Origin of the sequence: Pseudomonas sp. WS 5027 (assembly GCF_012985695.1) — a bacterium.
Taxonomy (GTDB): domain Bacteria; phylum Pseudomonadota; class Gammaproteobacteria; order Pseudomonadales; family Pseudomonadaceae; genus Aquipseudomonas; species Aquipseudomonas hygromyciniae.
Genome location: NZ_JAAQWU010000007.1, coordinates 1 through 228,549, shown reverse-complemented (window position 1 = coordinate 228,549; position 228,549 = coordinate 1). Strand labels below are relative to the sequence as shown.

Genomic DNA, 228,549 nt, shown 5'->3' with positions numbered 1-228,549 from the left:
GCGTTTGCGAGAAGATATCCAGAGTGTTTTCCACCGTGACCCGGCGGCGCGCAACGCCTTTGAAGTACTGACCTGTTACCCCGGGATGCACGCGATCTGGATTCACCGCTTGTCGGGTGCCTTGTGGGGCATGGGCTGGAAGTGGCTGGCGCGGCTGGTGTCGAACTTTGGTCGCTGGCTGACCGGGATCGAGATTCATCCGGGGGCCAAGGTGGGTCGTCGCTTCTTTATCGACCATGGCATGGGCATCGTTATCGGTGAAACCGCCGAGATTGGTGACGATGTGACCCTATATCAAGGCGTGACCCTGGGTGGGACCACCTGGAACAAGGGCAAGCGTCACCCGACCCTCGAAAATGGCGTAGTCGTCGGGGCGGGCGCCAAGGTCCTGGGGCCGTTTACCGTCGGTGCCGGGGCCAAGGTCGGCTCCAATGCGGTGGTCACCAAGGCGGTGCCGCCAGGCGCCACGGTGGTAGGGATTCCCGGGCGGATCATCGTCAAGCCAGAAGTCGGCGATGAGCAGGAGGCCAAGCGCAAGGCCATGGCCGAGAAAATCGGTTTCGATGCCTATGGCGTCAGTGAAGACATGCCGGACCCGGTGGCGCGCGCCATTGGCCTGCTGCTCGATCATCTGCAAGCGGTAGACGGCAAGTTGGACGGCATGTGCGGCGCGCTGAAGGATCTGGGTAGCCCCTACTGTGCGAAGGATCTGCCTGAGTTGCGCGAAGAAGACTTCGCCGAGATCAAGGATGAGGCCGCGGTCACCAAGGCTGGTTGAGCTCTTGCAGTCACTGCAAAACCCTGTAGGAGCGGGCTTGCCCGCGAAAGCGGTGTCTCAGTCACCGAATAGAGTGGCTGACCCACCGCTTTCGCGAGCAAGCTCGCTCCCACAGTTGATTTTCTGCGTGTCTGGCAATGCAGGTTGTCCGGCGCCGCTGTTCGTTCCCACCCCATCCTGCTATGATTCGCGCGCCCTTTTTACGGGTATTCCTGACTAAAGTACTAGGTCTTATAGTTGACTTAAATACTCGGGAATCGCATACTTGCTCCCATTCTGAAACACCTTGGTACTTGTCCATGAGACTGACTACAAAAGGCCGTTACGCGGTGACCGCCATGCTTGACTTGGCCCTGCACGCGCAAAACGGGCCGGTGTCCCTGGCCGATATCTCCGAGCGCCAAGGCATTTCCCTGTCTTACCTTGAGCAACTGTTCGCCAAGTTGCGCCGCAGCAACCTGGTTTCCAGTGTGCGTGGCCCGGGCGGCGGTTATCAGTTGTCCCGCGACATGCAGGGCATTCAGGTCGCCCAGGTGATCGACGCGGTGAATGAATCCGTCGATGCCACCAAGTGCCAGGGCCTGGGTGACTGTCATGCCGGCGACACCTGTCTGACGCACCACTTGTGGTGTGATCTGAGCCTGCAGATCCATGAGTTTTTGAGTGGTATCAGCTTGGCTGATCTTGTGACTCGCCGTGAGGTGCAGGAAGTAGCCCAGCGTCAGGACCAGCGCCGATGCAACACCAAGGCGCCGCGCCTGGACAAGATTGAAGCGTCCGCCGTCGAGTGACAGCCGAAGAGCTAACGGCACGCCTGCCAGCCTGATTTAGGAGAAAGTCCATGAAATTGCCGATTTACCTTGATTACTCAGCGACCACCCCGGTTGATCCGCGTGTCGCGCAAAAGATGAGCGAGTGCCTGCTGGTTGACGGAAACTTCGGCAACCCGGCCTCCCGTTCCCACGTTTTTGGCTGGAAGGCCGAGGAAGCGGTGGAGAACGCTCGTCGCCAGGTCGCGGACCTGGTCAATGCCGACCCACGTGAAATCGTCTGGACCTCCGGTGCCACCGAGTCCGACAACCTGGCAATCAAGGGCGCCGCGCATTTCTATGCGACCAAGGGCAAGCACCTGATCACCACCAAGATTGAGCACAAGGCTGTCCTCGACACCATGCGCCAGCTGGAGCGTGAAGGTTTCGAGGTCACCTACCTTGAGCCAACCACCGACGGTATCGTCACACCGGCGATGATCGAAGCGGCGATGCGTGAAGACACCATCCTGGTTTCCGTGATCCACGTGAACAACGAAATCGGCACCATCAACGACATCGCCGCCATCGGCGAGCTGACCCGCTCCAAAGGCGTGTTGCTGCATGTCGATGCTGCCCAGTCCACCGGCAAGGTCGATATTGACCTGTCCAAGCTGAAAGTCGACCTGATGTCGTTCTCGGCCCACAAGACCTACGGCCCCAAAGGCATTGGCGCGCTGTACGTGAGCCGCAAGCCTCGCGTGCGTATCGAAGCCACCATGCACGGCGGCGGTCACGAGCGCGGCATGCGTTCGGGCACCCTGGCGACCCACCAGATCGTGGGCATGGGCGAAGCCTTCCGCGTAGCCAAAGAAGACATGGCTGCCGAAAACGTGCGTATCAAGGCCCTCAGCGATCGCTTCTACAAGCAGGTCGAGAACCTTGAAGAGCTGTACATCAACGGCAGCATGACTGCCCGCGTACCGCACAACCTGAATTTGAGCTTCAACTACGTTGAAGGCGAGTCGCTGATCATGGCGCTCAAGGACCTGGCGGTTTCGTCCGGTTCGGCCTGCACCTCGGCCTCCCTTGAGCCGTCCTATGTCCTGCGCGCCCTGGGCCGCAACGACGAGTTGGCGCACAGCTCCATCCGCTTTACGTTCGGCCGTTTCACCACCGAAGAAGAAGTCGACTACGCAGCGCAGAAAGTCTGCGAAGCGGTCACCAAGCTGCGCACTCTGTCGCCGCTGTGGGACATGTTCAAAGACGGTGTCGATATTTCCAAGATCGAGTGGGCGGCACACTAAATATAGAAGCCGCCACCCAAGCTCTGTAGGAACGTGGCGGAAAACGCAGGCGTTTTTACAGGGTTCCAGAGCGGCCCTGATGAGTGAGGATTGAGTACCATGGCTTACAGCGAAAAGGTCATCGACCACTACGAAAACCCGCGCAACGTCGGCAAGATGGACGCGGAAGATCCTGATGTCGGCACCGGCATGGTCGGCGCTCCGGCGTGCGGCGACGTCATGCGCCTGCAGATCAAGGTCAACGAGCAGGGCATCATCGAAGATGCCAAGTTCAAGACCTACGGCTGCGGTTCGGCCATCGCCTCCAGTTCCCTGGCGACCGAGTGGATGAAAGGCAAGACTCTGGATGAAGCAGAGACCATCAAGAACACTCAGCTGGCCGAAGAACTGGCCCTGCCGCCAGTGAAAATTCACTGCTCGGTACTCGCGGAAGACGCCATCAAGGCGGCCGTTCGCGACTACAAGCAGAAGAAAGGCTTGATCTAAGCATTTGGCGACAAGTAAGGAGTCAACGATGGCTATCAGCATGACAGAAGCGGCTGCGCGGCACGTGCGACGCTCCCTGGATGGGCGTGGTAAAGGTGAGGGGATTCGTCTGGGTGTGCGCACCACGGGCTGTTCCGGCCTTGCCTATGTGCTGGAGTTCGTCGACGAGGTGGTTGCGGAAGACCAGGTGTTCGAAAGTCACGGCGAGAAAGTGATCATCGACCCTAAAAGCCTGACCTACCTGGACGGCACCGAGCTTGATTTCGTCAAGGAAGGGTTGAACGAAGGCTTCAAGTTCAACAACCCCAACGTACGCGGTGAATGTGGCTGCGGCGAAAGCTTCAACATCTGAGGCTATTTGTGGGTACTCCTTGTCATTTCGCTTTGTTCGAGCTGCAGCCGAGTTTTCGCCTGGACCTCGAGCAGCTTGCCACGCGCTATCGTGAATTAGCGCGTGGAGTGCATCCGGATCGCTTTGCCGACGCTTCCGAGCGTGAGCAACGCCTGGCGCTGGAGCAGTCAGCCAGCCTCAACGAAGCCTATCAGACGCTCAAAAGCCCTCCCAAGCGCGCGCGTTACCTGCTCGCCATGGGCGGTCGCGAGTTGCCGCTGGAAGTTACGGTCCATGACCCTGATTTCCTGATGCAGCAGATGCAATGGCGCGAGGAGCTCGAAGACTTGCAGGATGAGGCCGATCTGGCTGGCGTCGCGGTCTTCAAGCGCCGTCTGAAAGTGGCCCAGGATGAGCTCAACGAAAGCTTCGCAGCTTGTTGGGATGATGCAGCGCAGCGTGAACAGGCCGAACGCCTGATGCGGCGCATGCAGTTCCTCGACAAGCTCACTTACGAAGTGCGCCAGTTAGAAGAGCGCCTCGACGATTAACCCAGTGCTGCACAGATTGCACGCCTGATAGACAGATAAGACCTGATTACCATGGCTCTACTGCAGATCGCCGAACCCGGCCAAAGTCCTCAACCGCACCAGCGTCGCCTGGCGGTTGGCATCGACTTGGGTACTACCAATTCACTGGTCGCCGCACTGCGCAGCGGTCTCTCCGAGCCGCTGCCCGATGCTGATGGCCAGGTGATCCTGCCGTCCGCCGTGCGCTATCACGCTGACCGCACCGAAGTGGGCGAGTCGGCCAGGCTCGCGGCCTCTACCGATCCGTTGAACACGGTGCTGTCGGTCAAGCGCTTGATGGGTCGTGGGTTGTCCGACGTCAAGCAATTGGGCGATCAACTGCCGTACCGCTTTGTCGGCGGTGAATCCCATATGCCGTTTATCGACACCATCCAAGGCCCGAAAAGCCCGGTGGAAGTGTCGGCCGATATCCTCAAGGTCCTGCGCCAGCGCGCCGAAACCACCTTGGGCGGCGAGCTGGTAGGGGCGGTGATCACCGTTCCGGCATATTTCGATGATGCCCAGCGCCAAGCCACCAAGGATGCGGCGAAACTGGCCGGCCTCAATGTCTTGCGCCTGCTCAACGAGCCAACCGCTGCTGCCGTGGCCTATGGCCTGGACCAGCATGCCGAAGGCCTGGTCGCGATTTACGACCTGGGTGGCGGTACCTTTGATATTTCCATCCTGCGCCTGACCGGCGGTGTCTTCGAAGTCCTGGCCACTGGTGGCGACAGTGCCCTGGGTGGTGATGACTTCGACCACGCCATCGCCGGTTGGATCATCACCAGCGCCGGCTTGTCCGCCGACCTCGATCCAGGCGCCCAGCGCAATCTGCTACAAACGGCCTGTGCAGCCAAGGAAGCCCTGACTGACGCTGCATCTGTTGAGGTTTCCTACGGCTCATGGTCGGCCCAACTGACCCGTGAAGCCTTCGATGCGCTGATCGAGCCGATGGTTGCCCGTAGTCTGAAAGCCTGCCGTCGCGCCGTGCGTGACTCCGGTATCGAGCTGGAAGAAGTTGGCGCAGTGGTCATGGTTGGCGGTTCGACCCGTGTGCCACGGGTTCGCGAAGCCGTGGCCGAAGCCTTTGGTCGTCAGCCGCTGACCGAAATCGATCCGGATCAAGTGGTGGCCATTGGTGCTGCGATTCAGGCCGATACCCTGGCTGGCAACAAGCGAGATGGTGGCGAACTGCTTCTGCTCGACGTAATTCCGTTGTCCCTGGGCCTGGAAACCATGGGTGGCTTGATGGAAAAGGTGATTCCGCGCAACACCACCATTCCCGTCGCCCGCGCCCAGGACTTCACCACTTACAAAGATGGTCAGACGGCCATGATGATTCATGTGCTGCAAGGCGAGCGTGAGCTGATCAGCGACTGTCGCTCCCTGGCGCGCTTTGAGTTGCGCGGCATCCCGGCGATGGTCGCGGGTGCAGCGAAGATTCGCGTGACGTTCCAGGTCGACGCCGATGGCCTGCTCAGTGTGGCCGCGCGTGAGTTGGGCTCGGGCGTTGAAGCCAGTATCCAGGTCAAGCCGTCCTACGGCCTGACCGATGGCGAAATCGCCAAGATGCTCAAGGATTCGTTTCAGTACGCCGGTGATGACAAGGTCGCCCGTGTGCTGCGTGAGCAGCAAGTCGATGCCCAGCGCCTGCTTGAAGCGGTGCAGGGCGCCCTTGAGGCCGACGGCGAGCGCCTTCTGGATGCTGAAGAACGCCTGGTCATCGACCTGCAGATGCAGGAACTGGCCGAATTGATGAAAGGCTCCGATGGTTATGCCATCGAACAACAGACCAAGCGCCTTTCACAAGTAACCGATGCCTTTGCCGCCCGTCGTATGAACCAGACGGTGAAAGCCGCCCTGGCGGGACGCAACCTGAATGAAATTGAGGAATAACTGATGCCGCAGGTCATTTTTCTGCCACACGCCGAGCATTGCCCGGACGGTATGGTCGTGGAGGCTGAGACCGGCAAGTCCCTTCTCGAAGTCGCCCATGACAACCACATCGAGATCGAGAGTGCGTGCGGTGGCGTCAATGCCTGCACCACCTGTCACTGTATTATCCGCGAAGGTTTCAACAGTCTTGAAGAGGCCGATGAGCTGGAAGAGGACTATCTTGATAGGGCGTGGGGCCTGGAACCGACTTCGCGCCTGAGCTGTCAGGCCAAAGTGGGTACAGAAGACCTTACCGTCGAAATTCCGAAGTATTCGCTCAACCATGCGGCCGAAGCGCCGCACTGATTCAAGGAAGTGTCATGAGTCTTAAATGGGTTGATGTGCAAGAGATCGCTATCCTGCTGGCCGACGGCCATCCGGATATGGATCCCTATTCGCTGAACTTTGTAGCTTTGCGTGACATGGTCATGGCCTTGCCAGGGTTTGAAGATGAGCGGGATCGCGGCGGTGAAAAGGTTCTTGAAGCTATCCAGACTGCCTGGAAAGAAGAACAGGACTGAAGCCTCCCTCACGCAGTTAGGCAATACCCAAGAACCCGCGTATAATTCGCGGGTTTAATTTTTCGCAAATTACCGTTTCTGGAGTTACACCATGGCTGTTCAACGTACTTTCTCCATCATCAAGCCTGACGCTGTTGCAAAAAACGTCATCGGCGAGATCACCACTCGTTTCGAAAAAGCCGGCCTGAAGGTTGTAGCTTCGAAACTCAAGCAACTGTCCAAGGCTGAAGCTGAAGGCTTCTACGCTGAGCACAGCGCTCGTGGCTTCTTCGGCGACCTGGTTGCCTTCATGATCTCCGGCCCTGTTGTTGTACAGGTTCTGGAAGGCGAAAACGCTATCGCTCTGAACCGTGAGCTGATGGGCGCTACCAACCCTAAAGAAGCTGCTGCCGGCACCATCCGTGCTGATTTCGCTGACTCCATCGACGCCAACGCTGTACACGGTTCGGACTCCGAAGCCGCTGCTGCTCGCGAAATCTCGTACTTCTTCGCAGCTACTGAAGTAACCACTCGCTAAGCATCGGCTTAAGAGTGAAGGTGAATCCATGACTACATCGACTGTAAAAACCAACCTGCTGGGTCTGACTCAACAGGAAATGGAAAAATTCTTCGACTCAATCGGGGAGAAGCGTTTCCGTGCCGGTCAGGTAATGAAGTGGATTCACCACTTTGGTGTCGACGATTTCGACGCCATGACGAACGTCAGCAAGGCCCTGCGCGACAAGCTCAAGGCTATTGCCGAGGTCCGTGGTCCCGAAGTGGTCAGCGAGGACATCTCCAGCGACGGCACCCGTAAGTGGGTGGTGCGCGTGGCGTCCGGCAGTTGCGTCGAGACCGTCTACATTCCCCAGGGCAAGCGCGGCACTTTGTGCGTTTCGTCCCAGGCAGGCTGTGCCCTGGACTGCAGTTTCTGCTCCACCGGCAAGCAAGGCTTCAATAGCAACCTCACCGCCGCCGAAGTCATCGGCCAGGTGTGGATTGCCAACAAATCCTTTGGCAGCGTCCCGGCAACCGTCGACCGTGCCATCACCAACGTGGTGATGATGGGCATGGGTGAGCCGCTGCTGAACTTCGACAACGTGATCGCGGCCATGCATCTGATGATGGACGACCTGGGCTACGGCATTTCCAAGCGCCGTGTGACCCTGTCGACCTCCGGCGTGGTACCGATGATCGATGAGCTGGCCAAGCACATCGACGTCTCCCTGGCGTTGTCGCTGCATGCACCCAATGACGCATTGCGTAACCAATTGGTGCCGATCAACAAGAAGTATCCGCTTAAGATGCTCCTCGAATCTTGCCAGCGTTACATGGCGACCTTGGGCGAGAAGCGCGTGCTGACCATTGAGTACACCATGCTCAAGGATATCAACGACAAGGTCGAACACGCGGTCGAGATGATCGAGTTGCTCAAGAACACCCCGTGCAAGATCAACCTGATTCCGTTCAACCCGTTTCCCCATTCTGGCTACGAGCGGCCGAGCAACAACGCCATCCGCCGTTTCCAGGATCAACTGCACCAGGCAGGCTACAACGTGACTGTGCGCACCACCCGTGGTGAAGACATCGACGCCGCCTGTGGCCAATTGGTAGGACAGGTGCTGGATCGCACCCGTCGCAGCGAGCGTTATATCGCCGTGCGTGAACTGAACGCCGCCGACGAGTTGCCGCAAATTGCTGTGAATCGAATCTGAGAGAGGATCTCTATGCCCTTGCGCCTTGCGCTGCTTCTGCTTGTTGCCAGCCTCTCGGTTGGCTGTGTTTCATCGGGCTCTGACAGCCCGTTGCAAACCGGCAAGGGCCGTGATGAAGCGCGTGCTGCCTATGTGCAGTTGGGGCTAGGCTACCTGCGCCAGGGGTTGAGCGAGCAGGCCAAGGTGCCGCTGCAAAAGGCCCTGGCCCTCGACAACCAGGATGCCGACGCCAATGCGGCGCTGGCCCTGGTACTCCAGGCCCAGGCCGAGCCCGAGCTGGCGGACCAGTATTACCAGAAAGCCCTGGCAGTTCGCCCCCATGATCCGCGCCTGCTCAACAACTACGGCAGCTTCCTGTTCCAGCAGGAACGTTATGAACAAGCATCCGGTTATTTCCAGCAGGCAGCCACTGATACCCTATATCCTGAACGTTCGCGGGTTTTCGAGAACCTTGGGGTGACGTCTGTGCGCCTTGGCCAGCGGGAAAACGCCCGCCAGCAACTGGAAAAAGCCCTGCACCTGAACCAGCGCCAGCCACGGGCCTTGCTTGAAATGGCCCAGTTGTCGTTTGAAGACAGGCATTATGTGCCGGCACGTGACTATTACGAGCGTTTTAGCCTGCTCAGTGGGCAAAATGCACGTAGTCTATTGCTTGGTGTGCGCCTGGCCACGGTTCATGAAGAACGCGACAAGGCCGCACGTTTTGGCCAGCAATTAGAACGACTCTATCCCGGTACGCCGGAATATCAGCAATACCTGTCGGAGCAATGATGAAAGCCGCGCACCCGGAAGTTGTAGCCGCTAATCGCGTAAACCCAGGCGAGACCTTGCGTCAGGCCCGCGAAAGCAATGGTTGGTCGCTGGAAGAAGTGGCCCTCAAGCTCAATTTGACCACCACTTCCCTGGGCAACCTGGAAAACGGCGCGTTCGACAAACTGCCCGGGCATACTTTCGCCCGCGGTTATATCCGTGCCTACGCCAAGCTGCTGGGCACCGACCAGGCCATCCTGGTCCAGCAATTCGACCAGTTCACCGGTACCGATTCCCAGGGTAGCAACGTACACGGTCTCGGTCGTATTGAAGAGCCGGTGCGTGTTTCCCACACTATTTTGCGAATTGTCAGCCTGTTGCTGCTGATTGCCGTGATCGGTGGCGGCTTTATCTGGTGGCAGGATCAGACCTCGCTGCGCAGCAAAGACCTGATCAGCAATGCCCTGGAGCACGTCGAAGTCGAAAGCGCCGACGGCACCACCCAGATCCACCCCCTGGACGAACCGGAAGATCAGGCTGTTGCCCAGGGCGAAGCCGCTGCTGGAACCAACCTTGACCTGCAAGCGGGTCAAGCGCCCGTCGAGGCCGGCACTGAGTCGGCTCCGGCCGTTGTCGCACCGGCTCCAGCCGCGTCCGCAACCCCGGCTCCGGTTACTGCGGCCCAGGTCCCCGCCGCACCAGCACCAGCACCGGTCGCGCCAACGGTCGCCGCTCCTGCCGCCCAGGCACCTGCCAGCGTGGCCGGCGATGGCCGTCTCCAGATTACCTACGTCGCTGACTGCTGGACACAAGTCACCGATGGCAATGGCAAGGTCCTGTTCAGTGCTTTGAAGCGTAAGGGAGATACGCTTGATCAGGTCGGCAAGCCTCCTTTGACGCTGCGTCTGGGCTTTGCCCGTGGTGCGCAAGTGGCCTACAACGGCCAGCCTGTAGACGTGGCGCCGTTCACCAGTGGCGAGACCGCTCGCCTGAAGTTGGGACAATAGTCATGCACGGCGAATCTCCAATCAAACGTCGCGTATCGCGCAAGATCTGGGTTGGCTCCGTGCCGGTGGGTGGCGATGCCCCCATCGCCGTACAGAGCATGACCAACAGCGACACCAATGATGTAGCGGCCACTGTGGCCCAGATCAACCGCCTGGAAGCCGCAGGTGTCGATATCGTGCGGGTTTCCGTGCCGGATATGGACGCTGCCGAGGCCTTCGGCCGCATCAAGCAATTGGTCAAGGTGCCGCTGGTCGCCGATATCCATTTTGACTACAAGATCGCGTTGCGCGTAGCCGAACTGGGCGTCGACTGCCTGCGCATCAACCCGGGTAACATCGGCCGCGAAGACCGGGTGCGTGCCGTGGTCGACGCTGCCCGTGATCGCGGGATCCCGATCCGTATCGGCGTCAACGCCGGTTCCCTGGAAAAAGACCTGCAAAAGAAATATGGCGAGCCTACTCCGGCAGCCCTGGTCGAATCCGCACTGCGCCACGTCGAGCACCTTGAACGCCTGAATTTCCAGGACTTCAAGGTCAGCGTAAAGGCTTCCGACGTGTTTATGGCCGTAGAAGCCTACCGCCTGTTGGCCAAGGAAATCGTGCAGCCGTTGCACTTGGGCATCACCGAAGCTGGCGGTTTGCGTTCAGGCACAGTGAAATCTGCGGTGGGTCTCGGTATGCTGCTGGCCGACGGGATTGGCGATACCATTCGCATCTCCCTGGCGGCGGACCCGGTAGAGGAAGTGAAAGTCGGTTACGACATTCTCAAATCCCTGCATCTACGCTCCCGTGGCATCAATTTTATTGCCTGCCCGAGTTGCTCGCGGCAGAACTTCGACGTGGTGAAAACCATGAACGAGTTGGAAGTACGCCTGGAAGACCTGCTGGTGCCGCTGGATGTCGCGGTCATCGGTTGTGTGGTCAACGGGCCAGGTGAGGCCAAAGAAGCGCATGTGGGCCTGACCGGTGGTACCCCGAACCTGATTTACATCGACGGCAAGCCGTCGCAGAAGCTGACAAATGACAATCTGGTGGATCATCTGGAAAAGCTGATCCGCGACAAAGCGGCCGAAAAGGTCGCCGCTGATGCAGCGCTGATCGCTCGCGGCTGATTGAACGAATTTAAGGATTTGATGTGAGCAAGTCTCTGCAAGCCATTCGTGGCATGAACGACATCCTGCCCGAACAGACGCCCCTGTGGCGCTATTTCGAGAGCACGGTCGCGCGCCTGCTGGATAACTACGGTTACAAGCAGATCCGCATGCCAATCGTCGAGTTCACCGAGCTGTTCAAGCGCTCCATCGGTGAAGTGACCGACATCGTCGAAAAAGAGATGTACACCTTCGAAGACCGCAACGGCGACTCCCTGACCCTGCGTCCGGAAGGTACCGCTGCGTGCGTGCGCGCCGTGCTTGAACATGGCATCACCGGTGGTGGCCAGACCCAGAAGCTGTGGTACATCGGCCCGATGTTCCGTCACGAACGCCCGCAAAAAGGCCGTTATCGCCAGTTTCACCAGATCGGTTGCGAAGTCTTCAACCTCGACGGCCCGGATATCGATGCCGAGCTGATCGTGCTGACCTGGCGCCTGTGGGGCCAGCTGGGCATTCGCGACGCGGTCAAGCTCGAACTCAACAGTCTGGGCACCAGTGAGTCCCGTGGCCGTTACCGTGAGGCGCTGGTCGAGTACCTGTCGTCCCATCTGGACAAGCTCGATGAAGACAGTCAACGCCGTCTGAAGACCAATCCGTTGCGCGTCCTCGATACCAAGAACGCCGACACCCAGGCCGTGCTGGTCGACGCGCCGAAAATGGCCGACTACCTGGACGACGAATCCCGTACCCACTTCGAGGGCCTCAAGGCTCGCCTGGATGCGGCCGGCATTCCCTACGTGATCAACCCCAAGTTGGTGCGCGGCCTCGATTACTACAGCAAGACCGTGTTCGAGTGGGTTACCGACAAGCTCGGCGCCCAGGGCACCGTGTGTGCCGGTGGTCGCTACGACGGCCTGGTCGAGCAGATGGGCGGCAAGCCGACCACGGGCGTGGGTTTTGCCATGGGCATCGAGCGGCTGATCCTGCTGCTGGAAACCCTGGAGCAGATCCCTGAAGAAATTTCCCGTCAGGTGGACGTGTACCTGTGCGCCTTTGGCGAGGCGGCCGAACTGGCTGGCCTGGCCTTGAGCGAACAGTTGCGCGACCAACTGCCGAGCCTGCGCCTGCAGGTCAATGCCGGCGCTGGCAGCTTCAAGAGCCAATTCAAGAAAGCCGACAAGAGCGGCGCGCTGTACGCGCTGATCCTGGGCGACGATGAACTGGCCCAGCAAGTGGTAAGTGTCAAACCCCTGCGTGGCCAGGGCGAACAACAAAGCATTGCCTTTGATGCGCTTGCCGCGCACTTGGCCACCTGCATCGTGCAGGGTTGAAGCTGTCAAACAGCCGAATTTAGCGATTAAGGAGTATTGGGGTGTCGAGTACTGAAGATGATCAGCTGGCCGAGTTCAAAGACTGGTGGCAGCGTAACGGCAAACCCCTGGTAACTGGCGGCCTGCTGGCGCTGGTGGTGGTGTTCGGTTGGCAGGCGTTCCAGAAGTATCAGAGCAATCAGTCGCAAGGCGCCTCGATGCTCTATCAGCAACTGCTGGAAACCACGCTGACCCCTACTGGCAAGCCTGATCCGGCCCAAGTGGCGGACCTGGCCGGCAAGCTGAAAAACGAATTTGGCGGTAGCACCTACGCCCAATACGGCAGCCTGTTCGTCGCGAAAGTCGCGGTCGATACCGGCAAGCTGGATGACGCAGCCTCCGAGCTCAAAGCCATCGCCGACAAGCCGAGCAACCCGACCCTGGGTGAAATCGCACGTCAGCGCCTGGCCCAGGTCCTGGCTGCACAGAACAAGGCCGACGAAGCACTGAAACTGCTCGACGGCGATGCTGACAAGGCATTTGTAGCCACTCGCGAAGAGCTCAAGGGCGACCTGCTGGTCCAATTGGGTCGTACCGACGAAGCCAATGCTGCGTACCAAAAAGCCAAGGCTGCGCTGTCTGATGAAGCAGCGGTCGGTGGCTTACAAATCAAGCTGGACGACTTGGCCAAAGGGGATGCGTGACGTGATCCGTTGGAAACATGCAGCATTGCTGGCTCTGGCCGTTTTGGCCGCGGGTTGCAGCAGCAACAGCAAAAAAGAACTGCCTCCGGCCGAGCTGACCAGCTTCAAGGAAGAAGTGGTCCTGCAAAAGCAGTGGAGCCGCTCCATCGGTGACGGCCAGGGTGACACCTACAACATGTTGGTACCGGCAATCGACGGTGACAACATTGTGGCCGCTGACGTGACGGGCGTCGTGATCTCCATGGATCGCATGAACGGCGACGTCAAGTGGAAGAAAGATCTCGAACTACCGGTTTCCGGCGCTGTTGGCGTGGGTTACGGCATGGTGATGATCGGCACGCTGAAAGGCGAAGTCGTGGCCCTGGATTCGAGCAATGGTGAAGAGAAATGGCGCGCTCGCGTGACCAGTGAAGTCCTCGCACCGCCTGCCACCAACGGCGATATCGTCGTGGTGCAGACCCAGGATGACCGTGTCATTGGCCTCGACGCCAACACCGGTGAACAGCGTTGGCTGTACGACAGCACCCCTGCGGTGCTGACATTGCGCGGTACCAGTGGTCCGGTTGTGACCAATAACCTGGCGCTGGCAGGTCTGTCGACCGGTAAAGTGGTTGCCCTGGATACCCAGAACGGTGTGCCGGCCTGGGAATCGCGGGTCGCCATTCCGCAAGGTCGTTCCGAGCTGGACCGTGTCGTGGACATCGACGGCGGCTTGCTGCTGTCGGGTGAAACCCTGTACGTCGCCACTTACCAGGGCCGTGTTGCGGCGCTGGATCTGCAAAGCGGTCGTGTCCTCTGGCAGCGTGATGCCTCCAGCTACGCCGGTGTCGCCCAAGGGTTTGGCAGCGTCTACGTGAGCCTGGCATCCGGTACCGTTGAAAGCGTCGACGAGCGTTCCACCACAGCCCTGTGGAGCAACGATTCGCTGGCTCGCCGTCAACTGTCGGCTCCGGAAGTGTTCTCCAGCTATGTAGCGGTAGGCGACCTGGAAGGTTACCTGCATCTGCTGAGCCAGGTGGACGGGCGCTTTGTCGGCCGTGAACGTATCGACAGCGACGGCCTGCGTGCGCGTCCGCTGGTGGTAGGCAACATGCTTTATGTGTTTGGTAACAGCGGCAAGCTGGAAGCCCTGACCATCAAGTAAGAACTATGCTTGGGGTAACCCCCAGGCGGCCCTGATACAACGCTTTTTGCTTTTTGTAGGAGCGAGCTTGCTCGCGAAGGACCTGAGGAACACACGTTTAATCAGGTTAAACCCGTTATCGTTGACGTTCTTCGCGAGCAAGCTCGCTCCTACAGTGATCAGTGTTGTGCAGGGCATGTGGCATTTCAAATGCCGCCCCGAGCACCAGCCGCTGCCTTGCAGCGGCTTTTGTATTTTCTGAAATAACGCAGTGGAGAGCCGCATGGTTCCCGTAATCGCCCTGGTGGGCCGACCTAACGTCGGCAAGTCCACCTTGTTCAACCGCCTGACCAGGACTCGCGACGCCATCGTCGGCGACTTGTCCGGTCTGACCCGTGATCGCCAATACGGTGAGGCAAAGTGGCAAGGGCGCTCCTACATTATTGTCGACACCGGTGGTATCTCCGGTGACGAGCATGGCATGGACGAAAAGATGGCCGAGCAGTCGCTGCTGGCCATTGAAGAAGCCGATGTCGTGTTGTTCCTGGTGGACGCCCGCGCGGGCTACACCGCTGCCGACCAGATGATCGGCGAGCACCTGCGCAAGCGCAACAAGCGTTCCTATCTGATCGCCAACAAGATCGACAACATCGATCCTGAGGCGGCCCGCGCCGAATTCAGCCCGATGGGCCTGGGTGACGCGATCCCGGTCGCCGGTGCCCACGGTCGCGGCATCACCCAGATGCTGGAAATCGCTCTGCGCGATTTCCCGAAGGATGACGTCGAGGAAGAAGACGGCGAAGAAGAAATCGTTGCTGAAGGCGAGGAAGCCAAGCGCATTCCTGGCCCGAGCGAAAAAGACGGTATCAAGATCGCTATCATCGGCCGCCCGAACGTGGGCAAGTCGACCCTGGTCAACCGCATGCTTGGTGAAGACCGGGTTATCGTCTATGACCAGCCCGGCACCACTCGCGACAGCATCTACATCCCGTTCGAGCGTAACGACGAGAAGTACACGCTGATCGACACCGCCGGTGTGCGCAAGCGCGGCAAGATCCACGAGGAAGTTGAAAAGTTCTCGGTGGTGAAGACCCTGCAGGCGATCAAAGACGCCAACGTGGTGATTTTCGTCATGGACGCCCGCGAAGGCGTGGTCGACCACGACCTCAACCTGCTGGGCTTTGCCCTGGAGGCCGGTCGGGCACTGGTGATCGCGATCAACAAATGGGACGGCATGACCCCGAGCGAGCGAGACTTCGTCAAGGTCGAGCTGCAACGCCGGTTGTTCTTCGTCGACTTCGCCGATATCCACTTTATCTCGGCGCTGCACGGCACTGGCGTGGGCAACCTCTACGCGTCGGTTCAGAACTCGTTCAAGTCTGCGGTCACCCGCTGGCCGACCAACCGCCTGACCCAGATCCTTGAAGACGCAGTAGGCGAACACGCGCCGCCGATGGTCAACAACCGCCGGATCAAGCTGCGTTACGCTCACTTGGGTGGTGCCAACCCGCCGATTATCGTGATCCACGGTAACCAGATCGAGAAGGTGCCAAAGTCCTACGTGCGTTACCTGGAAAACACCTACCGTCGTGTCTTGAAGCTGGTCGGTACGCCGATCCGCATCGAGTTCAAAGGTGGCGAGAACCCGTACGAAGGCAACAAGAACAGCCTGACTGACCGCCAAGTGAACAAGAAACGTCGCTTGATGAGCCACAACAAGAAGGCTGACAAAAAGCGTAAAGACCGCCGCTAACTGTGGATCGGGCTTGTGTGGGAGCGGGCTTGCCCGCGATAGCGATAAATCAGACAGCAACTCGCTGACTGACCCGCCGCCACCCCAGGCAAGCCAGTTCCTATACAAGTTAGGCGTTACCCAAAAAAGGGCTCTGAATGAGCCCTTTTTTGTGCCTCGCGATTGACCCCTCTGCGCTTGCAGCTTACAACTTGTAACTCACCGTCAGGGGCCCTCCGATGATCACCAGCAAGCTGCCGAATGTCGGCACCACCATTTTCACCACCATGTCGCAACTCGCTGCGCAAACCGGCGCGCTGAATCTGTCCCAGGGCTTCCCCGATTTCAATGGCCCCCAGGCCTTGCTCGACGCGGTGGGCAAACATGTTGCCAGCGGCCATAACCAATACGCGCCGATGACCGGTCTACCAGCCCTGCGCCAGCAAGTGGCCGCCAAGGTCGCCCGCAGCTACGGCGTGCAGGTCGATCCCGACAGCGAAGTGACCATCACCCCCGGTGCCACCCAGGCGATCTTCTGTGCGATCCAGGCGGTGATCCGCAGCGGTGATGAAGTCATCGTCTTCGACCCGTGCTACGACAGCTACGAGCCTTCTGTGGAACTGGCCGGCGGTCGTTGCGTGCATGTGCCATTGGCACAGGGGAATTTCAGCCTGGATTTCGAGCAGATCAAGGCCGCGCTCTCACCGCGTACGCGCATGATCATCCTCAACACCCCGCACAACCCCAGCGGCGCCCTGATCAGTCGCGCCGCGCTGGACCAGTTGGCCGAGCTGATCCGTGACCGCGATATCTACTTGGTCAGCGATGAGGTCTACGAACACCTGGTATTCGATGGCGTGCCCCATGTCAGCGTGCTGGCCCACGAAGAGCTGTATCAGCGCGCGTTCGTGGTCAGCTCCTTTGGCAAGACCTACCACGTCACCGGCTGGAAGACCGGCTACGTGGTTGCGCCGGCGGCCTTGAGCGCCGAGCTGCGCAAGGTACATCAATACGTCAGCTTCTGCGGCGTGACGCCGTTGCAGTTCGCCCTGGCCGACTTCATGGCCGAGCACCCTGAACACGTTGAGGAGTTGCCGGCTTTTTACCAGGCCAAGCGCGACTTGTTCTGCGATCTACTGGCCCCCTCACGTTTCAGTTTCACGCGGGTGGCCGGTACTTACTTTCAACTGGTGGATTACTCACAGATTCGCCCGGATCTGGATGACGTGGCCATGTCGCTGTGGATGACCCGCGAACATGGCGTGGCGACGATCCCGGTCTCGGTGTTCTACCAGAACCCACCCCAAGGCCAGCGGCTAGTGCGTCTGTGCTTTGCCAAACGCGAGGAGACGCTGCGCCAAGCAGCCGAGAAACTATGCGTGATCTGAGTGCGTTACCCGACCTGAACATCGCCCTGGTCCAGACCACCCTGGCCTGGCATGACCGCCAGGCCAACCTGGAGCATTTCGAGCTGCTGCTGGAGCAAGCCAAGGGCGCCGATCTGATCGTGCTGCCGGAGATGTTCACCACCGGTTTTTCCATGGCGTCCGAAGCCCTGGCCGAAGCGGAAAACGGCCCGACCCATGATTGGCTCAAGGTCCAGGCGCGCAAGTACAACGCGGTGATCACCGGCAGCGTGATTATCCAGGCCGCCGATGGCAGTCACCGCAACCGCCTGTTGTGGGCACGGCCCGATGGCGAGGTGTTGCACTACGACAAGCGGCACCTGTTTCGCATGGCCGGTGAGCACAATCACTACACCCCCGGCGAGCGCCAGGTGCAGTTCGAGCTCAAGGGCTGGCGGATTCGCCCGCTGATCTGCTACGACCTGCGCTTCCCGGTGTGGAGTCGTGATGCACAGGACACTGATCTGCTGCTGTACACCGCCAACTGGCCGGGCGCGCGGCGTCAACACTGGAACCGCCTTTTGCCGGCCCGGGCTATCGAGAACTTGTGCTATGTAGCGGCGGTGAACCGGGTGGGGACGGACGGCAAGGGGTTTGCTTACACGGGGGACAGCCAGGTCCTGGACTTCCAGGGCGAAAGCCTGTTGAGCGCAGGGGAGGCGGACGGGGTGTTCAAGGTGTGCCTGGAGGCGGCGCAGTTGGCGGAGTATCGCCAAAAATTTCCGGCAAACCTGGATGCCGATAGCTTTCAGTTTGTCTGATAAATCTTTGGTGTATGGGAGATAGCTATCGCGGGCATCTACACAACTTTGCTGCAACGCCTAGATCCAGGCAGATAGCGCAGTTGTGGCGAGCGGGCTTGCCCCGCGCTGGGCTGCGAAGCAGACCTAAACCCGGCCATCGCGGTTTATCTGAAGAAACGTGGAGGGCTTTTTGGGGCTGCTTCGCAGCCCAGCGCGGGGGAGGTCATTAGTTTGTGAAAGTTGTGTAGATACCTATGCCGCGATAGGCCCATCAGCCTCGCCCCAGCCCCAAAGTAAAAAGGCCCCTGGATTCGCATCCAGCGGCCTTTGGCTTTTCAGCGGTCAGTTACGCCGCTTTCGCTTCCTGCTGGCTCAACGAGCGGTTCAGTGCGCTGAATACGGCCTTGAAGCTGGCCGTAGTGATGTTTTCATCAATACCCACGCCATGCACCGGACGTTCGCCGTTCACCCGCAGTTCGATGTAAGCCGCGGCCTTGGCGTTGGTGCCTGCGCCGATCGCGTGCTCGTTGTAGTCCATGATCTCGACACCAATCGGCAGGCCGGCCACCAGTGCTTCCAGCGCGCCATTGCCCTTGCCGTGCCAGCGCAGGTTGGTTTCGCCCTGGCCCTTGCCGGAGACTTCAACTTCTACCGAGCTGTTGCCGTTCTCTTCCTGCAGGCGGTGGCTGACCAGCGCGTACGGGGTGTTGGCTTGCAGGTATTCACGCTGCAACAGGGCATGGATCTGCGAAGCAGTCATCTCCAGGCCCACTCGGTCGGTTTCGGCCTGTACCACTTGGCTGAACTCGATTTGCATGCGGCGTGGCAAGCTGATGCCGTATTCCTGTTCCAGCAGGTAAGCGATACCGCCCTTGCCCGACTGGCTGTTGACGCGGATCACCGCCTCGTAGCTGCGGCCAATATCGGCTGGGTCGATTGGCAAGTACGGCACTTCCCACAAGGCATCCGGTTTCTGCTGGGCGAAGCCTTTGCGGATGGCATCCTGGTGCGAGCCGGAGAACGCGGTGTGGACCAGGTCGCCGACATACGGGTGACGCGGGTGAACCGGGATCTGGTTGCACTCCTCGACCACCTTGCGCACGCCGTCGATATCGGAGAAGTCCAGCTCAGGGTCCACGCCCTGGGTGTAGAGGTTCAGTGCCACAGTGACCAGGTCGACGTTACCAGTACGCTCGCCGTTGCCAAACAGGCAGCCTTCGACACGGTCGGCACCCGCCATCAGGCCCAGCTCGGTAGCGGCGACGCCGGTGCCGCGGTCGTTGTGGGTGTGCAGGCTGATGATCACGCTGTCACGACGGTTGATATGGCGACCGAACCACTCGATCTGGTCGGCATAGATATTAGGCGTCGCGCATTCAACCGTGGCTGGCAGGTTGAGGATCATCTTGTGCTCAGGCGTCGGGTTCCACACCTCGATCACCGCATCACACACTTCCTTGGCGAACTCCAGCTCGGTGGCGCTGAAGGTCTCAGGCGAGTATTCGAAGGTCCATTGGGTTTCCGGCTGCTGGGCGGCGTACTTGACGAACAGCTTGGCGGCGTCGACCGCAATGGCCTTGATCCCGTCCTTGTCCTGATTGAACACAATGCGGCGGAAGGACGGCGAGGTGGCGTTGTACAAGTGCACGATGGCTTTCTTGGCGCCGCGCAGGGATTCGAAGGTGCGCGCGATTAAGTCTTCACGGCCCTGGGTCAGCACCTGGATGGTGGTGTCCTCGGGGATGTGATTGTCTTCGATCAGGGTGCGTACGAAGTCGAAGTCGGTCTGCGAAGCGGCCGGGAACGAAGCTTCGATCTCTTTCACGCCCACCGAGACCAGGGTCTTCCAGAAACGCAGTTTCTTCACGGCGTCCATCGGTTCGATCAACGACTGGTTGCCGTCGCGCAAGTCGGAGCTGCACCAGATCGGCGCGGTGGTGATGGTCTTCGATGGCCAGGTGCGATCCGGGATATCAATGGTCGGGAATGCGCGGTATTTCGAAGACGGGTCTTTGAGCATGCTCATCAGGAGAATCCTTGTTGTAGGGCCGAGAGAAGGCGGCCTGCCATAAAGCGTTTATTAGAGATAAAACCGGGGATGAGGCCGTTCGATTCAGCCTGGCAGTCGTGCGCTGACGAGGCACAGGCTGCGGTGCTGGCGAAGCTGAATGAGGGTGTGAGAGGTTTTCATAAGCTCAACCCTAACCGGCGAGGTGAAAGATGGCAAGCAGTCGGAAAAAATTGAGAGAACTTCTGCTATTGCTCTGGTAAACGAGATTTTATGGTGAGTAAAGTCAGGATACTTTGTTTTATTTGCGTGAGGGTTTGCAGATGCGCAATCAGTGCAGACTGATTTGGCGCCATCGCATGCAAGCCTGCGATGACGCCAGTCTGCCCCGCGATCAGATCAAGGCTGGAACGCCCCTATAAAGATCGCCGGGTCCACTCGCGCATCATTCAAGCTGATATTCCAATGCATATGCGGCCCGGTCGCTCGGCCCGTCGAACCGACCTTGCCAACCACCGCCCCGCGCACCAGTTGCTGGCCCACCTTCACATCAATCTTCGACATATGGCAGAACATGCTGATAAAGCCCTGGCCATGGTCGACGAACACCGTGTTGCCGTTAAAGAAGTAGTTCCCCACCAGAATCACCTTGCCATTGGCCGGGGTCTTGATCGGCGTGCCAGCGGGCACCGCGAAGTCCAGGCCCGAGTGCGGGTTGCGTTCTTCACCGTTGAAGAAGCGGCGCACGCCGAACTTGCTGGACAACGGGCCGTTCACTGGCTTGTCCAGCACCAGGTTGCTTGGCAGGTTCGGGCTGAAGCTGCGGTAAGCCTTGAGCTGCACGGCCAACTCGCCCTCGATGCGCTTGAGTTGCGCAGGCTCGGGGTTGACCTGGCTTTTGTTCTTCAGGGTGATGCGCTGCTCTGGATACTTCTTGAAACCGACGATAAACGGCAGGTTGCGCCCACCGCTGCTGATGCGCTCGTTACCGGGCTTTACCGTCAGCGGAATGCCGACAATCGCCAGCCAGTTGTCCTGCTCCTTGACCACCAGCACCGGCTTGCCCTGATACGTGGCTTTTGGCGCGGTGGCCCCAGGGCCCAGGTCGACCACGGCCACACCACCGGGCACCGGCTTGTTCAAGGTGCGGGTGATGTAGCTGTCGGCGTGGGCGTTGAAGGCGAGGCACAGCAGCATCAGCAGGCTAAATAGACGTGGCATCAATCAATCCAGTAATGAAAGGGTGACGGGTGTCAGGTGGTTGTCTTCCACCCGCACTTGCAGTTGGCCTTCACCGAGGCGCGCAGTCAGGCGCTGGCCGGTGTGGGTTTGCGCGGCATTGCGAATGGCCTGGCCGCGCTCGTCCAGCAGGATGCTGTAGCCACGGCCCAAGGTCGCCAGCGGGCTGACTACCTGCAACGTTTGCACCTGGCTTTGCAGTTGCAGGCGCCGTGCCTTGAGACCTTCGCGCATGGCCCGGGGCAGGCGCTCGGCTAGGCTGTCCAGGCGCTGGCGCAGCAGGGCCAGTTGGCGCCCCGGGTGCTGGCCGGCCAGACGGGTTTCCAGGCGGATCAGGCGTTCGCGGCGGGTATTGAGGCTGCGCTCGAAGGCACGACGCAGGCGCATGTCCAGATCGTCCAGGCGCTGGGCCTGCTGGCGCAGACGCTCGCCGGGGTGCCGCAGGCGCCGGGCCATGCCTTCCAGGCGCAGGCGATCATGGCTCAGGCGATTGCGCATCAGCATCACCAGGCGCCGGTGCAGGTTTTCGACCTGGCGGACCAGATGGCTGGCGTCCGGCGCCAACAACTCAGCGGCAGCCGAGGGCGTGGGGGCACGTACGTCGGCCACGAAGTCACTGATGGATACATCGGTTTCATGGCCGACCGCACTGACGATGGGCGTCACGCAGGCATCGATGGCACGGGCCACGGCTTCTTCGTTGAAGCACCAGAGGTCTTCCAGGGAGCCGCCGCCACGGGCCAGGATCAGTGCGTCGAAGCCACGGGCATCCGCCAGCTTGAGGGCACGGACAATCTGCGCCACGGCTTCACGGCCCTGCACGGCGGTGGGGATCAGGGTCAGTTGCACATTCGGCGCACGGCGGCCGAACACGCTGATGATGTCGCGAATCACCGCACCCGTGGGCGAACTGATAATGCCGATGCGGCGTGGATGGGCCGGCAACGGCACCTTGCGCTCGGCACTGAACAGCCCTTCATCGCTGAGCTTTTCCTTCAACGCATCGAAGGCCAGGCGTAGCGCGCCATCGCCGGCCGGCTCCACCGTGTCGAGAATCAACTGGTAGTCACCACGGCCCTCGAACAGCGAGACCTTGCCGCGCACCTTGACCGCCAGGCCATCCTTTAGCGCCTGGCGCACTCGCGCCGCGTTATTGCGAAACAGCGCACAACGCACCTGCGCACCGCTGTCCTTGAGGGTGAAGTACACATGGCCGGAGGCCGGGCGGGCGAGGTTGGAGATCTCGCCTTCGACCCAGATATTGGTGAACACGTCTTCCAGCAACACCCGCGCACGGCCGTTGAGCTGGCTGACAGTCAGGACTTCGCGGTCCAGGCCCAGGCGGGCAAACGGGTCTTTAATCATGGCAGGAGATCTTTAGTCATGGGCGGCAGTTTATAGGCATTCGGCCAGTGTTTGACAGAACTGCGCAACCAGCGTGCTCGGCGCCTGCGCGCAGGCCAGGGCCACGGTGCTGTGGCAATCGGGATCGGCCAAGGGCAGGAAATGAATGTTGGCCGGGGCGATATCACGCATCGACTCGGGCAGCAGGGCAATGCCAAACCCAGCCTGGATCAACTGCAACTGGGTGGTCTTGCGCGACATCACCCGCGCAGCCTTGGGGAAAAATCCGGCACGCATGCACAACTCGGCTGACAGGTAACTCAAACCGCCGCGTTGCGGGTGGGGGATCGAGATAAAGGCTTCTTCTTTCAACTGCGCCAACTCAATGGCCGTTGAGCTGCGGGCCAGAGGGTGGGCAGGCGGGACAGCCAGTAACAAGGGCTCCTTGTATAACGGCACGACACGCACCCCTTCACGCTGGCGCAGTACCGGTAAGCGCAGCAGGCCGACCTCCAACCGACCTCCGGCAATGTCTTCCAATTGCGCTTGCGAGGACAGTTTGACGATATCCATCGACACCCCGGGGCACTGCTCCAGCCAGGCACTGATCCCGCGCAGTACGCGCCCACTCATCGGCACGGTGCTGGAGTGGCTCAGGCGCAAGGTGCCGAGTTGGCCGTGACCGACCTGAGCCGCCAGTTCACTGGCCTTGTGCAATTCGCCCAGCAGGTTGCGTGCCCGTGGGTAGAACGCTTCGCCGGCGGCCGTCAGGCGCGGTTGCCGGGCGGTGCGCTCGAACAGTGGGGTTTGCAGGAGGGTTTCCAGCTCCTTGATCTGCCGGCTGAGGGCCGATTGTGCGACAAACAGCCGTTCGGCAGCGGCGCTGAAACTGCCGCTCTCGACGATTTCGACGAAGTAACGCAGTTGCCGGATGGAAATCACGAGTCATGCCTTTTCGAGATAGGTTGAGGGCTTTGAAGATATTAGTCGCAACCCACTCGCTTGGCTAAAGTGAGGGCCATCGCTGACAAGGAATATTTCATGAGTCTGGTTGAATTGATGGGGCAGTGGTCGTTTGGTCCGATGGACTGGTTGGTGATCGGTCTGGGGATCGCCCTGGCCTATATCGTGTTTGGCATCGCCGGCTTCGGCACGGCGCTGGTGGCCGGGCCGATCCTGATTACGTTTATGCCGCTGTCGAAGATCATTCCGTTGCTGGTGCTGCTGGATTTCGTCGCGGCCTTTGGCAACCTCCTGCAATCGCGGCGGGACGTGGTCAAGCCGGAGCTGTTGCGCTTACTACCGTGCATGGCCATTGGCTGCACCCTCGGCGTGATCTTCTTGCTCAACCTGCATTCGGACCTGCTCCTGCTGTTGATGGGCCTGTTTATCAGCGCCTATGCCATCTACACCCTGGCGGTAAAGGCCAAGCCCACAGCCCTGGCTGCCGGCTGGTCGGTACCCATGGGCGTGGTGGGCGGACTGTTCGGGGCCTTGTTTGGCAGTGGCGGCTTTTTATATGCGATCTATCTGAACAGCCGCCTGCCCAAGGACGGCGCGCGAGCCACCCAAAGTGCGTTGATCAGCGCGAGCACGGTGGTGCGCCTGAGTTTGTTTTTGATCGCCGGGGTGTATGCCGAGTTGCCGTTGCTGCTGTTGGCGGTGTGCCTGCTGCCGGCGATGGCCCTGGGGCTGTGGGCGGGGCGCAGGTTGACCCTGCGCATGTCCCGCGAGGCGTTTGTGCGGTTGGTGACGTGGTTGGTGCTGGCCAGTGGCATCGCGTTGATTGGGCGGTATTTGAGTACTTGACCTCTGGGTGGCAGGGATTAAGCTGCCAGCCTTTAGGGCCTCTTCGCGAGCAAGCCCGCTCCCACATTCGACTGCATTCCTACAGGATAAATGCAATCAAGTGTGGGAGCGGGCTTGCTCGCGAAGGCGCCAGACGCCGCACCGCAGGACTCCCATGAATTCCCAAAGCATCCTTGTCCCGAAAATCTCCACCTTGCCAGTGCATGAACCCCGCGCCCGGGCCATCGTGCGCTGGCTGGTGCGCAAGAACATCATCAAGGAAGAGCTGACCACCTGTGGCCGCACCGGCAACCGCATGGGCTATGCCCTGGCCGACGGCGCCCGCGCCGTGGTGCTGCACCCCGAGGCGTTGCCGTTCAACGAACCGGTCAATGGTCTGGAAATCATCTACAAACGCTGCATCTATACCCCGGCCAAGGGTTTTCTCGAAGAAGCCGGCTGCCCGCAATGCCTTAAAGAAGTGGGCGAAGCGCTGTTCGAGAGCCTCGAAGACTGGATGCCCGGCCATACCGACAACTTCACCTGCCCGCTGTGTGGGCATGAAGATGACATCAACGGCTTCCTGTTCCTGCAGGAATGCGGCTTTTCCAACCTGGGCTTCATCTTCAACAACTGGGCGGAAGCGGGCTTCAAACAGAGCTTTATCGACGAGTTTGGCGACTGGCTCGACCAGAAAATCAGTTGGGTCAAAGTCGAACTGTAGGAGCGAGCTTGCTCGCGAAAGTCGTCAACGATAACGCTGGCTGTCTGGTTTTGCGCAGAGCCTTCACGATCTTCGCGAGCAAGCTCGCTCCTACAGATAAGCGGTGCGTTTTACCCATCTATCAGTATTACCAAGTTTGTCAGAGTTTTACATTGAGCCCGGCAGGGCGCATGTATATAATGGCGCGCTTCCATTTTCCCGCTCGGGAGCCCCCGCGATGCTGCGTATCAGCCAAGAAGCTCTGACATTCGACGACATTCTCCTAGTGCCCGGTTACTCCGAGGTGCTTCCTAACGAAGTCAGTCTCAAGACCCGCCTAACCCGTGGCATCGAGCTGAATATTCCCCTGGTTTCCGCTGCCATGGACACCGTCACCGAAGCCCGTTTGGCAATCGCCATGGCTCAGGAAGGCGGCATTGGCATCATCCACAAGAACATGACCATCGAGCAGCAAGCTGCCGAAGTGCGCAAGGTCAAGCGTTACGAAGCCGGTGTGGTGAAAGATCCGATCACCATCGAAGCCGACGCCACCGTACGCGACCTGTTCGACCTGACCCGCCTGCACAACATCTCCGGTGTTCCAGTGCTGCACGATGGCGACCTGGTCGGCATCGTCACTTCCCGTGACGTGCGCTTTGAAAACCGTCTTGAAGTCACCGTCCGTGAAGTGATGACGCCTAAAGAGCGTCTGGTCACTGTCAAGGAAGGCGCCGACAAGAACGATGTGCGTGAACTGCTGCACAAGCACCGCATCGAGCGCGTGCTGATCGTCGACGACAAATTCGCCCTCAAGGGCATGATGACCGTCAACGATATCGAAAAAGCCAAGGCTTACCCGCTGGCCAGCAAGGATGACCAAGGTCGTCTGCGCGTTGGCGCCGCCGTGGGTACCGGTAAAGACACTGGCGACCGCGTTTCGGCCCTGGTCGCTGCCGGTGTTGACGTGGTGGTGGTCGACACCGCCCACGGTCACTCCAAAGGCGTGATCGACCGCGTACGTTGGGTCAAGCAGAACTTCCCTGACGTTCAGGTGATCGGCGGCAACATCGCCACTGGCGCTGCCGCCAAGGCCCTGGCCGAAGCCGGCGCTGACGCAGTCAAGGTCGGTATCGGCCCAGGCTCGATCTGCACCACGCGTATCGTCGCTGGTGTGGGCGTGCCGCAAATCAGCGCCATTGCCAATGTCGCCGCTGCCCTTGAAGGCACTGGCGTTCCGTTGATCGCCGACGGCGGCATCCGTTTCTCCGGTGACCTGTCCAAGGCCATCGTAGCCGGTGCTTCCTGCGTGATGATGGGCTCGATGTTCGCAGGTACCGAAGAAGCGCCAGGCGAGATCGAACTGTTCCAGGGCCGTTCCTACAAGGCTTACCGTGGCATGGGTTCGCTGGGCGCCATGTCCCAGGCGCAAGGTTCTTCCGACCGCTACTTCCAGGACTCCTCGGCAGGCGCCGAGAAGCTCGTCCCGGAAGGCATCGAAGGCCGTGTGCCGTACAAGGGCACCCTGAGCGCCATCATCCATCAACTGATGGGCGGCCTGCGTTCCTCGATGGGCTACACCGGCAGCGCCGACATCGAAGAAATGCGCACCAAGCCAGAGTTCGTACGGATCACCGGCGCCGGCATGGCTGAATCCCATGTCCACGACGTGCAGATCACCAAGGAAGCGCCAAACTACCGCGTAGGTTGAGGCTTCCAGCAAAACGTTAAGTAACCGGGGCTGTTCTTTCAGCCCCGAGTTGTTTCTGATTCATTAGACGAGACTGACTTCATGGCCCTCGACATTCACGCCCACCGCATCCTGATCCTCGACTTCGGTTCCCAGTACACCCAACTGATCGCCCGCCGCGTGCGTGAAATCGGCGTGTACTGCGAACTGCATCCGTTCGATATGGACGACGAAGCGATCCGCGAATTCGCTCCTAAAGGCGTCATCCTAGCCGGTGGCCCCGAGTCCGTGCACGAAGCCAACAGCCCGCGCTGCCCGCAAGCGGTGTTTGACCTGGGCGTGCCGGTCTTCGGTATCTGCTACGGCATGCAGACCATGGCCGAGCAACTGGGCGGCAAGGTCGAAGGCTCCGAGTTGCGTGAATTCGGTTATGCCCGTGTGGACGTGGTCGGCAAGAGCCGCCTGCTGGACGGCATCGAAGACCACGTCGACGCCGACGGCCTGTTCGGCCTCGACGTCTGGATGAGCCACGGTGACAAGGTCACCAAGATGCCGGAAGACTTCCACATCCTGGCCAGCACCCCGAGCTGCCCGATCGCCGGCATGTTCAGCGACGAGCGTCGTTACTACGGCGTGCAGTTCCACCCGGAAGTGACCCACACCAAGCAAGGCGGGCGCATCCTGTCGCGCTTCATCCTCGACATCTGCGAGTGTGAAGCCCTGTGGACCCCGTCGAAAATCGCTGAAGACGCCATCGCCAACGTGCGCGCCCAGGTCGGTACCGACAACGTGCTGCTGGGCCTGTCCGGCGGCGTTGACTCCTCCGTGGTTGCCGCGCTGCTGCACAAGGCGATTGGTGACCAACTAACCTGCGTATTCGTCGACAACGGCCTGCTGCGTCTGCACGAAGGCGAGCAAGTGATGGCCATGTTCGCCGAGAACATGGGCGTCAAGGTGATCCGCGCCAACGCCGAAGATCAGTTCTTGAACAACCTGGCCGGCGAGTCGGACCCGGAGAAGAAGCGCAAGATCATCGGCCGCACCTTCATCGACGTCTTCGATGCCCAGTCCAACAAACTGGACAACATCAAGTACCTCGCCCAGGGCACCATCTACCCCGACGTGATCGAGTCGGCTGGCGCCAAGAGCGGCAAGGCCCACGTGATCAAGTCCCACCACAACGTGGGTGGCCTGCCTGAGGAAATGAACCTCAAGCTGGTAGAACCGCTGCGCGAACTGTTCAAGGACGAAGTCCGCCGTCTGGGCCTGGAACTGGGCCTGCCGTACGACATGGTCTACCGCCACCCATTCCCGGGCCCGGGCCTGGGCGTGCGCATCCTGGGTGAAGTGAAGAAGGAATACGCCGACCTGTTGCGTCGTGCCGACCACATCTTCATCGAAGAACTGCGCAAGGCCGACTGGTACCACAAGGTCAGCCAGGCATTCGTGGTGTTCCAGCCGGTGAAATCGGTTGGCGTTGTAGGCGATGGCCGCCGTTACGCCTGGGTCGTGGCCCTGCGTGCCGTAGAAACCATCGACTTCATGACCGCCCGCTGGGCCCACCTGCCGTACGAACTGCTGGAAACTGTCAGCGGCCGTATCATCAATGAGATCGAAGGTATCTCGCGCGTGACGTATGACGTGTCGAGCAAGCCACCGGCGACGATTGAGTGGGAGTGAGGTTTTTTTCAACTATCTGATTTTATTGTAAAAAATAAGATTTGATAGTGATCTTTGCTACGTCATCAATGGCGTTTTTAATGGCGCCCATCGTACGTATGTGAGAGAGCTACATCGATACCATGTCCCGGACAAGGAATTCCGGCATGGTATCGAGAACGCTTAGCAGCGCAGATGTCAGCAATAACTGTTTGCCCATCTCCCCTATGGTGTTGGCGTGTGTTTTGAAAAACTTTACGCGCAGCCTTCAACCCGCGCAGATTTCCGGCTAGAAGTTATCAATCGCGTTGCACATCGACACCTTCCCCGCTGGCTGCGGTTGGACCATCGCCCACTGCTTGCCGCCCGCCTCCAATTCATCCAGCTGGAACGAACAGTCCGCCGACATGGTGGCCTGCACCATGTAGTCCACGCCAGGCCGAGGCACGAAGGTCATGGTCTTGGCACACTGCCGGGAATATTGCAGGCGCCCCAGGTAATGGAACGCGATCGGCTTGTTCGCCGGCACGACCAGCTCCGACGAGACCGCACCGGCCCACGAAAAGATCCGTCCGGGAATGCCGAGGTTTTCGCCGTTATGGTCGGGGAAGCCGGGTTTCGCCGACGCCATCACCCCCGCGCCGGGCACGTTCCAGTCGAGGCAATCACGCCCCGGCACGGCGCGCACCAGGCCGTCGGTGAGCAGGCGGATACGCGCGGTCTCGCCGCCCTGCGGGGGCACATAGCCGGTGGACAGCGAACGCACGTTCGCCACTTGGCCGCAGCCGCCGAGCGCTAGCAGCAGCACGGCGGGGATTACAGGCAACAGTCTCATCAGGAATCGACTCGTAGGGGGAAGTTAAGGCTGGCGGCAGTTCTGGTTGACCGACAGATGTGGCGCCGGCTCATAGCTCACGCGCTGCAAACCATCGGCGTCCTGGAACAGGAAGTATTTGACGCGACAGTCCTTGAACATCCCTGAGTAACCCTCCGCCCGGAAGCCTTGGCCATCGACCTGTTTGGTCACGGTATTGTTGCGGCTGACCACCGCGAGCACCTTCTGATAGCTGTCGCCCATGTTTACCCCAGGCTCGCCGGTGATCGCGGCCGAGGAGGCGCAACCACCCAGCGCTGTTGCCGCCAGGGCCAATGCGGCACCATACAGTCCGTTGCGTAGATTGTTCATTCCCTGTGTCCTTTTGGTGATGGATTAACGGCGGCCGTCGCACACCGGCGATTCGCCAATACGACCGAGCTTGCACATATCCAAGTTATCTTTGCGTTTGTAGCCTGCGTCTTTCATGCAATAGAAGTTCAGTAACCTCACATCGATTGGCGACCTGTCTCCTGCGCCATCAACATTGGTATATCCGCACGCACGCATCGCAGCAATGATCCCGGTCTGCGATACGCCCTCCTTGTACCATTTTGTGTAATCCGGAGCCGGCGGTTGAAAGCCCCTTCCCGTGCAGCCAACCAGTAACACAGCGCAAAAACTCAGCAACAGGCTCCTCGTGAACATGGCGTTCTTCCTGATGGGTTGACTCGGATAAGTGTGAGACGCCGTAGGGTGAGTCGCTCTAGAAGGGTTTGCAAGCTGCCCCGGCATCCTCATAGCGGTTATGCACTGTTTGATTGCCGTCCAGCACGTTCAGCCATTCCCATAGGCGAGCGTGTTTCAGCTTATGAAGTATTGGTCCATTTACCAACATTTCACTGACCGTAACTCCTGGTCTGCGATTTTTTAAGATTGTTTATGTTCGAGTGGGAATGATGGGGCGTCCGGCGTTGACCGGCACCCTCTAGCAAAAAGTACCCAGAAGCCCGCATGATTGCGGGCTTTTGGTTTTTTGGGGCTCCCCAGGCTCGCCGATGATGGCGGTCGAGAAGGCGCAACTGCCCAGCGCTGCTACCGCCAATACCCCTGCGGTGCCGTCCAGTCCGCTAATGGTTTACCGGCGGCCTTCGCACACCGGTGATTCGCCGATGCGACCTTCCTTGCACAGGTCAATGTTATCTGTGCGCTTGAAGCCCGCGTCTTTCATGCAATAAAACTGCGTGAGTACCTGGTCAATCGGCGTACGGTCTCCCGTCCCTGTTAGGTTGGTATAGCCGCATGCGGTCATCGCGCTCTTGACGCCCTTTTCAGTGACCCCGGTCTTCTTCCAATTGGTAAATTCCGGCGGCGGCGGTTGAAAGCCTCTGCCTGTGCAGCCAATCAATAACACAGTGCAAAAACTCAGTAACAGGCTCTTCGTGAGCATGGTGTTTTTCCTTATGGTTTGGCTCGGATAGGTATTAGAGAAACTGCGAGCGAATCAAATCGGTATCGAACGGTGTTATTCCTTGATCAGGCGCAAACACCGCCTGAGCTTGCTGCGGTGAAGCCACTCGCTCTCCCCGTGCTCGAACATGTAAATCGAACAGAGTCTCCAAATCCGGCCTTGGTGTATGTATCAAAGCGCGCAGCATCAACGATACCCCGCTGAGGTTGTTCTGGACGTTGTTCCACCGTGGAAATGAAGTGAGTCCCAGATCGGCCCAAATCATTCGTCGTTCCTGCAAGTCCATCACGAATGGCAGGCAGATCCCTGTATTGGATGCAATATCGATACGGTCGAACACGGAGCGCGGCTCGAATATTTCACCGGACGCTGTGTCAGCGCGGGCCATCCAACCAGCAAAGCATTCTGGAAGGTCGCAGTACGGTTGCTCGGTGAATGAGTTGATAGATGTGACCACATAACGGATACCCCTCTCGACGAGTACATCGAGATCGAGGTCGATGAACTCCGAAGCCCCTTTGGGTGCGTCGACGATATCGCCACTGTGGTAGCCGCCAAAATCCTTCAAGTTGTAGTACGCGACCGTTTCTTTGAACTCGAAGTTGGTGTCGAAAAATGCTGCGGACAAGTCGATGTCCGTGCGTTCACGGCCGTTCTTCCACCACAGGAACAGGCGAATGAAACGTGTATCAGGCATAGGCAAGCGACTGCCCCGGACCAGCGTACGTAGAGATTTCGATGAGGAACGCTGCGCCAGCGGCACCCTGTACTCGCGTAATACTGGATCAATGAAACAGCGGCCTAGTGGCGGTAGCGCCGCAAAGCGCGTTACGAGTGCGTCCTCGCAGATTCTGGCTGCACGAGCCAGTACGTCGGGAGCGAGAGGTTCGCGTCGATCCTTGATGCCATAGATTTTTGCGAATGAACCTTTCGGTGTGAAGGCTCGCAGGGGAAGGGGACGTGGAGCACTTATTTGGCCCAGCAACTGCAGCAAGACAGGTGAGGACACTTGTTGCGCAACCGCTTCGAATGCGTCGAGAACCGACTCTGGTTCCGTCGCGCGCCGCAGGGTTACATCCAGCCGTCGTGCAAACTCGCCAGGACGGCTTTGCAGTATGGGTATAAGCGTGGCGATGTGACGCTGGGCAAGCAATGTTTCGACACGTGATCCAAATGAGTCTGGCGCTTCATTGCGACGTGCTGCGGTGATGGCGGCCAGCGCTCGTGGGTACTTATCGGCGTAGTCGCCCGGATGCAGTACCTCAGCCAGGCGCTTCCATCGCTCGGCATGTCGCATCACGTCTTCCGTCGCGCTGGGTATGCGGTCAAGCAAGCGCAACAGCAGACGGCGCATCGAACGCTTCATCGCTGTGAAACGTGTCGAAGCTGTCGCCAGTGAGACGTCTCCTCCATTCAGAGCGACCGCGAGTCGTAGCACGTCAGCCGCCGTTTCGACGTTTCGCTCCAGGAATGTTTCCACCCGTGTATCGCTGGCTACATGCAGGATAAGTGCGCTGCCTACCTGTGCACGGTTCTCGCGGAACGGGATGGCCTCAGGCAGCAGACGGAAAACATCGCTTTTGTACTCTCGGATAAACCAGAGGACATCGGCAGTTTCCTCTTTGGAAAGCGAGGTGCGCGATGAAACCAGTGGTTCGAGCAGTGACTCGAACTCAGATATGCTTCCCAGTTCGATAACGCGGGACATGAAGTTGCCTTCAAGCATCGCAGGTCGATGGTGTTCAGTCGGTGGTAAACGCCAAAGCGTGAGGTAGTGTATGACGGCGTTAAGGTACAACTGTGCCTCTGAGGCCGTCAGAACCTGCTCTGGAAAGTCAGGATAAAATGGCCGGTGGTGTACATGAGCGCCAGTTTCCCGCCGAAGGACTCCGATAATTTCGCGCAGCCAGTACTTGAGTTCTGTCGCTGACAACCTGCCTATCTGCTCAATCAGCGGCTCTGATAGTACGCATCGGAATGCCGCGATTTCCCGGACAGCCGAAGCAACCTGAGCGTGCGTGGCGCCGCCAGTGCCCATCGGGACGTGAACTTTACTACGGCGACGCAGGAACAGCGCCTGATTCATGCTTGGTTTTCTCCCTTGGCCGCCGTCGTGGACGAACTGCAGCACCGTTTACGGCTGATGTAAAAACGCCTGCAAGAAGCAGGCGCGGTGTGGAGAGCGAAACCCCTAGATCTTAGGAGGTTAGAAGGAAGGTGTTCCATAGCCACGCAGGCATTCTACGGAAGGTTGTATTTGGTTGTCAGATCCAAGCGCATCCAAAAAGTAACAAGCTGCTTCGCCAGAAGAATAGGAGCTTATAAGCGACAAGTCGTTTGTCCGCCGAGCAGGCTGCAGGGGCGTTCAGAAGAACTCGTCCAGTAGGCAGTAGAACTTAATGCGCTGCTCATCGGGCTCAACACCATATTGTTCGAAGAAGTGTTTCACCCACGCTTGTCCAAGGTTGCGCTCGACACTACGTGCCGCCAGAGCCAGATCTTGATAACGATCACTGACCCCCAGACGGCCGCAGTCGATGAAACCGCTGAAGTGACCATCCGCCGCCATGAAGTTCGGCAGGCAGGCGTCGCCGTGGGTCACCACCAGGTCGTGGGTGTTTGGCTGCGTCGACAACAGTTCGGTAAACACGTCCTCAGCACTTCGCCCCAGTCTCTCGTCGTCGAAGTCCGCCTCGTCCACCAGCCCCGCACTGACGTGTTCCTGAGCGCGGGCGATACGCTGTTCAAGGGAGTGGTCGAAGGGGCAGCGTGCGATGGGAACCTGATGCAAAGTACGCAGCGCTGTCGCCAGTATGGTGATGACCTGCACGGCAGAAAGCTCGCTGGCGCTGGCCAGGTCCTGTCCAGGCACGGCGGTCATCAGCAGCCAATGGCGAGGGTCTTCTGTCACTTCATCCAGGACCACAGGTGCAGGCAGATCCATTTGTCGCAGCCACCGAAGCCGCTCGATTTCGTCTGCCAGCTCCCCGTGTTCCTCAAGGGGCTCGGCCTTCAGGAACAGGTCCGTGCCGTTGTCCCTGCGTAGCCGGAAGACGTCAGCCCGTGACTCGCCGATGGCTTGCTGTTCAATAAGGGCATAGGGGAACTGTTCACGCCATTTGTTTGGAAGATTCACGGTGCTTTCTTTCCAAGTGAGACCCGTACAATTCGACCGCACCAATTTAATGGTGGGCTGCCACCGGCTCAGGCCGAGAAAAAACTTAACGTAGTGTCCGGGATCAGTTGACCACTACACATCCATTCCTTGATGGCAATGGATTAAGGGGGGGGGCGGTTCTCAAGCCGTTAGCCCCCAAGCCTGCGCGTAGGTTTCAGCGCCGCGCAATATCCGAAAAGTAAAACTTATCCAGCGTATGCCGCGACTCGGTGTACTCGAACTGCCGCCCATCCTGCAAAAACGTCTGGTTACTCACCACAATCACATGGCTCTGGCCGTCGAGGTCCAAGTGCGCCTGATCGTCCTTGCTGCGGGGCAGGGCTTCGATGGTGCGCTGGGCATAGCTGATTTGCAGCTGCAATGTCTGTTCGATAAACGCGTAGATCGACTGTTCGGCAATCGTCTGGTCCAGGCCCGGGATCAGGTCGGCGACGAAGTGGTTGATGTCGAGGATCACCCGTTTGCCGCCAATGCGCCGCACTCGCTTGATGCGGGTGATCAGGGTGCCGGGCTCGGCCTCGATATGCTGCAGCAGCGAGCCTTCCAGCGGGAGTTGGGTGAACTCGACCACTTCGGTGCGTACGTCATCGCCCAGGTCGGCGTGGGTTTCGTGGAAGCTGACGATGCCGCCCAGTTGAAACTCAATCGGGTTGGGTGACAGCACGAAGGTGCCCTTGCCATGGATTTTTTGCGCGAACCCACGCTCCTGCAGTTGCTCGATGGCCCGACGCACGGTGCCACGGCTGGCCTGGTAGGCGTCCATCAGTTCGGTTTCAGAGGGAAGGCGCGTGCCGCGTTGCAGGCGTTCGGTGGTGATGCTGGCAAGCAGATCGGTGTAGATCTGGTTGTATTTACTCATGGAGAGGGCTCTGTGCCGCGTTTGCGTTCAAGGCAGGAACCTTAGAGGCAGAGGTGGAGTTTGTCCATTGGACCCTCAGATATCGCCAATCCCTGTAGGAGCGAGCTTGCTCGCGAAAAACGTCAACGATAACGCGAGAACCCGGACAGCCCGCGCTGCCCTCAGGTTCTTCGCGAGCAAGCTCGCTCCTACAGGAAAGAGGTCATTGGATATTTTTGTAACTCGTACAGACGAGTTGTTGCTTTAACTCGTCTGTACGAGTACTTTTGCCCTCGGCGTGCTGCCAATAACAAAAAACTAAAGTGGAAGAACAAGCATGAGCCACGACTATTCAACTATTGCCCGCGAGATCCTCGAAAATCTCGGAGGCAGCGACAACCTTGAGCAAGCGGCCCACTGCGTGACGCGCCTGCGCCTGGCGCTCAAGGACCCGAGCCTGGTCAACGCCAGTGCATTGAACCAGGTCGATCTGGTCAAGGGCTCGTTCTTCACCGGTGGCCTGTTCCAGGTCGTCATCGGCCCCGGCGAAGTAGAAAAGGTCTACGCCGCCCTGCGCGAACAGACCGGCCTTGCCGCCGCCACCATCGCCGATGTGAAGAAGAAGGGCGCCGACAAGACCAACGCCCTGCAGCGCCTGGTCCGGGTGTTCTCCGACGTGTTCATGCCGATCCTGCCGGCGCTGATCATTGCCGGCCTGCTGATGGGCATCAACAACCTGATGGGCGCCAAAGGCATGTTCATCGAGGGCCAGACTTTGCTGGAGGCCTATCCGAACCTGGATGGCCTGTGGAGCCTGATCAACCTGATGGCCAACACCTCGTTTGTGTTTCTGCCGGCGCTGGTGGGCTGGTCGGCGGCCAAGCGCTTTGGCGGCAGTGAAATCCTCGGCATCGTGCTCGGCCTGATGCTGGTCCACCCGGACTTGCTCAATGCCTGGAACTACGGCAAGGCAGTGGCCGGGCTCGACGGCCAGAGCCTGCCGTACTTCGATATTTTTGGCTGGTTCCAGATCGAGAAAGTGGGTTATCAGGGGCAGATCCTGCCGATCCTGATGGCGGCCTATGTCATGAGCGTGATTGAAAAATGGCTGCGGGCGCGAGTGCCCAATGCCATCCAATTGCTCGTCGTGCCGATCACCACCATCGTCGTCACCGGCGTGCTGGCCCTGGCGATCATCGGCCCGGTCACCCGGCACCTCGGCATCCTGATCACCGAAGGCGTCGTCACGTTGTTCGACCTGGCGCCGATGGTCGGCGGGGCGATTTTCGGCCTGCTGTATGCACCGCTGGTGATCACCGGCATGCACCACATGTTCCTCGCCGTGGACCTGCAACTGATCTCGACCCAGGGCGGCACGTTTATCTGGCCGATGATTGTCATGTCCAACCTGGCCCAGGGCAGCGCGGCACTCGGGGTGTTCTATATGAGCCGCAATGCGCGGGACAAAAGCATGGCTTCGACCTCGGCGATTTCTGCCTACTTTGGCATCACTGAGCCGGCGATGTTCGGGGTAAACCTGCGCTTCAAGTTCCCGTTCTATGCCGCGTTGCTCGGCTCGGCCCTGGGTAGCATTTTCCTCTCGCTGAACAAGGTCCAGGCCTCGGCCATTGGCGTGGGCGGCTTGCCTGGGTTTATCTCGATCATCCCGCAGTACATCCCAAGCTTTGTCATCGGCATGGTCATCGCGATTGTGGTGCCGTTTGTTTTGACCTGTGGGTTGAGCATGAAGATTGTCCGGCCTGGATACCGGGTCGCCTGAACTACCGCCTTCGCGAGCAAGCCCGCTCCCACATTTGAAATGCGTTCCCCCTTGTGGGAGCGGGCCTGCTCGCGAAGAGGCCCTCAAGGCCAGCACAAAAATCAACTGAAGGAACCCACCATGCAAGACTGGCAACACTCGGTGATCTACCAGATCTACCCAAAAAGCTTCCACAGCCACGCGGGTAACGCCACCGGTGACCTGCTGGGCATCGTGGACAAGCTCGACTACCTGCAATGGCTGGGTGTCGATTGCCTGTGGATCACCCCGTTCCTGCGCTCGCCCCAGCGCGACAATGGCTATGACATCAGCGACTACTACGCCATCGATCCCAGCTACGGGACCATGGCCGACTGCGACCTGCTGATCAGCGAAGCCGCCAAGCGCGGGATCAAGCTGATGCTCGACATCGTGGTCAACCACACCTCCATCGAGCACGAATGGTTCCAGCAGGCGCGCAGCAGCCTCGACAACCCGTATCGCGACTTCTACATCTGGCGCGACCAGCCGAACAACTGGGAATCCAAGTTCGGCGGCTCGGCCTGGGAATACGAGGCGCAGACCGGCCAGTACTTCCTGCACCTGTTCGACCACACCCAGGCTGACCTCAATTGGGACAACCCCCAGGTGCGCGCCGAAGTCTACAAACTCATGCGCTTCTGGCGTGACAAAGGCGTGGGCGGTTTCCGCCTGGATGTGATCAACCTGATTTCCAAACCGGCGGATTTTCCCGAAGACAACAGCGATGGCCGGCGCTTCTACACCGACGGCCCGCACGTGCATGAGTACTTGCGGGAAATGCACCGCGAAGTCTTCGAAGGCCATGACCTGATCAACGTCGGCGAGATGTCGTCCACCAGCCTCGAGCACTGCATTCGCTACTCGCGCCCAGAGTCGAAAGAGCTGTCGATGACCTTCAACTTTCATCACCTGAAAGTCGATTACCCCAACCTGCAAAAATGGGTGCGCGCCGACTTCGACTTCCTGCAACTCAAGCAGATTCTCTCCGACTGGCAGTTGGGCATGCAGGCCGGTGGCGGTTGGAATGCACTGTTCTGGTGTAACCATGACCAGCCGCGGGTCGTCTCGCGATTTGGTGATGACGGCGAATACCGCGTGGTCTCGGCCAAGATGCTCGCCACCGCCTTGCACTTTCTCCAGGGCACGCCGTTTGTGTACCAGGGCGAAGAGCTGGGCATGACCAATCCGGGCTTCGACCAGATCGGGCAATACCGCGATGTCGAGACCCTGAATATCTATCGCCTCAAGCGCGATGCAGGTGAGTCCGAAGCGTCAAGCATGGCCGCCATCATGCAAAAGTCCCGGGATAACGGGCGCACGCCAATGCAATGGGACGACCAGGCCAATGCCGGCTTCAGCAGCGGTGAACCGTGGATTGGCATCCCGGCCAATGCGGCGCAGATCAATGTGCAGAACCAGTTGGACGATCCGGATTCGGTGCTGCATCACTACCGGGCGCTGATCGCCTTGCGTCGGCATGAACCGCTGATTCAGCAGGGCGTTTACCGCCAACTGCTGCTCGATCACGCCAAGGTCTGGGCGTATCTGCGCGAAGGCCATGGCGAGCGCCTGCTGGTGCTGAACAACTTCTATGGCCAGCCCTGTGAAATCCAGCTGCCGGACCGCGTGATCAGCGCAGCGAGCGTGCAACGGCTGCTGATCAGTAACTACCCCGACTGCCCGCTGCGTACCGACAGCATCACCCTGCGTCCATACGAGTCTTTTGTGCTGCACCTGACCGACTGACATTCCCCTTTTTGTAGGAGCGAGCTTGCTCGCGAAAAACTTCAAAGCGCCGCGTGCATCCGCAATGCCCACGTCATCGTTGACGATTTTCGCGAGCAAGCTCGCTCCTACAGAATCGCGTTACACACAATAAGAAAAAGGAGCGCTTCATGAAAACAACAATAAAGCTGGGCCTCGCTGCATCCTGTCTGACCCTGCCCCTGGCGGCTCACGCCCTGGAATTCGCAGGCTACCTGCGCAGCGGCGCCGGCACCTCGACCGGCAGCGGCCCGCAACAGTGTTTCCAATTGCCGGGCGCCCAATCCAAGTACCGCCTGGGCAACGAATGCGAACAGTATGCCGAGTTGGAGTTACGCCAGGACCTGTTCACCCTCGACGACGGCTCGGTGCTGAGCGTCGATGCCATGGCCTCGCTGTACAACAAGTACGACCGCGAGCTGAAGTTCCAGGGCGAAAACAATGGTTCGGCACGCATGCCGCAGATGTATGCGCAGTGGTCGAACATGCCCAGCCTCAACGGCGGATCACTGTGGGCCGGTCGGCGCTACTACAAACGAAATGACATCCATATTTCCGACTTCTACTACTGGAACCAGAGCGCCACTGGTGGCGGTATCGAGGACGTGCTGATTGGCGATCTGAAATACAGCTACGCCCTGTCGCGCAAGGACAACCTGTACCAGAAGGAATACGCCACCCGTCACGACTTCAACGTCGCCGGCTTCAAGACCAACCCCGGCGGGGAGCTGGAGTTGGGCCTGAGCTACATCGAACAGGCTGGCGGGCGCGATACCCACAGCGGCTGGGCCCTCACAGCCCAGCATGTGCAGGCGGCCTTCCTCGGTGGCAAGAACAAGTTTGCCCTGCAGTACGGTGAAGGGCCGGGCACGGGCCTTGGCTACACCGGTAATACCGCGCTGGAACGCAGCAGCAAAAGCTACCGCGCGGTGGAGTTTTTTGACTGGCAAGTGACCCCGCGTTTTGGCGGCCAGGTCGAGGCGGTGTACCAGAAAGATGTGCGCCCCGGCAGCCAGGACCAGACTTGGATGTCCATTGGTGTGCGCCCGGCGTATGCCATCAGCGAACAGTTCAAGCTGGTCACCGAACTGGGCCATGACCAAGTGGATGCCAGCGGCGGCACGCGCAAGCTCAGCAAGTTCACATTCGCCCCGACCTGGTCGCCCAAAGGCGCGGATTTCTGGGCGCGGCCGGAAGTGCGGTTGTACTACACCTATGCCACCTGGAACGAAGCGGCCAAGCGTGCGGCCAATGAACTGGCGGCGGGTTCGGCGTTGTCCGACAGCGGCTCCTACGGCAGTGCGCGGCACGGTTCCAACTTCGGTGTGCAGGTCGAATACTGGTGGAAATAAACCTTCGTCACCCCTTTGATTTTTACAGAACAAAACAGCAGGTGAAGTCATGACCACAACTCAACCCCTGGAACTGCTGGCGCCCCTGGCGGGCGTGCTGTTGCCCCTGGACCAGGTGCCAGATCCGGTGTTCTCCAGCCGCCTGATTGGTGACGGCGTGTGTATCGACCCCACCTCGCAGACCCTCTGCGCACCGCTGGCCGGGGTGATCAGCAATATCCAGGACAGTGGTCATGCGGTCAGCGTCACTGACGACCACGGCGTGCAGGTGCTGATGCATATCGGCCTGGACACCGTGAACCTGGCGGGCAAGGGGTTCACCCGGTTGGTCGAGGAGGGCCAGCGGGTGGCGGCAGGGCAGCCGCTGATCGAGTTTGATGCCGACTACGTCGCGCTCCATGCCCGCAGTTTGCTGACCCTGATGCTGGTGGTCAGCGGCGAGCCATTTGCGCTGCTGACGGCGGGCACGGGGCTGGTTGAAGCCGGGCAACCGTTGCTGCATGTGACGCCTGCAATACGTGCTGCCAATGACGAGGAAGAAGAGGGCGACGCCCTGTTTTCCAAGCCCCTGACGCTGCCCAATGCCAACGGCCTGCATGCCCGTCCGGCGGCGGTGCTGGCCCAGGCCGCAAAGGGTTTCAAAGCGAGCATCTGCCTGCACAAGCAAACCCAGAGCGCCAACGCCAAATCACTGGTGGCGATCATGGGCTTGCAGACGGTGCGCGGCGATACCCTGCAAGTGAGTGCGGCGGGGGCGGATGCGGCGGCGGCGATCGAGGCGTTGGTCGCGTTGTTGGCCGATGGCTGCGGCGAAGCGGTGGCGGTGGTGGCTGAAGCCATCGCACCGCTGTCATCGGCAACGGTGTTGCGGGGCGTGTGTGCATCGCCAGGTTCGGCGTTTGGCCATGTGGTGCAGGTCGCCGAGCCTGAGCTGACAGTGACTGAAAAGGGCGCTGGCGAGACGCCAGAACGTGCCGCTCTGACGCGCGGTTTACAGGCTGCAGCCCAAGCACTGCAAGCGCTGCAGGACAAGGCCGGGGGTAGCGCCCAGGCACAGATTTTCGGTGCCCATCAGGAATTGCTCGAAGACCCGACCCTACTGGAACACGCCCACGGGCTGATCGCCCAAGGCAAGAGCGCGGCCTTCGCCTGGAACAGCGCCACACTCGCCACCGCTGCGCTGTTCGAGCAATCCGGCAGTCCACTGCTGGCCGAGCGTGCCGCCGATATGGCGGATGTCGGCCTGCGGGTCCTCAAGCAGATCCTCGGGGTCCAGGACGGCGCCTGGGATTTGCCGGAGCAGGCCATCCTGATTGCCGAGCAATTGACGCCTTCGCAAACCGCCAGCCTCGACCCGGGCAAGGTGTTGGGGTTTATCACCGTTGCCGGAGGGGCCACCAGCCACGTCGCCATTCTTGCTCGCGCCCTGGGCTTGCCGGCGATTTGCGGTGTGCCGGCCCAGGTCCTGGCATTGCCCGATGGCAAGCCAGTGTTGCTGGACGCCGACAAAGGCGAACTGCACCTCGACCCGGACCCGGGAGTGATCGAGACGCTGCGGGCCGCGCGCGAGCAGCAGGTTGTGCGCCACCAGCGCGATCTGCAGCAGGCCGCCTTGGCCGCCACCACCCGCGATGGTCATCATATTGAAGTGACCGCCAATGTCGCTTCGCTGCAAGAAGTGCAGCAAGCCCTGGCGCTGGGGGCCGAGGGGGTCGGGCTGTTGCGCTCGGAGTTTCTCTACCTGGACCGCAACCGCGCGCCGAGCCCCCAGGAACAGGCCCAGACCTACAGCGCGATTGCCGGTGTCCTGGGCACCGAGCGCAATCTGGTGGTGCGCACGCTTGATGTGGGCGGTGACAAACCCTTGGCCTATGTGCCGATGGACAGCGAGACCAACCCCTTTCTTGGCCTGCGCGGAATTCGCCTGTGCCTGGAACGTCCCGAGCTGTTGCGCGAGCAGTTCCGGGCAATCCTGGCCAGCGCCGGCCTGGCGCGGTTGCACATCATGTTGCCGATGGTCAGCCTGCTGTCGGAGCTACGCCAGGCCCGCGAGATCCTGGAGGAGCAAGCGCTGGCCTTGGGGCTTAGCGAGCTGCCGAAGCTGGGGATCATGATCGAGGTGCCATCGGCAGCCTTGATGGCGGATGTGTTCGCGCCCCATGTGGATTTTTTCTCCATTGGCACCAATGACCTGACCCAATACACCCTGGCCATGGACCGCGACCACCCACGCCTGGCCAGTCAGGCCGACAGTTTTCACCCGGCGGTGCTGCGCTTGATCGCCACCACGGTCAAGGCCGCCCATGCCCACGGCAAGTGGGTGGGCGTATGTGGCGCGCTGGCGTCCGAAGCGCTGGCGGTGCCGATGCTGATTGGGCTGGGGGTGGACGAACTGTCCGTCAGCGTGCCGCTGATCCCCAGTATCAAGGCCACCGTGCGTGAGCTGGACCTGGCGGAGTGCCAGATCATCGCCCGCCAGGTACTGGGCCTGGAAGAAGCCGCCCAGGTGCGCGAGGCCCTGCGCCTTTACCACACGGCGACTGTAGAAACTTTACCTGTCGTGGAGCATTGAGCATGTTCGAGAAACTACAGCAAGCGTTCTGGAAAGCCCTGACTCCGGACCTGGTGGCCGAAACGCCGAACGCCGAGCCTGCGGCTGACGCGATGTTGGCGCCGGCGGTGTTGAGTGCGCTGGGTGGGGCGACAAACCTGAAGTCGCAACAGCGAGTGGCTTTGACGCGGATCCGTGTGCAGCTACAAGACCCGACCCTGGTCGATGAAATGGGGCTGAAGGCAGCGGGAATTACTGCCGTGATGATATTGACAGGCGGGGTAGTGCATCTGATCACAGGCCTGAGCTGACCGTACTCGATCAATGTGAGCCAGCCTCCGCGGCAAACGGCCTCCCGTGGCGAGCGGGCTTGCCCCGCGTTGGGCTGCGCAGCGGCCCCAAAACCTGCAATCGGGAGTTATCAGGCAGAAATCCGGTGGTCTTATTGGCTCGGCTTCACAGGCCAGCCCGGGGCAAGCCCGCTCGCCACAGTAAGAGTGGTTTTCACAATAGGCCTGTGGTCTTCAGGGTGTTGGGTTGTGGTGCCAGAGCTTTGGTACATGCCGCGCCCCCTTGTGGCGAGCGGGCTTGCCCCGCGTTGGGCTGCGCAGCGGCCCCAAAACCTGTAATCGGGATTTATCAGGCAGAAATCCGGTGGCCTTATTGGGGCTGCTTCGCAGCCCAGCGCGGGGCAAGCCCGCTCGCCACAGTAAGAGTGGTTTTCACAATAGGCCTGTGGTCTTCAGGGTGTTGGGGTGTGGTGCCAGAGCTTTGGCACATGCCGCGCCCCCTGTGGCGAGCGGGCTTGCCCCGCGTTGGGCTGCGCAGCGGCCCCAAAACCTGCAATCGGGGTTTATCAGGCAGAAATTCAGCGGCCTTATTGGGGCTGCTTCGCAGCCCAGCGCGGGGCAAGCCCGCTCGCCACAAACAAGCCCGCTCTCCAAAAACAAGCCTGTTTGCCACAGCCACAGCAAGCCTGTGGTCTAGAGTTGGGGGCTGTCTTCCGGCGGCTTGGTTTTGTCCACGCCCGGGACGTGCAGGTTGCCTTCCACCACTTGGTTGCCTTCCAGTTGCGGCTGGGTCACCCAGGTCAGGATGTCGTAGTAACGACGGATGTTGGCCACGAAATGTACCGGTTCGCCGCCACGGGCGTAGCCGTAGCGGGTCTTGCTGTACCACTGCTTCTGCGACAGACGCGGCAGCATTTTCTTAACGTCCAGCCATTTGTTCGGGTTCAGGCCTTCTTTTTGTGCCAGTTTGCGTGCGTCATCGAGGTGGCCGCCGCCGACGTTGTAGGCCGCCAGCGCAAACCAAGTGCGATCAGGTTCAAGGATCTTGTCGTCCAGTTCGCTCTTGATCATCGCCAGGTACTTGGCGCCGCCCTTGATGCTTTGCCGGGCGTCGAGGCGGTTGGACACGCCCATGGCCTGGGCGGTGTTCTGGGTCAGCATCATCAGGCCGCGCACGCCGGTCTTGGAGGTGACCGCCGGTTGCCACAGCGATTCCTGGTAGCCAATGGCTGCCAATAGCCGCCAATCGACCTTTTCTTCCTTGGCCGAGGTCTTGAAGAACTTCTCGTACTTGGGCAGGCGCTGCTGCAAATGCTGGGCAAAGGTGTAGGCGCCCACATAGCCCAGTACATCGACATGCCCGTAATAACGATCCTTGAGGCGCTGCAAGGTGCCGTTCTTCTCGACCTTGTCGAGGTAGCTGTTGACCTCGTTGAGCAGGCTGTTGTCTTCACCTGCAGCCACCGCCCAGCTCTGGTTGCTGGCGTTGCCCAGGTCAAAGGCCACCCGTACGTTGGGGAAGTACACCTGGTTCATTGCCACTTCATTGGAGTCGACCAGGGTCAGGTCGATCTGCCCTTCGTCGACCATACGCAGCAGGTCGACCACTTCAACGGCGTCGGACTCTTCGTATTCAATCGCAGGATTCTGCTTTTTCAGCTCGGCCAGTTGCTCTGCGTGGGTGCTGCCCTTGAGCACCATGATCTTCTTGCCCACCAGGTCTGCCGCGTTGGTGGGGCGGGACTGGCCGTTGCGGTAGATGATCTGCGGGGTGACTTCCAGGTACGCATGGGAAAAGCGCACCTGTTGCTTACGCTGTTCGCTGCTGACCAGGCCGGCGGCGGCCAATACCGGGCCGTTGGGTTTGCCCAACTGGCCGAACAGGTCGTCGAGGTTGTCGGCGGTCTCGATTTCAAGCTTCACCCCCAGGTCGTCGGCAAAGCGCTTGACCAGTTCGTATTCGAAACCGGTTTCGCCGTTACGGTCCTGGAAATAGGTGGCCGGGCTGTTTCGGGTAATCACCCGCAATACGCCATCCTCCTTGATTCGCTCGAGCGTGCTGGGTTTATCAACACAGGCGCTGAGCATCAGGAAGAGTCCGGTGGCGAGGAGCCATTTGGCACATCGCGGGCGCAAAGCAGTTGGGGAGAACATCTGCGCAGTATACGCAAACGGCCCACGGCGCCATATCTCGACAGCATGGGCGTTGTCTGCTAGCGCCTGCGAAACTGTGCTGCAGCCCGCAGAAACGTGGCCTGGGGCGCAATTGTGACGGTTAAAAAAACTACAGCGGCGACCCTGGAAAACGCCCCGATACCGTGCAATCGCGGCCAACTGACGTTCGGCAGCGGCCAGCGGTGCCGTTTCGGGTGCCGTTGGCGCAGGTTTACGCTAGAATGCACGGCCTCAAAGCACACCCCCTTCCCGAGGCTGTCCCGAAGATGTTGATCCTGCGCGGCGCTCCTGCCCTTTCTGCCTTTCGCCACAGCAAACTCCTTGAGCAACTGAGCCAGAAGGTTCCAGCTGTCACTGGCTTGTATGCTGAATTTGCTCACTTCGCCGATGTTAACGGCGTTTTGACCGCCGACGAACAGCAAGTGCTGGCACGCCTTCTGAAGTACGGCCCCAGCGTTCCCGTTCAAGAGCCGACCGGCCGCTTGTTCCTGGTTCTGCCGCGGTTTGGCACCATCTCGCCCTGGTCGAGCAAGGCCAGCGATATCGCCCGCAACTGCGGCCTGGAAAAAATCCAGCGCCTGGAACGCGGGATCGCCTTCTACGTGGCTGGCCAGTTCAGCGATGCCGAAGCCGAGCTGATCGCCAGCAGCCTGCACGACCGCATGACCCAGATCATCGTCAGCCAGCTGGAACAGGCTGCCGGCCTGTTCAGCCACGCCGAGCCCAAGCCGCTCACTGCGATTGACGTGCTGGGCGGTGGCCGCGCCGCCCTCGAGAAGGCCAACACCGAGCTGGGCCTGGCCCTGGCCGAAGACGAGATCGACTACCTGGTCAACGCCTTCAACGGTTTGCAGCGCAACCCCCACGACATCGAACTGATGATGTTCGCCCAGGCCAACTCCGAGCACTGCCGTCACAAGATCTTCAACGCCAGTTGGGATATCGACGGTCAGAGCCAGGAAAAAAGCCTGTTCGGCATGATCAAGAACACCTACGTGATGCACAGCGAAGGCGTTCTGTCGGCTTATAAAGACAACGCTTCGGTGATCGTCGGCAGCATCGCCGGCCGTTTCTTCCCGGACCCTGAAACCCGCCAGTACGGCGCGGTGCAGGAACCGGTGCATATCTTGATGAAGGTCGAGACCCACAACCACCCGACCGCGATTGCCCCGTTCCCGGGCGCAGCCACCGGCTCGGGCGGCGAGATCCGCGACGAAGGTGCAACCGGCCGTGGCGCCAAGCCCAAGGCCGGCCTGACCGGTTTCACCGTGTCCAACCTGCAGATCCCAGGCTTCGAACAGCCGTGGGAAGTGCCGTACGGCAAGCCTGAGCGCATCGTTACCGCACTCGACATCATGATCGAAGGCCCGCTGGGCGGCGCCGCGTTCAACAACGAATTCGGGCGTCCGGCCCTGACCGGTTACTTCCGTACCTTCGAGCAGTCCATCACCACCCCCCGTGGCGATGAAGTGCGCGGCTACCACAAGCCGATCATGTTGGCCGGCGGCATGGGCAACATCCGTGAAGACCACGTGCAGAAGGGCGAGATCCTGGTCGGCTCCAAGCTGATCGTGCTTGGCGGCCCGGCGATGTTGATCGGCCTGGGCGGCGGCGCGGCTTCCTCCATGGCCACCGGCACCAGCTCGGCAGACCTGGATTTTGCTTCCGTACAGCGCGAAAACCCGGAAATGGAGCGTCGCTGCCAGGAAGTCATCGACCGTTGCTGGCAGTTGGGTGACAAGAACCCCATCAGCTTTATCCACGACGTCGGCGCCGGCGGTTTGTCCAACGCCTTCCCGGAGCTGGTCAACGATGGCGACCGTGGCGGCCGTTTCGAGCTGCGCAATATTCCAAACGACGAGCCGGGCATGGCCCCGCACGAAATCTGGAGCAACGAATCCCAGGAACGTTACGTACTGGCCGTTGGCCCGGCGGACTTCGAACGCTTCCAGGCCATCTGCGAGCGCGAGCGCTGCCCGTTTGCCGTGGTCGGCGAAGCCACTGCCGAGCCGCAACTGACGGTTACCGACAGCCACTTCGGCAACAGCCCGGTGGACATGCCCCTTGAAGTGCTACTGGGCAAAGCCCCGCGCATGCACCGTTCGGCGGTACGTGAAGCCGAACTGGGCGATGATTTCGACCCAAGCAAACTGGAATTGGCCGACAGCATCGAACGCGTGCTGCACCACCCGGCCGTAGCAAGCAAAAGCTTCCTGATCACCATTGGCGACCGCACCATCACCGGCTTGGTTGCCCGTGACCAAATGGTCGGCCCGTGGCAGGTTCCAGTGGCTGACGTTGCCGTCACTGCCACCAGCTTCGACGTGTATACCGGTGAAGCCATGGCCATGGGCGAGCGCACGCCGCTGGCCCTGCTGGACGCCCCGGCGTCGGGCCGCATGGCCATTGGTGAAACCCTCACCAACATCGCTGCTTCCCGTATTGGCAAGCTGTCCGACATCAAACTGTCGGCCAACTGGATGTCCGCAGCCGGTCATCCGGGTGAAGATGCGCGCCTGTACGACACCGTCAAGGCAGTCGGCATGGAGCTGTGCCCTGAGTTGGGCATCACCATCCCGGTGGGCAAGGACTCCATGTCCATGGCCACCCGCTGGAACGAAGATGGCAGCGACAAGAGCGTCACTTCGCCGCTGTCGCTGATCGTCACCGGCTTCGCCCCGGTCACCGATATCCGCCAGACCCTGACCCCGCAACTGCGTATGGACAAGGGCACCACCGATCTGATCCTGATCGACCTGGGCCGTGGCCAGAACCGTATGGGCGCCTCGATCCTGGCGCAGACCCACGGCAAACTCGGCAAACACGCGCCGGACGTGGATGATGCGGAAGACCTCAAAGCCTTCTTCGCTGTGATCCAGGGCCTTAATGCCGACGGCCACCTGCTGGCTTACCACGACCGTTCCGACGGCGGCTTGCTGACCAGTGTTGTAGAGATGGCCTTCGCCGGTCACTGCGGCCTGAACATCGTGCTCGACAGCGTTGCCGAGGATGCAGCCGAGATCAACGGCATCCTGTTCAACGAAGAGTTGGGCGCGGTGATCCAGGTGCGCCAGGACGCTACCCCGGATGTACTCGCACAATTCAGCGCCGCTGGCCTGGATGATTGCGTGGCCGTGATCGGCCAGCCGATCAACAACGGCGAAATCAATATCTCGTTCAACGGTGACACCGTGTTCGCCGGCCAGCGCCGCCTGCTGCAACGTCAATGGGCCGAGACCAGCTACCAGATCCAGCGCCTGCGCGACAACGTCGACTGCGCCGAGCAGGAATTCGACGTGATCCTGGAAGAAGACAACCCGGGCCTGAGCACCAAGCTCAGCTTCGACGTCAACCAGGACATCGCCGCGCCTTACATCAAGAAAGGCATCCGCCCACAAGTTGCCGTACTGCGTGAGCAGGGCGTCAATGGCCAGGTGGAAATGGCGGCGGCGTTCGACCGTGCTGGCTTCAATGCGATCGACGTGCACATGAGCGATATCCTCGCCGGTCGCGTTGACCTCAATGAGTTCAAAGGCCTGGTGGCCTGCGGCGGTTTCTCCTACGGCGACGTGCTGGGTGCCGGTGAAGGCTGGGCCAAGTCGGCCCTGTTCAACAGCCGTGCCCGCGATGCGTTCCAGGGGTTCTTCGAGCGTAACGACAGCTTCACCCTGGGTGTGTGCAACGGTTGCCAGATGATGTCCAACCTCAGCGAGCTGATCCCGGGCAGCGAGTTCTGGCCGCACTTTGTGCGCAACCGTTCCGAGCAGTTCGAAGCCCGTGTGGCCATGGTGCAGGTGCAGGAGTCCAACTCGATCTTCCTGCAGGGCATGGCCGGTTCGCGCATGCCGATCGCCATCGCCCACGGTGAAGGCCATGCCGAGTTCGAAAGCGAAGAAGCCCTGCTGGAAGCCGATCTGTCCGGCACCGTGGCCCTGCGTTTTGTCGACAACCACGGCAAGGTTACCGAAAGCTACCCGGCCAACCCGAACGGCTCGCCGCGCGGGATCACCGGCCTTACCAGCCGCGACGGTCGCGTCACCATCATGATGCCGCACCCGGAGCGTGTGTTCCGCGCCGTGCAGAACTCGTGGCGCCCTGAAGAGTGGAACGAAGACGGTGCGTGGATGCGCATGTTCCGTAACGCACGTGTGTGGGTGAACTAAGGCCATGTACAAGCTCAGCTTCTTTGTGCCCGACAGCCATGTGGAGGCGGTGAAAACCGCCCTCTTCGCCGCAGGTGGCGGGCGCATCGGCAACTACGACAACTGCGCCTGGCAGGTATTGGGGCGTGGCCAGTTCCGCCCCCTGGAAGGTAGCCAGCCGTTTATCGGCCAGGTTGGCCAGGTCGAAGTCGTCGAAGAATGGAAGGTTGAGCTGGTGGTGGCGGATGAGTTGATTCAGGCCGTTGTGGCCGCATTGAAGCTCAGTCATCCCTACGAAACACCGGCGTACGAGGTGTGGCAGTTGGCGGATTTCTGATGCGCTGATTGGCAAAAAACAAACCCGCTGGACCGTCTGGGCCAGCGGGTTTCTTTTTGCCTGCCATAACGTTGGCGTGTCAGGCCGTTACGGTGCCGGGGTCAGCTCCATGTTCCTTCGGATGGCAGTAATCAACGTGTCCTGGTGGGGGAAGCGCTGATCCTTCATGCCCCAGCGATCAATGAAAAACAGCCCCTGGTCATCCACCTGGATAGGCGTCGAGACGATTTCTCCGGTCCTGGATTTGTGCAGCAGGTTGGTCTCACTCATCGAGGGGCGTTCAACCAGGAAATGTCCGGACGCCTTCAAGCGCGTTCTATCCAGCGGCACAAAATCATAAGGCGGTGTGCCCGTCACGCCGACCTCCAACGTAAAGTCACTGCGTGACGCTGTCCATTCGGCCGCAAAGCTCGTCTCCCAGCGACCGGGGCGAATGTCGCTCGACAGAGACGATGCGCTATCGCGGATATTCAGGCTGACGGTCCCTTGCAGGTCGGCCAGGCCTGGTATCTGGCGATTGGTGTTGGTATGGGAGGCGTCAACGAAAGCCACCCACTTATGCGGGCCGTTTGCCGCCTGGTCCGCACTGATTACGTGCGAGGCGAAGTAGCTGAACATCCGGTTCCGGGCCTCTGGGCCGGCGTCTTTGGCGTGGTAGCTGGCATTGCAGTCGAGTGCGCGGACCCGGATCCCGTATTTATTGGCTTTTTGAATCACTTCGAAATAGCTGTGGGAGCCACTGTAGGTATCCAGTTTTTTGATGTCGTCCTTGAGGTGGGTAGACATCTTTCTTGAATTGAGGAAAGCGTCCAGATCTGCTTGGTGCTGGTCCGTGAGCAGGCGTTGGATGTAAAGGGTGTCAAACTTCAGGTCCTTGAGTGTTTGCATATGTTCAATGAGGAACGCCTTGCTCGATTGCGCTTTTTTCGTTTCACCGATAACCAATCCGGGCAAGGAGCTTTCGCTTACCGATTGGAGAAACGGCACCGGCTGTGTTTGCGCGCTGAGCGGTGCAAGGTCCGGCCGGGCGGGTAGGGTGTGACTGCTTAAATACTGTTTGGCGTGTTCGTTCAGGCGCTTTTGGGCGTCTTTGAAGGCGTAGTGCGCCTTGCGGTATTTTTCATGAGTGGGTTCATAAATATTGCTCAAGCGGCGGGCCTCGCTTGACTGGACGCGAATGCTTTCGCGCAGTTGTGGGGCAATATCGTAATCACTGTAATGCCCGGGCGCAGCGGGCGCCGTTGTGGTAGAGGGCCCTGGCAGGTCGGCGGTTGTGGTGTGCGTTTGTACCGCCAGTACGTAATCGGCCGATTTTCCATCCGCCACGGTGGCACCGAGGTTGTCGATACGCATCCCGGTCGCCTGGCCGGGACCGACTTCCTCCACTCGCACAGCAATGGCGTTGTGCAGATCGGCCAGGCCAGGTTTTTGATTGACCGTGCTCATGCGCGCCGGATCGACCAGAGCGATCCAGGGTTCGTCGGGCAACGCTTCGCTATCGGCCTCCAGCACCCTGGACGAATAGAAATTGCGCAGCCCTGGCTCTCGGGCAGTGGTGGGCGGCGTATCGCCCAGGACGAGGGCGTCTTCCAAATGGTAGGACGTCGAGGCGTCCAGTGCCTTGATCTTCAGGCCCTTGGCCGAGGCCTTGCGCACCAGCGCAAGATAGGAAAATGGCCCGTTCTCCGCGAAGCCAAACGCTTTGTCGACCACCTTCAGGTGGCGCTCGATATGCTTCCAGGATTTGCCGTTGTTGAGTTTCGCCAGTTTCTGGCGGAACACATCGCCGGGCAGGTATTCCACATACAGGCGCTTGTAACCCTTGGCAGCCAACGCCTCGATGTTATCAATCAGTACTTGCTGACTGGCGATGGAGCTCGGTTCGGCGCCGATAATCAGGTTCGGCGCGCGAGTGTTGGCCGGGGTGCCGACGAGTGCTGCCAGCGAAGTATCTGCCGTGACCGGCGGTAACGCGGCACGCTGCGCTGGCGCTCTGGGGGTGCTGAAAAAAACCTCGGCATCCTTGCGCAGTTGGCTGACCTGTTGCTGGTACACCTGGCGCACCGGCTGCAGATCCTGTGCTGCGATTGCCAGGGTGACATGCGGATTGTCGTAAACCCAATCCCCTTGCTTGCGCAGTTGGGCCTTGAGTTCCGGGTTCAGAACGTGCTCCACCTTGTCCATGTACTTGGCCGGCATCTCGTAGTTTTTCAGGCTGTCGGGGGTCTCCGGGACTTTTTCATATTTCGGCGCGCCGCCGGTCACGCCGGTACGCCTCCACACGCCCTGGGCATCGGGCGCGGCCAGGCGGGTGGTCGAGACCAGCTTGCCGGTGACCGGGTCCAGGCGGTACAGCAAATAGCGACCGATGGGGTCCGGGGTCAGCGGCGCCCAAAGAAATTCGCCATTGAACAGCACCGATTGCATGCCCGCAGGCTTCGCCGGCGTGGGTTCCAGAGGGGCTATCAGTTTCAGCGCCGGGCTTTGCGCGATGCGCCGTGGCGCCTGGCGCACCACAGGGCGGACGAATTGCTGCAGGGTGCCGAGGGCGGGCCGCAGATCGGTGAACAAGCCACCCGCGCTGTTGAGCAGATAGCCGATGAAGTGTTCCAGGGCCTGGGCGTTATCACCCTGATGGTAAGCATGCAGGGCGAGCATGCCGTCCTTGAACGCCAACGCCAGGCCGACGCTCAGGCTCAGGACCGGGAAGGGCGCGGTGGCGATGGCGGCGACCCATTCCACGCAGGTCCAGAAAATGCCACTGATCATTTGAGTGCGGTTGACGGTGGTCGCTTGCACATCGTCAATCGTGCGCTGCAACCTCAAGTCGTACAGCTCGCGCCGCAGGTCCTGCACTTGGGTCTGGGAGCGGATCGGGTCATGGCGTGCCGGGCTGCTGCTGGTTTTATCCAGATCCTCGGGCAACTGGCGCCTGGCCTCTTCCAGGAACGTACGCACCCGCGCCTTGGATTGAACCGCAACCCGCTCCAGCAGATAGCCCAGCATGCCAGGGAGTTTTTTCAGCAGATAATTGAATAGCCGGGCTTCGCGCAGGCTGATGCCGTCCGGCGCATTTGGGGTGTAGAGCAACGTCGGGTGATTGTCGTGGCTGAACAGGTAGCAACCGATCACCCATTCACCGTCGATGACCAGGCGATGGATGGCGTGCTCGCCACGGATCTGGGGTGACGTCTGGTCCATGCTCGAAATAGTGCGCTCCAGCCATTTCAGATCGAGCGAGGCGATGTGCCCTTGCAAGCGACATTCAAGGGCCGCGTTGCGCAGTTGCATCTGGGTCAGGGCGAGGGTGGCATTGCGGCGCATTTCGTAGTCGGGTTGGCCGACATTCAGCAGGCGGCTCTTGACCTCATCGATATAGCGCTGGCCTATCCACACGCCGGTGACCGAGCGGGCAACCTTTTCAGCGGTCAGCGGGCTCAGGTCCACGCCTTCGGGGCCTTTGAAGCGGGCCGAGCGCGAGAACTTCTCCTCCAGAAAACCAATGCCGTCGGCATAGCCATCGCGATACAGCTGGGTATAGCTGATGGGGGCGGGCGTCGAGGTGCGGATCAGGGCGGTGGGCGAATAGGCCCAGACGGTGTCGGGATCCACATCGTTGCCTGCGCGTCCCAGCAGTTGATTCAGGCGCTTGCGGGCTTGCTCATGCAGATAGGCCGCGAAACTGGGCATCTGCGCCTCGGACAATGAAAACGCGTTGTAGAAACGCAAGCCCTCGTCGCTGTCGTCCGCCCGCTTCATCAGGGTGCGGCGCGTGTCCGCCGGGGCCGAGCGATACCAGTCGGGGGTGTTGAATACATCGTCATCAGTGCGCGTGGCCAACACATGGCTGGCCATGGCCTTGAGGCATTCGGCGTGGCTGTGGGCAGGGCCGAAGGTGATTTCCTGGTGTTCCTGAGCATGGGACTTGTAGCTCAGGCCACTGAGCACCTGGTTCATTTTGGCGCGAAAGCGCAGGGCGACCCGGCCGAGCAGGTAGTCGGTCAGGCTGCCTTGCGGTGGCGTGCCGCCGTTGTCCAGGGCCCAGCCGAGGATATGGTTCTGGCACGCGATTTCACTGTCGAACGCTTGGAACTGCTGTTCGCGGGGGGCCTGCGGGGTACACAGCAACACACGGTCGACCACGCCATGGGTGTTGCGCTGGCGTAGCACCCAGAGGTCTTGCAGTTGTGCCTCGTGCAGGGCCAGGGTCGAAGCGCTCAGCTGTGGATCGCTGCCTTGGCGCAGGCGCTGTATGCGCTCGAAATCGTCTTCGCGCAAATGCCCCTGCAGCATTGCGGCGTAGGCCAGGGCGTTGATTCTGTGGTCGAACAGGGTTTCGATGGCCTGGCGCAGCTCGGTCTTGGCGTGCAGGTGCTTTTGCAACTCGCCAAAGTCGATGCGCGGCTGCAACGTGCTCAGTTGTTCTACGAGCCAGGCAGGCGTCAGCTCGGCATAGGTGTTGGGCAGCGCCGCGCCGGCGTAGTGCAGGGTGGTCTTTTTGAGGAACTCGGAGCCGGGTTGTTCATCGCCCGGATGCAGGCCGCGCAGGGCCAGTTCGATCAGGTTGCGCTCGTGGGTATATTCGCCGACGGCGCTGACAAAGCGCCGGGTACTGACCTGCAGCTGTTCGGGGGCCAGATCGTGGATCTCCAGGTCATCGCTCAGACGCTCCAGCCACTGATGCCGCGCCAGGGCGTGCGGTGTGGCCAGGGGGCCGAGCAACTGCTCCAGATTCTGCCGGGCCTCGTTGTAGCGATGCAGGTACTCCGCCAGCAGGGCACGCCGCGCATCACTGGCGCTGCGGTACCAATCGGGTGCGCTGTGGCGCAGCCAGCGGTCCAGCAGGGCCTGGGCGCGCCATTGCAAGCGCGCCGTGAGGTCGGGCAGGGCGCCACGGATCGCCTGTTCCAGGGCATCGATCAACGCTTGGCTGTCGTTGCCCGGGTTGTCCACCAGGCTCAGTGCGCGATCAATGTCCTCGCTGCGTTTGGCGATCAGCGCGTTGTCGAGATGCTCGTACAGCGGTCTATCCTGGATCGGTGTCAACGCCAGTGGCCAGATGGCACTCGGTGTCAGTGCGTGATAGCTGCGGGCAAGCAGGTCCATGAAGTGGCGGCGTTCTTCGGGGCTGGCCAGGCGCTGGAACAACTGGCTGTCGAGGCTGGCCAACGAGTCGAAAAACTCGATCCCTCGTGAGGGCGTGAACAACCCTACGCGGCCCACCGGCGTGACAGACGTCAGGTCGGTGACGACCGGGCCCGACTGCTCGGTGAGGACAAACGCACCGGCCAGCTCCACGGTGTGCCCCTGGTATTGCAGGGTCAATGCGTACAGGCCGGGACGCAGAGTCGCCCCCAGCGGTATGCGATCGAGGATCGCCCGTTCTTGCGGATGCAGCAGGCGATCTGTCGCGCCGAGCGCCGCTTCCCTGGCCTGTGCGGTGAAGCCCGCTTCAAAGGTCATGAAGGATTTGCGCGCCTTGCCGTCAATCTGCTCGCGTCGGTCCAACTCCAGCAGTTGTGTGTTCAGGGTGGTCTTGAGGGTGGCCAGCAGGGTCTGGCCTTCAGTGCTTTGCAGATCGTGTTGGGCCAGGCCCTGGTACAGCGCGCGGCTCTTGTCCAGGAACTGTTGACGGTACTGCTTGAGAAGCGTGTTCAAGCGCTCCAGATAAGCCAGGTCTGCCGACGGGGTTTGCGCAGGCAGCAACGGGCTATCGACATCGAGTAGATGGTGGCCGATCAGGTTGAGTGAGCTTTTGATCTCGTCAAAGCTCAGGGGGGGATTGGAAGTGCTCACAGGCACAGGCTCCATGCTGAAGGATTAGAGCCGTCAGCATGGGCAGGGGCGCCCCGGGCGGGGCGGTAGATAGGTAGGTCAGACGCCCGCGCGCACTGGGTTGCGGTGGGCCAGGGCCTTGAGGGCGTCGCTCAAACCCTGGGCCTGGTCGCCGACCAGCAAATGCCACACGCCGTCTTCAAGCCGACTGACACCCTGGCACCCGAGGCTGTTGAGCTGCGCTTGCGACAGGCCTTTTTCATCGGCCAGTTGCAGGCGGATACGGGTCATGGCGATGCAGTCCTGTTGCAGCACATTGTCCTGCCCGCCCAATGCATCCAGCCATTGCTGGGCCTGGGTCGTGGTGACGGTGGCGACGCTGGCCGCTGGCGTTGGCAGGGCGGCGCCGGGCACCGGCACGTTAGCGGACGTGGGCATGGCCAGGCGGATTTCGTCGGCAATGCTGTCGGCCATCGGCCCGACCACCACCTGCAGGCTGCCACCGTTGCCGGGACGGACCACGGCCATGGCGCCGAGGGCTTTCAACTCGGCATCCACCGCCTTGTTGCGGTCCACCATGTCCAGGCGCAGGCGCGTGGTGCAGGCGCCGACGCTCAACAGGTTCGCGGCACCGCCCAATGCACGCAGGTACCCATGGGCGCGCTGGTTATCGGTCATGACTTCGGCCTGGGCCACCTGAATGTCTTCGCGCCCCGGTGTCTTGAGGTTGAAGCGGCGGATGCAGTAGTTGAACACGCTGTAGTAGATCAGCGCATAGGCCAGGCCCACGGGCACCACCAGCCAGCCATTGGTGGATTTGCCCCAGCCCAGGACCATGTCGATGAACCCGCCGGAAAAGGTAAAGCCCAGGTGAATGTCCAGCAGGTTGGTGACGGCCATCGACAGGCCCGTCAGCAGTGCATGCAGCAGATACAGGAACGGCGCGAGGAACATGAACGCGAACTCGATCGGCTCGGTCACCCCGGTGAGGAACGAGGTCAGGGCCATCGACAGGAATATCCCGCCCATGATCTTGCGCCGCTCCGGCAGGGCATTGCGGTACATCGCCAGGCACGCCGCCGGCAGGCCGAAGAGCATTACCGGGAACATGCCGGTCATGAACTGGCCGCCATTGGGGTCGCCGGCAAAGTAGCGGGTCAGGTCGCCGGTCACCACCGCGCCGGTCGCCGGGTCGGTGAAGCTGCCGAACACAAACCAGGCCATGTTGTTGAGGATATGGTGCAGGCCGGTGACGATCAGCAGGCGATTGAACACGCCAAACACAAACGCCCCCAGGCTGCCGCTTTCCATCAGCAAGACGCCGAAGCCGTTGATGGCGTGCTGCACCGGTGGCCAGATCAGGCCGAACACCACGCCAAGGCCCACGGCCGAGAACCCGGTGACGATCGGCACGAAGCGTCGCCCACCGAAAAAGGCCAGGTACTCCGGCAGCTTGATGTCCTTGAAGCGGTTGTACAGGGCGCCGGCCATCAACCCGCTGACGATCCCGGCAAGCATGCCCATGTTGATGGTCGAGTCCAGCACCTTGAGGGTCGAGATCATCACCAGGTACCCGATGGCACCCGCCAGCCCGGCGGTGCCGTTGTTGTCCCGGGCAAAACCCACGGCGATACCGATGGCGAAAATCAGGGCCAGGTTGGCAAAGATCGCTTGCCCGGCGTCGTGCATCACCGCGATGTTCAACAGGTCGGTATCACCCAGGCGCAGCAACAGGCCGGCAATCGGCAGGATGGCGATGGGGAGCATCAGCGCGCGGCCCAGGCGTTGCAGGCCTTCGATAAAGTGTTGGTACATGGCGAGTCTCCTTTTTCTTGTTGTTGTCAGCTCAACGGCCAGTGTTGGTTACAGGCTTGGCGTACGGCCCCGGCGCTGCTCAGGTTGAGCAGGCCCTGGCTCAGTTGCCGGCATTGCGCGGCGTCGAGGTGGCGTACACGGTCTTTGATTTCAGCAATCTGCGGCGGGCTGACGGACAGCTCGCGCACCCCCAGGCCCACCAGCACAGGGGTGGCCAGCGGGTCGGAGGCCAGGGCGCCGCACACGCCGACCCAACGCCCATGTTTCGCCGCGCCGGCGCAGGTCTGGGCGATCAGGCGCAACAGCGCCGGGTGCAATGCATCGACCCGGGCCGCCAGGCCCGCATGGTCGCGGTCCATGGCCAGGGTGTACTGGGACAGGTCATTGGTGCCGATCGACAAAAAGTCCGCATGCTCGGCCAGTTGCTCGGCCATCAACGCGGCGGCCGGCACTTCGATCATCACTCCCAGTTCCGGGCGCTGGGTCAACTCCAGTTCGGCGCACAGTTCATCGAGGCGCTGGCGAATGTGCAGCAACTCGTCCACTTCACTGACCATCGGCAACAGGATCCGACAGCGCTGCAACGGGCTGACCTGCAGCAGGGCACGCAATTGCTGGTCCAGCAGTTCCGGGCGCACCTGGGCCATGCGAATGCCGCGCAGGCCCAGCACCGGGTTGGCCTCGGCCGGCAGTGGCAGGTAATCGAGCTGTTTGTCGCCGCCCACATCGATGGTGCGAATGATCACCGGTTTGTCGCCCATGGCGTCCAGCACCGCCTGATAGGCCTGGCGCTGCTCTTGCTCGTCGGGCGCGGTGCGGCGGTCGACAAACAGAAATTCGGTGCGCAACAGGCCAACGCCATCTGCACCGTTTTCATAGGCCGTCTGCGCCTCGCTGCTGGAGGCGACATTGGCCGCCACCTCAACGCCCACGCCATCGAGGGTGCTGGCCGCTGCCTGGGCCTGGGCCTGTTGCTGTTGGCGCCGCAGTTTTTGCGCGTCGCGGATCTGGTGCACTTCGGCGTGGCGTGCATCATCCGGCGTCAGCTCCAGGCGGCCGTTGGCGGCGTCCAGCACCACCCGCTGGCCTTGGGGCACGTCGAGCACTGCACTGCCCAGGGCGACCACACAGGGCAACCCTTTGCCCCGGGCCAGGATCGCCACATGGGAGGTGGCGCCCCCTTCGGCCATGCACAGGCCAGCGGCGTTCTGCGCGCTCAACTGCAGCAGGTCCGAGGGGGTCAATTCATGGGCGACGACGATTGCGCCGGCCGGCAACTCGAACTGCCAGGCTTCGCCCAGCAGCGCCCGCAGGACCCGTTGCTGCAAGTCCCGCAGGTCGTTGGCGCGCTCGGCGAACAACGGCTTGCCCAACCCCAGCAGCACGGCGCATTGGGCCTGGATTGCATCGCGCCAGGCGTGGGTGGCGGCGCTGCCTTGCTCGATGGCAGCGGTGGCGGCCTCCAGCAGGGCGGGGTCTTCCAGCAGGGCCAGGTGGGCGGCGAAGATCTCCTCTTCGTCCACGTCCTTGTGCCGACGGGCGTGCTCCAGGGTGCGGCGGATTTCCCCGCGCACCTGCTCCAGGGCGGCGTCCAGTTGCTGCAACTGTTCATCGGCGACGTGGGTCCGTGGGTCTGCAGGCAACTCGATGCTGCTCATGCGCCACAAAGGCCCGCAGACCAGGCCAGGTGCGGCGCAGACACCTTGCAAAACAACGGCTTCGGCGGGCGCGCGCTGCGCAGCGACGGTGGCCGGGGCCGGGGCTGTGTGGGGAACCGCCAGGGACAACGCCGCAAGCAGGGCTTGCAAGGCGGCTTCGCTGTCTTCGCCTTGGCAACTGACGCGCACCTCATCCTGCTCGCCAATCCCCAGGCCCAGCAGGCCGATCAGGCTGTCGCACGGCGCAGATTTGCCGGCGAAATGCAGGTGCGATTGGCTGCTGAAACCTTGGGCGGTCTTGCGGATCAGTGCAGCGGGGCGTGCATGCAGGCCACCTTTGTGGGTGGTGCGAATGCTGGCGCTGCTTGCGCTGGCGGTGTGCGTGCCAGCAACTGTGCGGGTGGCCGAGGTAGGGCGCGGGCAGACCTGCATCAGCGGTTGGCCCACGGTCGCCATTTGCATGCTGAACGGGCGCAGCTCGAACTGATCGCTGTTGGTGAGGATGATCAGGCTGATCAGGCTTTTGCACTGGCGGGCGATGCGGTCCAGGTCCAGGCGCACCAAAGCCTGGCCGCTGCTTACGCGGGCGCCTTCCTTGACCAGCAGGGCAAAGCCTTCACCTTTGAGCTCGACGGTGTCGATGCCCACGTGCAACAGGATTTCTGCACCGTTGTCGGCACGCAGGGTCAGCGCATGTCCGGTGCGGGCGAGGTGAATCACCACGCCATCGCATGGCGCATACAGGCAATCGTTGAGCGGGTCGATGGCCAGGCCATCGCCCATGGCGCCGCTGGCGAACACCTCGTCTGGCACGTTGCCCAGGGTCCGCACCGGCCCGGTCAAGGGCGCGTTGAGGGTCAGGTCATTGTTATTGTTGGTCATGGGCACGGTACTCATCAGGAAAACGCTGCACACCACTTCAGTGGGTGCGGGTGACTTTGCTCAGGTGGCGCGGCTGGTCCGGGTCCATGCCCCGGGCCTGGGCCAGGCCGGCGGCCATCACGTAAAAGCTCTGGATCGCCAGGATCGGGTCCAGGGCCGGGTGTTCGGCGCGGCTCAGGGTCAGGTCACGCTCGGCGATATCCTCGGGCGCAGCCAGCAGCACGCGGGCGCCGCGTTGGCGCATTTCCGTGGCCAGGGTCAGCAAGCCCGGCTGTTCGGCGCCGCGCGGGGCGAACACCAGCAACGGGTAGTTGGCGTCGATCAAGGCCATCGGCCCGTGGCGCACTTCGGCGCTGCTGAAGGCTTCGGCCTGGATCGCCGAGGTTTCCTTGAGTTTGAGCGCAGCTTCCTGGGCGATGGCAAATCCGGCGCCACGGCCAATGACCATCAGGCGCTGGCAATCGCGCAGGGCGTCGATGGCCAGGCTCCAGTCTTGGGTCGCCGCTGCGCGTAGGCCGGCGGGCAAGGCGTGGCAGGCTTCGAGCAGGCCATCTTCCTGGTTCCAGTGGCCGACCAACTGGGCGCTGGCGCTCAAGGTGGCGATAAAGCTCTTGGTCGCGGCCACACTGCGTTCGGGGCCGGCGCACAGTGGCACATGGAATTCGCATGCTGCCTCCAGGGGCGAGTCTTCGGCATTGACCATCGACACGCTCAAGGCCCCGCGCTTGCGCAACAGACGCAGGCTGTTGACCAGGTCCGGGCTTTGCCCCGACTGGGAAAAACCGAAGGCTACCTGACCGCTGACTTTCAGCGGCGCCTGCGCCAGCGTCACCACCGACATCGGCAGCGACGCCACCGGCACGCCCACGTGCTGCATGGTCAAGTAGGCGAAGTAGCTGGCGGCGTGGTCCGAACTGCCACGGGCGACGGTCATCGCCACTTGCGGCGGCTGGCGGCGCAGGCGGCCTGCGACCTCGGCCAGCAGGGGGGCGAGGCATTGTAATTGGGCCGCGACGGCCTCACTGGAGGACAGGGCCTCTTCAAGCATTTTTGAAGTCAATGGTTTCTCCTTCGACCATTACGTCGGTGAGGTGCAGGGAGCGGTCCAGGCGCACGCAGTCGGCAAAACTGCCGGGTTGCAGGCGACCGCGTTGTTCCAGGCCCAGATAGTCCGCAGGAAACTGCGACAGGCGCTGTGAGGCTTCGCTGATGGGCAGGCCAATCTTCACCAGGTTGCGCAGTGCCTGATCCATGGTCAGGGTGCTGCCGGCCAGGGTGCCGTCGGCCAGGCGTACGCCGCCCAGGCATTTGGTCACGGTGTGGCTGCCCAGCTTGTATTCGCCGTCGGGCATGCCCGCGGCAGCGGTGGAATCGGTGACGCAGTACAGGCAGGGGATCGAGCGCAGGGCCACACGCATGGCGCCGGGGTGTACATGCAGCAGGTCCGGGATCAGTTCTGCGTATTGGGCATGGGCCAGTGCGGCGCCGACGATACCCGGCTCGCGGTGATGCAACGGGCTCATGGCGTTGTACAGGTGGGTAAAGCTGGTGGCGCCGGCGGCCAGGGCTGCGACGCCTTCTTCATAGCTGCCCAGGGTATGACCGATCTGCATGCGCACGCCGCGTTGGCTGAGGGTGCGGATCAGGCCGTCATGCCCGGCGATTTCCGGGGCAATGGTGATCACCCGGATGGGCGCCAGGCGCAGGTATTGCTCAACCTCGGCCATCAAGGCGGTGTGGGCGAAGTTGGGTTGTGCGCCGAGTTTTCCCGGATTGATGTAGGGGCCCTCCAGGTGCACCCCCAGCACCCGGGCGCTGCCGGCCGGGCGCTGTTCGCAGAACTGGCCGAGTTCGCCGAGCACCCGGGAGATTTCCTCGACCGGCGCAGTCATGGTGGTGGCCAGCAGCGAAGTGGTGCCGAAACGCACATGGGTGCGGGTGATGGTCTCGAAGGCGCTGCTGCCTTCCATGATGTCCTTGCCGCCGCCGCCATGCACATGCAGGTCGATAAAACCCGGCAGCAGGTAGGGCAGGTCGTTGTCGGCCGGGTCGCAAGGCACGCCTTCGACGGCGCTGACCTTGCCTTCGTGGTGCGCCAGGCGGCCGCGAATCCAGCCGTGGGGCGTGAGGATATTGTCTTCGGACATGGGCAGTTCTCTAGGGCCGCAGTTCAGCGGCAAAGTCATAGCGCCGCAGCTCGGCGACGAAGTCGTAGTAGTCGTTGCGGCAGTAGGTGTCGGTGATCTCGATTGGCGTGTTATCAGCGGTGTAGCCGACCCGGGTCATCAGCAGCATGGCGGTGCCGGGGGCGATGCCCACCAGGGCGGCGAACTCATCCGAGGCGTTGATGGCCTGGATGTGTTGCAGGGCCCGCACCACCGGTTTGCCGATGCCTTCCAGGTATTCGTAGAGCGAGCTGCCAATGGCCTGGGGCTTTGGAATGATCGAGGCGGGCAGGGCGCTCATCTCGATCGCCATGACGGTGTCATCGGCTTTGCGCAGGCGCTTGAGGCGCGCCACTTTGTCGGTGGGCGACAGGCACAGGCGAATCAGTTCCTCATGGGTCGGCGGGGTGATTTCCCGCTCCAGCCACTGGGAGCCGGGGACAAAGCCCTTGAGCCGCAGCATCTCGCTGAACCCCGACAGGCGCGACAGTGGCTGTTCCAGGCGTGGCGTAATAAACGTGCCAGAGCCCTGGCTACGGCGGATCAGGCCTTGGGCAAACAACACTTCCAGGGCTTTACGGGCGGTGACTCGGGAAATACTCAACTGCTCGCTGAGCACGCGCTCCGAAGGCAAGGCCTGCTCGGATTTCCACTGGCCAGCATGGATGGCGGCTTCGAGGTTGCGGGCCAGTTGCAGATACAGCGGCGTGGATTGTCGGTCGTCAGGACGCAGGGTCTGGATGGGATTCATCTGTAGGGTTTCCGATGCGTTATTGGAGTGTTGTCGCCCGGTAATGGCCGGAAATTAATACCACTTAAATACCATGTCAATGCCGCCAAAAGCGTGCGCATGGCTGTTTACAGGCACCTTAAAGGTGCCTGGCATCAAGTGGTATTAGAGAGGTCTTTATGGCGCGCAGAAAGACGCAGCCCCTGGCAGTGAAATGGTATTCACCGGCAGGGGCTGTGGGGGAGACAGGTTTTTTTTTGAATTATTTTACGAACGGTACAGGTTACGGACGGATCTCGATCATCGTGCCGTCCTTGACCAGGTTCCACACTTCGCGCATGTCGACATTGCGCATGCCGATGCAGCCGTCGGTCCAGTCCAGGGTGTGGAACCACTGTTCGGGGTATTCCTCACTGTCTGGCGTGCCGTGGATCATGATCATGCTGCCGGGCTTGACCCCTTCGCGGCGCGCGCGGGCGGCGTCGCTGATATTGGGGTAGGAGATGTGCATGGACAGGTTGAAGCGGTCGCTGGTCTTGCGCCAGTCGATCCAGTAGAAGCCTTCCGGCGTGCGGCGGTCGCCTTCGATCAGCTTGTGGCCCTTGGGGTTCTTGCCCAGGGAAATCCGGTAGGTCTTCAGCGGCTTGCCGTCGTTGATCAATTGCAACTGGTGCGCGGATTTGAGCACCAGGATTTTCTCTACGGTTTTACCGCCCAGGGTTTGCAGGGTGGTGGCTGACGACAGCGTAGCGAACGACAGGCAGAGCAGGGCAAGCAACCAACGCATTGAAACGATATCCGTATAAAGGCTTATTGCGCCGGTTGAGTCAGGGGTGGCACCGATTCGCTGCGCACGGGGAACACCTGTTGCCGACGGTCAGCGAAAAAGCATTCTAAGGTACGCCTGACCGTGCGGAAAGCCAGCTCGGACCAAGGGATATCGGCTTCGTCGAACAGCCTGACTTCCAGGCTCTCGGGGCCGGCGGCAAAGTCCAGGTCGATCAGTTCGGCGCGGTAGAAGATATGCACCTGGCTGATGTGCGGTACATCGATCAACGTGTAGATGCTCAGGTTGCGCACCCTGGCGCAGGCTTCCTCGAGGGTTTCGCGCACGGCGCCCTGTTCGACGGTCTCGCCGTTTTCCATAAAGCCTGCAGGCAGGGTCCAGAAGCCCAGGCGCGGCTCGATGGCCCGTCGGCACAGCAGCACCTGGTTGCCCCAGACGGGCAGGGTGCCGGCGACGATATTGGGATTTTGGTAGTGAATGGTCTGACAGTGGTCACACACATAACGCAGGCGTGCATCGCCTTCGGGAATGCGCTGGGTGACCGGTTTACCGCACTGGCTGCAGAAATTCATGCTTGGGTTCCTGGGGACTGCGCCTATCTTGGCGTGCAGGGCAGTGGCCTGCAAGTTGTCGTTTAGCGACACCGCCGGGGTTTTGGGGTTGGGCGCCCGTACGCTTTGGTGCATGATGCAAGGTAGTCAACAGATCGAGATGACTCATGCTGGACGAGCTACTTCGCCGGGTAAGCAATCACACGCCACGCACGCTGGAAACTGACGCACGTTTCCCCGAGGCCGCCGTGCTGGTGCCGATTACCCGTAGTGACGAACCCGAGCTGATCCTGACCCTGCGTGCCAGCGGGCTATCGACCCATGGCGGTGAAGTGGCCTTTCCGGGTGGGCGCCGCGACCCGGAAGACCCGGACCTGGTGTTCACCGCCCTGCGCGAGGCCGAAGAAGAAATCGGCCTGCCGCCGGGCCTGGTGGAAGTGATCGGCCCCTTGAGCCCACTGATCTCCCTGCACGGCATCCGCGTGACGCCGTATGTGGGGGTGATTCCCGATTATGTCGAGTACCTGGCCAACGATGCCGAGATTGCTGCGGTATTCAGCGTGCCCCTGGAGTTTTTCCGCCAGGACCCGCGCGAGCACACCCATCGCATTGATTACCAGGGCCGCAGTTGGTATGTGCCCAGCTATCGGTTTGGTGAATACAAGATCTGGGGGCTGACGGCGATCATGATCGTCGAGTTGATCAACCTGCTCTATGACGATGCCGACATCAGCCTGCACCGTCCGCCGAAAAGCTTCATCAATACCTAAGCCATCGTTTGAATGGCAAGCTGTGAGGGAAGACCATGAAATACCGCCTGGGCGATGCCCGCGTCGAGACCCATCCACACAGCTGGGTGGCGCCCAATGCCACGCTGGTGGGTAAGGTCAAGCTGGAAGAGGGGGCCAACGTCTGGTTCAACGCGGTGTTGCGTGGCGACAACGAACTGATCCTGATCGGCAAGAACAGCAACGTGCAGGACGGCAGCGTGATGCACACCGACATGGGCTACCCCCTGACCCTGGGCACCGGTGTGACGGTTGGGCATAACGCCATGCTGCATGGCTGCACCGTCGGCGACTACAGCCTGATTGGCATCAATGCGGTGATCCTCAACGGTGCCAAGATCGGCCGGCATTGCATCATCGGCGCCAACTCGTTGATCGGCGAGGGCAAGGAAATCCCCGATGGCTCGCTGGTGATGGGCTCGCCCGGCAAAGTCGTGCGGGAGCTGACCGAGCAGCAGAAAAGAATGCTGGAGGCCAGTGCTGCGCACTATGTGCATAACTCCCAGCGCTATGCCCGCGATCTGGTCGAGCAGTCAGAATGAGCCCGGTTGAACGCCCAGTAGCCTCGCCCTGTGTGAGTATTTGTGCGCTGGATGACGACGATATCTGCACGGGTTGCCAGCGCAATGTCGATGAAATCACGCGTTGGAGCCGCATGGACAATGCCGAGCGCCGGGTGGTGCTAGGGCTGTGTCATGAGCGGGCGAAGGCCAGTGGGGTGTTGTGGATGATTCCCGGTAAATCCGGCACCTGATGGTTTTCTGTGGCGAGCGAGCTTGCCCGCGCTGGGCTGCGCAGCAGCCCCAATAGGACTTCCATGGACTTTCAGGTAAACCGCGGCGCCTGTTTTAGGGCTGCTACGCAGCCCAGCGCGGGCGATGCGGCGTTCCGACAAGCCCGCTCGCCACAATAGGTCCAGTGGTCACAACAGGCCCGCTCGCCACAGGGTTTCTGGTGCAGTACCCTGTGCGCATTGCCCACAGGTCCCTCGCCCCATGCTCTTCCTGATCGCCTATATCAGCAGCGTCGTGCTGATCAACTTCGCCTTTTCCACCGCTCCGCACCTGGATGTCATCTGGTCCGCCTGGGGTGGCCTGGTGTTTATCCTGCGCGACATGGTGCAAACCCGCTTCGGCCACGGGGCGATCATCGCCATGCTCGCGGCGCTGGTGCTGTCCTATATCACCTCCGATCCTTCTATCGCCTTGGCCAGCGCCACGGCGTTCGCGGTGTCCGAGTGTATCGACTGGCTGGTCTTCAGTATCACCAAGCGCCCGTTGCACGACCGGCTGTGGATCAGTTCGGCGCTGAGTATTCCCCTCGATACCTTTATCTTTTTTGGCCTGATCGGCGCGTTGACGCCCGCGGTGGTCGGCACCGCCCTGGCCTCGAAATTTGCCGGGGTCACCGTGGTGTGGCTGGCCATGGCCTGGCGTTTGCGTCGCCAGCGTGTCGCCAACTGAGGCCAATGCCGGCCGTTCATGTAAAATGCCGGCCTTTCTCCCCCCTGATCCGCTCCCCTGAGGACCTGAGATGACCCGAATCGGAACTCCATTGTCGCCAACCGCGACCCGCGTATTGATGTGTGGCTGCGGTGAGCTGGGCAAGGAAGTGGTAATCGAGCTGCAACGCCTGGGCGTTGAAGTGATTGCCGTGGATCGCTACGCCAACGCGCCGGCGATGCAGGTGGCGCATCGCAGCCATGTGATCAACATGCTCGACGGCGCGGCCCTGCGTGCGGTGATCGAAGCGGAAAAGCCGCATTTCATCGTCCCGGAAATCGAAGCCATCGCCACCGGCACCCTGGTGGAGCTGGAAGCTGAAGGCTTCACCGTGATCCCCACCGCCCGTGCGGCGCTGCTGACCATGAACCGCGAGGGCATCCGCCGCCTGGCCGCTGAAGAGCTGGACCTGCCGACCTCGCCGTATCACTTTGCCGACACCGTCGAAGACTACCGCAAGGCCGTCGAAGATCTTGGCTTCCCATGTGTGGTCAAGCCGGTGATGAGTTCGTCAGGCAAGGGCCAGAGCCTGTTGCGCAGTGCCGATGATGTGCAAAAAGCCTGGGACTACGCCCAGGAAGGCGGTCGCGCCGGTAAGGGCCGGGTGATCATCGAAGGCTTTATCGACTTTGATTACGAAATCACCCTGCTGACCGTGCGTCACGTCGGTGGCACCACCTTCTGCGCGCCAGTGGGCCACCGTCAGGAGAAGGGCGACTACCAGGAGTCCTGGCAGCCACAGGCCATGAGCCCGGCGGCCCTGGCTGAATCCGAACGCGTCGCCAAAGCCGTGACCGAGGCCCTGGGTGGTCGTGGCCTGTTTGGTGTCGAGCTGTTTATCAAGGGCGATCAGGTGTGGTTCAGCGAAGTCTCGCCGCGCCCCCACGACACTGGTCTGGTGACCTTGATTTCCCAGGACTTGTCGCAGTTTGCCCTGCATGCACGGGCGATTCTGGGCTTGCCGATTCCGTTGATCCGTCAGTTCGGGCCATCGGCGTCGTCGGTGATCCTGGTGGAAGGGCAGTCGACCCAGACTGCGTTTGCCAACCTCGGTGCAGCCCTCAGCGAGCCGGATACCGCGCTGCGTCTGTTCGGCAAGCCAGAAGTGAATGGCCAGCGCCGTATGGGCGTGGCGTTGGCGCGGGATGAGTCGATCGAGGCTGCCCGGGCCAAGGCGACCCGTGCCTCGCAGGCGGTGGTTGTAGAGCTGTAAAAGCATCGCGGGCAAGCCCGCTCCCACATTTGGAATACATTCCCAATGTGGGAGCGGGCTTGCCCGCGATAGCTGTCTATCAGGCGACGCGATTCAAATCGTTGTCCCGTGTCTCTTTCAGGCACAGCACCGCAATCAAACTCAGCAACGCTGCCGCCGACACATACCCGCCGACATAACTCAGCCCACCCATCGCCACCAGCTTGGTCGCAAAGAACGGTGCGGCCGAAGCCCCGACGATCCCGCCCAGGTTATACGCCGCCGAAGCCCCGGTATAACGCACGCGGGTCGGAAACAATTCTGGCAACAATGCCCCCATCGGCGCAAAGGTCACGCCCATCAGGAACAGCTCCAGGCACAGGAACAACGCCACTGCCCAGGTCGAGCCATGGGTCAGCAACGGTTCCATGGTGAAGCCCGAGAGAATTGCCAGCACCGCACCGACGATCAGCACCGGCTTGCGCCCATAACGGTCACTGGCCAGGGCTGCCAGCGGCGTGGCTGCACCCATGAACAGCACGGCAAAGCACAGCAGGGCGAGGAAGGTTTCGCGGCTGTAGCCCAGGGTGCTCACACCGTAACTCAGGGAAAATGCCGTGGTGATATAGAACAGCGCATAGCACACCACCATCGCTGCGGCGCCCAGCAGTACCTGCAGCCAATGCTGGCTGAACAGCTCCACCAGCGGCACTTTCACCGGTTTTTCCTTGGCCACGGCGTTGGCGAATACCGGGGTTTCGTGCAGTTTCAGGCGTGCATACAGGCCCACCATCACCAGCGCGGCGCTGAGCAGGAACGGAATGCGCCAGCCCCAGCTGCGAAATTGCTCATCGTCCAGGTTCATCGCCAGGATCAGGAACAGCCCATTGGCCGCCAGGAAGCCAATGGAAGGCCCCAACTGCGGGAACATGCCGAACCAGGCGCGCTTGCCCTTGGGGGCGTTCTCGGTGGCCAGCAGGGCGGCGCCGCCCCATTCCCCGCCCAGGCCCAGGCCCTGGCCGAAACGCAGCACACACAACAGGATCGGTGCCCAGGCGCCGATGGTGTCGTAGCCCGGCAGCAAGCCGATCAAGGTGGTGCACACGCCCATCAGCAGCAACGAGGCCACTAGCGTCGATTTACGCCCGATGCGGTCACCGAAATGGCCGAACAGCGCCGAGCCCAATGGCCGGGCGATAAACGCGATGCCGAAGGTCAGGAACGCCGCCAACATCTGTGCGGTGCCGGAGCTCTGCGGGAAAAACACCGGGCCGATCACCAGCGCGGCGGCCGTGGCGTAGATATAGAAGTCGTAGAACTCGATGGCCGTGCCGATGATGCTCGCGGTCGCGACGCGGCTGGTCGAGTTGGTCGGGGCGGCGGGAGCGGCCTCGTTATAGGTGGTACTCATTGAGGTATCCCTGATGGTCATTGCGCCTTTGGCGCGGATTATTATTGGTCTTGCACCCATGGATCAGGGCAGTGCGCGGAGTCGACTCGGGATGGGAGCGAGTACCGGTCAGACACGATAAAGCGGTGCCTGGACACGCTCAGTGCGGATAGCACGCGGTCGGGCGGGGCTTGGGTAAGCGGGATCGATTATAGGAAGGCGCGCGCGGATACAACAAGAGGTGCGAATGCAGGAGATCAAATGTGGGAACGGGCTTGCCCGTGATGCGGGCGCCTTGGTGTATCAGTGATACCGAGGTGATGCTATCGCGAGCAAGCCCGCTCCCACACAAGCCCATCCACGGTGAGTCAGGTGGCAATCGGCGCCGAGCCGATATGCCAGATCAATACCTTGCTCACCCGGTTGTCCTCGGTTTCGAGGATTTCCAGGCGATAACGGCCGATCTTCACGCAAACTGCGCAATCGGGAATGGTCTCCAGCGCTTCGGTCACCAGGCCATTGAGAGTCTTGGGGCCATCGCTGGGCAGGTGCCAGCCCAGGTATTTGTTGAGTTCGCGAATCGACACCGCGCCGTCGATCACATAGCGGCCATCTGGCTGCGGCTGGATCAGGGGGTTGTCCAGGCTCTGTTCGCTTTCGAATTCGCCGACGATCTCTTCCAGGATGTCTTCCAGGGTGACGATGCCCAGCACTTCGCCATATTCGTCCACGACCATGCCCAGGCGCCGTTGCTGCTTGTGGAAGTTCAGCAACTGCAACTGCAGCGGTGTGCTTTCCGGGACGAAGTACGGCTCATGGCAGGCCGCGAGCAGGGCATCCTTGGTCAGGCTGGCATCGGGCAGCAGATGCTGGATCTGCCGGGTGTTGAGCACCGCCTCGACCTGGTTGATATCGCTGTGGAACACCGGCAGGCGGGTGCGCCGGGAGATGCGTAGTTGTTCGATGATCTGCTCGATAGGGTCATCGAGGTTGATGCCATCCACTTCACTGCGTGGCACCAGGATGTCATTGACGGTGATGTTGTCCAGGGCGTGGATGCCCGGCATGGTCGGCGTACGGTCGTCGCCCGCGTCCGCAGCCTGTTCGTCTGGGTGCTCGGGCTGTGGTTCGTCGCTTTTTTTCACCACCCCGGACTTGCGTGCGAAAGGGCGCAGCAACAGCAGGCTGGCGGCATTGAGCACCCAGGCCAGGGGAAAGAGGATCTTCAGCGGCACCCCCAGCAGCGTATTGCCAAACCCCAACACCGCTTGCGGATGGCGGGTGGCCAGGGTGCGGGGCAGGTAGTCGGCCAGTACCAGCAACAGCGCGCTGGAGATCAGCCAGCCGAGCCAGGGACCGTTTTCTGCCCAGGCATGGATCGCCAGCAGGGTGCAGAGAATCACTACCACCGCGCGGCACAGGGTGTTGCACAGGATCAGGCTGTTGCGCGGGAAGCTGAGGCGGGCAGCGGCCTTGTCGCCCTGGCGTGTACCAGGGCGCAGGGCCAGCAAATGGTGCTGGGCGGCTTCGATGGCGGTAAACAGCGCCGACCACAACACCAGCAGCGCGACTACCGCGAGCATTGGCTCAAGGGGCAAGTTGTCCATGATCGTTGCCCGTCAGATATGCAGGATGAATTCGCGAACCAGCTTGCTGCCGAAATACGCCAGCATCAGCAGGCAGAAACCGGCAAGGGTCCAGCGGATCGCCTTGTGCCCACGCCAGCCCAGGCGATTACGGCCCCACAGCAGGACGCTGAACACCACCCAGGCCAGGCACGCCAGCAGGGTCTTGTGGACCAGGTGCTGGGCGAACAGGTTTTCGACGAACAGCCAACCGGAAATCAGCGACAGCGACAGCAGCGTCCAGCCGGCCCAGAGGAAGCCGAACAACAGGCTTTCCATGGTCTGCAGCGGCGGGAAGTTCTTGATCAGCCCGGAAGGGTGCTTGTGCTTGAGCTGGTGATCTTGCAGGAGCAGCAGCAAAGCCTGGAACACGGCGATGGTAAACATGCCGTAGGCGAGGATCGACAACAGGATATGGGCAAGGATGCCCGGCTCCTCATCGATCACCTGCACGGTGCCGGTGGGGGCGAATTGCGCCAGCAGCACCGTCAACATCCCCAGGGGGAAGAGCAGCAGCAGCAGGTTTTCCACCGGGATCCGCGCGCAGGCCAGCAGCGTCAAGGCAATGACCGCAGCGGCAATCAGACTGGCGGCGCTGAAAAAGTCCAAGCCCAGGCCCACCGGCGTCATCAGGTGGGTGAACAGGCTGGCAGCGTGGGCCAGCAAGGCGAACACGCCGAGGCCGGCCAGCAGGCGTTTGTCCGCCTTGGCGCGTTGGGCCAGGCGGGTGCCCTGATAGAGGGTCGCAGCGGCATACAACAGTGCGGCGGCGAGACTGGGTAGCAAACTGGGTGACAAAGGGAGCATAAATCCTGTTAGGCAAGCCCGAAAGCCGATGAGTTTGGCACACACCTGCGTTCCACGAAAGACCACCGGGCCAGACAGCGGGTGTGCATGGCGGCAGTCTTCGCTATAATCCGCGACCTGCCCACGCCGCAGGCTCGCCAAGCGCTGTTTTTAATAGCGATTTATCACAGCCTGGGCCGCCATTACCTCGGTCTACCAATGCATTTCGATGAATAGGGCCTGAAAGGATCGCGCATGTTTGAAAATCTGACTGACCGTCTCTCGCAGACGCTGCGCCATGTCACCGGCAAGGCCAAGCTGACCGAGGACAATATTAAAGACACCCTGCGCGAAGTGCGCATGGCGTTGCTGGAAGCCGACGTTGCCTTGCCTGTGGTCAAGGATTTCGTCAACTCGGTCAAAGAGCGGGCGGTCGGCACTGAAGTGTCCCGCAGCCTGACGCCGGGCCAGGCCTTTGTGAAGGTCGTCCAGGCCGAACTCGAAAGCCTGATGGGCGCGGCCAACGAAGACCTGAACCTCAGCGCCGTGCCACCGGCCGTTGTGCTGATGGCCGGTTTGCAGGGTGCGGGTAAGACCACCACCGCTGCCAAACTGGCGCGCTTCCTTAAAGAGCGCAAGAAAAAGTCCGTGATGGTGGTATCGGCCGACGTATACCGTCCGGCCGCGATCAAGCAGCTGGAAATGCTCGCCGGTGAAGTCGGCGTGACATTCTTCCCGTCCGACCTGAGCCAGAAGCCGGTCGACATCGCCAACGCTGCCATTAAAGAAGCCAAGCTCAAGTTCATCGACGTGGTGATCGTCGATACCGCCGGTCGCCTGCACATCGATGAAGAGATGATGGGCGAGATCAAGGCGCTGCATGCCGCGATCAATCCGGTCGAAACGCTGTTTGTGGTCGACGCCATGACCGGCCAGGATGCGGCCAACACCGCCAAGGCCTTTGGTGATGCACTGCCGCTGACCGGCGTGATCCTGACCAAGGTCGACGGTGATGCTCGTGGCGGTGCCGCACTGTCGGTACGCGCAATCACCGGCAAACCGATCAAGTTCATCGGTATGGGCGAGAAGACCGAAGCGCTCGAGCCGTTCCACCCTGAGCGTATCGCCTCGCGTATCCTTGGCATGGGCGACGTGCTCAGCCTGATCGAACAGGCCGAACAGACCCTCGACAAGGACAAGGCCGACAAACTGGCCAAGAAGCTGAAGAAGGGCAAGGGCTTCGACCTCGAAGACTTCCGCGACCAGCTGCAACAGATGAAGAACATGGGCGGCCTCGGCGGCCTGATGGACAAACTGCCGAACATCGGCGGTGTGAACCTGGCGCAAATGGGCAATGCCCAGGGCGCGGCAGAGAAGCAGTTCAAGCAGATGGAAGCCATCATCAACTCCATGACCCCGGCCGAGCGCCGCGACCCTGAGCTGATCAGCGGTTCGCGCAAGCGTCGGATCGCCATGGGTTCCGGCACCCAGGTGCAGGACATCGGTCGCTTGATCAAGCAGCACAAGCAGATGCAAAAGATGATGAAGAAATTCTCGGCCAAAGGCGGCATGGCCAAAATGATGCGCGGTATGGGCGGTATGATGCCCGGTCGTGGCATGCCGAAGATGTAAAGAATTCGCGCAAGAGTTCGCTCTTGTGCAGACCCACACGGACGTGGGATCTCCAGCAAACCCGCCGTTGGCGGGAGCTGACTCGCCGTTTTAACCGACGGCTCTATAGCAGATCTGAATGGCACGCGGTCAGGCGCCGGAAAAAGACATTTGCAAAAGTCCGGATATTCCTTAGAATATGCGGCCTTTCGGGCACCCATGCCCGCTGTGCATTTAGATTTGCAGCACCGACTACAGGAACGATGTTCACATGCTAACAATCCGTCTTGCCCTTGGCGGCTCCAAAAAGCGCCCGTTTTACCACTTGACCGTAACCGACAGCCGCAACCCGCGTGACGGTTCGCACAAGGAACAGGTTGGTTTCTTCAACCCTGTTGCTCGTGGTCAAGAAGTTCGTCTGTCCGTGAACCAAGAGCGCGTAGCCTACTGGCTGAGCGTTGGTGCACAGCCTTCCGAGCGTGTTGCCAAGTTGTTGAAGGACTCGGCTAAGGCCGCAGCCTGAGCAATATGAACGCGACGCCAGCTGTTGCTGATGATTTGATCGTTATCGGCAAGATTTACTCTGTTCATGGCGTTCGCGGCGAAGTGAAGGTGTATTCCTTTACTGATCCGACTGAAAACCTGTTGCAGTACAAGACCTGGACGCTCAAGCGCGAAGGTAGTGTGAAACAGGTCGAGCTGGTCAGTGGACGCGGGAACGACAAGTTCCTGGTCGCAAAGCTCAAGGGTCTCGATGATCGTGAAGAAGCGCGTCTTCTGGCCGGTTATGAGATCTGCGTGCCGCGCAACCTGTTCCCTGAATTGACCGACGGCGAGTACTACTGGTACCAGCTGGAAGGTCTGAAGGTTATTGATCAACTCGGGCAATTGCTTGGGAAAATCGATCATCTTCTGGAAACCGGCGCCAATGATGTAATGGTGGTCAAGCCTTGCGCTGGCAGCCTGGATGATCGCGAACGCCTGTTGCCCTATACCGAGCAATGTGTGTTGGCCGTCGACCTGGCAGCGGGCGAGATGAAGGTGGAATGGGATGCGGACTTCTAAGCGTGGCTAATTTGCGCATTGAAGTGATCAGTTTGTTTCCCGAGATGTTTTCCGCCATCAGCGAGTACGGCATCACCAGTCGGGCGGTGAAACAAGGGCTCTTGCAGCTCACTTGTTGGAACCCGCGAGACTACACGACGGATCGACATCACACTGTGGACGATCGCCCATTTGGCGGTGGCCCGGGCATGGTGATGAAGATCAAGCCCCTGGAAGACGCCCTGGTTCAGGCCAAGGCAGCAGCAGGGGAGAAGGCGAAGGTAATTTACCTGTCCCCTCAAGGCCGCCAGCTGAAACAGGCTGCGGTACGCGAACTGGCGAATGAGGAAAGCTTGATCCTGATTGCCGGTCGCTATGAAGGCATTGACGAGCGTTTTATTGATGCTCATGTCGATGAAGAGTGGTCGATTGGGGACTATGTCCTGTCTGGCGGTGAGCTGCCGGCGATGGTCCTGATAGATGCGGTTACACGACTGCTGCCTGGAGCTTTAGGGCATGCGGACTCCGCGGAGGAAGATTCCTTCACGGATGGTTTGCTGGATTGCCCGCACTACACCCGACCGGAGGTGTATGCGGATCAGCGTGTTCCCGACGTATTGCTAAGTGGCAATCACGCACACATCCGGCGTTGGCGTTTACAGCAGTCCCTTGGTCGGACCTATGAACGACGCGCCGATCTTCTGGAAAGCCGCTCGCTTTCTGGAGAAGAGAAGAAGCTGCTCGAGGAATACATCCTCGCGCGGGACGATAGTTAACAACGTATCGATGGTAGATCCGACGATTTACCTTAGGAGCACAGCATGACTAACAAAATCATCCTTGCACTCGAAGCAGAGCAGATGACCAAAGAGATCCCTACCTTTGCCCCGGGCGACACTATTGTCGTTCAGGTGAAAGTGAAGGAAGGCGACCGTTCGCGTCTGCAAGCGTTCGAAGGCGTAGTAATCGCCAAGCGTAACCGTGGTGTGAACAGTGCTTTCACTGTTCGTAAAATCTCCAACGGTGTTGGCGTAGAGCGTACTTTCCAGACCTACAGCCCGCAAATCGACAGCATGGCCGTTAAGCGTCGCGGTGACGTACGTAAAGCCAAGCTGTACTACCTGCGTGACCTGTCCGGTAAAGCAGCTCGCATCAAGGAAAAACTGGCTTAAGTCCAGCTTCCCGATGCAGAAAAAAGCAGCCTACGGGCTGCTTTTTTGTGCCTGAAATTTGTCTATCTGCCGGTATCCAGTCATGACCACCCGCCTTGAAGAAATCCAGCGCCGCACCGACCTGTCCGTTACCCACGTGACCAAGGCCGTGTTCCCACCGACCACCAACCACCACAACACCTTGTTCGGCGGCACAGCGTTGGCGTGGATGGACGAAGTGTCGTTCATCACCGCCACACGTTTCTGCCGCTTGCCGTTGGTGACGGTGTCTACCGACCGTATCGACTTCAACCACGCGATTGCGGCCGGTTCCATCGTTGAGTTGATCGGTCGCGTGATCAAGGTCGGCAACACCAGCCTCAAGGTTGAAGTGGAGGTGTTTGTCGAGAGCATGAGTGCCGATGGTCGTGAAAAGGCGATCCAGGGCGTGTTCAGCTTTGTTGCGATCGATGCCGACAAGCGACCGGTGCCGGTGCTGCCAGGGTTTGTAGACTGACCTGAGACCGAGTCGCCGCTCTCGCAGGCAAGCCAGCTCCCGCATTAGGCATGCATTTCCCTGTGGGAGCTGGCTTGCCTGCGATAGGATCTACCAGACACTGACGTAATCAGCCTGAGTCCCCATGCCCGCCATTGACCATCCCCTGATCGACCGCTTCCTCGACGCCCTCTGGCTGGAAAAAGGCCTGTCGGACAATACGCGCCAGTCCTACCGCAGCGACCTGGCGCTGTTCAATGGCTGGCTATTGGAGAGAAACCTCGAGTTGAGCCATGCCGGGCGCGAGTTGATCCTCGATCACCTGGCCTGGCGCCTTGAACAGAACTACAAGCCGCGCTCCACTGCAAGATTCCTCTCGGGAGTGCGTGGGTTCTATCGCTATTTGCTGCGGGAAAAGCTGATTGCTGTCGACCCGACCCTGCAAGTCGATATGCCGCAACTCGGCAGGCCATTGCCCAAATCCCTGTCGGAAGCCGACGTTGACGCCCTGCTGGCCGCGCCCGACCTGAGCGAGGCCATCGGCCAGCGTGACCGCGCCATGCTGGAGGTCTTGTATGCCTGTGGCCTGCGCGTCACCGAGCTGATCAGCCTGACCCTGGAGCAAGTCAACCTGCGCCAGGGGGTGTTGCGGGTGATGGGCAAGGGCAGCAAGGAGCGCCTCGTGCCCATGGGCGAAGAGGCGATTGTGTGGGTCGAGCGCTACATGCGCGATGCCCGCAGCGAACTGCTGGGCGGGCGCCCCAGTGACGTGCTGTTCCCCAGCCTGCGCGGCGAGCAGATGACCCGCCAGACCTTCTGGCATCGCATCAAGCATCAGGCCCAGGTAGCCGGGATCGGCAAGTCGCTGTCCCCCCACACCCTGCGCCATGCGTTCGCCACTCATCTGCTCAACCATGGCGCGGATTTGCGGGTGGTGCAGATGTTGCTGGGCCATAGCGATCTGTCGACCACACAGATTTACACCCATGTGGCGCGCGCTAGGTTGCAGGACCTGCACGCCAAACATCACCCAAGGGGCTGACAGGCCCCAATTTGGCCGCTGGCGTCTGCCCTGGCGCCCAATTGTGGTAGGCTTTGCCGGTTTGCAACGGGGACGGCCCCGAGCCGTGTTTCCAGATCGGCGTCCTGGCCATCGTCCCTGCATCTGCCTTCAGGAGTTCCCATGCGCTTGACCCAGATTTTTGCCGCCGCAGCCATTGCGTTGGTCTCAACCTTTGCCGTCGCCGATGACGCCGCCGAGAAGACAATCCGTAAGAGTCTGGAAAGCCTCCAACTCGAAACCCCGGTAGAAAGCATCAGTGCCAGCCCCATGGCCGGCCTGTATGAAGTCAAGCTCAAGGGCAGCCGCGTGCTTTACGCCAGCGCCGACGGCCAGTACATCGTCCAGGGCTACCTGTTCCAGTTGAAAGACGGCAAGCCGGTCAACCTCACCGAGAAGGCCGAGCGCCTGGGCGTGTCCAAGCTGATCAACGCCATTCCGGTTGCCGAAACCGTGGTGTACCCGGCCATTGGCGAGACCAAGACCCACATCACCGTGTTCACCGACACCACCTGCCCGTACTGCCACAAATTGCACGCCGAAGTGCCTGAGTTGAACAAGATGGGCGTTGAAGTGCGCTACGTCGCGTTCCCGCGCCAGGGCCTGGGTTCGCCGGGCGACAAGCAGTTGCAAGCGGTCTGGTGTTCGGCTGACAAGAAAGCCGCCATGGACAAGATGGTCGACGGCAAGGACATCAAGGCTGCTGCCTGTGCCAACCCGGTGTCCAAGCAATTCAACCTGGGCCAGTCGATCGGCGTGAACGGTACGCCGGCCATCGTTTTGGCGGACGGCCAGGTCATTCCGGGCTACCAGCCTGCACCACAAATCGCCAAACTGGCGCTGGGTGCCAAATAAACAGTATCGTCGAGCCTTTGACGGTCAGACCCGCCGAGCAGTCGACGGGTCATTAATAGCGAGCCGCAGTTGTGCGGCTGTTTTTCACGGCCGACCTTGAGTCGGCCGTTTCATGGGGAGTTCTTCAGTGAAACCGGTCAAAGTAGGCATCTGTGGGTTAGGGACCGTCGGTGGCGGCACCTTGAACGTACTTCAGCGTAACGCTGAGGAAATTTCCCGCCGTGCAGGGCGTGGGATTGAAGTGGCACAAATTGCCATGCGTACGCCAAAGCCTCAGTACCAAACGACCGGTATTGCGATTACCAACGATGTCTTCGACGTGGCCACCAACCCTGAAATCGATATCGTCATCGAGCTGGTGGGCGGCTACACCGTCGCCCGTGAGCTGGTGCTCAAGGCCATCGAAAACGGCAAGCACGTGGTCACCGCCAACAAGGCGCTGATTGCCGTACACGGCAATGAAATCTTCGCCAAGGCCCGCGAGAAGGGCGTGATTGTTGCGTTCGAAGCGGCGGTGGCCGGCGGTATCCCGGTGATCAAGGCGATCCGTGAAGGCCTGTCGGCCAACCGCATCAACTGGGTAGCCGGCATCATCAACGGCACCGGTAACTTCATCCTTACCGAAATGCGCGAGAAGGGCCGTACCTTCGAAGACGTGCTGGCCGAAGCCCAGGCCCTGGGTTACGCCGAAGCTGACCCGACGTTTGACGTCGAGGGCATCGACGCGGCGCACAAGCTGACCATCCTGGCGTCCATTGCCTTTGGTATTCCGCTGCAGTTCGACAAGGCCTACACCGAAGGCATCACCAAGCTGACCACCGCCGACGTGAACTACGCCGAAGCCCTGGGCTACCGCATCAAGCACCTGGGCGTGGCGCGCAGCACCGCGGCCGGTATCGAATTGCGCGTACACCCGACCCTGATTCCGGCCGATCGCCTGATCGCCAACGTCAATGGCGTGATGAACGCGGTAATGGTCAACGGTGACGCCGCCGGTTCGACCCTGTTCTACGGCGCCGGCGCCGGCATGGAGCCGACCGCTTCGTCGGTGATTGCCGACCTGGTGGACGTGGTCCGTGCCATGACCAGCGACCCGGAAAAGCGCGTGCCGCACCTGGCCTTCCAACCAGACTCGCTGTCGGCGCACCCGATCCTGCCGATCGAAGCCTGCGAAAGCTCCTATTACCTGCGGATCCAGGCCAAGGATCATCCGGGCGTGTTGGCCCAGGTGGCCAGCATCCTCTCGGAACGCGGTATCAACATTGAGTCGATCATGCAGAAGGAAGTCGAAGAACACGACGGCCTGGTGCCCATGATCCTGCTGACCCACCGTGTGCTGGAACAGCACATGAACGATGCCATCGCCGCCCTGGAAGCCTTGCAAGGCGTGGTCGGGCCGGTGGTTCGGATCCGCGTCGAACACCTGAACTAACGATAGGTTGCAGAGGCCCCGCAGGTTCGGCGGCCTCTGTTCAAGAATGTAGTAGAGGAGCCAGTCATGCGTTACATCAGCACCCGCGGCCAGGCACCGGCCCTGAATTTCGAAGACGTCCTGCTCGCAGGCCTCGCCACTGACGGCGGCCTGTACGTACCGGAAAACCTGCCACGCTTCACCCAGGAAGAAATCGCCTCCTGGGCTGGCCTGCCGTATCACGAACTGGCGTTCCGGGTCATGCGCCCGTTCGTCACCGGCAGCATCCCCGATGCCGACTTCAAGAAAATCCTCGAAGAAACCTACGGCGTGTTCTCCCACAGCGCCATTGCCCCGTTGCGCCAACTGAACGGCAACGAATGGGTGCTGGAGCTGTTCCACGGCCCGACCCTGGCGTTCAAGGATTTCGCCCTGCAACTGCTCGGCCGCCTGCTGGACTATGTGCTGGAGAAACGCGGCGAGCGTGTGGTGATCATCGGCGCTACCTCCGGCGATACCGGCTCGGCGGCCATCGAAGGCTGCAAGCACTGCGAAAACGTCGACATTTTCATCCTGCATCCGCACAACCGGGTCTCGGAAGTGCAGCGCCGGCAGATGACCACCATCTTCGGCGAGAACATCCATAACATCGCGGTCGAAGGCAACTTCGATGACTGCCAGGAAATGGTCAAGGCCAGCTTCGCCGACCAGAGCTTCCTCAAGGGCACGCGCCTGGTGGCGGTGAACTCGATCAACTGGGCGCGGATCATGGCCCAGATCGTCTACTACTTCCACGCCTCGCTGCAGCTGGGCGGGCCGGCGCGTTCGGTGTCGTTCTCGGTGCCCACCGGCAACTTCGGCGATATCTTCGCCGGCTACCTGGCGCGCAACATGGGCCTGCCGATCAACCAATTGATCGTCGCCACCAACCGCAACGACATCCTGCACCGCTTCATGAGTGGCAACCAGTACGTCAAGGAAACCCTGCACGCCACACTGTCGCCGTCGATGGACATCATGGTCTCGTCGAACTTCGAGCGTTTGCTGTTCGACATGCACGGTCGCAACGGCGCAGCCCTGGCCGGCCTGATGGACAGCTTCAAGCAGGGTGGCGGTTTCAGCGTCGAACAGGATCGCTGGACCGAAACCCGCAAGCTGTTCGACTCTCTGGCCGTGGACGATGCCCAGACCTGCGAGACCATCGCCGAAGTCTATGCCCAGACCGGCGAACTGCTGGACCCGCACACCGCCATTGGCGTCAAGGCCGCACGCGAATGCCGGCGCAGCCTGGATATCCCGATGGTCATTCTCGGCACGGCCCACCCGGTGAAATTTCCCGAAGCCGTGCAGAAGGCCGGTGTCGGCAAAGCCCTGGAACTGCCACCGCACCTGGCTGACCTGTTCGAGCGGGAAGAGCGTTGCACGGTGCTGCCTAACGACCTGAAAGCCATCCAGGCGTTTGTCAGCCAGCATGGCAATCGTGGGAAGCCGCTCTGAGTCCTGGGGTGCTGCTTGCTTGATAAAAACGGCGCTTGCCCAGAGATGGGGAAGCGCCGTTTTTATTGGGTGGGAATACAGCCACAGGTGGGAGTTGATCCTTGCGCCGTACACTCAATAACAACCAACAAGGAAACCCCACGGTGCGGTTCACGACCCGATGGCGCCAGTGTCTACTGAGCCTGCTTCTGCTCGGCCAACTGCCCGTCAGCCTGGCCGCCGTCAGCCTGCCGTTCAATCTGGTGCCGGCGTTTATCACCCTGCCGCCCATGAACCTGGCGCCAGCCGAACGGCAGTGGCTGGCACAGCATCGCACCTTGAAAGTGGGGATCTCCATCGATGATTACCAACCCATCGATATCACCCGTGATCACAATCGCTACTAGGGCATCAGCGCCGACTACTTGAGCCTGGTGGGTGCGCGCCTCGGCGTGCCCATGCAAGTGATGGGCTTTGCCGAGCGGGCCCAGGCGGTGGAGGCGTTGCGCAGCGGGGCTATTGATATCCTCACCAGTGCCAACGGCTACGAGCGGGATGTGCCCGGCCTGGCCTTTACCCCGGACTATATGCCGGATCGTTCCGTGGTGGTGGTGCGTACTGACGACGCCATGCAAGACGACCTCAAGGACAAGAAAGTCGTGTTGCTTGATGGCTATGCCAACGTCAAGAACGTGCATGCGGCGTACCCGCAAAGCCACATCATGCTCGCCCCCAACCTCTACAGCGGCCTGGAAGCCTTGGCCCAGGGCGATGTGGATGCGTTTATCGGCAATGAAGTGATCGTGCGCGCCTACAAGTCCCTGCGACCTTACCTGAGGATGCAGATCAAGGAGCAGAGCCGCCTGGCGCCGATTGGCTTTGCCTTCGCCACGCGCCAGGCCGACCCCTTGTTGGGCCGGATGATGGACCGCGCACTGCACAGCATCGATGACTCGGTACGCCGCGAAATCCTTGCCCGCTGGACCACCGGGCTGGGAGTGGACGTTGACGGTGAACGTATCCCCCTGACCGCCGTCGAACAGGCCTGGATGCTGCGCCATCCCCAGGTGGTGGTAGCGGCCCAGCAATATTCGCCGTATGTATTCAAGGACAAGGACGGTCGCTGGGTAGGGCTGAATATCGATCTGCTTAATCGCCTGTCGCGCATGACCGGTGTGCAATTTGTTCTCAAGGAAGTGTTTTCCACCGCGCAAACCCTGGAGCTCCTGGAAACCCACGATGCGGATATGAGTACCACCCTGGTGGAAAATACCGAGCGCCGGCGCTTTCTCGATTTCAGCCATGGGTTCGGCGGCGCCGGCTGGGTGTTTGTCGAACGGGTCGATGCGCCGCCGGTGATCAGCCTGAGCCACCTCTCGGGCAGGGTCTTGGCGTTGCCCGCGCGGCATGTGCTGGAGTCCTATATCCGCCGCGAATACCCAGAGGTCCGCCTGCGCCTGGCGCCCAACTACACCGAGGCCCGCGCCCTGGTCGCCCGGGGAGACGCCGACGCGACCATCCAGAGTGAAGTGGAGGTGCAAAGTTACCCGACCGATGAGTTGCGGGTCGGTCGCAGTGTCGATGGCAAGTGGTCCAGTGACAGCCTGGCAGTGCGCAAGGACCATCCCGAGTTGCTGAGTATTTTGAACAAGGCCCTGGAGGCCTTGCCGGTGGCCGAACTGAGCGCCCTGCGCTTGCGCTGGATGGGCGCGGTGGCAGTCCCGGTGCCTGCCTGGCAGCGGGTGCCGTCGTGGGCCTACTGGACGGTAGCCACGGCGCTGCTGCTGGTGCTGATGTCGCTGGTCTGGAACAGCCGGCTCAAGCGCCAGATCCGCCAGCGGGTCGAGGCCGAGCGGCGGCTCAATGACCAGTTGGCCTTCAAGCGGGCCTTGCTCGACGGTATCCCCAACCCGGTGTTCGTGCGCGACCTCGCTGGCCGCCTGGTCACCTGCAACAAAAGCTATGAGCAGCAGATGGCTACCCGGCTTGAACAGATTCGCGGCCTGACCCTGCCGCAGAGCGCAATCCTGCCAGCCGCCACGGCCATGCGCCTGCACACCGGGCATATGGAGCAACTGGCCACGCAACAGTCACTGTTTGTCGACCGCCAGTTGGAGTTCAACGGCGGCATCGCCCACATTTATCAATGGACCGTGCCGTTCTATGACGCCCAGGGTCAGTTGCAAGGCTTGCTCGGCGGTTGGGTGGATATCAACGAGCGCAAGGTCCTGGAAACCCAGCTGATGGACGCACGGCGCGCCGCTGATGCAGCGAACTACGCCAAGAGCGCCTTTGTGTCGAACCTCAGCCATGAGATTCGTACACCGATGACGGCGATTATCGGCCTGCTCGAACTGGAGCAGGAGCGCGCCCTGGCCTTGGGCGTGCCCGTCTCCGAGGCGCTGCAGGTGGCCCATCGTTCGGCACGGGAGTTGATTGCCTTGATGGGCGATAGCCTGGACCTGGCGAAGATCGAAGCCGGCCATCTGCAACTGGCGCCACAGACCACCGACCTGAAAGGTTTCTTTGAAGGCATCCAGCGGCTGTTTGAAGCCACCGCACAAAAAAAGGGTTTGCACCTGACCTTGGCTTTCGATCCCCAGGCGCAAGGCTTTTACTGGTTCGACCCGCTGCGCCTGCGCCAGGTCATGCATAACCTGCTGGGCAACGCGCTGAAGTTCACGGAGCACGGGGAGGTGCGCCTGCGCGTGGCCTGCCAGGCCGATGGTGACGGTCACGAATACCTGCACTTGTGCGTCGAAGACACCGGCCCCGGTATCAGCGTTGAACAGCAGGCCCGGGTGTTCAAGCCGTTTATCCAGGGCAGCCCGCTGACAGCCGCCGAACATGGCGGCACCGGGCTAGGCTTGAGCATCTGCCAGCAACTGGTGGACTTGATGGGTGGGCAAATCAGCCTGCACAGCGTCCTGGGCGAAGGCACCACCGTGTGCATCGACCTGCGCCTGGACCGGGTTGGCAGTGACGACGTGCCCGCGCCAGCCGTCGTTGTGCCGGTGCTGGCGGCGAGCCGGGCATTGTCGGTGCTGATTGTCGACGACCTGCCGGCCAACCGCCTGGTGCTGGCCCAGCAGCTGCAATTCCTCGGGCATCAGGTGGTGGCCCTCAATAGTGCCGAGGCGGCATTGCAACGTTGGCGCAGCGAGGCGTTCGACGTGCTGGTGACCGATTGTCATATGCCGGGTATGTCCGGTTATGCCTTGGCCGAGGCCATTCGCCTAATTGAAGCCCAGGAGCAGCGCCCGCGTTGCGCGTTGGTCGGTTGCACCGCCGATGCTCAGGAAGACGAGGGGCAACGCGGCCGGCAGGCGGGTATGGATGTGCTGCTGGTCAAGCCGGTGACCCTGGAGCAATGGACCCAGGTGCTGGCCCGGGTCACGGCCGTGCCTGCCTTCGACCTGCAGGCCCTGCGCAAGATGACCCAGGCCGACGGGCCGATCCTGCAAAGCATGTTGCAGGAACTGGCGAACAACCTTGAGCACGAGCACGGCCTGTTGGGCTGCGCCGTGGCCGAGCACGACCTGGCGCAGTTGCGGGCCAGCCTGCATCGTCTCAAGGGCATCTGTTGCCTGGTGGATGCATTGCCATTGGCCAAGGCCTGCGTCGCCCTTGAAACCAGTGCCCGGGAGCACCGTGACGATGAACTGGCGCAGTGCTGGCAAGCCGTGTCCGTAGCCATGGGGGTGTTGCAGGAGGAAATCCGGCCTTATCTGAAGACGCAAGAATAGGACGCGTCCTATGGGGTCTTGTGCGGGTTTTGGCTAATGTGACCCCTCTTGCACGCAGCCCCAGAGTTTTCCATGCGCTCACTCAACGTCCTGATTCTCGAAGACCATCCGTTCCAGCTCATGGCCCTGCACCAGATGCTCAATGCCAACGGCGTGTTCAACGTACTCACGGCCGACAGCGTCGAGGTCGCCCGCCAGTCGCTGGCGAGCAAGGGCCCGGTGGATATCGCCATCTGCGATTTGTACCTGGAGCATGGCGACTCACTGGGGCTGATCCGCGAAATGGCCGAACAAGGCCAGGCCCAGGTGCTGGTCCTGTTGAGCGACGCCGACCCCGATGTACTGGATGGCGTGGCAAACATGGCGCGCCAGGCGGGGCTCAACGTGCTGGGGTGCATGCCCAAGCCGGCTTCCGCCACTGCCATCGGGCAAATGCTCGACGCGTGCCAGCAACGCTTGCGGCCTAGCCCGCAGGCTTTGTCCTGGGACCGCGTGCGCCAGATGTTGGGGGTGAGTGAGTTCGCAACCGAGCAACTGTGTGCCGAGGCCGGCGAGGCGGCCATCGAGCGTTACGCCAGTGTCTGCTACCAGCCCATCGTCAGTCAGACCGGTGATCTGCAAGGGGTGGAGGCGTTGGCACGCTGGCAAGACCCCGAGCAGGGTCAGTTGATGCCCAGTGAGTTTCTGCCGCTGCTGGAGTTGGCGGGGCTGGAACAGGCTTTTACCTGGTACGTGCTGGAGCAGGTGTTGCGGCTTTGCGCCCAGGTGACCCGGGACACGGGTCGGGAGCTGCCAGTATCGGTCAACATTCCCGGGCGGCTGCTGGAGCAGGAGCACTTCGCGCTCACGCTGCAAGGGCTGTTGCAACGTTTTGCGGTACCCGCGCGCACCCTGACCCTGGAACTGGTGGAAACCTCGCGCCTGAAGACCGACAGCGCCCATGTCACCGGGTTGCTGCGCCTGCGGATGATCGGTTGCAAGCTGTCCATTGGTGACTTCGGCATCGGCGGTACCAGCCTGCAACGTTTGCTGGAGTTGCCCTTCACCGAGTTGAAGATTCCCCCGGCGTTTGCCAGCGGGATGGCCGGTGACGAGCGCAAATGCGCGGTGGTTGCCGGCGCCATGAGCATGGCCCGGCACCTGGGTGTTGGCGTGGTGGTGACCGGGATCGAAACCCCCGCCGACCGTGACGCAGTGCGTGCGCTGGGGTCGGCGTGGCTGCAGGGTTGCCTGATTGCCCATCCGATGAGTGGCCAGGTGCTGCAACACTGGCTGGCGCAATCTGCGGCGATTGCCTTGTAGCCCCTGGCATGCCGGCGATGCAGGGTGTCAGGTAACCCGCCTATCGCTAGGCCAGCCCGTGTTCCTGCACGTAGATGAACAACGCGGCATCACTGATCAGCCCCAGTTTGCGCATGGCACTGACCTTCTGTGCGCTGACGGTCTGCTTGCTGCGATTGAGGTGCGCGGCAATCTCACCTACCGTCTTGCCACTCGCCAGCAGGCGGATCACTTCCAGTTCCCGTGGGGACAGTTGGTGCTGCGAGTGCAGGCGGTCAGCCCCCACAGCGCCCGCCAGGGCCAGCGCCTGTTCAATGGTGCGCGCCACATAGGGCCGCTGCTGGCGCACTTGCTCGATGGCCTCGGGCAGTTCGTCGGCCAGACTGGCCTTGCTCAACAGCCCCATGACCCCCAGTTCCAGGATCGAGTGAAACAGGCCGGCATTATTGAGCATGGTCACCACCACCAGCGGCAGGTCGGGGTAATGCCGGCGCAGGTGCTCGATCAGGCGCAGGCCGTCGGCCTGGGGTTCGGCGGGCATCATGAAGTCGGTGACCAGGACATCGCAGGGGCAGCGTTGCAGGAGGGCGGCAAGGGCCTGGGGCGAGTTGGCCTCTCCGACGATGCGTACCTGCTCATCGCGCTCCAGCACTGCGCGCAAACCGATCAGGAAAATCGGATGATCGTCGGCGATGACTATGCGCAAGGGCTGTTCAGACGCGTCTCTCACGGTGGGCTCCGGCAATAATCAGGGGATTCTAGCCTGTCGGCGGCTGTTTTCTCTCTGTCATATTTGCCATGCATGCTCGATTGACTCAGCTCAAAGCCGAACTTTGTGCTTTGGACGACGGTCATTTACCTGTGGGAGCGAGCTTGTGTCCGGGCGGCGTTCCTACAGTGGTTATTTCTTTTTCTCATGATTGAGTGGTGATCGAGATGGAAAGTATCAGCCTATTGCTCGGTGAAGCGCTGAGCCCTTATCAGGTCACGCTGACTACCTCGGGTGTACACGGCGAGTGCCTGGTGACGGTGAAGAGCCCGACGGGCGCTATCGTGGTTGAACGCGAAGTGGATCGTGGACAATTGACCGACAAGCGCGCCTTGGTGGACGTGGTGGATTGCCTGCACCGCGACCTGAAAATCGCTGAAGGGCGCCTGGAGCCCTCGGTGGTCGCGGCCTTGCGCAACGCCGCCCAGACACGCATCACCGCCCAGGCATGAAGAAAGTTTTATCTTTGGAACCTTCCTACAAGATGGCGAGTCAGACGTTGTAACAGCAGGATCAAGCATTGTGCTCCGGTGCTTGTAGCTTGTTGTACTGGTCTTTGTAGGCCACGTTTAACCCCGAGTTGTCTCCCCACTGCTCGGGGTTTCTTTTTGCCCGGGATTTATCAAGGCAGCGGCGCGTCGCTGAAAAACCTCGGGTTGTCCTTGAGGTATTGCTCGCGCGTCAGCGGGTCCAGCCTGTTGGCATAGGACTCAAGTAGCGTCTCCTGGGGGATATTCTGCAACGCGCGGTTGATATGGCTGATGGCCTGGCGTCCCAGCGGGGTGTTCGAGCAACCGATATGGATCCGCTGATAGTGCGTCGTGCCCTTGATCGGATAGAACAACAGGTCTTGCGGATCAATACCCTGTTGCGCTGCCTGGTAGCGGATTTCCGTCCAGTAGCCCAACACGGCTTCCAACCGCCCCAGGCGCTGCATCTGCAGCAAACTGCCCAGTGCGTCGTTGCCGTAGTGTGGGGCCAGTTCGAGTGGATCGGCCTGGATCAACTGTTCGTCAATCCCGGGGCCGTAGCTACGCTCGGCGACGATCCCAAGACGTGTCTGTTGCGCATCAAGAAACCGCGCCAGATCGAACTTGCCGTCAACTACATAGCTTGCCAGGGCGTCCTGTCGGTTACGGCGAATCGCGATGCCATTACTCAGCACGGCAAATGCAGGTGTGGAAAAGACAATGCTCTTGGCCCGCGCGGGTGTCCATACCAGCGATGGATCGCAAGTGAAGGAGGGCGCCTGGAGCATTTGCATGCCTCGGGCTCGATTGACGTGCAGGATCTGGTGGCGATACTGCGGCAGGCGCTCGATCAACAGCGGCAGCAGTTTATCGACGCTGCCCTGGCCCTTTTGCGGGCCATCGAAAATGGTCATTGGCGGCAGGTCGCGCACCAGCCAGGTCAACGTTTCCTGTGCCTGGCTCGAGAGCGGCAGCGCCGCGAGCAGCGGGGCGATGAACCATAGGCGCCGCAGCGCCCTGATGAAACGGCCGGCCATTATCTTGAGCGTGCTCCGCGCAGCATCAGATCGCGCCATCCTTGCGTAAACGGGCCACGGCGTCGCTGTCGTAGCCTAGGGATTGCAGAACCACGGCATTGTGCTCGCCCAACTCCGGCCCGACCCACTCACAACTGCCAGGGGTGTCCGAAAGCTTGGGCACGATGCCGGGCATCTTGAAATCCTTGCCGTCGGGCAGTTGTGCCTTAAGGAACATTTCCCGGGCCAGGTATTGCGGGTCGCCAAGCATATCTTCGGCGCTGTAGATCCTGCTGGCAGGCACTTGGGCCAGGTTCAACTGCTCCACCACCTGCTCCAGTGACAAGCTGTTGACCCAGCGGTCGATCACGCCGTAAAGCTCGTCGCGCCGGCTATCGCGGCCATCGTTGCTGGCCAGTTGTGGGTCATTGGCCAGGTCCTCACGACCGACCGTCAGCATGAAGCGCTTGAAGATCGCATCGCCATTGGCGCCAATCTGCACGTGCTTGCCATCGGCGGTGGTATGGATCGATGACGGGGTAATGCCCGGCATGATGTTGCCGGTGCGCTCGCGGATAAACCCGAACACATCGAACTCCGGGATCATGCTTTCCATCATCGCGAAGATCGCTTCATACAACGCCACGTCCACCACCTGGCCGAGGCCGCCGTTGACCTCGCGATGCCGCAAAGCCATCAGTGCGCCAATCACCGCCCACAGCGCGGCGATGGAGTCACCGATGGAAATCCCGGTGCGCACCGGCGGGCGGTCCTCGAAACCGGTGATGTAGCGCAGCCCGCCCATGGACTCACCGACCGCGCCGAAGCCCGGTTGATCCTTCATCGGCCCGGTCTGGCCAAAGCCCGAGAGCCGGACCATCACCAACTTGGGGTTCAGGGCGTGCAGGGTGTCCCAGTCCAGGCCGAGTTTTTCGAGGACGCCGGGGCGGAAGTTCTCGATCAGGATGTCGGCGTCTGCCAGCAGTTGCTTGAGGATCGCCAAGCCGTCCGGGTGCTTGAGGTTCAGGGTCAGGGACTTTTTATTGCGCGCCTGCACAAACCACCACAGCGACGTGCCTTCATACAGCTTGCGCCATTTGCGCAGCGGGTCGCCGCCGTCAGGGGATTCGACCTTGATCACCTCGGCCCCGAACTCGGCGCAGATGCGCGAGGCGAAAGGGCCGGCGATCAGGGTGCCCAGTTCGATGACTTTCAGGCCGGCAAGCGGTTTGGCGGTAAACGACATGAGGATCCTTACTAGTGCAGGAAGGTGTGTATTGCCTTTTAACATAGGCGAGCGGTGCAGGGATAAGGATGATGCAGCGCAGGATTCGTTGAATGACCCCGCCATCGGTTAGACTGGCCGCCTTTTCCTGTCTCTAGAAGTCCGTTCATGGCCCAGCCGTCCACGACCTACAAGTTTGAACTCAACCTGACCGACCTCGATCGTTCGGTGTACGAGAGCGTCAAGCAAACCATCGCCCGTCACCCGTCGGAAACCGAAGAGCGCATGACCGTGCGGTTGCTGGCCTACGCCCTTTGGTACAACGAGCACTTGTCGTTTGGTCGCGGACTGTCAGATGTAGACGAACCAGCCCTGTGGGAAAAAAGCCTGGATGATCGGGTTCTGCACTGGATCGAAGTCGGCCAGCCCGATGCCGACCGCCTGACCTGGTGTTCGCGCCGTACCGAGCGTACCAGTCTGCTGGCCTACGGCAGCCTGCGGGTGTGGGAAGGCAAGGTGGTGCCGGTGGCCAACAACCTGAAAAACGTACACATCGCTGCCGTGCCCCAGGAAGTCCTGGAAACCCTGGCCAAGGACATGCCACGGGTGATCAAGTGGGATGTGATGATCAGCGAAGGCACGATCTTCGTCACCGATGACCGCGGCCAGCACGAAGTGCAACTGCAGTGGCTGGTCGGCGAACGCGGCTAGAACCCAACACCGCCCTCTGTAGGAGCGAGCTTGCTCGCGAAGGGCGTCAACGATAACGCGGGCATCCAGAATGAATACGATGCCTTTGCGTTCTTCGCGAGCAAGCTCGCTCCTACAGGGTGAGCATTTTTATCTACAGCCAGAGAAGCCCCCGTCACCCCATGCGTATCGATCCCCGCCCATTGCCCGCCGTCCTGCCGTTCCTCGGTGAATTGCCACCGTTGCTGACCCGTCTTTACGCCGCCCGTGGCGTGACCTCGCAGGATGAGCTGGATAAGAGCCTGGCGCGTCTGATTCCCTATCAGCAGCTCAAAGGGATTGATGCCGCCGTGGACTTGCTGGTGACGGCCCTGGAACAGCGCCAGCGGATCCTGATCGTCGGCGACTTCGATGCCGATGGCGCCACCGCCAGTACCGTGGGTACCCTCGGCCTGCGCCTGCTCGGGGCCGCCCATGTCGATTACCTAGTGCCCAACCGCTTCGAATACGGCTACGGTCTGACCCCGGAAATCGTTGCCGTGGCCTTGCAACGCGAGCCGCAGTTGCTGATCACCGTGGACAACGGCATCTCCAGTGTCGAAGGCGTGGCGGCGGCGAAGGCTGCGGGGCTCAAGGTGCTGGTCACCGACCACCACTTGCCCGGCGATGAACTGCCGGCGGCCGATGCCATCGTCAACCCGAACCAGCCCGGTTGCGAGTTCCCCAGCAAGGCCCTGGCGGGCGTGGGAGTGATCTTCTACGTACTGATGGCGTTGCGCGCGCGCTTGCGCAGCCTGGGCTGGTACGACAACCAGCCGCAACCCAATATCGGCGAGTTGCTCGACCTGGTGGCCCTGGGCAGTGTGGCCGACGTGGTGCCCCTGGATGCCAATAACCGCATCCTGGTCTACCAGGGCCTGGAGCGGATTCGCGCCGGCCGTGCGCGGCCGGGCATCAAGGCTATCCTCGAAGTGGCCAAGCGTGACCACGCGCGTATCACCTCCACTGACCTGGGTTTTATTCTCGGCCCGCGGCTCAACGCGGCCGGGCGCCTGGATGATATGAGCCTGGGCATCGAATGCCTGCTCACCAGCGACTTCGCCCAGGCCCGGGAAATGGCCGCGCAACTGGATGGCATGAACCAGGACCGCAAGACCATCGAGCAGGGCATGCAGCGCGAAGCCCTGGCCCAGCTCAAGGACTTGCCGGTGGAGTCGATGCCATTCGGCCTGTGCCTGTTCGACCCTGAGTGGCACCAGGGTGTCATCGGCATCCTTGCTTCGCGTATGAAAGAGCGTTATTTCCGCCCGACCATTGCCTTTGCCGATGCCGGTGATGGCCTGCTCAAGGGCTCCGGGCGTTCAGTGCCGGGGTTCCATATCCGCGATGCCCTGGCCGTGGTGGCCAGCCAGCATCCGAACCTGATCGCCAAGTACGGCGGCCACGCCATGGCGGCGGGCTTGACCTTGCCTGAGGCGAACTTCCCGCTGTTCGCCGAAGCCTTCGACGCCGAAGTGCGCCGCCAACTGCGTGAAGAAGACCTCACCGGGCGCCTGCTGTCCGATGGCACCTTGGCGGTGGAAGAGTTCCACCTGGAACTGGCCCGCGCCCTGCGCAATGCCGGGCCCTGGGGCCAGCACTTTCCCGAACCGCTGTTTCACGGGGTGTTTCAGCTGGTGGAGCAACGGGTGGTGGGCGAGCGTCACCTCAAGGTGGTGCTCAAGAGTGAGTGCGGCGCGGTGAAACTCGATGGCATTGCCTTTGGCATCGACCGCGAAGTGTGGCCCAACCCGACCATTCGCTGGGTGGAGCTGGCCTACAAGCTGGACGTCAACGAATTCCGTGGCCAGGAAACCGTGCAATTGATGATTGCCCACATCGAACCGCGCTGAACCCTGTGCAATCCCCGGTTGTCGACTAGTCTCTAAGCACTGTGTGATTGGTCTTGTGACCTTGTCTGTTTTTTAGCCCGAAGGGGACGGGCCTTTCATCTTTTCGTCACGCGCACCGGTCAGACAGAACCCTGGAGCCAATGCCCACCGGATACGAGAAGAGGTGCCCCATGAGTCTGTTGCTTGAACCCTATACCCTGCGCCAATTGACCCTGCTCAACCGCATCGCCGTATCGCCGATGTGCCAGTACTCCGCCGTCGATGGCCTGGCCAATGACTGGCACCTGGTGCACCTGGGCAGCCGCGCCGTCGGCGGCGCTGGCCTGATTTTCAGTGAAGCCACCGCCGTCACCGCGGATGGCCGCATCACCGCCCAGGATCTGGGCCTGTGGAACGATGCCCAGATTGAACCGTTGCAGCGCATCACCCGCTTTATCAGCGCCCAAGGGGCGGTGGCAGGTATTCAACTGGCTCATGCCGGGCGCAAGGCCAGCACCCACCGACCGTGGATCGGCAAGCACGGCAGCGTCAAGCCCGCGGACGGCGGCTGGGTGCCGGTAGGTCCGTCGCCCATCGCCTTCGACCCGCAGCACACCGCGCCCCGGCAATTGGACGAAGGGCAAATCCAGCAGGTGATCGCCGACTTTGTGGCCGCCGCCAAACGCGCCCTGACTGCCGGTTTCAAAGTGGTGGAGATCCATGCCGCCCATGGTTATCTGCTGCATCAGTTTCTTTCGCCCCTGAGCAATCAGCGCCAGGATCAATATGGCGGCTCCTTTGAAAACCGTATTCGCCTGGTATTGCAAGTCACCGAAGCGGTGCGTGAGGTGTGGCCGCAAGAGCTGCCGTTGTTTGTGCGCGTCTCAGCCACCGACTGGGTGGAAGACGGCTGGAACCCGGATGAAACCGTGGAACTGGCGCGCCGCCTCAAAGACCTGGGCGTGGACCTGATCGACGTATCCTCCGGTGGCACTGCGGCCAATGCAGAAATCCCTATCGGGCCCGGTTACCAAACGCGCTTTGCCGAGCGTGTGCGCAAGGAGTCCGGCATGGCCACCGGCACGGTGGGCATGATTACCGAGCCGGCCCAGGCCGAGCATATTCTGCGGACCTGCCAGGCCGATATCATCTTCCTCGCCCGGGAACTGCTGCGTGATCCGTACTGGCCGCTGCACGCCGATGACGACCTGGGCGGGCGCAAGGCGACCTGGCCGGCGCAATACCAGCGGGCGACCCACCGCGACCAGCCGATTCATGAGTCTGACTTGCGCGACTGATTTTTACATTTATCACCCAGACCCACCGCTGATCACGGTGGGTTTTTTCTTGCCTGTGGCCGGGGAGTGGCGATTTTGATGTTTATTCGCTGCGCCGCCAGTTCGGCCAGGCCAGTAACGTCGCGGCGCGCAACAACCACTCGAACGGCCCATAGGGATGGCGGCGAAGCCAGTGGGTGCTCAGCCACATTTGCAGGATAAAAATCGCGGCAGCCATGGGTAAAAGCAACCATGGCTCGACCTGATTGATCCAGCCAGCGCCGTAGCCGGTGAACAACAGCCCGAGCACGATCGATTGCATGAGGTAATTGCTCAAGGCCATCTTGCCCAGCGGCGCCAGGTACGCGCACAGCCTTGCACCGCTGGTGGTGTTGAACAGCGCCAACATCAATAGACAATAGGCGGCTGTCAGCAGTGGTGCCGTCAGTTGGCCGAGGCCGAAGGCAAAGGTTTCCAGGCCGCCGCCTGGTCTGTAAGCGGCGGTAAGGGCGTAGAGCAACGCACCCAGCAGGCCCAGTGGGGCGGTCATTAGCAGCAGGCGTCGGGTGCGGGGTTCCCAGGTCTGTGGCGACGCCAGCCACTGCTGGCGCCCGGCGGCGTAACCGAACAGGAACATCGCCAGGGCGCTGGGTCCTTGCAATAGCCATAACGCCGGCACCGTGGTCCACACCTCCCGGCTATGAAACTGCAAGGTTTGCAGGGCCCCGGCGGAAAATGCCGTGAGTTTTGCCTGGGCCTCGCCCTGGCCAGTGCCGACCCATTCACCCGCCAGCCCCTGCAAGACTCCCAACGCCATCCACAGTGAACAGGCGACCACCACCAGACCGACTGCCCACCGCTGGGCGCGGGCCGCTGACAGGTTACGGGCGGCCAGCAGCACCAGGCCCAGGAGGGCATAAGTGGAGAGAATCTCCCCGTAGTACAACAGGGCACCATGGAGCAGGCCCAATACCAACAGTGCCAGTTGCCGGCGCAGCATGCGTGGGACGAACGCGGCCTCGGCACGCTCGGCGGCGGCCATTTGCAGGGTGAAGCTGTAGCCGAACAGGAAGGAAAACAGCAGGTAGAACTTGGTCTCGAACAACCATGCCACCAGCAGCCGCACCCCGTGATCGAGCGCGCTGGCGTAGGCCGGATTGCTGGAGGTCGAGGCATAAAAGGGATCGGCAAAGGCCCAGATATTCACGCTGAGAATGCCGAGCAAGGCAAACCCGCGCAGCGCATCGACCTGGACCAGGCGCGCATTGGTCGTTGCTGGCATGTTCAACGCCCCTGTAGCAGGTGAACCACCAGGGCCCGTAGGACCGTGGTCTGCTGCTCGGGGTGAAAGTCCGGGTCGACAGCCACGCGGGCGAACATGCCATCGATCAAGGCGGCCAGCCAGTTGGCCGCGTCGGGCACGCTCAACGCGGTGTGTAATTGCCCGGCCTGGTCGGCCGCCTTTACCAGGGCTTCCAAGCCATCACGCAATGAGCGGTCATTGGCCTTCACCAGCCGCGCCACGGCTTCGTCGCGATAACCCAGGGCCGAGATCTCCAGCGCCAGGCCGGCGTAGTGGCGGTCGCAGGCCAATTGGCAGACCTGATCGAGGAAAGCCAGCAACTGCGCCATCGGATCGGCCGTCTTGGCCAACGGCGCCATGGCCTGTTGGATCTCTGCGCCTTCGCGTGCCACCAGCGCCAGCAAGACCTCGTGCTTGCTGGCGAAATAGTGGAACAGATTGCCCGCGCTCATACCGGCCCGGGCACAGATATCCGCGGTGCGCGTGGCGACAAAACCGGCCTCGGCGAAACACTGGGACGCGGCATCCAACAGGGCCATGCGTTTGCTTTCGCGTTGTTGGGGATCAATGGTGCGCATGCCTGTCTCATTAATTAATTGAGTGGTCAGTCAATTTATGAGGCGTAAGAGTTTTCTGCAAGCTTTTTGCTTCGAGAGAAATATTTAAGTGAATACTCTAAAAAAATCTCACAGGCGCCAGGATAGTTTCTACGCTTGAAGTAAGGCGGCTTCTGGCCCAGGAAGTCAGTCTGTTTGCTCGCTGAGGCATTGCACTTCGCGGACAGGGTTATGGGCATTAGGAGTTGTTGTTTATTACACGGAGAAACATTCCATGGCCAAGTCCATTGGTGTAACAGAGGTTCTGACGCTTTTTTTCAGCCGCAGGCTGTCATTGCATGGCCGCCGATTGAGCTCGGATGAGACTCAACTGCTGGAGCAGTACCGCGCCTTGACCGAAAACGATCAAGTTGCAATGCGCTATCTGATTGGCGCGATGAAGAGCATTTCACGCTTTTGACCCGGCCAGGGCGTTCCCACGCTACTCAGCGCGTGGGAACGTTTGGCATCAGCTGTACTTGCGCTTGTCCGGTGCGGGCGGGAAGTACTGGTACAACCAGGTTTCACTCAAGGTCCGGTCATTGGTGCGAATGAACAGGCGCATTTCCACCGGTTCTACGCTATCGCTGGTCGGGTACCAGTCGAAGAGGATGCGATAGCCCTTGATGTCATCGAGCACCAGCACGCTGAAATCTTTCACTTCGCCATGGGAGCACGTGACCACCGGCTCGATCCCGGTGCCTTCGGGCAGACGGTCGAGGCCGCCGCCCTTGAAGTCCACGGCAAACCGGCGCGCCCAGACCGGCGGGTAATGCTCACCCGGTGCCCAGCCTTCGGTGAAACCGCCCATGCCGGAACGGGTCGCGTTGACCTGCGCCAGCGGCGTGCTGACCGGGGGCAGGGCGCTCCAGTAGAGCTTGTAGCCAAAGTTCAGGGAGTCGCCGGCGGCCACCGGTTTCTTTGGGGTCCAGAAGGCGACGATGTTGTCCATGGTCTCGCCGGTGGTAGGAATTTCCAGCAGGTCGACAGAGCCTTCGCCCCACGCGGTGGTCGGTTCTACCCACAGGCTCGGGCGCTTGCTGTACCAGTCGACGGTGTCCTGGTAGCTGGCGAACTCATGGTCGGTCTGCACCAGGCCGAAACCTTTTGGGTCTTTATCGGCGAAGGCATTGAATTGCAGCTTTGCCGGGTTGTTCAGCGGGCGGCAGATCCACTCGCCGTTGCCGCGCCACATCGCCAGGCGATCGGAATCGTGGATCTGTGGGTGAATGGTGTCGCACATGCGCCGCTCATGGGTGCCGCAACTGAACATGCTGGTCATGGGCGCGATGCCCATCTGCTGGATCGCGGTCCGCGCGTTGATATGGGCGTCGATGGCCATCACCACCTGGGTGGCCTGGCAATCGATGTCGAAGCGGTAGGCGCCGGTGGCGCTCGGTGAGTCGAGCAGGGCGTAGACCACGAAGCGGGTGCTGTCCTTGTCCGGCGTCTCGAACCAGAACTGGGTGAAGTCGGGGAATTCTTCGCGTTTGCTGGCGTAGGTATCGATGGCCAGGCCGCGCGCCGAAAGGCCGTATTGGCCGGTGTTATCCACCGCTCGGAAATAGCTGGCGCCGAGAAAAGACACCACATCGTGGCGGTCCAGTTCCGGGGCCTTGAACAGCTTGAACCCGGAAAAGCCCAGGTCGCCCTTGAGCTGCTGGGTATCGACCGTGGTTTTTTCATAGTTGAACAGCGATGGACGGAAATGCACCTCCCGCGCCTGACGGGTCTTGGGGTCGACACTGTGCATGCGCACCGGGGTCTTGAAGCCCATGCCGACGTGAAAAAACTGCACGTCCAGTTGGCCTTTGAGGTCTTTCCACAGCGAATGATTGCCGTCGTAGCCAATGGCATTGAAATTCTGCGGGGTCATGGTCGCCAGGGTCGGCGGCAGTACCTGGCGGGTGTCCTGATACTGTTTGCCGGCCAATTGCTTGGCTTGCAGCTTGAGCCAGTCGAAGTCGAACGCCTTGGCGTCGCCATCGGCTGCACGATTCCCGGCCCAGGCTTGAGCGGCCAGCAGGCCACTGGCCGACAGTCCGGTATAGGCCGCGATGGCCATGGACGCTTTGAGCAAATTCCTGCGGTGCATAAATACAACCTGTGGTGAGCAATCCCGTGCCGTTCCTGGCGCGTGCTGGATCAGAAATAACGGTTCGGACATGCCTTCGGCCAAACGCAACGGACATTAAACAGATGCCGAATAGCTTAAGGGGTTCGGTGGGGAAGGAAAATTGATTGATAGCGGGATGATGGCGTTGCATGTGAAACAAGACGTGTCTGCAGGGGGGTGTTGTGTACATATCCGTTGCTGCGGTCACGGCGGCTATGGGTTCCGCCCTTACGGCGGGTCACTTTGGAAAAGCCCCAAAGTAACCAAAGGGCTCTTGCCCCACCACTCGGTGCCTCGCCTAGGCTCGGCATGCCCGCAGTCAGGCATTGCTCCGTGGGCCCGCCGCGATCGGCCATCCATGGCCGTGTCGCGGCTACCCCGGCATCCTGCCGGGGTGCCCACTGCGCAATACCTGCCTGCGGCCATCGTGGTTTAACGGGGCGCCCAAGATCAAAAGCCAGATCAAAAGCAGAGCAACAGTGCGAAGCTGCTTTCCCCTGTGGGAGCGGGCTTGCTCGCGAATGCGGAGTGTCAGTCAATGCATTTATCAACTGACAGACTGCATTCGCGAGCAAGCCCGCTCCCACAAGGATACGCGCACGCTTCGACGATCAGGTCGGCTGTCAGGCCGCCTCGTTTTGCTTGTGATTTTGATCTTAGGCGCCCCGTTAAACCACGCTGGCCGTAATCCGATATTGGTTTGGGGGGTAAACCGGCAGGACGCCGGTTTAGCCGCGCTGGGCCATGGATGGCCCATCGCGGCGGCCCCCCAAATCAATGTCGGATTACGGGCATGCCGAGCCTAAGCGAGGCACCGAGTGGTGGGGCAAGAGCCCTTTGGTTACTTTGGGGCTTTTCCAAAGTGACCCGCCGTCAGGGCGGAACCCTAAGTGGCCGTTACCGCAGCAACGGATATGTACCCAACCCCAACCCCAACCCCAGTTGAGTTACATCTGGAAGCACTCTATATCCAGGATTATTGGCACTTAGTTTTACGCTGACAGCCTATTAAACCTATGAACCCAAGTTTCTGGAGGCTATGAATGAATACCCGTGGATTGCTTGATCAGTTGCTCAAGTCCGGCCAGGACATGCTGCAAAACAAGGCGGGCGGTCAACGTAAAGGCGATGACAAAGGCGCACTGGGCGGTCTGCTCGGCGGTGGCGGGCTCGGCAGCCTGTTGGGCGGCGCGGGAGGCGGGGCATTGGCTGCCGGGGCCATGGGCTTGCTGCTGGGCAACAAAAAAGCCCGCAATTTTGGCGGTAAAGCCCTCACCTATGGCGGTCTTGCAGCATTAGGCGTCATTGCCTACAAGGCCTACGGCAACTGGCAAGCACAACAGGCCGGTGCGCCTAAAGGCGAGCCACAGACCCTCGACCGCCTGCCGCCAGCCCAGGTCGAGCTGCATAGCCAGGCCATTCTCAAGGCCCTGGTGGCCGCCGCCAAGGCCGATGGCCATGTGGACGAGCGCGAGCGCGCCTTGATCGAAGGTGAATTCGTCAAGCTGGACAACGACCAGGAGCTGCAACGCTGGCTGCATGCCGAGCTCAACAAACCCCTGGACCCCGCCGATGTAGCCCGCGCCGCCAGCACCCCGGAAATGGCTGCCGAAATGTACATCGCCAGCGTCATGCTGGTGGACGAGGAAAACTTCATGGAGAAGTCCTACCTCGACGAACTGGCCCGCCAGCTCAAGTTGGAACCGGGTCTGAAGAGTGAACTGGAAAAACAGGTACGCCAAGCCACGCTCTGACCCACCCCGCACAAAAAAACACCCCGCCGCCGGACAGGTTGCGGGGTGTTTTTGTATTCCTTGAGACTTGGGCCACAACCCATTGATAAATGATGGCACGGCCTCAGCTATACTCCCCGGCATTTGATCGGCCCTCGAGGAAATACTGTGAAGAACTGGACCTTGCGCCAACGCATATTGGCGAGCTTTGCGGTCATTATCGCCATCATGCTGCTGATGGTTGTGGTCTCGTATTCACGGTTGCTGAAGATCGAAGCGAGCGAAAACTCGGTGCGCGACGACGCCGTGCCGGGGGTGTTTTTCAGCTCGATGATCCGCAGCGCCTGGGTCGACAGCTACCTGCAGACCCAGGAATTGATCGGTTTGCGCGAGCATCAGGGCATTTCCGATGCTGACCGACAGGATTACAAGTCGTTCGAAGCACGCCTTGAGCAGCACATGGCCAGTTATGCCAATACGATCAATATCGACCAGGATCGTAGCGAGTTCGACGCCTTCGAAGCCCTGCACCAGAAGTACAACCGAGTGCTGGCCCAGGTCCTGGAATTGCACCAGGCCAATAAGGAAGCCGAGGCCGTCAAGATGTTCGACGAGCAACTGACTCCGGCCTGGATTGCAGGGCGCATGAAGCTCAACGACATCATCAATGAGAACAAACAGGTCGCAGACAGGGCCACTGCCGCCATCGATGACGCCGTAGCTGCCGCAAAAATCAGCATGGGCGTGTCGCTGCTCCTCGCGATCCTCGCCGCCGGCCTGTGCGGGCTGCTGCTGATGCGCGCGATCATGGCGCCGATGAAGCGTATCGTCGATATCCTCGAAACCATGCGCACTGGTGATTTGAGCAAGCGCCTGAACCTGGAGCGCAAGGACGAGTTCGGTGCCGTCGAAACCGGCTTCAACGACATGATGACCGAGCTGACCGCCCTGGTATCCCAGGCCCAGCGGTCGTCGGTGCAGGTCACCACGTCGGTGACCGAGATTGCCGCCACCTCCAAGCAGCAGCAGGCCACCGCCACTGAAACCGCCGCCACGACCACCGAAATCGGCGCCACTTCGCGGGAAATCGCTGCCACGTCCAAGGACCTGGTGCGCACCATGACCGAGGTGTCCACCGCCGCCGACCAGGCCTCGGTGGCCGCCGGCTCTGGCCAGCAAGGCCTGGCTCGCATGGAAGAAACCATGCATTCGGTGATGGGCGCCGCCGATCTGGTGAACGCCAAGTTGGCGATCCTCAACGAGAAGGCCGGCAACATCAACCAGGTGGTGGTGACGATCGTCAAGGTGGCCGACCAGACCAACTTGCTGTCCCTCAATGCCGCCATCGAGGCCGAGAAAGCCGGTGAATACGGACGCGGCTTTGCCGTGGTGGCCACCGAAGTACGACGCTTGGCTGACCAGACCGCCGTGGCCACCTACGATATCGAGCAGATGGTGCGCGAGATCCAGTCAGCTGTATCGGCCGGGGTGATGGGCATGGATAAGTTCTCCGAAGAGGTCCGTCGCGGCATGTTCGAGGTGCAGCAAGTGGGCGAGCAACTGTCACAGATCATCCACCAGGTCCAGGCCTTGGCGCCGCGGGTGCTGATGGTCAACGAGGGCATGCAGGCCCAGGCCACGGGTGCCGAGCAGATCAACCATGCCTTGGTACAGTTGGGCGATGCCAGCAGCCAGACCGTGGAATCCCTGCGCCAGGCCAGCTTTGCCATTGATGAATTGAGCCAGGTTGCGGTGGGTCTGCGCAGCGGCGTGTCGCGTTTCAAAGTCTGATGAGTGATCCGGCGGCGAAACGCGGCGTGGTGACGGCAGCCAGAAAAGCCTTGTTCCTGGTGTTTCATATCGGCAGCGAGCGCTATGCCCTCAAGGCCACGGAAGTGGCCGAGGTGTTGCCGCGCCTGCCGCTCAAGCCCATCGCCCACGCGCCGGTGTGGGTCGCCGGAATCTTTGCCCATCGCGGCAATATGGTGCCGGTGATCGACCTCAGTGCCCTGACCTTTGGTACGCCGGCCCAGGCCCGCACCAGTACACGGCTGGTACTGGTCAACTATCGGCCAGAGGCTTGGCTGGAATCGCGCTGGCTGGGGCTGATCCTCGAACAGGCGACTGATACCCTGCGCTGCGATCCGGCGGACTTTCAACCCTATGGCCTGGACAATCGCCAAGCGCCGTATCTGGGCCCGGTGCGCGAAGACGAGCAAGGCCTGACACAGTGGATCGGCGTTGCCGACCTGCTCACCGCCGAGGTCCGTGCCTTGCTGTTTGCCCCCGACCCGACAGTTGGGGAGGTGTGATGAGCAATGATCAACGCTTTTTCGACTTCCTCAAGGAACGAATCGGCCTGGATGTCGCCTCGGTGGGCGAAGCGATTATCGAGCGCGCCGTGCGTCAGCGCAGCCAGGCGCTGCAGGGGCTGAATGCCGATCAATACTGGCAGCGCCTGCAAACCAGCAGCGAGGAACAACGGGCGCTGATCGAAGCGGTCATCGTCCCCGAAACCTGGTTTTTCCGTTATCCCGAATCCTTTGCCACCCTGGCGCGGCTGGCTGTGACGCGGCTGGGCGAGATCAAGCATATGCGCGCCCTGCGCATCCTCAGCCTGCCATGCTCCACCGGTGAGGAGCCTTACTCCATCGCCATGGCCTTGATCGATGCGGGCCTTTTGCCTCACCAGTTCAAGGTGCAAGGCATGGACGTCAGTCCATTGTCGGTGGAGCGGGCGCGGCGCGGGGTGTATGGCAAAAATTCCTTCCGTGGCCAGGACATTGCGTTTCGTGAGCGGCATTTCAGCGCCGAAAATGATGGCTACCGCGTCTGCGACCGGGTGCGTGAACAGGTGCGTCTGCAAGTGGGCAACCTGCTCGATCCTCAGCTGCTGGCCAACGAGCCGACCTATGATTTTGTGTTTTGCCGCAACCTGCTGATTTACTTCGACCAGCCGACCCAGAAGCAGGTATTTGAAGTGCTCAAGGGTCTGACCCATGTCGACGGCGTGCTGTTTATCGGCCCGGCCGAAGGCAGCCTGCTGGGACGCCTGGGCATGCGCTCGATTGGTGTGCCGCAGTCATTTGCCTTCAGTCGGCATGCCGAACCCATTCCCGAGCCGGTCCATGCCCCAATACCGCCTCCGGTGCCCCAGCGCAGCGCAGCGCCGATTCCGAGCAAGCCCCGGCCATTCAGTGCGTTCGCGGCGCCGGTGGTGCCGATCAAGCCTGCGCCCGTGCACTCGGATGCTGCGCAGCTGCTCGGTCAGATCGCGACCCTGGCCAATGAAGGTAAAAGCCTTGAGGCCCGCGCTGCCTGCGAGCGTTACCTGCAAAACCATCCACCGGCGGCCCAGGTGTTCTACTGGCTGGGCTTGCTCAGTGACGTGGCGGGTAGCGCCCTCGAAGCCCAGGGGTATTATCGAAAAGCCTTGTACCTGGAACCCCAGCATCCGCAGGCCTTGATGCACCTGGCCGCGCTGCTGGAATCCCAGGGCGATACGGCGGGGGCGCGGCGCTTGCAAGCCCGTGCTGCCCGCAGCGAGCGAGCCGCTGACAGTGAGCGTAAACGATGAGTAGCTCTGCATCCCCGGACACCGACCTGGACCTGACGGTCGCCGATACCCAGGCTATCGATGATTGCTGGAACCGCATTGGCATCCACGGCGATAAATCCTGCCCGTTGCTGGCCGAGCATATCCACTGCCGCAATTGCGCGGTGTATTCCACAGCCGCCACCCGCCTGCTGGATCGTTATGCCTTGGCCCAGGAAGACCATCGTCATGACGCCGCCGCGCAGGCCGATGATGAGGTCGCCACCCGTTCATTGCTGATGTTCCGCCTGGGCGAGGAGTGGCTGGGCATCGCCACCCGTTGCCTGGTGGAAGTCGCGCCCCTGCAACCGATCCATTCCTTGCCCCACCAGCGTTCCCGGGCGCTGCTCGGGGTGGCCAATGTGCGCGGTGCGCTGGTGGCCTGCCTGTCTCTGGTGGAACTGCTGGGGCTCGACAGCAGCACCGGCGGCCCCAGCGGCGGGCGGATCATGCCGCGCATGTTGATCATCGCCGCGCAGGATGGCCCGGTGGTGGTGCCGGTGGATGAAGTGGATGGCATTCACGCCATCGATGAGCGCACCCTCAAGGCGGCATCTGCCTCCGGCACCCAGGCCAGTGCGCGCTACACCCAAGGTGTGTTGCAGTTCAAGGGCCGCAGCCTGCGCTGGCTGGACGAGGCGCAACTGTTGTCTGCCGTGACCCGGAGCCTGTCATGACCCCCGATCAGATGCGCGACGCCTCGCTGCTGGAACTGTTCAGCCTGGAAGCCGATGCCCAGACCCAGGTGCTTAGCGCCGGCTTGCTGGCCCTGGAGCGCAACCCGACCCAGGCCGACCAGCTTGAAGCCTGCATGCGCGCGGCGCATTCGCTCAAGGGCGCGGCGCGGATTGTCGGGGTCGACGCTGGCGTCAGCGTCGCCCACGTGATGGAAGATTGCCTGGTCAGCGCCCAGGAAAGCCGGCTGTACCTGCAACCTGAGCATATCGACGCGTTGTTGCAGGGCACTGACCTGCTGATGCGCATCGCCACGCCGGGCAACACCGTGGGCCCGGCCAATATCGAGGGGTATGTGGCGCTGATGGAGCGCTTGCTGGACCCCTCGCAACCCACGGCCAAGGTGGTTGCACCGCCGCCGGTGCCCGAGCCGCTTGCGCCGCCGCTGCCGTCCCTTGAAGAGTCGCTGCTATTGCCCCCGGAACCAGAGGCCGCGCCGCCCCTGGGCAGTGAAGCGCCGCGTCAGAACAAACGCATGACCGAAGGCGGCGAACGCGTCCTGCGGGTCACGGCCGAGCGCTTGAACAGCCTGTTGGACCTGTCCAGCAAGTCCCTGGTGGAAACTCAGCGGCTCAAGCCATACCTGTCCAGCCTGCAACGCCTCAAGCGCATTCAAAGTAACGGCGCCCGGGCCTTGGACAACCTCGATGGCCAGCTCAAGACCGTCGACCTGAGCCTCGAAGCCCAGGAAGCCCTGGGCGATGCCCGCCGCCTGCTGGGCGAAGCGCAGTTACTGCTGGCAGAAAAGACCGCCGAGCTCGATGAATTCGGCTGGCAAGCCGGCCAGCGTGCCCAGGTGCTGTATGACACGGCGCTGGCGTGTCGCATGCGCCCGTTTGCCGATGTGCTGGCGGGGCAGGCGCGCATGGTGCGTGACCTGGGCCGCAGCCTGGGCAAGCAGGTACGCCTGGAAATCGAAGGCGAAAAGACCCAGGTTGACCGCGATGTGCTGGAAAAGCTTGAAGCGCCGTTGACCCATTTGCTGCGCAATGCCGTCGATCACGGCATCGAAATGCCCGAGCAGCGTCTGCTGGCGGGCAAGCCGGCCGAGGGCCTGATCCGCCTGCGCGCCTCGCACCAGGCTGGCTTGCTGGTGCTGGAGTTGAGCGATGACGGTAACGGCGTTGATCTGGAGCGCCTGCGCGCCAGTATTGTCGAGCGCAATCTGTCTCCGCTGGAAACCGCGTTACGCCTGAGCGAAGAGGAACTGCTGACCTTCCTGTTCCTGCCGGGCTTCAGCCTGCGCGACAAGGTGACCGAAGTCTCCGGGCGCGGCGTAGGCTTGGATGCAGTGCAACACATGGTCCGCCAATTGCGCGGCGCGGTGGTGCTGGAACAGACGGCGGGGCAGGGCAGCCGCTTTCATCTGGAAGTGCCGCTGACCCTGTCGGTGGTGCGCAGCCTGGTGGTGGAAGTCGGCGAAGAAGCCTACGCCTTCCCCTTGGCCCATATCGAACGCATGTGCGACCTTTCGCCCGACGAAATCGTGCAACTGGAAGGCCGCCAGCATTTCTGGCACGAGGGCCGGCATGTCGGCCTGGTCGCGGCCAGCCAGCTGTTGCAGCGCCCGCCCGGGCAGACCAGCCAGGACACCCTCAAGGTTGTGGTGATCCGTGAGCGCGAAGCGGTGTACGGGATTGCCGTGGAACGCTTTATCGGCGAGCGCACCCTGGTGGTGTTGCCGCTCGATGATCGTCTGGGCAAGGTGCAGGACATTTCTGCCGGCGCGCTGCTCGATGATGGTTCGGTGGTGCTGATCGTCGATGTCGAGGACATGCTGCGCTCGGTGGACAAGTTGCTCAACACCGGCCGCCTGGAGCGCATTGCCCGGCGCGCCCAGCAAACCGTCGAGGCCGCGCGCAAGCGCATCCTGGTGGTGGATGACTCACTTACCGTGCGCGAACTGCAACGCAAGCTATTACTTAATCGTGGATATGACGTGGCGGTCGCCGTTGATGGCATGGACGGCTGGAATGCTCTGCGCTCCGAAGATTTCGACCTGCTGATCACTGACATTGATATGCCTCGCATGGACGGTATTGAATTGGTCACACTTTTGCGCCGTGACACTCGCCTGCAGTCGCTGCCGGTGATGGTGGTGTCCTACAAGGATCGCGAAGAAGACCGGCGTCGTGGCCTGGATGCCGGCGCGGACTATTACCTGGCCAAGGCCAGTTTCCATGACGACGCCCTGCTCGATGCAGTGGTGGAACTGATTGGAGGGGCCCGGGCATGAAGATCGCCATCGTCAATGACATGCCCCTGGCAGTCGAGGCATTGCGCCGGGCCTTGAGCCTCGAGCCGGCCCATGAGGTGGTGTGGGTCGCCACCAATGGCCTGGAAGCCGTGCAGCGCTGCGCCGAGCGGACCCCGGATCTGATTCTGATGGACCTGATCATGCCGGTGATGGATGGCGTCGAGGCGACCCGGCAAATCATGGCCGAGACGCCCTGCGCTATCGTTATTGTTACCGTCGATCGCCAGCAAAATGTCAGCCGCGTCTTCGAAGCCATGGGCCATGGCGCCCTGGATGTGGTGGATACCCCGGCTTTGGGGGTGGGCGATGCCAAGGAGGCGGCCGCGCCCTTGTTGCGCAAGATCCTCAATATTGGCTGGCTGATCGGCCAGCGCGGCAGCCGGGTACGGGCTGAACCGGTGCACGCGCGGGGTACGGGCAAGCGCCTGAATCTGGTGGCGATCGGCTCTTCGGCAGGCGGTCCGGCGGCGCTGGAAATCCTGCTCAAGGGCTTGCCTCGGGACTTTGCGGCAGCCATTGTGCTGGTACAGCATGTGGACCAGGTCTTCGCCGCCGGCATGGCCGAGTGGCTGAGCAGCGCCTCGGGCCTGCCGGTGCGCCTGGCGCGTGAGGGCGAGCCACCGCAAAGTGGCGTGGTATTGCTGGCCGGCACCAATCATCATATCCGGCTGCTGAAAAACGGTACGCTGGCCTACACGGCGGAGCCCGTGAACGAGATTTATCGGCCGTCCATCGACGTGTTTTTCGAGAGCGTCGCCAGCCATTGGAACGGCGATGCCGTCGGCGTCTTGCTGACCGGCATGGGGCGCGACGGAGCCCAGGGACTCAAGTTGATGCGTGACCAGGGCTATCTGACCATCGCTCAGGATCAGCAGAGCTGTGCGGTTTACGGCATGCCCAAAGCGGCAGCGGCGATTGATGCCGCTGTTGAGATTCGCCCATTGGACAGAATTGCGCCACGATTGCTGGAGGTATTCGCAAAATGACCGATATAACTCGCTGTCCTGGCCTGCACGTAGTAATTCAGGTGACCGCAAATGAATGATTTACAGCTCGACGACTTCAAGACCGACGAAAACGCCGCCATGGTGTTGCTGGTGGACGACCAGGCGATGATCGGCGAAGCCGTGCGACGCGGTCTGGCCCATGAGGAAAATATCGACTTCCACTTTTGTGCCGATCCCCACCAGGCCATCTCCCAGGCTATCCGAATCAAGCCGACGGTGATTCTCCAGGACCTAGTCATGCCCGGGCTGGACGGCCTGACCCTGGTACGCGAATACCGTAACCACCCGGCGACCCAGAACATTCCGATCATCGTGCTCTCCACCAAGGAAGACCCGCTGATCAAGAGTGCCGCGTTTGCCGCCGGGGCCAATGACTACCTGGTCAAACTGCCGGACAACATCGAACTGGTGGCGCGTATCCGCTACCACTCACGTTCCTATATGACCCTGCTGCAACGGGACGCGGCCTACCGTGCGCTGCGCGTCAGCCAGCAACAGTTGCTGGACACCAATCTGGTCCTGCAACGCTTGATGAACTCTGATGGTTTGACCGGGCTGTCCAATCGCCGGCACTTCGATGAGTACCTGGAACTGGAGTGGCGGCGTGCCATGCGTGACCAGACCCAGTTGTCGTTGCTGATGATCGACGTGGATTTCTTCAAGACCTACAACGACAGCTTTGGCCACCTGGAAGGTGATGAAGCATTGCGCAAGGTGGCGGCGACTATTCGCGATGCCAGCAGCCGTCCTTCGGACCTGCCGGCGCGCTACGGCGGCGAGGAATTTGCCCTGGTGCTGCCCAATACTTCGCCGGGTGGTGCGCGGTTGGTGGCCGAGAAACTGCGCCAGGCCGTTGCCGCGCTGAAGATCCCGCACATCGCACCTTCTGAAGGGGCGAGCCTGACGATCAGCATTGGCCTGGCGACCATGACGCCACTGCTGGGGACCGATTGCCGGCAGTTGATCTCGGCGGCGGACAAGGGGTTGTACCTGGCCAAGCATAACGGGCGCAACCAGGTCGGGATTGAATAACCCACGGAACACTGCCAAGCCAATGTAGGCGCTGGCTTGCCTGCCGCAACGCCCAAATCCAGGCAGATAGCGCAGTTGTGGCGAGCGGGCTTGTCGGAACGCCGCATCGCCCGCGCTGGGCTGCGAAGCAGCCCTAAACCCGGCCATCGCGGTTTATCTGAAGAAACGCGGCGGGCTTTTTGGGGCTGCTTCGCAGCCCAGCGCGGGGCAAGCCCGCTCGCCACGGGGCGTCAGTTTCTGAAAGCTGTGTAGATACTTATGCTGCGATGGCGTCTCCTCGGTCTACTTGATACACCGAGGCGTCTGCATCGCAGGCAAGCCAGCTCCTGCATTTGATATTTATCGGTCTGTAGATATCACACAAACCCAGCCTTTTCGGCCAAGCGGACTGCCGTTTCCGGCCTTTTGCCGTTATACTCGCCGGCTTTCAAAAGTTCGCCAACGAGTGCTGCCCGCCATGGAAATCAACCCGATCCTTAACACCATCAAGGACCTGTCCGAGCGCTCCGAAACTATTCGGGGGTATCTTTGACTACGATCAAAAGCATGAGCGTCTGACCGAAGTCAATCGCGAGCTTGAAGATCCGGCTGTCTGGAACAAACCTGAATACGCCCAGGAACTGGGCCGCGAGCGCGCTGCGCTGGCGCAGATCGTCGATACCCTCGACGAATTGAACACCGGTCTGGGCGACTGCCGCGACCTGCTGGACATGGCCGTCGAAGAAAACGACGAAGGCGCAGTGGGCGATGTCGTCGCCGAGCTGGCCCGTCTCGAGGAAAACCTCGCCAAACTCGAATTCCGCCGCATGTTCAGCCATGAAATGGACCCGAACAACGCTTACCTGGATATCCAGGCCGGTTCCGGCGGCACCGAAGCCCAGGACTGGGCCAACATCCTGCTGCGCATGTACCTGCGCTGGGCTGACAAACGCGGTTTCGAAGCCACCATCATGGAACTGTCCGCCGGTGAAGTCGCCGGTATCAAGGGCGCGACCGTGCATATCAAGGGCGAATACGCCTTTGGCTGGCTGCGGACCGAGATCGGCGTACACCGTCTCGTGCGCAAGAGTCCGTTTGACTCCGGCAACCGCCGTCATACCTCGTTCTCTGCGGTGTTCGTCTCGCCAGAGATCGACGACAAAGTCGAAATCGAGATCAACCCGGCCGACCTGCGCATCGACACCTACCGCTCCTCCGGTGCCGGTGGCCAGCACGTAAACACCACTGACTCGGCCGTACGTATCACCCACGTACCGACCAACACCGTGGTCAGTTGCCAGAACGAACGTTCCCAGCACGCGAACAAGGACACCGCCATGAAAATGCTGCGGGCCAAGTTGTACGAGCAGGAAATGCAGAAGCGCAACGCCGCTTCCCAGGCGCTGGAAGATACCAAGTCGGATATCGGCTGGGGTCACCAGATCCGTTCGTATGTGCTCGATGCGTCGCGGATCAAGGATCTGCGCACTAACATCGAACGCAGCGACTGCGACAAGGTGCTCGACGGTGATATCGACGAATACCTGGAAGCCAGCCTGAAATCAGGCCTGTAATACGCTGACGAACCGCGATCCCTGTAGGAGCCGGCTTGCCGGCGATCCCCGGCCTGAGCCTGGGACAACGAACCCGATGGAATATTTAAAGACATGAGCGACCAACAACTCGACCAGGCCCTGCAACAGGAAGAAAACTCCCTGATCGCCCTGCGCAAGGAAAAGCTTGCTGCCGAGCGCGCCAAGGGTAATGCCTTCCCCAACGACTTCCGCCGCGAAAACTACTGCGATGCCTTGCAGAAGCAGTACGCGGACAAGACCAAGGAAGAGCTGGCAGAAGCGGCGATCCCGGTCAAGGTGGCAGGTCGCATCATGCTCAACCGTGGCTCGTTCATGGTGATCCAGGACATGACCGGGCGTATCCAGGTCTACGTCAACCGCAAGACGCTCTCGGAAGAAACCCTGGCCTCGGTGAAAACCTGGGACATGGGCGACATCATTGCCGCCGAAGGCACCCTGGCCCGTTCGGGCAAGGGCGACCTCTACGTCGAAATGACCAACGTGCGCCTGCTGACCAAGTCGCTGCGCCCGCTGCCAGACAAGCACCACGGCCTGACCGACACCGAGCAGCGTTATCGCCAGCGCTACGTCGACCTGATCGTCAACGAAGAAGTGCGCCAGACTTTCCGTGTGCGCTCGCAAGTGATCGCGCACATCCGCAGCTTCCTGATGGCGCGTGACTTCCTCGAAGTCGAGACGCCGATGTTGCAGACCATTCCGGGCGGCGCGGCAGCCAAGCCTTTCGAAACCCACCACAATGCCCTGGACATGGAAATGTTCCTGCGTATCGCGCCGGAGCTGTACCTCAAGCGCCTGGTGGTGGGCGGCTTTGAAAAGGTGTTCGAGATCAACCGCAACTTCCGTAACGAAGGTGTCTCGACCCGTCACAACCCAGAATTCACCATGTTGGAGTTCTACCAGGCCTACGCCGACTACGAAGACAACATGGACCTGACCGAAGAACTGTTCCGCGAACTGGCGCAGTTGGTCCTGGGCAGCACCGACGTGCCGTACGGCGACAAGGTGTTCCACTTCGGCGAGCCGTTCGTGCGTCTGTCGGTGTTCGATTCGATCCTCAAGTACAACCCTGAGCTGACCGCTGACGACCTGAACGACATCGACAAGGCCCGCGCCATTGCCAAGAAAGCCGGGGCCAAGGTCCTGGGCTTCGAAGGCCTGGGCAAGCTGCAGGTGATGATTTTCGAGGAGCTGGTGGAGCACAAGCTGGAACAGCCGCACTTCATTACCCAGTACCCGTTCGAAGTGTCGCCGCTGGCCCGTCGCAACGATGACAACCCGAACGTCACCGACCGTTTCGAGCTGTTCATCGGTGGTCGCGAAATCGCCAACGCCTACTCCGAGTTGAATGACGCAGAAGACCAGGCCGAGCGTTTCATGGCCCAGGTGGCCGATAAGGACGCCGGTGACGACGAGGCCATGCACTACGACGCCGATTTCGTGCGGGCGCTGGAGTACGGCATGCCACCAACGGCTGGCGAAGGTATCGGTATCGACCGGCTGGTGATGTTGTTGACCAACTCACCGTCGATCCGCGATGTGATCTTGTTCCCGCACATGCGGCCACAAGCGTAACCTTAGCGAATCCAGAAGCCGCCTTTAATAAGGCGGCTTTTTTGTGTGGCCTGTACTAACGTCAAGCGTACGGCGCCAGACTTTTGTTGAGTAAGAGGACGATCTTTCGTGAAGCGCGTAATGGCTCAAGAGGGCGCCGCTGGCATCGCCGCCGCCGTGGCAGAAAGTGTTCAGTACCAGGGCCGCAAGGCCAGTCGCCAGGGCAGCGAGCAGCGTCGCCAGGATATCCTTGATGCGGCCATGCGCATTGTCGTGCGCGATGGTGTGCGGGCCGTGCGCCATCGTGCGGTGGCGGCAGAGGCCGGTGTGCCACTGTCGGCCACCACCTATTATTTCAAGGATATCGACGACCTGCTCACCGACACCTTTGCCCAATATGTGGAGCGCAGTGCAGCGTTCATGGGCAAGTTGTGGGTGCGCAACGAGGGCTTGTTGCGGGAAATGGTGGCCTACGGTGATGGCAGTGCCGAGTCACGCTCGCAACTGGCCGATGATATTGCGCGCCTGACCGCCGATTACGTGCTGCGCCAACTGCTGAACCGGCGCGAATACTTGATGGCCGAACAGGCGTTTCGCCAGGAGGCCTTGTTGAACCCGCGCCTGGGCGAGTTGGTCCGTTCGCACCAGCAGATTTTGTTGCAGGGCACTTGCCAGTTTTTCCAGGTGCTGGGCTCCCGTGAGCCGCAACAGGATGCCAAAGTGTTGACGGCTATTATCAGTCGGATGGAATATCAGGGCCTGCTGTTCGAGCCCGAGGCGCTGACCGGTGAAGAAATGCTCGAGATTCTCAAGCGTTACATGCACCTGGTCCTGGCCTCGGTCTAAGGTTTTAGCAGCACTATGGCCCCCCCATGTAGGAGCGAGCTTGCTCGCGAAGGGCGTTAACGATAACGCGGGGAACCTGACTCCCCGCGTTGCCCTCAGGCTTTTCGCGAGCAAGCTCGCTCCTACAGAAGATCGCTCATTGCTGGAGTATCCGATGAAAGCTTGGCGTGTAATGGTGATCGCAATGTCGTTCCTGCTTCTGGGCGGCTGCCTGGTGACCTTCAAGGAGCCTTTGCCGGCCAATGAGGCAGCGCCGGATGCGCTGTTGGGCAAGTGGGCCAGCAAGAATGCCTGGGGCGAACCGCTCAACCTGCAGATCAGCCGCGCTGGCAATCATCGCTACAAGGCGGTGAGCACCTCGCAGACCAAACCGGTCAAGCGCGACGAATACCTGTTCAGCGTGTCCCGCCACGGCAACCGCTGGTACCTGTCGGCGCCGCTGCCGGACAAGCTCGGCGGGCACTTTATCCTCGCCGGCTTCGAATTCAATGATGCCCGCGAACTGGTGGTCTATAACCTCGATCCCGAGGCGATCAACCAGGCCATCGCGCAGAAAATCCTGCAGGGCAGCAGTGTGGAAACAGTCGAGGGCGACGGGACATTGATCGACAGCCCCATCAATCAGGTCCTGGCTTACCTGGATGATCCGGCCAACGCCGATGTGTTTGTCGAAGCCGTGCGCTATCAGCGTGTGGGCAAATAACGTTTAAAGAGGAAGCACCGGGTGGACGATTACCAGCAGACGATACGCACCTTGTCCGATCGCATTGTGCTGGCGCAAACACCGATTCGCGTCCTCGACGCCGTGAAGTGGGACGACAACATTCGCAAGGGCTTCCTTCAGGGCAAGGGCAAGCACATGCCGGCGGTGGACCGCGACTATTACCTGAACCGGCCACTGTCGTTCGATTCCAGCAAGGTGAAGCTGGAGTTCCAGAACATCGAGCGTGATATCACCCGCCAGTTGGGGCAATTCAACCCGGTCGGGCAGATCATGCGGCGCATGTGCAAGGAATACCGCATGGTGGTGCGCATGCTCGAGGCCCGTGGCACCGAGGATTTCGGCCTGATTTCCCAGGAACTCTACGGCGCCGCCTCCGATGCATTCCATGCCGGCGACCCGACCCTGGCCGACCTGGGCCTGATGCTTTCCGACTACCTGAACAACATCGACGGGCGTGGCGACCTCAAGGACGAAGCCAAGACCTTGACCGCCAAGGACGCCGTGAGCCTGCTGCAAAGCCGGCTGAACAAGGTGTTTGGCGAGGCTGAGGAAACCATCCGCGTATTTGAGTCCGACGGCATTGTGGCCGACGCCGCGGCGGGTGCCGACTACATCAAGATCCGCGCCGATGCGATGTTCAACGAGCGTGATGTGCGGGCCCTGGAAGTCCATGAAGGGCTGGTCCACGTGGGCACCACCCTTAATGGTCAGAACCAGCCGATCTGCACCTTCCTGTCCAAGGGGCCACCGTCGTCGACCGTGACCCAGGAAGGTCTGGCGATCCTCATGGAGATCATCACCTTCGCCTCCTACCCCAGCCGCCTGCGCAAGCTGACCAACCGCACCCGCGCGATCCATATGGTGGAAGAGGGCGCCGATTTCCTTCAGGTGTTCGAGTTCTTCCGCGAGCAAGGCTTTGAAATGGCCGAGAGCTACGGCAACGCCAGCCGGGTGTTCCGTGGCTCGACGCCGACGGGCCTGCCGTTTACCAAGGATTTGTCCTATCTCAAGGGCTTTATCATGGTCTACAACTACATCCAGCTGGCCGTGCGCAAAGGCAAGCTGGAGCAGGTGCCGCTGTTGTTCTGCGGCAAGACCACCCTGGAAGACATGCGCACCTTGCGCCAATTGGTGGACGAAGGCCTGGTGGTCCCGCCTAAATACCTGCCGGACCAGTTCCGCGATATGAACGCGTTGTCGGCGTGGATGTGTTTCTCCAACTTCCTCAACCACCTGAGCCTGGATCGGATCGAGGCGGATTACTCCAATATCCTCTGACCCACCCCCATCAACTGTGGGAGCTGGCTTGCCTGCGATCGCGACCTGTCAGGCACTGGTGGAGTAGCTGACAGCCCGCTATCGCAGGCAAGCCAGCTCCTATAGTTAATCTTCAGGGCTGTATGGTCAGCCCATTTGCGAGGTTTCAACGGATGAGACTCCTCGGCATTCTATGCCTGCTTCTGACCCTCAATGGCTGCAGCTCGCTCTTGTTCTATCCCGAGCCCGGCCTGCCATTTACCCCGCAACAGGCGCGCCTGGAATACCGTGACGTCACCCTGACCACCGCCGATGGCTTGAAGCTGCGTGCCTGGTGGTTGCCGGCCAAGCCTGGCGTGCCGCTCAAGGGCACGGTGCTGCACCTGCACGGCAACGGGGGCAACCTGTCCGGGCATCTCGGGGGCAGTTGGTGGTTGCCAGCCCAGGGTTATCAAGTGCTGATGCTGGACTACCGCGGCTATGGCGTATCGCAAGGCAAACCTGCGTTGCCGGCCATCTACCAGGACCTGGATGCCGCTTTCCAGTGGCTCGACCAGGCGCCCGAAACCCAGGGCCAGCCGCTGGTCGTCCTTGGCCAGAGCCTGGGCGGGGCGTTGGCGGTGCATTATCTGGCGGCTCACCCCGCGCGCCAGCCCCGGCTCAAGGCGCTGGTGTTGGATGGGGTGCCCGCCAGTTATCGTGATGTAGGGCAATTCGCCCTGAGTACTTCCTGGCTAACATGGCCGTTTCAGGTGCCGTTGTCGTGGCTGGTGCCGGACAGCGACAGCGCGATCCATGGCATGCCGCAGCTGACCGGCGTGCCGAAACTGCTGTTCCATAGTCTGGATGATCCGATCGTGCCGCTTTCCAACGGCATCCGTCTGTATCAAGCTGCGCCGCCGCCCAGGGTGCTGCAACTGACCCGGGGTGGGCATGTGCAGACCTTTGCCGACAAGACCTGGCAAACCGTGATGCTGCGCTATCTTGACGACCCGCAGCATTTCAATGGCCTGCGCCGCCTGGGGGAAATCCCCAATTACCCGGCGGCCGCCAATCCTAAAGTTGAATCATCAGAGAGCCCGCAATGAGCGAAGAACGCAACATGATCCCCCTGATCTTCACCGGCATCGGCACCATCATCGGCACTGTTGGCTGCCTGTGGTACTACGGTTACCTGCACTTCGCCAAGCCCGAGGATGCGTTGCTGCTCAGCGACTACACCATGCTCAAGACCGTGCCTGGCGAGGACTATAAAGTCTCCCTGACCCCGGCACCCCAGGTGGCGCAATGCGTGGATGGCGTGCTGGTGCTGTTCGACACCGAGCAAAAGGGGTTGACGGGCGTGCTGGTAAACAGCAAGAAGCAGGCAGTGCGCTGCATGGGCCAGGAAACACCGCAGTTGCAACAGTGACCAAACCGGTAATTTTTGGAACCACATTCCGTATGAAGCCACTGATTGGGGGGTCAGCACCGCTGACAAGCAACCCTTCAACTATGTGGAGCATCGCGATGAGTATTGGTGGAATAGGTGGTTTTAGCGGGTTTGGTAACTTCGGCGGCGCCGGCCTTGGTGATTCCGGCAACATGGTCGGCAAGGACGTGGGCGGCGCTCAGCAGCAGGGCAAAACTGACCCTGAAGCCTTGAAAAAGCTCCTGGAGATGCTGTTGGCCGGTGCCGGTGGTGCAGGCGGCTCTCAGGGCGCTGGCGGCAGTGGCGCCGGCGAAGGGGATGAGCAAGACCTGCTGCGCAAACAGATCAATAGCGAAAAACAGCAGGGTATGCAGAACATGATGCCCCAGGAGAACAACAACCCGGTCAAGTTCGGCTAACCGGAAGAAACCTGCAGGCAGGTGTTTTTTTTTGCAAAAAAAAGCCCTGCCTGGAACTCAGGCAGGGCTTTCAGACCGGTAGACGTCAGTCGGTTATTGCACCGAAGAACGTGGCTTGACCGGCTGGTTGTCGTTGGAGATGGTCACTTCAACGCGGCGGTTCATGGCACGGCCCGAAACGCTGGCGTTATCGGCAATCGGGTATTCCTTGCCATAGCCTGCGGTCACGATGCGGCTTGGGTTAACGCCCATCTTGATCAGCGCAACCTGTACCGAAGTGGCACGGCGCTCAGACAGGGTCTGGTTGTAGGCCGCGCTGCCAGTGCTGTCGGTGTAGCCTTCAACGATGACTTTGCGATCCGGGTTTTCCTGGAGGAATTGCGCCAGTTTGTTGATGTTCATCAGACCGCTGGATTTCAGGTCGGCCTTGTTGGTGGCGAACAGCACATCACCGAAAGTCACCAAGGTACCGCGCTCGGTCTGCTTGGCATTCAAGCTGTTTTGCAGCTGCTTGATCTGCGCGTCGCGGGCTTCGAGCAGGGCGCGGGCACGTTCGTCGCCGGCGTTTTTCAGCTTGGCTTCGGACTCGCGCAGGGCAATGGTGTCCTTGGCGACTTCAACACGCTGATTGGTCAGGTAGGCCAGTTGGTCGACCTTCTTCTCGTCTTCCTTGTCGCGATAGGCCTTGTCGGCCTTGTCCAGCCATTCGCTGGCGTCCTTGGTTTCCAGGGCGGCGATTTTGGTCGCTTGTGGGTTGGCTTGCAGGGCCGAGAAGTTGGTCCGTGCGTTTTCCAGGTTCGCGTTAGGCGGGGTGGAGCAGGCCGCCAGTGCAACGCTCATCGCCAGCAGGGCAGGGATCATCAATTGTTTACGCATAATGGTGTCGTCCTTTCAATTCGATTTCGGATGCGATGCAAACAAGGGCGTTGCTTACTTCTGCTGGATCACAGCAGGGCGCATGCCTTCGTTACGCAGCTCCTGAACAGCCTTCTGGGAGTCCTTGAGCGCCAGATCAGCCTTGGCAGCCTGGGCCTTGCGCTCTGCAACGCGAGCGTCCCACTCAGCCTGTTCGGCCAGACGACGGGCTTCGTCGTACTTCTTGTCATGCATGGCCAACTCGGCTTGCTTGAGCTTGTCCTGGGCAGCTTTCATTTCCACGGCAGCGTACTCGGTACCGCCAGCGCTTACGGCGCTGTTCACGGCCGATTGGGTCACCGCGTACTGCTCGGTCGGCGGGTTGCCGGCGCAGCCCGCGAGGACGAAGCTGGTGCCGATTGCCAACGCGGCCAATTTAAGCCCGCGCAGGTGGTTAAACGAGGATTTGGCAGTGCTGGTCTTCATCGTCTTCAACTCCATTGGATAACTCCTGAAAAACATCAAATCCATCTACGGTGTTCAGCGTCTGCGTTTTGGCGGTGAAGCTCAGTTTGCCTTTTCAAACGCCTGTTCCAAGTGATGGCTTACTGGCTGTGACCCGAGGCTTTTTTGAATAGTTCAGCCAAAGATGGCGATTTGCCCGAAAAAAAATCTAAACAAATCTGACTGAAGGGTCAGCGTTTAAAAATTGGAACTTTTGCCACGTGCAGCGGTATGCCGGGCCTATAAAAGGCCCGGTGCGCAGGGGGATGGAGTTTTTTCGCGGATGTTTATCAGTGTTTCTGATCGTCAGGCATGGCCGACAGATCGTGCAGGTAGCGCCGTGAAAGCGACAGGAAGCGTGGCGTCGGGCCGATATCCTCATACAGCGGATCACCCTCTTCATCGGTTGCAACCACATGCTGGCCCTGGATATAGGGAAAGCTGGCTTCCAGCTCTTCGAGGGCGGCGCCGATCAGTTCGCCGAGCAATTCCTCGGTGCTGCGCTTGGGGTACATCTCGCGGATGGCCGCCAGCCGTGCGGCGGCCTCTACATCCAGGTGGATGGCATATTCGGTCCGGGTCAGGCGACCCTTGGCGGTTTCTTCCCATTGCTGGGCCAGTTCTCGGATTTTCATGGCAACCTCAGTTATGCCCAGGGTAGCGGGCGGTGATGAGTGACCGGTCGCGGCGTGGATAACGCGACGACGTACCTTTGAGACTAGCTGCAACCGCCAAGGTTTAAAGTTCCTTGTAAGACCGCGCCTTGATCGGCACTCTTGAAGGTCAAAGCGTCCCGGATTCTGGCTGGAGATTGGCTGATGAGCGATATCGATGCACGTTTGCGTGAAGATGTTCACCTGCTGGGTGAACTGCTGGGCAACACGATTCGAGAGCAGTACGGTGATGAGTTCCTCGCCAAGATCGAGCAGATCCGCAAAGGCGCAAAGGCCGATCGCCGTGGTGGCGCCACGGAGGCGGCGGCCGGCGAAGAACTCAGTGCCAGCCTCAACCAATTGCAGGAAGACGAGCTGCTGCCGGTGGCGCGTGCGTTCAACCAGTTCCTTAACCTGGCCAATATCGCCGAACAGTACCAACTGATTCACCGGCGTGATGAATCACAGCCGGCCCCATTCGAATCGCGAGTGCTCCCCGAGTTGCTGGCGCGCCTGCAGCGTGAAGGCCATAGCAGCGAATCTTTGGCCCGACAGTTGGCGCGCCTGGAAATCGAACTGGTGCTCACCGCCCACCCGACGGAAGTCGCGCGCCGCACGCTGATCCAGAAATACGACGCTATCGCCGCCCAATTGGCCTTGCAGGATCACCGTGACCTGACCGGTGCTGAGCGCGAGCAGATTCGCCAACGTTTGCAACGGCTGATCGCCGAAGCCTGGCACACCGAAGAAATCCGCCGCACTCGGCCCACTCCGGTGGACGAAGCCAAATGGGGATTTGCGGTAATCGAGCATTCGCTGTGGCACGCCATCCCCAACTATCTGCGCAAAGCCGATCAAGCCTTGCACGCCGCCACCGGCCTGCGCCTGCCCTTGGAGGCGGCACCGATCCGCTTTGCCTCGTGGATGGGCGGTGACCGAGACGGCAACCCCAACGTGACGGCACCCGTGACCCGCGAAGTGCTGTTGCTGGCGCGTTGGATGGCGGCGGATCTGTACTTGCGCGACATCGATCACCTGGCATCGGAGCTGTCGATGCAGCAGGCCAGCCCCGAGTTGCAGGCCAAGGTCGGTGATAGCGTCGAACCTTATCGGGCCTTGCTCAAACAACTGCGCGAACGCCTGCGCGCCACGCGCAATTGGGCGCATGCGGCGTTGACCAGCAGCATCCCGGCGCCGGCCGATGTGCTGCAAAACAATCGCGACCTGCTGGAGCCGCTGGAGCTGTGCTACCAGTCCCTGCACGCCTGCGGCATGGGGGTGATTGCCGACGGCCCGTTGCTTGATTGCCTGCGCCGAGCGGTAACGTTCGGCCTGTTCCTGGTACGCCTGGATGTGCGCCAGGACTCCAGTCGCCATTCGGCGGCGATGACCGAGATCACCGACTATCTGGGCCTGGGCCGCTATGAAGACTGGGACGAAGATGCGCGCATCACCTTCCTGATGAAGGAGTTGGCCAACCGTCGCCCCTTGTTGCCAGGCTACTTCAAGCCTTCGGCCGACACCGCCGAGGTGCTCAATACCTGTAAGGAAATTGCCGCTGCGCCGGCGGCTTCCCTCGGTTCCTACGTCATCTCCATGGCGGGCGCGGCATCCGATGTGTTGGCGGTGCAGTTGTTGCTCAAGGAGTCCGGGGTGCAGCGGCCGATGCGCGTGGTGCCGTTGTTCGAGACCCTGGCCGACCTGGACAACGCCGGCCCGGTGATCGAACGCCTGTTGCTGTTGCCCGGCTACCGTGCGCGGTTGCAAGGCCCGCAGGAAGTGATGATCGGCTATTCGGACTCGGCCAAGGACGCTGGCACCACCGCCGCGGCCTGGGCGCAGTACCGGGCCCAGGAGCGCCTGGTGGATATCTGTCGCGAGCAGCAGGTGGAACTGTTGTTGTTCCATGGGCGCGGCGGCACCGTGGGCCGTGGCGGCGGCCCGGCCCACGCGGCGATTCTGTCGCAGCCGCCGGGTTCGGTCGCCGGGCGTTTTCGCACCACCGAGCAAGGCGAGATGATTCGCTTCAAGTTCGGCTTGCCGGATATCGCCGAGCAGAACCTCAATCTGTACCTGGCTGCGGTGCTGGAGGCGACCTTGTTGCCACCGCCGCCACCAGAGCCGGCCTGGCGGCATTTGATGGATGAGTTGGCGGCCGATGGCGTCAGCGCCTATCGCGCGGTGGTGCGGGAAAATCCGCAGTTCGTCGAGTATTTTCGCCAGTCCACGCCCGAACAGGAACTGGGCCGCTTGCCCCTGGGCAGTCGCCCGGCCAAGCGCCGTGCGGGGGGCATCGAAAGCCTGCGGGCGATCCCGTGGATTTTCGGCTGGACCCAGACCCGCCTGATGCTGCCGGCCTGGCTGGGCTGGGAAGCGGCATTGAGCAAGGCCCTGGAGCGTGGCGAAGGTGAGTTGCTGGGGCAGATGCGCGAACAGTGGCCGTTCTTCCGCACCCGTATCGACATGCTGGAGATGGTCCTGGCCAAGGCCGACGCCGATATCGCCCGCCTGTACGACGAGCGTCTGGTGCAGCCCGACCTGCTGCCGTTGGGTGCGCATTTACGCGACCTATTGTCGCAGGCGTGCGCCGTGGTGCTTGGCTTGACCGGGCAGTCGCAGCTGCTGGCCCACAGTCCTGACACCCTGGAGTTCATCCGCCTGCGCAACACCTACCTCGATCCGTTGCACCTGTTGCAGGCCGAGCTGCTGGCCCGCTCTCGCCAGCAGGAAGCGACACAGGACAGCCCTCTGGAACAGGCGCTGCTGGTGTCCGTGGCTGGTATTGCCGCCGGGCTGCGTAATACCGGCTGACATTTCTGGCGTGTTCTCAAGGGCTTGCACACAAAACCGCCGGCTGACCCGAAAGGGCTCTGTCGGCGGTTTTGTGTCGGGGTTGCACCAAGGGATACCGCGACCAAAAGGCTTGTGTGGTGCGGGTTCTTCCGACTTTTGGCGGCTTGTGTGGTTAGGGCTCGCTGTGTATCTTGATCAGCCTTTGGCCGTTTGGGCGGCCTGGATTCGTATTTTTACGAGCATATTCTACGAGATTGGCCCCACGCGGCGAATCCGAGCGTCATCTCTATAAAAAATTGAGGAGCACATCGATGCGCGTCATTCTGCTGGGAGCTCCCGGGGCCGGTAAAGGTACTCAGGCAAAGTTCATCACTGAAAAGTTCGGCATTCCACAAATCTCCACTGGCGACATGCTGCGCGCTGCCGTCAAGGCCGGCACCGAGCTGGGCCTGATCGCCAAGAGCGTGATGGACAGCGGTGGCCTGGTCTCCGATGACCTGATCATCAACCTGGTCAAGGAACGCATCAGCCAGGAAGACTGCAAGAACGGTTTCCTGTTCGACGGTTTCCCACGCACCATCCCCCAGGCTGAAGCCCTGGTGAAGGCGGGCGTCGAGTTGGACGCCGTGGTCGAAATCGCCGTTGAAGATGAAGAGATCGTCCAGCGTATCGCCGGTCGCCGCGTTCACGAAGCGTCGGGCCGCGTCTACCACATCGTCTACAACCCGCCAAAAGTGGCTGGCAAGGATGATGTAACCGGTGACGACCTGGTGCAGCGTAAAGACGACACTGAAGAAACCGTGCGTCATCGCCTGTCGGTCTACCACTCCCAGACCAAGCCGCTGGTGGCGTTCTACCAGAACCTGTCGACTGCCCAGGGCAAGCCGAAGTACAGCCACATCCCGGGCGTAGGCTCGGTTGAAGCCATCACCGCCAAGGTGCTGCAAGCGCTGAGCTGATCTGACGATCGGCTTGACGTTCAACGGCCCGCTTGCGGGCCGTTGTTGTTTATACTGGCGCACTTTTTTTCGATTTGGACACCCACACCGATGAGCACCCTGCTGGCCCTGGACACCGCGACTGAAGCTTGCTCCGTTGCCCTGCTGCATAACGGCAAGGTCACGAGCCACTATGAGGTGATCCCGCGCCTGCACGCGCAAAAGCTGCTGCCGATGATCAAGCAGTTGTTGCTCGATGCCGGCACCACGTTGTCGGCGGTGGACGCCATCGCCTTTGGCCGTGGCCCGGGTGCGTTTACCGGTGTGCGTATCGCCATTGGTGTAGTGCAAGGCCTGGCGTTTGCCCTGGAGCGTCCGGTACTGCCGGTGTCCAACCTGGCAGTGCTGGCACAGCGCGCCCTGCGTGAGCATGGCGCGCAGCAGGTCGCGGCAGCCATTGATGCACGGATGGATGAAGTCTATTGGGGCTGCTACCGCGAAACCGCAGGTGAGATGTGCCTGGTCGGTGTCGAGGCCGTGCAGCCACCCGAGGCCGCTACCTTGCCGGCGGATGCCAGCGGTGACTGGTTTGGCGCCGGTACGGGCTGGGGTTATGGCGAGCGTATCGCCGTGCCCACGGTCGGCCAGGATGCCGTGATGCTGCCCCACGCCGAAGACTTGCTGACCTTGGCGCGTTTTGCCTGGGAGCGCGGCGAGGCGATCCCCGCCGACCAGGCCGCACCGGTCTACCTGCGCGATAAAGTGGCGCAGACCAAGGCCGAACGCCAACAGTCCTGACCCCTTGTAGGAGCGAGCTTGCTCGCGAAGGTCGCTAACGATAACGCGGTGAACCTGACTCCCCGCATTGCCCTGAGGTTTTTCGCGAGCAAGCTCGCTCCTACAGTGGGCGGGGTTGGAACACTTGCCGGTATTTTGTAGGAGCGAGCTTGCTCGCGAAGGTCGTTAACGATAACGCGGGGAACCTGACTCCCCGCATTGCCCTGAGGTTTTTCGCGAGCAAGCTCGCTCCTACAGGGGAGTGCATCGCCAATCGTCAGAATTTGCCCCCAGGGTTTAAACCTTTGCCCGTTTATGTGTTCTAGTTATCACCAGAGCATTTGCGCGCCAAGGAAAGTGCCGCTAAATTGCCATCATTGATCACGGATCTGCATGCATGCGTATAGACGGCTTTTCCTCCCAGTCCTACCCCCTCAAGCGCAAGCCCCGCAAGGCGAGCGTGAAGGTAGACGAGTCCGTCGAAGAGTCCCCCGACTTTATTGAAGTCCAGCCCGAAACATCCCAGGGTGCGGCGGTTTCCGCCCGTTCCCAAGGTGCCAGCGGCGCGCGGATCGGCGGCGTGCCGGCCCGCCAGCATGACATGATCTTCCCGCGCTCCATGAGCAAGAGCGTCGCCACGGCCCTGTCCAGCTACCTGACCACTGCCGGCTTTGTCGAATGGGATATGGAAGTGCTGGGTCTCGATATCTACATCTGATGTTGTTGCCTTATTTCCTCGGTTGCCCGTCCTGGAGTGAAAACGCCTGGCGCGAGTACCTGTATCCGCAAGACGCCCGGGCCACGGATTTTCTTGGGTTGTATTGCCAGGTGTTCAACGCCTGCGAGGGCAATACCACGTTCTACGCGCGGCCCTCGGTCGCGACTGTGCAGCGCTGGGCTGAGATCATGCCCGCGCACTTTCGCTTTACCGCCAAATTTCCCGGGGATATCAGCCACAGCGCTGACCTGCGCGAACAGTTGCCCGCTGCCGAAAGTTTCCTCGGCTTGATGAGCCCGCTGGGCGAGCGGGTTTCGCCACTGTGGTTGCAACTGCCAGCCAGTTTCACCCCACAGCGGCTGGGGGAGCTGGCAGGGTTTATCGACGGCCTGGAACGCCCTTTAGCGGTGGAAGTGCGTCACCGTGAGTTCTTCGCCAAGGGCGACGCCGAGCGCAGCCTCAACCGCCTGCTGCGTGACCGTGGTGTCGAGCGTATCTGCCTCGATCCTCGGGCCCTGTTCAGTTGCACTTCAACCTCGGCAGCGGTGCTCCATGCCCAATCGAAAAAGCCCAAGGTCCCGCCCCGGCCAGCGGCGTTGACCCAGTTTCCCCAGGTGCGCTTTATCGGCCACCCGGACCTGGAAGCCAACGATCCATTCCTGGTGCCGTGGGTTGAAAAAGTCGCCAGCTGGATCGAGGAAGGGCGCACGCCCTACGTGTTCCTGCACACCTCGGATAACCGCCTGGCGGCCCAGTTGGCCATGCGTTTTCATCAGCAATTGATGGTACGTCTGCCGGGGTTGCCGGCGTTGGCCCAACTGCATCGGGAACCCGCAGTAGAGCAACTGGGGTTACTCTAGGATTCTTTTTGTGCCTGGAGTCAGTCATGGATGCCCAAACCCTTCGCGCCGAATCCTTTAAAGCATTGCACGAGCGTGATCGTGCATTCGTAATGCCCAATCCGTGGGACGCCGGCTCCGCCAAGATGCTCGCCAGCCTCGGATTTGAAGCCTTGGCCACCACCAGCGCGGGGTTTGCCTTCAGTCTTGGGCGCCCTGATGCCGAAGGTGCGCTCTCGCTGGAAGATACCCTGGGCAACGCTGGGATGATCGTCCAGGCTACCGCGCTGCCGGTGGCGGCGGACCTGGAAAACGGGTTCAGCGATTCGCCCCAAGGTTGCGCCCAGAGCCTGTTGCGCGCTGCCGCTACGGGCATTGTCGGTGGGTCAATTGAAGACGCCACCGGGATAGCGGTCGACCCGATCTACCCCTTTGATCTTTCCGTTGAACGCATCGAGGCAGCCGTTGCCGCTGTACGCAGCTTGCCATTCCCTTTCATGCTGACGGCCCGTGCGGAAAACCTCCTGCATGGTCGCCTGGATTTGCCCGACACTATTCGCCGTTTGCAGGCCTACGCCGAAGCAGGCGCCGATGTGCTATATGCCCCCGGCCTGCGCAGTGCCGAGGAAGTATTGGCTGTGGTGCGGGCGGTGGCGCCAAAACCGGTGAATGTGTTGATGTCCGGTGGTCTCAAACTCTCTGTGGCGCAGTTGAGCGACATGGGCGTCAAGCGCATCAGCGTTGGCTCGGCCATGGCCCTGGCGGCCTATGGCGAGTTCTTCAGGGCTGCCCGGGAGATTAAGGAGCTGGGGACCTTTACCTTTACCGAGCGCTCGATGCCGTTCAGCCAGGCCAATCAATTGTTCAAGGCGTGAACCGTGGGTTTTCTCAAAGTCTTGGGGCTGTTGCTGCTGCTCGCTGCTGGCCTACTCGTGGGCATATGGCGCGGTTGGGTGCCGTTGCCCGCCGAGTGGAACCCCTGGGCGCCGCTGGATGTACAGTCGGCTCCCAACCTGCTGACGCGGTTCAAGCTCGGGCGTTTGCAGGATGATCCCGTGCTGTGCGACCAGGTGCTGAAAACCTCCGGGCTGCGGGTCAGTCATCAAGCGGACAGCCCGGCTGATGCTGCGTGCCCACTGCGCAATACGCTACGGGTGCAGGGCGCAGCGGTGGGGTTGAGCAGCAGTTTCCTCGCCAGTTGCCCGTTGGCGGTGGCGTTTGCCCTGTTCGAGCGCCACAGCTTGCAGCCGGCCGCCCAGGCGGTGTTTGGACAGGCGGTGACGCGGGTCGATCACCTGGGGAGTTTTGCCTGTCGCAATATGTACGGTCGTGCGCAAGGGCGACTTAGTCTGCACGCCTCGGCCAATGCCCTGGACATCGCCGGGTTCCGCCTGGCAGATGGGCGCAGTATCAATGTCTTGAAGGATTGGCCGGGAGAGGATGCCAGCGCGCGCTTTCTGCGTCAGGTGCGCGACAGTGCCTGCGACGATTTCAACGTGGTCTTGAGCCCGGACTACAACGCCGCCCATCGCAACCATTTCCATCTGGATATGGGGCGTTGGTGGGTGTGCCGCTAGGGATCAGGCCGCCAGGCGCAGGTTGTTGAGGATCAGTGGGCGCGCCCAGCCGCAATCGAAGTCCAGGGCCTTTTGCTGCTGCACCAGTTCTTCGTCAGGGTAAGGTTCGGCTGCCGGTGGCAGCAGGTCCAGTTCGAATTCGGCAATCGGCAGGAACAAAGGCTTGGGTTGCGGCGCCGGGCCCGGCTCGGGCAGTGGCTGGCCGGCGGTCAGAACGATCGGCCGTACCCAGCCACTTTCGAAATTCTGCTGGCGCTGCTGGGCGACGATTTCATCCTCCGGGAACGGCACGGCCGCCGGGGGCAGCAATTGCAGTTCGAACTCGGCAATCGGCAGGAACAGCGGCTCAGGTGGGGCGATCTCGGTGTCCTGGACATCGCAATGACGCTGGGTAACGATTTGCGTCAGCAGGTCGCTGCCGGCGCTGGGTTCGACTGAGGCATCCACCGGCACCGGATCTGCAGCCAACTGCGCACCTGGCTCCTGGCCAAGTTGCTCGGCCAACGCCCGGGCGAAGAAGTCCTGCCACACATGACTGACGCCGGCCAGCGCTTGGGTATTGCGCAGGCCGAAGTGGTTGTGGGTCGGCAGTACACCGGTGAATAGGGAATGAATGTCTGACATTTCTCTCGGTCGACGCTCAGGGTCTGGCAAAATGCCTGATCCTTTTTTATCGGCCGCTTTTTGCCGATCCTTAATATTTTTGAGCGTAGTAAACGATGAGCGAACAACCCGCGGCCAGCCGCATTCGGGTCGAGGCCTTGGCCGACGGTTTCCAGGCCCGTGCCCAGCACTGGGCCGAGCAGCTTGGCCTGCCTTTGCAGCTGGCGGACGCCGATTTTGCCCTGCAAGTGGGTGAGCACGGCCTGCAACTGCAACAGTTGGGGCCCGATGCGCCTGGGCCGGTGCGGGTGGATTTTGTCGAGGGTGGCGCGGCTCATCGCCGGCTCTACGGCGGTGGCAGCGGGCAGATGATTGCCAAGGCGGTTGGCGTGTCCCAAGGTGTGCGGCCCCGGGTACTGGATGCCACGGCCGGCCTGGGCAAGGACGCGTTCGTATTGGCTAGCCTGGGCTGTGAGATGAGCCTGATCGAGCGGCAACCGTTGATTGGTGCCTTGCTCGAAGATGGCCTGGCGCGCGGGGCAGATGATTTTGAAGTGGCCCCCATCGTCGCGCGAATGACCTTGCTCAAGGGCAACTCCATTGAGGTGATGCGCAATTGGGAAGGTGAGCCGCCGCAGGTGATCTACCTGGACCCGATGTTTCCCCATCGTGAGAAAACCGCCCTGGTGAAGAAAGAAATGCGCCTGTTTCGCCCGCTGGTGGGCGACGATCCGGATGCCCCGGCGTTGCTGGCGGCGGCCTTGGCCCTGGCCAGCCATCGGGTGGTGGTGAAGCGCCCGCGCAAGGCGCCGTGCATCGATGGGCCCAAGCCGAGCCATGCGCTGGATGGCAAATCCAGCCGGTACGATATTTATCCGAAGAAAGCGCTCAAGGCCTGAGGGCCTCATCGCCGGCCGGCGATGGCGCCAGATCGATCAACGACTGTTCAAGGCCGGTACGCCCGCATAAACAACCCCACCACTTCCTGCACATGCTCCTCGGCGGCCGCTTCGCTCAAGCGCTCGCCACAGCCATACAGCAAGCAGAAATTCGCCGTGCCCTTGAGCAGGCAAAAGAAGTGCTCGGCGGCGGTAAACGGCTTGTCGATGCGCAATGCCCCACTCTGGTTGATCTTGCCCAGTAAGCGCTCCATCCCCTGCAACATCCGCATGGGGCCGGCTTCGAAAAAGATCTGCGACAGTTTCGGGTCCTGATTGCCCGAGGTCATCATCAAGCGATGCAGGTTCACCGACTCCTCGCTATTGATCAGCAGGTGAAAGCCACGGGCGATGTTCAGCAGCACCCTCTCCACCGGCACACCGTCGGGTAGCTCGAAATACATCACCGGCAGCTGCGCTTCGCACTTGGCCTCGACGGCGGCGGTGAACAGCGTTTCCTTGTCGGTGAAGTGGCTGTAGACCGTCAGTTTCGACACGCCTGCCTCAAGGGCGACCGCGTCCATGCTGGTACTCGCGTAACCATTGCTCAAAAACAGGGTTTTTGCCGCGTCGAGGATTGCCTGGCGTTTTGCCATGTCCTTGGGACGCCCGGGGCTATTGGTGTTTACAGGATTGTCGGACATTTTCACTTTAATACTGGACTGGTGAGTTTGGTATTAATAACATACCGGCCAGTATAATTATTCCTAGCACCATTTGCGAAAGGTCCTTCAGCATGCGCAGCATTCTCCTGCCCCTCGCGTTGCCTGTCAGCCTGGCTTTCTTGTTGGCTGGCTGTGGCCATGAAGAAGCGGCCCAAACCAGCGTGCGCCCCGCCATGGTGGTGCAGCCACAGCCCTCGGCGCTGGCGATGGACAGCTATCCTGGCGAGGTTCGTGCCCGTTATGAGCCGGACCTGGCGTTTCGCATTGGGGGCAAAGTCAGCCGACGGCTGGTGGAGGAGGGCGAGCGCGTCAAGGCCAACCAGCCGCTGGCAGAGCTCGATCCCCAGGATGTGCGCCTGCAACTGCAGGCCACCCGTGCCCAGGTCACGGCAGCCGAGGCCAACCTGAGCCTGGTACGGGCCGAGCGCGATCGTTACAAGACCCTGATGGATCGTCAGATGGTCAGCCGCTCCCAGTACGACAATTCCGAAAACCTCTACCGCTCAGGTGTCGCCCGCCTGCAACAGATCAAAGCCGAATTCGACGTCGCCAACAACCAGGCCGGCTATGCCGTGCTGCGCGCGCCCCAGGATGGCGTGGTGGCCAAGCGTGCGGTGGAAGTCGGGCAAGTAGTGGCGGCCGGGCAGACCGTGTTTACCCTGGCCACCGATGGCGAGCGTGAAGTGTTGATCAGCTTCCCGGAGCAAAGCTTCGGCCGCTTCAAGGTTGGCCAGCCGGTCTCCGTTGAGTTGTGGAGCCAGCCCGACCAGCGTTTTGATGGGCGCATTCGCGAGCTGTCACCGGCGGCGGACCCCAAGTCGCGCACCTTCGCCGCCCGGGTGGCCTTCAACGCCGGCAAAGTCCCGGCCGAACTGGGGCAGAGCGCACGGGTATTTATTCAGGCTGACGGCGTGATCCCGCTGTCGGTACCGCTCTCTGCCCTCAGCGCAGAGAACGGCGCGTCCTACGTCTGGTTGGTCAAACCGGATAACACCCTCAAGCGCACGGCAGTGCGGATCGGTGCCTTTGGCGAAAAAAGCGTACCGGTGCTAGAGGGCCTGAGTCCTTCCGACTGGGTGATTGCCGCCGGTGTCCATGTGCTCCATGAGGGCCAGCAAGTACGCCCGGTGGATCGCTCCAACCGGGTGGTGAATCTGGCGGCCAACAAGGAGTAGTCCCCGATGGGTTTCAATCTTTCCGAATGGGCGTTGCGTAATCGCCAGATTGTACTGTTCCTGATGTTGCTGCTGGCTGTTGTCGGTACGTTGTCCTACACCAAGCTGGGGCAAAGCGAAGACCCGCCGTTCACCTTCAAGGCCATGGTGATCAAGACCAACTGGCCAGGTGCCACGGCCCAGGAAGTCTCGCGCCAGGTCACCGAGCGTATTGAAAAGAAGCTGATGGAAACCGGCGAGTACGAGCGCATTGTCTCGTTCTCGCGTCCGGGCGAGTCCCAGGTCACGTTTATCGCCCGGGACTCGATGCACTCGGCGCAGATTCCCGACCTCTGGTACCAGGTACGCAAGAAGATCAGCGATATCCGCCAGACCCTGCCACCGGATATCCAAGGCCCGTTCTTCAACGATGAATTCGGTACCACCTTTGGCAATATCTACGCCCTGACCGGCAAGGGTTTTGACTACGCGGTGCTCAAGGACTACGCCGATCGCGTCCAGATCCAGCTGCAACGGGTACCGGATGTGGGCAAGGTCGAGTTGTTGGGGTTGCAGGACGAGAAGATCTGGATCGAGTTGTCCAACCTCAAGCTCGCCACCCTTGGCCTGCCCCTGGCGGCCGTGCAACAGGCTTTGCAGGAGCAGAACGCGGTGTCTACCGCCGGCTTCTTTGAAACCCCGAGCGAGCGCGTGCAACTGCGGGTGTCGGGTAACTTCAAGACGGTGGAGGAGATCCGCAATTTCCCGATCCGCGTGGGCGACCGCACGTTCCGCATCGGCGATGTGGCCGAGATTCACCGTGGCTTCAACGACCCTCCTGCGCCGCGTATGCGCTATATGGGGGATGACGCAATCGGCCTGGCCGTGGCCATGCGCGATGGCGGTGACATCCTGGTACTGGGCAAGGCCCTTGAGGGCGAGTTCGCACGCCTGCAGAAGAACCTTCCCGCAGGCATGGAACTGCGCAAGGTGTCGGATCAACCGGCGGCGGTGAAGACCAGCGTGGGTGAGTTCGTCCAGGTGTTGGCCGAGGCGTTGGCGATTGTATTGCTGGTGAGTTTTTTCTCCCTCGGCGTGCGCACCGGCATGGTGGTGGCCCTGGCGATTCCGCTGGTGCTGGCCATGACCTTTGCCAGCATGTATTACCTGGGCATCGGCTTGCACAAGATCTCTCTGGGCGCTTTGGTCCTGGCCCTGGGCTTGTTGGTGGACGACGCAATCATCGCTGTGGAAATGATGGCGATCAAAATGGAGCAGGGCTACGACCGTCTCAAGGCCGCCAGTTTCGCCTGGACCAGTACGGCGTTTCCGATGCTCACCGGTACGCTGATCACGGCTGCCGGCTTTCTGCCGATTGCCACCGCGCAATCGGGTACGGGCGAATACACCCGTTCGATCTTCCAGGTGGTGACCATCGCGCTGTTGGCGTCTTGGATCGCTGCCGTGGTGTTTGTGCCGTATCTGGGGGAAAAGCTCCTGCCGGACCTGGCGAAGATTCACGCAGCCAAGCACGGTACTGATGGACCGGATCCCTACGGCACGCCGTTCTACCAGCGCGTACGGCGTTGGGTGGAATGGTGCGTGCGCCGCCGCAAGACGGTGATCGTACTGACTGTGCTGCTATTTATCGGCTCGGTGGCGCTGTTCCGTCTTGTCCCGCAACAGTTCTTCCCGGCGTCCGGGCGTCTGGAGCTGATGGTCGACCTGAAACTGGCCGAAGGCGCTTCCCTGAGCAACACTGCCGATCAGGTCAAGCGTCTTGAGGGCTTGCTTAAGGAGCATGCAGGGATCGACAACTATGTGGCTTATGTCGGCACCGGTTCGCCCCGTTTCTACTTGCCGCTGGACCAGCAATTGCCGGCGGCCAGCTTTGCCCAGTTCGTGGTGTTGGCCAAGACTATCGAGGAGCGCGAAACCCTGCGCACCTGGTTGATCGAAACCCTCAACGAGCAATTCCCCGACCTGCGTTCGCGGGTCACGCGCCTGGAGAACGGCCCGCCGGTGGGTTATCCGGTGCAGTTTCGCGTGACCGGCGAGCACATCGAAGAAGTGCGGGCCCTGGCGCGCAAGGTCGCGGCCAAGGTGCGTGAGAATACCCATGTGGTCAACGTGCACCTGGATTGGGAAGAACCGAGCAAGATCGTCTACCTCAATGTCGACCAGGATCGCGCCCGCGCCTTGGGCGTGAGCACTGCCAACCTGTCGAAATTCCTCCAGAGTTCCCTGACCGGCTCCAGCGTCAGTCAATACCGCGAGGACAACGAGTTGATCGAGATCCTGCTGCGCGGCACCGTGCATGAACGCACCGAGCTGTCGTTGCTGCCGAGCCTGGCGGTGCCCACCGACAACGGCGCCAGCGTCGCGCTGTCGCAGATTGCCACCCTGGAGTATGGCTTCGAAGAAGGCATCATCTGGCACCGCAATCGCTTGCCAACGGTGACGGTCCGCGCGGATATCTACGGCAAGGAGCAACCGGCAACCCTGGTCCAGCAGATCTTGCCGACCCTGGCCGAGGTGCGCTCCGAACTGCCGGACGGTTATCTGTTGGACGTAGGCGGCACCGTCGAGGATTCCGCCCGTGGGCAGAACTCGGTGAAGGCCGGCGTGCCGCTGTTCATCGTGGTGGTGCTGACCTTGCTGATGCTGCAACTGCGCAGTTTCTCGCGCACGGCCATGGTGTTCCTGACCGCGCCGCTGGGGCTGATCGGTGTGACGCTGTTCCTGTTGGTGTTCCGCCAGCCGTTCGGCTTTGTGGCCATGTTGGGCACTATCGCGCTGTCGGGGATGATCATGCGCAACTCGGTGATCCTGGTGGATCAGATCGAGCAGGACATCAAGGCCGGCCTGGATCCATGGCAGGCGATTATCGAGGCCACCGTGCGGCGCTTCCGGCCGATTGTGTTGACGGCGCTGGCGGCGGTGCTGGCGATGATCCCGCTGTCGCGCAGCGTGTTCTTCGGGCCGATGGCGGTGGCGATCATGGGGGGCTTGATTGTGGCGACGGCGCTGACCCTGCTGTTTTTGCCAGCGTTGTATGCGGCGTGGTTCCGAGTCAAGCCGAAGTCGGCTTAAGCCTGTGTATAGAGGCTACAAGGTTCAGGAACTGTTTCTTGCGCGCCTGCCACTCAGGGAAACCTGGGATGCAGGTGCCTTTTGCGGCAGCGGGTTCGTTGCGCGCATAGGGCTTCATTGAGCCGTGAGGACTTATCTATGTTTTTGCCTATTCCGATATTACTAAGCCCTTGGTCGCTGTTGGGACTCAAGTCGCTGAAGGCTGGGGGTCAAGGTGGCGGTTGCAAACCTGAGCCTTGCCCGGCGAAACCAGAGCCGTGCCAGGCCAAGCCGCAACCGTGCGGTAATACCGTCAAGTTCGAAGGGAAAATAACCTACGGTCACTGAGGGTGACAGGGCCGGAACACCAGACCGGTTTATGCAGGCCTAAGTTACAAAAACGCCCCGAACATTCGGGGCGTTTTGTTTTGTGCGGCTGGCTGAGCGAAGTGCCCTACAGCGCGCCGAAGACTTTCTTGGCCAGGCTGGTGGCGGCGGCTGCCGGGTTCTGGCGAATGCTTTCTTCCTGTTGGGCGATCATCTTGAACAAACCGTCCAGCGCTTGTTCAGTCACGTAGTTTTCGACGCTGTCGCTCTTGCCACCGAGCAAGCCCATCGGGGCCTTTTTGGCGAGCGCGTTGTACTGCTGGGCGACACCGACCTTGTCTGTGGATTGCTTGACGATCGGCAGGAACTTGGCGCGGATCTGCTCGCGGCTGCTTTTGTCCAGATACTGGGTTGCCGAATCCTGGCCACCGCTGAGGATGCCCTTGGCATCGCTCACGCTCATGTTTTTCACGGCATTCACCAGGATCGGCTGGGCCTGGGTCACGGCGGATTCGGCCGCTTTGTTCATGCTGTCTTCAAGCTGGCTGATTTGATCGCCCATGCCGAGCATTTTCAGGGCGCCGGCGGCTTTTTCCAGCTTGCCTGGCAAGCCGATCTTGACCTCGGGGTTGTTGCTGAAACCACCGGGAACTCCTAGTTGTTTGACGGCAATCTGCGCGCCTTGGGTCAGTGCGTCCTTGAGGCCACCCGTGGCGTCGCCCTGGGACAGGTCACCGAGGGACAGGGCCATGGCGTTGGCACCGAGCAGCAGGCCGGCGCACAGGGCGCTGAGGCGAAGAGAGTTACGGAGCATGGGCGCTTCCTTTTAATCGACTGGATCAGTGGGCAACGGCGTCAACGCGCAGGCGAAGCGGCTGGGGATCCTGGCCGTTCAACTGCACCGAATGGCGCTCGGTGGTGATAAACATTAGCTTGCCATCCAGCTCGATGCGAGCGCTGACCGAATAGCTGTGGCCAGGCTTGACCTGTGCCGGGTCGTAGCTCAGGTGGAAGGGCAGCGGCACCTGGCCGTTGACCGGGCCTTTCTGCTCGGCCAGGGTCACGGCGGGGGCGTCGGCCAGCGAGACGTCCTGCAGGCTGACGCTCAAGGTAGCGGCAGGCGGCAGGGCGATGCGTTGCAGGTAGAACACTTCGCCATCAAGGCTGGCTTTAGGTGCAGGGCTCATCGAGTGGCAGGCTCCCAGCAGGGCGGTCAGGCCCAGGAGAATGATCTTTTTCATGGTGCAGCTCCTTGTCAACGGCGCCAGAAACACCCTGGCGCCCTGGTAAATCTAGCGGGTTTCGTGCGGTTCGGCGTCTGGCGCGGGCGCTTCGTAGTTGCGGTGCAACGCCACCTGGCGGATCGACAAGCGAATTTCCGCGGGCAACACCCGTTTGGCTGCGCCTTCGGCCAACTCGCCGAGCAGATCGTGGTAACTCAACTTGCCGGCTTCATCGCGGCGCAGCACGTCTTGCTCGAGCAGCGTCTGAATAAAATGTCGGAAAAGGCTCTTGTCGAAGAACTCCGGGGCATTCAGTCCATGCAGGATCGACAGGCGCTGGGCCATGACCGTGCACAAGTCTTCCAGCTCTTCGGCGCTGATACTGTTCTGGCCGCTGTTGAGCAGCAGGGAAATGGCCATATAGAAGCGTTGCAGGGTCTGGGCAATGCTCTTGGACAGCAGGGTCAGCAGCACAAAGTTGCGCGAGCTGGGCGCTGGGCGTAGGTAGATGTTGTTTTCAAAGCGCAGCAGGCCTTGTTCCACCAGGGCTTCGAGCCACTGGTCGACTACCGCGTCCAACTCGTCCAGGGACCAGCGGATAAACAACTCCGATTGCAGGTACGGGTAGAGCGCGCGGGTATAACGCAGGATCTGTTCGCGGCTCATGCGCGAGCTGCTCTGGAAGAAACTGGCCAACAGCGCCGGCAGAGCGAAGATATGCAGCACGTTGTTGCGGTAATAGGTCATCAGGACCGCGTTTTGCTCGTCCAAATACAGGATTTTGCCCAGGGCATCGCTCTGTTCCGACAGCAGGTTCATGTCCTTGACGTGCTTGATCAGCGCCTGGCCGTCGCCCTCGGGCAACGTGGTATGGGGCGAGTAGGGCACCCGGCGCAGCAGCGCCAGGTACAGGTCCAGCACCCGTGCCATGGCCTGGTCGTCCAGGGCCAGGCGGCTGGTTGAAAGCAGCGCCAGCGCCACCAGGTTCACCGGGTTGATCGCGGCGGCCTCGTTGAGGTGCTGGGCCACGCGCTCGCCGAGGCGGTTCGTGGTTTCATTGAGCCACGCCGGTTTGTAATTCGGCCCCAGGTCCTGGGCGCGCCAGTCCGGTTGCTCTTTATCGAGAAACTCCGCCAGCTTGATCGGCTCGCCGAAGTTGACCGCCACCTGGCCAAAGCGCTGCTTGAGCGCGCCAATCACCTTGAAAATATCGAAGATCGACTCTTTCTTTTTCGTCGCGCCACGCAATTCGCCCAAGTAGGTGCGGCCTTCCAGCACCCGTTCGTAGCCGATATACACCGGCACAAACACGATGGGCATGCGCGAGGAACGCAGGAAGCTGCGCAGGGTAATCGCCAGCATCCCGGTCTTGGGTTGCAGCATGCGCCCGGTGCGCGAGCGACCGCCCTCGACGAAGTACTCCACCGGGAAGCCCTTGGTGAATAGGGTGTGCAGGTACTCGTTGAATACCGAGGTGTACAGCGGGTTGCCCTTGAACGTGCGGCGCATGAAAAACGCCCCGCCACGGCGTAGCAGGCTGCCGATCACCGGCATATTGAGGTTGATCCCGGCGGCGATGTGCGGTGGGGTCAAGCCATTCTTGAAGAGCAGGTACGACAGCAGCAGGTAGTCGATATGGCTGCGGTGACAGGGCACGTAGATCACTTCGTAGCCCTGGGCGACCTTTTGCACACCTTCGATGTTGTTGACCTTGATCCCGTCGTAGATCTTGTTCCAGAACCAGCTCAGCACCACTTCCAGGAAGCGGATGGCGGTATAGGTGTAGTCCGAAGCGATCTCGTTGCCATAGCGCAGGGCCTGGGCCTTGGCTTTTTCGGCAGTGATGTTCTCGCGCTCGGCCTCGTCGAGGATCGCCTGGCGTACCAGCGGCATGTTCACCAGGCCTTTGACCAGGTTGCGCCGGTGGGACAGGTCGGGGCCGATCACCGCCGTCTTGAGGTTGCGAAAGTGTACCCGCAGGATCCTTTGGGCCATGCGCACCGTACGTTCGTGACCTTTATTGTGCTCGATCAATTCACGCAGGTTGATTGGCGCAGAGAATTGCACACGGGTCTTGCGCCCCAGGATCAGGATGCTCAACAGCCGGCGCAGGCGCCCGGTGACGGCCCAACTGTCGGCAAACAGCAGTTTCCAGGGGCTCGACTCACTGGCCGGCGATTGGCCCCAGAACACGCTGACCGGGATGATCTGCGCGTTTTCCTCGGCATGTTCGGTCAGGGTATTGACCAGGCGCGTCAGGGTCGGCGGCGCGCCGCGCTTGTCCTGGCGGCCGAGCCAGTCCGGGTCGGGCGTGAGGTAGAAAAACGCCGCCGGTTCCATCAACGGACCGACGGACACCGGCAGCACCGGGCGCGGCAAGCCGGCCTTGGTGCACTCGGCATCCACCACGGCCAGTTCGGTCAGGGAGGGCGATTGCAGGACGTAGAACACCGGCCGGCTGCGGTCCAGGTTAAGGGTGAGGGACGACTGATTGATCGTCTCCGAGCGAACCCAGAGGTACAACAGTCGGCGCAAGGTGCCAAATACCAGACGGCGGAACGGGGAGCGGGTCATAGGCGTGCTGCTTTGAGTGGGAAAAACCGAGCAGGCGCTCGGGCGGGTAGTGTGCCGTATTCGCCGAAAATCGGCAAAAAAGCAGCGAAGTAAAGTTGAGTTGATCGTTTTTGAGCCTGTCTTATACTCGGCAGTTCAATGCGACTGACTCAACAATAAAAACCAGTGGGAGCAAACAGATGACAACGCGCGAAACCGGCAATGTGAAGTGGTTCAACGACGCCAAGGGCTATGGTTTTATCCAGCGGGAAGACGGCAAGGATGTGTTTGTGCACTACCGCGCCATCCGCGGTGAAGGCCACCGCTCCCTGGCCGAGGGCCAGCAGGTGGAATACGCCGTGGTGAGCGGCGAGAAGGGCTTGCAGGCTGAGGATGTGGTCGGTCTTTAAAGCAGATTTTTGCAACGCCGCTGAACCCAAGTGGGAGCGGGTTTGTGTGGGAGCTGGCTTGCCTGCGATAGCATCACCGTGGTCTGGCTGATAGACCGAGGTGCCTGTATCGCAGGCAAGCCAGCTCCCACATAAGCCCGCTCCCACACTGACCGGGCTGGATCAGGCAGTTTTCCAGGTGATCTGTTCTTCACCGTCTTCGCTGATGCGGATCCAGGTATCAGCGCTTTCTTCACCTTCCTCTTCGACCCACGTCCCCGGCGCGCAACGCACTTCGACGTTCAGCGCGGCAAAGGCCGCACGGGCGCAGGCGATGTCGTCTTCCCACGGGGTCTGGTCGCTTTCCAGGTACAGGCTGTTCCACTTGCCCACGGCTTTGGGCAGCCAGGTTACGGGTACGTTGCCGGCCTTGCACTTGTAGGTCTGGCCCTTTTGTACCCAATCGGTACACGGACCCAGGGCGGCGCCGAGCCAGGCAGCGATGGCCTTGTAGTCGACGTCGGCGTCCTTGAGGTAAATCTCGATATCGGGTTGGCGCATGGATGTTCCTCGTTGCGGGATTCGAAAATCCATTCGCGGATTCAGGGTGGGCGCAATTGCCCGGAAAAGTCGGTTATTGAAGCACGAAATAGTCGTAGCGCATCGACACGGTGACCAGCAGCGGTTCGGCCTGCTCGATCACCTGGGCGCGCCGCTCGGCACTGGCGCGCCAGCCGTGGGGTGTCATCGCCAGCAGGTTGGCGCGGTCCTTGGGCTCGGCCAGGCTGAGCTTGAACTCCAGGACTTCGCTGTGCTGCAGGCTCATGCCATCCGGCACCAGGGCCAGGTGCTTGTCGTCGGTGTACTCGCGCACTTCGTCGTACAAGCGCTCGCGCAGCTCCATCAGGTGGCCGCTGGTCGGGCCGACCTTCATCAGGCCGCCGCCAGGGCTGAGCAGGCGTTTGGCTTCCTGCCAGTCCAGCGGGCTGAACACGCTGGCGAGGAACTGGCAACTGCCGTCGGCCAGCGGCACACGGGCCATGCTGGCGATCAACCAGGTCAGGGTCGGGTTGCGCTTGCACGCGCGCTTGACCGCTTCCTTGGAGATATCCAGGGCATAGCCATCGGCGCGCAGCAGGGTGTCGGCGATTTGTGCGGTGTAATAACCTTCGCCGCAGCCGATATCCAGCCAGCGCTGGGGTTTGCGTTCCGCCGCCAGTGCCGCCAGGCGCTTGGCCACCGGCGCGTAGTGCCCGGCATTGAGGAAGTCGCGGCGCGCCTCCACCATCGCCAGGTTATCGCCCGGGTCGCGGCTGTTCTTGTGCTGCACCGGCAACAGGTTCAGATAACCCTGGCGGGCCCGGTCGAAACGGTGTCCGGCGGGGCACACCACGCCATTGTCCACCTCATTGAGTGGCGCACTGCAAATGGGGCAGGCGAGCATCAGGCGAGCAACTTGATCAGGGTCTGGTAGTAGATTTCGGTCAGCACATCGAGGTCGCTGGCCAGGATGCGTTCGTTGACCTGATGGATCGTCGCATTGACCGGGCCCAGTTCCACCACTTGGGTACCGAGGGTCGCGATAAAGCGCCCGTCGGACGTGCCACCGCTGGTGGACGCCTTGGTCTCGCGCCCGGTGATGGCCTTGATGCTGGCAGACACCGCATCGAGCAGTGCGCCGGGTTCGGTGAGGAACGGCAGGCCCGACAGCGCCCACTCCACGTGCCAGTCCAGGCCATGTTTGTCGAGAATCGCCGCGACCCGCTGCTGCAGGCCTTCGACGGTGGACTCGGTGGAGAACCGGAAGTTGAACACCGCCGTCAGGTCGCCGGGGATCACGTTGGTGGCGCCGGTGCCGGAGTTGAGGTTGGAAATCTGGAAGCTGGTCGGCGGGAAGAAAGTGTTGCCATCATCCCAATGCTCGGCGGCAAGTTCGGCCAGGGCCGGGGCGGCCAGGTGGATCGGGTTCTTCGCCAGGTGCGGGTAGGCCACGTGGCCTTGCACACCGCGCACGGTCAGGGTCGCGCCGAGGGAGCCACGACGGCCGTTCTTGACCACGTCGCCTACCAGGGTGGTGCTCGACGGTTCGCCGACGATGCACCAGTCCAGGCGCTCCTTGCGTGCCGCCAGGCGCTCGATCACTGCCTTGGTGCCGTGGTGCGCCGGGCCTTCTTCGTCGCTGGTGATCAGGAAGGCTACCGAACCCTTGTGGTCCGGGTAGTCCTGCACAAAGCGTTCGGACGCCACTAGCATTGCGGCCAGGCTGCCTTTCATGTCGGCCGCGCCACGCCCGCACAACATGCCGTGTTCGTCGATCAGCGCGTCGAACGGATCATTCTGCCAGGCCTGCACCGGGCCGGTCGGGACCACGTCGGTGTGGCCGGCGAAGCACAGCACCGGGCCGTCATGCTTGCCGTGGGTGGCCCAGAAGTTATCCACATCTTCGATGCGCATCGGCTCAAGCGCAAAGCCGGCGTCGCCCAGGCGCTGCATCATCAGCTTCTGGCAGTCGGCGTCGATCGGCGTCACCGACGGGCGGCGGATCAAGTCGATAGCGAGTTGGAGGGTCGGCGAAAGGTCGGCGTGGGCCGTCATGGGAAAACTCCGAAGGTGTGTCAGGGCGCAAGACGAGAGTGAAATAGATCCAATGTGGGAGCGGGCTTGCCCGCGATGGCATCACTGCGGTGCAACTGATGCACCGCGGCGCCTGCATCGCGGGCAAGCCCGCTCCCACAAGGGGGGATCAGTGGCTGCCTGAACCCATAAAGGGCCGTTATCTTATAGCAAAACGGCGACCAGAGGCCGCCGTTTAGTGGATTGCGCAAGTTTTTACGCCGCCGTGGCGGGCTCCTCCACCGCTGCCGGTTTAGGCAGTGAGGAGAGGAACGCCATGATCAACGCCGCCACATACGGCAGCGATTGCACCAGCAGCATCACCACCCAGAAGCGCATGTCATTGCTCGGCAAGCCTTGCACCAGGTAAATCCCCAGCGCTGCGCCCCACAACAGCAACATGATGAACATCTCTTCCCGGGCTTCGGAAATCGCTACCCAGAAGCCGTGGTTATCCGCGTTTTTCGGTGTACGAAAGAACGGAATACTGGTGGTGAAGAAACCATACAGCACCGCCTTGGCGATGGTATGTGACAACGCCAACCCGGCCAGGGCCGCGCAGAACGCATCCTTGAGGTTCACGCCAACGGCGCGGCGGTAGAGGAAGATGATCTTGCCGACCTTGAACACGAACAACGCCAACGGCGGGATTGCGAAGATCAGCAACGGCGGGTCGACCCGGGTCGGCACAATGATCATCGCCGCCGACCACAACAAGGCCCCGACGGTGAAGAAGATATTCATGCCATCCGCCACCCACGGCAGCCAGCCCGCGAGGAAGTGATAGCGCTGGCCACGGGTCAGTTCGGTGTCCTTGCCACGCAACAGGCTGGCGGTGTGGCGCTTGATGATCTGGATCGCGCCGTAGGCCCAGCGGAAGCGCTGTTTCTTGAAGTCGATAAAGGTATCGGGCATCAGGCCCTTGCCGTAGCTGGTGTGGTAGTAGGCAGCTGACAGACCTTTCTCGAATACCCGTAGGCCCAGTTCGGCGTCTTCACAGATGCACCAGTCAGCCCAGCCCAGCTCTTCGAGTACCGAGCGGCGGGTCATGGTCATGGTGCCGTGCTGGATGATCGCGTCGCGGTCGTTGCGCGTGACCATGCCGATATGGAAGAAGCCTTTGTATTCGGCGTAGCAGAGCTTCTTGAAGGTGCTTTCGTTCTGGTCGCGGTAATCCTGGGGCGATTGCACCACGGCGATTTTCGGGTCGGCGAAGTGCGGCACCATGTGTTTGAGCCAGTTGGGCGACACGCAGTAGTCCGAGTCGATCACCGCGATCACTTCGGCGTCCTTGGCGGTGTGCGGGATCAAGTAGTTCAGCGCGCCGCCCTTGAAACCGGCCAGGGGCGCGACGTGGAAGAACTTGAAGCGCGGGCCCAGCGTCTCACAGTAGTCGCGCACCGGTTCCCACACGGCCGGGTCTTTGGTGTTGTTGTCGATGATCAGGACTTCGTAGTCCGGATAGTCGAGGGCGGCCAGGGCGTCGAGGGTCTGTTTGACCATCTCTGGCGGCTCGTTGTAGCACGGCACATGGATTGACACTTTGGGGCGGTAGTCCGAATCCCCTTCAACCGGCAGGAATTCACGCCGGCGTTTGTGGGTCCAGACCGCTTCCGCCAGCTCATGGGCCTCGGTCAGCAGCACGATAAACACCCCGAGCGCGCCGAGGGCCAGCAAAAAGCCCACCGTCAGGCTGAACCACGTGCTGTATTGCTGGCTGTAGTCGTAGCCGATCCATACCAGCACCGAGCCACACAGGAACGCGATAAAGGTCAGGAAGGTACGGCCACGCTGGCGCAGGGCCGAGCCGTCGATCATCAGCAGGGTCAGCGACAGCAGGGCCAGCACCACCGAACCGATGGCCAGCACCCGCCATTGCGGGATCGCCACTACCGGGCCTTCAAAATTGAATTTCTGCTGGCGCGCAGCGTTGAACACGCCCCAATAGGCGCCCACCGAGCCTTCGTCACTGGCTTTCCAGGGTTGGTCGAAGGCTTCGATCACGAAGTAGTTGTAGCCCTGGCGGTTCAGTTTGTTGACCAGGGTACGCAGGTAAATGGCCTGGTCGGCAGGGGACGCGTCCGCACCACCGCGCATGCGGCCATTACTCGGCCAGCCGACTTCCGAGAGCAGCAGCGGCTTTTTCGGGAAGGTCTTCTTCAGATCCTTGGCGCGGTCGAGGACGAATTGCCCGGCCTGGGCCATGGGAATATGTTCCCAATACGGCAGGACGTGCGCGGCGATCAGGTCGACATGCTTGCCCAGTTGCGGGTTGTGTTCCCAGATATGCCACTGCTCGGAGGTGGTCACTGGCACTTTGACCGCAGCGCGCACCCGGTCCAGCAGCACAATCAGCTCGTCGGCGGTGATTTCCTTGCGGAAGATCGCCTCGTTGCCGACCACCACACGCACCACACTGCGCGAGCTGTTGGCGATCTCGATGGCGCGCTGGATCTCGCGCTCGTTGCGCTCAAGGTCCGGGCTGATCCAGATCCCCAGGGTCACGCGCAGGCCGAACTCTTCTGCCAGCTTGGGGATATCCCCCAAGGTGCCGTCGACCGAATAGGTACGGATGTTGTCCGTCAGCTTGCTCATGATCGCAAGGTCCTGACGCATCTGTTCGTCGGTCGGGTACTGGTCTTTCTGCGGGTACTGGCCTTGCTGGAACGGCGAGTACGAAAACCCGGAGATCTGCTGTGGCCAGTTGGGAGTAGTGACCGGGCGGTTGATCAGCGCCCAGAAACCGGTGAACAGCGCGGCAATTGCCAGCACTACTACCAGGTTGAGTCCAAATTTACGCGATGACATAGCTGTTTCGGGTTCCAAAGGGTGCGGAACGAAAAGAGGTGTTGGCCTACGCCGAACGGCGCGCATCCTACACTGGCCCTTCCATGAGCGTACAGCAAGCTGGGAAAAACCGGAGTTTAGTCAGCGAAAGCTCTGCTTAGTTCTTTACTTGTAGCTGGAAGCTTCGAACTTGTCGCTGCGTAGTCCATAATGCGCGCCGGTTTTTGGGGTAATGGTCATGAGCACAGAAGATCCACGGTTTGCCGGCGTCGCCCGTTTGTATGGCATTGAAGGCCTGGCACGCTTGAAAGCGGCCCATGTGGCCATCGTCGGCGTGGGCGGTGTCGGTTCGTGGGCGGCGGAAGCCATGGCCCGCTGCGGGGTGGGCGAGATTTCGCTGTTTGACCTGGACGACGTGTGCGTCAGCAACAGCAACCGTCAGTTACACGCCCTGGACAGCACGGTAGGCAAACCCAAGGTCGAAGTGATGGCCGAGCGCCTGCGCGCGATCAACCCCGATTGCACCGTGCACGCAGTGGCAGACTTCGTGACCCGCGACACCATGGCCGAGTACATCACGCCGACGATCGACTGCGTGATCGACTGCATCGATGCGGTCAACGCCAAGGCGGCGCTGATCGCCTGGTGCAAGCGGCGCAAGATCCAGATCATCACCACCGGCGGCGCCGGCGGGCAGATTGACCCGACGCTGATCCAGGTGTGCGACCTGAACCGCACCTTCAACGATCCGCTGGCCTCGAAAGTGCGCTCCACCTTGCGTCGCGACTACGGATTTTCACGCACCGTGACTCGGCATTACAGCGTGCCTTGCGTGTTCTCCACCGAACAGCTGCGTTATCCCAAGCCCGATGGCAGCATCTGTTTGCAGAAGAGTTTTGTGGGGGATGGCGTAAAGCTGGACTGCGCGGGTGGGTTTGGCGCGGTGATGATGGTGACGGCGACGTTTGGCATGGTGGCGGCGACCAAGGCGGTGGACAAGATCGTGGCCGGGGTGCGCAGGCCGTCGGAGCGGGCCAAGCCTGCCTGAGTCTCTCTGCGGGACATACATCAAAATATGGGAGCGGGCTTGCCCGCTCCTACAGTTAGTTTTGTGTATGGCTCAAGTCGCGCATGCGCTGCAGGACTGCGTTCAGGCCATTGCTGCGCGACGGTGACAACTGGCGAGAAAGCCCTAACTGGCTGAACCAGTCAGGCAGGTCGACCGCCTGTAACTCGGCCGCCGACAGCCCATTGACCCGCGCCAGCAACAACGCCACCAACCCGCGAATCAAGCGCGCGTCGCTGCTGGCGGCAAACTGCCAGTGGCCCTCGTGCAAGCGCCCCACCAGCCACACCAGGCTTTCACAGCCCTGTACCAGGTTGGCGTCGACCTTGTCCTCGAGCGCCAACGCCGGCAGCCGCTCGCCCCATTGCATCAGCAGGCGGGCGCGTTGCTCCCAACTGCCGACGGCCTGAAAGGCTTGCAGCGCGGCCAGTGCATCCGCCGGCAAGCTCATCGCAACATATCCAGGGCCTGGTCCAGCGCTTCAAAAAAGCGCTCCAGATCATCGGAGTCGTTGTACAGGGCCAGGGAAACCCGGATCGCGCCGGATAAATGCAGGCTCTTGAGCAAGGGCATTGCGCAGTGATGGCCGGCGCGTACCGCGATGCCTTGCTCGGTCAGCAGGTGGGCGAGGTCGGCGTTGTGCACGCCGTCCACTACGAAGCTGGCCAGGGCCACCTGTGGCGAGCCCAACAGGCGCACGCCATTGCGTGCCCGCAAGCCGCGCAATAGATAGTCATGCAGCGCCGCTTCATGGGCGAGCACCGCCGGTTGATCCAGGGAACTGAGGTAATCGAGGGTCGCCCCCAGGCCAATCACCCCGGCAATCGGCGGGGTGCCCGCTTCGAAACCCAGGGGCGCAGGGCGAAAGCTGGCGCTGTGGTAGTCCGCCTGTTGCACCATCTCGCCGCCAAACTGCCAGTGGCGTAGCAGATGCAGGGCTTCGGTGCGGCCGTAAAGCACGCCGACACCGTCCGGACCGTAGAGCTTGTGGCTGGAAAACACGTAGAAGTCGCAGCCCAGGGTCTGCACGTCATGGCGCCCGTGGACGATGCCCTGTGCGCCATCCACCACGGTCAAGGCGTCGTGGGCCTTGGCCAATGCCAGCAACTGCGGCAAAGGCTGCCAGGCGCCCAGCACGTTGGACAACTGGCTCACCGCCAGCAACCGGGTGCGTGGCCCGATCATCGCGGCGGCGGCTTGCAGGTCGATCAAGCCGGCGTCGTCGAGGGGCAACACCACAAGCGTGAGCTCGCGGCGTTTGGCCAACTGCTGCCAGGGCAACAGGTTGGCGTGATGTTCCAGGGCGCTGATGACAATCTCATCGCCCGGGTTGAAAAGGTGCTCAAGGCCATAGGCCAGGAGGTTCAGCGCTGAAGTGGCGCCGTGGGTGAAGATGATCTGCCCGCTATCACCTGCGTTGAGCCATTGCGCCACTTTGCTGCGACTGTCCTCGAACGCCTGGGTCGCATGGGCGCCCGGCAAATGCTGGGCACGGTGCACATTGGCTGCGCCATTGGCGTAGTAATGGCTGAGGGCGTCCAGCAGGGCTTGAGGTTTTTGCGTGGTGGCGGCGTTGTCCAGATAGGTCTGGTCTTGCCGTTGCAAGGTAGCGATGGCCGGGAAATCGGCGCGCCAGGGCGAAGGCACAAGCATGGGGTTCAAGACTCATATGAACCGGCCGCGCTGAACAGCGCGGCCGGTTCCGGTGGCATCGAGTCGCTGCTTAGTTGTGAGCGTGCAGCGCTGCGTTCAGTTCGATGGCCGACTTGTGGGTTTTGCACTCCACGGCACCGGTCTCGGAGTTGCGGCGGAACAGCAGGTCCGGCTGGCCAGCCAGTTCACGGGCCTTGACCACCTTGACCAGTTGGTTCTGCTCATCGAGCAGTGCCACTTTGGTGCCAGCGGTCACGTACAGGCCCGATTCCACGGTGTTGCGATCACCCAGCGGGATGCCGATACCGGCGTTGGCGCCGATCAGGCAGCCTTCGCCCACCTTGATCACAATGTTGCCACCGCCCGACAGGGTGCCCATGGTGGAGCAACCGCCGCCCAGGTCCGAACCCTTGCCAACGAAGACGCCCGCCGATACACGGCCTTCGATCATGCCCGGGCCTTCGGTGCCCGCGTTGAAGTTGATGAAACCTTCGTGCATCACGGTGGTGCCTTCGCCTACATAGGCACCCAGGCGCAAGCGCGCTGCATCGGCGATACGCACGCCGGCCGGCACCACGTAGTCGGTCATTTTCGGGAACTTGTCCACCGAGAACACTTCCAGCAGTTCGCCACGCAGGCGCGCTTCCAACTGGCGCTCGGCCAGCTCGCCGATGTCGATCGCACCCTGGCTGGTCCAGGCCACGTTCGGCAGTTGCGGGAACACACCGGCCAGGCTCAGGCCATGGGGCTTGACCAGGCGGTGGGACAGCAGATGCAGCTTGAGGTAGGCCTCTGGGGTGGAGGTCAATGCCGCGTCCTCGGCCAGCAGCGTGGCGACCAACGGCTTGTGGCTTTCGGCCAGGCGGGTCAGCAGGGCGGCTTGGGTGGCATCTACATTTTTCAGTGCATCAACCAGCTGCGAGGCTTGGGCAATGGTGAACGTGATGGCCTGGTTACCTTCGGTGTAACCGAGGATGGGCGCGATGGCGGCAACGATCTCTGCCGAAGGGTTGAGCAATGGCTGCGCGTAAAACACTTCCAGCCAAGCACCTTGGCGGTTCTGGGTGCCGACGCCGAAGCCCAGGCTGAACAGGGAATTGGACATGCTGTTACCTCTACAAAAATGAAGTGGCTGGCCTACTTGAGGGCCGCCGAATAACTATCTGGCTTGAAGCCAATCAGGGTTCTGTCACCGAGATCGAGCACCGGGCGCTTGATCATCGAGGGTTGTGCGAGCATCAGTTCAATCGCTTTCGCCTGGTCGAGATCGGCTTTCTGTTCGTCTTCGAGTTTGCGAAAGGTCGTGCCTGCACGGTTCAAAACCACTTGCCAACCGTGCTCGTTGCACCATTGGGTCAAGTGTTCGCGGTCGATACCGGCCGTCTTGTAGTCATGAAACGTATAGCTGATGGCATTTTCATCGAGCCAGGTACGCGCCTTTTTCATGGTGTCGCAGGCTTTGATGCCGAAAATCTGTAACTGCTTGTTTTTATTGGGCATATTTCATTCCTAAAAATCTCCCCAATAGGGTCGCAAAAATTCAGCCAAGGATTATGCCACGTAGAGCCCCTGCGCGCAGGCTACCCGACCCAAAGGTGGGCAAGTCATGCGTGGGCTGCTTGATCCTCTGGAACCAGGCGGATTTCCACGCGTTGGCCCAGGGCCCTAGCAGCGCTGGCTAAAGTGGCGAGGGTCATGCCTGAGTCATTTTGATCAAGTGCGCGGTCCACGGCGGTTCTGCTGGTATGCATCCGCTCTGCAAGCGCTTTTTTGCTGACTCGCTGGTGCTTCATCGCCTGCGCAATCTGCCACGCGATGACACGTTTGAGGGCGGCTGCGCAGACTTCTTCACCGAGCCCTTGCTCGGCGAGGAAATCATCGAAGTCAGAACCGATATGTTTGTTCATGTGTTGTACCTCATAGCCTTGCCTTGCGCTTCTTGGCGGTTGCCATGTCGTGCACCGGTGTCTTTTGGCTTTTCTTGATGAAACCGTGGAGTAGCACCATGTTGCTGTCGACCACCGTGAAGATAATGCGGGCGATGGTGTCCTCCAGATCAACCCTGACTTCCCACAGCCCGGAATCGAGCTTTCGCACTACGGGCATGCCGATTGGCCACCCCAGTTGCACGGTTTTTATTTCAATCCCAATGAGTCGCCGGTGTTCACGGGGCAGGTCGGTCAGCCATTCACGTACCGGCTCGTTACCTGCGTCAGTGCGAAAAAAGCTCACATGTAAAGTGAGTGAGTTTTTACTCATGTACTGGAGTGTACCTAAAATGGTGCATATTTCAATGTGTCGCTCTACAGTCCGCCAGCCATTGGTCCGAGTCCTGGCTGCGACTTATGTGCAACGGTCAGCCAGCAGCATAGGCAGCTAATATGGCACTTCAAAGGCGCGTTGGTGCCTCAAGTGTTTCATTGCAAGTCGATTGTCCGGGAACCCCGCTTTATGCAAACCGCCTACACCGTTCTTATCCTGCTGATGCTGGTCAGCGTTTCGCGTCTGGTCGGGCGTGTCATTCCCTTGCCGTTGCCTTTGGTGCAGATTGCTGCCGGCGCCTTGCTGGCGTGGCCGACCCTGGGATTGCATGTGGCCCTGGACCCGGAGTTGTTTCTATTCCTGTTCCTGCCGCCGCTGCTGTTCTCCGATGGCTGGCGCATGCCCAAGCGCGAACTGTGGCGCCTGCGCGGGCCGATCCTGACGTTGGCGGTGGGGCTGGTGCTGTTTACCGTGGTGGGCGCTGGTTACTTTATCCATTGGTTGCTGCCGAGCATTCCCCTGCCTGTGGCCTTCGCCCTGGCGGCCGTTCTATCGCCGACGGATGCGGTGGCGGTGTCGGCGATTTCCCAGAACCGTCTGCCCACGCCCCTGATGCATATGCTTCAGGGCGAGGCATTGATGAACGATGCGTCGGGCCTGGTGACGTTCAAGTTCGCCCTTGTGGCGGCGTTGACCGGGGTGTTTTCCCTGGCCGATGCCAGCCTGACGTTTGTGCTGGTGGCGCTCGGTGGCCTGGCCATCGGTGTGGCTTTGAGCTGGCTGGTGGGGCGCCTGCGGGCCTGGATGATTGCCCGGGGCTGGGATGACCCGGCCACTCATGTGGTGTTTATGTTGCTGCTGCCGTTTGCTGCTTATGTGCTGGCTGAGCGCCTGGGGGCGTCGGGCATTTTGTCGGCGGTAGCGGCGGGCATGATGCAAAGCTGGCTGGACCTGCTGCCACGCCAGACCAGTACGCGCTTGCTCAATCGCAGTGTGTGGTCGCTGCTGGAGTTTGCCTTCAACGGTTTGATCTTCCTGCTGCTGGGCCTGCAATTGCCGGACATCATCAAGGCGGTGACCAGTCACGAAGCGACGCTGTGGCCGACCTTGTTCTATCGCGTCCTGGACGTGATCGCGATCTTCCTGGTGTTGCTGGTACTGCGGTTTATCTGGGTACAGAGTATTTGGCGCCTGTCTGGTCTGCTGCGGCGCCTGCGCGGTAAAAGCGAGCTGACACTGGTGCCAACCGCCCGTTCCTGCTGGTTGTTGACCGTCGGCGGTGTACGCGGGGCGGTGACCTTGGCCGGCGTGATGTCAGTACCGTTGCTGATGGCGCCCGGCCAGGCGTTTCCGGAGCGTGATCTGCTGATCTTTATCGCCGCCGGGGTGATCCTGCTGTCATTGGTGGCCGCCTGCATTGCCTTGCCGCTGTTGCTACGGGGGATTGAGAAAAGCCCGGATGACAAGCGTCGCGGTGAGGTGCGCGATGCCTGGAAGAAAACCGCCGAGGCGGCGATTCATGCCCTGGAGGCGGAGGAGGCCGCCGACGTGGCGCCCTTGGACGCGGCGCAGGCCGCACTGGCGACGGAGCTCAAGGCACGGATCATGTCGGAATATCGCCATCAACTGGAGGTGTTCAATGACTCGGCTGAAGCCCAGGCATTGGCGCTGCAGATGGATCAGCTTGAGCGCAAGTTGAGGCTCAAGGCTCTGCGAGCGCAGCGGCTGGAGCTATATAGCCTGAGCCGCCACCACCAGATTGGCGACGATGTGCTGCGCGAAGTGCTGGCGGATCTGGATATGAGTGAGGCGAACCTGGGGCTCAAGAAGTAGCGGGAGCTGCTTTTGGGTAGGCCTTGTTTGCCCAGGCGATGTCCCCATCGCTCAGGGACCAGGTTTCAGATTGGCCCCAGCCTCCATGGGTTAATTTGTAGCTGATTTCATAGTGCATGACCGAGTCACCATCGTAAGGCATGAAGTCGTATTGGCTGGAGCGGGGTAGAGGGAGCACATTACTTTGTACCTGTTCACGGTCCAGCCCGGCGATACGGTTGTAGTCTTCAAACACCTTGTCCATATTCCAGGGAATATGGGCATCGGGGTGTTGATGGGCGTGACAGGCGCCGAGCATATGGCCGAACTCATGCATTACCACGTAGGCGAATCGGGGGTGCGTATGGTCCCTTGGCAATGACATGGTCGGACTGGTAGGAGGCTTGACGAGTGCTCTTGTCCCTATGGTTGATCTACCCTCTGAGACGTCGTTCACGTTCTGTGTAATGCGAACGTCACCTTCTTCTCCTGATACGAACTCGAACTTGAGATTGATGTGGGGCAGCCATGCGCTGGCGGCGCTTTTGACGGCCTCTACGTATTCATCGTCCATTTCGTAGTCATACATGGCTATTTTTATCGTGCTGTGTTGGGGCCAGTATGTGGCGGGTTCGCCAATGTTGCGTCGGCTTCTGGAAAGGGGTTGTGCCGAATCGGTAGCATTTTCGACGGATGAGGCAGCAGGCGGGTAGTGGAACGCGGTTGGCAGGGTGGTGTTTATCATGTGGTCTTTCCTATGACGTATGAGGACGAATGTATGGATTCATTCGTCCAAATCGCTGGAAAGTTTCATTCGAACGGCCTGAACGTGTAAGCCCATGTTTACCTGAGGTAAACATGGGGTGAGTATTCAGCGGCGACGTTGAATAAAATCGCGAATACGCTCCGCCGCTTCAACGCATTCGGACAACGGTGCAACCAGTGCCAGGCGCACCCGCCCGGCGCCTGGATTGAAACCGTCCACTTCCCGCGACAGATACGAGCCCGGCACCACGGTCACGTGTTCTTGCGCGAACAAGTCGCGGCAGAACGCTGCGTCGTCGCCCTCGACGTTTGGCCACAGGTAGAAACCACCGTCAGGGTTCTGTACGTCCAATACCGGCTTGAGAATTGCCAGGACCGCCGCGAATTTTTCCCGGTACAGATCACGGTTGGCCTGTACATGGGCCTCATCCTGCCAAGCAGCAATGCTCGCCAGTTGGGTTTGTACCGGCATCGCGCAGCCGTGGTAGGTGCGGTACAGCAGGAAGGCCTTGAGGATCTCTGCATCGCCGGCCACAAAACCGGAGCGCAGGCCCGGCAGGTTGGAGCGCTTGGATAGGCTATGGAACACCACGCAACGCTTGAAGTCCTCGCGACCCAATTCAACACAGGCGCTAAGCAGGCCGGGCGGTGGGGTTTGTTCGTCGAAGTACAGCTCGCTGTAGCACTCGTCGGCGGCGATCACGAAGTCGTACTGGTCGGCCAGGGCGATCAGTTTTTTCAGGGTCGCGACCGGAATCAGCGCGCCGGTCGGGTTGCCGGGGGAGCACAGGAACAGGATCTGGCAGCGTTGCCAGATATCCGGTGTCACAGCATCGAAATCCGGGTTGAAGCCATTTTCATCCAGGCATGGCAGGTAATGCGGCTTGGCCCCGGCGAGGAACGCTGCGCCTTCGTAGATCTGATAGAACGGGTTCGGGCTGACCACCAGGGCATCGTCGCCACGGTTGACCACGGTCTGGGTGAAGGCGAACAGCGCTTCGCGGGTGCCATTGACCGGCAGGATATTGCGCGCCGGGTCCAGCCAGCCCTTGGGCACGTTGAAGCGGCGTTCGCACCAGGCGCCAATGGCCTCGCGCAGGGCGGGAATACCTAGGGTAGTGGGGTAGACGGCCATCTGGTCCAGATTATTGGCCAGGGCCTGAGCGACGAAATCCGGGGACTTGTGCTTGGGCTCGCCGATGGACAGGGCAATCGGGCGCTTGTCCGGGTTTGGCGTGACACTGCCCAGCAGGGCGCGCAATTTCTCGAACGGGTAGGGTTGCAGTTGGTTCAGGGCGTTGTTCATTGGGGGCCTCTATCGTTGAGCGCGGCCCCTGTAGGCGCTGGCTTGCCTGCGATGTAGGCACCGCGGTGTATCTGGTACACCGAGGCGATGCCATCGCAGGCAAGCCAGCTCCTACAAGGGCGCGCGCCCACAGGGAAAAATTCAACTCAAATGGTCAGTCGGAAACCTTCTGCCCCAGGCTCCTGGTTCACGCTCAATTGCTGCACGATGGCGTCCTGCAAGCGGCGGCACAGTTCCGGGTCGGACAGGGGGTGGTTGTCGGCGTCGGTAATAAAGAATACGTCTTCGACCCGCTCGCCCAGGGTGGCAATCTTGGCGTTTTGCAATGATAGGTCGAATTCCAGAAAGATCCCGCCGATCCGTGCCAGCAGGCCTGGCCGATCCGGTGCGCTGAGTTCCAGCACCGTAACCGGGCGCTGGGCGTCGTTGTGGATCGTCACCTGGGGAGGAAAGGCAAAATGCTTGAGCTGGCGCGGCACCCGGCGCTGGATGATGGTTGGGTAGTCGTCCGGGTTGCGCAGGGCTTCGGTGAGGCCTTCGCGGATCTTTTTCACGCGCTCGGGGTTGTCGCCGATGGACTCGCCTTCGGTGTCGAGCACGATATAGGTATCGAGGGTGAACTGGCTGCTGGAGGTAATGACCCGCGCGTCATGGATGTTCAGGTTGAGTTGGTCCATCGCGGCCACGGTCACGGCGAAGAAGTCATGCTGGTCCGGGGCGTAGATGAAGATCTGCGTCCCGCCTTCGAATTCGCGCTGGGTCGTTTCCTTGATCAGCACCAGCGGGCCACCGTCAGCCGGCTGCTGGAGGATCGCGTCGGTGTGCCAGGCCACGTCGCCTGCGGTGTGGCGCAGGAAATAGTCATCACCCAATTGCGACCACAATTGCTCCACATCGTCCGGGTCGTTGCCGCCGCGCACCAGGATATCCAGGGCCGCGCTCTGGGTGCGGCGGATCTGCTCTTCGCGGTCCACCGGGTTTTCCAGGCCACGGCGCAACGCGCGCTTGGTCTCGGTATAGAGCTGGCGCAACAGGCTGGCGCGCCACGAGTTCCAAAGGGTCGGGTTGGTGGCGTTGATGTCGGAGACGGTCAGCACGTACAGGTAGTCGAGACGGGTTTCGTCGCCGACGATCTGCGCGAAGTCATGGATTACCTGCGGGTCGGACAAGTCCTTGCGCTGGGCAGTGGTGGACATGACCAAGTGGTTCTGCACCAGCCAGACGATCAGGCGGCTGTCCCATTGCGGCAACTGGTGACGCTGGCAGAAGGCTTGCGCATCCACCGCGCCGATTTCCGAATGGTCGCCGTGCCGGCCCTTGCCGATATCGTGGTACAGGCCTGCCAGGTAGATCAGTTCAGGCTTGGGCAGCTTGGCCATCAGCTTACTGGCCAGCGGGAATTTCTCTGACACCTGGGTGTATTGCAGCTTACGCAGGTGCTTGATCAGGTTCAGGGTGTGGGCATCGACCGTATAGATGTGGAACAGGTCGTGTTGCATCTGCCCGACGATAAAGCCGAACTCCGGCAGATAGCGTCCGAGGATGCCGTAGCGGTTCATGCGCCGCAGGTTGCGGTGGATGCCGATCTTGCACTTGAACAGCTCGATAAACAGGCTGGTATTGCGGATGTCGTTGCGGAATTCGTCGTCGATCAGATGACGGTTTTCCCGCAGCAAGCGGATGGTGTCGGCGCGCACGCCCTTGATTTCCGGTTGCTGGGCCATCAGCACGAAGATTTCCAGCATGGCAAATGGAGTGCGCTTGAACACGTTGTCGTTGCGCGCCTCGATATAGCCATCGTGGAGTTGGAAGCGTGCGTTGATCGGTTGCGGCGGCGCTTCGTCTTCGGGGGCCAGGATCACTTCTTCAAAATGCTGGATGATCAGGTCGCTGAGCTGGGCGATGCTCATGACCACCCGGTAGTACTGCTGCATGAAGCTTTCGATGCTGGTCTTCGCGTCTTCGCCCTCAAACCCCAGCAGGCTGGCGATGGAGCGCTGGTGATCGAACAGCAGGCGGTCTTCGGAGCGTCCGGCGAGCATGTGCAGGGCGTAGCGTACCTTCCACAAAAACTCCTGGGACGAGGCCAGCAGGGCGTTTTCGCTCTCTACCAAAAAGCCTTCGCCGGCCAGGGCTCGCAGGTTCAGGGTGCCGTATTGGCGCCGGGCCACCCACAAAATGGTCTGGATGTCCCGCAGCCCGCCAGGCGAGCCCTTGACGTTGGGTTCCAGGTTGTACTCGGTGTCGTTGTACTTGTGGTGCCGGGCTTTTTGCTCGGCGCGCTTGGCGAGGAAAAACTCTTTGCTCGGCCACATATGCGCGGTGCTGGTGACTTCCAGCATGCGCTGGCGCAGGCGTTCGGGGCCGCAAATGGTGCGGCTTTCCATCAGGTTGGTGACCACGGTGAGGTCGGCACGGGCTTCTTCGGCGCATTCATCTACCGAACGCACGCTCTGACCGACTTCCAGGCCAATGTCCCACAGCAGCGTCAGAAAACGCTCGATGGAGTCGCGAAAGATCTCGTGGTCGGCGCTGTCCAGCAGGATCAGCAGATCGATATCGGAGTAGGGGTGCAGTTCGCCCCGGCCATAGCCGCCGACGGCCACCAGGGCGATATCGGCGTCCTCGCTCCAGTCGAACTGTTCCCAGGCCTTTTGCAGGATGTTATCGACGAACCAGGCGCGATCCTCGATCAGCCGGCGGATCTCCCGGCCGCTGCGAAAACGTCCGTCGAGCACCTCGCGGGCCTGGCGGATGGCCTTCTTGAAGGCGGCAATCGGGCTTGCCTTCAGCGCCAGTTCCGCCTGGAACTGGCCGCGGTCGAAGAGTTCGGGATCCACCTGGGGCATCGATCGGCTTTCCTTTCTATCTATGTGTAGGTTGCAACGTTGCTATCCGGAAAGCCCGCTGCAAGCATCAGGCCGAAACGCGGGGGATGGTGTCATCGGCGCGCAGGGTGAAGATCTCGTAGCCGGTGTCGGTGACCAGCAGGGTGTGCTCCCACTGTGCCGAAAGCTTGCGGTCCTTGGTGATGGCGGTCCAGCCGTCGCCCAGCACCTTGGTGTCGGCCTTGCCCTGGTTGATCATCGGCTCGATGGTAAAGGTCATGCCTGCCTTGAGCTCCATGCCGGTGCCAGCACGGCCGTAGTGCAGGATCTGTGGCTCTTCATGGAACACTTTGCCGATGCCGTGGCCGCAGAATTCGCGGACTACCGAGAACCCGTTCTTTTCAGCGTGCTTCTGGATCACTTCGCCGATATCGCCCAGGCGGCAGCCGGGCTTGACCAGTTCAATGGCCTTGTACATGCATTCCTGGGTGACCTGGGACAGGCGCTCGGCCCAGACCGGGACGTTGCCGACGTGGAACATGCGGCTGGTGTCGCCGTGATAACCGTCCTTGATCACGGTGACGTCGATGTTCAGGGTGTCACCGTCTTTGAGCGGTTTGTCGCCCGGGATACCGTGGCAGACCACGTGGTTGATCGAGGTGCAGATCGACTTGGGGAAGCCTTTGTAGTTCAGCGGCGCGGGGATGGCTTTCTGCACGTCGACAATATAGTCATGGCAGATGCGGTCCAGGGCTTCAGTGGTAACGCCGGGCTTGACGTGTTCGGCAATCATTTCCAGCACGTCGGCAGCCAGTTTGCCGGCAACGCGCATGCCTGCGATATCTTCGGCGGTTTTCAGGGTAACGGTCATACAGGCTCTCTCTAGCGCGACGCGCTGAAATCAATACGGTTTACGGGTGTGCGACAAAAAGGTGCAGCGTTCGCACAAGCCCAAAAAACGCGATTCTAACAGACGCAAGGTACAAACCATGAGTCTCTGGCTATCGCTTCTCTCTATAAGGTGTGGGTATTTTCACCCGATTCAATGGCTTGGGTGGCCGTGGCGGCAAGCAAATGCGATTGCGGGTTTCGTTTTTGTCGTTGCTGTGGTATAAAATGCGCCGCTTTCCGGGGATACCCCGCAAAGCTTAAATCCACACACGTGTCGACACGATGACCTGGGTGCCGGAGGCCTTGAAGCCGCTGGTTGGTCATTGGGATACGTGGAGGCCAAACCCGACTTATTAAGGAACTATCATGTCCCAAGTCAACATGCGCGATATGCTGAAGGCCGGTGTGCACTTCGGTCACCAGACCCGTTACTGGAACCCGAAAATGGGTAAATACATTTTCGGCGCGCGTAACAAGATCCACATTATCAACCTTGAAAAAACCCTGCCAATGTTCAACGAAGCTCTGACTTTCGTAGAGCGCCTGGCCCAGGGCAAAAACAAGATTCTGTTCGTCGGCACCAAGCGTTCCGCTGGCAAGATCGTTGCTGAAGAAGCAGCACGTTGCGGTTCGCCGTACGTCGATCACCGCTGGTTGGGCGGCATGCTGACCAACTTCAAAACCATCCGTGCTTCCATCAAGCGTCTGCGTGACCTTGAAGTGCAAGCCGAAGACGGTACTTTCGCCAAGCTGACCAAGAAAGAAGCGCTGATGCGCTCCCGTGACCTGGAAAAGCTCGATCGTTCCCTGGGTGGTATCAAGGACATGGGCGGTCTGCCTGACGCACTGTTCGTTATCGACGTTGATCACGAGCGCATCGCGATCACCGAAGCCAACAAGCTGGGCATCCCGGTTATCGGCGTAGTCGATACCAACAGCAGCCCGGAAGGCGTTGACTACATCATCCCAGGCAACGATGACGCAATCCGCGCTATCCAGCTGTACATGGGTTCGATGGCTGACGCTGTAATCCGTGGCCGCAACAATGTTGGCGGCGGCACCGTAGAGTTCGCTGCTGAAGAAGCACCGGTCGCTGCAGCTGAGTAATTGACGCCCTGGCGTTGACTCAGTAAGCAAAAAGGGGGCTTGGCCCCCTTTTTGCCACCTCGAAAACCATTTGTGAGCGGCACAGCTACAGCATCTGTAACGTGCAGCGGTTAACAAGGGTGGTTCGGGAAGAATTGAACGCCCGTACAAGTCGGGTGGAATGGTTGAAAACCTATCCAAGAGGAATTTGAAAATGGCAGCAATTACTGCAGCGTTGGTTAAAGAACTGCGTGAGCGTACTGGCGAAGGCATGATGGATTGCAAGAAAGCCCTGGAAAAGGCTGACGGCGACATCGAAAAAGCCATTGATGACATGCGTGCTTCGGGCGCGATCAAGGCTGCCAAGAAAGCAGGCAACGTAGCTGCTGAAGGCGCTATCGCTTTGAAAGAAGACGGCAAATCCGCCGTTCTGCTGGAAGTGAACTCGCAGACCGACTTCCTGGCTCTGCAGGACGACTTCAAGGCATTTGTTGCTGCTAGCGTTGAAAAAGCGTTCGCCGACAAACTGACTGACGCCGCTCCGCTGATCGCCGCTCAAGAAGCTGATCGCCTGGTACTGGTCGGCAAGGTTGGCGAAAACGTCAACATTCGTCGTCTGGTGCGTGTTGAAGGTGACGTTGTTGGTGGTTACCTGCACGGCAACAAGATCGGTGTTGCAGTTGTCCTCAAGGGCGGCAACGTTGAGCTGGCCAAAGACATCGCTATGCACGTAGCGGCCAGCAACCCTGAGTTCCTGCTGCCTTCGGAAGTTTCTGCCGAAGCGATCGAGCGCGAAAAAGCTGTGTTCCTGCAGCTGAACGAAGAAAAAATCAAAGGCAAGCCAGAAAACATTGTTGAGAACATGGTCAAAGGCCGTATCAGCAAGTTCCTGGCCGAAGCTAGCTTGGTTGAGCAGGCGTTCGTCAAAAACCCTGAAATCAAGGTTGGCGAACTGGCCAAGAAAGCCGGTGCTGAAATCGTTTCCTTCACCTACTTCAAAGTAGGCGACGGTATCGAGAAGCCGGTCGACAACTTTGCTGAAGAAGTTGCTGCCCAGCTGGCTGCCGCCAAGCAATAAGACAGTTTTCAACTGTCGCCCAAGAGAGGCTGCCCGCTCACGCGCGCAGCCTCTTTTCAAATGGGATGCTCAATTTTATTTGGCTTCCCTTTGGAACTGGCTTACAAAGCCGTGTTCCGATGGCGCTGTGACAGCGTCCAGCTAGAGTGAACGCAAGCCGTAAACGGCTCGCCAAGAATTTTTTAAAAATACGCCGCAGGAGAGATTCGCAATGGCTCAGCAGGGCAGTGGTTATCAGGCTCGCTATAAACGCATTCTACTCAAGCTTAGCGGCGAGGCCCTGATGGGCTCGGAAGAGTTCGGGATCGATCCCAAGGTGCTTGACCGCATGGCGCTGGAAGTCGGCCAATTGGTCGGCATTGGCGTCCAGGTTGGCCTGGTGATTGGTGGTGGCAACCTGTTCCGTGGCGCAGCGCTCAGTGCTGCTGGCATGGATCGGGTCACTGGCGACCACATGGGCATGCTGGCCACTGTGATGAACGCCCTGGCCATGCGTGATGCCCTGGAGCGTGCCAATATCTCGGCCATTGTGATGTCGGCCATCTCCATGGTGGGCGTAACCGATCATTACGATCGTCGCAAAGCCATGCGCCACCTGAACGCCAAAGAAGTGGTGATCTTCGCCGCCGGTACCGGCAACCCGTTCTTCACCACTGACTCGGCTGCCTGCCTGCGTGCCATCGAAATCGATGCTGACGTGGTGCTTAAGGCCACCAAGGTCGATGGTGTCTACACTGCCGATCCATTCAAAGACCCGCATGCCGAGAAGTTCGATCATCTGACTTATGATGAAGTGCTGGATCGCAAGCTGGGCGTTATGGACCTGACGGCAATTTGCCTGTGCCGCGACCACAAGATGCCGCTGCGCGTATTTAACATGAACAAGCCCGGCGCCCTGCTGAATATCGTACACGGCGGCGCAGAAGGGACTCTGATCGAGGAAGGCCAACAATGATCAACGAAATCAAGAAAGACGCCCAAGCGCGTATGCACAAATCCCTGGAGTCTCTGAGCCATGCATTCGGCCAGATTCGTACCGGCAAGGCTCACCCAAGCATCCTGGGCAGCGTGATGGTGCCTTACTACGGTTCCGACACTCCGCTGAGCGGCGTAGCCAACGTTACCGTCAAAGACTCGCGCACCCTGCAGGTCGTGGCTTTCGAGCGCAACATGCTCGCTGCTGTCGACAAGGCCATCCAGAGCGCAGGCCTGAACCTCAACCCGACCAACCTGGGCGAGTTGCTGCTGATCTCCATGCCTGCGCTGACCGAAGAAACCCGTAAGGGCTTCACCAAGCAGGCGCGTAGCGCAGCGGAAGATGCCCGTGTTGCCGTGCGTAACATTCGCCGTGACGCCCTGGGTGACCTGAAGAAACTGGTCAAGGACAAGGAAATCAGCGAAGACGAAGAGCGTCGTGCAATCGCTGATATCGATAAGCTGACCAAGGAATCCGAGGTCCTGATCACCAAGGCCACGGAAGAGAAAGAAAAGGACCTGATGGCCGTATAAGGGGTCAGGACGCTTTCATGGAAAAGACCAAGCAGACTGTGCCCTCCATGGTGCCGCGCCATGTCGCGATCATCATGGATGGGAATAATCGCTGGGCGAAAAAACGCTTTATGCCGGGTGTCGCCGGGCATAAAGCGGGCGTCGATGCGGTACGGGCGGTGATCGAGGTGTGTGCCGAGGCCAAGGTCGAGGTGTTGACCTTGTTTGCCTTCTCCAGTGAGAACTGGCAACGCCCGGCCGACGAGGTCAGCGCCTTGATGGACTTGTTCTTCAAGGCCTTGCGTCGCGAAGCCAAGCGTCTCAACGACAACAACATCAGCCTGCGCATCATCGGCGATCGCTCACGGTTCCATCCGGAGCTGCAGGCGGCCATGCGTGAAGCCGAGGCGATCACCGCCGGCAGCGACCGCTTCGTCCTGCAAATCGCCGCCAATTATGGCGGACAATGGGATATTGCCCAGGCTGCACAGCGCCTGGCGCGTGAAGTGCAGGCTGGCCATTTGCGCCCGGAAGACATCACGCCCGAGTTGTTGCAAACCTGCCTGGTGACCGGCGACCTGCCGTTGCCGGATCTATGCATCCGTACCGGGGGCGAACACCGCATCAGCAATTTCCTGTTGTGGCAGTTGGCCTATACCGAGCTGTACTTCTCCGACCTGTTCTGGCCGGACTTCAAACACGATGCCATGCGTAATGCACTGGCCGATTTCGCTTCCCGTCAGCGTCGCTTCGGTAAAACGAGCGAGCAGATCGAAGCTGGAGCCCGGGTTTAATGCTTAAACAACGAATCATCACGGCACTGATCCTGCTGCCGATCGCCTTGTGCGGGTTTTTCCTGCTCGAAGGCGCAGGCTTTGCGCTGTTCATTGGCCTGGTCGTGACCCTGGGCGCCTGGGAATGGGCGCGCCTGGCAGGGTTTGCCGAACAGTTGCCGCGGGTGGTGTATGCCGCCGTGGTCGCGTTGCTGCTGTTCCTGATGTACATCCTGCCGGATGTCGCACCTTGGGTGCTCGGCGCGGCGGTACTGTGGTGGGCGTTGGCAACATTCCTTGTATTGACCTACCCGCGTACCAGTGCTCAGTGGTCCAGTGTCGCCTGCAAGCTGGTGATCGGCCTGCTGATCCTGCTGCCGGCCTGGCAGGGCCTGGTCTATATCAAGCATATGGCCTTGGGCAACTGGTTGATCATGGCGGTGATGGTGCTGGTCTGGGGTGCGGATATCGGTGCGTATTTCTCCGGCCGTGCCTTTGGCAAGCGCAAGCTGGCCCCGGCAGTCAGTCCCGGCAAGAGCTGGGAAGGGGTGTACGGCGGGCTGGCGTTGACGTTGCTGATTACCCTGGTCGTCGGCGTTGTGCGTGAGTGGGAAGCCAGGCAAATCCTCCTGGCCCTGATCGGCGCGGCAGTGGTGGTACTGATCTCGGTGGTCGGTGACCTGACCGAAAGCATGTTCAAGCGCCAGGCTGGTATCAAGGACAGCAGTAACCTGCTGCCGGGCCATGGCGGCGTGCTGGACCGAATCGACAGCCTGACGGCGGCGATCCCGGTATTTGCCGTGCTGTTGTGGATGGCTGCTTCGTGAGCCGCCTACAACAGGTGACAGTGTTGGGAGCAACTGGCTCGGTGGGCTTGAGCACGCTGGATGTGATCGCTCGTCATCCCGAGCGCTACCAGGTATTCGCCCTGACCGGCTTCAGTCGTTTGAGCGAACTGCTTGCGCTGTGCGTGCGGCATGTGCCGCAGTTTGCAGTGGTACCGGATGCCGTTGCTGCCCGTGGTTTGCAGGACGACCTGCGGGCTGCCGGCCTGGGCACCCAAGTGCTGGTCGGCGAGGAGGGCTTGTGCCAGGTGTCCGCTGCTTCTGAAGTGGATACCGTGGTTGCCGCCATTGTCGGTGCTGCTGGCTTGCGGCCAACCCTGGCGGCGGTCGATGCAGGCAAGAAGATCCTCTTGGCCAATAAAGAGGCGCTGGTGATGTCCGGCGCGCTGTTTATGCAGGCGGTGCGCAAGAGCGGCGCCGTGCTGTTGCCGCTGGACAGCGAGCATAATGCGATTTTTCAGTGCATGCCGGGCGACTTTGCCCGCGGCCTGAGCCAGGTGGGCGTGCGGCGCATCCTGCTGACCGCTTCTGGTGGGCCGTTCCGCAAGACACCGTTGGCCGAACTGGAGCACGTTTCTCCCGATCAGGCTTGCGCTCATCCCAATTGGTCGATGGGGCGCAAGATCTCGGTGGATTCGGCGAGCATGATGAACAAGGGTCTGGAGCTGATCGAGGCCTGCTGGCTATTTGACGCCCGGGCCGATCAGGTCGAGGTGGTGATTCATCCGCAAAGCGTGATTCATTCCCTGGTCGACTATGTGGATGGTTCGGTGTTGGCCCAGTTGGGCAACCCGGACATGCGCACGCCGATTGCCAATGCCCTGGCATGGCCTGAGCGTATCGACTCGGGTGTGGCGCCGCTGGACCTGTTTGCCATTGCACGCCTGGATTTCGAGGCGCCGGATGATCAGCGTTTCCCTTGCCTGCGCCTGGCACGTGAAGCGGCAGAGGCGGGCAACAGCGCTCCGGCGATGTTGAATGCGGCCAATGAGGTCGCGGTTGCCGCGTTTCTTGATCGGCGCATCCGCTTCCCACAGATCGCGAGTATCATCGAGGAAATTTTAAGTCTCGAGCCGGTGGTTGCCGTGAATGATTTGGGCGCCGTGTTCGAGGCGGATGCCAAGGCCCGGGTCTTGGCCGAGCAATGGTTGAAACGCCACGCAGGTTAGTGGGCAGGCGCGGGATTGGAATGCGGAGAGATTAGATGAGTGCGCTCTACATGATTGTCGGCACCCTGGTTGCTCTGGGTGTACTGGTCACTTTCCACGAATTTGGTCATTTCTGGGTGGCGCGCCGTTGTGGCGTCAAGGTCCTGCGTTTTTCCGTGGGTTTTGGCATGCCGCTGCTGCGCTGGCATGACCGACGTGGGACTGAATTCGTGATTGCCGCCATTCCCCTGGGCGGCTACGTCAAGATGCTCGACGAGCGCGAAGGCGAAGTGCCGGCTGATCAACTGGATCAATCTTTCAATCGCAAGACCGTTCGTCAGCGTATCGCTATCGTGGCTGCCGGGCCGATCGCCAACTTTCTGCTGGCCATGGTGTTCTTCTGGGTCCTGGCAATGTTGGGCAGCCAGCAGGTGCGTCCGGTCATCGGTGCGGTGGAGGCGGGCAGTATTGCAGCCAAGGCTGGTTTGAGCGCTGGGCAGGAAATTGTTGCTATTGATGGCGAGCCGACCAGCGGCTGGGGGGCGGTCAATCTGCAGTTGGTGCGACGTCTGGGTGAGAGCGGCACCGTGCAACTGGTGGTGCGCGAGCAGGACTCCACGGCTGAGACACCGCGTGAGCTGGTCCTGGACCAGTGGCTCAAGGGCGCCGACGAGCCTGATCCGATCAAGTCCCTGGGGATTCGCCCTTGGCGCCCGGCGCTGCCGCCAGTGCTGGCAGAGCTCGATCCGAAGGGGCCGGCCCAGGCCGCCGGTCTGAAGACCGGTGACCGTTTGCTGGCCCTTGATGGTCAGGCACTTGGCGACTGGCAGCAAGTAGTCGATCTGGTTCGTGTACGTCCTGATACGAAAATTGTGCTGAAAGTAGAGCGCGACGGTGCTCAAATCGACGTCCCTGTCACCCTCGCGGTGCGCGGGGAGGCCAAGGCGGCCGGCGGGTATCTGGGGGCGGGGGTCAAAGGTGTCGATTGGCCGCCATCGATGGTGCGGGAGGTCAGCTTCGGGCCATTGGCGGCAATTGGCGAGGGTGCGCGACGCACTTGGACCATGAGTGTACTGACCCTCGATTCGCTGAAGAAAATGTTGTTCGGCGAGCTCTCGGTAAAAAACTTGAGTGGACCGATAACCATTGCTAAAGTGGCGGGCGCTTCTGCCCAGTCGGGCGTTGCTGATTTCCTGAATTTCCTGGCTTATCTGAGTATTAGCCTTGGGGTTCTGAATTTGTTGCCCATTCCAGTATTGGATGGGGGGCATTTGTTGTTTTATCTCGTCGAGTGGGTGCGTGGTCGCCCCTTGTCGGATCGGGTGCAGGGTTGGGGGATACAGATCGGTATCAGTTTGGTGGTCGGGGTGATGTTGTTAGCCTTGGTCAACGATCTGGGACGTCTGTAACGCTTCGCTGAATTGCGAATCTGCCGCATTTTGCGGCAGTTTGTTTATTGCCAGTTGGAATAAGAAAGGACTTCATGAAACGTCTGCTGCTAACTGCGGTTCTCACCGTATTGATGATCGCCGAAGTTCACGCCGAGTCCTTCACCATCTCCGATATTCGCGTCAACGGCCTCCAGCGGGTTTCCGCGGGTAGCGTGTTTGGCGCCTTGCCGTTGAACGTTGGGGAACAGGCTGACGACCGTCGCCTGGTGGAATCCACTCGTGCGCTGTTCAAAACCGGCTTCTTTCAAGATATCCAGCTGGGTCGTGAAGGCAACGTCCTGGTCATCACTGTCGTCGAGCGACCTTCTGTCGCCAGTATCGAGATCGAAGGCAACAAGGCGATCTCCACTGAAGACTTGATGAAAGGTCTCAAGCAATCCGGCCTGGCCGAAGGCGAGATCTTCCAGCGTGCCACCCTCGAAGGCGTGCGTAACGAGCTGCAGCGTCAGTACGTTGCCCAAGGCCGTTACTCCGCTTCCGTGGAAACCGAAGTGGTGCCGCAGCCGCGCAACCGTGTCGGCCTGAAGGTCAACATCAACGAAGGCACCGTGGCGGCGATCCAGCACATCAACGTGGTGGGCAACACCAAGTTCGCCGACGACGATCTGATCGACCTGTTCGAACTCAAGACCACCAACTGGCTGTCGTTCTTCAAGAACGACGACAAGTACGCCCGTGAAAAACTCTCCGGTGACCTGGAGCGTCTGCGCTCCTACTACCTGGACCGTGGCTATATCAACATGGATATCGCTTCGACCCAGGTGTCCATCACCCCGGACAAGAAGCACGTGTACATCACGGTCAACGTCAACGAAGGCGAGAAGTACCGCGTTCGTGACGTGAAGCTCAGCGGCGACCTGAAAGTGCCTGAAGACCAGGTCAAGTCCCTGCTGCTGGTCCAGAAGGACCAGGTGTTCTCGCGCAAGCTGATGACCACCACTTCCGAATTGATCACCCGTCGCCTGGGTAACGAAGGCTATACCTTCGCCAACGTCAACGGCGTGCCGACCCCACATGATGATGACCACACCGTGGACATCACCTTTGTCGTCGATCCGGGCAAGCGTGCCTACGTCAACCGTATCAACTTCCGGGGCAACACCAAGTCCGAAGACGAAGTGCTGCGTCGCGAAATGCGCCAGATGGAAGGTGGCTGGGCTTCGACCTACCTGATCGACCAGTCCAAGACCCGTCTTGAGCGCCTGGGCTTCTTCAAGGAAGTCAACGTCGAAACCCCGGCCGTACCGGGTGTGGATGACCAGGTCGACGTTAACTACGCCGTGGAAGAACAAGCATCCGGTTCGATCACCGCCAGTGTCGGCTTTGCACAGAGTGCCGGCCTGATCCTCGGTGGCTCGATTACCCAGAACAACTTCCTGGGTACCGGTAACAAGGTTTCCATCGGCCTGACCCGCAGTGAATACCAGAGCCGCTACAACTTCGGCTACGTGGACCCCTACTGGACTGCTGACGGTGTGAGCCTGGGCTACAACGCCTTCTACCGCACCACCGACTACAAAGACCTCGACGTCGACGTTGCAAGCTATGCGATCGATAGCCTGGGTGCCGGCGTCAACGTGGGCTATCCGATCAGTGAGACCTCGCGTCTGACCTTCGGCCTGACTGCGCAGCAGGATGAGATCAAGACCGGTGTCTACACCGTGGACGAGATCTTCGACTTCACCCGCCGCGAAGGTGACAAGTTCCTCAACTTCAAGGCCTCGGCTGGTTGGTCCGAGTCCACCCTGAACAAAGGCGTGCTGGCCACCCGTGGTCACTCCCAGAGCTTGACCCTGGAAACCACCACCCCAGGTAGCGACCTGTCGTTCTTCAAACTCGACTACCGTGGCCAGTTGTTCACGCCGTTGAGCGATAACTACACCATGCGCCTGCACACCGAACTGGGCTATGGTGACGGCTACGGTTCGACCAATGGCCTGCCGTTCTACGAGAACTACTACGCCGGTGGCTTCAACTCCGTACGTGGCTTCAAGGACAGCACCCTGGGTCCTCGTGGTACGCCGAGCCGTGGTGTTGCCGAAACCGGTAACGTCGGCACTGTGCGTGACTCGGACAATGACCCGCTGCCATTCGGTGGTAACGTGTTGATTCAAGGTGGTGCGGAAATTCTGTTCCCGCTGCCATTCGTCAAGGACCAGCGTTCCCTGCGGACTTCGGTCTTCTGGGATGTGGGTAACGTATTCGACTCCAAGTGCGAGCAGATTCGTAACCCGAGCGGCCTGAAGTCCAACACCCAGTGCAACGACGTAAGCCTGAGCAATCTGGCCAGTTCCGTGGGTGTGGGTGTGACCTGGATTACCGCCCTTGGTCCGTTGAGCTTCGCCTTGGCGATGCCAGTCAAGAAACCGGATAACGCTGAAACCCAGATTTTCCAATTTTCCCTCGGCCAGACGTTCTAAGCGTCCGACCCAAGATAACGACAACGGATTCTGTAGGAGTGCATCGTGCGTAAGTTGACTCAATTGGTTCTTCTGGCAACCGTGCTGGTCGCAACCCCGGCGTTTGCCGAAATGAAAATCGCCGTCCTGAACTATCAGATGGCCCTGCTGGAATCCGACGCGGCCAAGAAGTACGCGGTAGATGCCGAGAAAAAATTCGGTCCGCAACTGACCAAGCTCAAGACTCTGGAAAGCAGCGCCAAAGGTATCCAGGATCGCCTAGTCGCCGGTGGCGACAAAATGCAGCAAGGCGAGCGCGAGCGTCTGGAGCTTGAATTCAAGCAAAAGGCCCGTGACTATCAATTCCAGTCCAAGGAACTGAACGAAGCCAAGGCTGTGGCCGACCGTGAAATGCTCAAGCAACTGAAGCCAAAACTCGACAGCGCCGTGGAAGAAGTCATCAAGAAAGGTGCCTTTGACCTGGTCTTCGAGCGTGGCGCCGTGATCGACGTCAAGCCTCAATACGACATCACCCGCCAGGTGATCGAGCGCATGAACCAGCTGAAGTAAGCCATGACCGCGACTATCAAACTCGGCGAGTTGGCCGAGTTCCTGGGGGCCACCTTGCGTGGCTCCAAGGAGAAGGAAATCACTGGGCTAGCCACCTTGCAGGAGGCTGGCCCAGCTCAGTTGAGCTTCCTCGCAAATCCCCAATACCGTAAATACCTGAGCGACAGCCAGGCCGCAGCAGTATTGCTGAAGGCCGCTGATGCCGAGACGTTTGCCGGGGATGCGCTGGTGGTGGCCGACCCTTACGCGGCTTACGCGCGGGTGTCCCACCTGTTCGACCCGAAACCCAAGGCTGCCCCAGGCATTCATCCTTCTGCCGTGATCGCTGATGACGCCCAGGTTGATCCTGCGGCGAGCATTGGTGCTTTCGCGGTGATCGAGAGTGGTGCGCGCATTGGTGCAGGCGTGACTGTAGGGGCTCATTGCTTTATCGGCGCCCGCAGTGAAGTCGGCGCGGGCGGCTGGCTCGCGCCACGTGTGACCCTGTACCACGATGTGCGTATCGGGCAGCGGGTGGTGATTCAGTCGGGTGCCGTGATCGGTGGCGAGGGCTTCGGCTTTGCCAACGAGAAAGGCATCTGGCAGAAGATTGCCCAGGTTGGCGGTGTGTTGATCGGTGATGATGTGGAGATTGGCGTCAACACTGCGGTTGATCGCGGGGCCCTGGCCGATACCGTGATTGGCAATGGTGTGAAGCTGGACAACCAGATCCAGATCGCCCACAACGTACAGATTGGCGATCACACGGCCATGGCTGCGTGCGTCGGCATCTCCGGCAGCACCAAGATCGGCAAGCATTGCATGCTGGCCGGCGGTGTCGGGCTGGTGGGCCATATTGAAGTTTGCGACAACGTATTCATTACCGGCATGACCATGGTGACCCATTCGATTACTGAGCCTGGGGCCTATTCTTCCGGTACGGCGATGCAACCCGCAGCCGAGTGGCGCAAGAGCGCGGCCCGTTTAAGGCAGCTCGACGACATGGCACGGCGCCTGAAACATCTGGAAAAGCGTGTTGGGGACGTGACCCCTGGCAGTAATGTTTCATCAGATGGCTGATACCATTTCCATATCAAGTGTGCACAGCAGCTAGACTGCCTTCTTGATTTGCTAGAGGGGCGTGCCTTAGTCCGCGCGCTCCCAATCTTTATTACAGGCTTCCCCCCGAAATGATGGACATCAACGAGATTCGCGAATACCTGCCTCACCGTTACCCGTTCCTGCTGGTGGACCGCGTAGTGGAACTGAATGTCGAGGAAAAGCGCATTCGTGCCTACAAGAATGTCAGCATCAACGAGCCATTCTTCAATGGTCACTTTCCCGCGCATCCAATCATGCCGGGCGTATTGATCATCGAAGCGATGGCGCAGGCCGCTGGTATCCTGGGTTTTAAAATGCTCGACCTGAAGCCTGCCGACGGCACGCTTTACTATTTCGTGGGCTCCGACAAGCTGCGCTTCCGCAACCCGGTCACCCCAGGTGACCAGTTGATCCTGGAAGCCAAGTTCGTGAGCTGCAAGCGCCAGATCTGGAAATTCGAATGCCAGGCGTCCGTTGACGGCAAGCCTGTGTGTTCCGCCGAAATCATCTGTGCGGAACGCAAACTATGAGTTTGATTGACCCTCGCGCAATCATCGATCCGACGGCCGTGCTGGCCGCCGACGTTGAGGTCGGCCCTTGGTCGATCATCGGCGCAGGTGTGGAAATCGGCGAGGGGACAGTCATCGGGCCGCACGTGATCCTCAAGGGTCCGACCCGCATAGGCAAACACAATCGCATCTACCAGTTTTCCTCGGTAGGCGAAGACACGCCGGACATGAAGTACAAGGGTGAAGAAACCCGCCTGGTAATCGGTGATCACAACATCATTCGTGAAGGCGTGACCATTCATCGCGGCACTGTGCAGGACCGGGCAGAAACCACCCTGGGCGATCACAACCTGGTGATGGCCTACGCGCACATCGGTCACGACAGCGTGATTGGCAATCACTGTATCCTGGTCAATAACACCGCGCTGGCTGGCCATGTACACGTTGACGATTGGGCGATCCTGTCCGGTTTCACCCTGGTGCATCAATACTGCCATATCGGCGCCCATAGCTTTTCCGGCATGGGTACTGCTATCGGCAAGGATGTACCGGCGTTCGTCACGGTATTCGGCAACCCCGCCGAAGCCCGCAGCATGAATTTCGAAGGCATGCGCCGACGCGGTTTCAGCGAAGAGGCGATTCACGCCCTGCGTCGCGCCTACAAGGTGGTGTATCGCCAGGGCCTGACGGTTGACCAAGCGCTCGCCGAGTTGGCCGAGCCGGCGGCGCTGTTTCCAGAAGTTGCCATGTTCCGTGATTCGATCCAGGCATCGACTCGCGGCATCACCCGCTGATCATGGCCACGCTGCGTATTGCATTGGTGGCCGGAGAAGCTTCCGGCGATATCCTCGGCGCTGGCCTGATGCGCGCCATCAAGGTGCAGCATCCAGCGGTAGAATTCATCGGGGTCGGCGGCCCGTTGATGCAGGCTGAAGGCCTGACTTCCTACTTTCCCATGGAGCGGTTGTCGGTCATGGGGCTGGTGGAAGTATTGGGGCGCCTGCGTGAGCTACTGGCTCGGCGCAAACTGCTGATCCAGACCCTGATTGCAGAAAAACCGGACGTCTTTATCGGTATCGACGCCCCGGACTTCACCCTCAATATCGAACTCAAACTGCGTCAGGCCGGAATCAAGACCGTGCATTACGTCAGCCCGTCCGTGTGGGCGTGGCGGCAAAAGCGTGTCTTGAAGATCCGCGAAGGCTGCGACCTGATGCTGACCTTGCTGCCTTTCGAGGCGCGGTTCTACGAAGAGCAGGGCGTGCCGGTAAGGTTTGTCGGCCATACCCTGGCCGATACCATCCCGCTGCAGGCTGACCGCGCCGCCGCCCGCGTCGAGTTGGGCCTGCCCGACGGGCCGTTGGTGGCGTTGATGCCGGGCAGTCGTGGTGGTGAAGTCGGTCGCCTGGGCGCATTGTTTTTCGATGCGGCCGAGCGCCTGCTGGCCTTGAAGCCTGGAGTGCGTTTTGTGCTGCCGTGCGCCAGCCCGCAGCGGCGAGCGCAGATCGAGGCCTTGCTGGTGGGGCGCAACCTGCCGTTGACGCTGCTTGACGGACGTTCCCATCTGGCCTTGGCCGCGTGTGATGCGGTGTTGATCGCTTCTGGTACTGCCACGCTGGAGGCCTTGCTCTACAAGCGCCCGATGGTCGTGGCCTATCGATTGGCGCCGCTGACCTACTGGATTCTCAAGCGCATGGTCAAAAGTCCCTACATCTCCTTGCCCAACCTGCTTGCCCAGCGTTTGTTGGTGCCGGAGTTGCTGCAGGACGCTGCGACGCCCGAGGCATTGGCCCAGACCATTTTGCCGTTGATCGACGGCGGCGAAGAGCAGACCCGTGGGTTTGACGAAATTCACCGCACCTTGCGCCGTGATGCGTCGAACCAGGCCGCAGACGCCGTGTTGACCTTGATCGGCCGCCAGCAGGAAACCCTATGAAGACGCAAATGGGCCTGGATTTCAGCCTGGTCGCTCAAACCCACGAACTGGTCGCCGGTGTCGATGAAGTAGGGCGCGGCCCGCTGTGCGGTGCGGTGGTCACAGCAGCGGTGATTCTTGACCCGAATCGCCCGATTCTCGGCCTCAACGATTCGAAGAAACTCACCGAAGCCCGTCGTGAAAAGCTTTTTGACGAAATTTGCGAAAAGGCCCTCAGCTGGCATATCGCCAGGGCTGAAGTCGAGGAAATCGACGAGCTGAATATCCTCCACGCCACGATGCTGGCCATGCAGCGCGCCGTCGAGGGCCTGCACATCACCCCGAAGCTGGCGATGATCGACGGTAATCGCTGCCCGAAGCTGGCGATGCCAGCCGAAGCAGTGGTCAAGGGTGATAGCAAGGTTCCGGCGATTGCCGCCGCCTCTATCCTGGCCAAGGTCAGCCGCGACCGCGAAATGGCGGCGTTCGAGTTGATCTATCCGGGCTATGGCATCGGTGGCCACAAAGGCTACCCGACGCCCGTTCATCTGGAAGCCCTGGCGCGATTGGGCCCGACCCCGATCCACCGCCGCTCGTTTGCCCCGGTGCGCCAGGCTTACGAGGTGCGCGAAAGCCAGGTCGAGATTTAGGCGCAGGCTGATGTTTTACTCAAGGCCCGGTACAATCCGGGCCTTGTTGTTTTCACACGTATCTAGACAGGATCACTATGCCGGCTTCATTCGTTCACCTGCGCCTGCACACTGAATACTCCCTGGTCGACGGCCTGGTACGGATCAAACCACTGGTCAAAACCCTGGTGGGCATGAACATGCCTGCCGTCGCGGTGACCGATCAGAACAACATGTGCTCCTTGGTCAAGTTCTACAAGAGCGCCATGGGCGCTGGCATCAAGCCGATCTGCGGCGCCGACTTGTGGCTGTCCAACAAGGATCCGGACAACGCCTTGAGCCGTATCAGCCTGCTGGCGATGAACGGCGTGGGCTACCGCAACCTGACCGAACTGATTTCCCGTGGTTTTATCGACGGCCAGCGCAATGGCTCGATCATCATCGAGCGCGAATGGGTGGCCGAGGCCAGCGAAGGGCTGATCATGCTGTCGGCCGCCAAAGAGGGTGAGGTCGGTATCGCGTTGCTGGGTGGTAACCCGCACGAGGCCGAAGTGCTGGCCAGTGAGTGGATGAAGGTCTTTCCCGATCGCTTCTACCTGGAGGTCCAGCGCACCAATCGCCCCAACGATGAAGAGCATCTGCACGCTGCCGTAGCCCTGGCGGAAAAGCTGGGTGCGCCGCTGGTAGCCACCAACGATGTGCGCTTTATCAAGAAGGAAGACTTCGAAGCCCACGAAACCCGGGTGTGCATCGGCGAAGGCCGGGCCCTGGACGATCCACGGCGCTCGAAGAACTACAGCGAAGAGCAGTACCTCAAAAGCGCCGAGGAAATGGCTGAGTTGTTCAGCGACTTGCCCGAGGCCCTGGAAAACTCCGTCGAAATTGCCAAGCGCTGCAATATCGAAGTGAAGCTGGGCAAACACTTTTTGCCCAACTTCCCGATTCCCGATGGCATGACCATCGATGAATATTTCCGCAAGGTGTCCTTTGATGGTCTGGAAGAGCGTCTATCCGTTCTGCTGCCCAAAGACACGACTGAGGATTACGAAGCCAAGCGCCAGGTGTATGTCGACCGGCTGAATTTCGAGCTGGATATCATCATCCAGATGGGATTCCCCGGTTACTTCCTGATCGTAATGGACTTTATCCAGTGGGCCAAAAGCAACGGCGTGCCGGTGGGGCCTGGCCGGGGGTCGGGTGCGGGCTCGCTGGTGGCCTATGTACAGAAGATCACCGACCTTGATCCGCTGGAATATGACCTGCTGTTCGAGCGGTTCCTGAACCCGGAACGGGTATCGATGCCCGACTTCGACGTCGACTTCTGCATGGATGGTCGCGACCGGGTGATCGAGTACGTGGCCGAAAAATACGGTCGCAACGCGGTAAGCCAGATCATTACCTTCGGTTCCATGGCGGCGAAGGCGGTTATCCGCGACGTGGCGCGGGTGCAGGGCAAGTCCTATGGCTTGGCGGATCGTCTGTCGAAGATGATTCCTTTCGAAGTCGGCATGACCCTGGAAAAGGCCTACGAGCAGGAGGAAATCCTGCGTGACTTCATCAAGGTCGATGAAGAGGCGGCCGAAATCTGGGATATGGCCCGCAAGCTTGAAGGCGTGGTGCGCAACGTCGGTAAGCACGCCGGTGGTGTGGTAATCGCGCCGACCAAGCTCACAGACTTTTCGCCGATCTATTGCGACGAAGAAGGCGATGGCCTGGTAACCCAGTTCGACAAGGATGACGTAGAGGCAGCGGGCCTGGTGAAGTTCGACTTCCTCGGCCTGCGGACCCTGACCATCATCGATTGGGCGCTCAAGACCATCAACCGCGAGCGCGCCAAGGTCGATGAGGCGCCGCTGGATATCGCCTTTATCCCGCTGGACGACAAGCCGACCTACGCCCTGCTGCAAAAAGCCGAGACCACTGCGGTGTTCCAGCTTGAGTCCCGCGGCATGAAGGAGCTGATCAAAAAGCTCAAGCCCGACTGCCTGGAAGACTTGATCGCACTGGTGGCCCTGTTCCGTCCGGGCCCGCTGCAATCGGGCATGGTTGACGACTTTATCAACCGTAAGCACGGGCGCGCCGAGCTGGCCTACCCGCACTCCGACTACCAGTACGAAGGCCTCAAGCCAGTATTGGCGCCGACTTACGGCATCATCCTGTATCAAGAACAGGTGATGCAGATCGCCCAGGTCATGGCCGGCTACACCCTTGGCGGCGCGGACATGCTGCGTCGAGCCATGGGTAAGAAAAAGCCCGAGGAAATGGCCAAGCAGCGCGGCGGTTTCATTGAAGGTTGCGCCACCAACAATATCGACGCTGACCTTGCCGGTAACATCTTTGACCTGGTGGAAAAATTCGCCGGTTATGGTTTCAACAAATCCCACTCCGCCGCCTACGGCCTGGTGTCGTACCAGACTGCCTGGCTGAAGGCCCATTACCCGGCGCCGTTCATGGCGGCGGTGCTTTCGGCGGATATGCACAACACCGACAAGGTCGTGACCTTGATCGAAGAAGTGCGGACCATGAAGCTGCGTCTCGACGCGCCGGATGTGAACGCCTCGGAGTTCAAGTTCACCGTGAACGACGAAGGCCGCATCATCTACGGCCTGGGCGCGATCAAAGGCGTGGGCGAAGGCCCGGTCGAGGCGATTACTGAGGCGCGCCAGGACGGTCCTTTCAAGGATCTGTTCGACTTCTGCGCTCGGGTGGACCTCAAGCGCATCAACAAACGTACCCTCGATGGCCTGATCCGCAGCGGTGCACTTGACCGTCTCGGCCCGTATTTCCATGACGAGCCGAAGGCCTACCAGGCCAATATCGACCGTAATCGCGCGGTACTGCTGACCGCCATGGAAGAAGCGATCAAGGCTGCCGAACAAACTGCCCGCACCCACGACAGCGGGCATGCCGACCTGTTTGGCGGGCTGTTCGTCGAAGAAGACGCCGATGTGTATGCCAATCACCGCAAGGCCAAGGAGCTGACCCTCAAAGAGCGGCTCAAGGGTGAAAAAGACACACTGGGCCTGTACCTCACCGGTCACCCGATTGACGAGTATGAAGGCGAGATCCGCCGTTTTGCCCGCCAGCGCATCATCGACCTGAAGCCGGCGCGCGATACCCAGACTGTCGCCGGGATGATCATTGCCCTGCGGGTGATGAAGAACAAAAAGGGCGACAAGATGGGTTTCATCACCCTCGACGACCGTTCCGGGCGTATCGAAGCGTCGCTGTTTGCCGACGCCTTCCACTCCGCGCAGTCGCTGTTGCAGACCGACGCGATGGTGGTGGTGGAAGGTGAGGTCAGCAACGATGACTTCTCCGGTGGCTTGCGCCTGCGGATCAAGCGGGTGATGAGCATGGAAGATGCCCGTACCAACCTGGCCGAAAGCCTGCGACTGAAGGTCAAAACCGAAGCGCTCAAGGGCGATCAGCTACGCTGGCTGGGGGATCTGCTCAAGCGCCACCGTGGCGCGTGCCCGGTGACCATGGAGTACACCGGCAACGACGCCAAGGCGATGTTGCAGTTCGGCGAGACGTGGCGAATTGACCCGGCTGATGGCTTGATTCAAGCATTGCGTGACCAGTTCGGGCGTGACAACGTCTTCCTCCAATACCGTTGACGGTCAGGGCTGCCCTTGTACCCCTGACCTCGACTCAACATTTAATCTCGACCTTGACGCGCCTCTCCCTTAAGGTAGGGCGCGAATAGACAACCGGCTGGCCAGGCACTCCTTGGCCGTCGACCCAAGACGGACGCTTATGAACCCGAATTTTCTTGATTTCGAACAGCCGATCGCTGACCTGCAAGCCAAGATCGAAGAGCTGCGCCTGGTCGGCAATGACAATTCGCTGAATATCGGCGATGAAATCTCCCGCCTGCAAGACAAGAGCAAGACGCTCACCGAAGACATCTTCGGCAAGCTGACCAGCTGGCAGATCGCGCGCCTGGCCCGCCACCCGCGCCGTCCGTACACCCTGGACTACATCGATCACATCTTCACCGAGTTTGACGAGTTGCACGGCGACCGCCACTTCTCCGATGACGCGGCGATTGTCGGCGGTATTGCCCGCCTCGACGACCAGCCCGTGATGGTGATCGGTCACCAGAAAGGCCGCGAAGTGCGCGAGAAAGTGCGTCGCAACTTCGGCATGCCGCGTCCAGAAGGCTACCGCAAGGCTTGCCGTCTGATGGAGATGGCTGAACGCTTCAAGATGCCGATCCTGACCTTTATCGACACCCCGGGCGCCTACCCAGGCATCGACGCTGAAGAGCGTAACCAGAGCGAAGCGATTGCCTGGAACCTGCGAGTGATGGCACGCCTGAAAACCCCGATCATCGCGACCGTGATCGGTGAAGGCGGTTCCGGCGGTGCGCTGGCCATTGGCGTTTGCGACCAATTGAACATGCTGCAGTATTCCACCTACGCGGTGATCTCGCCGGAAGGTTGCGCCTCGATCCTGTGGAAAACCGCAGAAAAGGCCCCGGATGCGGCTGAAGCCATGGGTATCACCGCTGATCGCCTCAAAGGCCTGGGCATCGTCGACAAAGTGATCGCCGAGCCCCTGGGCGGCGCCCACCGTGACCCTGCTGCAGCGTCGGCTACCATCCGCGCTGAGCTCTGTGCGCAGTTGGACATGCTCAAGAAGTTCGACAACGAGGCGCTGCTGGCCCGTCGTTATGAGCGCCTGATGAGCTACGGTCTCTAAGCCACTGCGTTACCCATGTGGGAGCGGGCTTGCTCGCGATAGTAATGTGTCAGTGCCAGATTGGTTGACTGGTACACCGCTATCGCGGGCAAGCCCGCTCCCACATTTGCTTTGTATATGCTTGGTTAACGTATTCCAGTTTTGTGGCGGTAACGTGCGATGAAACCAACTCTAACCGCCAAACTTCTGCAAACCCTCGCCCCGTGGCGCAACGCCTCGGCCTGGCATATCGCTTTCTCCGGCGGACTCGACTCTACGGTCCTGCTGCACCTTCTCGCCGATCTGGCAAAAAACCAGTCCCTGCCGCCCCTGCAGGCGATCCATGTTCACCATGGCCTCCAGGCTGCGGCTGACGCATGGCCAGCTCATTGTCAGGCGGTCTGTGATGCTGCAGGTGTGTCGCTGCGAGTCATGTATGTGTGCGTGCAGCCGGGTGCAAGTCTTGAGCGGGCGGCCCGTGATGCGCGCTACCAGGCGTTCGCCGAGGCAATTGGCCCAGGGGAACTGCTACTCACTGGCCAGCACCGTGACGATCAGGCCGAAACCCTGCTGTTCCGTCTGCTGCGGGGCGCTGGGGTGCGGGGGCTGGCGGCGATGCCAGCGCAGCGTCCCTTGGGCGAGGGGCACTTGGCGCGGCCGCTGCTGGACGTGTCGCGAGCCGAGTTGGAGGTCTATGCCCGCGGGCAGCAGTTGAGCTGGATTGAAGATCCTTCCAACAGCGATCCACGTTTCTCTCGCAATTATTTGCGGCATCAATTGTTCCCGCTGCTCACCGCGCGCTGGCCTCAGGCCGTGAATACCCTGGCGCGAACCGCTGGGCATCTGGCAGAGGCCCATGGCTTGCTCGATGAGCTGGCGCAATTGGATGTGCAGGCCGCCCAGCTGCCATCGGAATTTCCCTGGCTAACGCTGCCATCGTTGGTGCTTGCGCCGTTGCGTGATCTTTCCGACGCCCGGCAGCGTAATGCCCTGCGATACTGGCTGGCGCCGCTGACGCCGTTGCCCGACAGCGAGCACTGGATCGGCTGGAATACCCTGCGTGATGCCAAGGCGGACGCACAGCCCGTGTGGCGTCTGGCCGATGGCCAATTGCACCGTTGCAACGATCGCATCTGGTGGATGCCTGCCGCTTGGTCGGAATTTTCCGACACTCCGTTAAGCTGGTCACGCCCGCAAAACCCACTACAGTTACCTGGCAACGGCCAGCTGTATTTCAGCGGGCATGCCCCCGAAGGCCCTTTGAGCATCGGCTACCGCCAAGGCGGTGAAGTCATGGAAGTGCCAGGCCGTGGCCGGCGTGATCTCAAGCGTTTACTCAACGAAAGTGCGGTGCCGGGTTTTATCCGTGGCAGATTGCCGCTGCTGTACCAGGGCTCCCGCCTACTGGCCGTGGCCAACCTGGCAAGGGCCTCGATAGGGCAGGGGGATGACTGGCAATTACATTGGGCGCCACCAACCTGCGATCAAGGTTTGAGCTGATAGCGCCTTTCCGGTAGACTACGCTCCCTTCTTGATACAACTTCTGTGGATTCTCCTGAAACACAGTCGTTGCCGATTACCAAGCAGTCTTTGCTGGGCGATTCCAAAAAATGTGTAGCGATCAACGTACCGGTGTTCCATTGCTGGTCTGTCACAACGCGGCGGTTTTTTTGAAAGGTGCACTGTGATTAATGCAGGTGATCGGGGGCTTCGGCCTTCCTTCGCTTTCCCCGGCGGCTCCGACCGCTTTAACGCAGACTTCTAGGGTTTTTCATGACGCGCTACATATTCGTCACGGGCGGTGTTGTTTCTTCATTGGGGAAAGGCATTGCCTCCGCTTCGTTGGCGGCCATCCTGGAGGCGCGGGGACTTAAGGTCACCATGCTCAAGCTGGACCCGTACATCAACGTCGACCCGGGCACCATGAGCCCGTTCCAGCACGGTGAAGTGTTCGTCACCCATGACGGCGCCGAGACCGACCTGGACCTGGGCCACTACGAGCGGTTCATCCGCACGACCATGACCCAGAACAACAACTTCACCACCGGCCGTGTCTACGAGCACGTCCTGCGCAAGGAGCGCCGTGGTGACTATCTGGGTGCAACCATCCAGGTGATCCCGCACATCACCGACGAAATCAAGCGCCGCATCATCAAGGGCGCGGGCGATGCCGACGTGGCAATGGTCGAGATCGGTGGCACTGTGGGTGACATCGAGTCCCAGCCGTTCCTCGAAGCCATCCGCCAGTTGCGTTTCGAAGTCGGCGCCAAGCGCGCGATGCTGATGCACCTGACACTGGTGCCGTACATCGCCACCGCTGGCGAAACCAAAACCAAGCCTACCCAGCACTCGGTCAAGGAACTGCGTTCCATCGGCCTGCAGCCGGACGTGCTGGTGTGCCGCTCCGATCATCCGATCGACATTTCCTCGCGTCGCAAGATCGCCCAGTTCACCAACGTTGAAGAGCGTGCGGTGATTGCCCTGGAAGACGCCGACACTATCTACAAGATCCCGGGCATCCTGCATTCCCAAGGTCTGGATGATTTTGTGGTCGAGCGTTTCGGCCTGCAGTGCGGCGGCGCGGACTTGTCCGAGTGGGAAGCCGTGGTCGACGCCAAGCTCAACCCTGAGCATGAAGTCACCATCGCCATGGTCGGTAAGTACATGGAACTGCTGGATGCGTACAAGTCGCTGATCGAAGCGATGAGCCACGCCGGCATCAGCAACCGTACCAAGGTCAACCTGCGCTATATCGACTCCGAAGATATCGAGAACCAGGGCACCGCCCTGCTTGAAGGTGTTGATGCGATCCTCGTTCCAGGCGGTTTCGGCCTGCGTGGCGTGGAAGGCAAGATCACGGCGGTACAGTTCGCTCGTGAGAACAAGGTGCCGTACCTGGGTATCTGCCTGGGCATGCAAGTGGCTGTTATCGAGTTTGCTCGTAACGTGCTGGGCTGGAAAGACGCCAACTCCACCGAGTTCGATCACACCAGCGGCCACCCGGTCGTGGGCTTGATCACCGAGTGGGAAGATGCCACCGGCGCTGTCGAAACCCGCACCGAAAGCTCCGACCTGGGCGGCACCATGCGCCTTGGCGCACAGGATTGCCTGCTGGAGTCCGGCTCGCTGGTGCACGACTGCTACGGCAAGGACGTAATTGTCGAGCGTCACCGTCACCGTTACGAGGTGAACAACAACCTGCTGCCGCAGATCAAGGAAGCCGGCCTGAAAATCTCCGGTCGCTCCGGTGACGGCAAGCTGGTTGAAGTGGTCGAAGCCCCGGATCATCCGTGGTTCGTCGCTTGCCAGTTCCACCCTGAGTTCACCTCGACTCCGCGCGACGGTCACCCGTTGTTCAGCGGTTTCGTCAAGGCTGCACTCACGCAACATCAGAAGAAGGCGTAAACCTGATGGCCCAGAAGATCATTCGCGTAGGCGATATCGAAATTGCCAACGACAAGCCCATGGTGCTGTTTGGCGGCATGAACGTGCTCGAAAGCCGCGACATGGCGATGCAGGTCTGTGAAGAGTACGTAAAGGTTACCGAGAAACTGGGTATCCCTTATGTATTCAAGGCCAGCTTCGACAAGGCCAACCGTTCGTCCGTGACCTCCTATCGCGGCCCGGGCCTTGAAGAAGGCATGCGGATCTTCCAGGACATCAAGCAAGCCTTCGGCGTGCCAATCATCACCGACGTCCACGAGCCTGAGCAGGCGGCCGTGGTCGCCGAGGTGTGCGACATCATCCAGTTGCCGGCCTTTCTGTCGCGCCAGACCGACCTGGTTGTCGCGATGGCCAAGACCGGCGCTGTGATCAATATCAAGAAAGCACAGTTCCTCGCGCCTCAGGAAATGAAACACATCCTGAACAAGTGCGTGGAAGCGGGTAACGACCAGTTGATCCTCTGCGAGCGTGGTTCGAGCTTCGGCTACAACAACCTCGTGGTGGATATGCTCGGTTTCGGCATCATGAAACAGTTCGAATACCCGGTGTTCTTCGATGTGACCCACGCGCTGCAAATGCCGGGTGGTCGCGCAGATTCCGCCGGCGGTCGACGTGCCCAGGTGTTGGATCTGGCCAAGGCCGGTATCAGCCAGTCCCTGGCTGGCCTGTTCCTGGAAGCCCACCCGGATCCGGACAACGCCAAGTGCGACGGTCCTTGCGCCCTGCGCCTGGACAAGCTGGAGCCATTCCTGGCCCAGCTCAAGCAGTTGGACGAACTGGTCAAGAGTTTTCCGACAGTAGAGACCGCGTAAGCCGCGTTTCTCCGGTAAACTTTCCGCGTTTTATGCTCAGGCCTGCGGGCCTGGGCTTTGTCGTCTGCAAGCCTGCCCCGTTGTTCCACCCTTGCGGTCGGTCAAAAGATTTCCTTCAGCTGCGTCGTTTTCGTCAACTTTGGAGTGTTAACAACAATGGCAAAAATCGTCGACATCAAAGGTCGTGAAGTTCTCGACTCCCGTGGCAACCCCACCGTCGAAGCCGACGTGCTTCTCGATAACGGCATCATCGGCAGCGCCTGCGCGCCGTCCGGTGCTTCCACCGGTTCGCGCGAAGCGCTGGAACTGCGTGATGGCGACAAGAGCCGTTACCTGGGCAAGGGTGTCCTCAAGGCGGTAGCCAACATCAACGGTCCGATCCGCGACCTGTTGCTGGGCAAGGACCCGCTGGACCAGAAAGCCCTGGACCACGCGATGATCAAGCTCGACGGCACTGAAAACAAAGGCAGCCTCGGCGCCAATGCGATCCTCGCCGTATCCCTGGCGGCTGCCAAGGCTGCTGCACAGGATCAAGACCTGCCGCTGTACGCGCACATTGCCAACCTGAACGGCACTCCGGGCGTGTACTCGATGCCGGTGCCGATGATGAACATCATCAACGGTGGCGAACACGCGGACAACAACGTCGATATCCAGGAATTCATGGTGCAGCCAGTCGGCGCCAAGACCTTCTCTGAAGGCCTGCGCATGGGTACCGAGATTTTCCATCACCTCAAAGCTGTGCTGAAGGCCCGTGGCCTGAGCACTGCTGTGGGCGACGAAGGTGGTTTCGCACCGAACCTGGCGTCCAACGAAGATGCACTGAAAGTGATCTCCGAAGCGGTGGCCAACGCTGGCTACAAGCTGGGCACCGACGTGACCCTGGCCCTGGACTGCGCGGCCAGCGAGTTCTATGAAGATGGCAAGTACAACCTGTCCGGCGAAGGCCAGGTGTTCAACTCCGAAGGTTTCGCTGAATACCTGAAGGGCCTGACCCAGCGCTACCCGATCATTTCGATCGAGGATGGCCTGGACGAGTCCGACTGGGACGGTTGGAAAATCCTCACCGACAAGATCGGCGAGAAGATTCAACTGGTTGGTGACGACCTGTTCGTGACCAACACCAAGATCCTGAAAGAAGGCATCGACAAGAAGATCGCCAACTCGATCCTGATCAAGTTCAACCAGATCGGCACCCTGACCGAAACCCTGGAAGCTATCCAGATGGCCAAGGCCGCGGGCTACACCGCCGTGATCTCGCACCGCTCCGGCGAAACCGAAGACTCGACCATTGCCGACCTGGCCGTGGGCACCTCGGCAGGCCAGATCAAAACCGGTTCCCTGTGCCGTTCCGACCGCGTTTCCAAGTACAACCAACTGCTGCGTATCGAAGAGCAATTGGGCGGTAAAGCCAAATACAACGGTCGCGGTGAGTTTCGCGGCTGAGTAGTTGATGGTAAAAAGACAACGGATTGTGTCGGAAAACTCGCTGTAGAGTGAATTTGCGCACTAATCTGATGCCTATCAAGCACAAGCCTGGGTCTTCCAGGCTTCGTGCTATCAGTTGCTTCAAAAGTTATGCATGGCTGTCTTTTTTCACTGGATACCCGATATTCGATGCGCAGTCCCAATTGGTTGTTCCTCGTCTTGCTCTTGCTGCTGGCTGGCCTGCAGTACCGCCTTTGGGTGGGCAATGGCAGCCTGGCGCAGGTAACCGACCTGACCCAGCAAATTGCCGCGCAGCACGCCGAAAACGAGGTGTTGCTGGAGCGCAACCGTGTGCTCGATGCCGAAGTGCTTGAGTTGAAAAAAGGCATGGAGACCGTTGAAGAGCGGGCTCGTCATGAATTGGGCATGGTCAAGGAGGGCGAAACCCTCTACCAGTTGGCCCAATGAATTCCTGTTTACCGGCCTTCTGGGCCGTGATTCCTGCTGCGGGCGTCGGTGCCCGTATGGCCGCAGACCGTCCCAAGCAATATTTGCAGTTGGGCGGGCGCACTATTCTTGAACATAGCCTTGGCTGTTTTCTCGACCATCCGCAACTCAAGGGGTTGGTGGTCAGTCTGGCTGTGGATGATCCTTATTGGCCCAACCTGGCGTGTGCTGGCGACCCGCGTATTCAGCGCGCGGACGGTGGTTCGGAGCGCTCAGGCTCGGTGCTCAATGCGTTGCTGCAACTCAATGCCCTGGGTGCCAGCGATGACGATTGGGTGCTGGTGCACGATGCCGCACGGCCGAACCTGAGCCGCGAAGATCTCGACCATTTGCTGGCGGAACTGGCGCACGACCCGGTGGGCGGCTTGCTGGCCGTGCCGGCCCGCGACACCCTCAAGCGTGTCGACAAGCACGGGCGGGTGGTGGAAACCATTGACCGTAGCCTGATTTGGCAAGCCTACACGCCGCAAATGTTTCGCCTGGGCGCCTTGCATCGTGCCTTGGCCGATAACCTGGTAGCCGATGCGGTCATCACCGACGAAGCCTCGGCCATGGAATGGTCCGGCCAGGCGCCACGGCTGGTCGAAGGGCGCGCGGACAATATTAAGGTGACCCGGCCGGAGGATCTGGAGTGGCTTAGGTTGCGGTGGGCGAATCGCAGCTAGTCAGGTACACCGATTTGACTCTATCGCAGGCAAGCCAGCTCCCACACTCGACTGCATATACCTGCTGGAATGCGGCCAAGTGTGGGAGCTGGCTTGCCTGCGATGAGGCCGGGCCTGACACTCCAGATCACCCGCCATACTCCGGTCGCCCAGCCAACCCTTCCTTCAGGTAATCCACCAACTTGCGCACCTTCGGCGATAAATGCCGCTGCTGCGGATACAGCGCCCACACCGCCGTATTCGGTGGTTGATGGGCCTCAAGCAGTGAAACCAGCGCTCCGCTGTGCAAGTGCTCCAGCACGTAATAGTCCGGTAACTGACACAACCCCACCCCTTGTAGCGCCGCATCCAGCACTGCCTGCCCACTGTTGCAGCGCCAGTTTCCCTGCACCCTTTGGGAAAACTCGCGCCCATCCTGGGCCAACTGCCAAATATCCGAGCTGCCGATCAGGCAGTTATGTCGGCTCAGTTCCGACAAGCTATGTGGGCGCCCATACCGCTCCAGGTAGGACGGCGAGGCGCACAGATACATGCGCCGTGGCGCCAGACGGCTGGCGACCATCCGCGAGTCCTGCAGGCGACCCAGGCGAATCGCCAGATCCAGACCTTCATGCACCAGGTCGAGGGGGCGGTTGCTCAGTTCGATATCCACTCGCAGTTGCGGATACAGCCCCATGAAGCGCGTGACCAAAGGCACGATAAAACGTTCGCCATAGGCCACGGCGCAGGTCATGCGCAACATGCCCTTGGGTTCGCTGGTCAGGTCGCCCACGGCGCGCAGGGCTTCTTCGCGCCCATCTTGCAGGCGTTGGCAATGTTGCAGAAAGGTCTGCCCGGCCTCGGTCAGTGTCACGCGCCGGGTGCTGCGATAGAGCAGGCGGGTTTGCAGGCGTTCTTCCAGGCGTGCCACCTGGCGGCTGATATGGGATGAGGACACTCCCAGGCGTTCGGCTGCGGCCGTGAATTGGCTGCACTCGGCCACGGCGACAAACTCATCGATGCCTTCCCAGCGGTTTTCCAACATGGTGATTATCCCAGTACAGCAATAATGTTTTGCTTTTGCTCGGATTATTAATCAATGGGCCATGTTTTACACTGCCCGTCTCACTTTTCAAGCCCCTGGAGAAACCCGGATGATCAAGTCACGCGCCGCTGTCGCCTTTGAAGCCAAGAAACCGCTGGAGATCGTGGAAGTGGATGTGGCCATGCCCAAGGCGGGTGAAGTCCTGTTGCGCGTGGTCGCTTCCGGGGTTTGCCATACCGATGCCTACACCCTGTCGGGCGCCGATCCGGAAGGTATCTTCCCGTCGATCCTCGGCCATGAAGGCGGCGCGGTAGTCGAGGCGATTGGCGAGGGTGTGACCTCGGTAGCGGTGGGCGACCATGTGATCCCGCTGTATACCCCGGAGTGTGGCAAGTGCAAATTCTGCCTGTCCGGCAAGACCAACCTGTGCCAGGCCATTCGCGCAACCCAGGGCAAAGGTCTGATGCCGGATGGCACCACGCGTTTTTCCTACAAGGGCCAGCCGATTTTCCACTACATGGGGACTTCGACCTTTTCCGAGTACACGGTGTTGCCGGAAATCTCCGTGGCCAAGATTCCTAAAGAAGCCCCGCTGGAAAAAGTCTGCTTGCTGGGCTGTGGCGTCACCACCGGGATCGGTGCGGTGATCAACACCGCCAAGGTCAAGCCGGGCGACACCGTAGCCATCTTCGGCCTGGGCGGGATTGGCTTGTCGGCGGTGATCGGCGCGGTTAAAGCCAAGGCTGCTCGGATCATCGCCATCGATATCAACCCGGCCAAGTTCGAGATCGCCAAGCAACTGGGCGCCACCGACTGCATCAACCCGAAAGACTACGACCGTCCGATCCAGGACGTGATTGTCGATTTGACTGATGGCGGCGTGGACTTTTCCTTCGAATGCATCGGCAATGTGCAACTGATGCGCGCAGCCCTTGAGTGCTGCCACAAGGGTTGGGGCGAGTCGGTGATCATCGGTGTCGCCGGCGCCGGCCAGGAAATCGCTACCCGTCCATTCCAGTTGGTGACCGGTCGCGTCTGGCGCGGTTCGGCATTCGGTGGCGTGCGTGGCCGCAGCGAGTTGCCAAGTTATGTGGAAATGGCCCAGACCGGCGAAATTCCCCTGGATACCTTCATCACCCACACCATGGGCCTGGAAGATATCAATAAGGCATTCGACCTGATGCATGAAGGCAAGAGCATTCGCACCGTCATCCATTTCTGAGGTCGGCCATGAGTCTGGAAAACCTGTCGTGCCAGAAGAGCTTCGGCGGCTGGCACAAGCGTTACAAGCATCATTCCGATGTGCTGGACTGCGACATGACCTTCGCCGTCTACCTACCGCCCCAAGCGGAGCAGGGCGGCAAGCTGCCGGTGTTGTATTGGCTGTCGGGGCTGACCTGTACCGATGAGAACTTCATGCAGAAGGCCGGCGCGCAGCGTGTGGCGGCCGAACTGGGAATGATCATCGTGGCACCGGATACCAGTCCTCGTGGGCCGGGTGTACCGGGTGATCCGGATAATGCCTGGGACTTTGGCCTGGGGGCGGGCTTCTATCTCAATGCCACCCAGGAACCTTGGGCCCGGCATTATCGGATGCATGACTATGTGGTGCAGGAATTGCCGGCGTTGGTGGAAGCGCATTTCCCGGCTTGCGACAAGCGCGGTATCAGCGGGCACTCCATGGGCGGCCACGGTGCGCTGGTGTGTGCTTTGCGCAATCCCGGGCGCTATCAGTCAGTGTCGGCGTTTTCGCCAATCAATAACCCGATGGATTGCCCTTGGGGGCAGAAGGCTTTTTCCCGTTACTTGGGAGAAGAGCGTTCGAAGTGGCGCGAATGGGACGCTTGCGTGCTGATCAGCGAAGCTTCGGAAAAACTGCCATTGCTGGTGGATCAGGGTGATCGCGACGACTTCCTGGCCTCCCAGCTCAAGCCCGAGGCCTTGCAGCAAGCTGCCAAGGCGGCCGGCCACCCGTTGGAGCTGCGCCTGCAACCGGGCTATGACCACAGCTACTTCTTTATCGCCAGCTTCATTGAGGACCACTTGCGTCATCATGGACGTGCTTTGCTCGGTTAATGTCCGGCAAAAGTAGGTAGAATCACGCCCTGAATTAAATCGGGGCGTTTTTTTATGCGTATTGGCCACGGCTATGATGTGCACCGTTTCGCCGAAGGCGACTTCATCACACTGGGTGGCGTGCGCATTGCGCACCACCATGGGTTGCTGGCTCATTCCGACGGCGACGTTGTGCTGCATGCCCTGAGCGATGCCTTGCTCGGCGCAGCAGCGTTGGGGGATATCGGCAAACACTTTCCGGACACCGATCCCACTTTCAAGGGCGCGGACAGTCGCGTGCTGCTGCGGCACGTGGTCGGCCTGATCCATGCCAAGGGCTGGAAGGTCGGCAATGTCGATAACACCATCGTTGCCCAGGCGCCGAAAATGGCCCCACATATCGAATCGATGCGCGCCGTGATTGCCGCCGACCTGCAAATAGAACTGGATCAAGTCAACGTGAAAGCCACCACTACCGAAAAGCTCGGGTTTACCGGTCGTGAAGAGGGCATCGCCGTGCACTCCGTCGCCTTGTTGTTGCGCGCATGAACGAACTGCAATTGTTGGGCCCGCGGGCCTATGGCGACGCACTGGGCAGCGCGGTGCTCAAGGCGACTGCCGAAGATTTCCAGGTGGATGAAGTGCTGGATATCCCGCTGACTGGCGAGGGTGAGCACCTGTGGATGTGGGTGGAAAAGCGCGGCCTGAACACTGAAGAGGCTGCGCGGCGCATTGCCAAGGCGGCCGGTGTGCCGTTGCGCACCGTCAGCTATGCCGGCCTCAAGGACCGCCAGGCGCTGACGCGCCAGTGGTTCAGCGTGCAACTGCCGGGCAAGGCCGATCCAGACCTGAGCGCGGCGCAAAACGGCACCCTGAAGATTCTCAAGACCGCCCGCCACAAACGTAAATTGCAGCGTGGCGCGCATGCGGCCAACGGTTTCACCCTGCGCCTGACCCAACTGGCTGGCGATCCGGCCGCTATCGACGCGCGTCTGAAATTGATCGCCAAGCACGGTATTCCCAACTATTTCGGCTCCCAGCGTTTTGGCCATGACGGCGGTAACGTCGTCGATGCTCGCGACTGGGCGGCCCGCAAGGCTTTGCCGGAGCAACGCAATGTGCGTTCGCGCCTGCTGTCGACGGCGCGCAGCTTTGTGTTCAATAAAGTGCTGGCGGCGCGGGTTGCCGATGGTTCGTGGCAGCGGGCCCAGGTCGGTGACTTGCTGGCATTCACCGATAGCCGCAGTTTTTTCCCGGCCGGGGAGGCGGAGTGCAGCGATCCACGCCTGGCGATCCTCGACCTTCATCCCACCGGCCCGCAATGGGGTGAAGGCGATTCGCCCGCCGCTGGCGCCACCCATGAACTGGAACAAGCTGTCGCTGCGAGCGAGGCGGACCTGTGCGATTGGCTGGCCAAAGCCGGCATGAGCCAGGAACGTCGCATTCTGCGACTGCCCATTGGCGGGTTGACGTGGCATTATCCCGAGACTGACATTCTGCAATTGGAATTCGTCCTGCCGGCCGGATGCTTCGCCACTGTCTTGGTGCGCGAGCTTGTTGATCTGGTGCCGGTGGGGCAGACGGACAGCCCATGCGTATTCTGATATCTAACGACGACGGGGTCACCGCACCCGGCCTTGCCGCGCTTCATGCTGCGCTGGCGGATTACGCCGAGTGCGTGGTGGTTGCCCCGGACCAGGACAAAAGCGGCGCCAGCAGTTCGCTGACGCTCGACCGTCCCTTGCACCCGCAGACGCTGGCCAACGGCTTTATCAGCGTTAATGGCACGCCGACCGATTGCGTGCACCTGGCGATCAACAGCTTGCTGGCCGATGAGCCGGATCTGGTGGTTTCCGGGATCAATCTGGGCGCGAACCTGGGCGATGACGTGCTGTATTCCGGCACCGTGGCGGCGGCCCTTGAAGGGCGCTTCCTGGGGCGTACGGCTTTCGCCTTTTCGCTGGCGTCGCGGCAGGTGGATAACCTGGCGAGCGCCGCGTATTTCGCGCGCAAACTGGTCGAGGCCCACGGCACCCTGGTGCTGCCGCCGCGTACGGTGCTCAACGTCAATATTCCCAATCTGCCCCTGGACCATATTCGCGGCATCCAGTTGACCCGCCTGGGCCATCGCGCCCGCGCCGCGGCACCGCTGAAAGTGGTCGATCCCCGTGGCAGGGAAGGCTATTGGATTGCTGCAGCGGGCGACGCCGAGGATGGCGGGCCAGGCACGGACTTTCATGCGGTGATGCAAGGCTATGTTTCGATTACCCCGCTGCAACTTGATCGTACCTTCAGTGATGCCTTCGGTGGTCTCGATCCCTGGTTGGAGGGGCTGCGCTGATGGCTCGTGAACAGGACGACCTGTTGCGCCGGGGGATCGGCATGACCTCCCAACGTACCCGTGAGCGTTTGATCCAGCGGCTCTATGAAGAGGGGTTGTCCAACGCCCAGGTGCTGGAAGTCATCCGCCGTACCCCGCGCCATCTGTTTGTCGATGAGGCCCTGGCCCATCGCGCCTACGAAGATACCGCGCTGCCCATCGGCCATAACCAGACCATTTCCCAGCCCTATATGGTGGCGCGCATGAGCGAGTTGCTGTTGGCGGCGGGCCCTTTGGACAAAGTGTTGGAGATTGGTACGGGCTCCGGCTACCAGACCGCCGTACTCTCGCAATTGGTGGAGCGGGTGTTTTCCGTGGAGCGGATCAAGGTCCTGCAGGACCGGGCCAAGGAGCGCCTGGTGGAGCTGAACCTGCGCAACGTGGTCTTTCGCTGGGGGGATGGCTGGGAAGGCTGGCCGGCATTGGCGCCCTACAACGGCATCATCGTGACTGCAGTGGCCACCGATGTGCCCCAGGCGCTACTCGATCAACTGGCTCCGGGCGGGCGCCTGGTGATACCGGTGGGTTCGGGCGAAGTGCAGCAGTTGATGTTGATCGTGCGCGAAGAAGAGGGTTTTTCCCGGCATGTCCTGGGAGCGGTGCGTTTTGTTCCGTTACTTAATGGGCCCCTGGCCTGATCATTTGTGACAGCGCACTGAATTCTATTGCTGGGTATGTGTCTTACAGCGGGGTTCATTGAGTCAACATCAAGTTGGGTAGTTATTAAACGAGATGAATTTTTCGTTTCTACCCTGTTGCCGGTTAAAGTCTGGCAGCCAGTTATACTTGCGACATATTTCAAGCCTGATACAGGCGTTCATGTTTCAGCCACCACAAAGGGAGCGGCGGGTGAGTCTCACAGTCATTGCGCAGCGTATGAGTAAAACGAGCTTTCAGCGACTGGTGATTGGCCTTGTCTTGAGTTCCTTGCTGGCTGCCTGCTCCAGCACGGGCAGCGGCGCACGAGTTGTTGACCGCAATAACGCAGCACCGCAACGGCCTACGGTGACCACCGGGCAATACGTGGTGCGCAAGGGCGATACGATGTTCTCGATCGCCTTCCGTTATGGCTGGGACTACAAGGCGCTCGCAGCACGTAACAATATTCCTGCGCCCTATACGATACATCCGGGGCAAACCATCCGCTTCGATGGCCGCACCGGTTCGGCGCCCACGGCAGTTGTGACAAAATCCGGTTCCTCGGCCTCGTCTTCCAGCAAGACTACGGTCTTCACCCGGCCTGCAGGCACCGTTGCGGCTAAGCCTGCGAGCAAGCCGGCACCCGCGCCGTTGCCACCTGCGGGACCGGCGCCGACCGGTTGGGGATGGCCCTCAAATGGCATTCTTATTGGAAAATTCTCTTCAAACGGTAGTTTGAATAAAGGCATTGATATCGCCGGGGATTTGGGACAGCCTGTTTTAGCTGCGTCTGATGGGACCGTTGTATACGCCGGGAGTGGTTTACGGGGCTACGGCGAATTGGTCATCATCAAACACAGCGATACCTACGTCAGTGCCTACGGTCATAACCGCAGGTTGTTGGTTCGGGAGGGGCAGCAGGTCAAAGTCGGACAGACAATTGCCGAAATGGGGTCGACTGGTACAGACCGGGTGAAACTGCACTTTGAGATTCGCCGCCAAGGTAAACCTGTAGATCCACTGCAATTCCTACCCCGGCGTTGATGTGTTGTCAGCCTGTTCCCTCACGTAGAAGGAACAGGCTCCAGCGTTGCCAAGGATAAAGGCGTCGCTTGAGCTTGAGGTCGAACTCACCAAAGGACTATAACAATGGCTCTCAGTAAAGAAGCGCCGGAGTTTGACATCGACGATGAGGTTCTCCTTATGGAGACCGGCATCGGTACGGAATCGATGTCGAATGAGGGACCCGCTGTACCTTCAGTTCGTACCAAGTCCAAAAACTCCACAGCGTTAAAACAGCATAAGTATATTGATTACACCCGGGCGCTCGATGCTACCCAGTTGTACCTCAATGAAATCGGCTTTTCCCCCTTGCTCACTCCCGAAGAAGAAGTCCATTTTGCGCGACTGTCGCAAAAGGGCGATCCGGCTGGGCGCAAGCGCATGATTGAAAGCAACCTGCGCCTGGTGGTGAAAATCGCCCGACGCTATGTCAATCGTGGGCTGTCGCTGTTGGACCTGATCGAAGAGGGCAACCTCGGCTTGATCCGGGCAGTAGAGAAGTTCGACCCCGAGCGGGGGTTTCGCTTCTCGACCTACGCCACGTGGTGGATTCGCCAGACCATTGAGCGCGCAATCATGAATCAGACCCGGACCATCCGGTTGCCGATTCATGTCGTCAAGGAGCTGAACGTGTACCTGCGGGCGGCACGTGAGCTCACCCAGAAACTTGATCATGAACCTTCGCCTGAAGAGATCGCCAACCTGCTGGAAAAACCAGTGGGAGAGGTCAAGCGCATGCTGGGTCTTAATGAGCGTGTGTCTTCGGTCGATGTCTCGCTGGGTCCGGACTCGGATAAAACCCTGCTGGACACCCTTACGGATGACCGACCAACGGATCCGTGTGAGCTGTTGCAGGACGATGACTTGTCACAGAGCATCGACCAATGGCTTTCAGAACTGACGGACAAGCAGCGCGAGGTGGTGATTCGCCGCTTCGGCCTGCGTGGCCATGAAAGCAGCACCCTGGAAGATGTTGGCCTGGAGATCGGCTTGACCCGTGAGCGGGTGCGGCAGATCCAGGTGGAGGGTCTCAAGCGCTTGCGGGAGATCCTGGAGAAGAATGGTCTGTCGAGCGAGTCGTTGTTTCAATAACGACGCTTGACCCAATGTGGGAGCGGGCTTGCTCGCGAATGCGCAGTATCAGTCGACAGATGTACCGACTGATCCATCGCAGTCGCGGGCAAGCCCGCTCCCACATTTTTTTGTGCTCGACCATAACGACCGAATGGCAGGCATAAAAAAACCCCGCTTTTAAGGGCGGGGTTCTTTCGACTGAGTCAGTACAAGTTAGATAACTTGAACTTCTTCAGCTTGCATGCCTTTCTGACCGCGGGTAGCGATGAAAGAAACCTGTTGGCCTTCTTTCAGGCTTTTGAAGCCGTCGGATTGGATAGCTTTGAAGTGAACGAACAGGTCGTCACCGGATTGTGGAGTGATGAAGCCGAAGCCTTTTTCATCGTTGAACCACTTAACGGTACCAGTTTGGCGATTAGACATGGTGTATCTCCTTGGACAAAGTTAACTGCGACTCAGGAAAAGCCCTGGCCGAGACTGAGTGCAAAGAGCAGGAAAAATTCTTGGAGATGGTTGGATCGAAATTCAACATATCGTGTAGAGATTCTCAGTGACACAAGCAGCACAGTGGCGCCACCTTAACCCTTTTTCCGGAACGTGCCAATGGTATTTCCGAAGGTTTCTCTATTTTCGTGACTGGCGGTGCCTTTTACAGGCCTGCGGCCCTGTAATTCGGGGGCAGGCTCGCCCTTTGCGGATGACAGTGATCCGGCGCAACTTAATCAAGAAAAACCCCCGCGTCCTTTGAACCGCGAGGCCAGCCCCGGTAAGATGCCCAACAGAATTTTCCACCTCGCTATTCAGGACACCCGCCATGAGCATCAAATCGGACAAGTGGATTCGCCGCATGGCGCAAGAGCACGGCATGATCGAACCCTTCGTCGAGCGCCAGATGCGCGGTGAGGGCGCCGAGCGCCTGATTTCGTTCGGGGTTTCCAGCTACGGCTACGATGTGCGTTGCGCCGATGAGTTCAAGGTGTTCACCAACATCAACTCGGCCACCGTCGATCCGAAAAACTTCGATGAAAAGAGCTTCGTCGATGTGAAGAGCGATGTGTGCATCATCCCGCCGAACTCCTTCGCCCTGGCGCGCACTGTCGAGTTCTTTCGTATCCCGCGCAATGTACTGACCATCTGCCTGGGCAAGAGCACCTATGCGCGCTGCGGCATTATCGTCAACGTGACGCCGCTTGAGCCGGAATGGGAAGGCCACGTGACCCTGGAGTTCTCCAACACCACCACCTTGCCCGCCAAGATCTACGCCAACGAAGGCGTGGCGCAGATGCTGTTCTTCGAATCCGACGAAGAGTGCGAAGTGTCCTATAAGGACCGTGGCGGCAAGTACCAGGGCCAGCGCGGCGTCACTCTGCCACGCACCTGATCGAAACGTCTTACAGAGCAAGGGAATTTGTCAGCGGGCAGGCACTCTATTGGGTGTACTGCCTCGGCGCGTGCACAGCGCGCCGAGCCACGCTTGAGGAGTACCCTATGAAGATCGACCCGCGAATCAGCGCCGAACTTGCCCGGCTTGAACCCAACCAGATTGGTGTTCTGGCCTGGTCCCTGATGGCCGACCCCGCCGCCGGCGGCATCCCTGGCCAGCCTGACCCCGATACCCCGGAACAACCCACCGAGCCTGGCGTGCCGACCCTGCCGGACGAGCCACCACCCGCGCCTGTGGCTTGATATCTGTGGCGAGCGGGCTTGCCCCGCGCTGGGCTGCGTAGCAGCCCTGAAACCTGACACCGCCGTTTATCTGAAGAAAGGTGGCGAAATTATTAGGACTGCTACGCAGCCCAGCGCGGGGCAAGCCCGCTCGCCACACCCACAACAATCCCTTCACCAAGCCTCTGCGTTGTACGCTGTTTATTTCAGGTTGCCACTCAAAAACTGCCGCAAGCGCTCGCTTTTCGGGTTGCCGAGCACCTCTTGCGGTGTGCCTTCCTCTTCCACCAGGCCATGGTGCAAAAACAGCACCTGGCTGGATACCTTGCGCGCGAAACTCATCTCGTGGGTCACCATGATCATGGTCCGGCCCTCTTCAGCCAAACCCTGAATCACCTTCAACACTTCGCCCACCAACTCCGGGTCCAGAGCCGATGTCGGCTCGTCGAACAGCATCACCTCCGGCTCCATCGCCAGGGCGCGCGCGATAGCCACCCGCTGTTGCTGGCCACCGGAGAGGAATGCCGGATACTGCTCGGCTACCCGTGCCGGCAGCCCGACCTTGTCCAGATAACGCCGGGCGCGGTCCTCGGCGTCCTTTTTGCTACACCCCAAGACCCTGCGGGGGGCCATGGTGATGTTCTCCAGCACGCTCATATGGCTCCACAGGTTGAAGTGCTGAAACACCATCGCCAGGCGAGTGCGCAGCCGTTGTAGCTCGGCCTCGTCGGCCACGCGCATCCCGGTGCGGTCGCTGACCATGCGGATCGGCTGGCCATCGAGGCTCATGGCGCCGTCATTGGGTTGCTCAAGGAAGTTGATGCAACGCAGGAAGGTGCTTTTGCCCGAGCCGCTGGCGCCGATCAGGCTGATCACATCACCGCTTTTGGCCTTTAGCGATACACCTTTGAGCACTTCATGGTCGCCATAGCTCTTATGCAGGCCTTCAACGGTCAGTTTGTACATGGGGCGTGCATCCTCAAGGCGATAGTAAATAGCCACTGCGATAGGGGGTAAGGCCGGCGACATGAGCAATCACCATGCCGGCCGTGGCCATGCGCCGAAGCGAACGGGCATACAGCAGACCGGCATGCCGGCAATGAACGGGGCTGATGCGGTCGTGAATGGGGTCGATGACCTCGGCGACCAACTGCCCGGCCTCCAGGTATTCCCCTGGCAACGCGTGAAACACCAGCAGGCCGCCCACCGGGGTGGCTACCGGCTCGACGGCGGCCAGTGGCGTGGCGGGGTAGGGCAAGTCGGGCAGAGGCGCCGGTTCGCCGCTGATGGCGCCAAAGCGGATCAGGTAGTCGATGATCGCCTGGCAATCGAGGCTGGCCAGGCCGTGATTGACATCACCTTGGCCGCGCAACTCCAGGGTCACCGAAAAGCTGCCCTGGGGAATCGCGAAGCGTTGCCCAAACCGTTGCTGCAACTGCCACCAGAGCAGGGTGAAACACTCATCGAAGGATTGCCCGCCGGAGTCAGTGGCCAGCAGGCTGGCTTCGGCGCCGATGTAGCGGGCCAACGGCTCGACCTGCGGCCAGGCCTCGGGTGTGGTGTACAAATGGGCGACGGCTTCGAAGTCACAATGCAGGTCCAGCACCATATCGGCATCACAGGCCAGGCGTTGCAGTACCAGGCGCTGGGATTGCAGCTGCGTGGCCGGTACATGGCGGTCGAGGGCCTGGCGCAGGCTGTCGCGGATCAGCGCGACGTTAAGCCTGGCATCGCCGCCCAGTAGGCCCTCGACCTGATTGCCGACCTCGTCACTGAGGTCGACAAACAGGCGATTGAAATTCTGCCCGCTCTCCAGTTCGTAGCGGCCTAGTGGAATATCCATCAGCACCTGTTCCAGGCCTACCGGGTTGGCTACTGGCACCAGCACGATTTCGCTGCGCAGGCGGCCGGCGGTGGCCAACTCCGCCAGGCGTGCCTTCAAGTGCCAGGCCACCAGCATGCCGGGCAGTTCGTCGGCGTGTAGCGAGGATTGGATATAGATTTTGCCTTCGGCCTGCTCTGGCCCGAAGTGGAAGCTGTGGATCTGCCGTGTGGTGCCAGGCACCGGTGCGAGGATGGGATGAATCTGTTGCCGCATAGGGGCTCCTTAATGGCTAGGCCCGAGAAAGGCCAGCCAACGACGCTCCGCCAGACGAAACAGACCGACCAGGGCAAAGGTCACGGTCAGGTAGATCAGCGCAGCAATACCAAACGATTGGAACGTGAGGAAGGTGGCCGAGTTGGCGTCCCGGGCCACTTTGAGGATGTCCGGGATCGTCGCGGTAAAGGCTACCGTCGTCGAGTGCAGCATCAGGATCACTTCATTACTGTAGTACGGCAACGAGCGACGTAGGGCCGAGGGCATGATCACGTAGGCATACAGTTTCCAGCCGCTCAGGCCATAAGCTTTCGCCGCCTCGACCTCACCGTGGGCCATGCTGCGAATGGCCCCGGCGAAGATCTCCGTGGTGTAGGCGCAGGTGTTGAGGGCAAACGCGAGGAGGGTGCAGTTCATTGCGTCGCGAAAGAACGCATCCAGCACCGGCTGCGCACGAATGGCAGCCAGGCTGTAGATGCCTGTGTAGCAAATCAGCAACTGGATGTAGAGCGGCGTGCCGCGAAACAGGTAGGTGTAAAACTGCACCGGCCAGCGTACCCAGCGGTTGGGCGAGACGCGGGCGATGGATAGCGGGATCGACACCACGAAACCGATGCAGATCGAGGCCGTGAGCAGCCACATCGTCATGGCCAGGCCGGTCATGTGCTGGCCGTCGCTGTAGAGGAAGGGGCGCCAGTATTCCTGTAAGAGTTCGATCATCGCACTGCCTCCCGTACGCCGGCGGCGTAACGGGTTTCCAGCCTGCGCAGGACGAAGTTGGACGCGCTGGTGATGACCAGGTAGATCAAAGCCGCGACCACCAGGAAAAAGAACAACTGATAAGTACTTTTGCCCGCGTCCTGGGCGGCCTTGACCACGTCGGCCAAGCCGATGATCGACACCAGTGCCGTGGCCTTGAGCATCACCATCCAGTTATTGCCGATACCCGGCAGGGCAAAGCGCATCATTTGCGGGAACGTCACGTAGCGAAAGCGCTGTGCGCGTGTGAGGCCATAAGCCGTGGCAGCCTCCAACTGGCCGCGGGGCACGGCGAGGATCGCGCCGCGAAAAGTCTCGGTGAAATACGCACCGTAGATAAAACCCAGGGTAATCACCCCGGCGCCGAACGGGTTGATCTCGATGTATTCCCATTCCATGTAGTCGGTGAAACTGGTCAGCCAGGTTTGCAGGCTGTAGAAAATCAGCAGCATCAGCACCAGGTCCGGCACGCCGCGAATCAGGGTGGTGTAGAGCTGGGCGGGGATACGCAACAGCGCCACGCTCGACAACTTGGCGCTGGCGCCGAGCAGGCCCAGTACTACGCTGACGGCCAGAGACAGCACCGACAGCTTGATGGTCATCCAGGTGCCTTGCAGCAATAGCGGGCCAAACCCTTGCAGGCTGAACGCGCCAAGCCCGAGGGTCTGCAACAGGTCTTCAAACATGGGGTATGCCCTTGGCCATCGATAGTGCGCCCACCCCATGACGGAGTGGGCGCCGCAGCATTACTTGCCGCTGTACAGGTTCAGATCGCCAAAGTGTTTTTTCTGGATAGTGGCGTAGGTGCCATCATCGTGTAACGCTTTGATACCTTTATCCAAGAGGGCTTTCAGCTCTTTGTTACCTTTCGCGATACCCACGGCGGTTTTGGAGGGCAGCATTTCGCTGTCCACCGGCTTGCTGACTTCGTAGTCCGCGCCTTGTGGCGATTTCAAAAAGCCCAGTTCGGCCTGCAGCATGTCCTGGATCGATGCATCGAGGCGGCCCGAGGTCAGGTCGGCGTACACCTGGTCCTGGTTCTGATAGGCCTGGGTTTTCACCCCGGCTTTGTCCAGCACGGCCTTGGCATAGGCCTCCTGGATGGTGCCTTGCTCATAACCGACGGTCTTGCCCTTGAGGGACGCAATATCTTCGCTCAGGCCGGCGCCTTTCTTGAACACGTAGGAAGTGGGGCCGGAAAACAGCTCGCTGGAGAAGTCGATAACCTTCTCGCGGGCCGGGGTTACGGTCATGGACGAAATTACGCCGTCGAACTTCTTGGCTTTGAGGCCCGGGATCATGCCGTCAAAGTCGCTTTCTACCCACTTGCACTTGACCTTCAACTGCGCACAAATGGCGTTGCCCAGGTCGATATCGAAGCCCACCAGGCTGCCGTCTGCGGCCTTGGATTCAAACGGCGCGTAGGAAGGGTCCACACCAAAACGCAATTCTTTGTATTCCTTGGCCAGGGCGGTACCGGCGGCCATGCACAGAGCGAGTGCAGAAAGGGTCAGCAATGCTTTTTTCATTATGTAATCCCTGGAAACCACGATAAGCGCTTGTGGCGCGATTAGGACTGTTACTGAACGGGGTCAGGCAAATCGCAAGTAGCAATTTCTGCACCATAGTTCCGAACGGTCTTTTTAATAGGTGGGATTACGCGAAGGGTAACGTGGCAAGCGCCCGATATCGGTCGCAATAGAACTTCAGCACCATTGCAGTGCAGAACGTTAGGAGCTGGCTTACAGCGCGGCAACGATGTGTTGGCAGGCACACCGCCATCGCTGGCAAGCCAGCTCCTAAATGGGGTTATTTCCCAGGGACCAGAGTCAATCGGGTCTTGCCGTACACCTTGTCAAAGTTCTGCGGCTGCATCGGGAAACTCAGGTACTGCGCTTTGAGCCACGGATCGATGCCATTGGCATAGTACGGGCTGGCAGGGTTGCCGGATTGGCCAATCCCGCCCTGGCCCATCATGGGTTCCGCTTGGCCGAAATCCACAATCATGCGCAGGGCCTGGACTTGGGTGGTGGCGAAATCCTGCCCCCAGTTGTAGGGCGCGGCGTTCAACGTAGTGTGATCGCCCCCTGCGGCCAACGGGCCGCGAAGGGTCTGGCCACTGCTGTTTTTCCAGGTGTAGCTATGCAGTTTGCCCCACTGCCAGGCCTTGTGATCCGTGCCCAGTTGGTTATCGCCGGCAGTGATCGCGGCGGCCAGGCTGCGGGCGAGAATCGCCGGCTTGTCTTCTTTGTTGGGGGTGCGCAGGTCATCCCAAAACGGGCTGTCTTCACGCCCCAACAGATGATCGGCCTGGGCGGCGTAGGACAGGTTGGCGTTGCTGACAAAGGCTTTCCAGGTGGCGCTGGTTTGCGGGCCCAGTTCATCGAGGAAAATTTGCTTGGAGCTTTCCTGCATAAACAGTTGGTAGATCGCAGCATCGCTCGACGTGGCTGCCAGGCGCCCGTCGAACGCCATCAGGCGGCCCAGGGTTTCCTGGGCCTTGGCCCGTTCGACGGCCGGCAGGGCCTCGATCGCCTGTTTCAGAGGCTGAGCCATACCTGGCGCCTGGAACATGCTTTTGAGCTTGGCGGCGAACAGTGTGGTTTGGTCGTATTGCATGGCAATCACGCTACGGCTGTCGTGCTTGCCGTTGCCGGCCAACTGCGCCAGGCGTTCGCTGCGCTCTGGTGCGGCCCAGGAGTTGGACAGTTGCATGCCATAGCCGTGGGGCACGCTGCGCTGGTTGGCCGTACCGACCCAGCCCTGTGGTGGGTCCTGGTCGTAGGGATGCAGCATCGCGTCGGCGAAGCCGTCCCAATCATAGCGCCCGTCCCAGCCAGGGGATGGCAGCAGGCCTTCGCCTTCGCGGCGGTTGGGGAAGCGTCCGGTGACCTGCCAGCCGATATTGCTGGCGTCGGCAAACACCATGTTCAGGGGGATGGCACGAATCTCACGGCTGGCGTCCGAAGCTTTTTCCACGTTCTGCGCCCGGGACAGGTCGAAAAACGCATCCAGGCTCTTGTCGTCCTTGAAATCGGCGGTTTGCAGGGCCAGGCCGTAGCCGCTGGTCAGCGACTGGGCGCTGTTGAGCAACGGCCCGTGGCGGGTTTCGTACACCGCCTCGCGAATCGGCCGCTGGCCCTTGGCGAAGAAGGTTTCGTTACGCACGATGGCCGGCACCCATTTGCCGTTGTGCTCGTAGTACAGCGCGCTGCCCTGGCGTTTGACCTTCTCCAGGAACAGGTCCTGGGTATCGCCGGACACCTGGCTCATGCTCCAGGCCACCTTGCCATTGAAACCGGAAAGTAGCGTAGGTATCCCGGCAATCGACACCCCGACCGCCTGGTATTTCGGCGCGCGGATTTGTACGAAATTCCACAGGGACGGCGCCTGCATCGGCGTCGACAGGTCGTTGGCCAGCAGGCTGCGACCACTGCGGCTGCGTTGTGGGGCGATGGCCCAGTTGCTGGAGGTGGAAACCCCCAGGGTATTGAGGCTGCCCAGGCGCTCGTTGATGCTGTTGAGCGTGGCAAGGCCGGGAATCTGCCCGAGGTTGACGCCCTTGAGCTTGTCGGACTCCGCCATAGGCAGTGGCTCGTCCGGGTAGCTTGGGGTCAGCCAGGCGAGTTTATCGGCGCCGACTTTTTGCGCCAGTACCAGGGCGGACAACTCTTCCTGCAGGTTGGCCGACTCACTGAAATTGAGCAGGCAGAACAGCAGCGCCGAATCCTCTGGCTTCCAGTATTCGGGCTTGTAGCCAGTCTGGGCCAGATCCGTAGGCAGTTTGTCACGGTAGCGGAACAGGTAGGCGTTGACCCCGCGGGCATACACTTCGAAGAAGCGCTTGAGGCGTGGCGACGACGCGTTGTACAGCTCGCTGGCGCTTTTCTTGAGGTTGACCGCGCGCATAAAACGGTCGACATTCAGCACATCCGGCCCGGACATTTCTGCCAAGCGGCCCTGGGCCAGCAGGCGCAGGGTGACCATCTGGTTGATCCGGTCGCTGGCGTGCACATAACCCAGGGTGAACAGTGCGTCGTGGAAGGTGTTGCTTTCAATCAGCGGCATGCCCTGGCTGTTGCGCCGCACAGAGACATTTTGCGCCAGGCCCTTGAGCGGCTGTACGCCGGAAACAGGCGGCAGGGTGTCCTGGCTGTTCAGTGACTGGCAACCGGCCAGGCCCAAGGCACTGGCCACTGCCGCGGCAACGCCGAACCGGGGAAGAAAACGTGAGAGGGCTGGCGAGGCCATGGCAAAGCTCCTGCGGGGGGTAGCGTCAGTAAAGGCGCTACGTTAGTGAGCGCGGCGAACCGACGCAAGCGGGAGGCGATGCTAATTTTTTCAAACACTCACAAACCCCTGTAAGAGCCGGCTTGCCGGCGAAAAACTACCAGGCGCCACGCTTATCCAGGCACCCGGCGTTTTCGTTAACGATCTTCGCCGGCTAGCCAGTTCCTACAGGGTACGATCAGGATTTCGGCGGGTTGACCTTCTGTACCAAATCATAGGCCCGCACCGTCGCCGGGCGTTCCTTGATCAGGTTGAACCAGCGATGCAGATGGGGGAAATCCTCCAGGCGCTGGCCCTGCCATTTGTGGGACACGATCCACGGGTAGATCGCCATGTCGGCAATGCTGTAGGCCTCGCCGGCGACGAAGCTGCGATCGGCCAGGCGCCGGTCCAGCACGCCATAGAGGCGCGCGGTTTCATCGACGTAGCGTTTGATGGCGTAGGGGATCTTTTCCGGGGCGAACTGGCTGAAATGGTGATTCTGCCCGGCCATTGGGCCCAGGCCGCCCATTTGCCAGAACAACCATTGCAGCGCTTCCTGGCGACCGCGCAGGTCCTTGGGCAGGAACTGGCCGGTTTTTTCCGCGAGGTACAGCAGGATAGCGCCGGATTCAAATAGGGAAATCGGCGCACCACCGACGCTCGGCTGTTGATCGACAATGGCGGGAATACGGTTGTTGGGAGCGATCTTCAGGAAGTCTGGCTTGAACTGGTCGCCCTGGCCGATGTTGATCGGATGCACCGCGTAGGGCAGTCCGGCTTCTTCCAGGAACAACGAAATCTTGTGACCGTTGGGGGTGGTCCAGTAATACAGGTCGATCATGAAGCTCTCCATAATTGGTGATGCTTGACCGGGCAGGACGCCCGCTGATGTGCCTGTAGGTATAGGTAACGGTCGACTAGGGAAAATTCAATGAAATATTTAGGTCTATCGATAGAACTGTAGGAGCCGGCTTGCTGGCGATGGCGGTTTGCCTCACCGACCGACAAGCTGGCGCCTACATGCGGCGGATCAGGCGCCGTGGCACTTCTTGAACTTTTTCTCACTGCCGCACGGGCACGGATCGTTGCGGCCAACGTCCTTCAGGGCGTTGCGCACCGGTTCCTGGTGGGCATGGCCGCAGTTCGGGCCGTGGACATGGCCATGGTCGTGATGATCGTGATCGTGGTTGCAGTCAGGGCCATGGACATGGGGTTGCTGAGTCATTGGTGTCGCTCCGGAATAAAATCGGCGGGGATTATCTCGTCATTGCGCATCACGTGCACGTCGTTACCGATGAATAATCCGGTTTTCAGTTCACCTTCCAGGCGATAGGGGATAGGGCGGTCCGGGTTTTTCAACAGGTCGGCGATTTGCCGCACCTGTGGCCACAGGTTGGTGCGCACCGTGATCTTGAAAAATCCCCGGCCATGGGGCGGTATGGTCAGCCACTCGTTGGATTCGCCTTCGGTCAGCTCCACGTCAGCCAGGCTGATCTTATAGATCAAGCCGCGCACGGTGAGGTCCGAGTCGCCGGGGTTATCCACGCGAAAGTGCAGCTTGAACTTCTGCTCCAACAGCTTGGCGCGTACCAGATCGACCTTGATCAGGTGGATTTGCGGTGGCGGCGTGTCATCGGCGAACCAGGACGCGCAGCCCGAGAGGCCAACGGTCAGTGCCAGTAAACAGCTATAGCTTCGTAATCGGTTGACCATGACGCAATCCTTTGTAGGAGCCGGCTTGCCGGCGATGGTCGTCAACGATGACGAGGGCAGTCTAGGTAAATGCGGTGCTCTTGCCTTTTTCGCGAGCAAGCTCGCTCCTACACTGAACCGTTTTGTTTCAAATAGCTGGAACAGCACTTCTTGAACTTCTGCCCACTGCCACACAAGCAGGCATCATTGCGCCCAGCCTTCACCGCCACCGTAGGATCAATAAAGTACCAGTGCCCATCGTTCTGTACGAAAGACGACTGTTCCCGGTGGCTATGTTCGCCAGTGCTGTCATGCCAGCGTGCGGTAAAGGTGACGAAGGCATGCTCCGGCTGCCCACCAAACACCTCGGAACTTTCCACCTCCAGGCCCAACCAAGTGCTCTGCGCGCTCCAGGCCCCGATGGCGTCACGGTCCAGGCCGCTCTGTTGTGCCGGTAGTGTGGTCGCCACCAGATAATCCACCAGCCCCAGCACATAGGCACTGTAGCGTGAGCGCATCAACGCAGTGGCACAGGGCGCGGGGTGGCCGGTGTGGTAATGGCCGCAACAGGCATCCAGCAGGTTGCCGCTGCCGCAAGGGCAAATGGATGTACTCATGGTTACCACCAATACTTTCCGAAGTTTTCCGGGTTGGCCCAGAACCGGGCGTTCAGCCAGTCCGGGACCTGTTTGTATTCAAGCAGATCGTAGGTAAACAGCGTCAGTACCTGATCGTCGCGGCGAAATTGTTCGCTGGTCTGCAGGGCCAAGGAGAAAAAGTCGGTGTCTTTCCAGCCGCAGGCCGCGAGGTCGGCGAGGACGGCGATGCGGCTGGCGTTGAGGTTGCGCACGCCGCCCAGTAGCTCCAATCCTGCACGTTTTGACAGGTGCTCCAGGCAGTCGACCACCAGGGCCAGGTCAAATCGCTGGGCGGCCAGTTCGGCAGGCAATGGTCCAGGCCCTGCGACGCAGACCACGGTGTCAGGGTGGGCCTGCTTGAACGCATCCAGCGCCGGGAACTGCCCGGCACCCAATACCAGCAGGCGTTTGGGCGCTTGGCGATCAAGCAGGGCGGCGAGCGATTGCTGCGGGGTACGGGAAGAATTACCGGCGGTCATCGAAGATCCTCACATCAGAACCGTGAAGACTAGCCTGCTTGAGCGCGCGGGCCTAGAGCGGGCGGCGGCCTGTCGGCGGGGAAAAGCAGCCTGGGCCAATGAATACGGGGGTATGGCGCGCTGGCGCAGATGAAAAGAGCGGTCTTTACTCCACCCATCGGCTTGCGGCCGATCCCCTCAGGAGAAATCAAATGAGCATCATGCGGACAGCTCTACCCTTGGTTCTGCTAACCGGAGTATTGACAGGTTGCGCAGGCTTGCAAAAAACCGATTGGCCCACCTGTGCAGCCCTCGGCGGCGTAACCGGTGCCGCGCTGGGCGCCACCGAAAGCTCTTCATGGGCCGGCGGCGGTGCGTTGTTGATTGGCGGCATGGCCGGCGCTTATTGCTGGGTCCATGGCGACGGCGATGAGGACGGCGACGGCGTGCCCGACAGCCGCGACCAATGCCCGGGCACCCCCAAAGGCGTGCAGGTCGATGCCAATGGCTGCCCGCCAGTACCTGAGGCAGTGGTTGTCGAAGAAGTGGTGGTGGTCAAGGAAGAGACCATCGTGATTCGTGACGTGCACTTCGAGTTCGACTCGGCCCGGCTGACGGCGGCCGATAAAACCAAGCTCGACACCGTTGCCACACGCCTGAAACAGGAGGCGCCGAGTGCCCAGTTGCGGGTCAGCGGGCATACCGACAGCGTCGGCAAAGATGCCTACAACCAGAAACTCTCGGAAAAACGCGCCCATTCGGTGACCGACTACCTGGTCAGCTCCGGCGTGCCCCGCAGCAACTTTGTTTCGGTGACGGGGGCCGGTGAAACCCATCCGGTGGCCGACAACAAAACCGCCGACGGGCGAGCGCTGAACCGTCGCGTGGAAATCCAGATCAACCGCTAGCGCACTGCCCACATGCCCCTGGGTGGTTCCAGGGGCATTTCTGATGGAAGCTTCCGACAATCCTCGGCGATCTGGTCGCCAAGTCGCAGCGTTCTCAAGTTTTTTAATCCTTCACTGGCAAATCGCCCGTAGAACTCGTTACTGTGCGCCCAAAGAATAATGTGCAAGGGGGCGTAGGGCATGAAGCTGTTGTTGCGATTGGGGAAGTTGCTGGCGTTGCTGTTCTGGGGCGTTGTGCTGATCAATCTGTTCAAACCGCTGACCAATCCATTTCATCTATTGGTCAACCTGGTCGGCATCCTATTGTTGCTGACCCACCTTCTGGAGTTGGTGCTATTCAACGCCAGCGTCAAACATCGTGCCCACCCTTGGCGTGACCGCCTGCTGATCCTGCTGCTGGGGATGTTCCATATAAAGAGCCTGCCTGCGCCTACGGCTGATCAAGACAATAAGGATGGCAATCATGCGTAAGGTTATTCTCCTGGCCCTGCTGGTCAGCCCCGTTGCCCTGGCCGAAAGCGTCAGTGTCGAGACCAACTCGTTGCTGCGCTTGCCCAACAGCACCAGCGTGCTGCAGTTGGAACGCCTGGAAGTGGCCGACTATGGCACCTTGTTGATTCCGGCAAATATCACCCAGGTCACCGTCGACGAACTGCACCTGGGCCGCGAAGCGCGGATCGCCATTGTGCCTAGCGCCTCGGCCCTGCAATTGCAGGTGCGGCATGCGCAGTTGGAGCATGGCAGCCAGATCACCTCCCGGGGGGCGCCCGGCACCCATGAAAAGCCGGCCAAGCCAGGGCGTGACCTGACGTTGCGGATCAATGCATTGGATGCGCAGCTATTGTCTGTCGATGCCCGGGGTGGCACCGGCGCCCAAGGTTATAGCGGCCTGGACGGCGCCAATGGCGAAGACCCAGGGTGCACGTGGGGTTCGGCTGGGCGTGGCGCCAATGGCGACAACGGTGGCGATGGGCTGCCGGGGGCCGCGGGGGCGGCAGTGCGTATCGAATTGCCGCAGGATTATCCGAGTGAGCAGATTAAGGTCTGGGTCGACGGCGGTGCAGGCGGCTTGCCGGGTGTTGCCGGCAAACCGGGCAAGGGCGGGCAGTCCAGGGGGTGCCTGGTGTACCGCGCCGATGGTGGCGAGAAAGGCCGTCCCGGTCTGGAAGGGCAGGCTGGGCCTTCCGGACCTGCCGGTACGGTGACCATCCAACGGCTTTGAGCTATAGGCACTGGCCCCATCGCGGGCAAGCCCGCTCCCACACTTGATTTACGAACCGATTCAAATGTGGGAGCGGGCTTGCCCGCGATGAGGCCCTGGAGAACACCCTCAGAACATCGGCCGAGCCGAGGCAACCGCCACCACCACCAACCCAACAATCAGATTGATCCCTACCAATTTTCGGATTTTCCCCAACACCTGCGCGCCCGTCGCCCAGTCCTCGGCTGCCACTGCCGTGCGCAGTTCAGGCAGTTGCAACGCCTGGATGCGGATAAACAGCGCCGTCATCACCACATACAACCCCATCATCACCTGCACATAACGCGGTGCGGTCTCAAACCCGCTGAAGCGCAGTTGCAATAGGCCGACGCCACTGATCGGCAAGATCAGCACCGCCACCCAGACCCACACGAAAAAACGTGGAAACACATTCATCCACAGTTTCAGCCGCGCCGGCCCCTCAAGCGCCGCCACAACGGCCGGGCGCAGGATCATCCAGGCGAAAAACATACCACCGACCCATACCAGGGCGGCCAATACATGCAGGGTGTAGGCAAGGCTAAAGACGGTCATTGAGGTACTCCGTTCTGCGCGGGATTAATTAGCGGGGTATGATAGCTGCCGATCCGAACCACTGAAAATTTATCCAGCGTTTTTTGCGCCCGACTATCCATGATCAGCACTGAACTCAAAACCACGATCCAGGGCGCCTACTCGCGTTTTCTCGAAGCCAAGAGCTTGAAACCGCGTTACGGCCAGCGCCTGATGATCGCCGAAGTGGCCAAGGTCCTCGGGGATATCGACACCGACGACGAAGGCCGGCGCAGCGGCGACCCCGCGGTCGTGGCCGTCGAGGCCGGCACCGGTACCGGCAAGACCGTGGCCTACAGCCTGGCGGCAATTCCTACTGCCAAGGCGGCCGGCAAGCGCCTGGTGATTGCCACCGCCACTGTCGCCCTGCAAGAACAGATCGTCTACAAAGACCTGCCGGACCTGATGCGCAATAGCGGCCTGAGCTTCACCTTTGCCCTGGCCAAGGGCCGTGGCCGCTACATGTGCCTGTCCAAGCTGGACGTGCTGCTTCAGGAAGGCCACGCGCAAACCGCCACGGCCTCGCTGTTCGAAGAAGAAGGCTTCAAGATCGAAGTCGATGAGGCCAGCCAGAAGCTGTTTACCAGCATGATCGAGAAGCTGGCCGGCAATAAGTGGGATGGTGACCGCGACAGTTGGCCCAATGCCCTGGAAGACGCCGACTGGGCGCGCCTGACCACCGATCATAGCCAGTGCACCAACCGTCATTGCCCCAACTTCGGCCAGTGCGCCTTCTACAAGGCCCGCGAAGGCATGGGCAAGGTTGACGTGATTGTCACCAACCACGACATGGTCCTCGCCGACCTGGCCCTGGGCGGCGGTGCCGTGCTGCCCGACCCGCGTGACACGCTGTACGTGTTCGACGAGGGCCACCACTTGCCGGACAAGGCCATCGGCCACTTCGCCCACTACACACGCCTGCGCTCCACTGCCGACTGGCTGGAAACCACCGCCAAGAACCTCACCAAGCTGTTGGCCCAGCATCCGTTGCCGGGCGACCTGGGCAAGTTGATCGAGCAGGTGCCGGAGTTGGCGCGGGAGATCAAGACCCAGCAACAGTTCATGTTCAGCGCCTGTGAGCAAGTGGCGGACTTCAAGCCCGGCGAAGACGTCGAAGGACGCGAACGGCCACGCCATCGCTTTGTCGGCGGGCTGATCCCCGAGCATATGCGCGAGATGGGCGTCGAGTTGAAGAAGGGCTTCTCGCGCCTGACCGACCTGTTCACCCGCCTCACCGACCTGCTCAAGGAAGGCATGGACGGCGAGGTTAATATCGGCATCGCCAGCAACCAGGCCGAAGAGTGGTACCCGCTGTTTGGCAGCCTGCTGTCACGGGCCCAGGGCAACTGGGAGTTGTGGACCGCCTTCACCGTCGAAGATCCGGAAGACAATCCGCCCATGGCTCGCTGGCTGACGCTGTCGGAAAGCGGCGCGTTGTTCGATATCGAAGTCAATGCCAGCCCGATCCTCGCGGCGGAGATGCTGCGGCGCAACCTGTGGAACGTGGCCTACGGCGCCCTGGTGACCTCGGCCACCCTGACCGCCCTCGGTACTTTCGAGCGCTTTCGCATGCGTGCCGGCCTGCCGAAAAAAGCGGTCACTGCCGTGGTGCCCAGCCCGTTCCATCACGCCGACGCCGGAGTGCTGCGGGTGCCGGACCTCAAGGCCGACCCGCGGGATGCGCCGGCCCACACCGCGGCAATCATTCGCGACCTGCCGTCCCTGGTGGAGGGTTCCAAGGGCACGTTGGTACTGTTCTCGTCACGTAAACAGATGCAGGACGTATTCGACGGCCTCGACCGCGATTGGCGCAAGCAGGTGTTTATCCAGGGCAACCTGTCAAAACAGGAGACTCTGAACAAGCACAAGGCGCGGGTCGATGGCGGGGATTCCAGCGTACTGTTCGGCCTGGCGAGCTTTGCCGAAGGTGTGGACCTGCCTGGAGCCTACTGCGAGCACGTGGTGATCGCGAAGATCCCGTTCTCTGTACCGGACGATCCAGTCGAGGCCGCGCTGGCCGAATGGATCGAAGCCCGGGGCGGCAATCCGTTCATGGAGATCTCGGTACCGGATGCCTCGTTGAAGCTGGTCCAGGCCTGTGGCCGCTTGCTGCGTACTGAAGAGGACCGGGGCACCATCACCTTGCTCGACCGCCGTTTGGTCACTCAACGCTATGGCAAGGCTATCCTTAATGCCTTGCCGCCTTTCAGGCGCGAAATTTCCTAAGCCACAGTGGGCGAATTCGCCCACTTCGTGGTCTATCTCATATATGTCATCAGGCCATTCACCGGCCGATTGGGAGAACCTTGTTCGTATGATCCGCACGCTGCCTGCTCTTTTTGCCCTACTGTTCGCCACGCCATTGCTGGCCGCGCCGGCTGGGCAACAGACGCTGTTCAACTTTGTCCGGCCGGCCGATGTGGTCAAGGTGGCGACCCAGGACGCCAGCCTGCCGCAGTACAACGCCGAACAGACCCCGGAAGGCGAGGTGCTGCGCCGCATCACCTTTAACCCGGCAGCGGAGCCGAGCCTGGTGCTCAGCCCGCAGAGTGGGGTGTGGGACTGGTCGCAATCGAGTGCCATGAGCCTGCGCATCCAGAGTGCGATGGACTGGGCGCTGACGTTGTACGTCAAGGTGCAGAGCAGCGACGGCAAGACCCTGGTCAGCCGTATCGATTTGCCGGCGGGGCCTGCGCAAACCCTGCTGGTGCCCCTGCAAGCCAACTCGCCCTTGAGCCAGGGCATGAAGGCCGGGCCGCCGATGCCGATCACCGTGGAGGGGCAGCGCGTGATGCTGGCCGGTAGCGCTGGCGAAATCGATCGTAGCCAGGTGGTCTCGGTCACTCTGTCAATGATCAAGCCGGCTGCGCCGCAAAGCATTCTGCTGGAGCGCTTTGGCGTGCAGGACAGCGAGCCGGTGCTCAAGGCCGCCTACAGTGAACTGGTGGACGCGTATGGGCAGTCCAACCGTGCGCGCTGGCCAGAAAAAGTCAGCAGCGACGAGCAATTGAAAGCCGCTGCCGCCAAGGAACAACAACAACTCAAGGGCTGGCTCGCAGAGCGTGACAAGAGCGCCCTGGACAAGTTTGGCGGCAGCACCAAGGGCCCGGCCTTTGAGGCCAGCGGCTTCTTCCGCACCGAAAAACGCGACGGGCGCTGGTACCTGGTGACACCGCTTGGGCATCCGTTCTACTCGCTGGGTGTCAACACGGTGAGCCCGGATAACAGCCAGACTTATGTCGCGGGGCGCGAATGGATGTTTGGCGCACTGCCCAAGGCGGGCGAGCCCTTCGACAAGTATTACGGCAGCGGCGACAACCGTGGCGGCAATGGCGCCGATGTAGGGCGCGGCTTCAATGTAGGGCGCTGGTACGACTTCTACGGTGCCAACCTGCAGCGCACCTACGGCCAGGCGTGTGACCCGGCAGCAGAGGCGCAGCCCTGCACGGCCCAAGGTTTTGACCAAGCCCGCTGGACCGGTCACACCCTGGATCGCCTGCAAGCCTGGGGCTTCAATACGATCGGCAACTGGAGCGCTCCGCAGTTGGGTGACGCCCGTCGCGTGCCTTACACCTTGCCTCTATCGATCATTGGCGACTACACCAGTATCAGCACCGGCATCGACTGGTGGGGCGGCATGCCCGATCCCTTCGACCCGCGCTTTGCCATGGCCACTGAGCGGGCTGTGGCGATCGCCACCCGCGACCACCGCGACGACCCCTGGTTGATTGGCTTCTTTGCCGATAACGAACTGGCATGGGCCGGTCCCGGCGATGATGCGAAATCCCGCTACGCCCTGGCCTACGGCACCCTGCGCATGACTACGGATGTCCCGGCCAAGCGTGCGTTCCTCAAGCAACTGCGCGACAAGTACCGCAACGAAGATGGCCTTTCCAAAGCCTGGGGTATTCATCTGGCTGGCTGGGAATTGATGGAAGATCCAGGCTTCGAGCCGCCGGTTCCCAATGCCGAGCATCCGGAAATCGAGGCTGATTTCCAGTACTTCCAGAAAACCTTCGCCGACGCCTACTTCAAGACCATCTCCGATGCGCTGAAGTGGCATGCGCCAAACCAGTTGCTGTTGGGTGGCCGCTATGCGGTCAGCACCCCGGAGGCCGTGGCGTCCTGCGCCCAGTATTGCGATGTGTTGAGCTTCAACATGTACACCCTCAAGCCCCAGGACGGCTACGACTTTGCGGCCCTGCGTGCACTGGACAAACCGGTGCTGATCACCGAGTTCAACTTCGGCTCCGCCGACCGTGGCCCGTTCTGGGGCGGTGTCACGCAATTGGCCCGTGAGGAGGCGCGCGCCCCGGCTTATGCGGCCTTCCTCAAGCAGGCGATGGCCGAACCGTCGATTGTCGGTGTGCACTGGTTCCAGTATCTCGACCAGCCAGTAACCGGGCGTTTGCTCGACGGTGAAAACGGCCATTTCGGCTTGGTGGGGATCACTGATGTGCCGTTCCAGGGCTTTGTCGATAGCGTGCGTAAAAGCAACCTGACGACGATCCAGCAATTGGGCGCAGAGGCCGAAAAAGCCAAGGTCGCCCATGCCGCAACGGGTTCCCAAACCCAGTAATGACTGGAACAATGGGCGCCACTTAAAGCAGGTCTTTTTCGAGGGGGATACAGGTGCAGATTCAGGGTCATTACGAGCTTCAATTCGAAGCAGTGCGTGAAGCCTTCGCCGCATTGTTCGACGACCCTCAGGAGCGCGGCGCCGCGCTGTGTGTGCAGATTGGCGGTGAAACGGTCCTCGATCTGTGGGCTGGTACTGCCGACAAGGACGGTGCCGAAGCCTGGCATAGCGACACCATCGCCAACCTGTTCTCCTGCACCAAGACCTTCACCGCTGTCACCGCCTTGCAACTGGTTGCCGAAGGCAAATTGCAACTGGACGTCCCCGTTGCCAACTACTGGCCTGAGTTCGCGGCGGCGGGCAAGGAAAGCATCACCCTGCGCCAACTGCTGTGCCATAAGGCCGGGTTGCCAGCGTTGCGTGAGACATTGCCCGCTGAGGCCCTGTATGACTGGCCGTTGATGACGGCTGCCCTGGCCGCCGAGGCTCCCTGGTGGACCCCCGGTGAAGGCCATGGCTACGCCGCCATCACCTATGGCTGGCTGGTCGGGGAGCTGCTGCGCCGTGCCGACGGGCGTGGGCCGGGGGAGTCGATTGTGGCTCGGGTTGCTCGCCCGTTGGGCCTGGACTTTCATGTCGGGCTGGCGGACGAAGAGTTCTATCGTGTCGCGCACATTGCCAGGGGTAAAGGCAACATGGGGGATGAAGCTGCCCAACGGCTGTTGCAGGTTACCCTGCGTGAGCCCGAGGCAATGAGCACCCGGGCGTTTACCAATCCGCCTTCTATACTAACCAGCACTAACAAACCCGAGTGGCGTCGTATGCAGCAGCCTGCGGCAAACGGGCATGGCAATGCACGCAGTTTGGCCGGGTTTTATAGTGGTTTGTTGGACGGAAGTTTGTTGGAAGCCGATATGCTTGAACAACTGACCCGCGAACACAGTATCGGGCCGGATAAAACCTTGTTGACGCAAACCCGCTTTGGCCTGGGCTGCATGTTGGACCAGCCGAATGTGCCCAATGCCACGTTCGGCCTTGGCCCACGTGCATTTGGGCATCCTGGGGCGGGTGGTTCCGTGGGCTTTGCCGATCCGGAACATGATGTAGCATTTGGTTTCGTGACCAATACTCTGGGGCCGTATGTACTTATGGACCCGCGTGCGCAAAAGTTGGTAAGAATATTGGCCGACTGTCTGTAAATAGCTTGCTGTATGGCGTTTTTTTGTTAAAAAGGCACCTACAAAAGGCGCTTGAAAAGTATTGTTACTTTAAACTTCGTGAAGCGTCTGTTTAACGGGTCATCCAGACCCCTGTGTTTTCTCATTTTGTGGATATCTCATGTTATCGAACAAGTCCTTGGCACTGGCGCTCTGCCTCACTATTACTGGCTGTGCACAAACCCCACAAAATGATGCGTCTGGCGAGCATTGGTGGTCATTCGGGTTCGACAAGTCGGCGTCCAAGGACGTTACCGCCAAGGCCGATGCCAAAGCGGCTGACGCCAAGGCTGATCTCAAGGCCGATCTGAAGGCGGCAACGCCTGCTCCTGCTGCCGATGCCGCTCCGGTAGTGGCCAAGGCTGAAAGCGACACCAAATGGTGGTGGCCTTTTGAAAGCAAGCCAAAACCCCTGAACAAAGTCGATGTGACCAACATCCCGATGCCAGACCCGAAAATTACTCAGGCCTGGCTGGATGACTACGAGCCGCGCCTGCGCGCCGCGATCAAGGACAGCAACCTGCAGCTGGAACGTCGCGACAACGTGCTGGTGGTGATTGCCCCGGTCGATGGTTCGTACAACCCGAAGCGCCCGGCGATGTTGTTGCCGGTGACCCTGGGCCCGTTTACCCGTGTCGCCAAGGCCGTTGAAAAGGATCCGAAGACTGCCGTGCTGGTCCTCGGCCATATCGACACCGTGCAGAACCAGCCCTTGACCAAGGAGCGTGCCCAGTCCATCGCTTCGATCTTCAGCCTCAGTGGCTTGAAGCAGGACCGCCTGATGTTGCGTGGCATGGGTGACCTGATGCCACGCGCCGCCAACGACAGCACCCAGGGCCGTGCCCTGAACCGTCGCATGGAAATCATGTTCACCCAACGTACAACCATGCTGGCACTGTTGAGCAAGTACAACTCGCCAAACCCGCCGAAGCCTGAACTGGTCGCGGTGCAGGACGTCGTTGCTCCAGCGCCGGTCGCCAAGAAAGCGGTTGCCGCCAAGAAAGCACCTGCCAAGAAGGCCGCCGCCAAGCCAGCCGCGAAAAAAGCCGCCGCCAAGCCTGCTGCCAAAAAGCCAGTTGCCGCCAAGGCTGCAACGCCAGCGAAAAAAGTCGCTGCAAACGACCAGGCGAAAAACTGAGTAATTGAGCCAGAAGGATAAAGCCGCATGACCCAGGCACTGGCAGATATGCGCCGTGACTACACACGGGACGGTTTGAGCGAGGCCCAGGCCCCGGACGAACCGTTTGCGTTGTTCCACCAGTGGTTCAACGACGCGGTCAAGACCGAGCAACCGCCGGTTGAGGCGAACGCCATGACCTTGGCGACCGTGGACCAGGAGGGCCGGCCTCACTGCCGCGTCCTGCTGCTCAAGGGGCTGGATGCCCAGGGCTTTACCTTCTTCACCAACTACCAGAGCGCCAAGGGCCAGCAAATGGCAGCTCGCCCGTTTGCTGCCATGACCTTCTTCTGGCCGACCCTGGAGCGCCAGGTGCGCATCGAGGGGCGGGTGATCAAGGTCACGCCCCAGGAGTCGGACGCCTACTATCAGGTGCGCCCACTGGGTAGCCGTATCGGCGCTTGGGCTTCCCCGCAAAGCCAGGTGATCCGTGATCGCCAGCAATTGCAGGACCTGCTCACGTTGACCGAGCAGCGTTTCAGCGAGACCCAGCCGGATTGCCCGGAACACTGGGGTGGTTATCGCCTGCTGCCGGAGCGCATCGAGTTCTGGCAGGGCCGGGCGAGCCGTTTACATGATCGCTTGAACTATCGTTTGCAGGGGGCCGACTGGACCCGCGAGCGATTGGCACCCTAAAAACATCACACTTGTAGGAGCCGGCTTGCCGGCTCCGACATGTCCTGCTACGAAGCCTTCTACTCCGTGGTTTTGACCACATATTGCCGCGCTGCGTCCTGCAGCCACTGTGGCAAATCCTTACGCTTGACCTTCTCAGCCTTGGCGCGGTCCAACTGTTGCAGCATAAAGTTGCGCTTGTGAGGATCGTCTCCCGCCAGCGAGAGCGCCAGGTCGCGGTCTACCCAGCGCTTGATCCGCCGGTACAGCCACCAATGGAAATACAGGCCGGCGGCGGTGGTAGCTACAATGATGAAGTAGTCCATGAAATTCCTTGTCTGGGTGTAGGTCTACCGTTTGTCGGTTTTTGCGGTACAGCCTGTCTGTACTGGGGCTGAATGAAAGCAATTTTCTCCGGGCCGTGCCGTGACAGGCGTCAAGCAGCGGAGTCTAATAAAGATATGTCCTTTGGAGTTGATGCTATGCGTAAGTCTGTTCTGCTGGTTGCCTGCTTCACCACCATGTCGTTGCTGCTGGGTGGCTGCGCCTCCAGTCTGACCGGCGACTCGTATTCCCGTGACGAAGCCCGTCGTGTGCAAAGCGTGCGCATGGGCACCATTGAATCCCTGCGTCCGGTCAAGATCGAAGGCACCAAGACCCCAATCGGCGGCGCAGCAGGCGCAGTCATTGGTGGTGTTGGTGGTAGCGCCATCGGTGGCGGTCGCGGCAGCATCGTCACCGCTGTTATCGGTGCCGTGGCGGGCGGCCTGCTGGGCTCGGCCACCGAAGAAGGCCTGACCCGCACCCAGGGCGTGGAAATCACCGTACGCGAAGACGACGGCAGCATGCGCGCCTACGTCCAGGCCGTGCAGGAAAACGAGATCTTCCGCATCGGCGACCGCGTGCGCATCATGACCGTAGACGGGACCAGCCGCGTTACCCGCTAAGCGTCATTCAGTAAAAGAAAAACCTCGACCGGGTGACTGGTCGGGGTTTTTTCAGTTTGGCTACGGATTTTCTTAATATGATTTTTAATTTCGGGCGGGCGCGTTAAACGTTGCAAGTAAGTTGGAAGTGATGAATAGAGTCATTTATCACTCTGCCGGCTAAGGTTTCTATAGCCGTCAGTTGAGCGGGGGTCAGGTTGTAGCCCTCCCAGCCATGTTGCTCTTCGGACCATTGCATTATGGTTTTCAACTTGTCCTCGCACCCATGAGGTAGCTCGATTACGAACACTTGCAGGTCAGTAACCTTATCGAAGGCTTCAATCAGATATCTCATGGCTCTATTCTCCGTTCTTTTTCCTTTTTTGATTTTTTCGTGGAGGTGGGGTTGCCAGTTATATGGTCAAACTCACCTATGTGCCTACCACGGGCGTCATACATTTCGATTGCGCCGTGCTGCAAATCCCACTCCAGAATCAGACCTTTGGCAGTTTTCCATCTTTTACGAAGGGCTCCTCCTCCTTTAACGGGTGTTTTACGAGCAACTACTTTTGCATCAGGGTAGGCCGGAAGTAACTCTGATGCTGGATGGTACGCGTGGTCACCAGGTCGAATGTTTAGAACGACGTAAAGTGGTCGGATCCCCGACTCCGCCGGAAACACCAGAATGAAATCCTTATACTCCGGCGGATAAATCGGGTCGACGATGATACTCGCGGCTGTTTCCGTCGGCGGATACACCCATATGTGAGGCGTGGCTGGCGCAGCCTCCAGTGCGGGTATGCCAAGGGTATCGGCAGGGTCAACAGCAGGTGTCCAGATCAGCTCGACGCCGTCACCCAAATCCGCTACGTGTTGCGTGCCCTGTAGTTGAAACTGTACGACATCGACCATTTCCCAATCACGATTCTTTCCCGTGTAGAAGGCATAGCCCTTCAGGCTACCGTCGGCCTGTTGTTCGATATTCAGGCGCACGCGGGTGCGGGCGCGGGTCAGGGTGCGCAATTGTTCATCGCTATAGAGCGCGCTGTCGCCCAGCGTTGAGGGCCATAGCAGTGCTACCAGGCCCAGCATGAAGCCTGTCGCAACGGTCCCGGTGGCAGCGGCCGCGCCCGTAATGGCCGAGCCACCCAGTGCCAACGAGCCAAGCCCGGCAGGCAATACAGTGGCGCTTATCTTCTGGAGAGGAAGCCGGCCTGTTGCATCTGTTTCACGGCCGCCCAGCACTGCATGTTCGCCATAGTCTGCGAGGCGATCCAGGGGAATGTAACCAGATGGGGTGTTGTAGCTGATGATGGCGTCCGGCAAGTTGCAGGACTTAGCGAAAACGCACCCGACGACAGGAGCCGGGGTCGGTTCTGACGCAGGCTGAAGCTTTGCTTCGTAGGCTTGCTGGCGTGCGAGCATTGCGTTGTAGGGTTGTTGGAGCGCCTCGCGGGCGGCCAGTTCGCGCTCGCTCATAGGTTCCAGGCGGCGATAGCCACCGGTACCGGTCCCGTAGGAACGCCAGACCTGCGGTCTGTCTTTGTTGTTGGCCATCATGCCCTCCTGGCGAGTTCCATCGCGACATCTAGTGCGACGTTATGGGAGGCGCAGGAGAAAAAATGTAGGAGGGTGCTGCAAGCGAGGGGAGAAGAGGCTGAAAGCACGGGGGGGCAGGAAAAGCCTTCCCCCCCGTTACGCGTTACGCGTTGACCGTCACCTGCTTACGACTGGCCATCGCTGTCACTGCATAACCAATCAATGCAGCAAGGATCGAGCCGGTGAGAATGCCCATCCGGTCCATCCCGGCGTATTCGCTACTGCCTGGTACGAACGCCAGTGAGCCGACAAACAGGCTCATGGTGAAGCCGATGCCGCACAGGATGGCCACGCCCATGACTTGGCCCCAATTGGCGCCGGTCGGTAGAGCCGCGAGGCCGGTTTTCACCGCGAGCCAGGTCAGGCCAAACACACCGACGGTCTTGCCCACCAGCAGGCCTGCGGCGATACCCATAGGCACATGGTGGGTGAAGCTCTCCAGGTTGACCCCGGCCAGGGACACACCGGCGTTGGCAAAGGCGAACAGCGGCAGGATTGCGTACGCCACCCACGGGTGCAGGGCGTGTTCCAGGCTTAGCAGGGGCGACGGCTCGGCGTTCTTGGTACGCAGTGGGATGCAGAACGCCAGGGTGACGCCAGCCAGGGTGGCATGCACACCGCTCTTGAGCACGCAGACCCAGAGGATCAGGCCGATGATCAGGTAGGGCCCGAGCTTGACCACGCCCAGGCGGTTCATGGCGATCAGCGCGACAAGGCATGCGCCTGCACCCGCCAGCGACGCAGTGGACAGTTCACTGGAGTAGAAAATCGCGATGACGATAATGGCGCCCAGGTCATCAATGATCGCCAGGGTCATCAGGAACAGCTTCAGCGACACCGGTACACGCTTGCCCAGCAGTGCCAGTACGCCGAGGGCAAAGGCGATATCGGTGGCCATCGGGATGGCCCAGCCGCCCAGCGCCGCAGGGTTATCCTTGTTCAGCGCCCAGTAGATCAGTGCTGGCACCACCATGCCGCCGATGGCTGCTGCGCCTGGCAGCACGACCTGGGAAGGCTTGGACAGGTGGCCGTCGAGCAACTCGCGCTTGACCTCCAGGCCGATCAGCAGGAAGAACAGGGCCATCAGGCCGTCGTTGATCCATAGCAGTGACGGCTTGGCGATTTGCAGCGCACCGATTTGTACGGCGACGGGCACTTCAAGGAAGCTGTTGTAGAGATGGGACAGCGGTGAGTTGTTGATGATCAGGGCCAAGGCGGCTGCAGCGATCAGTAACAGACCGCTGGCCGCTTCAAGCTGGAAGAAACGGGTAAATGTGCTACGCAGAGGCAAGGGATGCTCTCCAATCAAAGTTCAATAGGGGCGTACCCTAACCCGTACTGTTAGTTGTTAAAACAAAAGTTATATTCTTTTTTGTTATATAAAAGTGCCAAGGTATGGATTGCGTCAAAGCCTGGCAATTGTGTATCGAATTGAGTCACGACTGTATCTGTGTGCAGTGTAGGAAACACCCTAAGATCAAGCCTGAAAATTTAGTGGAACTTGAGCATGAGCGACCACCGTCCGTGGGCCCGAGAGGCCATCCGCATTATTGAAGCGGACTTCCAGCGCAGCGCCGACACCCACCTGATCCCGCTGCCGCTGCCGGGCCTGCCGGGGATCGAGTTGTATTTCAAAGATGAATCCAGCCACCCCACCGGTAGCCTCAAGCACCGGCTGGCCCGCTCCCTGTTCCTGTATGCCCTGTGCAACGGTTGGCTCAAGCCCGGCGCACCGGTGATCGAGGCGTCCAGCGGCTCGACGGCGATCTCTGAAGCGTACTTCGCGCGCTTGCTGGGCCTGCCGTTCATTGCGGTGATGCCGGCCACCACGTCCCAGGAAAAGATTGCGCAAATCGCCTTTTACGGCGGCAAGAGCCATCTGGTGCAGGATCCCACGCAGATCTACGCCGAATCCGAGCGTTTGGCGCAGGAAAGCGGCGGGCACTTCATGGATCAGTTCACCTACGCTGAACGTGCTACCGACTGGCGGGCGAACAACAACATTGCCGAATCAATCTTCCAGCAATTGCGCTGCGAGCGGCATCCAGAGCCGAGCTGGCTGATTTCCAGCCCGGGCACCGGCGGTACCACCGCGACCCTCGGGCGTTATGTGCGTTATCGCCAGCATTGCACCCGGGTGTTATGCGCCGACGCCGAGCGTTCGGTGTTCTTCGAGTATTACCAGACCGGTGATGCCAGCCTGCGCCTGGACTGCGGCTCGCGAATCGAGGGGATTGGCCGGCCACGGGTGGAAGCGTCGTTCCTGCCCAAGGTGATCGATGCGATGGTGAAGGTGCCGGACGCCTTGTCGTTGGCGGCCATGCATTACCTGGCGCAACGCTTGGGACGGCGGGTCGGGGGTTCCAGCGGCACCAACCTGATTGGCGCGCTGATTGCCGCTCAGCAGATGCAGGCGGCAGGGGAGTCGGGCTCTATCGTGGCGATTCTATGTGATGGGGGCGAGCGTTATGCCACGACCTACTACGACGATGCGTGGTTGGTCGGGCAAGGGTACGAGCTGGAAGTGTTGATTGACGCGGTAGCTGCCACTGTCGAGCGGGGCGAGCCGTTGCCGGACAGCATCCTGCGCGCCAATATCTAAAATTTCCTGTGTATGGAAACCATTGTGGGAGCCGGGCAAGCCCGGCTCCCACAATAGATAGGGGCGTTTGCGGGTGAGCTGTCAGGCCTCGATGCCGAGGATATCCCGGGCCACGGCTTCGGCAATCCGAATTCCGTCAACGCCTGCCGACAAGATCCCTCCGGCATAACCTGCGCCTTCGCCGGCCGGGAACAGGCCTTTGACATTCAAGCTCTGCATCGACGCGTCGCGGGTGATCCGCAGCGGCGACGAGGTGCGGGTCTCGATCCCGGTCAGTACTGCGTCATGCAGCGAGTAACCCTTGATCTGCTTCTCAAAGGCCGGCAACGCTTCGCGGATGGCCTCAATGGCGAAGTCCGGCAAAGCCAGGGCCAAATCGCCCAGGGCTACGCCTGGCTTGTAGGAAGGTTCCACGCTGCCGATGGCCGTGGATGGTTTGCCGGCGATGAAATCACCCACCAGTTGCGCCGGTGCTTCGTAGTTGCTGCCGCCGAGGATGAACGCGTGGGACTCCAGGCGCTCCTGCAGCTCGATCCCGGCCAGCGGGCCGCCCGGGTAGTCGACTTCCGGGGTGATGCCGACCACGATCCCGGAGTTGGCATTGCGCTCGTTACGCGAGTATTGGCTCATGCCATTGGTCACGACCCGATTTGGCTCGGAGGTGGCTGCCACCACCGTACCGCCCGGGCACATGCAGAAGCTGTACACCGAACGGCCGTTCTTGGCGTGGTGCACCAGCTTGTAGTCGGCCGCGCCCAGTTTTGGGTGCCCGGCATACTTGCCCAGGCGTGCCGCGTCGATCAGCGATTGCGGGTGTTCGATGCGGAAACCCACCGAAAACGGCTTGGCTTCCATGTACACGCCACGGCCGTGGAGCATGCGGAAGGTGTCGCGGGCGCTGTGGCCGAGGGCGAGGATCACGTGCTTGGAGAGGATCTGTTCGCCACCAGCGACCACCACGCCATTCAACTGGCCATCTTCGATCAGCACGTCGGTGACCCGCTGTTCAAAACGCACCTCACCGCCCAGGGCGATGATCTGCTGGCGCATGTTTTCCACCACACCGGTCAGACGGAAGGTGCCGATGTGCGGTTTGCTGACGTAGAGGATTTCATCCGGCGCGCCGGCCTTGACGAACTCGTGCAGGACCTTGCGCCCGTGGAATTTCGGGTCCTTGATCTGGCTGTAGAGCTTGCCGTCGGAAAAGGTCCCGGCGCCGCCCTCACCGAACTGCACGTTGGACTCGGGGTTGAGGACGTTTTTGCGCCACAGGCCCCAGGTGTCCTTGGTGCGCTGGCGTACTTCGCGGCCGCGCTCGAGGATGATCGGCTTGAAGCCCATCTGCGCCAGCAACAACCCGGCAAAGATCCCGCAAGGGCCGAAGCCGACGACGATAGGGCGCTCGCTCAGATCTGCCGGTGCCTGTCCTACGACCTTGTAGCTGATATCGGGGGCGGCATTGATATTGCGATCGTCGGCGAACTTGAGCAGCAGGGCGGCTTCGCCCTTGACCTCAAGGTCCACGGTGTAGATGAAGCACAGCTCCGACGACTTCTTGCGCGCATCGTAGCTGCGTTTGAACAGGGTGAAATCGAGCAGATCATCACTGGCGATGCCCAGGCGCTGCACGATGGCAGGCCGCAGGTCTTCTTCGGGATGGTCGATGGGCAGCTTGAGTTCGGTGATTCGTAGCATGACAGGATCCGATATGCGGCGTTTGGAAGGGCCGGCAGTTTTGCAAACCGGCGATTATAAGCCCCAACGGCGCTTTCCCGTCATGCTAAAACAGCCCAGGGTCGAATCAGTCGTCTCGCGAGCCGCCAAATGCCGCGCAACCACGCTGCACCTGACCGTTGATCCGAAGTTCGGCGCTCATGTGTTGCAGGCTGCCACTGACGCTATCGATGCAGCGCTGGGGCGCGACCCACAGTTCAATCTGCTGGCCGTTGGCTTCGGTGGTGAGGTTGAAACGGCCGTCACCCAGTTGCTCTTCCACATAAGGCACCGGCAACGGTGGCTGGCCTTCGCGTTGCAGGACCATGCCCTTGTTGGTCACATTCAGGGCCCATGCTGGCTTGTGCCCGTTGGCGCGCAGGATCATGCGCTTGAAGTCCGGATCGTCACAGGCTGAGGTCGAACGTTCGACGCGGTACAGCTGTTGCAGCTCCACCTGGCCCTGGGTGCCGCTGGCGACCCCGGAAAACTTGCCGCGCAAGTCGGCAAACAACGCCCCTTGCTGGCCGGCCAGGGACGCAGCTTCCTGGAGGATGCTGGTACCGCCGGTATCGTTGACCACGTAGTTACGCTGGTCATGGCAGGGCTGGAACAGCAATTTGTCGCCGATGGCCGTCAACTCGCCTTGCATGCGAGTCAGGCCCGCAGTGGAGGGCATCGCCGGATCGCGTTCAAACACCTGGCAGGCAGCGAACAAGGGCAGCAGGGCAAACAGAGCAAGGGTACGGGCGGCAAGCATTATCGGGTCTCCTGACAAGTGCCGCCACGTTACGCAGGCTGGCGCCGCATCACAAGCCGACGATGACGCACGATTAGGTTTCAGCATTTTAATGGAGCGGGGATTTAAGCCTTTTCCTCTGGTTGCTGTGCCAACCTTGTGTAACGTTCACGCTTTTCAAAGGAGCACTTGTATGCGCATTCGATGGGCCTTTTTCGCCCTGGTCTGGATGGCGCCCCTGGTCTGGGCCGAGGCGCCGGCCAAGCTGTTCTACAGTTCGCAGACCGACTTTACCGAGATCACGGTGAGCCTGAAAAAAACCTCGGCGCTCCAGCCTGAGTTTATTCGAGTCGACGTGACGCTGACGCCCGAGGCCAGGGCGCGTTCCAAAGCCCTGAGCCTGCTGGCCATGCACAAACGGATAACGCTGTATCTCAATGGCCGGCAGCTCAGTACCGCGACGGTTCAGAGTGTCCTCGACGGCCCGGGCCTGACGTTTTCCATTCCCCGCGACCAGTTGATGGAGATGATGCCATCGCTGCTCGAGTGATGCTTTCAGCCTACGATGTAAGTCTGTCCGGTCTGTAAGCCTTCAACACTTTTGGCGTATGCCAATGCCACGTCCGCCGCAGGAGCCGGCTTGAAGCCTCTGAAATATGGCGCATAGCTGCCCATGGCCTCCACCAGCACGGTCGGGCTGACCGAATTGATGCGCAAGCCCCGTGGCAATTCAATCGCCGCCGCCTTGACGAAGGCATCGATGGCGCCATTGACCAGTGCGGCCGAGGCGCCGGTGCGGATCGGGTCGCGATTGAGGATGCCGCTGGTGAAGGTGAACGACGCACCGTCGTTGGCGAATTCACGGCCGATCAGCAGCAGGTTGACCTGGCCCATCAGTTTGTCTTGCAGGCCGAGGTCGAAGTGGCTGGCATCCATCTCTCCCAAAGGTACGAAGTTCACACTGCCGGCGGCGCATACCAGGGCATCGAACTTGCCGGTTTGCGCAAACAACTGGCGGATTGAAGCGCTGTCGCTGATATCAACGTGAAAGTCGCCGCTCTTGCGACCGATGCTGATCACTTCGTGGCGCTGGGACAGCTCAGCCTTGACTGCCGAGCCCACCGTGCCGCTGGCGCCAATCAACAGGATTTTCATGGTGTGATTCCTCAAAGGGTTCAAGTGAGCCTTCAGTCTAGAGTGGTTTTTTCTGCAGATAAGCGCACTAATAGGCAACCTTTGGTTTTCAAATGGAAACAATCCATGAGCGAGATGGACGACCTGGCGGCGTTTGCAGTGCTGATCGAAGCCGGTAGTTTTACCCTGGCCGCCCAGCAACTGGGCTGCAGCAAGGGGCAGTTGTCCAAGCGCATCAGCCAGTTGGAGGCACAGTTCTCGGTGGTGTTGCTGCACCGCACCACCCGCCGACTGAATCTGACCGCTGCCGGCGCGGCCCTGCTGCCACAAGCTCAGGCGCTGGTAATCCAAGTGGACCGTGCACGTCAGGCATTGGCGCGGCTAAAAGATGATGTGGCCGGGCCGGTACGTATGACGGTTCCGGTGTCCCTGGGCGAAACCTTCTTCGATGGCCTGTTACTGGAGTTTTCCCGACAGTACCCGCAAGTGCAGGTCGAGGTGGATCTCAGCAACAATTATCGCGACCTGGCCAGGGACGGCTTTGATCTGGCGGTTCGCACGCAGGTTGCCAACGATGAGCGCCTGGTCGCCAAGCCGTTGTTGGCCTGGCATGAAATGACCTGTGCCAGCCCGGCTTACCTGGAACAATACGGTGAACCGCTGACACCAGCGGAGCTGGTCGGGCACCGCTGTTTGCTCAACAGCCACTACAGTGGGCGCGAGGAGTGGCTGTATCACCAGCAGCACGAGCTATTGCGAGTGCGGGTGGATGGCACTTTTGCCTCCAACCACTACAACTTGCTGAAAAAAGCCGCACTGGTGGGGGCCGGTATCGCGAGGCTGCCGTCCTATCTGTTGCAAGTGGAATTGGCTGACGGCCGGCTTCGTTGGCTCTTGCGTGATTATCAGACCCGCAGTATGCCCATGTACCTGGTGCATCCGTATCAGGGCGGGCTACCGCGTCGCACCCAAGTGCTGGCCGATTACCTGGTGGGCTGGTTCAAGCGCAATGGCGAGGCGTTGGACCGGCTCTAGCGCCAGCGCCGGGCAATCCAGTGATCAATTGACACCCGTCCTGGCCCCTTGGCCATCAACACCAGCAGCAACGCGATCCAGGTGCCGTGGGTCGGGTACGCATCGGGATAGACAAATAGTTGGATCACCAGGGTCATGCCCAGTAACGCCAGCGCTGAAAAACGTGTGGCAAGCCCCAGCAGAATCAGAACCGGGAAAAAGTGTTCGGCGAATGTGGCCAGGTACGCGGCCACTTCTGCTGGCACAAACGGTAGCCGGTATTCACTTCGAAACAACGGCACGGTGGAGTTGGCCAGTTGGGGCATGCCCAGTTCGAAGGTGCCGTCTACCAGGTCGACGGCAAACCCCTGGACCTTGGTCTGGCCGGATTTCCAGAACACCGCCGCAATGGAAAAGCGTGCGACAAAGGCAATCAGACTGTAGGGGATTTTTTCGAAGGTTTGAGTGACGCGTGCAATCAGACACGGGGCGGCAGTATTCATGGCTGTACCTTGATTTGGGTGATGGCGCGGTGGTTGATCAGCAGCCCCAGGCATTGGTGCAGGTCGAATTCGCTGGCCGCGTCGAGGGCGTACGCCACCGCCATTTCCAGGGGCCAATCGTTGTTCAGGCTGTTGATGAAGGTCACGCAGCCGCTGTCGATGCAGAACACTTCCACCTCCAGGCCGTTGCGCAGGACCAGCGCACTTTGCCCACGCCAGGGGTCGATTTTGGCGATGCTGTCGGTGGTTTGGTGCGCAGCCCATAGCGCCACCACGGCGTAGTCCGAACGCAAGGTGGCAACGGATGGATGCAATTGCAGGCGCACGTTACCTAGACTGAGTAGCTGCTGCAGCTGGTTCACCACTGCCTGTGGGTCGGCTACCGGGGCGTCGATGGCGTGATAGGCACTGATCCGCAAGCGCTCCAGCCGAGCGACGTCGGCCAGGTATGGCACCTCGGCAGCGGGAGCGAAGCCCTGGATAAAATCCGCCAGGTCACTGCCGTAGTCGTGGAGCAGCGGGCTGATCGGTGGGTACACCTGGATATACACCCCGGCCATGGCCCGAAAAAAATGGTCGCCCACCAGTTGCCGGGTCACCGGGTAACTGTCGGCCAGGGCATTGATCAATGAGCTGTGGACGTTGTTGCGATACACCGCAAAACGACTGGCAGGATCGGCGCCATTGCGGCTGAACAACCCATCCGGGCATGGCTGGCCCGGCGTAAGCAGGGCCTGGGCGAATCGTCCGTGCAGGTTCATAGGGGCACCGCCGCAGCCAGCAGGTGCTGGTCCGCTTGCCGGGCTTCGGCGTGCAATACGCTGAAGGCCGGAACATCGTTGTCACGCTCGATCAGCGTAGCCACCGGCCCGGTACGTTGCAGTGCCTGCTGATACAACTGCCAGACGGCGTTGTCGACCGGCGCTCCGTGGTCATCGATCAGCAGGCGATCACCTAGGCTGTCGGTGTCTTCGGCAAAACCTGCCAGATGAATCTCGCCCACGCTGTGCAAAGGCAAGGCATTGAGGTAGGCCAACGGATCCTGCTGATGATTGATGCAGGACACATACACATTGTTCACGTCCAGCAACAGGCCGCAGCCAGTGCGCCGGATGACCTCGCTGATAAAGTCGGTTTCGTCCAGGGTGGAGTGCTGGAACTGCAGGTAGGTTGACGGGTTCTCCAGCAACATGCGCCGCTTGAGCGTGCTTTGTACCTGGTCAATGTGTTCGCACACCCGCTTGAGGGCGGCGTCGTCATAGGCCAGGGGCAGCAGATCATTGAGAAACACCGGGCCATGGCTGGACCACGCCAGGTGTTCGGAAAAGGAGTGGGGTTGATAGCGCTCCACCAGTGCCGCCAGGCGCGCCAAGTGGGCGTGGTTCAGCGCGCCTTCGCCGCCGATGGACAGGCCGACGCCGTGCAGCGACAGCGGATAATGCTCACGGATCAACCCTAGAAAGTGGTGGAACGGCCCTCCGGCCACCATGTAGTTTTCGGCGTGGACTTCAAAAAAACCAATATCGGGCAGGGTGGCGAGCACTTGCTGGAAGTGCTCGCTCTTGAGCCCCAGCCCGGCCCGGCGCGGAAGGCCGGGAGCCTGAGCCTGGGCGACATCAGGCAGAGATGAAAGCGTCATCGTCAGTACTCAGGCAGGGAGTTCAGGATTTGGCCTTGAAGGCTTCCAATTGGCCAAAACCGGTTGGCGAGGTTTTGCTTTCCATCTTCATGCAGGTGCCCTCGGGGACCAGATTCCAGGCGTTGGCCTGGTAGTCGGTTTTCGAGGTACCCGCGCACGTGGTGCCAGCGCCTGCGGCGCAGTCGTTCTTGCCTTTGAGGGCGACGCCAAAGCATTTTTCCATCTTCGCCTCGTCGGCATGGGCGGCAGTGGTCAGAGTGCTCAGGCTCAAGGCAGAACCCAGGGCGAGGACGAGGGTGGCGGCGGACAGCGAACGGGTGGTAGTGGTCATGGTGTTTCTCCAGCAGTGAGGTTGGTAAGAAAGCGTTTGTGCTTGCTTACCCCACTAGAGAAAGGGGGGAGGGGATCGTTACACGTAGGTCGAAGAAAACTTGAAAACAACGCAAATTCTACGATTCACACAAAGTAAATGTGTAGAGCTGTCGAGCAGGCGACATCTTCAGTGCCTGCTCCGCCGTCATCGCAGCCTCGCTAAAGCTCGACAGCTCCCACAGGGATTGGTGGTGTGGCCGGGATTTCAGGCTGGATGAAGATCAACTGTGGGAGCTGTCGAGCCCTGGCGAGGCTGCGAAAGCGGTGGAGCAGGCGACATCTTCAGTGCGTGCTCCGCCGTCATCGCAGCCTCGCTAAAGCTCGACAGCTCCCACAGGGGATTGGTGGTGGGGCCGGGATTTCAGGCTGGATGAAGATCAACTGTGGGAGCTGTCGAGCCCCGGCGAGGCTGCGATAGCGGAGTGTCAGCCAATACATCCAGCACCGACACACCGCCATCGCGGGCAAGCCCGGTCCCACAGGCCCGGTTCATTGAGCAACCGTTTTTAGCCGCCCAGGTATGCCTCGCGCACTTTCGGGTCGGTCAGCAGTTGCTCGCCGCTGCCCTGCATCACTACCCGGCCGTTTTCCAGCACGTAGGCACGGTCGGCAATTTTCAACGCCTGGTTGGCGTTTTGCTCCACCAAAAACACCGTCACACCGTCCTTACGCAGTTGCTCGATGATGTCGAAAATCTGCTGGATGATGATCGGGGCCAGGCCCAGGGAGGGTTCGTCCAACAGCAGCAACTTGGGCTTGCTCATCAGCGCACGGCCGATGGCGAGCATCTGCTGTTCGCCGCCGGACATGGTGCCGCCGCGCTGGCTGAAGCGTTCCTTGAGCCGAGGGAACAGGTGCAGCACCTTGTCCATCTGCTCCTGGTAGTCGCCCTTGTCGGTAAAGAATCCGCCCATGGCCAGGTTCTCTTCCACGGTCAGGCGGGCAAACACCCTACGGCCTTCCGGGACCACGGCAATGCTCTTGCGCATGATCGCCGCCGAATGCTGGCCTACCAGTTCCTCACCCATGTAGCGGATGCTGCCGCTGTGAGCCTGGGGCGAACCGCACAGGGTCATCAGCAAGGTGGACTTGCCGGCACCGTTGGCACCGATCAGGGTGACGATCTCGCCCTGGCGCACTTCCACGTTGACGTCGTGCAGGGCCTGGATCTTGCCGTAGAAAGTGGAAACGTTTTCGAATTGCAGCATTTACGCTTCCCCCAAATAGGCTTTGATCACTTCCGGATTGTCGCGGATCTGCTCCGGCGTCCCGTTGGCCAATGGCGTGCCCTGGTTGATCACGACGATATGGTCGGAAATGCTCATGACCAGTTTCATGTCGTGTTCGATCAGCAGCACGGTGGCGTTGTTTTCTTCACGCAGCACACCGATCAACGCCTTGAGGTCTTCGGTTTCCTTGGGGTTGAGGCCCGCGGCGGGTTCGTCGAGCATCAGGATCCGCGGGCGGGTCATCATGCAGCGGGCGATTTCCAGGCGCCGTTGCTGACCGTAGGCCAGGGTGCCGGCCGGACGGTTGGCAAACTCGGTAAGGTTGACCTTGTCCAGCCAATACGCGGCGTACTCCATGGCCTCGCGCTCGCTCTTGCGGAACGCCGGGGTCTTGAACAGGCCTGCGAAGAAGTTGGTGTTCAGGTGCCGGTGCTGGGCAATCAGCAGGTTTTCCACTGCGGTCATGTCCTTGAACAACCGCACGTTCTGGAAGGTCCGCACCACGCCCTTGCGAGCGATCTCGTGACCGGCCAGGCCCTGGATCGGCTGGCCGTCCAGCAGGATGCTGCCACCGGCCGGTTTGTAGAAGCCGGTCAGGCAGTTGAACACCGTGGTCTTGCCGGCGCCATTGGGGCCGATCAGCGCAACTACTTGTTTCTCTTTGACGGTCAGGGCGACACCATTGACCGCCAGCAAGCCGCCGAAGCGCATGCTCAGGTTTTCGACTTTCAGGATCTCGCGGCTCATTTGCGCAGCTCCATATGTGGACGTTGCATGGGCAGCAGGCCTTGAGGGCGCCAGATCATCATCAGCACCATCATGGCGCCGAACATCAACATGCGGTACTCGCTGAACTCACGCATCAGTTCCGGCAGCAGGATCATCACGATGGCCGCAAGGATCACGCCCAACTGCGAGCCCATGCCACCCAAGACCACGATGGCGAGGATGATTGCCGACTCGATGAAGGTAAACGACTCCGGCGTCACCAGGCCTTGGCGAGCGGCAAAGAAGCTGCCGGCAAAACCGGCGAACGCGGCACCCAGGGTGAAGGCGGAGAGCTTGATGATGGTCGGGTTCAGGCCCAGCGCACGGCAGGCGATTTCGTCTTCACGCAGCGCTTCCCACGCGCGCCCGATCGGCATGCGCAGCAGGCGGTTGATCACGAACAGCGCGGCCAGGGCCAGCAACAGGGCGACCAGGTACAGGAACACCACCTTGCTCACCGGGTTGTAGGCAATCCCGAAGTACTCGTGGAAGGTCTGCATGCCCTCGGCAGCGGAGCGATCAAACGACAAGCCGAAGAACGTTGGCTTGGGAATGCTGCTGATGCCGTTGGGACCACCGGTGATATCGGTGAGGTTACGCAGGAACAGGCGGATGATTTCACCGAAGCCCAGGGTCACGATGGCCAGGTAGTCACCGCGCAGGCGCAACACCGGGAAGCCCAGCAGGAAGCCGAACGTCGCCGCCGCCATGCCGGCCAGTGGCAGGCAGATCCAGAAGCTCCAGCCCAGGTAGTGCGAGAGCAGCGCGTAGGTGTAGGCACCCACCGCGTAGAAGCCCACGTAACCCAGGTCGAGCAGCCCGGCCAGGCCCACCACGATGTTCAGGCCCAGGCCCAACAGCACGTAGATCAGGATCAGGGTGGCAATATCCACTGCACCACGGGAGCCGAAGAATGGCCAGATCAACGCGGCCACGATCAGGCCGATGATGATGTAGCGTTGGGTACGCGGCAGGGTCAGGAACTGGCTGACCTTGGGCGAGACCAGCGGGCCACGGTTGGACTTGAGCAGCGCACCGACCTGCTGGGTGAACAGTACCCGCAGGAACATCAGCACCGAGCACAGGGCAATGATGGTCAGCGTCACTGGCCCGGTGCCATGTACTTCAAGGTTGATCCCGACAATGCTCAACTTCAGTCCGAGTACCGGAAAGGCCACGGCCCAAACCAGCAAGGCGCTGAAAAACGCCGATTTAAGATATCTGCTCATACTTTCTCAACCTCCGGACGGCCCAGGATGCCGGTCGGCCGGAATAACAGCACCAGAACCAATAGACCGAATGCCACCACGTCCTTGTATTGGTCGCCGAAGATATCGGCACCAAAGGCTTCGGCCACACCCAGCACCAGCCCGCCGAGCATCGCGCCCGGAATACTGCCGATGCCGCCCAGGACCGCTGCGGTGAAGGCTTTGAGCCCCACCAGGAAGCCGGCATTGGGGTTGATCACGCCATACTGCATGCTCAGCAACACGGCAGCGACGGCGGCCAGTGCGGCACCGATGACGAAAGTCAGGGCAATGATGTTATTGGTGTTGATGCCCAGCAGGTTGGCCATCTTGATGTCTTCGGCGCAGGCCCGGCAGGCGCGCCCCAGACGGGAGCGGGAGATGAACAGGGTCAGGCCGAGCATTGCTATCAGGGTGACGACGAAGACCAGGATCTGCATGTAGGAGATCAGGACTTCTTCTGCACCGCCCGGCCCGAAGGAAATACTGCCCGGGATCAGGTTGGGAATGGACTTGTCCTTGGAGTCCTGGGACAGCAATACGGTGTTCTGCAGGAAAATCGACATGCCGATGGCGGAAATCAACGGGATCAACCGGTTGCTGCCACGCAAGGGGCGGTACGCAACGCGTTCGATACTGTAGCCGTAGGCACTGGTTACGACGATTGACGCAAGGAACGCGGCAGTCATCAACAGCGGCAGGGAGTGGATACCCATCATGGCCAGCCCGGCAATGGCAATGAAAGCCACGTAGGAGCCAATCATGTACACCTCGCCGTGGGCGAAGTTGATCATTCCAATGATGCCGTAAACCATTGTGTAGCCAATGGCTATCAAGGCATAGGTGCTGCCAATGGTCAGGCCATTAACCAGCTGTTGGAAAAAATGATAGATCTCAGGCATTACAGCGCTCCTAAAAACCCGATACGCATTTCACTGGTGGAGTCATCTTCCAGCCTTGTGCTGTGTTCTGTGAGCACATTTGCACAAAGCATTTGCCAGCGAACCGCTGGTGACGGTTTTAAGATTTTCAGGTGAACCAGCACCCGGATCGCGGGTGCGTGGCCCATAAACCTCGTAAAACAAAACCCACTGCTTGCACAGTGGGCTTGTTGTCCAGTAACGCCTGGCTTACTGAGGGGAAACTTCGGTTTTTGGTTGGCCGAAGTGCCATTCGTAGACCACGAACTTGAAGTCTTTCAGGTCGCCCTTGGCGTCGAAGCTCAGATCGCCAGTCGGGGTCTTGAAGGTACCCGCGTGGATGGCCGCGGCCACTTTGGCGGTGTCTTCGCTTTTGGCAGCAGCGATGCCGCCAGCGATGATTTCAACTGCCGAGTAGGCCGGGAACACGAACGGACCGCTTGGATCTTTGCCGTCAGCCTTGAGCGCGTCGACGATGGCCTTGTTGGCAGGATCGGCGTCGAAGGATTTCGGCAGGGTGACCAGCAGGCCTTCGGAGGCTTTCTGGGCGATTTGCGAGATGGAGTCGTTGCCCACGCCTTCTGGACCCATGAACTTGGCTTTCAGGCCTTTTTCCTGGGATTGACGCAGGATCAGGCCCAGTTCTGGGTGGTAGCCGCCGTAGTAGACGAAGTCGACGTTGGCTTGCTTGAGCTTCTGGATGATCGAGGAGAAGTCTTTGTCGCCGGCGTTCAGGCCTTCGAACACGGCGACTTTCACGCCTTTTTCTTCCAGGGTCTTCTTCACGGCAGAAGCGATACCTTCACCGTATTGTTGCTTGTCGTGCAGTACTGCAACGACCTTCGGCTTGACGTGGTCGGCGATGTAATTGCCGGCCGCTGGGCCCTGGGCGCTGTCCAGGCCGATGGTACGGAAGACCAGCTTGTAGCCACGGGAGGTGATTTCCGGGCTGGTAGCCGCCGGAGTGATCATGATCACGCCTTCGTCTTCGTAGATGTCGGTTGCAGGCTGAGTGGAGCTGGAGCAGAGGTGGCCGACCACGAACTTGACGCCGTCGTTGACCACTTTGTTGGCTACGGCAACGGCTTGTTTAGGGTCGCAAGCGTCGTCGTATTCCTTGGCTTCGAGCATTTTGCCGTCGACACCGCCCTTGGCGTTGATGTCCTTGATGGCTTGCTTGGCGCCCATGAACTGCATATCGCCGTATTGGGTCACAGGGCCGGTTTTAGGGCCGGCAATACCGATCTTGATGGTGTCAGCTGCGAACGAATGGCCGGCAACTCCAGCCAGGACCATAGCGGCAAACAGTTTGGAAATCTGCTTAGTAGCCTTATTCATAGTGCTCCACTCTTACTGTTGTATTTTTTATAGTTCTAGCGGCCTTGTGGGCTACAGAACCGGATCAGATATCTCGGATATCCCCCCGGCAGCGGCCTGGCAACTGTACCGGTACAGTGTAGAGCGCCGGTTGATCGCTTGAAAAGCTAGCTGCTGGGGGCAAACCCCGGGTATGTCGCTTAAATGAAAGAAAAAGACAGAATTGCGGCGAGTGAATGCCAGAGTCTCGGGCAATCCTTGGCGCTCCTGACGCTTTCAATCGGTGCCTCAATTGCAACTGGGTTTTTCTGAGGAAGTCTCGACGGTATGATTGCGCCGATTTTTCCCTCAGGTGAGTTCCCATGACGCAAGAACCTAGCACCCTCTATGCCAAGCTGCTCGGCGAAACCGCGGAAATTTCCTGGAAGGAGCTTGAGCCGTTCTTCGCCAAGGGTGCCCTATTGTGGGTCGATGCGGGCCTGGATTTGATCGAAGCCGCCGAGGGCATGGCCGAGGATAGCCGGGACAAAGTGGCCGCCTGGCTAGCCTCGGGGAGCCTTGGCGAAGTGTCTGCGACGCGGGCATTGGACCTGGTGGAGCGTGATCCGAGCCTGTGGGCGGTGGTGGTTTCGCCGTGGATTCTGATCCAGGAAAGGGCATCGAATTAAATACTTGCACTGAAATGGTGCGTGTTTTTCCCGGTTAGAAGTGTGTAGCGGAGTAACCGCTTTACCCGTGATGGCAACTGGCCGTGAAGAAAGGTCACAAGGGAGGGTGACGTAAACGTCATGGGAACAGTTTTGCGGGTCGCGAATGGCTCGGGGAATTGTTTCTTGGTGTGGCAAGGTTATGGCTATTTGTCGCCTGGCAGACCGCTTTCGCGAGCAAGCCCGCTTGTATGTTTAGACTTGAAGGGGTGGGCGGCGACTAAAAGCCCGATTCCGACTCTAGCCAGTACGGACCGTGGGAGACTTCTCGTCCCGCCCTTTCTACCCTA

The 228,549-nt window shown here is 60.6% G+C and carries 207 protein-coding genes and 5 pseudogenes (1 of these 212 only partly in view); 132 read left to right on the top strand and 80 right to left on the bottom strand.

Annotation, left to right across the window (positions count from 1 at the left end; translation table 11 throughout):
- The 20 genes from cysE to HBO09_RS11595 form a co-directional block, all read left to right on the top strand.
- Positions 1–778 carry the 3' portion of a serine O-acetyltransferase gene (gene cysE / locus HBO09_RS11690; RefSeq protein WP_169997227.1) on the top strand. It extends 8 nt beyond the left edge of the window, so the window shows 778 of its 786 coding nt (coding positions 9–786); its start codon lies beyond the left edge, outside the window; it ends in the stop codon at positions 776–778.
- Between the two features lie 299 nt (positions 779–1,077).
- A complete protein-coding gene (iscR, locus tag HBO09_RS11685; protein WP_003210305.1) occupies positions 1,078–1,569 on the top strand; it encodes a Fe-S cluster assembly transcriptional regulator IscR in 492 nt (163 codons plus the stop codon).
- Positions 1,570–1,619: 50 nt separating this feature from the next.
- Positions 1,620–2,834, top strand: coding sequence for an IscS subfamily cysteine desulfurase (locus tag HBO09_RS11680; RefSeq protein ID WP_070994737.1), 1,215 nt, complete (start codon positions 1,620–1,622; stop codon positions 2,832–2,834).
- 99 nt (positions 2,835–2,933) lie between these two features.
- Entirely contained in the window at positions 2,934–3,320 is a 387-nt protein-coding gene (iscU, locus tag HBO09_RS11675) for a Fe-S cluster assembly scaffold IscU (RefSeq protein ID WP_003443374.1), read from the top strand.
- 28 nt (positions 3,321–3,348) lie between these two features.
- Positions 3,349–3,672, top strand: coding sequence for an iron-sulfur cluster assembly protein IscA (gene iscA, locus HBO09_RS11670; RefSeq protein WP_010565230.1), 324 nt, complete (start codon positions 3,349–3,351; stop codon positions 3,670–3,672).
- An 8-nt stretch (positions 3,673–3,680) separates the two neighbouring features.
- Positions 3,681–4,202 carry a co-chaperone HscB gene (gene hscB / locus HBO09_RS11665; RefSeq protein WP_038446309.1) on the top strand — a complete coding sequence of 174 codons (522 nt, stop codon included), beginning with the start codon at positions 3,681–3,683 and terminating at the stop codon, positions 4,200–4,202.
- A gap of 51 nt (positions 4,203–4,253) precedes the next feature.
- Positions 4,254–6,116, top strand: coding sequence for a Fe-S protein assembly chaperone HscA (gene hscA / locus HBO09_RS11660; protein ID WP_169997229.1), 1,863 nt, complete (start codon positions 4,254–4,256; stop codon positions 6,114–6,116).
- Between the two features lie 3 nt (positions 6,117–6,119).
- Positions 6,120–6,461 (top strand): ISC system 2Fe-2S type ferredoxin, encoded by a 342-nt coding sequence (fdx, locus tag HBO09_RS11655; RefSeq protein ID WP_029298551.1) that lies wholly within the window; start codon positions 6,120–6,122, stop codon positions 6,459–6,461.
- 14 nt (positions 6,462–6,475) lie between these two features.
- Positions 6,476–6,676, top strand: coding sequence for a Fe-S cluster assembly protein IscX (iscX, locus tag HBO09_RS11650; protein ID WP_169997231.1), 201 nt, complete (start codon positions 6,476–6,478; stop codon positions 6,674–6,676).
- Between the two features lie 91 nt (positions 6,677–6,767).
- Positions 6,768–7,193, top strand: a complete 426-nt coding sequence (gene ndk, locus HBO09_RS11645; protein WP_017846179.1) for a nucleoside-diphosphate kinase — start codon at positions 6,768–6,770, stop codon at positions 7,191–7,193.
- Between the two features lie 28 nt (positions 7,194–7,221).
- Positions 7,222–8,370 (top strand): 23S rRNA (adenine(2503)-C(2))-methyltransferase RlmN, encoded by a 1,149-nt coding sequence (rlmN, locus tag HBO09_RS11640; RefSeq protein ID WP_169997233.1) that lies wholly within the window; start codon positions 7,222–7,224, stop codon positions 8,368–8,370.
- 12 nt (positions 8,371–8,382) lie between these two features.
- Positions 8,383–9,141, top strand: coding sequence for a type IV pilus biogenesis/stability protein PilW (gene pilW / locus HBO09_RS11635; RefSeq protein ID WP_169997234.1), 759 nt, complete (start codon positions 8,383–8,385; stop codon positions 9,139–9,141).
- A complete protein-coding gene (locus tag HBO09_RS11630; RefSeq protein WP_169997236.1) occupies positions 9,141–10,127 on the top strand; it encodes a RodZ family helix-turn-helix domain-containing protein in 987 nt (328 codons plus the stop codon). The genes pilW and HBO09_RS11630 overlap by 1 nt, the downstream gene beginning before the upstream one ends.
- A gap of 2 nt (positions 10,128–10,129) precedes the next feature.
- Positions 10,130–11,239, top strand: coding sequence for a flavodoxin-dependent (E)-4-hydroxy-3-methylbut-2-enyl-diphosphate synthase (gene ispG / locus HBO09_RS11625; RefSeq protein ID WP_169997238.1), 1,110 nt, complete (start codon positions 10,130–10,132; stop codon positions 11,237–11,239).
- Positions 11,240–11,262: 23 nt separating this feature from the next.
- Complete coding sequence (hisS, locus tag HBO09_RS11620; protein ID WP_169997240.1) at positions 11,263–12,552, top strand: histidine--tRNA ligase; 1,290 nt, start codon at positions 11,263–11,265, stop codon at positions 12,550–12,552.
- A 41-nt stretch (positions 12,553–12,593) separates the two neighbouring features.
- Positions 12,594–13,235, top strand: a complete 642-nt coding sequence (locus tag HBO09_RS11615) for a tetratricopeptide repeat protein (RefSeq protein ID WP_029298536.1) — start codon at positions 12,594–12,596, stop codon at positions 13,233–13,235.
- On the top strand, positions 13,228–14,379 hold the full coding sequence (gene bamB, locus HBO09_RS11610; protein ID WP_032858293.1) for an outer membrane protein assembly factor BamB: 1,152 nt from the start codon (positions 13,228–13,230) through the stop codon (positions 14,377–14,379). Before HBO09_RS11615 ends, bamB begins: the two co-directional genes overlap by 8 nt.
- Before the next feature lie 262 nt (positions 14,380–14,641).
- Complete coding sequence (gene der / locus HBO09_RS11605; protein WP_169997242.1) at positions 14,642–16,111, top strand: ribosome biogenesis GTPase Der; 1,470 nt, start codon at positions 14,642–14,644, stop codon at positions 16,109–16,111.
- Positions 16,112–16,329: 218 nt separating this feature from the next.
- Entirely contained in the window at positions 16,330–17,478 is a 1,149-nt protein-coding gene (locus tag HBO09_RS11600) for a pyridoxal phosphate-dependent aminotransferase (protein ID WP_169997244.1), read from the top strand.
- Positions 17,466–18,257: an amidohydrolase gene (locus tag HBO09_RS11595; RefSeq protein WP_169997246.1), complete on the top strand. Its 792-nt coding sequence runs from the start codon at positions 17,466–17,468 to the stop codon at positions 18,255–18,257. Before HBO09_RS11600 ends, HBO09_RS11595 begins: the two co-directional genes overlap by 13 nt.
- 328 nt (positions 18,258–18,585) lie before the next feature.
- Here HBO09_RS11595 and leuA read toward each other — a convergent pair whose 3' ends face one another.
- From leuA to HBO09_RS11575, 4 genes are all read right to left on the bottom strand, one after another.
- Positions 18,586–20,265 (bottom strand): 2-isopropylmalate synthase, encoded by a 1,680-nt coding sequence (gene leuA / locus HBO09_RS11590; protein ID WP_169997248.1) that lies wholly within the window; start codon positions 20,263–20,265, stop codon positions 18,586–18,588.
- Between the two features lie 381 nt (positions 20,266–20,646).
- The gene (locus HBO09_RS11585; protein ID WP_169997250.1) at positions 20,647–21,468 is read right to left on the bottom strand and encodes a M23 family metallopeptidase; all 822 of its coding nucleotides are present in this window, start codon (positions 21,466–21,468) and stop codon (positions 20,647–20,649) included.
- Positions 21,469–21,471: 3 nt separating this feature from the next.
- The gene (xseA, locus tag HBO09_RS11580; protein WP_169997252.1) at positions 21,472–22,851 is read right to left on the bottom strand and encodes an exodeoxyribonuclease VII large subunit; all 1,380 of its coding nucleotides are present in this window, start codon (positions 22,849–22,851) and stop codon (positions 21,472–21,474) included.
- Positions 22,852–22,881: 30 nt separating this feature from the next.
- Entirely contained in the window at positions 22,882–23,772 is an 891-nt protein-coding gene (locus HBO09_RS11575; protein ID WP_169997254.1) for a LysR family transcriptional regulator, read from the bottom strand.
- A gap of 99 nt (positions 23,773–23,871) precedes the next feature.
- Here HBO09_RS11575 and HBO09_RS11570 point away from each other — a divergent pair, with 99 nt between their 5' ends.
- The 4 genes from HBO09_RS11570 (at position 23,872) to guaA (ending at position 28,688) form a co-directional block, all read left to right on the top strand.
- Positions 23,872–24,639, top strand: a complete 768-nt coding sequence (locus tag HBO09_RS11570; RefSeq protein WP_169997256.1) for a sulfite exporter TauE/SafE family protein — start codon at positions 23,872–23,874, stop codon at positions 24,637–24,639.
- A 154-nt stretch (positions 24,640–24,793) separates the two neighbouring features.
- The gene (locus HBO09_RS11565) at positions 24,794–25,342 is read left to right on the top strand and encodes a sugar ABC transporter ATPase (protein ID WP_169997258.1); all 549 of its coding nucleotides are present in this window, start codon (positions 24,794–24,796) and stop codon (positions 25,340–25,342) included.
- 217 nt (positions 25,343–25,559) lie between these two features.
- Complete coding sequence (gene guaB, locus HBO09_RS11560) at positions 25,560–27,029, top strand: IMP dehydrogenase (RefSeq protein WP_016977684.1); 1,470 nt, start codon at positions 25,560–25,562, stop codon at positions 27,027–27,029.
- A gap of 81 nt (positions 27,030–27,110) precedes the next feature.
- A complete protein-coding gene (guaA, locus tag HBO09_RS11555; protein ID WP_032890732.1) occupies positions 27,111–28,688 on the top strand; it encodes a glutamine-hydrolyzing GMP synthase in 1,578 nt (525 codons plus the stop codon).
- A gap of 268 nt (positions 28,689–28,956) precedes the next feature.
- Here guaA and HBO09_RS11550 read toward each other — a convergent pair whose 3' ends face one another.
- The 7 genes from HBO09_RS11550 to treR form a co-directional block, all read right to left on the bottom strand.
- Positions 28,957–29,502 (bottom strand): hypothetical protein, encoded by a 546-nt coding sequence (locus HBO09_RS11550; protein WP_169997260.1) that lies wholly within the window; start codon positions 29,500–29,502, stop codon positions 28,957–28,959.
- Between the two features lie 24 nt (positions 29,503–29,526).
- Positions 29,527–29,853, bottom strand: a complete 327-nt coding sequence (locus HBO09_RS11545; RefSeq protein ID WP_045062148.1) for a hypothetical protein — start codon at positions 29,851–29,853, stop codon at positions 29,527–29,529.
- Between the two features lie 24 nt (positions 29,854–29,877).
- Positions 29,878–30,189: a hypothetical protein gene (locus HBO09_RS28915; RefSeq protein ID WP_010655636.1), complete on the bottom strand. Its 312-nt coding sequence runs from the start codon at positions 30,187–30,189 to the stop codon at positions 29,878–29,880.
- A gap of 430 nt (positions 30,190–30,619) precedes the next feature.
- Positions 30,620–30,931 (bottom strand): hypothetical protein, encoded by a 312-nt coding sequence (locus HBO09_RS11540; protein ID WP_169997262.1) that lies wholly within the window; start codon positions 30,929–30,931, stop codon positions 30,620–30,622.
- Between the two features lie 34 nt (positions 30,932–30,965).
- Positions 30,966–33,038: a TerD family protein gene (locus HBO09_RS11535; protein ID WP_169997264.1), complete on the bottom strand. Its 2,073-nt coding sequence runs from the start codon at positions 33,036–33,038 to the stop codon at positions 30,966–30,968.
- A gap of 279 nt (positions 33,039–33,317) precedes the next feature.
- The gene (locus HBO09_RS11530; RefSeq protein WP_169997266.1) at positions 33,318–34,088 is read right to left on the bottom strand and encodes an APH(3')-II family aminoglycoside O-phosphotransferase; all 771 of its coding nucleotides are present in this window, start codon (positions 34,086–34,088) and stop codon (positions 33,318–33,320) included.
- Between the two features lie 196 nt (positions 34,089–34,284).
- Positions 34,285–34,989 (bottom strand): trehalose operon repressor, encoded by a 705-nt coding sequence (gene treR / locus HBO09_RS11525; protein ID WP_169997268.1) that lies wholly within the window; start codon positions 34,987–34,989, stop codon positions 34,285–34,287.
- Positions 34,990–35,068: 79 nt separating this feature from the next.
- Here treR and HBO09_RS28910 point away from each other — a divergent pair.
- The 6 genes and pseudogenes from HBO09_RS28910 to HBO09_RS11500 form a co-directional block, all read left to right on the top strand.
- Positions 35,069–35,182: pseudogene (locus HBO09_RS28910) on the top strand (outer membrane lipoprotein carrier protein LolA); the annotation flags it as partial.
- Positions 35,183–35,305: 123 nt separating this feature from the next.
- The gene (gene treP / locus HBO09_RS11520) at positions 35,306–36,748 is read left to right on the top strand and encodes a PTS system trehalose-specific EIIBC component (RefSeq protein ID WP_169997270.1); all 1,443 of its coding nucleotides are present in this window, start codon (positions 35,306–35,308) and stop codon (positions 36,746–36,748) included.
- Between the two features lie 120 nt (positions 36,749–36,868).
- The gene (gene treC, locus HBO09_RS11515) at positions 36,869–38,515 is read left to right on the top strand and encodes an alpha,alpha-phosphotrehalase (RefSeq protein WP_169997272.1); all 1,647 of its coding nucleotides are present in this window, start codon (positions 36,869–36,871) and stop codon (positions 38,513–38,515) included.
- A 149-nt stretch (positions 38,516–38,664) separates the two neighbouring features.
- A complete protein-coding gene (locus HBO09_RS11510; protein ID WP_169997274.1) occupies positions 38,665–39,885 on the top strand; it encodes a carbohydrate porin in 1,221 nt (406 codons plus the stop codon).
- 49 nt (positions 39,886–39,934) lie between these two features.
- Positions 39,935–42,457, top strand: a complete 2,523-nt coding sequence (ptsP, locus tag HBO09_RS11505) for a phosphoenolpyruvate--protein phosphotransferase (protein WP_169997276.1) — start codon at positions 39,935–39,937, stop codon at positions 42,455–42,457.
- A gap of 2 nt (positions 42,458–42,459) precedes the next feature.
- Positions 42,460–42,747, top strand: coding sequence for a PTS transporter subunit EIIB (locus tag HBO09_RS11500; protein WP_169997278.1), 288 nt, complete (start codon positions 42,460–42,462; stop codon positions 42,745–42,747).
- A 672-nt stretch (positions 42,748–43,419) separates the two neighbouring features.
- On the opposite strand, the gene mltF is transcribed toward HBO09_RS11500, so the two are convergent.
- Positions 43,420–44,880 carry a membrane-bound lytic murein transglycosylase MltF gene (gene mltF / locus HBO09_RS11495; RefSeq protein ID WP_169997280.1) on the bottom strand — a complete coding sequence of 487 codons (1,461 nt, stop codon included), beginning with the start codon at positions 44,878–44,880 and terminating at the stop codon, positions 43,420–43,422.
- Between the two features lie 287 nt (positions 44,881–45,167).
- On the opposite strand from mltF, the gene purL reads away from it, so the two are divergent.
- Entirely contained in the window at positions 45,168–49,064 is a 3,897-nt protein-coding gene (gene purL, locus HBO09_RS11490; protein WP_169997347.1) for a phosphoribosylformylglycinamidine synthase, read from the top strand.
- Between the two features lie 4 nt (positions 49,065–49,068).
- Positions 49,069–49,380 carry an NGG1p interacting factor NIF3 gene (locus HBO09_RS11485; RefSeq protein ID WP_169997282.1) on the top strand — a complete coding sequence of 104 codons (312 nt, stop codon included), beginning with the start codon at positions 49,069–49,071 and terminating at the stop codon, positions 49,378–49,380.
- A gap of 87 nt (positions 49,381–49,467) precedes the next feature.
- Here the strand turns inward: HBO09_RS11485 and HBO09_RS11480 are convergent, their stop codons facing one another.
- The 8 genes from HBO09_RS11480 to HBO09_RS11445 form a co-directional block, all read right to left on the bottom strand.
- The gene (locus HBO09_RS11480) at positions 49,468–55,176 is read right to left on the bottom strand and encodes a membrane-targeted effector domain-containing toxin (RefSeq protein ID WP_169997284.1); all 5,709 of its coding nucleotides are present in this window, start codon (positions 55,174–55,176) and stop codon (positions 49,468–49,470) included.
- Positions 55,177–55,254: 78 nt separating this feature from the next.
- Positions 55,255–56,970: an N-acetylglucosamine-specific PTS transporter subunit IIBC gene (gene nagE / locus HBO09_RS11475; RefSeq protein WP_169997286.1), complete on the bottom strand. Its 1,716-nt coding sequence runs from the start codon at positions 56,968–56,970 to the stop codon at positions 55,255–55,257.
- 26 nt (positions 56,971–56,996) lie between these two features.
- The gene (ptsP, locus tag HBO09_RS11470; RefSeq protein WP_169997288.1) at positions 56,997–59,510 is read right to left on the bottom strand and encodes a phosphoenolpyruvate--protein phosphotransferase; all 2,514 of its coding nucleotides are present in this window, start codon (positions 59,508–59,510) and stop codon (positions 56,997–56,999) included.
- Between the two features lie 37 nt (positions 59,511–59,547).
- On the bottom strand, positions 59,548–60,570 hold the full coding sequence (locus HBO09_RS11465) for an SIS domain-containing protein (protein ID WP_169997291.1): 1,023 nt from the start codon (positions 60,568–60,570) through the stop codon (positions 59,548–59,550).
- Entirely contained in the window at positions 60,551–61,657 is a 1,107-nt protein-coding gene (gene nagA, locus HBO09_RS11460; protein ID WP_169997293.1) for an N-acetylglucosamine-6-phosphate deacetylase, read from the bottom strand. Before nagA ends, HBO09_RS11465 begins: the two co-directional genes overlap by 20 nt.
- A 10-nt stretch (positions 61,658–61,667) precedes the next feature.
- Positions 61,668–62,426 carry a GntR family transcriptional regulator gene (locus HBO09_RS11455; RefSeq protein ID WP_169997295.1) on the bottom strand — a complete coding sequence of 253 codons (759 nt, stop codon included), beginning with the start codon at positions 62,424–62,426 and terminating at the stop codon, positions 61,668–61,670.
- Positions 62,427–62,688: 262 nt separating this feature from the next.
- Positions 62,689–63,192: a L,D-transpeptidase family protein gene (locus tag HBO09_RS11450; protein WP_169997297.1), complete on the bottom strand. Its 504-nt coding sequence runs from the start codon at positions 63,190–63,192 to the stop codon at positions 62,689–62,691.
- Between the two features lie 23 nt (positions 63,193–63,215).
- A complete protein-coding gene (locus HBO09_RS11445; protein WP_169997299.1) occupies positions 63,216–63,764 on the bottom strand; it encodes an NUDIX hydrolase in 549 nt (182 codons plus the stop codon).
- Between the two features lie 146 nt (positions 63,765–63,910).
- Between HBO09_RS11445 and HBO09_RS11440 the strand changes: the two genes are divergently transcribed.
- The 5 genes from HBO09_RS11440 (at position 63,911) to purT (ending at position 67,246) form a co-directional block, all read left to right on the top strand.
- Positions 63,911–64,513 (top strand): CoA pyrophosphatase, encoded by a 603-nt coding sequence (locus HBO09_RS11440; RefSeq protein WP_169997301.1) that lies wholly within the window; start codon positions 63,911–63,913, stop codon positions 64,511–64,513.
- 35 nt (positions 64,514–64,548) lie between these two features.
- Positions 64,549–65,073 (top strand): gamma carbonic anhydrase family protein, encoded by a 525-nt coding sequence (locus HBO09_RS11435; protein WP_104911692.1) that lies wholly within the window; start codon positions 64,549–64,551, stop codon positions 65,071–65,073.
- Entirely contained in the window at positions 65,070–65,285 is a 216-nt protein-coding gene (locus HBO09_RS11430; RefSeq protein WP_169997303.1) for a DUF1289 domain-containing protein, read from the top strand. The genes HBO09_RS11435 and HBO09_RS11430 overlap by 4 nt, the downstream gene beginning before the upstream one ends.
- 241 nt (positions 65,286–65,526) lie before the next feature.
- Positions 65,527–65,994, top strand: a complete 468-nt coding sequence (locus tag HBO09_RS11425) for a VUT family protein (protein ID WP_029296170.1) — start codon at positions 65,527–65,529, stop codon at positions 65,992–65,994.
- 70 nt (positions 65,995–66,064) lie between these two features.
- Positions 66,065–67,246, top strand: a complete 1,182-nt coding sequence (purT, locus tag HBO09_RS11420) for a formate-dependent phosphoribosylglycinamide formyltransferase (protein ID WP_029296172.1) — start codon at positions 66,065–66,067, stop codon at positions 67,244–67,246.
- Positions 67,247–67,325: 79 nt separating this feature from the next.
- Here purT and HBO09_RS11415 read toward each other — a convergent pair whose 3' ends face one another.
- From HBO09_RS11415 to ccsA, 3 genes are all read right to left on the bottom strand, one after another.
- Positions 67,326–68,636, bottom strand: a complete 1,311-nt coding sequence (locus tag HBO09_RS11415) for an MFS transporter (RefSeq protein ID WP_169997305.1) — start codon at positions 68,634–68,636, stop codon at positions 67,326–67,328.
- A gap of 347 nt (positions 68,637–68,983) precedes the next feature.
- Positions 68,984–70,222 (bottom strand): transporter associated domain-containing protein, encoded by a 1,239-nt coding sequence (locus tag HBO09_RS11410; RefSeq protein WP_169997307.1) that lies wholly within the window; start codon positions 70,220–70,222, stop codon positions 68,984–68,986.
- A gap of 12 nt (positions 70,223–70,234) precedes the next feature.
- The gene (gene ccsA / locus HBO09_RS11405) at positions 70,235–71,038 is read right to left on the bottom strand and encodes a cytochrome c biogenesis protein CcsA (RefSeq protein ID WP_169997309.1); all 804 of its coding nucleotides are present in this window, start codon (positions 71,036–71,038) and stop codon (positions 70,235–70,237) included.
- Positions 71,039–71,281: 243 nt separating this feature from the next.
- Between ccsA and ffh the strand changes: the two genes are divergently transcribed.
- The 12 genes and pseudogenes from ffh (at position 71,282) to HBO09_RS11345 (ending at position 85,178) form a co-directional block, all read left to right on the top strand.
- Complete coding sequence (ffh, locus tag HBO09_RS11400; RefSeq protein ID WP_076962110.1) at positions 71,282–72,658, top strand: signal recognition particle protein; 1,377 nt, start codon at positions 71,282–71,284, stop codon at positions 72,656–72,658.
- A gap of 250 nt (positions 72,659–72,908) precedes the next feature.
- The gene (gene rpsP / locus HBO09_RS11395; protein WP_003175899.1) at positions 72,909–73,160 is read left to right on the top strand and encodes a 30S ribosomal protein S16; all 252 of its coding nucleotides are present in this window, start codon (positions 72,909–72,911) and stop codon (positions 73,158–73,160) included.
- Positions 73,161–73,165: 5 nt separating this feature from the next.
- Positions 73,166–73,702 carry a ribosome maturation factor RimM gene (rimM, locus tag HBO09_RS11390; RefSeq protein WP_010565276.1) on the top strand — a complete coding sequence of 179 codons (537 nt, stop codon included), beginning with the start codon at positions 73,166–73,168 and terminating at the stop codon, positions 73,700–73,702.
- Positions 73,684–74,457, top strand: coding sequence for a tRNA (guanosine(37)-N1)-methyltransferase TrmD (trmD, locus tag HBO09_RS11385; protein ID WP_169997312.1), 774 nt, complete (start codon positions 73,684–73,686; stop codon positions 74,455–74,457). The genes rimM and trmD overlap by 19 nt, the downstream gene beginning before the upstream one ends.
- 45 nt (positions 74,458–74,502) lie before the next feature.
- Positions 74,503–74,853, top strand: a complete 351-nt coding sequence (gene rplS / locus HBO09_RS11380) for a 50S ribosomal protein L19 (RefSeq protein WP_003175895.1) — start codon at positions 74,503–74,505, stop codon at positions 74,851–74,853.
- Positions 74,854–74,935: 82 nt separating this feature from the next.
- A complete protein-coding gene (locus HBO09_RS11375) occupies positions 74,936–75,349 on the top strand; it encodes an acyl-CoA thioesterase (protein WP_169997314.1) in 414 nt (137 codons plus the stop codon).
- A 124-nt stretch (positions 75,350–75,473) separates the two neighbouring features.
- The gene (xerD, locus tag HBO09_RS11370) at positions 75,474–76,370 is read left to right on the top strand and encodes a site-specific tyrosine recombinase XerD (protein ID WP_169997316.1); all 897 of its coding nucleotides are present in this window, start codon (positions 75,474–75,476) and stop codon (positions 76,368–76,370) included.
- 141 nt (positions 76,371–76,511) lie between these two features.
- Positions 76,512–77,243 carry a bifunctional protein-disulfide isomerase/oxidoreductase DsbC gene (gene dsbC, locus HBO09_RS11365; protein WP_169997318.1) on the top strand — a complete coding sequence of 244 codons (732 nt, stop codon included), beginning with the start codon at positions 76,512–76,514 and terminating at the stop codon, positions 77,241–77,243.
- Positions 77,244–77,370: 127 nt separating this feature from the next.
- Positions 77,371–78,675 (top strand): homoserine dehydrogenase, encoded by a 1,305-nt coding sequence (locus HBO09_RS11360; RefSeq protein ID WP_169997320.1) that lies wholly within the window; start codon positions 77,371–77,373, stop codon positions 78,673–78,675.
- Between the two features lie 66 nt (positions 78,676–78,741).
- On the top strand, positions 78,742–80,151 hold the full coding sequence (gene thrC / locus HBO09_RS11355) for a threonine synthase (RefSeq protein ID WP_169997322.1): 1,410 nt from the start codon (positions 78,742–78,744) through the stop codon (positions 80,149–80,151).
- Positions 80,152–80,327: 176 nt separating this feature from the next.
- Positions 80,328–83,876: pseudogene (locus tag HBO09_RS11350) on the top strand (transporter substrate-binding domain-containing protein).
- Positions 83,877–83,948: 72 nt separating this feature from the next.
- On the top strand, positions 83,949–85,178 hold the full coding sequence (locus HBO09_RS11345; protein ID WP_169997324.1) for an EAL domain-containing response regulator: 1,230 nt from the start codon (positions 83,949–83,951) through the stop codon (positions 85,176–85,178).
- A gap of 46 nt (positions 85,179–85,224) precedes the next feature.
- Here the strand turns inward: HBO09_RS11345 and HBO09_RS11340 are convergent, their stop codons facing one another.
- Positions 85,225–85,887 (bottom strand): response regulator transcription factor, encoded by a 663-nt coding sequence (locus HBO09_RS11340; protein WP_169997326.1) that lies wholly within the window; start codon positions 85,885–85,887, stop codon positions 85,225–85,227.
- Between the two features lie 206 nt (positions 85,888–86,093).
- Here HBO09_RS11340 and HBO09_RS11335 point away from each other — a divergent pair, with 206 nt between their 5' ends.
- The gene (locus HBO09_RS11335) at positions 86,094–86,378 is read left to right on the top strand and encodes a DUF3509 domain-containing protein (protein ID WP_169997328.1); all 285 of its coding nucleotides are present in this window, start codon (positions 86,094–86,096) and stop codon (positions 86,376–86,378) included.
- A 170-nt stretch (positions 86,379–86,548) separates the two neighbouring features.
- Here the strand turns inward: HBO09_RS11335 and HBO09_RS11330 are convergent, their stop codons facing one another.
- A complete protein-coding gene (locus HBO09_RS11330) occupies positions 86,549–87,433 on the bottom strand; it encodes a TIGR02285 family protein (protein WP_169997330.1) in 885 nt (294 codons plus the stop codon).
- A gap of 25 nt (positions 87,434–87,458) precedes the next feature.
- Positions 87,459–88,658: a CaiB/BaiF CoA-transferase family protein gene (locus tag HBO09_RS11325; RefSeq protein ID WP_169997332.1), complete on the bottom strand. Its 1,200-nt coding sequence runs from the start codon at positions 88,656–88,658 to the stop codon at positions 87,459–87,461.
- A 147-nt stretch (positions 88,659–88,805) separates the two neighbouring features.
- Between HBO09_RS11325 and HBO09_RS11320 the strand changes: the two genes are divergently transcribed.
- The 3 genes from HBO09_RS11320 (at position 88,806) to HBO09_RS11310 (ending at position 92,496) form a co-directional block, all read left to right on the top strand.
- A complete protein-coding gene (locus tag HBO09_RS11320; protein WP_017736762.1) occupies positions 88,806–89,348 on the top strand; it encodes a YaeQ family protein in 543 nt (180 codons plus the stop codon).
- Between the two features lie 161 nt (positions 89,349–89,509).
- Positions 89,510–91,219, top strand: coding sequence for a single-stranded-DNA-specific exonuclease RecJ (gene recJ / locus HBO09_RS11315; protein ID WP_169997335.1), 1,710 nt, complete (start codon positions 89,510–89,512; stop codon positions 91,217–91,219).
- 170 nt (positions 91,220–91,389) lie between these two features.
- Positions 91,390–92,496, top strand: coding sequence for an NADH:flavin oxidoreductase/NADH oxidase (locus HBO09_RS11310; RefSeq protein ID WP_169997337.1), 1,107 nt, complete (start codon positions 91,390–91,392; stop codon positions 92,494–92,496).
- A gap of 82 nt (positions 92,497–92,578) precedes the next feature.
- Here the strand turns inward: HBO09_RS11310 and HBO09_RS11305 are convergent, their stop codons facing one another.
- Together HBO09_RS11305 and HBO09_RS11300 are read right to left on the bottom strand one after the other, a co-directional pair.
- Positions 92,579–93,757, bottom strand: a complete 1,179-nt coding sequence (locus tag HBO09_RS11305) for a DUF418 domain-containing protein (protein WP_169997339.1) — start codon at positions 93,755–93,757, stop codon at positions 92,579–92,581.
- A gap of 2 nt (positions 93,758–93,759) precedes the next feature.
- Positions 93,760–94,356 (bottom strand): TetR/AcrR family transcriptional regulator, encoded by a 597-nt coding sequence (locus HBO09_RS11300; protein WP_169997341.1) that lies wholly within the window; start codon positions 94,354–94,356, stop codon positions 93,760–93,762.
- Positions 94,357–94,609: 253 nt separating this feature from the next.
- Between HBO09_RS11300 and HBO09_RS11295 the strand changes: the two genes are divergently transcribed.
- Positions 94,610–94,795 (top strand): hypothetical protein, encoded by a 186-nt coding sequence (locus tag HBO09_RS11295; RefSeq protein WP_169997343.1) that lies wholly within the window; start codon positions 94,610–94,612, stop codon positions 94,793–94,795.
- A gap of 48 nt (positions 94,796–94,843) precedes the next feature.
- Here HBO09_RS11295 and HBO09_RS11290 read toward each other — a convergent pair whose 3' ends face one another.
- Positions 94,844–96,469, bottom strand: coding sequence for a glucan biosynthesis protein D (locus HBO09_RS11290; RefSeq protein ID WP_169997345.1), 1,626 nt, complete (start codon positions 96,467–96,469; stop codon positions 94,844–94,846).
- A gap of 1,064 nt (positions 96,470–97,533) precedes the next feature.
- On the opposite strand from HBO09_RS11290, the gene HBO09_RS11285 reads away from it, so the two are divergent.
- The 16 genes from HBO09_RS11285 to HBO09_RS11210 all read left to right on the top strand — a co-directional run bounded on the left by HBO09_RS11285 (position 97,534) and on the right by HBO09_RS11210 (position 114,631).
- Positions 97,534–98,244 carry a tellurite resistance TerB family protein gene (locus HBO09_RS11285; protein ID WP_038442903.1) on the top strand — a complete coding sequence of 237 codons (711 nt, stop codon included), beginning with the start codon at positions 97,534–97,536 and terminating at the stop codon, positions 98,242–98,244.
- Between the two features lie 147 nt (positions 98,245–98,391).
- Positions 98,392–100,014 (top strand): methyl-accepting chemotaxis protein, encoded by a 1,623-nt coding sequence (locus tag HBO09_RS11280; RefSeq protein WP_169996784.1) that lies wholly within the window; start codon positions 98,392–98,394, stop codon positions 100,012–100,014.
- Entirely contained in the window at positions 100,014–100,535 is a 522-nt protein-coding gene (locus tag HBO09_RS11275; RefSeq protein WP_169996786.1) for a chemotaxis protein CheW, read from the top strand. The genes HBO09_RS11280 and HBO09_RS11275 overlap by 1 nt, the downstream gene beginning before the upstream one ends.
- Entirely contained in the window at positions 100,535–101,800 is a 1,266-nt protein-coding gene (locus HBO09_RS11270) for a CheR family methyltransferase (protein WP_169996788.1), read from the top strand. The genes HBO09_RS11275 and HBO09_RS11270 overlap by 1 nt, the downstream gene beginning before the upstream one ends.
- Complete coding sequence (locus HBO09_RS11265; protein WP_169996790.1) at positions 101,797–102,495, top strand: chemotaxis protein CheW; 699 nt, start codon at positions 101,797–101,799, stop codon at positions 102,493–102,495. The genes HBO09_RS11270 and HBO09_RS11265 overlap by 4 nt, the downstream gene beginning before the upstream one ends.
- Positions 102,492–104,789, top strand: a complete 2,298-nt coding sequence (locus HBO09_RS11260) for a hybrid sensor histidine kinase/response regulator (protein WP_169996792.1) — start codon at positions 102,492–102,494, stop codon at positions 104,787–104,789. The genes HBO09_RS11265 and HBO09_RS11260 overlap by 4 nt, the downstream gene beginning before the upstream one ends.
- Positions 104,786–105,796: a chemotaxis response regulator protein-glutamate methylesterase gene (locus HBO09_RS11255; RefSeq protein WP_169996794.1), complete on the top strand. Its 1,011-nt coding sequence runs from the start codon at positions 104,786–104,788 to the stop codon at positions 105,794–105,796. The genes HBO09_RS11260 and HBO09_RS11255 overlap by 4 nt, the downstream gene beginning before the upstream one ends.
- A 51-nt stretch (positions 105,797–105,847) precedes the next feature.
- Positions 105,848–106,849 (top strand): diguanylate cyclase, encoded by a 1,002-nt coding sequence (locus HBO09_RS11250; protein WP_169996796.1) that lies wholly within the window; start codon positions 105,848–105,850, stop codon positions 106,847–106,849.
- A 457-nt stretch (positions 106,850–107,306) separates the two neighbouring features.
- Positions 107,307–108,402 (top strand): peptide chain release factor 2 gene (prfB, locus tag HBO09_RS11245; protein ID WP_115127508.1). Its coding sequence is split into 2 segments (ribosomal slippage): positions 107,307–107,378 and positions 107,380–108,402, totalling 1,095 coding nucleotides; the frame shifts between segments, so codons are not numbered across the junction.
- A gap of 93 nt (positions 108,403–108,495) precedes the next feature.
- Positions 108,496–109,995 carry a lysine--tRNA ligase gene (lysS, locus tag HBO09_RS11240; RefSeq protein WP_169996798.1) on the top strand — a complete coding sequence of 500 codons (1,500 nt, stop codon included), beginning with the start codon at positions 108,496–108,498 and terminating at the stop codon, positions 109,993–109,995.
- Between the two features lie 108 nt (positions 109,996–110,103).
- Positions 110,104–110,820, top strand: coding sequence for a TetR family transcriptional regulator (locus HBO09_RS11235; protein WP_029300174.1), 717 nt, complete (start codon positions 110,104–110,106; stop codon positions 110,818–110,820).
- A gap of 154 nt (positions 110,821–110,974) precedes the next feature.
- Positions 110,975–111,523, top strand: a complete 549-nt coding sequence (locus HBO09_RS11230) for a hypothetical protein (protein ID WP_169996800.1) — start codon at positions 110,975–110,977, stop codon at positions 111,521–111,523.
- A 21-nt stretch (positions 111,524–111,544) separates the two neighbouring features.
- The gene (locus HBO09_RS11225) at positions 111,545–112,822 is read left to right on the top strand and encodes a flavohemoglobin expression-modulating QEGLA motif protein (protein ID WP_029300170.1); all 1,278 of its coding nucleotides are present in this window, start codon (positions 111,545–111,547) and stop codon (positions 112,820–112,822) included.
- 152 nt (positions 112,823–112,974) lie between these two features.
- Positions 112,975–113,889 (top strand): alpha/beta hydrolase, encoded by a 915-nt coding sequence (locus HBO09_RS11220; protein WP_169996802.1) that lies wholly within the window; start codon positions 112,975–112,977, stop codon positions 113,887–113,889.
- Entirely contained in the window at positions 113,886–114,212 is a 327-nt protein-coding gene (locus tag HBO09_RS11215) for a hypothetical protein (RefSeq protein WP_169996804.1), read from the top strand. Before HBO09_RS11220 ends, HBO09_RS11215 begins: the two co-directional genes overlap by 4 nt.
- Positions 114,213–114,310: 98 nt before the next feature.
- Positions 114,311–114,631: a hypothetical protein gene (locus HBO09_RS11210; RefSeq protein ID WP_169996806.1), complete on the top strand. Its 321-nt coding sequence runs from the start codon at positions 114,311–114,313 to the stop codon at positions 114,629–114,631.
- A 93-nt stretch (positions 114,632–114,724) separates the two neighbouring features.
- On the opposite strand, the gene HBO09_RS11205 is transcribed toward HBO09_RS11210, so the two are convergent.
- From HBO09_RS11205 to HBO09_RS11195, 3 genes are all read right to left on the bottom strand, one after another.
- Positions 114,725–115,507 carry an OmpA family protein gene (locus tag HBO09_RS11205; protein WP_169996808.1) on the bottom strand — a complete coding sequence of 261 codons (783 nt, stop codon included), beginning with the start codon at positions 115,505–115,507 and terminating at the stop codon, positions 114,725–114,727.
- Positions 115,508–115,561: 54 nt separating this feature from the next.
- Entirely contained in the window at positions 115,562–115,987 is a 426-nt protein-coding gene (locus HBO09_RS11200; RefSeq protein ID WP_029300159.1) for a DUF4398 domain-containing protein, read from the bottom strand.
- Between the two features lie 293 nt (positions 115,988–116,280).
- Complete coding sequence (locus HBO09_RS11195; RefSeq protein WP_169996810.1) at positions 116,281–116,625, bottom strand: pilin assembly protein; 345 nt, start codon at positions 116,623–116,625, stop codon at positions 116,281–116,283.
- 183 nt (positions 116,626–116,808) lie between these two features.
- Between HBO09_RS11195 and ppc the strand changes: the two genes are divergently transcribed.
- From ppc to HBO09_RS11160, 9 genes and pseudogenes are all read left to right on the top strand, one after another.
- On the top strand, positions 116,809–119,454 hold the full coding sequence (ppc, locus tag HBO09_RS11190) for a phosphoenolpyruvate carboxylase (RefSeq protein WP_169996812.1): 2,646 nt from the start codon (positions 116,809–116,811) through the stop codon (positions 119,452–119,454).
- A 293-nt stretch (positions 119,455–119,747) separates the two neighbouring features.
- Positions 119,748–120,395 (top strand): adenylate kinase, encoded by a 648-nt coding sequence (gene adk, locus HBO09_RS11185; RefSeq protein ID WP_169996814.1) that lies wholly within the window; start codon positions 119,748–119,750, stop codon positions 120,393–120,395.
- 90 nt (positions 120,396–120,485) lie between these two features.
- Entirely contained in the window at positions 120,486–121,172 is a 687-nt protein-coding gene (tsaB, locus tag HBO09_RS11180) for a tRNA (adenosine(37)-N6)-threonylcarbamoyltransferase complex dimerization subunit type 1 TsaB (RefSeq protein WP_169996816.1), read from the top strand.
- Positions 121,173–121,190: 18 nt separating this feature from the next.
- Positions 121,191–121,280: pseudogene (locus tag HBO09_RS28905) on the top strand (outer membrane lipoprotein carrier protein LolA); the annotation flags it as partial.
- A 41-nt stretch (positions 121,281–121,321) separates the two neighbouring features.
- Positions 121,322–121,420 (top strand): annotated as a pseudogene (locus HBO09_RS28900) (outer membrane lipoprotein carrier protein LolA); the annotation flags it as partial.
- Between the two features lie 128 nt (positions 121,421–121,548).
- Positions 121,549–121,869 (top strand): hypothetical protein, encoded by a 321-nt coding sequence (locus HBO09_RS11175; RefSeq protein WP_169996818.1) that lies wholly within the window; start codon positions 121,549–121,551, stop codon positions 121,867–121,869.
- Positions 121,869–122,729, top strand: coding sequence for a DUF72 domain-containing protein (locus tag HBO09_RS11170; RefSeq protein ID WP_169996821.1), 861 nt, complete (start codon positions 121,869–121,871; stop codon positions 122,727–122,729). The genes HBO09_RS11175 and HBO09_RS11170 overlap by 1 nt, the downstream gene beginning before the upstream one ends.
- A gap of 26 nt (positions 122,730–122,755) precedes the next feature.
- On the top strand, positions 122,756–123,583 hold the full coding sequence (locus tag HBO09_RS11165) for an isocitrate lyase/phosphoenolpyruvate mutase family protein (RefSeq protein WP_169996824.1): 828 nt from the start codon (positions 122,756–122,758) through the stop codon (positions 123,581–123,583).
- Positions 123,584–123,586: 3 nt separating this feature from the next.
- Entirely contained in the window at positions 123,587–124,285 is a 699-nt protein-coding gene (locus HBO09_RS11160) for an extensin family protein (RefSeq protein ID WP_169996826.1), read from the top strand.
- Positions 124,286–124,288: 3 nt separating this feature from the next.
- On the opposite strand, the gene HBO09_RS11155 is transcribed toward HBO09_RS11160, so the two are convergent.
- Complete coding sequence (locus HBO09_RS11155) at positions 124,289–124,909, bottom strand: energy transducer TonB (protein ID WP_169996828.1); 621 nt, start codon at positions 124,907–124,909, stop codon at positions 124,289–124,291.
- A gap of 95 nt (positions 124,910–125,004) precedes the next feature.
- On the opposite strand from HBO09_RS11155, the gene HBO09_RS11150 reads away from it, so the two are divergent.
- Complete coding sequence (locus tag HBO09_RS11150) at positions 125,005–125,787, top strand: class I SAM-dependent methyltransferase (RefSeq protein ID WP_169996830.1); 783 nt, start codon at positions 125,005–125,007, stop codon at positions 125,785–125,787.
- Between the two features lie 47 nt (positions 125,788–125,834).
- Here the strand turns inward: HBO09_RS11150 and HBO09_RS11145 are convergent, their stop codons facing one another.
- Positions 125,835–126,470, bottom strand: coding sequence for a TetR/AcrR family transcriptional regulator (locus HBO09_RS11145; RefSeq protein WP_169996832.1), 636 nt, complete (start codon positions 126,468–126,470; stop codon positions 125,835–125,837).
- 92 nt (positions 126,471–126,562) lie between these two features.
- On the opposite strand from HBO09_RS11145, the gene HBO09_RS11140 reads away from it, so the two are divergent.
- Positions 126,563–127,666: an efflux RND transporter periplasmic adaptor subunit gene (locus HBO09_RS11140; RefSeq protein WP_169996834.1), complete on the top strand. Its 1,104-nt coding sequence runs from the start codon at positions 126,563–126,565 to the stop codon at positions 127,664–127,666.
- Between the two features lie 6 nt (positions 127,667–127,672).
- Complete coding sequence (locus HBO09_RS11135) at positions 127,673–130,738, top strand: efflux RND transporter permease subunit (protein WP_169996836.1); 3,066 nt, start codon at positions 127,673–127,675, stop codon at positions 130,736–130,738.
- A 433-nt stretch (positions 130,739–131,171) separates the two neighbouring features.
- Here the strand turns inward: HBO09_RS11135 and HBO09_RS11130 are convergent, their stop codons facing one another.
- From HBO09_RS11130 to plsB, 3 genes are read right to left on the bottom strand one after another with little or no spacing between them, the layout of a single operon-like run.
- Complete coding sequence (locus tag HBO09_RS11130; RefSeq protein WP_169996838.1) at positions 131,172–131,858, bottom strand: DUF4197 domain-containing protein; 687 nt, start codon at positions 131,856–131,858, stop codon at positions 131,172–131,174.
- Positions 131,859–131,883: 25 nt separating this feature from the next.
- Complete coding sequence (locus tag HBO09_RS11125; RefSeq protein ID WP_169996840.1) at positions 131,884–132,285, bottom strand: YbaY family lipoprotein; 402 nt, start codon at positions 132,283–132,285, stop codon at positions 131,884–131,886.
- Between the two features lie 51 nt (positions 132,286–132,336).
- Positions 132,337–134,841, bottom strand: coding sequence for a glycerol-3-phosphate 1-O-acyltransferase PlsB (gene plsB / locus HBO09_RS11120; protein ID WP_169996842.1), 2,505 nt, complete (start codon positions 134,839–134,841; stop codon positions 132,337–132,339).
- Positions 134,842–135,020: 179 nt separating this feature from the next.
- On the opposite strand from plsB, the gene HBO09_RS11115 reads away from it, so the two are divergent.
- Positions 135,021–135,230 carry a cold-shock protein gene (locus tag HBO09_RS11115; protein WP_017844724.1) on the top strand — a complete coding sequence of 70 codons (210 nt, stop codon included), beginning with the start codon at positions 135,021–135,023 and terminating at the stop codon, positions 135,228–135,230.
- 162 nt (positions 135,231–135,392) lie between these two features.
- On the opposite strand, the gene HBO09_RS11110 is transcribed toward HBO09_RS11115, so the two are convergent.
- The 4 genes from HBO09_RS11110 to HBO09_RS11095 form a co-directional block, all read right to left on the bottom strand.
- Entirely contained in the window at positions 135,393–135,770 is a 378-nt protein-coding gene (locus HBO09_RS11110) for a hypothetical protein (RefSeq protein WP_169996844.1), read from the bottom strand.
- 73 nt (positions 135,771–135,843) lie between these two features.
- The gene (locus HBO09_RS11105) at positions 135,844–136,653 is read right to left on the bottom strand and encodes a putative RNA methyltransferase (RefSeq protein ID WP_169996846.1); all 810 of its coding nucleotides are present in this window, start codon (positions 136,651–136,653) and stop codon (positions 135,844–135,846) included.
- Positions 136,653–137,804 carry a succinyl-diaminopimelate desuccinylase gene (dapE, locus tag HBO09_RS11100; protein ID WP_169996848.1) on the bottom strand — a complete coding sequence of 384 codons (1,152 nt, stop codon included), beginning with the start codon at positions 137,802–137,804 and terminating at the stop codon, positions 136,653–136,655. The genes HBO09_RS11105 and dapE overlap by 1 nt, the downstream gene beginning before the upstream one ends.
- A gap of 234 nt (positions 137,805–138,038) precedes the next feature.
- The gene (locus HBO09_RS11095) at positions 138,039–140,630 is read right to left on the bottom strand and encodes a glycosyltransferase (protein WP_169996850.1); all 2,592 of its coding nucleotides are present in this window, start codon (positions 140,628–140,630) and stop codon (positions 138,039–138,041) included.
- Between the two features lie 211 nt (positions 140,631–140,841).
- Here HBO09_RS11095 and tcdA point away from each other — a divergent pair, with 211 nt between their 5' ends.
- Entirely contained in the window at positions 140,842–141,657 is an 816-nt protein-coding gene (gene tcdA / locus HBO09_RS11090) for a tRNA cyclic N6-threonylcarbamoyladenosine(37) synthase TcdA (RefSeq protein ID WP_169996852.1), read from the top strand.
- Positions 141,658–141,712: 55 nt separating this feature from the next.
- On the opposite strand, the gene HBO09_RS11085 is transcribed toward tcdA, so the two are convergent.
- The 6 genes from HBO09_RS11085 to HBO09_RS11060 all read right to left on the bottom strand — a co-directional run bounded on the left by HBO09_RS11085 (position 141,713) and on the right by HBO09_RS11060 (position 145,587).
- Positions 141,713–142,126 carry a SufE family protein gene (locus HBO09_RS11085; protein ID WP_169996854.1) on the bottom strand — a complete coding sequence of 138 codons (414 nt, stop codon included), beginning with the start codon at positions 142,124–142,126 and terminating at the stop codon, positions 141,713–141,715.
- On the bottom strand, positions 142,123–143,328 hold the full coding sequence (locus tag HBO09_RS11080; RefSeq protein WP_169996856.1) for a cysteine desulfurase: 1,206 nt from the start codon (positions 143,326–143,328) through the stop codon (positions 142,123–142,125). The genes HBO09_RS11085 and HBO09_RS11080 overlap by 4 nt, the downstream gene beginning before the upstream one ends.
- Positions 143,329–143,398: 70 nt before the next feature.
- Positions 143,399–144,433, bottom strand: coding sequence for a 2,3,4,5-tetrahydropyridine-2,6-dicarboxylate N-succinyltransferase (gene dapD / locus HBO09_RS11075; RefSeq protein WP_029300118.1), 1,035 nt, complete (start codon positions 144,431–144,433; stop codon positions 143,399–143,401).
- A 32-nt stretch (positions 144,434–144,465) separates the two neighbouring features.
- Positions 144,466–144,828, bottom strand: a complete 363-nt coding sequence (locus tag HBO09_RS11070; protein ID WP_070995735.1) for an ArsC family reductase — start codon at positions 144,826–144,828, stop codon at positions 144,466–144,468.
- Between the two features lie 104 nt (positions 144,829–144,932).
- Positions 144,933–145,235 carry an XRE family transcriptional regulator gene (locus HBO09_RS11065; RefSeq protein WP_070995736.1) on the bottom strand — a complete coding sequence of 101 codons (303 nt, stop codon included), beginning with the start codon at positions 145,233–145,235 and terminating at the stop codon, positions 144,933–144,935.
- A 10-nt stretch (positions 145,236–145,245) separates the two neighbouring features.
- On the bottom strand, positions 145,246–145,587 hold the full coding sequence (locus HBO09_RS11060; RefSeq protein WP_169996858.1) for a type II toxin-antitoxin system RelE/ParE family toxin: 342 nt from the start codon (positions 145,585–145,587) through the stop codon (positions 145,246–145,248).
- A gap of 192 nt (positions 145,588–145,779) precedes the next feature.
- Between HBO09_RS11060 and HBO09_RS11055 the strand changes: the two genes are divergently transcribed.
- Positions 145,780–147,423, top strand: a complete 1,644-nt coding sequence (locus tag HBO09_RS11055; RefSeq protein WP_169996861.1) for a Na+/H+ antiporter — start codon at positions 145,780–145,782, stop codon at positions 147,421–147,423.
- On the opposite strand, the gene HBO09_RS11050 is transcribed toward HBO09_RS11055, so the two are convergent.
- The 4 genes from HBO09_RS11050 to map form a co-directional block, all read right to left on the bottom strand.
- The gene (locus HBO09_RS11050; RefSeq protein WP_169996863.1) at positions 147,413–148,147 is read right to left on the bottom strand and encodes a M12 family metallopeptidase; all 735 of its coding nucleotides are present in this window, start codon (positions 148,145–148,147) and stop codon (positions 147,413–147,415) included. The two genes, HBO09_RS11055 and HBO09_RS11050, sit on opposite strands and share 11 nt — an antisense overlap.
- Before the next feature lie 126 nt (positions 148,148–148,273).
- On the bottom strand, positions 148,274–149,473 hold the full coding sequence (dapC, locus tag HBO09_RS11045; RefSeq protein WP_169996865.1) for a succinyldiaminopimelate transaminase: 1,200 nt from the start codon (positions 149,471–149,473) through the stop codon (positions 148,274–148,276).
- 146 nt (positions 149,474–149,619) lie between these two features.
- A complete protein-coding gene (locus tag HBO09_RS11040; protein WP_169996868.1) occupies positions 149,620–152,322 on the bottom strand; it encodes a [protein-PII] uridylyltransferase in 2,703 nt (900 codons plus the stop codon).
- A gap of 67 nt (positions 152,323–152,389) precedes the next feature.
- The gene (map, locus tag HBO09_RS11035; protein WP_029297294.1) at positions 152,390–153,172 is read right to left on the bottom strand and encodes a type I methionyl aminopeptidase; all 783 of its coding nucleotides are present in this window, start codon (positions 153,170–153,172) and stop codon (positions 152,390–152,392) included.
- A 386-nt stretch (positions 153,173–153,558) separates the two neighbouring features.
- Between map and rpsB the strand changes: the two genes are divergently transcribed.
- From rpsB to ispD, 23 genes are all read left to right on the top strand, one after another.
- Positions 153,559–154,299 (top strand): 30S ribosomal protein S2, encoded by a 741-nt coding sequence (rpsB, locus tag HBO09_RS11030; protein WP_029297291.1) that lies wholly within the window; start codon positions 153,559–153,561, stop codon positions 154,297–154,299.
- Positions 154,300–154,492: 193 nt separating this feature from the next.
- Positions 154,493–155,356 (top strand): translation elongation factor Ts, encoded by an 864-nt coding sequence (gene tsf, locus HBO09_RS11025; protein ID WP_003172264.1) that lies wholly within the window; start codon positions 154,493–154,495, stop codon positions 155,354–155,356.
- A 211-nt stretch (positions 155,357–155,567) separates the two neighbouring features.
- Positions 155,568–156,311: a UMP kinase gene (gene pyrH / locus HBO09_RS11020; protein WP_003172271.1), complete on the top strand. Its 744-nt coding sequence runs from the start codon at positions 155,568–155,570 to the stop codon at positions 156,309–156,311.
- Positions 156,308–156,865: a ribosome recycling factor gene (gene frr / locus HBO09_RS11015; RefSeq protein ID WP_169996870.1), complete on the top strand. Its 558-nt coding sequence runs from the start codon at positions 156,308–156,310 to the stop codon at positions 156,863–156,865. The genes pyrH and frr overlap by 4 nt, the downstream gene beginning before the upstream one ends.
- 17 nt (positions 156,866–156,882) lie before the next feature.
- Positions 156,883–157,638 (top strand): polyprenyl diphosphate synthase, encoded by a 756-nt coding sequence (gene uppS, locus HBO09_RS11010; protein WP_169996872.1) that lies wholly within the window; start codon positions 156,883–156,885, stop codon positions 157,636–157,638.
- Entirely contained in the window at positions 157,638–158,444 is an 807-nt protein-coding gene (locus HBO09_RS11005) for a phosphatidate cytidylyltransferase (protein ID WP_169996875.1), read from the top strand. The genes uppS and HBO09_RS11005 overlap by 1 nt, the downstream gene beginning before the upstream one ends.
- A complete protein-coding gene (ispC, locus tag HBO09_RS11000; RefSeq protein WP_169996877.1) occupies positions 158,441–159,631 on the top strand; it encodes a 1-deoxy-D-xylulose-5-phosphate reductoisomerase in 1,191 nt (396 codons plus the stop codon). The genes HBO09_RS11005 and ispC overlap by 4 nt, the downstream gene beginning before the upstream one ends.
- 35 nt (positions 159,632–159,666) lie before the next feature.
- Entirely contained in the window at positions 159,667–161,019 is a 1,353-nt protein-coding gene (gene rseP, locus HBO09_RS10995) for a sigma E protease regulator RseP (RefSeq protein ID WP_169996880.1), read from the top strand.
- 74 nt (positions 161,020–161,093) lie between these two features.
- A complete protein-coding gene (gene bamA, locus HBO09_RS10990) occupies positions 161,094–163,481 on the top strand; it encodes an outer membrane protein assembly factor BamA (protein WP_169996882.1) in 2,388 nt (795 codons plus the stop codon).
- Positions 163,482–163,526: 45 nt separating this feature from the next.
- Positions 163,527–164,030 (top strand): OmpH family outer membrane protein, encoded by a 504-nt coding sequence (locus HBO09_RS10985; RefSeq protein ID WP_003219314.1) that lies wholly within the window; start codon positions 163,527–163,529, stop codon positions 164,028–164,030.
- A 3-nt stretch (positions 164,031–164,033) separates the two neighbouring features.
- Positions 164,034–165,089, top strand: a complete 1,056-nt coding sequence (lpxD, locus tag HBO09_RS10980) for a UDP-3-O-(3-hydroxymyristoyl)glucosamine N-acyltransferase (RefSeq protein WP_169996886.1) — start codon at positions 164,034–164,036, stop codon at positions 165,087–165,089.
- Positions 165,090–165,199: 110 nt separating this feature from the next.
- A complete protein-coding gene (gene fabZ, locus HBO09_RS10975) occupies positions 165,200–165,640 on the top strand; it encodes a 3-hydroxyacyl-ACP dehydratase FabZ (RefSeq protein ID WP_029297270.1) in 441 nt (146 codons plus the stop codon).
- Positions 165,637–166,413: an acyl-ACP--UDP-N-acetylglucosamine O-acyltransferase gene (lpxA, locus tag HBO09_RS10970; RefSeq protein WP_169996889.1), complete on the top strand. Its 777-nt coding sequence runs from the start codon at positions 165,637–165,639 to the stop codon at positions 166,411–166,413. Before fabZ ends, lpxA begins: the two co-directional genes overlap by 4 nt.
- 2 nt (positions 166,414–166,415) lie before the next feature.
- A complete protein-coding gene (lpxB, locus tag HBO09_RS10965) occupies positions 166,416–167,555 on the top strand; it encodes a lipid-A-disaccharide synthase (protein WP_169996891.1) in 1,140 nt (379 codons plus the stop codon).
- Positions 167,552–168,184, top strand: coding sequence for a ribonuclease HII (rnhB, locus tag HBO09_RS10960; RefSeq protein ID WP_169996893.1), 633 nt, complete (start codon positions 167,552–167,554; stop codon positions 168,182–168,184). The genes lpxB and rnhB overlap by 4 nt, the downstream gene beginning before the upstream one ends.
- 77 nt (positions 168,185–168,261) lie before the next feature.
- Positions 168,262–171,783 carry a DNA polymerase III subunit alpha gene (gene dnaE, locus HBO09_RS10955; RefSeq protein WP_169996895.1) on the top strand — a complete coding sequence of 1,174 codons (3,522 nt, stop codon included), beginning with the start codon at positions 168,262–168,264 and terminating at the stop codon, positions 171,781–171,783.
- A gap of 139 nt (positions 171,784–171,922) precedes the next feature.
- Positions 171,923–172,870, top strand: a complete 948-nt coding sequence (locus HBO09_RS10950) for an acetyl-CoA carboxylase carboxyltransferase subunit alpha (protein WP_029297260.1) — start codon at positions 171,923–171,925, stop codon at positions 172,868–172,870.
- A gap of 159 nt (positions 172,871–173,029) precedes the next feature.
- Positions 173,030–174,349 (top strand): tRNA lysidine(34) synthetase TilS, encoded by a 1,320-nt coding sequence (gene tilS, locus HBO09_RS10945; protein ID WP_169996897.1) that lies wholly within the window; start codon positions 173,030–173,032, stop codon positions 174,347–174,349.
- 273 nt (positions 174,350–174,622) lie between these two features.
- On the top strand, positions 174,623–176,254 hold the full coding sequence (locus tag HBO09_RS10940; RefSeq protein WP_169996899.1) for a CTP synthase: 1,632 nt from the start codon (positions 174,623–174,625) through the stop codon (positions 176,252–176,254).
- A gap of 5 nt (positions 176,255–176,259) precedes the next feature.
- Positions 176,260–177,105, top strand: a complete 846-nt coding sequence (gene kdsA, locus HBO09_RS10935) for a 3-deoxy-8-phosphooctulonate synthase (protein WP_010212442.1) — start codon at positions 176,260–176,262, stop codon at positions 177,103–177,105.
- A 156-nt stretch (positions 177,106–177,261) separates the two neighbouring features.
- Entirely contained in the window at positions 177,262–178,551 is a 1,290-nt protein-coding gene (gene eno / locus HBO09_RS10930) for a phosphopyruvate hydratase (protein ID WP_029297253.1), read from the top strand.
- Positions 178,552–178,722: 171 nt separating this feature from the next.
- Positions 178,723–179,001 (top strand): cell division protein FtsB, encoded by a 279-nt coding sequence (gene ftsB / locus HBO09_RS10925; RefSeq protein ID WP_029297251.1) that lies wholly within the window; start codon positions 178,723–178,725, stop codon positions 178,999–179,001.
- Positions 178,998–179,705 (top strand): 2-C-methyl-D-erythritol 4-phosphate cytidylyltransferase, encoded by a 708-nt coding sequence (gene ispD / locus HBO09_RS10920; RefSeq protein WP_169996902.1) that lies wholly within the window; start codon positions 178,998–179,000, stop codon positions 179,703–179,705. Before ftsB ends, ispD begins: the two co-directional genes overlap by 4 nt.
- 127 nt (positions 179,706–179,832) lie before the next feature.
- Here ispD and HBO09_RS10915 read toward each other — a convergent pair whose 3' ends face one another.
- Positions 179,833–180,729, bottom strand: a complete 897-nt coding sequence (locus HBO09_RS10915; RefSeq protein WP_070995747.1) for a LysR substrate-binding domain-containing protein — start codon at positions 180,727–180,729, stop codon at positions 179,833–179,835.
- Between the two features lie 109 nt (positions 180,730–180,838).
- On the opposite strand from HBO09_RS10915, the gene HBO09_RS10910 reads away from it, so the two are divergent.
- From HBO09_RS10910 to rpoS, 8 genes are all read left to right on the top strand, one after another.
- Positions 180,839–181,951 carry an S-(hydroxymethyl)glutathione dehydrogenase/class III alcohol dehydrogenase gene (locus HBO09_RS10910; RefSeq protein WP_076962184.1) on the top strand — a complete coding sequence of 371 codons (1,113 nt, stop codon included), beginning with the start codon at positions 180,839–180,841 and terminating at the stop codon, positions 181,949–181,951.
- An 8-nt stretch (positions 181,952–181,959) separates the two neighbouring features.
- On the top strand, positions 181,960–182,805 hold the full coding sequence (gene fghA, locus HBO09_RS10905; protein WP_169996904.1) for an S-formylglutathione hydrolase: 846 nt from the start codon (positions 181,960–181,962) through the stop codon (positions 182,803–182,805).
- Between the two features lie 54 nt (positions 182,806–182,859).
- Complete coding sequence (ispF, locus tag HBO09_RS10900) at positions 182,860–183,333, top strand: 2-C-methyl-D-erythritol 2,4-cyclodiphosphate synthase (protein ID WP_029297241.1); 474 nt, start codon at positions 182,860–182,862, stop codon at positions 183,331–183,333.
- Positions 183,330–184,388, top strand: a complete 1,059-nt coding sequence (gene truD / locus HBO09_RS10895; RefSeq protein ID WP_169996906.1) for a tRNA pseudouridine(13) synthase TruD — start codon at positions 183,330–183,332, stop codon at positions 184,386–184,388. The genes ispF and truD overlap by 4 nt, the downstream gene beginning before the upstream one ends.
- Positions 184,376–185,125 carry a 5'/3'-nucleotidase SurE gene (gene surE / locus HBO09_RS10890; RefSeq protein WP_169996908.1) on the top strand — a complete coding sequence of 250 codons (750 nt, stop codon included), beginning with the start codon at positions 184,376–184,378 and terminating at the stop codon, positions 185,123–185,125. Before truD ends, surE begins: the two co-directional genes overlap by 13 nt.
- A gap of 41 nt (positions 185,126–185,166) precedes the next feature.
- Positions 185,167–185,802: a protein-L-isoaspartate(D-aspartate) O-methyltransferase gene (locus HBO09_RS10885; RefSeq protein WP_169865481.1), complete on the top strand. Its 636-nt coding sequence runs from the start codon at positions 185,167–185,169 to the stop codon at positions 185,800–185,802.
- Between the two features lie 211 nt (positions 185,803–186,013).
- Positions 186,014–186,847 (top strand): peptidoglycan DD-metalloendopeptidase family protein, encoded by an 834-nt coding sequence (locus HBO09_RS10880; protein WP_169996910.1) that lies wholly within the window; start codon positions 186,014–186,016, stop codon positions 186,845–186,847.
- Between the two features lie 105 nt (positions 186,848–186,952).
- Positions 186,953–187,957 (top strand): RNA polymerase sigma factor RpoS, encoded by a 1,005-nt coding sequence (rpoS, locus tag HBO09_RS10875; protein WP_038446486.1) that lies wholly within the window; start codon positions 186,953–186,955, stop codon positions 187,955–187,957.
- Between the two features lie 195 nt (positions 187,958–188,152).
- On the opposite strand, the gene HBO09_RS10870 is transcribed toward rpoS, so the two are convergent.
- Entirely contained in the window at positions 188,153–188,362 is a 210-nt protein-coding gene (locus tag HBO09_RS10870; protein WP_002554837.1) for a cold-shock protein, read from the bottom strand.
- 391 nt (positions 188,363–188,753) lie between these two features.
- On the opposite strand from HBO09_RS10870, the gene dcd reads away from it, so the two are divergent.
- Together dcd and HBO09_RS10860 are read left to right on the top strand one after the other, a co-directional pair.
- Entirely contained in the window at positions 188,754–189,320 is a 567-nt protein-coding gene (gene dcd / locus HBO09_RS10865) for a dCTP deaminase (RefSeq protein WP_003219273.1), read from the top strand.
- A gap of 107 nt (positions 189,321–189,427) precedes the next feature.
- Positions 189,428–189,625, top strand: coding sequence for a hypothetical protein (locus tag HBO09_RS10860; protein ID WP_029297182.1), 198 nt, complete (start codon positions 189,428–189,430; stop codon positions 189,623–189,625).
- Between the two features lie 180 nt (positions 189,626–189,805).
- Here HBO09_RS10860 and HBO09_RS10855 read toward each other — a convergent pair whose 3' ends face one another.
- The 9 genes from HBO09_RS10855 to HBO09_RS10815 form a co-directional block, all read right to left on the bottom strand.
- Entirely contained in the window at positions 189,806–190,570 is a 765-nt protein-coding gene (locus tag HBO09_RS10855; RefSeq protein ID WP_169996912.1) for an ATP-binding cassette domain-containing protein, read from the bottom strand.
- A 13-nt stretch (positions 190,571–190,583) separates the two neighbouring features.
- The gene (locus HBO09_RS10850; protein WP_169996914.1) at positions 190,584–191,702 is read right to left on the bottom strand and encodes a succinylglutamate desuccinylase/aspartoacylase family protein; all 1,119 of its coding nucleotides are present in this window, start codon (positions 191,700–191,702) and stop codon (positions 190,584–190,586) included.
- A gap of 9 nt (positions 191,703–191,711) precedes the next feature.
- Complete coding sequence (locus HBO09_RS10845) at positions 191,712–192,422, bottom strand: ABC transporter permease (RefSeq protein WP_169996916.1); 711 nt, start codon at positions 192,420–192,422, stop codon at positions 191,712–191,714.
- Entirely contained in the window at positions 192,419–193,147 is a 729-nt protein-coding gene (locus HBO09_RS10840; protein ID WP_169996918.1) for an ABC transporter permease, read from the bottom strand. The genes HBO09_RS10845 and HBO09_RS10840 overlap by 4 nt, the downstream gene beginning before the upstream one ends.
- Before the next feature lie 60 nt (positions 193,148–193,207).
- Positions 193,208–193,990: a transporter substrate-binding domain-containing protein gene (locus HBO09_RS10835; RefSeq protein WP_169996920.1), complete on the bottom strand. Its 783-nt coding sequence runs from the start codon at positions 193,988–193,990 to the stop codon at positions 193,208–193,210.
- Between the two features lie 280 nt (positions 193,991–194,270).
- A complete protein-coding gene (locus HBO09_RS10830; protein ID WP_169996922.1) occupies positions 194,271–196,712 on the bottom strand; it encodes a penicillin acylase family protein in 2,442 nt (813 codons plus the stop codon).
- A gap of 217 nt (positions 196,713–196,929) precedes the next feature.
- Positions 196,930–197,574 carry a glutathione binding-like protein gene (locus HBO09_RS10825; RefSeq protein WP_170060911.1) on the bottom strand — a complete coding sequence of 215 codons (645 nt, stop codon included), beginning with the start codon at positions 197,572–197,574 and terminating at the stop codon, positions 196,930–196,932.
- Positions 197,575–197,763: 189 nt separating this feature from the next.
- The gene (locus HBO09_RS10820; RefSeq protein ID WP_154988615.1) at positions 197,764–197,958 is read right to left on the bottom strand and encodes an SEC-C metal-binding domain-containing protein; all 195 of its coding nucleotides are present in this window, start codon (positions 197,956–197,958) and stop codon (positions 197,764–197,766) included.
- Positions 197,955–198,446 (bottom strand): LEA type 2 family protein, encoded by a 492-nt coding sequence (locus HBO09_RS10815; protein WP_169996925.1) that lies wholly within the window; start codon positions 198,444–198,446, stop codon positions 197,955–197,957. The genes HBO09_RS10820 and HBO09_RS10815 overlap by 4 nt, the downstream gene beginning before the upstream one ends.
- On the opposite strand from HBO09_RS10815, the pseudogene HBO09_RS29195 reads away from it, so the two are divergent.
- Positions 198,445–198,561: pseudogene (locus tag HBO09_RS29195) on the top strand (outer membrane lipoprotein carrier protein LolA); the annotation flags it as partial. The gene HBO09_RS10815 and the pseudogene HBO09_RS29195 overlap by 2 nt on opposite strands.
- Here the strand turns inward: HBO09_RS29195 and HBO09_RS10810 are convergent.
- Positions 198,554–199,042 carry a YchJ family protein gene (locus HBO09_RS10810; RefSeq protein ID WP_169996926.1) on the bottom strand — a complete coding sequence of 163 codons (489 nt, stop codon included), beginning with the start codon at positions 199,040–199,042 and terminating at the stop codon, positions 198,554–198,556. The pseudogene HBO09_RS29195 and the gene HBO09_RS10810 overlap by 8 nt on opposite strands.
- Before the next feature lie 2 nt (positions 199,043–199,044).
- Positions 199,045–199,542, bottom strand: a complete 498-nt coding sequence (locus HBO09_RS10805) for a DUF6231 family protein (protein ID WP_169996927.1) — start codon at positions 199,540–199,542, stop codon at positions 199,045–199,047.
- 191 nt (positions 199,543–199,733) lie between these two features.
- Between HBO09_RS10805 and HBO09_RS10800 the strand changes: the two genes are divergently transcribed.
- The 3 genes from HBO09_RS10800 to HBO09_RS10790 all read left to right on the top strand — a co-directional run bounded on the left by HBO09_RS10800 (position 199,734) and on the right by HBO09_RS10790 (position 201,651).
- Positions 199,734–200,429: an OmpA family protein gene (locus tag HBO09_RS10800; RefSeq protein ID WP_169996928.1), complete on the top strand. Its 696-nt coding sequence runs from the start codon at positions 199,734–199,736 to the stop codon at positions 200,427–200,429.
- Between the two features lie 180 nt (positions 200,430–200,609).
- The gene (locus tag HBO09_RS10795; RefSeq protein WP_169996929.1) at positions 200,610–200,900 is read left to right on the top strand and encodes a DUF1145 domain-containing protein; all 291 of its coding nucleotides are present in this window, start codon (positions 200,610–200,612) and stop codon (positions 200,898–200,900) included.
- Entirely contained in the window at positions 200,893–201,651 is a 759-nt protein-coding gene (locus tag HBO09_RS10790; protein WP_169996930.1) for a collagen-like protein, read from the top strand. Before HBO09_RS10795 ends, HBO09_RS10790 begins: the two co-directional genes overlap by 8 nt.
- Before the next feature lie 108 nt (positions 201,652–201,759).
- Here the strand turns inward: HBO09_RS10790 and HBO09_RS10785 are convergent, their stop codons facing one another.
- Entirely contained in the window at positions 201,760–202,224 is a 465-nt protein-coding gene (locus HBO09_RS10785) for a CopD family protein (RefSeq protein WP_169996931.1), read from the bottom strand.
- A gap of 99 nt (positions 202,225–202,323) precedes the next feature.
- On the opposite strand from HBO09_RS10785, the gene dinG reads away from it, so the two are divergent.
- The 5 genes from dinG (at position 202,324) to pdxH (ending at position 209,851) form a co-directional block, all read left to right on the top strand.
- The gene (gene dinG / locus HBO09_RS10780) at positions 202,324–204,468 is read left to right on the top strand and encodes an ATP-dependent DNA helicase DinG (RefSeq protein WP_029297151.1); all 2,145 of its coding nucleotides are present in this window, start codon (positions 202,324–202,326) and stop codon (positions 204,466–204,468) included.
- 88 nt (positions 204,469–204,556) lie between these two features.
- Entirely contained in the window at positions 204,557–206,821 is a 2,265-nt protein-coding gene (locus tag HBO09_RS10775) for a beta-galactosidase (RefSeq protein WP_169996932.1), read from the top strand.
- Positions 206,822–206,874: 53 nt separating this feature from the next.
- Positions 206,875–208,020 carry a serine hydrolase domain-containing protein gene (locus tag HBO09_RS10770; protein WP_169996933.1) on the top strand — a complete coding sequence of 382 codons (1,146 nt, stop codon included), beginning with the start codon at positions 206,875–206,877 and terminating at the stop codon, positions 208,018–208,020.
- Positions 208,021–208,159: 139 nt separating this feature from the next.
- The gene (locus HBO09_RS10765; protein ID WP_169996934.1) at positions 208,160–209,176 is read left to right on the top strand and encodes an OmpA family protein; all 1,017 of its coding nucleotides are present in this window, start codon (positions 208,160–208,162) and stop codon (positions 209,174–209,176) included.
- 27 nt (positions 209,177–209,203) lie between these two features.
- Positions 209,204–209,851, top strand: a complete 648-nt coding sequence (gene pdxH, locus HBO09_RS10760) for a pyridoxamine 5'-phosphate oxidase (protein WP_169996936.1) — start codon at positions 209,204–209,206, stop codon at positions 209,849–209,851.
- Between the two features lie 59 nt (positions 209,852–209,910).
- On the opposite strand, the gene HBO09_RS10755 is transcribed toward pdxH, so the two are convergent.
- A complete protein-coding gene (locus HBO09_RS10755; RefSeq protein ID WP_169996938.1) occupies positions 209,911–210,156 on the bottom strand; it encodes a hypothetical protein in 246 nt (81 codons plus the stop codon).
- A 156-nt stretch (positions 210,157–210,312) separates the two neighbouring features.
- Between HBO09_RS10755 and HBO09_RS10750 the strand changes: the two genes are divergently transcribed.
- Positions 210,313–210,777, top strand: a complete 465-nt coding sequence (locus tag HBO09_RS10750) for a glycine zipper 2TM domain-containing protein (RefSeq protein WP_029297142.1) — start codon at positions 210,313–210,315, stop codon at positions 210,775–210,777.
- Positions 210,778–211,107: 330 nt separating this feature from the next.
- Here the strand turns inward: HBO09_RS10750 and HBO09_RS10745 are convergent, their stop codons facing one another.
- Positions 211,108–212,313: an S-type pyocin domain-containing protein gene (locus HBO09_RS10745; protein WP_169996940.1), complete on the bottom strand. Its 1,206-nt coding sequence runs from the start codon at positions 212,311–212,313 to the stop codon at positions 211,108–211,110.
- Positions 212,314–212,458: 145 nt separating this feature from the next.
- Positions 212,459–213,646: a Na+/H+ antiporter NhaA gene (gene nhaA / locus HBO09_RS10740; protein WP_169996942.1), complete on the bottom strand. Its 1,188-nt coding sequence runs from the start codon at positions 213,644–213,646 to the stop codon at positions 212,459–212,461.
- Between the two features lie 216 nt (positions 213,647–213,862).
- On the opposite strand from nhaA, the gene HBO09_RS10735 reads away from it, so the two are divergent.
- On the top strand, positions 213,863–214,957 hold the full coding sequence (locus HBO09_RS10735) for a PLP-dependent cysteine synthase family protein (protein ID WP_169996944.1): 1,095 nt from the start codon (positions 213,863–213,865) through the stop codon (positions 214,955–214,957).
- Positions 214,958–215,038: 81 nt separating this feature from the next.
- Here the strand turns inward: HBO09_RS10735 and HBO09_RS10730 are convergent, their stop codons facing one another.
- Complete coding sequence (locus tag HBO09_RS10730) at positions 215,039–216,652, bottom strand: NAD(P)/FAD-dependent oxidoreductase (RefSeq protein ID WP_169996946.1); 1,614 nt, start codon at positions 216,650–216,652, stop codon at positions 215,039–215,041.
- Between the two features lie 106 nt (positions 216,653–216,758).
- A complete protein-coding gene (locus HBO09_RS10725) occupies positions 216,759–217,430 on the bottom strand; it encodes a hypothetical protein (RefSeq protein WP_169996948.1) in 672 nt (223 codons plus the stop codon).
- Between the two features lie 172 nt (positions 217,431–217,602).
- Between HBO09_RS10725 and HBO09_RS10720 the strand changes: the two genes are divergently transcribed.
- Complete coding sequence (locus HBO09_RS10720; RefSeq protein WP_169996950.1) at positions 217,603–217,959, top strand: hypothetical protein; 357 nt, start codon at positions 217,603–217,605, stop codon at positions 217,957–217,959.
- Positions 217,960–217,964: 5 nt separating this feature from the next.
- Here HBO09_RS10720 and HBO09_RS10715 read toward each other — a convergent pair whose 3' ends face one another.
- On the bottom strand, positions 217,965–218,564 hold the full coding sequence (locus HBO09_RS10715; RefSeq protein ID WP_092234079.1) for a short chain dehydrogenase: 600 nt from the start codon (positions 218,562–218,564) through the stop codon (positions 217,965–217,967).
- A 105-nt stretch (positions 218,565–218,669) separates the two neighbouring features.
- Here HBO09_RS10715 and HBO09_RS10710 point away from each other — a divergent pair, with 105 nt between their 5' ends.
- Complete coding sequence (locus HBO09_RS10710) at positions 218,670–219,578, top strand: LysR family transcriptional regulator (protein ID WP_169996952.1); 909 nt, start codon at positions 218,670–218,672, stop codon at positions 219,576–219,578.
- On the opposite strand, the gene HBO09_RS10705 is transcribed toward HBO09_RS10710, so the two are convergent.
- From HBO09_RS10705 to HBO09_RS10665, 9 genes are all read right to left on the bottom strand, one after another.
- Positions 219,575–220,060 carry a DoxX family protein gene (locus HBO09_RS10705; RefSeq protein WP_169996954.1) on the bottom strand — a complete coding sequence of 162 codons (486 nt, stop codon included), beginning with the start codon at positions 220,058–220,060 and terminating at the stop codon, positions 219,575–219,577. The two genes, HBO09_RS10710 and HBO09_RS10705, sit on opposite strands and share 4 nt — an antisense overlap.
- The gene (locus HBO09_RS10700) at positions 220,057–220,821 is read right to left on the bottom strand and encodes a DNA-binding domain-containing protein (RefSeq protein ID WP_169996956.1); all 765 of its coding nucleotides are present in this window, start codon (positions 220,819–220,821) and stop codon (positions 220,057–220,059) included. The genes HBO09_RS10705 and HBO09_RS10700 overlap by 4 nt, the downstream gene beginning before the upstream one ends.
- A complete protein-coding gene (locus HBO09_RS10695) occupies positions 220,818–221,699 on the bottom strand; it encodes a DUF692 domain-containing protein (RefSeq protein ID WP_169996958.1) in 882 nt (293 codons plus the stop codon). The genes HBO09_RS10700 and HBO09_RS10695 overlap by 4 nt, the downstream gene beginning before the upstream one ends.
- A gap of 22 nt (positions 221,700–221,721) precedes the next feature.
- Complete coding sequence (locus tag HBO09_RS10690; RefSeq protein ID WP_169996961.1) at positions 221,722–222,030, bottom strand: DUF2282 domain-containing protein; 309 nt, start codon at positions 222,028–222,030, stop codon at positions 221,722–221,724.
- Between the two features lie 547 nt (positions 222,031–222,577).
- Positions 222,578–223,279 carry an ABC transporter ATP-binding protein gene (locus HBO09_RS10685; protein ID WP_029297115.1) on the bottom strand — a complete coding sequence of 234 codons (702 nt, stop codon included), beginning with the start codon at positions 223,277–223,279 and terminating at the stop codon, positions 222,578–222,580.
- Positions 223,280–224,047 carry a high-affinity branched-chain amino acid ABC transporter ATP-binding protein LivG gene (gene livG / locus HBO09_RS10680; RefSeq protein WP_038446527.1) on the bottom strand — a complete coding sequence of 256 codons (768 nt, stop codon included), beginning with the start codon at positions 224,045–224,047 and terminating at the stop codon, positions 223,280–223,282.
- The gene (locus HBO09_RS10675) at positions 224,044–225,297 is read right to left on the bottom strand and encodes a high-affinity branched-chain amino acid ABC transporter permease LivM (protein WP_029297111.1); all 1,254 of its coding nucleotides are present in this window, start codon (positions 225,295–225,297) and stop codon (positions 224,044–224,046) included. Before HBO09_RS10675 ends, livG begins: the two co-directional genes overlap by 4 nt.
- Positions 225,294–226,217 carry a high-affinity branched-chain amino acid ABC transporter permease LivH gene (livH, locus tag HBO09_RS10670; RefSeq protein ID WP_169996963.1) on the bottom strand — a complete coding sequence of 308 codons (924 nt, stop codon included), beginning with the start codon at positions 226,215–226,217 and terminating at the stop codon, positions 225,294–225,296. Before livH ends, HBO09_RS10675 begins: the two co-directional genes overlap by 4 nt.
- Positions 226,218–226,445: 228 nt before the next feature.
- Positions 226,446–227,573 carry a branched-chain amino acid ABC transporter substrate-binding protein gene (locus tag HBO09_RS10665; RefSeq protein WP_169996965.1) on the bottom strand — a complete coding sequence of 376 codons (1,128 nt, stop codon included), beginning with the start codon at positions 227,571–227,573 and terminating at the stop codon, positions 226,446–226,448.
- A gap of 341 nt (positions 227,574–227,914) precedes the next feature.
- Here HBO09_RS10665 and HBO09_RS10660 point away from each other — a divergent pair, with 341 nt between their 5' ends.
- Positions 227,915–228,220: a DUF2288 domain-containing protein gene (locus tag HBO09_RS10660; protein ID WP_169996966.1), complete on the top strand. Its 306-nt coding sequence runs from the start codon at positions 227,915–227,917 to the stop codon at positions 228,218–228,220.
- Positions 228,221–228,549 lie beyond the last annotated feature (329 nt).

Excerpts from the sequence above, each read along its gene's own strand:
- iscR (WP_003210305.1), top strand. The coding sequence starts at position 1,078 with ATGAGACTGACTACAAAAGGCCGTTACGCGGTGACCGCCATGCTTGAC.
- HBO09_RS11680 (WP_070994737.1), top strand. The coding sequence starts at position 1,620 with ATGAAATTGCCGATTTACCTTGATTACTCAGCGACCACCCCGGTTGAT.
- iscU (WP_003443374.1), top strand. The coding sequence starts at position 2,934 with ATGGCTTACAGCGAAAAGGTCATCGACCACTACGAAAACCCGCGCAAC.
- iscA (WP_010565230.1), top strand. The coding sequence starts at position 3,349 with ATGGCTATCAGCATGACAGAAGCGGCTGCGCGGCACGTGCGACGCTCC.
- hscA (WP_169997229.1), top strand. The coding sequence starts at position 4,254 with ATGGCTCTACTGCAGATCGCCGAACCCGGCCAAAGTCCTCAACCGCAC.
- fdx (WP_029298551.1), top strand. The coding sequence starts at position 6,120 with ATGCCGCAGGTCATTTTTCTGCCACACGCCGAGCATTGCCCGGACGGT.
- iscX (WP_169997231.1), top strand. The coding sequence starts at position 6,476 with ATGAGTCTTAAATGGGTTGATGTGCAAGAGATCGCTATCCTGCTGGCC.
- ndk (WP_017846179.1), top strand. The coding sequence starts at position 6,768 with ATGGCTGTTCAACGTACTTTCTCCATCATCAAGCCTGACGCTGTTGCA.
- rlmN (WP_169997233.1), top strand. The coding sequence starts at position 7,222 with ATGACTACATCGACTGTAAAAACCAACCTGCTGGGTCTGACTCAACAG.
- pilW (WP_169997234.1), top strand. The coding sequence starts at position 8,383 with ATGCCCTTGCGCCTTGCGCTGCTTCTGCTTGTTGCCAGCCTCTCGGTT.
- HBO09_RS11630 (WP_169997236.1), top strand. The coding sequence starts at position 9,141 with ATGAAAGCCGCGCACCCGGAAGTTGTAGCCGCTAATCGCGTAAACCCA.
- ispG (WP_169997238.1), top strand. The coding sequence starts at position 10,130 with ATGCACGGCGAATCTCCAATCAAACGTCGCGTATCGCGCAAGATCTGG.
- bamB (WP_032858293.1), top strand. The coding sequence starts at position 13,228 with ATGCGTGACGTGATCCGTTGGAAACATGCAGCATTGCTGGCTCTGGCC.
- der (WP_169997242.1), top strand. The coding sequence starts at position 14,642 with ATGGTTCCCGTAATCGCCCTGGTGGGCCGACCTAACGTCGGCAAGTCC.
- HBO09_RS11600 (WP_169997244.1), top strand. The coding sequence starts at position 16,330 with ATGATCACCAGCAAGCTGCCGAATGTCGGCACCACCATTTTCACCACC.
- HBO09_RS11595 (WP_169997246.1), top strand. The coding sequence starts at position 17,466 with ATGCGTGATCTGAGTGCGTTACCCGACCTGAACATCGCCCTGGTCCAG.
- leuA (WP_169997248.1), bottom strand. The coding sequence starts at position 20,265 with ATGAGCATGCTCAAAGACCCGTCTTCGAAATACCGCGCATTCCCGACC.
- HBO09_RS11585 (WP_169997250.1), bottom strand. The coding sequence starts at position 21,468 with ATGCCACGTCTATTTAGCCTGCTGATGCTGCTGTGCCTCGCCTTCAAC.
- xseA (WP_169997252.1), bottom strand. The coding sequence starts at position 22,851 with ATGATTAAAGACCCGTTTGCCCGCCTGGGCCTGGACCGCGAAGTCCTG.
- HBO09_RS11570 (WP_169997256.1), top strand. The coding sequence starts at position 23,872 with ATGAGTCTGGTTGAATTGATGGGGCAGTGGTCGTTTGGTCCGATGGAC.
- HBO09_RS11565 (WP_169997258.1), top strand. The coding sequence starts at position 24,794 with ATGAATTCCCAAAGCATCCTTGTCCCGAAAATCTCCACCTTGCCAGTG.
- guaB (WP_016977684.1), top strand. The coding sequence starts at position 25,560 with ATGCTGCGTATCAGCCAAGAAGCTCTGACATTCGACGACATTCTCCTA.
- guaA (WP_032890732.1), top strand. The coding sequence starts at position 27,111 with ATGGCCCTCGACATTCACGCCCACCGCATCCTGATCCTCGACTTCGGT.
- HBO09_RS11550 (WP_169997260.1), bottom strand. The coding sequence starts at position 29,502 with ATGAGACTGTTGCCTGTAATCCCCGCCGTGCTGCTGCTAGCGCTCGGC.
- HBO09_RS11545 (WP_045062148.1), bottom strand. The coding sequence starts at position 29,853 with ATGAACAATCTACGCAACGGACTGTATGGTGCCGCATTGGCCCTGGCG.
- HBO09_RS28915 (WP_010655636.1), bottom strand. The coding sequence starts at position 30,189 with ATGTTCACGAGGAGCCTGTTGCTGAGTTTTTGCGCTGTGTTACTGGTT.
- HBO09_RS11540 (WP_169997262.1), bottom strand. The coding sequence starts at position 30,931 with ATGCTCACGAAGAGCCTGTTACTGAGTTTTTGCACTGTGTTATTGATT.
- HBO09_RS11535 (WP_169997264.1), bottom strand. The coding sequence starts at position 33,038 with ATGAATCAGGCGCTGTTCCTGCGTCGCCGTAGTAAAGTTCACGTCCCG.
- treR (WP_169997268.1), bottom strand. The coding sequence starts at position 34,989 with ATGAGTAAATACAACCAGATCTACACCGATCTGCTTGCCAGCATCACC.
- treP (WP_169997270.1), top strand. The coding sequence starts at position 35,306 with ATGAGCCACGACTATTCAACTATTGCCCGCGAGATCCTCGAAAATCTC.
- treC (WP_169997272.1), top strand. The coding sequence starts at position 36,869 with ATGCAAGACTGGCAACACTCGGTGATCTACCAGATCTACCCAAAAAGC.
- HBO09_RS11510 (WP_169997274.1), top strand. The coding sequence starts at position 38,665 with ATGAAAACAACAATAAAGCTGGGCCTCGCTGCATCCTGTCTGACCCTG.
- ptsP (WP_169997276.1), top strand. The coding sequence starts at position 39,935 with ATGACCACAACTCAACCCCTGGAACTGCTGGCGCCCCTGGCGGGCGTG.
- HBO09_RS11500 (WP_169997278.1), top strand. The coding sequence starts at position 42,460 with ATGTTCGAGAAACTACAGCAAGCGTTCTGGAAAGCCCTGACTCCGGAC.
- mltF (WP_169997280.1), bottom strand. The coding sequence starts at position 44,880 with ATGTTCTCCCCAACTGCTTTGCGCCCGCGATGTGCCAAATGGCTCCTC.
- purL (WP_169997347.1), top strand. The coding sequence starts at position 45,168 with ATGTTGATCCTGCGCGGCGCTCCTGCCCTTTCTGCCTTTCGCCACAGC.
- HBO09_RS11485 (WP_169997282.1), top strand. The coding sequence starts at position 49,069 with ATGTACAAGCTCAGCTTCTTTGTGCCCGACAGCCATGTGGAGGCGGTG.
- nagE (WP_169997286.1), bottom strand. The coding sequence starts at position 56,970 with ATGTACCAACACTTTATCGAAGGCCTGCAACGCCTGGGCCGCGCGCTG.
- ptsP (WP_169997288.1), bottom strand. The coding sequence starts at position 59,510 with ATGACCAACAATAACAATGACCTGACCCTCAACGCGCCCTTGACCGGG.
- nagA (WP_169997293.1), bottom strand. The coding sequence starts at position 61,657 with ATGTCCGAAGACAATATCCTCACGCCCCACGGCTGGATTCGCGGCCGC.
- HBO09_RS11455 (WP_169997295.1), bottom strand. The coding sequence starts at position 62,426 with ATGAATCCCATCCAGACCCTGCGTCCTGACGACCGACAATCCACGCCG.
- HBO09_RS11450 (WP_169997297.1), bottom strand. The coding sequence starts at position 63,192 with ATGCGTTGGTTGCTTGCCCTGCTCTGCCTGTCGTTCGCTACGCTGTCG.
- HBO09_RS11445 (WP_169997299.1), bottom strand. The coding sequence starts at position 63,764 with ATGAATTTCTGCAGCCAGTGCGGTAAACCGGTCACCCAGCGCATTCCC.
- HBO09_RS11440 (WP_169997301.1), top strand. The coding sequence starts at position 63,911 with ATGCTGGACGAGCTACTTCGCCGGGTAAGCAATCACACGCCACGCACG.
- HBO09_RS11435 (WP_104911692.1), top strand. The coding sequence starts at position 64,549 with ATGAAATACCGCCTGGGCGATGCCCGCGTCGAGACCCATCCACACAGC.
- HBO09_RS11430 (WP_169997303.1), top strand. The coding sequence starts at position 65,070 with ATGAGCCCGGTTGAACGCCCAGTAGCCTCGCCCTGTGTGAGTATTTGT.
- HBO09_RS11425 (WP_029296170.1), top strand. The coding sequence starts at position 65,527 with ATGCTCTTCCTGATCGCCTATATCAGCAGCGTCGTGCTGATCAACTTC.
- purT (WP_029296172.1), top strand. The coding sequence starts at position 66,065 with ATGACCCGAATCGGAACTCCATTGTCGCCAACCGCGACCCGCGTATTG.
- HBO09_RS11415 (WP_169997305.1), bottom strand. The coding sequence starts at position 68,636 with ATGAGTACCACCTATAACGAGGCCGCTCCCGCCGCCCCGACCAACTCG.
- HBO09_RS11410 (WP_169997307.1), bottom strand. The coding sequence starts at position 70,222 with ATGGACAACTTGCCCCTTGAGCCAATGCTCGCGGTAGTCGCGCTGCTG.
- ffh (WP_076962110.1), top strand. The coding sequence starts at position 71,282 with ATGTTTGAAAATCTGACTGACCGTCTCTCGCAGACGCTGCGCCATGTC.
- rpsP (WP_003175899.1), top strand. The coding sequence starts at position 72,909 with ATGCTAACAATCCGTCTTGCCCTTGGCGGCTCCAAAAAGCGCCCGTTT.
- rimM (WP_010565276.1), top strand. The coding sequence starts at position 73,166 with ATGAACGCGACGCCAGCTGTTGCTGATGATTTGATCGTTATCGGCAAG.
- trmD (WP_169997312.1), top strand. The coding sequence starts at position 73,684 with ATGGGATGCGGACTTCTAAGCGTGGCTAATTTGCGCATTGAAGTGATC.
- rplS (WP_003175895.1), top strand. The coding sequence starts at position 74,503 with ATGACTAACAAAATCATCCTTGCACTCGAAGCAGAGCAGATGACCAAA.
- HBO09_RS11375 (WP_169997314.1), top strand. The coding sequence starts at position 74,936 with ATGACCACCCGCCTTGAAGAAATCCAGCGCCGCACCGACCTGTCCGTT.
- xerD (WP_169997316.1), top strand. The coding sequence starts at position 75,474 with ATGCCCGCCATTGACCATCCCCTGATCGACCGCTTCCTCGACGCCCTC.
- dsbC (WP_169997318.1), top strand. The coding sequence starts at position 76,512 with ATGCGCTTGACCCAGATTTTTGCCGCCGCAGCCATTGCGTTGGTCTCA.
- thrC (WP_169997322.1), top strand. The coding sequence starts at position 78,742 with ATGCGTTACATCAGCACCCGCGGCCAGGCACCGGCCCTGAATTTCGAA.
- HBO09_RS11345 (WP_169997324.1), top strand. The coding sequence starts at position 83,949 with ATGCGCTCACTCAACGTCCTGATTCTCGAAGACCATCCGTTCCAGCTC.
- HBO09_RS11335 (WP_169997328.1), top strand. The coding sequence starts at position 86,094 with ATGGAAAGTATCAGCCTATTGCTCGGTGAAGCGCTGAGCCCTTATCAG.
- HBO09_RS11330 (WP_169997330.1), bottom strand. The coding sequence starts at position 87,433 with ATGGCCGGCCGTTTCATCAGGGCGCTGCGGCGCCTATGGTTCATCGCC.
- HBO09_RS11325 (WP_169997332.1), bottom strand. The coding sequence starts at position 88,658 with ATGTCGTTTACCGCCAAACCGCTTGCCGGCCTGAAAGTCATCGAACTG.
- HBO09_RS11320 (WP_017736762.1), top strand. The coding sequence starts at position 88,806 with ATGGCCCAGCCGTCCACGACCTACAAGTTTGAACTCAACCTGACCGAC.
- recJ (WP_169997335.1), top strand. The coding sequence starts at position 89,510 with ATGCGTATCGATCCCCGCCCATTGCCCGCCGTCCTGCCGTTCCTCGGT.
- HBO09_RS11310 (WP_169997337.1), top strand. The coding sequence starts at position 91,390 with ATGAGTCTGTTGCTTGAACCCTATACCCTGCGCCAATTGACCCTGCTC.
- HBO09_RS11305 (WP_169997339.1), bottom strand. The coding sequence starts at position 93,757 with ATGCCAGCAACGACCAATGCGCGCCTGGTCCAGGTCGATGCGCTGCGC.
- HBO09_RS11300 (WP_169997341.1), bottom strand. The coding sequence starts at position 94,356 with ATGCGCACCATTGATCCCCAACAACGCGAAAGCAAACGCATGGCCCTG.
- HBO09_RS11295 (WP_169997343.1), top strand. The coding sequence starts at position 94,610 with ATGGCCAAGTCCATTGGTGTAACAGAGGTTCTGACGCTTTTTTTCAGC.
- HBO09_RS11290 (WP_169997345.1), bottom strand. The coding sequence starts at position 96,469 with ATGCACCGCAGGAATTTGCTCAAAGCGTCCATGGCCATCGCGGCCTAT.
- HBO09_RS11285 (WP_038442903.1), top strand. The coding sequence starts at position 97,534 with ATGAATACCCGTGGATTGCTTGATCAGTTGCTCAAGTCCGGCCAGGAC.
- HBO09_RS11275 (WP_169996786.1), top strand. The coding sequence starts at position 100,014 with ATGAGTGATCCGGCGGCGAAACGCGGCGTGGTGACGGCAGCCAGAAAA.
- HBO09_RS11270 (WP_169996788.1), top strand. The coding sequence starts at position 100,535 with ATGAGCAATGATCAACGCTTTTTCGACTTCCTCAAGGAACGAATCGGC.
- HBO09_RS11265 (WP_169996790.1), top strand. The coding sequence starts at position 101,797 with ATGAGTAGCTCTGCATCCCCGGACACCGACCTGGACCTGACGGTCGCC.
- HBO09_RS11260 (WP_169996792.1), top strand. The coding sequence starts at position 102,492 with ATGACCCCCGATCAGATGCGCGACGCCTCGCTGCTGGAACTGTTCAGC.
- HBO09_RS11255 (WP_169996794.1), top strand. The coding sequence starts at position 104,786 with ATGAAGATCGCCATCGTCAATGACATGCCCCTGGCAGTCGAGGCATTG.
- HBO09_RS11250 (WP_169996796.1), top strand. The coding sequence starts at position 105,848 with ATGAATGATTTACAGCTCGACGACTTCAAGACCGACGAAAACGCCGCC.
- lysS (WP_169996798.1), top strand. The coding sequence starts at position 108,496 with ATGAGCGACCAACAACTCGACCAGGCCCTGCAACAGGAAGAAAACTCC.
- HBO09_RS11230 (WP_169996800.1), top strand. The coding sequence starts at position 110,975 with ATGAAAGCTTGGCGTGTAATGGTGATCGCAATGTCGTTCCTGCTTCTG.
- HBO09_RS11220 (WP_169996802.1), top strand. The coding sequence starts at position 112,975 with ATGAGACTCCTCGGCATTCTATGCCTGCTTCTGACCCTCAATGGCTGC.
- HBO09_RS11215 (WP_169996804.1), top strand. The coding sequence starts at position 113,886 with ATGAGCGAAGAACGCAACATGATCCCCCTGATCTTCACCGGCATCGGC.
- HBO09_RS11210 (WP_169996806.1), top strand. The coding sequence starts at position 114,311 with ATGAGTATTGGTGGAATAGGTGGTTTTAGCGGGTTTGGTAACTTCGGC.
- HBO09_RS11205 (WP_169996808.1), bottom strand. The coding sequence starts at position 115,507 with ATGCGTAAACAATTGATGATCCCTGCCCTGCTGGCGATGAGCGTTGCA.
- HBO09_RS11200 (WP_029300159.1), bottom strand. The coding sequence starts at position 115,987 with ATGGAGTTGAAGACGATGAAGACCAGCACTGCCAAATCCTCGTTTAAC.
- HBO09_RS11195 (WP_169996810.1), bottom strand. The coding sequence starts at position 116,625 with ATGAAAATCCGAGAACTGGCCCAGCAATGGGAAGAAACCGCCAAGGGT.
- ppc (WP_169996812.1), top strand. The coding sequence starts at position 116,809 with ATGAGCGATATCGATGCACGTTTGCGTGAAGATGTTCACCTGCTGGGT.
- adk (WP_169996814.1), top strand. The coding sequence starts at position 119,748 with ATGCGCGTCATTCTGCTGGGAGCTCCCGGGGCCGGTAAAGGTACTCAG.
- tsaB (WP_169996816.1), top strand. The coding sequence starts at position 120,486 with ATGAGCACCCTGCTGGCCCTGGACACCGCGACTGAAGCTTGCTCCGTT.
- HBO09_RS11175 (WP_169996818.1), top strand. The coding sequence starts at position 121,549 with ATGCGTATAGACGGCTTTTCCTCCCAGTCCTACCCCCTCAAGCGCAAG.
- HBO09_RS11170 (WP_169996821.1), top strand. The coding sequence starts at position 121,869 with ATGTTGTTGCCTTATTTCCTCGGTTGCCCGTCCTGGAGTGAAAACGCC.
- HBO09_RS11165 (WP_169996824.1), top strand. The coding sequence starts at position 122,756 with ATGGATGCCCAAACCCTTCGCGCCGAATCCTTTAAAGCATTGCACGAG.
- HBO09_RS11155 (WP_169996828.1), bottom strand. The coding sequence starts at position 124,909 with ATGTCAGACATTCATTCCCTATTCACCGGTGTACTGCCGACCCACAAC.
- HBO09_RS11150 (WP_169996830.1), top strand. The coding sequence starts at position 125,005 with ATGAGCGAACAACCCGCGGCCAGCCGCATTCGGGTCGAGGCCTTGGCC.
- HBO09_RS11145 (WP_169996832.1), bottom strand. The coding sequence starts at position 126,470 with ATGTCCGACAATCCTGTAAACACCAATAGCCCCGGGCGTCCCAAGGAC.
- HBO09_RS11140 (WP_169996834.1), top strand. The coding sequence starts at position 126,563 with ATGCGCAGCATTCTCCTGCCCCTCGCGTTGCCTGTCAGCCTGGCTTTC.
- HBO09_RS11135 (WP_169996836.1), top strand. The coding sequence starts at position 127,673 with ATGGGTTTCAATCTTTCCGAATGGGCGTTGCGTAATCGCCAGATTGTA.
- HBO09_RS11130 (WP_169996838.1), bottom strand. The coding sequence starts at position 131,858 with ATGCTCCGTAACTCTCTTCGCCTCAGCGCCCTGTGCGCCGGCCTGCTG.
- HBO09_RS11125 (WP_169996840.1), bottom strand. The coding sequence starts at position 132,285 with ATGAAAAAGATCATTCTCCTGGGCCTGACCGCCCTGCTGGGAGCCTGC.
- plsB (WP_169996842.1), bottom strand. The coding sequence starts at position 134,841 with ATGACCCGCTCCCCGTTCCGCCGTCTGGTATTTGGCACCTTGCGCCGA.
- HBO09_RS11115 (WP_017844724.1), top strand. The coding sequence starts at position 135,021 with ATGACAACGCGCGAAACCGGCAATGTGAAGTGGTTCAACGACGCCAAG.
- HBO09_RS11110 (WP_169996844.1), bottom strand. The coding sequence starts at position 135,770 with ATGCGCCAACCCGATATCGAGATTTACCTCAAGGACGCCGACGTCGAC.
- HBO09_RS11105 (WP_169996846.1), bottom strand. The coding sequence starts at position 136,653 with ATGCTCGCCTGCCCCATTTGCAGTGCGCCACTCAATGAGGTGGACAAT.
- dapE (WP_169996848.1), bottom strand. The coding sequence starts at position 137,804 with ATGACGGCCCACGCCGACCTTTCGCCGACCCTCCAACTCGCTATCGAC.
- HBO09_RS11095 (WP_169996850.1), bottom strand. The coding sequence starts at position 140,630 with ATGTCATCGCGTAAATTTGGACTCAACCTGGTAGTAGTGCTGGCAATT.
- tcdA (WP_169996852.1), top strand. The coding sequence starts at position 140,842 with ATGGTCATGAGCACAGAAGATCCACGGTTTGCCGGCGTCGCCCGTTTG.
- HBO09_RS11085 (WP_169996854.1), bottom strand. The coding sequence starts at position 142,126 with ATGAGCTTGCCGGCGGATGCACTGGCCGCGCTGCAAGCCTTTCAGGCC.
- HBO09_RS11080 (WP_169996856.1), bottom strand. The coding sequence starts at position 143,328 with ATGCTTGTGCCTTCGCCCTGGCGCGCCGATTTCCCGGCCATCGCTACC.
- dapD (WP_029300118.1), bottom strand. The coding sequence starts at position 144,433 with ATGTCCAATTCCCTGTTCAGCCTGGGCTTCGGCGTCGGCACCCAGAAC.
- HBO09_RS11070 (WP_070995735.1), bottom strand. The coding sequence starts at position 144,828 with ATGCCCAATAAAAACAAGCAGTTACAGATTTTCGGCATCAAAGCCTGC.
- HBO09_RS11065 (WP_070995736.1), bottom strand. The coding sequence starts at position 145,235 with ATGAACAAACATATCGGTTCTGACTTCGATGATTTCCTCGCCGAGCAA.
- HBO09_RS11060 (WP_169996858.1), bottom strand. The coding sequence starts at position 145,587 with ATGAGTAAAAACTCACTCACTTTACATGTGAGCTTTTTTCGCACTGAC.
- HBO09_RS11055 (WP_169996861.1), top strand. The coding sequence starts at position 145,780 with ATGCAAACCGCCTACACCGTTCTTATCCTGCTGATGCTGGTCAGCGTT.
- HBO09_RS11050 (WP_169996863.1), bottom strand. The coding sequence starts at position 148,147 with ATGATAAACACCACCCTGCCAACCGCGTTCCACTACCCGCCTGCTGCC.
- dapC (WP_169996865.1), bottom strand. The coding sequence starts at position 149,473 with ATGAACAACGCCCTGAACCAACTGCAACCCTACCCGTTCGAGAAATTG.
- HBO09_RS11040 (WP_169996868.1), bottom strand. The coding sequence starts at position 152,322 with ATGCCCCAGGTGGATCCCGAACTCTTCGACCGCGGCCAGTTCCAGGCG.
- map (WP_029297294.1), bottom strand. The coding sequence starts at position 153,172 with ATGACCGTTACCCTGAAAACCGCCGAAGATATCGCAGGCATGCGCGTT.
- rpsB (WP_029297291.1), top strand. The coding sequence starts at position 153,559 with ATGTCCCAAGTCAACATGCGCGATATGCTGAAGGCCGGTGTGCACTTC.
- tsf (WP_003172264.1), top strand. The coding sequence starts at position 154,493 with ATGGCAGCAATTACTGCAGCGTTGGTTAAAGAACTGCGTGAGCGTACT.
- pyrH (WP_003172271.1), top strand. The coding sequence starts at position 155,568 with ATGGCTCAGCAGGGCAGTGGTTATCAGGCTCGCTATAAACGCATTCTA.
- frr (WP_169996870.1), top strand. The coding sequence starts at position 156,308 with ATGATCAACGAAATCAAGAAAGACGCCCAAGCGCGTATGCACAAATCC.
- uppS (WP_169996872.1), top strand. The coding sequence starts at position 156,883 with ATGGAAAAGACCAAGCAGACTGTGCCCTCCATGGTGCCGCGCCATGTC.
- HBO09_RS11005 (WP_169996875.1), top strand. The coding sequence starts at position 157,638 with ATGCTTAAACAACGAATCATCACGGCACTGATCCTGCTGCCGATCGCC.
- rseP (WP_169996880.1), top strand. The coding sequence starts at position 159,667 with ATGAGTGCGCTCTACATGATTGTCGGCACCCTGGTTGCTCTGGGTGTA.
- bamA (WP_169996882.1), top strand. The coding sequence starts at position 161,094 with ATGAAACGTCTGCTGCTAACTGCGGTTCTCACCGTATTGATGATCGCC.
- lpxD (WP_169996886.1), top strand. The coding sequence starts at position 164,034 with ATGACCGCGACTATCAAACTCGGCGAGTTGGCCGAGTTCCTGGGGGCC.
- fabZ (WP_029297270.1), top strand. The coding sequence starts at position 165,200 with ATGATGGACATCAACGAGATTCGCGAATACCTGCCTCACCGTTACCCG.
- lpxA (WP_169996889.1), top strand. The coding sequence starts at position 165,637 with ATGAGTTTGATTGACCCTCGCGCAATCATCGATCCGACGGCCGTGCTG.
- lpxB (WP_169996891.1), top strand. The coding sequence starts at position 166,416 with ATGGCCACGCTGCGTATTGCATTGGTGGCCGGAGAAGCTTCCGGCGAT.
- rnhB (WP_169996893.1), top strand. The coding sequence starts at position 167,552 with ATGAAGACGCAAATGGGCCTGGATTTCAGCCTGGTCGCTCAAACCCAC.
- dnaE (WP_169996895.1), top strand. The coding sequence starts at position 168,262 with ATGCCGGCTTCATTCGTTCACCTGCGCCTGCACACTGAATACTCCCTG.
- HBO09_RS10950 (WP_029297260.1), top strand. The coding sequence starts at position 171,923 with ATGAACCCGAATTTTCTTGATTTCGAACAGCCGATCGCTGACCTGCAA.
- tilS (WP_169996897.1), top strand. The coding sequence starts at position 173,030 with ATGAAACCAACTCTAACCGCCAAACTTCTGCAAACCCTCGCCCCGTGG.
- HBO09_RS10940 (WP_169996899.1), top strand. The coding sequence starts at position 174,623 with ATGACGCGCTACATATTCGTCACGGGCGGTGTTGTTTCTTCATTGGGG.
- kdsA (WP_010212442.1), top strand. The coding sequence starts at position 176,260 with ATGGCCCAGAAGATCATTCGCGTAGGCGATATCGAAATTGCCAACGAC.
- eno (WP_029297253.1), top strand. The coding sequence starts at position 177,262 with ATGGCAAAAATCGTCGACATCAAAGGTCGTGAAGTTCTCGACTCCCGT.
- ftsB (WP_029297251.1), top strand. The coding sequence starts at position 178,723 with ATGCGCAGTCCCAATTGGTTGTTCCTCGTCTTGCTCTTGCTGCTGGCT.
- ispD (WP_169996902.1), top strand. The coding sequence starts at position 178,998 with ATGAATTCCTGTTTACCGGCCTTCTGGGCCGTGATTCCTGCTGCGGGC.
- HBO09_RS10915 (WP_070995747.1), bottom strand. The coding sequence starts at position 180,729 with ATGTTGGAAAACCGCTGGGAAGGCATCGATGAGTTTGTCGCCGTGGCC.
- HBO09_RS10910 (WP_076962184.1), top strand. The coding sequence starts at position 180,839 with ATGATCAAGTCACGCGCCGCTGTCGCCTTTGAAGCCAAGAAACCGCTG.
- fghA (WP_169996904.1), top strand. The coding sequence starts at position 181,960 with ATGAGTCTGGAAAACCTGTCGTGCCAGAAGAGCTTCGGCGGCTGGCAC.
- ispF (WP_029297241.1), top strand. The coding sequence starts at position 182,860 with ATGCGTATTGGCCACGGCTATGATGTGCACCGTTTCGCCGAAGGCGAC.
- truD (WP_169996906.1), top strand. The coding sequence starts at position 183,330 with ATGAACGAACTGCAATTGTTGGGCCCGCGGGCCTATGGCGACGCACTG.
- surE (WP_169996908.1), top strand. The coding sequence starts at position 184,376 with ATGCGTATTCTGATATCTAACGACGACGGGGTCACCGCACCCGGCCTT.
- HBO09_RS10885 (WP_169865481.1), top strand. The coding sequence starts at position 185,167 with ATGACCTCCCAACGTACCCGTGAGCGTTTGATCCAGCGGCTCTATGAA.
- rpoS (WP_038446486.1), top strand. The coding sequence starts at position 186,953 with ATGGCTCTCAGTAAAGAAGCGCCGGAGTTTGACATCGACGATGAGGTT.
- HBO09_RS10870 (WP_002554837.1), bottom strand. The coding sequence starts at position 188,362 with ATGTCTAATCGCCAAACTGGTACCGTTAAGTGGTTCAACGATGAAAAA.
- dcd (WP_003219273.1), top strand. The coding sequence starts at position 188,754 with ATGAGCATCAAATCGGACAAGTGGATTCGCCGCATGGCGCAAGAGCAC.
- HBO09_RS10860 (WP_029297182.1), top strand. The coding sequence starts at position 189,428 with ATGAAGATCGACCCGCGAATCAGCGCCGAACTTGCCCGGCTTGAACCC.
- HBO09_RS10855 (WP_169996912.1), bottom strand. The coding sequence starts at position 190,570 with ATGTACAAACTGACCGTTGAAGGCCTGCATAAGAGCTATGGCGACCAT.
- HBO09_RS10850 (WP_169996914.1), bottom strand. The coding sequence starts at position 191,702 with ATGCGGCAACAGATTCATCCCATCCTCGCACCGGTGCCTGGCACCACA.
- HBO09_RS10845 (WP_169996916.1), bottom strand. The coding sequence starts at position 192,422 with ATGATCGAACTCTTACAGGAATACTGGCGCCCCTTCCTCTACAGCGAC.
- HBO09_RS10840 (WP_169996918.1), bottom strand. The coding sequence starts at position 193,147 with ATGTTTGAAGACCTGTTGCAGACCCTCGGGCTTGGCGCGTTCAGCCTG.
- HBO09_RS10835 (WP_169996920.1), bottom strand. The coding sequence starts at position 193,990 with ATGAAAAAAGCATTGCTGACCCTTTCTGCACTCGCTCTGTGCATGGCC.
- HBO09_RS10830 (WP_169996922.1), bottom strand. The coding sequence starts at position 196,712 with ATGGCCTCGCCAGCCCTCTCACGTTTTCTTCCCCGGTTCGGCGTTGCC.
- HBO09_RS10825 (WP_170060911.1), bottom strand. The coding sequence starts at position 197,574 with ATGATCGACCTGTATTACTGGACCACCCCCAACGGTCACAAGATTTCG.
- HBO09_RS10820 (WP_154988615.1), bottom strand. The coding sequence starts at position 197,958 with ATGACTCAGCAACCCCATGTCCATGGCCCTGACTGCAACCACGATCAC.
- HBO09_RS10815 (WP_169996925.1), bottom strand. The coding sequence starts at position 198,446 with ATGGTCAACCGATTACGAAGCTATAGCTGTTTACTGGCACTGACCGTT.
- HBO09_RS10810 (WP_169996926.1), bottom strand. The coding sequence starts at position 199,042 with ATGAGTACATCCATTTGCCCTTGCGGCAGCGGCAACCTGCTGGATGCC.
- HBO09_RS10805 (WP_169996927.1), bottom strand. The coding sequence starts at position 199,542 with ATGACCGCCGGTAATTCTTCCCGTACCCCGCAGCAATCGCTCGCCGCC.
- HBO09_RS10800 (WP_169996928.1), top strand. The coding sequence starts at position 199,734 with ATGAGCATCATGCGGACAGCTCTACCCTTGGTTCTGCTAACCGGAGTA.
- HBO09_RS10795 (WP_169996929.1), top strand. The coding sequence starts at position 200,610 with ATGAAGCTGTTGTTGCGATTGGGGAAGTTGCTGGCGTTGCTGTTCTGG.
- HBO09_RS10790 (WP_169996930.1), top strand. The coding sequence starts at position 200,893 with ATGCGTAAGGTTATTCTCCTGGCCCTGCTGGTCAGCCCCGTTGCCCTG.
- HBO09_RS10785 (WP_169996931.1), bottom strand. The coding sequence starts at position 202,224 with ATGACCGTCTTTAGCCTTGCCTACACCCTGCATGTATTGGCCGCCCTG.
- dinG (WP_029297151.1), top strand. The coding sequence starts at position 202,324 with ATGATCAGCACTGAACTCAAAACCACGATCCAGGGCGCCTACTCGCGT.
- HBO09_RS10775 (WP_169996932.1), top strand. The coding sequence starts at position 204,557 with ATGATCCGCACGCTGCCTGCTCTTTTTGCCCTACTGTTCGCCACGCCA.
- HBO09_RS10765 (WP_169996934.1), top strand. The coding sequence starts at position 208,160 with ATGTTATCGAACAAGTCCTTGGCACTGGCGCTCTGCCTCACTATTACT.
- pdxH (WP_169996936.1), top strand. The coding sequence starts at position 209,204 with ATGACCCAGGCACTGGCAGATATGCGCCGTGACTACACACGGGACGGT.
- HBO09_RS10755 (WP_169996938.1), bottom strand. The coding sequence starts at position 210,156 with ATGGACTACTTCATCATTGTAGCTACCACCGCCGCCGGCCTGTATTTC.
- HBO09_RS10750 (WP_029297142.1), top strand. The coding sequence starts at position 210,313 with ATGCGTAAGTCTGTTCTGCTGGTTGCCTGCTTCACCACCATGTCGTTG.
- HBO09_RS10745 (WP_169996940.1), bottom strand. The coding sequence starts at position 212,313 with ATGGCCAACAACAAAGACAGACCGCAGGTCTGGCGTTCCTACGGGACC.
- HBO09_RS10735 (WP_169996944.1), top strand. The coding sequence starts at position 213,863 with ATGAGCGACCACCGTCCGTGGGCCCGAGAGGCCATCCGCATTATTGAA.
- HBO09_RS10730 (WP_169996946.1), bottom strand. The coding sequence starts at position 216,652 with ATGCTACGAATCACCGAACTCAAGCTGCCCATCGACCATCCCGAAGAA.
- HBO09_RS10725 (WP_169996948.1), bottom strand. The coding sequence starts at position 217,430 with ATGCTTGCCGCCCGTACCCTTGCTCTGTTTGCCCTGCTGCCCTTGTTC.
- HBO09_RS10720 (WP_169996950.1), top strand. The coding sequence starts at position 217,603 with ATGCGCATTCGATGGGCCTTTTTCGCCCTGGTCTGGATGGCGCCCCTG.
- HBO09_RS10715 (WP_092234079.1), bottom strand. The coding sequence starts at position 218,564 with ATGAAAATCCTGTTGATTGGCGCCAGCGGCACGGTGGGCTCGGCAGTC.
- HBO09_RS10710 (WP_169996952.1), top strand. The coding sequence starts at position 218,670 with ATGAGCGAGATGGACGACCTGGCGGCGTTTGCAGTGCTGATCGAAGCC.
- HBO09_RS10705 (WP_169996954.1), bottom strand. The coding sequence starts at position 220,060 with ATGAATACTGCCGCCCCGTGTCTGATTGCACGCGTCACTCAAACCTTC.
- HBO09_RS10700 (WP_169996956.1), bottom strand. The coding sequence starts at position 220,821 with ATGAACCTGCACGGACGATTCGCCCAGGCCCTGCTTACGCCGGGCCAG.
- HBO09_RS10695 (WP_169996958.1), bottom strand. The coding sequence starts at position 221,699 with ATGACGCTTTCATCTCTGCCTGATGTCGCCCAGGCTCAGGCTCCCGGC.
- HBO09_RS10690 (WP_169996961.1), bottom strand. The coding sequence starts at position 222,030 with ATGACCACTACCACCCGTTCGCTGTCCGCCGCCACCCTCGTCCTCGCC.
- HBO09_RS10685 (WP_029297115.1), bottom strand. The coding sequence starts at position 223,279 with ATGCTGCAATTCGAAAACGTTTCCACTTTCTACGGCAAGATCCAGGCC.
- livG (WP_038446527.1), bottom strand. The coding sequence starts at position 224,047 with ATGAGCCGCGAGATCCTGAAAGTCGAAAACCTGAGCATGCGCTTCGGC.
- HBO09_RS10675 (WP_029297111.1), bottom strand. The coding sequence starts at position 225,297 with ATGAGCAGATATCTTAAATCGGCGTTTTTCAGCGCCTTGCTGGTTTGG.
- livH (WP_169996963.1), bottom strand. The coding sequence starts at position 226,217 with ATGCCTGAGATCTATCATTTTTTCCAACAGCTGGTTAATGGCCTGACC.
- HBO09_RS10665 (WP_169996965.1), bottom strand. The coding sequence starts at position 227,573 with ATGAATAAGGCTACTAAGCAGATTTCCAAACTGTTTGCCGCTATGGTC.
- HBO09_RS10660 (WP_169996966.1), top strand. The coding sequence starts at position 227,915 with ATGACGCAAGAACCTAGCACCCTCTATGCCAAGCTGCTCGGCGAAACC.